161 protein-coding genes, 1 tRNA gene, 4 pseudogenes and 2 riboswitches are annotated in these 194,754 nt (G+C 60.8%); of the genes and pseudogenes, 77 read left to right on the top strand and 89 right to left on the bottom strand.

The window, feature by feature from the left end; genetic code table 11:
• Nucleotides 1-178 precede the first annotated feature (178 nt).
• Nucleotides 179-1,087 carry a hypothetical protein gene (locus B0E42_RS10335; RefSeq protein WP_077506324.1) on the bottom strand — a complete coding sequence of 303 codons (909 nt, stop codon included), beginning with the start codon at nucleotides 1,085-1,087 and terminating at the stop codon, nucleotides 179-181.
• Nucleotides 1,088-1,429: 342 nt separating this feature from the next.
• Here B0E42_RS10335 and B0E42_RS10330 point away from each other — a divergent pair, with 342 nt between their 5' ends.
• The 3 genes from B0E42_RS10330 to B0E42_RS10320 all read left to right on the top strand — a co-directional run bounded on the left by B0E42_RS10330 (nucleotide 1,430) and on the right by B0E42_RS10320 (nucleotide 5,522).
• Nucleotides 1,430-1,633 carry an EAL domain-containing protein gene (locus B0E42_RS10330; RefSeq protein WP_053187207.1) on the top strand — a complete coding sequence of 68 codons (204 nt, stop codon included), beginning with the start codon at nucleotides 1,430-1,432 and terminating at the stop codon, nucleotides 1,631-1,633.
• A 288-nt stretch (nucleotides 1,634-1,921) separates the two neighbouring features.
• Nucleotides 1,922-4,024 (top strand): bifunctional diguanylate cyclase/phosphodiesterase, encoded by a 2,103-nt coding sequence (locus tag B0E42_RS10325; RefSeq protein ID WP_077506323.1) that lies wholly within the window; start codon nucleotides 1,922-1,924, stop codon nucleotides 4,022-4,024.
• Between the two features lie 109 nt (nucleotides 4,025-4,133).
• Nucleotides 4,134-5,522: a hybrid sensor histidine kinase/response regulator gene (locus tag B0E42_RS10320; protein ID WP_168188507.1), complete on the top strand. Its 1,389-nt coding sequence runs from the start codon at nucleotides 4,134-4,136 to the stop codon at nucleotides 5,520-5,522.
• Nucleotides 5,523-6,078: 556 nt separating this feature from the next.
• Here B0E42_RS10320 and B0E42_RS10315 read toward each other — a convergent pair.
• From B0E42_RS10315 to B0E42_RS10265, 11 genes and pseudogenes are all read right to left on the bottom strand, one after another.
• On the bottom strand, nucleotides 6,079-7,260 hold the full coding sequence (locus B0E42_RS10315) for a hypothetical protein (RefSeq protein ID WP_053178860.1): 1,182 nt from the start codon (nucleotides 7,258-7,260) through the stop codon (nucleotides 6,079-6,081).
• Between the two features lie 166 nt (nucleotides 7,261-7,426).
• Complete coding sequence (locus B0E42_RS10310; protein WP_018608092.1) at nucleotides 7,427-8,665, bottom strand: serine hydrolase; 1,239 nt, start codon at nucleotides 8,663-8,665, stop codon at nucleotides 7,427-7,429.
• Nucleotides 8,666-8,671: 6 nt separating this feature from the next.
• Nucleotides 8,672-9,628, bottom strand: a complete 957-nt coding sequence (locus B0E42_RS10305) for an ABC transporter ATP-binding protein (protein ID WP_018608090.1) — start codon at nucleotides 9,626-9,628, stop codon at nucleotides 8,672-8,674.
• 24 nt (nucleotides 9,629-9,652) lie between these two features.
• Nucleotides 9,653-10,684 (bottom strand): ABC transporter ATP-binding protein, encoded by a 1,032-nt coding sequence (locus tag B0E42_RS10300; protein ID WP_053178856.1) that lies wholly within the window; start codon nucleotides 10,682-10,684, stop codon nucleotides 9,653-9,655.
• Nucleotides 10,684-11,568, bottom strand: a complete 885-nt coding sequence (locus B0E42_RS10295; protein WP_053178854.1) for an ABC transporter permease — start codon at nucleotides 11,566-11,568, stop codon at nucleotides 10,684-10,686. The genes B0E42_RS10300 and B0E42_RS10295 overlap by 1 nt, the downstream gene beginning before the upstream one ends.
• Nucleotides 11,565-12,581 (bottom strand): ABC transporter permease, encoded by a 1,017-nt coding sequence (locus B0E42_RS10290; protein ID WP_033062669.1) that lies wholly within the window; start codon nucleotides 12,579-12,581, stop codon nucleotides 11,565-11,567. The genes B0E42_RS10295 and B0E42_RS10290 overlap by 4 nt, the downstream gene beginning before the upstream one ends.
• Before the next feature lie 168 nt (nucleotides 12,582-12,749).
• Nucleotides 12,750-14,294 carry an ABC transporter substrate-binding protein gene (locus B0E42_RS10285; RefSeq protein WP_053178852.1) on the bottom strand — a complete coding sequence of 515 codons (1,545 nt, stop codon included), beginning with the start codon at nucleotides 14,292-14,294 and terminating at the stop codon, nucleotides 12,750-12,752.
• Nucleotides 14,295-14,517: 223 nt separating this feature from the next.
• Entirely contained in the window at nucleotides 14,518-15,345 is an 828-nt protein-coding gene (locus B0E42_RS10280) for a helix-turn-helix transcriptional regulator (protein WP_018608079.1), read from the bottom strand.
• A 185-nt stretch (nucleotides 15,346-15,530) separates the two neighbouring features.
• Nucleotides 15,531-15,751, bottom strand: a pseudogene (locus tag B0E42_RS10275) (ammonia channel protein); the annotation flags it as partial.
• Between the two features lie 33 nt (nucleotides 15,752-15,784).
• On the bottom strand, nucleotides 15,785-17,500 hold the full coding sequence (locus B0E42_RS10270) for an alkaline phosphatase D family protein (RefSeq protein ID WP_077506321.1): 1,716 nt from the start codon (nucleotides 17,498-17,500) through the stop codon (nucleotides 15,785-15,787).
• Nucleotides 17,497-18,099 (bottom strand): hypothetical protein, encoded by a 603-nt coding sequence (locus B0E42_RS10265; RefSeq protein ID WP_139353131.1) that lies wholly within the window; start codon nucleotides 18,097-18,099, stop codon nucleotides 17,497-17,499. Before B0E42_RS10265 ends, B0E42_RS10270 begins: the two co-directional genes overlap by 4 nt.
• A gap of 357 nt (nucleotides 18,100-18,456) precedes the next feature.
• Here B0E42_RS10265 and B0E42_RS10260 point away from each other — a divergent pair, with 357 nt between their 5' ends.
• Complete coding sequence (locus B0E42_RS10260) at nucleotides 18,457-19,578, top strand: hypothetical protein (protein ID WP_053187188.1); 1,122 nt, start codon at nucleotides 18,457-18,459, stop codon at nucleotides 19,576-19,578.
• A gap of 47 nt (nucleotides 19,579-19,625) precedes the next feature.
• On the opposite strand, the pseudogene B0E42_RS10255 reads toward B0E42_RS10260, so the two are convergent.
• Nucleotides 19,626-19,901, bottom strand: a pseudogene (locus B0E42_RS10255) (IS5/IS1182 family transposase); the annotation flags it as partial.
• A gap of 345 nt (nucleotides 19,902-20,246) precedes the next feature.
• On the opposite strand from B0E42_RS10255, the gene B0E42_RS10250 reads away from it, so the two are divergent.
• Complete coding sequence (locus B0E42_RS10250) at nucleotides 20,247-20,585, top strand: hypothetical protein (RefSeq protein ID WP_077506320.1); 339 nt, start codon at nucleotides 20,247-20,249, stop codon at nucleotides 20,583-20,585.
• A gap of 100 nt (nucleotides 20,586-20,685) precedes the next feature.
• Here B0E42_RS10250 and B0E42_RS10245 read toward each other — a convergent pair.
• The 6 genes from B0E42_RS10245 to B0E42_RS10220 form a co-directional block, all read right to left on the bottom strand.
• Nucleotides 20,686-20,761: transfer RNA gene (locus tag B0E42_RS10245), tRNA-Gly, on the bottom strand.
• A gap of 63 nt (nucleotides 20,762-20,824) precedes the next feature.
• Nucleotides 20,825-21,385 (bottom strand): CDP-diacylglycerol--glycerol-3-phosphate 3-phosphatidyltransferase, encoded by a 561-nt coding sequence (gene pgsA, locus B0E42_RS10240; RefSeq protein WP_018608070.1) that lies wholly within the window; start codon nucleotides 21,383-21,385, stop codon nucleotides 20,825-20,827.
• 32 nt (nucleotides 21,386-21,417) lie between these two features.
• On the bottom strand, nucleotides 21,418-23,241 hold the full coding sequence (gene uvrC / locus B0E42_RS10235; protein ID WP_018608068.1) for an excinuclease ABC subunit UvrC: 1,824 nt from the start codon (nucleotides 23,239-23,241) through the stop codon (nucleotides 21,418-21,420).
• 2 nt (nucleotides 23,242-23,243) lie between these two features.
• Complete coding sequence (gene uvrY / locus B0E42_RS10230; protein WP_003200277.1) at nucleotides 23,244-23,885, bottom strand: UvrY/SirA/GacA family response regulator transcription factor; 642 nt, start codon at nucleotides 23,883-23,885, stop codon at nucleotides 23,244-23,246.
• A 126-nt stretch (nucleotides 23,886-24,011) separates the two neighbouring features.
• A complete protein-coding gene (locus B0E42_RS10225; protein WP_018608064.1) occupies nucleotides 24,012-24,446 on the bottom strand; it encodes an N-acetyltransferase in 435 nt (144 codons plus the stop codon).
• A gap of 10 nt (nucleotides 24,447-24,456) precedes the next feature.
• Nucleotides 24,457-25,215, bottom strand: coding sequence for a carbon-nitrogen hydrolase family protein (locus tag B0E42_RS10220; protein WP_077506319.1), 759 nt, complete (start codon nucleotides 25,213-25,215; stop codon nucleotides 24,457-24,459).
• Between the two features lie 616 nt (nucleotides 25,216-25,831).
• Here B0E42_RS10220 and B0E42_RS10215 point away from each other — a divergent pair.
• Entirely contained in the window at nucleotides 25,832-26,902 is a 1,071-nt protein-coding gene (locus B0E42_RS10215) for a 3-deoxy-7-phosphoheptulonate synthase (RefSeq protein ID WP_024616651.1), read from the top strand.
• A gap of 273 nt (nucleotides 26,903-27,175) precedes the next feature.
• Here B0E42_RS10215 and B0E42_RS10210 read toward each other — a convergent pair whose 3' ends face one another.
• On the bottom strand, nucleotides 27,176-28,237 hold the full coding sequence (locus B0E42_RS10210) for a hypothetical protein (RefSeq protein ID WP_256578283.1): 1,062 nt from the start codon (nucleotides 28,235-28,237) through the stop codon (nucleotides 27,176-27,178).
• Between the two features lie 323 nt (nucleotides 28,238-28,560).
• Between B0E42_RS10210 and B0E42_RS10205 the strand changes: the two genes are divergently transcribed.
• From B0E42_RS10205 to B0E42_RS10155, 10 genes are all read left to right on the top strand, one after another.
• Nucleotides 28,561-29,430, top strand: a complete 870-nt coding sequence (locus B0E42_RS10205) for a triacylglycerol lipase (protein WP_077506317.1) — start codon at nucleotides 28,561-28,563, stop codon at nucleotides 29,428-29,430.
• A gap of 96 nt (nucleotides 29,431-29,526) precedes the next feature.
• The gene (locus B0E42_RS10200; RefSeq protein ID WP_053178838.1) at nucleotides 29,527-29,808 is read left to right on the top strand and encodes a peptidylprolyl isomerase; all 282 of its coding nucleotides are present in this window, start codon (nucleotides 29,527-29,529) and stop codon (nucleotides 29,806-29,808) included.
• A gap of 258 nt (nucleotides 29,809-30,066) precedes the next feature.
• Nucleotides 30,067-31,935, top strand: a complete 1,869-nt coding sequence (locus tag B0E42_RS10195; protein ID WP_053178836.1) for an extracellular solute-binding protein — start codon at nucleotides 30,067-30,069, stop codon at nucleotides 31,933-31,935.
• Nucleotides 31,935-32,993 (top strand): microcin C ABC transporter permease YejB, encoded by a 1,059-nt coding sequence (locus B0E42_RS10190; RefSeq protein ID WP_018608051.1) that lies wholly within the window; start codon nucleotides 31,935-31,937, stop codon nucleotides 32,991-32,993. The genes B0E42_RS10195 and B0E42_RS10190 overlap by 1 nt, the downstream gene beginning before the upstream one ends.
• Nucleotides 32,993-34,015, top strand: coding sequence for an ABC transporter permease (locus B0E42_RS10185; protein ID WP_018608049.1), 1,023 nt, complete (start codon nucleotides 32,993-32,995; stop codon nucleotides 34,013-34,015). The genes B0E42_RS10190 and B0E42_RS10185 overlap by 1 nt, the downstream gene beginning before the upstream one ends.
• 25 nt (nucleotides 34,016-34,040) lie before the next feature.
• A complete protein-coding gene (locus B0E42_RS10180) occupies nucleotides 34,041-35,621 on the top strand; it encodes an ABC transporter ATP-binding protein (RefSeq protein WP_077506325.1) in 1,581 nt (526 codons plus the stop codon).
• 150 nt (nucleotides 35,622-35,771) lie between these two features.
• A complete protein-coding gene (locus tag B0E42_RS10175) occupies nucleotides 35,772-37,187 on the top strand; it encodes a sigma-54-dependent Fis family transcriptional regulator (RefSeq protein ID WP_018608046.1) in 1,416 nt (471 codons plus the stop codon).
• Between the two features lie 302 nt (nucleotides 37,188-37,489).
• On the top strand, nucleotides 37,490-38,881 hold the full coding sequence (locus B0E42_RS10170) for a GntP family permease (RefSeq protein WP_018608044.1): 1,392 nt from the start codon (nucleotides 37,490-37,492) through the stop codon (nucleotides 38,879-38,881).
• 7 nt (nucleotides 38,882-38,888) lie between these two features.
• Nucleotides 38,889-39,665, top strand: a complete 777-nt coding sequence (locus B0E42_RS10165) for a 3-hydroxybutyrate dehydrogenase (protein ID WP_077506316.1) — start codon at nucleotides 38,889-38,891, stop codon at nucleotides 39,663-39,665.
• 218 nt (nucleotides 39,666-39,883) lie between these two features.
• Nucleotides 39,884-41,839 (top strand): acetoacetate--CoA ligase, encoded by a 1,956-nt coding sequence (locus B0E42_RS10155; RefSeq protein ID WP_077506315.1) that lies wholly within the window; start codon nucleotides 39,884-39,886, stop codon nucleotides 41,837-41,839.
• A gap of 220 nt (nucleotides 41,840-42,059) precedes the next feature.
• On the opposite strand, the gene B0E42_RS10150 is transcribed toward B0E42_RS10155, so the two are convergent.
• Complete coding sequence (locus tag B0E42_RS10150; protein WP_033062680.1) at nucleotides 42,060-43,178, bottom strand: PilT/PilU family type 4a pilus ATPase; 1,119 nt, start codon at nucleotides 43,176-43,178, stop codon at nucleotides 42,060-42,062.
• 132 nt (nucleotides 43,179-43,310) lie between these two features.
• On the opposite strand from B0E42_RS10150, the gene B0E42_RS10145 reads away from it, so the two are divergent.
• Together B0E42_RS10145 and B0E42_RS10140 are read left to right on the top strand one after the other, a co-directional pair.
• Entirely contained in the window at nucleotides 43,311-45,848 is a 2,538-nt protein-coding gene (locus tag B0E42_RS10145) for a PAS domain-containing protein (RefSeq protein WP_077506314.1), read from the top strand.
• Between the two features lie 48 nt (nucleotides 45,849-45,896).
• Nucleotides 45,897-46,172: a peptidylprolyl isomerase gene (locus B0E42_RS10140; protein ID WP_003182808.1), complete on the top strand. Its 276-nt coding sequence runs from the start codon at nucleotides 45,897-45,899 to the stop codon at nucleotides 46,170-46,172.
• A 177-nt stretch (nucleotides 46,173-46,349) separates the two neighbouring features.
• On the opposite strand, the gene B0E42_RS10135 is transcribed toward B0E42_RS10140, so the two are convergent.
• The 14 genes from B0E42_RS10135 to cobW all read right to left on the bottom strand — a co-directional run bounded on the left by B0E42_RS10135 (nucleotide 46,350) and on the right by cobW (nucleotide 62,420).
• Nucleotides 46,350-47,267 carry a sugar kinase gene (locus B0E42_RS10135; protein ID WP_077506313.1) on the bottom strand — a complete coding sequence of 306 codons (918 nt, stop codon included), beginning with the start codon at nucleotides 47,265-47,267 and terminating at the stop codon, nucleotides 46,350-46,352.
• Nucleotides 47,268-47,420: 153 nt separating this feature from the next.
• Nucleotides 47,421-48,638: an amino acid deaminase gene (locus B0E42_RS10130; RefSeq protein ID WP_077506312.1), complete on the bottom strand. Its 1,218-nt coding sequence runs from the start codon at nucleotides 48,636-48,638 to the stop codon at nucleotides 47,421-47,423.
• Nucleotides 48,639-48,678: 40 nt separating this feature from the next.
• Nucleotides 48,679-49,443 carry an IclR family transcriptional regulator gene (locus B0E42_RS10125; protein ID WP_003200234.1) on the bottom strand — a complete coding sequence of 255 codons (765 nt, stop codon included), beginning with the start codon at nucleotides 49,441-49,443 and terminating at the stop codon, nucleotides 48,679-48,681.
• A gap of 145 nt (nucleotides 49,444-49,588) precedes the next feature.
• Complete coding sequence (locus tag B0E42_RS10120) at nucleotides 49,589-49,978, bottom strand: RidA family protein (RefSeq protein WP_013692714.1); 390 nt, start codon at nucleotides 49,976-49,978, stop codon at nucleotides 49,589-49,591.
• 39 nt (nucleotides 49,979-50,017) lie between these two features.
• Complete coding sequence (locus tag B0E42_RS10115; protein ID WP_077506311.1) at nucleotides 50,018-50,824, bottom strand: amino acid ABC transporter ATP-binding protein; 807 nt, start codon at nucleotides 50,822-50,824, stop codon at nucleotides 50,018-50,020.
• Complete coding sequence (locus tag B0E42_RS10110; RefSeq protein WP_014338686.1) at nucleotides 50,821-51,483, bottom strand: amino acid ABC transporter permease; 663 nt, start codon at nucleotides 51,481-51,483, stop codon at nucleotides 50,821-50,823. Before B0E42_RS10110 ends, B0E42_RS10115 begins: the two co-directional genes overlap by 4 nt.
• Nucleotides 51,484-51,492: 9 nt before the next feature.
• Nucleotides 51,493-52,155, bottom strand: a complete 663-nt coding sequence (locus tag B0E42_RS10105; protein WP_018608019.1) for an amino acid ABC transporter permease — start codon at nucleotides 52,153-52,155, stop codon at nucleotides 51,493-51,495.
• Between the two features lie 54 nt (nucleotides 52,156-52,209).
• Complete coding sequence (locus B0E42_RS10100; protein WP_003200222.1) at nucleotides 52,210-53,058, bottom strand: transporter substrate-binding domain-containing protein; 849 nt, start codon at nucleotides 53,056-53,058, stop codon at nucleotides 52,210-52,212.
• 398 nt (nucleotides 53,059-53,456) lie between these two features.
• Complete coding sequence (locus B0E42_RS10095) at nucleotides 53,457-53,798, bottom strand: hypothetical protein (RefSeq protein WP_018608017.1); 342 nt, start codon at nucleotides 53,796-53,798, stop codon at nucleotides 53,457-53,459.
• A gap of 55 nt (nucleotides 53,799-53,853) precedes the next feature.
• On the bottom strand, nucleotides 53,854-55,500 hold the full coding sequence (locus tag B0E42_RS10090; RefSeq protein ID WP_077506310.1) for a phospholipase D-like domain-containing protein: 1,647 nt from the start codon (nucleotides 55,498-55,500) through the stop codon (nucleotides 53,854-53,856).
• A gap of 199 nt (nucleotides 55,501-55,699) precedes the next feature.
• Nucleotides 55,700-56,263, bottom strand: a complete 564-nt coding sequence (locus B0E42_RS10085) for a VWA domain-containing protein (protein WP_077506309.1) — start codon at nucleotides 56,261-56,263, stop codon at nucleotides 55,700-55,702.
• 101 nt (nucleotides 56,264-56,364) lie between these two features.
• Complete coding sequence (locus tag B0E42_RS10080) at nucleotides 56,365-57,369, bottom strand: ATP-binding protein (protein ID WP_077506308.1); 1,005 nt, start codon at nucleotides 57,367-57,369, stop codon at nucleotides 56,365-56,367.
• Nucleotides 57,370-57,578: 209 nt separating this feature from the next.
• On the bottom strand, nucleotides 57,579-61,352 hold the full coding sequence (gene cobN / locus B0E42_RS10075; protein WP_077506307.1) for a cobaltochelatase subunit CobN: 3,774 nt from the start codon (nucleotides 61,350-61,352) through the stop codon (nucleotides 57,579-57,581).
• 3 nt (nucleotides 61,353-61,355) lie between these two features.
• On the bottom strand, nucleotides 61,356-62,420 hold the full coding sequence (gene cobW / locus B0E42_RS10070; protein WP_003200209.1) for a cobalamin biosynthesis protein CobW: 1,065 nt from the start codon (nucleotides 62,418-62,420) through the stop codon (nucleotides 61,356-61,358).
• Nucleotides 62,421-62,517: 97 nt separating this feature from the next.
• Nucleotides 62,518-62,731: riboswitch (cobalamin riboswitch) on the bottom strand.
• A gap of 213 nt (nucleotides 62,732-62,944) precedes the next feature.
• A riboswitch (cobalamin riboswitch) is annotated at nucleotides 62,945-63,168 on the top strand.
• A gap of 99 nt (nucleotides 63,169-63,267) precedes the next feature.
• On the opposite strand from cobW, the gene B0E42_RS10065 reads away from it, so the two are divergent.
• The 4 genes from B0E42_RS10065 to cobM all read left to right on the top strand — a co-directional run bounded on the left by B0E42_RS10065 (nucleotide 63,268) and on the right by cobM (nucleotide 65,388).
• Entirely contained in the window at nucleotides 63,268-63,456 is a 189-nt protein-coding gene (locus B0E42_RS10065; protein ID WP_014338677.1) for a CbtB-domain containing protein, read from the top strand.
• An 11-nt stretch (nucleotides 63,457-63,467) separates the two neighbouring features.
• On the top strand, nucleotides 63,468-64,163 hold the full coding sequence (locus B0E42_RS10060; RefSeq protein ID WP_018604738.1) for a CbtA family protein: 696 nt from the start codon (nucleotides 63,468-63,470) through the stop codon (nucleotides 64,161-64,163).
• Nucleotides 64,160-64,564: a cobalamin biosynthesis protein gene (locus B0E42_RS10055; protein ID WP_077506306.1), complete on the top strand. Its 405-nt coding sequence runs from the start codon at nucleotides 64,160-64,162 to the stop codon at nucleotides 64,562-64,564. Before B0E42_RS10060 ends, B0E42_RS10055 begins: the two co-directional genes overlap by 4 nt.
• Nucleotides 64,565-64,641: 77 nt before the next feature.
• Nucleotides 64,642-65,388 carry a precorrin-4 C(11)-methyltransferase gene (gene cobM / locus B0E42_RS10050; protein ID WP_018604742.1) on the top strand — a complete coding sequence of 249 codons (747 nt, stop codon included), beginning with the start codon at nucleotides 64,642-64,644 and terminating at the stop codon, nucleotides 65,386-65,388.
• A 180-nt stretch (nucleotides 65,389-65,568) separates the two neighbouring features.
• Here cobM and nfuA read toward each other — a convergent pair whose 3' ends face one another.
• Both nfuA and B0E42_RS10040 read right to left on the bottom strand, forming a co-directional pair.
• On the bottom strand, nucleotides 65,569-66,153 hold the full coding sequence (gene nfuA / locus B0E42_RS10045) for a Fe-S biogenesis protein NfuA (RefSeq protein WP_003182850.1): 585 nt from the start codon (nucleotides 66,151-66,153) through the stop codon (nucleotides 65,569-65,571).
• 115 nt (nucleotides 66,154-66,268) lie between these two features.
• Nucleotides 66,269-68,560, bottom strand: coding sequence for a fatty acid cis/trans isomerase (locus B0E42_RS10040; RefSeq protein ID WP_077506305.1), 2,292 nt, complete (start codon nucleotides 68,558-68,560; stop codon nucleotides 66,269-66,271).
• Between the two features lie 155 nt (nucleotides 68,561-68,715).
• Here B0E42_RS10040 and metH point away from each other — a divergent pair, with 155 nt between their 5' ends.
• Nucleotides 68,716-72,426, top strand: coding sequence for a methionine synthase (gene metH, locus B0E42_RS10035; RefSeq protein WP_077506304.1), 3,711 nt, complete (start codon nucleotides 68,716-68,718; stop codon nucleotides 72,424-72,426).
• A gap of 85 nt (nucleotides 72,427-72,511) precedes the next feature.
• Here the strand turns inward: metH and B0E42_RS10030 are convergent, their stop codons facing one another.
• Nucleotides 72,512-73,978, bottom strand: coding sequence for a hypothetical protein (locus B0E42_RS10030; RefSeq protein ID WP_077506303.1), 1,467 nt, complete (start codon nucleotides 73,976-73,978; stop codon nucleotides 72,512-72,514).
• 292 nt (nucleotides 73,979-74,270) lie between these two features.
• The gene (locus B0E42_RS10025; RefSeq protein ID WP_077506302.1) at nucleotides 74,271-81,182 is read right to left on the bottom strand and encodes an NEL-type E3 ubiquitin ligase domain-containing protein; all 6,912 of its coding nucleotides are present in this window, start codon (nucleotides 81,180-81,182) and stop codon (nucleotides 74,271-74,273) included.
• 155 nt (nucleotides 81,183-81,337) lie between these two features.
• Between B0E42_RS10025 and B0E42_RS10020 the strand changes: the two genes are divergently transcribed.
• Complete coding sequence (locus B0E42_RS10020) at nucleotides 81,338-81,556, top strand: DUF2970 domain-containing protein (protein WP_018604755.1); 219 nt, start codon at nucleotides 81,338-81,340, stop codon at nucleotides 81,554-81,556.
• A gap of 75 nt (nucleotides 81,557-81,631) precedes the next feature.
• Here B0E42_RS10020 and B0E42_RS10015 read toward each other — a convergent pair whose 3' ends face one another.
• Nucleotides 81,632-82,768, bottom strand: coding sequence for an ABC transporter substrate-binding protein (locus B0E42_RS10015; protein ID WP_053187113.1), 1,137 nt, complete (start codon nucleotides 82,766-82,768; stop codon nucleotides 81,632-81,634).
• 503 nt (nucleotides 82,769-83,271) lie between these two features.
• Here B0E42_RS10015 and B0E42_RS10010 point away from each other — a divergent pair.
• Together B0E42_RS10010 and B0E42_RS10005 are read left to right on the top strand one after the other, a co-directional pair.
• Nucleotides 83,272-84,930 (top strand): nitrite/sulfite reductase, encoded by a 1,659-nt coding sequence (locus tag B0E42_RS10010; RefSeq protein WP_053178797.1) that lies wholly within the window; start codon nucleotides 83,272-83,274, stop codon nucleotides 84,928-84,930.
• Complete coding sequence (locus tag B0E42_RS10005) at nucleotides 84,914-85,408, top strand: DUF934 domain-containing protein (RefSeq protein ID WP_018604779.1); 495 nt, start codon at nucleotides 84,914-84,916, stop codon at nucleotides 85,406-85,408. Before B0E42_RS10010 ends, B0E42_RS10005 begins: the two co-directional genes overlap by 17 nt.
• Nucleotides 85,409-85,632: 224 nt before the next feature.
• Here B0E42_RS10005 and sohB read toward each other — a convergent pair whose 3' ends face one another.
• Complete coding sequence (gene sohB / locus B0E42_RS10000; RefSeq protein WP_003200184.1) at nucleotides 85,633-86,664, bottom strand: protease SohB; 1,032 nt, start codon at nucleotides 86,662-86,664, stop codon at nucleotides 85,633-85,635.
• Between the two features lie 226 nt (nucleotides 86,665-86,890).
• On the opposite strand from sohB, the gene B0E42_RS09995 reads away from it, so the two are divergent.
• The 3 genes from B0E42_RS09995 to B0E42_RS09985 all read left to right on the top strand — a co-directional run bounded on the left by B0E42_RS09995 (nucleotide 86,891) and on the right by B0E42_RS09985 (nucleotide 89,035).
• Nucleotides 86,891-87,601 carry a histidine phosphatase family protein gene (locus B0E42_RS09995; RefSeq protein WP_077506301.1) on the top strand — a complete coding sequence of 237 codons (711 nt, stop codon included), beginning with the start codon at nucleotides 86,891-86,893 and terminating at the stop codon, nucleotides 87,599-87,601.
• 51 nt (nucleotides 87,602-87,652) lie between these two features.
• Entirely contained in the window at nucleotides 87,653-87,967 is a 315-nt protein-coding gene (locus B0E42_RS09990; protein ID WP_053178793.1) for an SCP2 sterol-binding domain-containing protein, read from the top strand.
• Nucleotides 87,968-88,171: 204 nt separating this feature from the next.
• Nucleotides 88,172-89,035: a LysR family transcriptional regulator gene (locus B0E42_RS09985; protein ID WP_018604787.1), complete on the top strand. Its 864-nt coding sequence runs from the start codon at nucleotides 88,172-88,174 to the stop codon at nucleotides 89,033-89,035.
• A gap of 373 nt (nucleotides 89,036-89,408) precedes the next feature.
• Here B0E42_RS09985 and B0E42_RS31075 read toward each other — a convergent pair whose 3' ends face one another.
• Together B0E42_RS31075 and B0E42_RS09970 are read right to left on the bottom strand one after the other, a co-directional pair.
• On the bottom strand, nucleotides 89,409-89,549 hold the full coding sequence (locus B0E42_RS31075; protein ID WP_168188504.1) for a hypothetical protein: 141 nt from the start codon (nucleotides 89,547-89,549) through the stop codon (nucleotides 89,409-89,411).
• Nucleotides 89,550-90,033: 484 nt separating this feature from the next.
• Nucleotides 90,034-90,270: a YdcH family protein gene (locus B0E42_RS09970; RefSeq protein WP_018604789.1), complete on the bottom strand. Its 237-nt coding sequence runs from the start codon at nucleotides 90,268-90,270 to the stop codon at nucleotides 90,034-90,036.
• 217 nt (nucleotides 90,271-90,487) lie between these two features.
• Here B0E42_RS09970 and B0E42_RS09965 point away from each other — a divergent pair, with 217 nt between their 5' ends.
• The gene (locus tag B0E42_RS09965; RefSeq protein ID WP_018604791.1) at nucleotides 90,488-91,009 is read left to right on the top strand and encodes a DUF4142 domain-containing protein; all 522 of its coding nucleotides are present in this window, start codon (nucleotides 90,488-90,490) and stop codon (nucleotides 91,007-91,009) included.
• 184 nt (nucleotides 91,010-91,193) lie between these two features.
• On the opposite strand, the gene B0E42_RS09960 is transcribed toward B0E42_RS09965, so the two are convergent.
• The 7 genes from B0E42_RS09960 to B0E42_RS09930 all read right to left on the bottom strand — a co-directional run bounded on the left by B0E42_RS09960 (nucleotide 91,194) and on the right by B0E42_RS09930 (nucleotide 100,807).
• Nucleotides 91,194-91,391 carry a hypothetical protein gene (locus tag B0E42_RS09960; protein WP_018604793.1) on the bottom strand — a complete coding sequence of 66 codons (198 nt, stop codon included), beginning with the start codon at nucleotides 91,389-91,391 and terminating at the stop codon, nucleotides 91,194-91,196.
• A 96-nt stretch (nucleotides 91,392-91,487) separates the two neighbouring features.
• Entirely contained in the window at nucleotides 91,488-93,599 is a 2,112-nt protein-coding gene (locus B0E42_RS09955; protein ID WP_074849640.1) for an ATP-binding protein, read from the bottom strand.
• Between the two features lie 325 nt (nucleotides 93,600-93,924).
• Complete coding sequence (locus B0E42_RS09950; RefSeq protein WP_218191454.1) at nucleotides 93,925-97,023, bottom strand: error-prone DNA polymerase; 3,099 nt, start codon at nucleotides 97,021-97,023, stop codon at nucleotides 93,925-93,927.
• Nucleotides 96,999-98,420 carry a DNA polymerase Y family protein gene (locus B0E42_RS09945; protein ID WP_018604799.1) on the bottom strand — a complete coding sequence of 474 codons (1,422 nt, stop codon included), beginning with the start codon at nucleotides 98,418-98,420 and terminating at the stop codon, nucleotides 96,999-97,001. Before B0E42_RS09945 ends, B0E42_RS09950 begins: the two co-directional genes overlap by 25 nt.
• Before the next feature lie 7 nt (nucleotides 98,421-98,427).
• Entirely contained in the window at nucleotides 98,428-99,060 is a 633-nt protein-coding gene (gene imuA, locus B0E42_RS09940; RefSeq protein ID WP_053178786.1) for a translesion DNA synthesis-associated protein ImuA, read from the bottom strand.
• Nucleotides 99,060-99,677, bottom strand: a complete 618-nt coding sequence (gene lexA / locus B0E42_RS09935) for a transcriptional repressor LexA (RefSeq protein WP_077506297.1) — start codon at nucleotides 99,675-99,677, stop codon at nucleotides 99,060-99,062. The genes imuA and lexA overlap by 1 nt, the downstream gene beginning before the upstream one ends.
• Before the next feature lie 245 nt (nucleotides 99,678-99,922).
• Nucleotides 99,923-100,807 (bottom strand): LysR family transcriptional regulator, encoded by an 885-nt coding sequence (locus tag B0E42_RS09930; protein ID WP_014338655.1) that lies wholly within the window; start codon nucleotides 100,805-100,807, stop codon nucleotides 99,923-99,925.
• A 130-nt stretch (nucleotides 100,808-100,937) separates the two neighbouring features.
• On the opposite strand from B0E42_RS09930, the gene B0E42_RS09925 reads away from it, so the two are divergent.
• Nucleotides 100,938-102,581, top strand: a complete 1,644-nt coding sequence (locus tag B0E42_RS09925) for a GMC family oxidoreductase (RefSeq protein WP_077506296.1) — start codon at nucleotides 100,938-100,940, stop codon at nucleotides 102,579-102,581.
• A gap of 206 nt (nucleotides 102,582-102,787) precedes the next feature.
• Complete coding sequence (locus tag B0E42_RS09920) at nucleotides 102,788-104,410, top strand: MFS transporter (protein WP_018611346.1); 1,623 nt, start codon at nucleotides 102,788-102,790, stop codon at nucleotides 104,408-104,410.
• 42 nt (nucleotides 104,411-104,452) lie between these two features.
• Here the strand turns inward: B0E42_RS09920 and B0E42_RS09915 are convergent, their stop codons facing one another.
• The 4 genes from B0E42_RS09915 to B0E42_RS09900 form a co-directional block, all read right to left on the bottom strand.
• Complete coding sequence (locus B0E42_RS09915; protein WP_077506295.1) at nucleotides 104,453-106,930, bottom strand: TonB-dependent receptor; 2,478 nt, start codon at nucleotides 106,928-106,930, stop codon at nucleotides 104,453-104,455.
• A gap of 96 nt (nucleotides 106,931-107,026) precedes the next feature.
• On the bottom strand, nucleotides 107,027-107,986 hold the full coding sequence (locus tag B0E42_RS09910; RefSeq protein WP_077506294.1) for a FecR domain-containing protein: 960 nt from the start codon (nucleotides 107,984-107,986) through the stop codon (nucleotides 107,027-107,029).
• Entirely contained in the window at nucleotides 107,983-108,504 is a 522-nt protein-coding gene (locus B0E42_RS09905; protein WP_003200143.1) for a sigma-70 family RNA polymerase sigma factor, read from the bottom strand. The genes B0E42_RS09910 and B0E42_RS09905 overlap by 4 nt, the downstream gene beginning before the upstream one ends.
• Before the next feature lie 103 nt (nucleotides 108,505-108,607).
• On the bottom strand, nucleotides 108,608-109,015 hold the full coding sequence (locus tag B0E42_RS09900; protein ID WP_018611355.1) for a response regulator: 408 nt from the start codon (nucleotides 109,013-109,015) through the stop codon (nucleotides 108,608-108,610).
• Nucleotides 109,016-109,258: 243 nt separating this feature from the next.
• Here B0E42_RS09900 and B0E42_RS09895 point away from each other — a divergent pair, with 243 nt between their 5' ends.
• Nucleotides 109,259-111,205: a DNA topoisomerase III gene (locus B0E42_RS09895; RefSeq protein WP_077506293.1), complete on the top strand. Its 1,947-nt coding sequence runs from the start codon at nucleotides 109,259-109,261 to the stop codon at nucleotides 111,203-111,205.
• 678 nt (nucleotides 111,206-111,883) lie between these two features.
• On the top strand, nucleotides 111,884-112,213 hold the full coding sequence (locus tag B0E42_RS09885) for a hypothetical protein (protein ID WP_014338648.1): 330 nt from the start codon (nucleotides 111,884-111,886) through the stop codon (nucleotides 112,211-112,213).
• Nucleotides 112,214-112,276: 63 nt separating this feature from the next.
• Here the strand turns inward: B0E42_RS09885 and glsB are convergent, their stop codons facing one another.
• Nucleotides 112,277-113,185: a glutaminase B gene (glsB, locus tag B0E42_RS09880; RefSeq protein WP_014338647.1), complete on the bottom strand. Its 909-nt coding sequence runs from the start codon at nucleotides 113,183-113,185 to the stop codon at nucleotides 112,277-112,279.
• Between the two features lie 301 nt (nucleotides 113,186-113,486).
• Between glsB and B0E42_RS09875 the strand changes: the two genes are divergently transcribed.
• A complete protein-coding gene (locus B0E42_RS09875; protein ID WP_018611361.1) occupies nucleotides 113,487-113,681 on the top strand; it encodes a hypothetical protein in 195 nt (64 codons plus the stop codon).
• 9 nt (nucleotides 113,682-113,690) lie between these two features.
• Here the strand turns inward: B0E42_RS09875 and B0E42_RS09870 are convergent, their stop codons facing one another.
• From B0E42_RS09870 to B0E42_RS09855, 4 genes are all read right to left on the bottom strand, one after another.
• The gene (locus B0E42_RS09870) at nucleotides 113,691-114,710 is read right to left on the bottom strand and encodes a hypothetical protein (protein WP_018611363.1); all 1,020 of its coding nucleotides are present in this window, start codon (nucleotides 114,708-114,710) and stop codon (nucleotides 113,691-113,693) included.
• A gap of 219 nt (nucleotides 114,711-114,929) precedes the next feature.
• Nucleotides 114,930-115,859, bottom strand: a complete 930-nt coding sequence (locus tag B0E42_RS09865) for a ZIP family metal transporter (RefSeq protein WP_018611365.1) — start codon at nucleotides 115,857-115,859, stop codon at nucleotides 114,930-114,932.
• A gap of 314 nt (nucleotides 115,860-116,173) precedes the next feature.
• Nucleotides 116,174-116,545, bottom strand: a complete 372-nt coding sequence (locus B0E42_RS09860; protein WP_018611367.1) for a general stress protein — start codon at nucleotides 116,543-116,545, stop codon at nucleotides 116,174-116,176.
• A 343-nt stretch (nucleotides 116,546-116,888) separates the two neighbouring features.
• Nucleotides 116,889-117,161, bottom strand: a complete 273-nt coding sequence (locus B0E42_RS09855; protein WP_018611369.1) for a hypothetical protein — start codon at nucleotides 117,159-117,161, stop codon at nucleotides 116,889-116,891.
• Between the two features lie 185 nt (nucleotides 117,162-117,346).
• On the opposite strand from B0E42_RS09855, the gene B0E42_RS09850 reads away from it, so the two are divergent.
• Nucleotides 117,347-118,174 (top strand): NAD-dependent protein deacetylase, encoded by an 828-nt coding sequence (locus B0E42_RS09850; protein WP_077506291.1) that lies wholly within the window; start codon nucleotides 117,347-117,349, stop codon nucleotides 118,172-118,174.
• A 116-nt stretch (nucleotides 118,175-118,290) separates the two neighbouring features.
• Here the strand turns inward: B0E42_RS09850 and B0E42_RS09845 are convergent, their stop codons facing one another.
• Nucleotides 118,291-119,193: a LysR family transcriptional regulator gene (locus B0E42_RS09845; RefSeq protein ID WP_053178768.1), complete on the bottom strand. Its 903-nt coding sequence runs from the start codon at nucleotides 119,191-119,193 to the stop codon at nucleotides 118,291-118,293.
• 251 nt (nucleotides 119,194-119,444) lie between these two features.
• On the opposite strand from B0E42_RS09845, the gene B0E42_RS09840 reads away from it, so the two are divergent.
• From B0E42_RS09840 to B0E42_RS09830, 3 genes are read left to right on the top strand one after another with little or no spacing between them, the layout of a single operon-like run.
• Nucleotides 119,445-120,143: a CoA transferase subunit A gene (locus B0E42_RS09840; RefSeq protein ID WP_003200117.1), complete on the top strand. Its 699-nt coding sequence runs from the start codon at nucleotides 119,445-119,447 to the stop codon at nucleotides 120,141-120,143.
• 35 nt (nucleotides 120,144-120,178) lie between these two features.
• Nucleotides 120,179-120,844 (top strand): CoA transferase subunit B, encoded by a 666-nt coding sequence (locus tag B0E42_RS09835; RefSeq protein WP_003180355.1) that lies wholly within the window; start codon nucleotides 120,179-120,181, stop codon nucleotides 120,842-120,844.
• An 11-nt stretch (nucleotides 120,845-120,855) separates the two neighbouring features.
• Nucleotides 120,856-122,037 carry an acetyl-CoA C-acetyltransferase gene (locus B0E42_RS09830; protein ID WP_018611380.1) on the top strand — a complete coding sequence of 394 codons (1,182 nt, stop codon included), beginning with the start codon at nucleotides 120,856-120,858 and terminating at the stop codon, nucleotides 122,035-122,037.
• A gap of 652 nt (nucleotides 122,038-122,689) precedes the next feature.
• On the opposite strand, the gene B0E42_RS09815 is transcribed toward B0E42_RS09830, so the two are convergent.
• Nucleotides 122,690-123,403, bottom strand: coding sequence for a FadR/GntR family transcriptional regulator (locus tag B0E42_RS09815; protein WP_018611382.1), 714 nt, complete (start codon nucleotides 123,401-123,403; stop codon nucleotides 122,690-122,692).
• A gap of 77 nt (nucleotides 123,404-123,480) precedes the next feature.
• Between B0E42_RS09815 and B0E42_RS29975 the strand changes: the two genes are divergently transcribed.
• From B0E42_RS29975 to gudD, 3 genes are read left to right on the top strand one after another with little or no spacing between them, the layout of a single operon-like run.
• Complete coding sequence (locus B0E42_RS29975) at nucleotides 123,481-123,744, top strand: hypothetical protein (RefSeq protein WP_139353128.1); 264 nt, start codon at nucleotides 123,481-123,483, stop codon at nucleotides 123,742-123,744.
• Nucleotides 123,741-125,087, top strand: coding sequence for an MFS transporter (locus B0E42_RS09810; RefSeq protein WP_077506288.1), 1,347 nt, complete (start codon nucleotides 123,741-123,743; stop codon nucleotides 125,085-125,087). Before B0E42_RS29975 ends, B0E42_RS09810 begins: the two co-directional genes overlap by 4 nt.
• 28 nt (nucleotides 125,088-125,115) lie before the next feature.
• On the top strand, nucleotides 125,116-126,459 hold the full coding sequence (gene gudD / locus B0E42_RS09805) for a glucarate dehydratase (protein ID WP_018611386.1): 1,344 nt from the start codon (nucleotides 125,116-125,118) through the stop codon (nucleotides 126,457-126,459).
• Between the two features lie 126 nt (nucleotides 126,460-126,585).
• Here gudD and glgB read toward each other — a convergent pair whose 3' ends face one another.
• The 3 genes from glgB to B0E42_RS09790 all read right to left on the bottom strand — a co-directional run bounded on the left by glgB (nucleotide 126,586) and on the right by B0E42_RS09790 (nucleotide 134,344).
• Nucleotides 126,586-128,820 carry a 1,4-alpha-glucan branching protein GlgB gene (gene glgB, locus B0E42_RS09800; protein WP_018611388.1) on the bottom strand — a complete coding sequence of 745 codons (2,235 nt, stop codon included), beginning with the start codon at nucleotides 128,818-128,820 and terminating at the stop codon, nucleotides 126,586-126,588.
• 11 nt (nucleotides 128,821-128,831) lie between these two features.
• Complete coding sequence (gene treS, locus B0E42_RS09795) at nucleotides 128,832-132,176, bottom strand: maltose alpha-D-glucosyltransferase (protein WP_053178761.1); 3,345 nt, start codon at nucleotides 132,174-132,176, stop codon at nucleotides 128,832-128,834.
• A gap of 170 nt (nucleotides 132,177-132,346) precedes the next feature.
• Nucleotides 132,347-134,344, bottom strand: a complete 1,998-nt coding sequence (locus B0E42_RS09790; protein WP_053178759.1) for an alpha-1,4-glucan--maltose-1-phosphate maltosyltransferase — start codon at nucleotides 134,342-134,344, stop codon at nucleotides 132,347-132,349.
• Nucleotides 134,345-134,554: 210 nt separating this feature from the next.
• Between B0E42_RS09790 and B0E42_RS31070 the strand changes: the two genes are divergently transcribed.
• Nucleotides 134,555-134,719 (top strand): hypothetical protein, encoded by a 165-nt coding sequence (locus B0E42_RS31070; protein ID WP_013692690.1) that lies wholly within the window; start codon nucleotides 134,555-134,557, stop codon nucleotides 134,717-134,719.
• 156 nt (nucleotides 134,720-134,875) lie between these two features.
• On the opposite strand, the gene B0E42_RS09785 is transcribed toward B0E42_RS31070, so the two are convergent.
• Complete coding sequence (locus tag B0E42_RS09785) at nucleotides 134,876-135,376, bottom strand: MgtC/SapB family protein (RefSeq protein ID WP_053178757.1); 501 nt, start codon at nucleotides 135,374-135,376, stop codon at nucleotides 134,876-134,878.
• A 135-nt stretch (nucleotides 135,377-135,511) separates the two neighbouring features.
• On the opposite strand from B0E42_RS09785, the gene B0E42_RS09780 reads away from it, so the two are divergent.
• The 3 genes from B0E42_RS09780 to mapR all read left to right on the top strand — a co-directional run bounded on the left by B0E42_RS09780 (nucleotide 135,512) and on the right by mapR (nucleotide 139,057).
• Nucleotides 135,512-135,748, top strand: a complete 237-nt coding sequence (locus B0E42_RS09780; protein ID WP_053178755.1) for a DUF3203 family protein — start codon at nucleotides 135,512-135,514, stop codon at nucleotides 135,746-135,748.
• A gap of 288 nt (nucleotides 135,749-136,036) precedes the next feature.
• Nucleotides 136,037-137,449, top strand: a complete 1,413-nt coding sequence (ccoG, locus tag B0E42_RS09775) for a cytochrome c oxidase accessory protein CcoG (RefSeq protein WP_053178753.1) — start codon at nucleotides 136,037-136,039, stop codon at nucleotides 137,447-137,449.
• A gap of 198 nt (nucleotides 137,450-137,647) precedes the next feature.
• Nucleotides 137,648-139,057 (top strand): GntR family transcriptional regulator MpaR, encoded by a 1,410-nt coding sequence (gene mapR / locus B0E42_RS09770; RefSeq protein ID WP_053178752.1) that lies wholly within the window; start codon nucleotides 137,648-137,650, stop codon nucleotides 139,055-139,057.
• 115 nt (nucleotides 139,058-139,172) lie between these two features.
• Here the strand turns inward: mapR and B0E42_RS09765 are convergent, their stop codons facing one another.
• A complete protein-coding gene (locus tag B0E42_RS09765) occupies nucleotides 139,173-139,919 on the bottom strand; it encodes an SDR family oxidoreductase (RefSeq protein ID WP_024619240.1) in 747 nt (248 codons plus the stop codon).
• Between the two features lie 79 nt (nucleotides 139,920-139,998).
• A complete protein-coding gene (locus B0E42_RS09760; protein WP_053178749.1) occupies nucleotides 139,999-140,877 on the bottom strand; it encodes a Dyp-type peroxidase in 879 nt (292 codons plus the stop codon).
• A gap of 225 nt (nucleotides 140,878-141,102) precedes the next feature.
• Between B0E42_RS09760 and ampC the strand changes: the two genes are divergently transcribed.
• On the top strand, nucleotides 141,103-142,251 hold the full coding sequence (ampC, locus tag B0E42_RS09755; protein WP_077506287.1) for a class C beta-lactamase: 1,149 nt from the start codon (nucleotides 141,103-141,105) through the stop codon (nucleotides 142,249-142,251).
• 176 nt (nucleotides 142,252-142,427) lie between these two features.
• On the opposite strand, the gene B0E42_RS09750 is transcribed toward ampC, so the two are convergent.
• The 3 genes from B0E42_RS09750 to B0E42_RS09740 all read right to left on the bottom strand — a co-directional run bounded on the left by B0E42_RS09750 (nucleotide 142,428) and on the right by B0E42_RS09740 (nucleotide 144,886).
• Complete coding sequence (locus B0E42_RS09750) at nucleotides 142,428-142,976, bottom strand: DUF4174 domain-containing protein (protein ID WP_024619238.1); 549 nt, start codon at nucleotides 142,974-142,976, stop codon at nucleotides 142,428-142,430.
• 267 nt (nucleotides 142,977-143,243) lie between these two features.
• Nucleotides 143,244-144,029, bottom strand: coding sequence for a sulfite exporter TauE/SafE family protein (locus B0E42_RS09745; protein ID WP_014339233.1), 786 nt, complete (start codon nucleotides 144,027-144,029; stop codon nucleotides 143,244-143,246).
• 107 nt (nucleotides 144,030-144,136) lie between these two features.
• Nucleotides 144,137-144,886 carry a hypothetical protein gene (locus tag B0E42_RS09740; protein ID WP_003200082.1) on the bottom strand — a complete coding sequence of 250 codons (750 nt, stop codon included), beginning with the start codon at nucleotides 144,884-144,886 and terminating at the stop codon, nucleotides 144,137-144,139.
• A gap of 297 nt (nucleotides 144,887-145,183) precedes the next feature.
• On the opposite strand from B0E42_RS09740, the gene B0E42_RS09735 reads away from it, so the two are divergent.
• Nucleotides 145,184-146,335: an aldose epimerase family protein gene (locus B0E42_RS09735; RefSeq protein WP_024619236.1), complete on the top strand. Its 1,152-nt coding sequence runs from the start codon at nucleotides 145,184-145,186 to the stop codon at nucleotides 146,333-146,335.
• 178 nt (nucleotides 146,336-146,513) lie between these two features.
• A complete protein-coding gene (locus tag B0E42_RS09730) occupies nucleotides 146,514-147,335 on the top strand; it encodes an aldo/keto reductase (RefSeq protein ID WP_053178745.1) in 822 nt (273 codons plus the stop codon).
• Between the two features lie 179 nt (nucleotides 147,336-147,514).
• Here B0E42_RS09730 and B0E42_RS09725 read toward each other — a convergent pair whose 3' ends face one another.
• Entirely contained in the window at nucleotides 147,515-149,878 is a 2,364-nt protein-coding gene (locus B0E42_RS09725) for a DNA polymerase II (protein WP_077506286.1), read from the bottom strand.
• Nucleotides 149,879-150,213: 335 nt separating this feature from the next.
• Here B0E42_RS09725 and B0E42_RS09720 point away from each other — a divergent pair, with 335 nt between their 5' ends.
• The 5 genes from B0E42_RS09720 (at nucleotide 150,214) to B0E42_RS09700 (ending at nucleotide 154,169) form a co-directional block, all read left to right on the top strand.
• Entirely contained in the window at nucleotides 150,214-150,654 is a 441-nt protein-coding gene (locus B0E42_RS09720; protein WP_018611433.1) for a CBS domain-containing protein, read from the top strand.
• Between the two features lie 69 nt (nucleotides 150,655-150,723).
• Nucleotides 150,724-151,320 (top strand): paraquat-inducible protein A, encoded by a 597-nt coding sequence (locus B0E42_RS09715; RefSeq protein WP_077506285.1) that lies wholly within the window; start codon nucleotides 150,724-150,726, stop codon nucleotides 151,318-151,320.
• Nucleotides 151,321-151,331: 11 nt separating this feature from the next.
• A complete protein-coding gene (locus B0E42_RS09710; protein ID WP_168188508.1) occupies nucleotides 151,332-151,976 on the top strand; it encodes a paraquat-inducible protein A in 645 nt (214 codons plus the stop codon).
• Nucleotides 151,957-153,615 carry an intermembrane transport protein PqiB gene (locus B0E42_RS09705; RefSeq protein WP_018611439.1) on the top strand — a complete coding sequence of 553 codons (1,659 nt, stop codon included), beginning with the start codon at nucleotides 151,957-151,959 and terminating at the stop codon, nucleotides 153,613-153,615. The genes B0E42_RS09710 and B0E42_RS09705 overlap by 20 nt, the downstream gene beginning before the upstream one ends.
• A gap of 17 nt (nucleotides 153,616-153,632) precedes the next feature.
• Nucleotides 153,633-154,169, top strand: coding sequence for a membrane integrity-associated transporter subunit PqiC (locus B0E42_RS09700; protein WP_018611445.1), 537 nt, complete (start codon nucleotides 153,633-153,635; stop codon nucleotides 154,167-154,169).
• A 104-nt stretch (nucleotides 154,170-154,273) separates the two neighbouring features.
• On the opposite strand, the gene B0E42_RS09695 is transcribed toward B0E42_RS09700, so the two are convergent.
• On the bottom strand, nucleotides 154,274-154,903 hold the full coding sequence (locus B0E42_RS09695; protein ID WP_077506283.1) for a glutathione S-transferase family protein: 630 nt from the start codon (nucleotides 154,901-154,903) through the stop codon (nucleotides 154,274-154,276).
• A 192-nt stretch (nucleotides 154,904-155,095) separates the two neighbouring features.
• On the opposite strand from B0E42_RS09695, the pseudogene B0E42_RS09690 reads away from it, so the two are divergent.
• Nucleotides 155,096-155,443: pseudogene (locus B0E42_RS09690) on the top strand (phage infection protein); the annotation flags it as partial.
• Between the two features lie 209 nt (nucleotides 155,444-155,652).
• Here B0E42_RS09690 and B0E42_RS09685 read toward each other — a convergent pair.
• The 6 genes from B0E42_RS09685 to B0E42_RS09660 all read right to left on the bottom strand — a co-directional run bounded on the left by B0E42_RS09685 (nucleotide 155,653) and on the right by B0E42_RS09660 (nucleotide 163,272).
• Nucleotides 155,653-156,747 (bottom strand): DUF1615 domain-containing protein, encoded by a 1,095-nt coding sequence (locus tag B0E42_RS09685; RefSeq protein WP_077506282.1) that lies wholly within the window; start codon nucleotides 156,745-156,747, stop codon nucleotides 155,653-155,655.
• A gap of 210 nt (nucleotides 156,748-156,957) precedes the next feature.
• A complete protein-coding gene (gene hemB, locus B0E42_RS09680) occupies nucleotides 156,958-157,932 on the bottom strand; it encodes a porphobilinogen synthase (protein ID WP_018611454.1) in 975 nt (324 codons plus the stop codon).
• Between the two features lie 203 nt (nucleotides 157,933-158,135).
• Entirely contained in the window at nucleotides 158,136-158,834 is a 699-nt protein-coding gene (locus tag B0E42_RS09675) for a glutathione binding-like protein (RefSeq protein ID WP_018611456.1), read from the bottom strand.
• Nucleotides 158,835-159,105: 271 nt separating this feature from the next.
• The gene (locus B0E42_RS09670; protein WP_077506281.1) at nucleotides 159,106-160,272 is read right to left on the bottom strand and encodes an alkaline phosphatase family protein; all 1,167 of its coding nucleotides are present in this window, start codon (nucleotides 160,270-160,272) and stop codon (nucleotides 159,106-159,108) included.
• 1 nt (nucleotide 160,273) lies between these two features.
• Nucleotides 160,274-161,722: an FAD/NAD(P)-binding protein gene (locus B0E42_RS09665; RefSeq protein ID WP_168188506.1), complete on the bottom strand. Its 1,449-nt coding sequence runs from the start codon at nucleotides 161,720-161,722 to the stop codon at nucleotides 160,274-160,276.
• Nucleotides 161,719-163,272, bottom strand: coding sequence for an AMP-binding protein (locus B0E42_RS09660; protein ID WP_077506279.1), 1,554 nt, complete (start codon nucleotides 163,270-163,272; stop codon nucleotides 161,719-161,721). The genes B0E42_RS09665 and B0E42_RS09660 overlap by 4 nt, the downstream gene beginning before the upstream one ends.
• Nucleotides 163,273-164,257: 985 nt before the next feature.
• On the opposite strand from B0E42_RS09660, the gene B0E42_RS09655 reads away from it, so the two are divergent.
• Nucleotides 164,258-164,932: a histidine phosphatase family protein gene (locus B0E42_RS09655; protein WP_077506278.1), complete on the top strand. Its 675-nt coding sequence runs from the start codon at nucleotides 164,258-164,260 to the stop codon at nucleotides 164,930-164,932.
• Between the two features lie 172 nt (nucleotides 164,933-165,104).
• Here the strand turns inward: B0E42_RS09655 and mnmH are convergent, their stop codons facing one another.
• Together mnmH and selD are read right to left on the bottom strand one after the other, a co-directional pair.
• Entirely contained in the window at nucleotides 165,105-166,208 is a 1,104-nt protein-coding gene (gene mnmH / locus B0E42_RS09650) for a tRNA 2-selenouridine(34) synthase MnmH (protein ID WP_077506277.1), read from the bottom strand.
• Nucleotides 166,208-167,242 carry a selenide, water dikinase SelD gene (gene selD, locus B0E42_RS09645; protein WP_024618015.1) on the bottom strand — a complete coding sequence of 345 codons (1,035 nt, stop codon included), beginning with the start codon at nucleotides 167,240-167,242 and terminating at the stop codon, nucleotides 166,208-166,210. The genes mnmH and selD overlap by 1 nt, the downstream gene beginning before the upstream one ends.
• Before the next feature lie 140 nt (nucleotides 167,243-167,382).
• Between selD and B0E42_RS29960 the strand changes: the two are divergent.
• The 3 genes and pseudogenes from B0E42_RS29960 to B0E42_RS09635 all read left to right on the top strand — a co-directional run.
• Nucleotides 167,383-167,523, top strand: a pseudogene (locus B0E42_RS29960) (nucleoside-specific channel-forming protein Tsx); the annotation flags it as partial.
• A 45-nt stretch (nucleotides 167,524-167,568) separates the two neighbouring features.
• Nucleotides 167,569-168,594, top strand: coding sequence for a purine nucleoside permease (locus tag B0E42_RS09640; RefSeq protein WP_018611471.1), 1,026 nt, complete (start codon nucleotides 167,569-167,571; stop codon nucleotides 168,592-168,594).
• 223 nt (nucleotides 168,595-168,817) lie between these two features.
• A complete protein-coding gene (locus B0E42_RS09635; protein WP_018611472.1) occupies nucleotides 168,818-169,099 on the top strand; it encodes a hypothetical protein in 282 nt (93 codons plus the stop codon).
• Nucleotides 169,100-169,160: 61 nt separating this feature from the next.
• Here B0E42_RS09635 and B0E42_RS09630 read toward each other — a convergent pair whose 3' ends face one another.
• Nucleotides 169,161-169,763 (bottom strand): NADPH-dependent F420 reductase, encoded by a 603-nt coding sequence (locus B0E42_RS09630; RefSeq protein ID WP_033062826.1) that lies wholly within the window; start codon nucleotides 169,761-169,763, stop codon nucleotides 169,161-169,163.
• A gap of 143 nt (nucleotides 169,764-169,906) precedes the next feature.
• On the opposite strand from B0E42_RS09630, the gene B0E42_RS09625 reads away from it, so the two are divergent.
• From B0E42_RS09625 to B0E42_RS09615, 3 genes are all read left to right on the top strand, one after another.
• Nucleotides 169,907-170,836, top strand: coding sequence for a LysR family transcriptional regulator (locus B0E42_RS09625; protein WP_053178730.1), 930 nt, complete (start codon nucleotides 169,907-169,909; stop codon nucleotides 170,834-170,836).
• Between the two features lie 116 nt (nucleotides 170,837-170,952).
• Nucleotides 170,953-171,738, top strand: a complete 786-nt coding sequence (locus tag B0E42_RS09620; protein WP_077506276.1) for a hypothetical protein — start codon at nucleotides 170,953-170,955, stop codon at nucleotides 171,736-171,738.
• An 86-nt stretch (nucleotides 171,739-171,824) separates the two neighbouring features.
• Nucleotides 171,825-172,412 (top strand): hypothetical protein, encoded by a 588-nt coding sequence (locus B0E42_RS09615; protein WP_053178726.1) that lies wholly within the window; start codon nucleotides 171,825-171,827, stop codon nucleotides 172,410-172,412.
• A gap of 396 nt (nucleotides 172,413-172,808) precedes the next feature.
• Here the strand turns inward: B0E42_RS09615 and B0E42_RS09610 are convergent, their stop codons facing one another.
• The 4 genes from B0E42_RS09610 to B0E42_RS09595 all read right to left on the bottom strand — a co-directional run bounded on the left by B0E42_RS09610 (nucleotide 172,809) and on the right by B0E42_RS09595 (nucleotide 176,354).
• Nucleotides 172,809-173,525 carry an alpha/beta hydrolase gene (locus B0E42_RS09610; protein ID WP_077506275.1) on the bottom strand — a complete coding sequence of 239 codons (717 nt, stop codon included), beginning with the start codon at nucleotides 173,523-173,525 and terminating at the stop codon, nucleotides 172,809-172,811.
• Nucleotides 173,526-173,589: 64 nt separating this feature from the next.
• Nucleotides 173,590-174,702 carry a M14 family metallopeptidase gene (locus B0E42_RS09605; protein ID WP_077506274.1) on the bottom strand — a complete coding sequence of 371 codons (1,113 nt, stop codon included), beginning with the start codon at nucleotides 174,700-174,702 and terminating at the stop codon, nucleotides 173,590-173,592.
• A gap of 151 nt (nucleotides 174,703-174,853) precedes the next feature.
• Nucleotides 174,854-175,633, bottom strand: coding sequence for an ABC transporter substrate-binding protein (locus B0E42_RS09600; RefSeq protein ID WP_018611486.1), 780 nt, complete (start codon nucleotides 175,631-175,633; stop codon nucleotides 174,854-174,856).
• A gap of 286 nt (nucleotides 175,634-175,919) precedes the next feature.
• Nucleotides 175,920-176,354 carry a rhodanese-like domain-containing protein gene (locus tag B0E42_RS09595; RefSeq protein ID WP_018611488.1) on the bottom strand — a complete coding sequence of 145 codons (435 nt, stop codon included), beginning with the start codon at nucleotides 176,352-176,354 and terminating at the stop codon, nucleotides 175,920-175,922.
• Between the two features lie 101 nt (nucleotides 176,355-176,455).
• On the opposite strand from B0E42_RS09595, the gene ftrA reads away from it, so the two are divergent.
• Entirely contained in the window at nucleotides 176,456-177,415 is a 960-nt protein-coding gene (gene ftrA / locus B0E42_RS09590) for a transcriptional regulator FtrA (protein ID WP_053187021.1), read from the top strand.
• A gap of 168 nt (nucleotides 177,416-177,583) precedes the next feature.
• Here the strand turns inward: ftrA and cobF are convergent, their stop codons facing one another.
• Entirely contained in the window at nucleotides 177,584-178,342 is a 759-nt protein-coding gene (cobF, locus tag B0E42_RS09585) for a precorrin-6A synthase (deacetylating) (RefSeq protein ID WP_053178720.1), read from the bottom strand.
• Entirely contained in the window at nucleotides 178,339-178,917 is a 579-nt protein-coding gene (locus tag B0E42_RS09580; RefSeq protein WP_053178718.1) for a histidine phosphatase family protein, read from the bottom strand. Before B0E42_RS09580 ends, cobF begins: the two co-directional genes overlap by 4 nt.
• 299 nt (nucleotides 178,918-179,216) lie before the next feature.
• Here B0E42_RS09580 and B0E42_RS09575 point away from each other — a divergent pair, with 299 nt between their 5' ends.
• The 11 genes from B0E42_RS09575 (at nucleotide 179,217) to B0E42_RS09525 (ending at nucleotide 189,355) form a co-directional block, all read left to right on the top strand.
• A complete protein-coding gene (locus B0E42_RS09575; RefSeq protein WP_024619146.1) occupies nucleotides 179,217-180,071 on the top strand; it encodes a MurR/RpiR family transcriptional regulator in 855 nt (284 codons plus the stop codon).
• Nucleotides 180,072-180,073: 2 nt separating this feature from the next.
• Nucleotides 180,074-180,718 carry an isochorismatase family cysteine hydrolase gene (locus B0E42_RS09570; protein WP_053187014.1) on the top strand — a complete coding sequence of 215 codons (645 nt, stop codon included), beginning with the start codon at nucleotides 180,074-180,076 and terminating at the stop codon, nucleotides 180,716-180,718.
• The gene (locus B0E42_RS09565) at nucleotides 180,715-182,067 is read left to right on the top strand and encodes a glutamine synthetase family protein (protein WP_053187011.1); all 1,353 of its coding nucleotides are present in this window, start codon (nucleotides 180,715-180,717) and stop codon (nucleotides 182,065-182,067) included. Before B0E42_RS09570 ends, B0E42_RS09565 begins: the two co-directional genes overlap by 4 nt.
• Entirely contained in the window at nucleotides 182,051-182,803 is a 753-nt protein-coding gene (locus tag B0E42_RS09560) for an N-formylglutamate amidohydrolase (RefSeq protein WP_033062818.1), read from the top strand. Before B0E42_RS09565 ends, B0E42_RS09560 begins: the two co-directional genes overlap by 17 nt.
• A 73-nt stretch (nucleotides 182,804-182,876) precedes the next feature.
• Nucleotides 182,877-184,226 carry an APC family permease gene (locus B0E42_RS09555; RefSeq protein WP_053178713.1) on the top strand — a complete coding sequence of 450 codons (1,350 nt, stop codon included), beginning with the start codon at nucleotides 182,877-182,879 and terminating at the stop codon, nucleotides 184,224-184,226.
• A 110-nt stretch (nucleotides 184,227-184,336) separates the two neighbouring features.
• Entirely contained in the window at nucleotides 184,337-185,353 is a 1,017-nt protein-coding gene (locus B0E42_RS09550; RefSeq protein WP_077506273.1) for an arginine N-succinyltransferase, read from the top strand.
• Nucleotides 185,354-185,414: 61 nt separating this feature from the next.
• Nucleotides 185,415-186,449: an arginine N-succinyltransferase gene (gene astA, locus B0E42_RS09545; RefSeq protein WP_018611511.1), complete on the top strand. Its 1,035-nt coding sequence runs from the start codon at nucleotides 185,415-185,417 to the stop codon at nucleotides 186,447-186,449.
• Between the two features lie 358 nt (nucleotides 186,450-186,807).
• Entirely contained in the window at nucleotides 186,808-187,428 is a 621-nt protein-coding gene (locus tag B0E42_RS09540) for a hypothetical protein (protein ID WP_253278532.1), read from the top strand.
• Nucleotides 187,425-188,084, top strand: coding sequence for a transposase (locus B0E42_RS09535; protein ID WP_077506271.1), 660 nt, complete (start codon nucleotides 187,425-187,427; stop codon nucleotides 188,082-188,084). The genes B0E42_RS09540 and B0E42_RS09535 overlap by 4 nt, the downstream gene beginning before the upstream one ends.
• A 27-nt stretch (nucleotides 188,085-188,111) precedes the next feature.
• Nucleotides 188,112-188,303 carry a hypothetical protein gene (locus B0E42_RS09530; protein WP_077506270.1) on the top strand — a complete coding sequence of 64 codons (192 nt, stop codon included), beginning with the start codon at nucleotides 188,112-188,114 and terminating at the stop codon, nucleotides 188,301-188,303.
• Nucleotides 188,304-188,485: 182 nt separating this feature from the next.
• Entirely contained in the window at nucleotides 188,486-189,355 is an 870-nt protein-coding gene (locus tag B0E42_RS09525; RefSeq protein WP_077506269.1) for an oxaloacetate decarboxylase, read from the top strand.
• A gap of 140 nt (nucleotides 189,356-189,495) precedes the next feature.
• On the opposite strand, the gene B0E42_RS09520 is transcribed toward B0E42_RS09525, so the two are convergent.
• Complete coding sequence (locus B0E42_RS09520; protein ID WP_024618896.1) at nucleotides 189,496-190,725, bottom strand: acyl-CoA dehydrogenase; 1,230 nt, start codon at nucleotides 190,723-190,725, stop codon at nucleotides 189,496-189,498.
• A gap of 177 nt (nucleotides 190,726-190,902) precedes the next feature.
• Here B0E42_RS09520 and B0E42_RS09515 point away from each other — a divergent pair, with 177 nt between their 5' ends.
• The 3 genes from B0E42_RS09515 (at nucleotide 190,903) to B0E42_RS09505 (ending at nucleotide 193,513) form a co-directional block, all read left to right on the top strand.
• Nucleotides 190,903-191,835 (top strand): LysR family transcriptional regulator, encoded by a 933-nt coding sequence (locus B0E42_RS09515; RefSeq protein WP_018611524.1) that lies wholly within the window; start codon nucleotides 190,903-190,905, stop codon nucleotides 191,833-191,835.
• A 207-nt stretch (nucleotides 191,836-192,042) separates the two neighbouring features.
• Nucleotides 192,043-192,444: a MerR family DNA-binding transcriptional regulator gene (locus tag B0E42_RS09510; RefSeq protein ID WP_024618895.1), complete on the top strand. Its 402-nt coding sequence runs from the start codon at nucleotides 192,043-192,045 to the stop codon at nucleotides 192,442-192,444.
• A gap of 169 nt (nucleotides 192,445-192,613) precedes the next feature.
• Nucleotides 192,614-193,513 carry a hydroxymethylglutaryl-CoA lyase gene (locus tag B0E42_RS09505; protein WP_053178706.1) on the top strand — a complete coding sequence of 300 codons (900 nt, stop codon included), beginning with the start codon at nucleotides 192,614-192,616 and terminating at the stop codon, nucleotides 193,511-193,513.
• Between the two features lie 368 nt (nucleotides 193,514-193,881).
• Here B0E42_RS09505 and B0E42_RS31065 read toward each other — a convergent pair whose 3' ends face one another.
• Complete coding sequence (locus tag B0E42_RS31065; RefSeq protein ID WP_168188505.1) at nucleotides 193,882-194,241, bottom strand: hypothetical protein; 360 nt, start codon at nucleotides 194,239-194,241, stop codon at nucleotides 193,882-193,884.
• Nucleotides 194,242-194,754 lie beyond the last annotated feature (513 nt).

Genomic DNA, 194,754 nt, shown 5'->3' with positions numbered 1-194,754 from the left:
GCGATATCAGCCATTTTTTGATGCATCGCTACAACTGGATTCGGCCTCACCAATTCAACGATGGGTTGGCGCCAGCGCGGGCCGAGGAAAATCTTAACGTCGTGTCCGGGATTAGTTGACCACTACAGTCGCTGTCGTGAAGGGTTACGCTAAGCAGGCATTAAGCGCTTTTGTATTTTTAATATTTGTCGGAGCGAACCCATTTCCCCAGGTCTACGTTCCTCCAGCCGGGTGCGACTGCACTGGATAGTGCCCCTGAGCCCGTCCGTGATTTATCGATGGTTCCTATGTCGGAAAACGAAACCGTGTTGCGCTGACCTTCATAGACAGTGCTTCTCAGCACGAACGTCCCGTTCTTCTCATCGATGCTTTCCAGTATGCCTTGTACAGCCAGTGGATTCCCGCCTCCGGTGGTTGTCACGCGCCAGACGAGCAGATACCGGTCGAGTGATTGTTTGAGTTGGGCCGCCACTTGAACACGGGTGACATACTCATTGACATAAGCATCACACGCTTGCTTCACAGGGCTGGTGATATTTCTGATCTGCCGCTTCCTGTCATAGTATTCCTCATAAGGGTCTGCACTAGGCCCTTCGGAGGAATAGATGACGTCTTGGCTTGCGAGGTGATGCTCGATGTCGGCCGAGGCCATTTCGGCGGCGGCAGCATCGGCAATGGCGTCGATGCCGTTCTTGCCGGGTGCAGCCTTGGCTGCGTCATCGGTTACGGATTTGATGGCGTCGTTGATGAGGTTGTTGTCCGCATCCAGGGCCTCTTCGTAGGCGGTACAGGCTGCCTCGTAGGCGATGTAGGCAGCTTCAAGAGTTTTGTTATCTGCGCTCGCTTGAGCGGCCTCGAGTACCTTGAGGGCTTTGTCGTAGGCGACGATCGGCGCCCCCTGGTCGAGAGCGACAGTAAACACCCCCCAGACCAGTGCATACACCTGGGCATCCCGCAGCGCCCGCACCACATCAGGGTCAGTAGCAGCGTCCTTTTTTTCTGTGATGATAGCGAGGCGATTTTTTACCGCGTCGCAGGTTTTGCAGTCGCGAATACTTGAGAGCAACGCGTCCAGTTCTGTAGCCATAAAACGGACTCCTTGTCCGATCAAATTGGAAAAGCGCTGACACTTCTGTTTGCCAGCCTGTCCATGTATAGGCCACCTTTTGAGAGGCGGCCACTGCCAGTTTGTTTTTTCTTACAACGACTTACAGATGATTGGCCGGTAGATGGATCCGAGAGTGGACTTCGAAAACGACACAGCGAACAGCCTGGGTTCTGCCCACCGTCCGCGCGGCACGGGGGATCTACGAGGTAGATTTTCTTCTCCCAGACAAACGCTGAACATGAGCAAGATGTGTTTCGCAGACGCTTACAAGCTCGTCGCACGGGGTGATGATGGTGTGGGTGCGCTGGAAAAACCTGCGCGATGATTGGCAAACAACTGAGCTTGTCGGCCATCGCTGAGGGGGTTGAAACACGAGCACAACGTGACATGCTGGCTGCTATGGGTTGCCATAACTATCAGGGATATCTATTTGGTCACCCCATGGACATAGATGCATTAGAGGATTACATCGAAGGTAAAATTGATCTAGTTCGTCTAGGTCGTTCGGTGGATCGGAACAAGTGAGTCATCCATCGTCTTGTCGAGCGAGTTGTTCAAGGCATGAATCTGCCGCATAAAGCCAAGAAAAATCAACTGATACAATCCTGTAGTGACACACTTGTTTGTCACTACAGGTGGGGAATTGCACTCCTCTTGACCAAGCACTAACGGCGATATTGCGCGAGTTCTGATTGCCTGAACGCTTACCTTTCGCAGGCAACTTTGGCAGGTCACTACACCAAAGCTGATTCCTTCAGAAATTTTCCGTGCCGCCGATAACCAAAAGAGTTGGACTACACTTCCGGAGTTTCAATGCTTGTAAGCAGTTATAACGGACTATATGTCCTGCTATCCCTGATTGTCGCGATCTTAGCTTCCTATACGGCGCTGAACATGGCTGGTCGTGTCACGCGCACCCAAGGAAAAGCCTCGGCACTTTGGCTGGCGGGCGGTTCATTCGCCATGGGCACCGGCATCTGGTCAATGCACTTCATCGGTATGCTGGCCTTCCAACTGCCCATCGAATTGGGCTATGACTTGACCCTCACTGGCCTATCGCTGGTGATCGCCATCGCCTCCTCGGCCTTCGCCCTTTGGCTGGTATGCCAAAAGGAAATGCCGCTGTCTTGGCTGCTGGTGGGCGCGGTGTTGATGGGTATCGGCATTGCAGCCATGCACTATACCGGCATGGCGGCGCTGCTGATGAATCCCGTAGTGGAATACGTTCCGTCGCTGTTTGTACTGTCGGTGCTGATCGCCATCCTCGCCTCTGGAGCGGCGCTATGGATAGCCTTCCGCCTGCGTGGAGAAGGCAAGTACATCAATCGCGCGCGCCTCTGCTCCTCCCTGGTGATGGGGTGCGCCATTGTCGGAATGCACTACACAGGCATGTCAGCCGCAAAATTCCCGCTGGGCAGTGTATGCGGTGCGGTCAACACAGGTATCGATAGTAAATGGCTGGTGGTGCTGGTGATCCTGGTCACCTTGGCCGTCTGCGCAATTGCCCTGATTATCTCGATGCTCGACGTCCGTACCAGCCTACTGGCCAACTCCCTTGATCGCGCCAACAGTGAGCTAGTGCAACTGGCCCTGCACGACAATCTGACACGTCTGCCCAATCGCATCCTACTCAACGACCGCCTTGAGCAGGCGATTCAGAAAGCCGGCCGGCAAAAGAGCCAGTTTGCCGTGCTGTTCATGGACTTGGACGGATTCAAATTGGTGAACGATACCTACGGCCATCACACCGGCGACCAGTTGCTGGTGGAAGTGGCTACGCGTATCAATAATGCCAAGCGCGGCGAAGATACAGGAGCGCGCTTAGGGGGCGACGAATTCGTACTGCTGATTGACCTCGCCGAGCCGGAAGACGCTGCGGCTCTCGCCCAACGCCTGGTGGAAGATATCAAGGCCCCATTCGTCTTGGGGCGGCAGACAGTACATGTTTCCACAAGCATTGGTATTGCCATTTTTCCAGTCGATGGTCATACCGACCATGAGCTTATGGTCAACGCTGATGCGGCCATGTATCACGCCAAAGAACAAGGTCGAAACGGCTACTGTTTCTTCGAAAGAACCATGAATATCAATGCCCACCAGCAACTGCAGTTGCAGCAGGATCTACGCAAGGCCCTCGACCAGAATGAGTTCATCCTGCACTACCAGCCGAAAATGATTGCTCCCGACGGCCCTATGACGGGTGTTGAGGCCCTGTTGCGATGGAACAGTCCAAACTGGGGCCTAGTGCCGCCGGATCGCTTTCTGCCCCTAGCCGAACGAACTGGGCTGATAGTGCCAATCGGGAACTGGGTAATAAATGAAGCCTGTCGGCAGATGGCCGAATGGCACGCCCTAGGTAAAGGAGAATGGAGTATTGCGGTCAATCTATCGACGGTACAATTGGCCAATGCAGGACTGGTTGACATCGTGCGTACAGCACTGCAAAGCAACGGTCTGCCACCTCGCTTTCTGACCCTGGAGGTAACCGAGTCTACTGCCATGCGCGACGCGGAAGCCGCGCTGATCGTCCTCGATCAGTTGTCAGCGCTGGGAGTCAGTATTTCCATTGACGACTTCGGTACCGGATATTCCAGCCTGCTTTACCTCAAGCGCCTGCCAGCCAATGAGCTGAAGATCGACCGAGGCTTCATCACCGAGCTGGCTAAAAACAACGACGACGCGGCCATCGTTTCGGCGATAGTAGCGCTTGGCAAAACGCTGGGTCTGAGGATCGTCGCCGAGGGTGTGGAAACCTCTGAACAACAAGAGATGCTTACAGAGTTGGGGTGCGACATCTTGCAGGGTTACCTACTGGGCAAACCGATGAGCGCACAGGGGATGCTGGAAAGCTTTAACACCTCCAGTAATCCTGCAGCGGCCACAGGCCCAGCACTAGCAGTGCACCGGTACGATTGATGTTCAAGATCATCACCCAACCAGCCTCCTCCGCTCCTAATACTGGTCTAACCTTTCTTTCAGATTCATCGCGTGGCTCTGTTCGATAGAGGGTCAAGTCATCACGAAGGTGACTGTTCGCAACTTATTGATCGAGGTGCAGTACTGCTTGGCTCCAATCCTGGCGGCCTTGACCTGTCTTAGCGATAACGGGCTGTTTGACTTCGACCGAGCCCTGGCATTGCGGCTGGGAGAGTCAGCAAGAGGCATCACCGAGGCCATCGCTGCCGGGGTCAGCAACATTCTTATCAAACCCTTTACCGCCAACGACCTTTCGCAGCGCATAACGCGTGCTATGAACCATCGTCCTCGGTTGCATTCGCCACCAGTGATTGCTGAACCAACTCAAGAGTCAAAGGAGGAATACCGTCCGACATTGCTGGTTGTCGATGACGTACCGGACAACCTAGCGCTGATTGCCGGGTTGTTTCAGGACGAGTACCGCATACTGGCGGCGCGCGACGGACGCCGCGCGTTGGCCCTCTGTACTTCCGAGACCCCGCCAGATCTTCTTCTGCTGGATGTAATGATGCCGAACATGGATGGTTTCGAGCTGGCCCAGCACCTGCGCAGCCATCCCAGCGCTAGCCGCATCCCGATCATCTTTATCACCGCCATGAGCGATCCGGCAGCCCAGCTGCGCGGGTTGGAGCTGGGCGCAGTGGATTTTGTCAGTAAGCCGGTGGATCCCAAGTCGCTACACCTTCGGGTAAGCAATCTGTTGCGCCTGGTCGAACAGCGCAACGCGCTGCAGCAGGAATACGACACCATGCTGGAGCTGGAACGCTTGCGTGAGGAAGCCAGCAGTATTTCACGTCATGATCTGAAGGCGCCGCTGTGCAATATCCTCGGCTTGGCCCGCAGCCTGCTCGAAGGCGGCAATCTGCTGCCACGCCAGATGCAAATGTTGCATAGCCTGGAAACCGACAGCCAGAACCTGCTAGGAATGATCGACATGGCTGGCGACATCTACAAAATCGAAACCGGTAATTTCGAACTTAAGCCGGTCGCGGTCGAACTGCTGCCCCTGGTACGGCGCCTATGCGAATCGGCCAGGCTGACCTATCAGGCAAAAAAACTGACCATCGAGGTAGTGGCGGAACACACCAACGAATCAACACCGGTGCTAGCCAGTGGAGACGAATTGCTGTGTTTTTCGCTACTGAACAACTTGCTGAAGAATGCCTGCGAGGCGGCTCCTGAGAAAAGTCGCGTGCGACTGACATTGATACCTGCCGAGCATATCGAATTGGTAATGGAGAACCAGCCAGCGGTACCCGTAGCATTTCGGTCACGGTTCTTCGAAAAATACGCAAGCGATGGCAAATCTGGCGGTACGGGGCTGGGTACCTACTCAGCGAAACTACTAGCTGAAGCCCAGCAAGGAAGCTTGGAGCTGGAGATCGATGACGAGGCGAATCTGACACGCTTACGGTTGCAGCTGCCGCCTAGGAACTGAAGTTCTATACCTCGGCTGAACAGATCTAGACCTTGGCAGTACATCATGCTTGGTTTGATCGCCGCGTACTGTTCAGTACTTATGGTGGGGCCGTTGAACGCTGATAATTCCTAACTCGTGGAAGCTGTTCCCAATCTCGAGGATCAGTCCGCTCTGCGAAAATCCACTAAGCGAAGACTCGTCCAATACTATTCGAAAGCGACCAATGCGAAGAAGTCGAACCTCAAGCCGGCGTGTGCTTGTGCTTTCGAGGCGCATCGCGGCAGGGTAAGTGCGGAAACAATACAGACGATCGCCACACAGCCACTGACATTGGGAAATCCCAGGCACAAAAAAGCCACTCATCCGAGTGGCTTTTTTGTGAATCTTGGAGCGGGAAACGAGACTCGTATCAGGTGTCCTACTCGTTGAAATCTAAGGGTTTTACTTTCTTTCCGGAGCAGGAAAAGACTTGATTCCGGACTTGTTTTGGAGGGGTATCAAGGACCAGAGGTATGATTCCCAGCTCTGCCATTGGGTCTACGCGAACATCCGTAAGTTGCCCAAAAAATCCAAATCAGAAGTAATAGCCGATATTCATATACAGCTGGTTTTCCCACTGATCACTACCACCAGCCCCCAGACTCTGGGTGAGGCTGCTGCCACCGATGACCGGATCATTCTTGCCGTACAACCATTCCGTGGCGATCCACAGTTTGCTGAGGGAGAACGAGGTGCCGAAAATCATCCGTTGCGAGGTCTTGAAGTCGTCTGCGGATTTATCGAAGGCGCTGTAGTTGGCGTACAGCTGCACACCGCTGATCTGATCGAACAGGTACTTGCCACCAACGTCGTAGCTCACATCCGCCACGTACAAGTTGCCGCGACTGGCGACGTTGTAAGTGGCGTCGTAACCGCCGAAAGTCACCAGTTCATCAGTGCCGGGGTTGCGCGGGGACATCTGCTGTCGCGCAGCTTGCAGTTGCACGCCCCATGGCCCGTTTTTACCGATGTAGTGCACTGCCACGGCATTGCGCCGGCCGTCGTTGTTGGTGTCGCGGTTCTCCAGGGACGAGGTCAGGCCAGAAATCCCGACTTCGGACTTCCACGGCCCCAAGTCCATCGCCTTGGCCACCCGCAGTACCACGGTGTTGCGTTCCTGGTTGTTGCTACCGTCGATGACATAGCTGTCCGCTTCGGAGACAACGCTGGAGTAGGTTTCGCCCTTGCTGGTGCCTTTGCCCTGCGAGGCAGGGCGAACGTAGTAACCGGCCTGGATATTCCAGTCACCGCTTTGCTGGATGTACTTGGCGCCAAGTTCTTCCAGGTCTTCCAGTCCCACGACGTTGCCCAGGGTTTGATAGAACGTGCTGCCAAAATACGGCTGCAAACCGAACGGCACCTGGTTCAGACCGACCTGGATTTGTTGGTCAGGGTTGAACTTGTAGCCGATCCAGGCGAACTCGGCGAACTGGACGTCACCTACGTTTTCTGTGTACTGGTAAGGGTAGGCTCGTCCGTAGAAACGGTACTTGGCCTCGCCGATCCAAGTATCAGAGTTGTACTTGGCGGAGAGGATCACGGTATCGAAGTTGAACTTCTGGATGTCGCGATCCGGGTCATAGTCCCAACGCGCCCGGACCGCGCCACCAAGATTGAGATTGTCAGTGACCTGTATCGCCATCGCAGGCGTGGACAGCGCGTACGACAGCGCCAGCGGGATCAATGAGCACAAGGCCCGGGTGGTATTCAAGTTCATGGTCGCTCCGTCTTTAAGTTTTATTTTTGGCAACAACCATCCCGGCCACGACAAAGCGCGGTCTGGATGAAATAGGTATGGCCCGCCGAGACTGAGGCTGGAACAGCGTCCAGGTGCTAGCGGGCTAAACGGTGTTTGAGAAGCCGCTGTCGTTTAAACTTCGGCGTCAGTTGCGTTGAAGTTCTTCAACCACAGCGGCACAAGCACGGAAGGTGTCCAACGTCCACTCTGGATTGATAAAGTCCGGCCAACTGGAAAGCTTTACGATCGCCACTTCAGCAGCCGGATCCCAATAGATACTCTGACCAAATACTCCGCGCGCCGAGTAGGTGCCCTGCTCACTGTCCAATACCCAGCACTGATTGCTGTAAGCCGCAGTCGGAAAGCTCTTGGTGTAGTAGCCGTAGAGGACTTCGAAAGCGGGTGTGGAACCACGTCCGCATGCACGCACAAACGTCTCTGGGACGATCTGCTGGCAATTGAAATGTCCACCCTGCAAATACATCTGGGCAAAACGCCCGAGATCGCGCAGCGTGGCGCTCATCCCGCCATCGGCCAATGCAGTTCCAACACAATCGAGGGTGATATTCGCGTCTTGCTCTGCCCCCAGTCTTGACCAGATCTCTCGACTCAACAAAACGGGGAGCCGCTCGCCGCAGGCCCGCTCACAAACCCAGGCCAACACGTCGGTATCCACCGAGCGATACTCAAAGAACTGACCATGCTCACGGTCTTTACTCAGCGACTTCAACAAACCATAAATGCTGTCAGGAGACTCTCGCTCTCCCCGTTCACGCCAACCCGAGGCGATATCCAACTGGATGAATTCAGCATCCGGATCGGTGTAGTCCTCCCTGAACCTCACGCCCGTGCGCATATCCAGCAGATCCTGTACCCGGGCATCACCATAGCCGCTTGCCGAAAGCTCGGGCACATAGTGGCTGACGTGCGCTTGGGGATCGATTCTGCCCTGGCCTATCAACCTGCCGACCAGGCTGCCGACGATGGTCTTGGATACCGATTGCAACAGATGCAACGTGTGCGGCTGCATACCATTGAAATACTGCTCGGAAACCACCTTGCCCTGATGAAGCACCAAGAAACCATCGGTGTAGCTATCGGTCAGGAAGGTCGCCAGATCGGTTTGCCCGCCGTCGACCCGCTGGAAATGTACGTCGTCCAGTGAACGCTCGTTGCGCTTGAGTTCGCTGACCGGCCCGGGACCACGATGAATAGCAGCCACCGGAAACAGCTGGCTCATGTGCTGGAACGACCAGCGGTTATAGGGCGGACTGTCCCAGTTGTGCTGACGGACTTGCTTTTCCCGGGGCGGCGGATAGCCCTGCATCAGCCTTAAATCCTGATAACCAATGCCAGGAGCGGTCATGTCATTTTTATTGTACATAGGGGTTCAGCTCTCATCGTTCAGAGGGTGGTGGCAAGAAAAACGGTGGCCATGATCCTGGGTCTCGGCTGGCACCTCTCGGCGACAACGCTCACTGACCCTCGGGCAACGGGGCGCGAAGTGGCACCCGGTAGGCCGGTTCAAGGGGCTGGGGATCTCGCCGCTCAGGACTTGCAACTGGTCACGGCGTTCCGGGTCGATGGAGGGCACTGAATTGAGCAGCGCACGGGTGTAGGGATGACGCGGTCGACCGAACACCTGCCCCACAGGCCCGGCCTCGACGATGCGCCCCAAGTACATCACCAGCACCTGCTGCGCCAGATATTCGACCGTCGCAAGATCGTGGCTGATGAACAGGTAGCTCAGGCCATTATCGGTCTGCAGCGTCTTGAGCAATTGCAGCACTTGGGCCTGGACCGACACGTCGAGCGCCGCCGTAGGCTCATCGAGGATCAACAGTTTTGATTCCAGCGCCAGGGCCCGGGCGATAGCGATACGCTGTAACTGGCCACCGGAGAATTCATGGGGATAGCGCTCCATGTGTTCCTCGCCCATCCCCACATTTCCCAACAGCGAGAGAATGCGCGCGCGCAAGGCACTACCGCGCAAACCAAAGGCAACCTTCAGCGGCTCGGCAACAATTGCCTTGATTGTCATTTTCGGATTCAGCGAGGCGTAGGGATTCTGGAACACCATGCTCAAGCTCCTGCCCCGCGCCCTGGCATCAGTAGGCAGCGGGTGACCTTCGACCAGAATTTGCCCACTGTCGGCTGGCAGCAGACCGAGCAAGGTCGCGGCCACCGTACTTTTTCCACAACCGGATTCCCCCACCAGCGCGACCGTCTCACCGACCTGCACCTCCAGGCTGATGTGGTCGATGGCGGTCACCAGGCCGTCGCGGCTGGCGTAGGTCTTGTGCAACTGAGTGACGCTCAGCAGCGCGGGCTGTTTGTTGTTATTCATAGCCGTTTACCTTTCAAAGAAGCCTCACACCTTGACCAACGTGTTGTGACAAGCCACCCAGTGTTCCTCGCCGATTTCCACCCTCGGCGCAGCCTGGACGCATCGCCCGGTGGCGCGCTCACAACGCGGGTTGAAGGCACAGCCAGGCGGGGGAGCCGCCATGTTCGGCACCTGCCCCGGGATGAAGCCCAGGGGCTGAGCCCCCTGCCCCAACTTTGGCACGGTGCCCATCAGTTTCAGGGTGTAAGGGTGCGCAGGTCGCTGGAACACCTGGCCCACCGGACCGCTCTCCACCACTTCGCCGGCATACATCACCGCCACCCGATCACAGAGCGAAGCCACCACCCCAAGGTTGTGCGTGATAAACAGAATCGCCAGGTCCTGCTCCTGCGCCAGCTTGCGCAGCAAGGCGATGATCTGCGCCTGCACCGTGACGTCCAGCGCGGTGGTCGGCTCATCGGCGATCAGCAGTTTCGGTCGACAGGCCAACGCCATGGCAATCACCACCCGCTGCAACTGGCCGCCAGACATCTGGTGCGGATACTTGGCTAGCGCCAGAGAAGGATCAGGCATGCTCACCGCCTCCAGCGAGCTCAGCGCCTCGGCGCGGATTTGCGTCTTGCTCAGTTGCCGATGGCAACCGATGACATCGAACATCTGCCGTCCGACCGTGAAGAACGGGTTGAGCGCCTTCATCGGATTCTGAAAGATCATCGCCGCCCCTCCGCCGCGCAAATCCGCTAGCTGCGATACCGACGCACCGTTGACCTGCTGTCCGGCGACCTTGACACTGCCGCCCAGCCGAGCGGCCTCAGGCATCAATCCAAGGCAGGACATGGCCGTCATGGACTTGCCCGAGCCCGACTCCCCCACCAATCCAAGGATCTCGCCGCGCCTGACCTTGAGGTCGATGCCGCGTACGGCCTTTACGGTCTTGAACAAACCAGGAAAAGATACCGTCAGCCCTTCCACTTCCAGCACCAACTCTTGAGCGGCGTCGTTATTCGACGCGGCGAGATGTTCGGGAGTAGACGATTGCAAGGATTCGTTGATCATCAGCGCATCCCCTTCTTTGGATCGAGCACATCGCGCAGCCCGTCGCCCACCAGGTTGACGGCCAGTACCAGGACAAAAATCGCAACGCCGGGGAACAGCACCGTCCAGGGATTTTCGAGCAATTGCGAGCGCGACGCCGCGGCCATCAACCCCCATTCGACCATGGGCGGCTTGGCCCCCAGCCCGATAAAGCTCAGCGAGGCAGCGGCGAGAATGGTGTAACCAAAGTCCATGGAGCCCTGCACGATCACAGGCGTGGTGGCATTGGGCAGGACATGGCGAAGCAAGATACGGAAATGACTGACACCCATGGAGCGAGCGGCATGGATATAGGTTTCTGAACGAACCCGTACTACCGCACCGCGCATGATCCTCGCGTACCAAGGGAACCAGGAGACCGCGAGCGCTAACATGGCGTTGGCCAATCCCGACCCCAGCGCAGCGGTGATAGCGATCGGCAACAACAGCGGCGGAAAAGCCAGGAATACGTCCGAGACACGCATCAGCAGCGTATCAATTCGACCACCGAAGTAACCGGAAACAAGCCCAATCGGAATCCCGATCAGCATCGCAATCAGCGTCACGCTCACTCCGATGATCAGCGAGGTGCGTGCGCCATAAAGCACCCGAGAAAGGATGTCGCGACCAAACTCGTCGGTGCCCATCCAGTGTGCCCAGTTGGGTGCCATTAACTTTTGGGAAAAGACAATCTTGTTCGGTTCATAAGGCGCAAGCCAGGGGGCGAAGATGGCCGCCAGGATGATCAGCAGCAATAACAGCGCGCCAAATACAAACAACTTGTTATCGCAGGCAAACGCCAGGGCCTTGATGCGCCATGATGGGGCTCGCGAGGGCATGGACAGGGATACGTCTTGGATACTCATTGGACTCGCAGCCTCGGATCAACAAGGTGATACAAGAGATCAACAATCAGGTTGATCGACAGATACGTCGTGGCCAGCACCAGGGTGGCCCCCATCACAGCGGGGAAATCATTCTGGGCAATCGAAAACACCACGAAACCGCCCAGGCCGGGCCAATCGAAAACGAACTCGACAACGACTGCACCGCCGAGCAGGTAACCGAAGGTCAGGCCCACCACTGTCAGCAGCGGAATCATTGTCGCCTTCAAGGCATAGGCGTAATGGATACGCCACTTGGGTACGCCGTAAGAAACCGCCGTACGGATGTACTCCTCGGAGAGCACCTCCACCATCATGTTGCGGGTGATCCGGGTGACAGTGGCCAAGGTCACGACCACCAGGGTGAGCACGGGCAGCGTCAGGTGTTTGATGGCGCTCCACAGTGCTACGAAATTACCGGCCAGCAGCGTGTCGATCAGGTAAAAACCGGTCACGCGCTCAAAGGGGCTATCGAGAAGAATGGAAGCATCGATACGTCCTTGCAGGGGCAACCAATTGAGCTTGCCGTAGAACAGCAACTGCAACCCCATGGCCAAGATGAAAACGGGAAATGCCGTCCCGGCGATGGACCCCGCTCGTGCCACGTTGTCGACCACTGAGTTCTGCCGGGCCGCCGAGATGACGCCGATTGGCACCCCGAGCAGCACCACCCAGAACATCGCCAGGAATGTCAGTTCAAACGTCGCGCCTACCCGCCTGATGACCTCCTCCGCCACCGGCCGCCCGGTGCGCAAACTGGTGCCAAAATCACCCTGGAGAAGATCGCCGATGTAATTGAAGTATTGGATCGGCAGAGGTTTATCCAACCCCAGTTTTTCCCGCGCGACGGCAATCTGCTCCGCCGTGGGGTGGTTCCCCAGCATCATCTCTACCGGGGATCCGGGAAGAGCTCGGCTCAGAACGAAGGTGATGGTCAACACGCCCAGAAGAATGAAGAACATCACTACCAATCGCTGGGCTATATACTTCGCCATTTATACTACCTTTTGTGGCTAATAAACTTGGCCCTGACTTCTTACGCCCAGCACAAAGCCCTCAAAAGAAAATTAGCTCTTGAGGAGTAACCGGGCGAATCAACCGACTGTCGGTTTACAAGGTAAATCAGGCCTACACCTACAACTTCATCGCAAACAACTCGGCATTCAGCGATTCAAGTTGTAATAGAGAATTGCCTCATAAGCAGGGTTCAGGCTCTTTTCCATACCCTTGATGTCTTTGCGGGAGACACGTATCTGCTGCACGTCGGCGTACCAGATCGCAGGAGCGTCCTTAGCCAGGAGCTGCTGGGCCTGAACGTACTTTTCAGAGGATTTTGTCCTATCACTGCCTTCCAGCGCCGCCGCCTCTTCGATCAACCGATCAAAAATTGGGTTGCTGTAATGAGACAGATTGAACAGCGTTGTCTTCTCGGTATGGAACTCACTGAAAAGCCAATCGCTGGGTGTCGGATACGTTGGCCACCAAGCCATGGATTGCAGGTTGGGAGCGGTGTCCAACTTCTTCGCCTTATCCCAGATCACCCCCCACTCACCGGGGCGTAACTCCACTTCCAAACCAACTTGGGAGGCGGTCGCCTGGAAGAGTTCAGCAGCGTTTGCATAGACACCACTGATGTACTGCATCGAGACCTTCCAGTCCTGCTTAGGTACGCCGGAGGCTTCCAATAATTGTCGGGCTTTATCCAGATCGTAAGAAGCCATAGGCACGCTGGCATGCCCCCAGATACTGCTGGGCAAAGGTCCCTTGGACACACTGCCGTAGCCGTGCAAAATATCGTTGGTGACACCTTCATAGTCCCAGAGATATTGCAGCGCCTGACGAAATGCCACGTTATCCGTAGGGTACTTCTGGGTATTGATCAAGAACTGGAAGTTCTTCCACGAAGGCGCGGTGCTCACCTTGATGGCGGGGTTCTCTCCCAACACCTTGAGCTGATCAAGAGGGATATCCCAGGCGACACCGGCCTCGCCATTTTTGATCATCTGGGTACGTGTAGAGGCTTCCGATACGACTTTTACGATGACCCGATCGAATTGCCCTTCTTTCCAGCCTCCCCAGTAGCCATCGAAACGTTCGAGTACCACTTGCTGGCCCTGTTCAACCTGGCCAAGCTTATAGGGGCCGGTGCCGATGGCGTTGGGAGCCATCATCCAGTCATGCCCTTTATCCACCGCCGCCGGGGCGATGATGTAAGCCGCATATTGACCTGCCGCGATCAGATTGGCCGGAGTGGGATTCTGGAACTTGAGCACTACCGTGTCGTCAGCGACGACCTCGACGGAATCCAGGGCTTTCCATACATACGCAGCGCCTTGTTTTAGCCCTTTGACGTAGTCGATGGATTTTTTGACCGCGGCGGCGTTGAAGGGCGAACCGTCATGAAATTTAACACCGTGCCGCAGCTTGAAGGTCCAGGTCTTGCCGTTGTCGCTGCTTTCCCAGGACGTGGCGAGCCCAGGGGAAAACTCCTCGGCACTGCCCGGAGCGTTATAGACCAGAAGCGTCTCGTAGATATTGCCCAGCACCCGCACCTCTTCCGAAAACGCCGAGGCTGGATCCCAATCCTTGAAAGAGGCTCGATCAGCGACAACCAAGGTATTGTTTGCCGCACACACCAAGCCACTGGTCAACGGCGCAGACACGGAAAGCGCCATCAACCCTGCCATCAATGTTCTTTTGAAGTTCATCGGTGTTCCTCTTATTTTTATGATGGGCGCAGCGGGTCACTTGCACGAGCAGGCATTAATCCAGCTGGAATGAACGACGTAATTGGTCGTTCGTGAAACTGCCTGTTGAGCGGTGTGGCTCATTATTGATCTGCCGCACCGCCAGCTCAATTTCGCGAGCGCTAAGAAAAAAACGCCTGATGACGCTTGAAAGCGTCACCTGGCGTCTGTTTTTAAAGCGGGGTTAGAACAACGGCGGAACGAGGTTGAACTCACCCTCGGATGGGCGGATCAGCAGCCGCGCCCTCACCTCGCTGGGGATCTCAGGGGCATCAATCGGGAAGCAGCTGCAACTGGAAAGCGCGTTACGCAGATCGATCGATTCACCGAGGTACTCAAACACAATCTGCGCACCAAAAGGACGTCGAAAATTGTCGCCCGACACGCCGAGCACCAAGCCGTTGAGAAAGCGGAAACGACTGCGATAGGACGGGTAAAGCGCCGACCAGATGTAGCCCCGAGACGATAGGTATTCGTGCTCGACGATGTAAATCAGATCGGATGAGGCAAAGCAGAACCCCCGATATTTATTGATGCCGAAACTCTTCAGTTGGTCATCACCCAACCTCACTCGCTCGTAGGTTTTACTCAGGATCTTGTTGCCGGAACGGGTCAAGCGGGTAATCGACTTGATCACCTCCCCTGATCCGGAGGGCGACATCAAATAGACAAAGTAGTAACCCTGGTACTTCGACAGTTCCTGCGCGGAGCTTGGGAAAAAATCGGCTGGTACTGCGCTGTCCGGCTCTCGCACTGTGCGCTGTCTGTTGAGCAAAGCGCGGAACGACTCGTGCTCGGAGAATATTTCATCCTCATCCACCCCGAAAAAAGCGCATATCTTGCGAAGGGTGAACAGTGAGGGAGTCGCCTGCGCCCCCAAGTATTTGTTGAACTGCTGGCGGTTGATATCGAGGGAGCGGCACACCATCGCCACCGATTTATAGTACCCGCAGAGAAGGCGCAAGTTTTGACTGAAGTCTTGCGTCGACTGGGGTGAATTGGAACTCGCCATTTAAAAGTATTCCTAACGCTACCATGGACAACACGTTGGACTAACTGTCGCTTGGATCAGGGTTTCAGAAGCTTGGCATTCATTGCCAATCCGTGATTCACGCGAGCATTGAGCCCGACCATAGCGCCTGGGCGGGGGAATGTTCAACAAATACACACCCCGGCGTTTATAGAGTTGCAAAGATCTCAATGGTTGTAAGTACGCTCGTTGTGCTCGGTCAGATCCAACACCATCCATTAGCGCGCAAACCGGTCACCGCATTGATCACCTTGAGGACGACCCAACTGATGACAAAGCAGTAGACCGTCGTCAGCAACACGCCTTTGATTTGCGCCACGACCTGAGCCCCCATGGTCACGCCTTCGACCAAACCTCCCACCGACGGCACGCAGAACACCCCGCACAGCAGACAGGCCAAGCCTCGGGAACGTACGCCGTGTCACCAAGGCGCCAGCTTCAGTCTCTCCGGCATCTTGCGTATCTGACCGTCTCCGTGACTTCGTGCAATCGGATCCCCATCCTCGTCGAAGGCCTGCACGGCCAGTTCCGCCGCCACCGGGTCCACGTCGACTCGGCAGAAATTGTCATCCTGGGTGAAGCCCCACGCCCTGTAGTGCATGATGCCCTGGGCCGGACTGATGGCAAAGCCATCCTGGGTATTCGCAGCGCGTGAATTGTGGACGTAGCCAGCGGGGTCGCCATCGGCGAAAGCAAACGGCCAATAAAATGCGGAGGAGACGATGGAGTAAGCCTTGAGCGCCGCAGCGGGGGCCGAGAACTCCAGTTGCGCCACGCTGGAGCAATGGATGTCGCCGGAGAGGAAGATCACGTTCTGCACGTTCCCGTCCACCATTGTTTGCAGAATCCGCCGGCGTGTGTTGGGAAAGCACGGCCAGGAGTCATCCTTCTCCTTGTGTTCATCGCTGAGCAAGGTGTCCACCCCGTTTGGCAGGAAGACGCTGGAAGATACGATGAACTTCGGCACGTTGCCGCGGGTTTGCTGCATGTGCGTCAGCCACGCGCATACCCGATCCAACTGGCTCGGTTCGTTGGGATCAAGAGAGGGCCGACCCAGCAAGTGATTGTCGGCCAGCCCCGGCAGGTCGGCGAGAAAACGCTGGGTGCGGGTGTCCAGTACAAAGAACGGATAGCCGGCGCAAACGAAGTCGTAAAACAGGTTCAGGGTGCCCATGCGCTTGAGCGAGGCTGGCACCCCGTACGCCGGATCATTTACATAGCTGTCGGTGAAACGCGGCCCGTGACTCCACTGGTAACTCATGTAGGCACCAATGGCCAGGTTGAAGAGCATCCTTTTACCATTGCTCTGGTGCAGGCGATCCTGCGACCAGTTATCCTCGATTTCATGGTCATCCAGGATCATGTAGGTTGGCACGCGGCTCAACAGCTTACGCATGTTCCGGGACCCGAACGCAGTGTGGTAGCGCTCCTGAAACTCCGCGTAGGTATCCGCCAGGCCGATTGGCACCAGGCGATTGAACATGTCCGCATAGATCTGATCCCCGGCCATGAGTGACAGGTTGACCGGCCTTGCCTCGTGCTGCTTGAGCATGGGGCGAAAGATGCGGTCGGCTTCCTTGCGCTTCCATAGCAAACCTGGATAACGGCACGAGCCCAGCAGAAAACTGAGTGGGGATGCGGCTTGTCCTGGCGCTGGCTGTGTGGTGAACGTAGCCTCGGCAAACGCTTCGCCCAAACCATTTTCGAGATTCAACTTGTCGGCCCATACGGACGCGTCTGGGAGCTTGGACGCAATCTCCTCGCTGGTTACATTGCTGTCATTGGGATACGCGTCATCCTGATTCAGCGACGCCATGCGCACGGTGTAGGTGGTGGCGGGATTGAGCGTGTAAGGCTGCAGTTTTTTTTCCTCTGCCGCATCTTTCCAGAGGGACTTGTCTACGCCCAGATTCAACGTGCCGGTACGGTCGTATTCGCGGGGCAGGCGAAAATAGAAGATATCGCCCGGCTTTACCTTGCCGTTTTTTCCTACGACACCTAGCACGCCAATGGAGCGGACCTCTTCATCGAGTTCTTTTCGATCGAGGCAATCCGAGGCGGCAATCCACAGCCGGCACGAACGATAGGTAGTGTGTCCCACGATGGGACCGAGTGCGGGCGCGCGAAGCGTACTCATGTAGGGGCATCCTTCCAGGCTGGTTTATGCAACGGTTTCCGTCCACGTCCGAGCGAACCATTGCGAAGCAAGTGCAGAGGGGCATCGAGGACCGAGTTCAGTACCTGATTTCTTGTTTGAGATTGAAAAACACCTCCTTTGGGTGGTCTGGAGGAACAAAGTCCCTGCCTTACGCGGCAGCAAGCCGGGCCGGCCGTTCTGTTGCCGTAAGCAATCGCGTCGGGCGCGTAGCGCTGCATGATCACTGGAACATCGAGCAAGTGGTCATAATGCGCATGGCCAATCAGGAGGACTTTTACGTTCTTCACGTCCGGCAGGTAATCGGCGATACGCTGCTCATTCGCGCGAACAAAGATGGGGACGTTCGGATTGCTGAAGGACGGTGCGAGTAACAGGCCGTTGCCGTGCCAGTTGAGTAGCCAGCCGCCTACGCCGAGGTAGGTGATCTTCGGCTCGGTCAGATTGTGTTCGTTGGCGGTGGGCTCTTTACCACAGTCCTCCCGTGGAGAGCGATCTTCGGCGCAACCCACCAGGCCGGGAGTGAGGTCCTTGGCGCAGCCCGCCAGACACAGCAGCATCAGTGCAATGACCAGACGCATCGCCATCCTCCCTGACATCCCGAACATCAGTGCAGCCATTACACGCTAGTTTATTTTCCGCGGCACCGCTATATCGCGCTGGCTTCTAAAAAGAAATAACGCAATCGATTGAAATAGCGTTATTGCAGAACTCTGGAAAACGCCACAAAGGAGACTAAATTAGTTGACACCCCACCAACAACTGAAACTAGACACCCAAATGACCTAGTGCTAACGTCAGCATTAACCGAGCCATTCGGCACCATAAAGACTTATAGTCTATGAGCGACTCTTGTTCGCGGCATAAAAATAACGAACAGTGTTACGCTCGTGTAACAGTCTATAATCTTGTTTTCATTTCAGAGGGGATCGCAAAACATGCCTATTGTGCTCCCTAAAACCGATCATCTCGCAGACTCGGTCAAGCGAGCCAAGCTTCTGTTGGCATTCGCTACACAAGCCGGAATTCCGATTGCCGACGCTGACTTGAAAGCAGTAATTGGCGCAGAGCAGGCGCTCGATAAGGGGGAATTGACGCTTGACCAAGAAGCGGCATTTTGGACGTCGCTGTCGAAGTTGGCCGTCGCCGTGCGGCCAGTGACCATCGCCAGCCTTCAAGACACGGGGCTGGTTACCGGAAGTTCATTGATCGGTCTGTTTACCAATCGGGCCAGCAAATATGTCGCGTGGGGGTCGATGGCCACCTTATTGATAATACTCTGCGCACAAATTCAGGCGGTACAGCTTTCCTCGCGCATTCAAGGCCTTGATGATCTGGTCGCGAAGAACAAGACCTCCATTGATACCGTGTTGAAACTCTGGGTGGAAAGTCAAAATGCGACACTGGTTATAAAATCACTGGACCCTACAAACAACGTTCCCGTTACAACTGAAGCCAAGGCAAAACAAATCGCCGCCTACTCTGTCTTTGTAGCAGCCTATGAGCAAAATCGCGCAATACAGTCGGAACGCGCTTCCGCCGCCAACTTGCTAAATTTCTCCAGGACATTCTGGATGGTTACATTCTTTGATGAGCCGCCCATTACAACAAGGTCTTCTCCCAAAGATATTGCCCCTCCTATGGAGTCTTCCGAGCGCCCCACATTGTCACTAGGCGAGTCTGTTGATGAATATCGTCCTCGCCAACAGGCCCAAAACCAATACGATATTCTCTATCGCCTGCTCCTGCCAGCGTTGTACGGCTTGCTGGGTAGCTGCGTGTTTGTGTTGCGCTCCGTCAGTTCACAACTGGAGACCTTCACGTTCACCTGGACACGGCGCCTGCTTGGGTCAGCGCGATTGGCCCTCGGACCGATCCTGGGCGTCGCGTCTCTGGTGTTGATCGCCCCTTCGAAGACGGACGCCTTGGGCAACTTACCTCAGATTGGGATCGCGCTGATTGCCGGGTACTCGGTAGACTTGGTATTGAATTTCATGGATAGGATCACGGCTGCTTTCGGGCATCCATCTTCAACACAATCGCCATCAGGCAAGCCTTAGGCTCTATACGCAAAAAGATATCGCAAACATCGTATGGAACAAGCCAGTTAAACCATGGCGGCATAGCTTTTCGCGAGCCTGTCGAAGCGCGTCATGATCCTGCGGTTCTCTTTCAGCCAGCCAAACATACGTTCGATGATATGGCGTTGTCGGTACTTGGGCCGATCAAACAGTCTTGACAGATCGGGTTTGGGTTTGCGCTTCATCGAGCGCAGCGGGATGGCGAGTTGCGTTCGATACTGATCGCGATATCGACGCAGTGCTTCAATGCCGTAACCCTCGTCGGTAAGCAACCCATTGCAGCGTTTGCGTGGGCGGCCACGTTATCTTGAGGGAATGCTTACATCATCCAGCAGCTGGGCATTGCTGATATACATTTATCCCATTAGCAAAAACACATCCTGACTTTCAGAATTGGGCGATACAGTATATCGACACGACTGTCTCAGATGACGACCTGAACAGAATTACATTAAACCCCAATACATGCATTCATAATGCAGCGATGGAAAACATTGCAGGATTGTTCGGCAGAGTGCTACTAATACTTTGCTGGAGTCCGCACGAACGCGACGATAATTCTGGTAGGTTGCATGCCTATATCGGCCGCAATGCGTCACACGACAGAGATTCGCAGGCAATGGGGTCGACTACACATGAGTTAAAACATGAAAAATCAAGATAAAACTATTCGCAAGCTTGCCACGCAACGAGTTGCCAGTATATTTAACACCCCTATAGATACCTTTAATGAAAGCTCAGTATTTGGACGCGACCTCAAAGCCACTCGCCCTCCTGGTTTATTCAGAAAAAATGAATACGATGTAATCGAAGGTGACATACTGGACGTATGCACCAGAGAAAAATACAAATCGATAATTGCTGGAAAATTAACAATTTACACCGTCGGTGATTATTGCAACCATATGATTGAATACTACAAAGCAAACCCGAAGGACGTAGTTAAAACTTTAAAAGCAGATTCCCTAGATCCTGACCTAGGTTGAGATTCGAGAGGCCACGATAGACGAGAAACGACTCACACCTCAGCACATAAATTTCAGACAAAAAAAAGCCACTCATCTGAGTGGCTTTTTTTCTGAATCTTGGAGCGGGAAACGAGACTCGAACTCGCGACCCCGACCTTGGCAAGGTCGTGCTCTACCAACTGAGCTATTCCCGCGTCTTGGTGTGGCGCATTCTATAGATTCAGATTACGCCGTCAACCCCTTGATTCAAAAAAGTTTTATTTCGGCTCTACATCCGTCCGCAGATGCGGCCAGGCGGCGCGCAAGTATTGGACCATCGACCACAGCGTCAGCCCAGCGGAAACCAGCAACAGCGCATAGCCCAACAGCACCCAGAAGCTGAAGTCCGAAGGGTTGGCCAGCAGGATCACCAGCGCCAGCATCTGCGCGGCGGTTTTCCATTTGCCGAGGTTCGACACGGCGACCTGGGCGCGGGCGCCCAGCTCGGCCATCCACTCACGCAGCGCCGAGACGACGATTTCGCGGCCGATGATCACCGCCGCCGGCAAGGTGAGCCAGAGGTTGCCGTGTTCCTGTACCAGCAGCACCAAGGCCACCGCGACCATCAGCTTGTCGGCCACCGGGTCGAGGAAGGCACCGAACGGCGTGCTCTGCTCCAGGCGTCGCGCCAGGTAACCATCCAGCCAGTCCGTCGCGGCGGCGAAGGCAAAGACCGAGGCGGAGGCCACGTAGCTCCAGTGGTACGGCAAATAGAACAGCAAAATGAAGATCGGAATGAGCAGGACGCGTAGAACGGTAATCAGATTTGGGATATTCATCGGCACAACTGGCTACAAGGTTGACGGGCATTCTACTCGCTGTGCAGGTTTGCATAAATCGACTCAGCGAGCTTTTTACTGATACCGGGTGCTTTGGCTATCTCCTCGATGCTGGCACGAGACAGTTCCTGCAATCCACCAAAATGTTTCAACAAGTCGCGACGGCGCGTCGGGCCGACGCCTGCCACACCTTCCAGTGTAGACGTACGGCGCGTCTTGCCACGGCGGGCACGGTGTCCGGTGATGGCGAAACGGTGGGCTTCGTCACGGATCTGCTGGATCAGGTGCAACGCTGGCGAATCGCCCTTGAGGGTGAACTCATGGGCAGCGTCGTTCAGGTACAAGGTCTCGAAGCCGGCCTTGCGCGTCGCGCCCTTGGCCACGCCCAGCAGGATCAGGTCGGGGACCATCAGCTCATTGAGCACATCGCGGGCCATGGACAATTGGCCCTTGCCGCCGTCCACTAGCAAGATGTCCGGCAACTTGCCCTCCCCGTCCTTCAGCTTGCCGAAGCGGCGCATCAATGCCTGGTGCATGGCCGCGTAGTCATCACCAGGCGTGACACCTTCGATGTTGTAACGGCGGTAATCGGACTTGATCGGGCCTTCCGGGCCGAACACCACGCAGGACGCCACCGTTGCCTCGCCACTGGAATGGCTGATGTCGTAGCACTCCAGCCGCTGCGGCGGCTCGTCCAGGTTAAGGACATCGGCCAGGGCATCGAACCGCGCCGCCACGTGCTGACGGTTGGCCAGGCGCGCGCCCAGGGCCTGTTCGGCGTTGGTCACGGCCAGTTGCTGCCAACGGGCACGGGTGCCACGAACGCGGTGGCTGATGGTCAGTTCACGACCGCGAAGCTTGTCGATGGCTTCGATCAGGGCCGGGAAATCCTCGTGGACCACGTTGACGATCAACTCGGCAGGCAAGTCGCGTTCCGGACTGCTGATGTAGTACTGGCCCAGAAACGCCGCCATGACCTCGGCCACGTCCTCCTCGATACCCACTTGGGGAAAGAAGTTCTTGCTACCCAGCACACGACCGCCCCGCACGCTGATCAAATGCACGCAGGCGCCGCCCGGATTGATGAACGCGGCGATCACATCGACATCACCGCTGCCCCCTTCCATGCTTTGCTGGTCCTGCACGCGGCGCAGCAGGCCAATCTGGTCGCGCAGCTCGGCAGCCCGTTCGAACTCAAGGTTGACCGCCGCGTCTTCCATGGCTGCCGACAGTTCATCGGTCAGCGCATTGCTGCGGCCTTCCAGGAACATCACCGAGTGACGCACGTCTTCGGCATAGACCTGCGGCTCGACGAATCCCACGCAAGGCGCCTTGCAGCGCTTGATCTGGTATTGCAGGCAGGGCCGGGTGCGGTTCTTGTAGTAGCTGTCTTCACACTGGCGAACGAAAAAGGTCTTCTGCAGCAGGCTGAGGCTCTCACGAATCGCCCCGGCGCTGGGATAAGGACCGAAATAGCGACCCTTGGCCTTTTTGGCACCCCGATGAATGCTCAGGCGCGGAAAGGCCCCGTCGGACAGAAACACATACGGGTAGGATTTGTCGTCGCGCAACAGGATGTTGTACGGCGGGCGCCATTCCTTGATCAGCGTCTGCTCGAGCAGCAGCGCCTCGGTTTCATTGGCGGTGATCGTCGTTTCGATTTGCGCGATGCGCCCCACCAGGGCGGCAGTCTTCGGGGCGAGGCCGGTCTTGCGAAAGTAACTGGCCAGGCGCTTCTTGAGGTTCTTGGCCTTGCCGACATAAAGCAGGCGTGCGTCGCCGTCGAACATGCGGTACACGCCGGGGCGACCGCTGCAAGTGGACAGGAACGCGCTTGGATCAAACAAATCAGTCATTTTCAGGCGCTGGCATCGACCATGCCGTGGCGCACCGCCAACAGTGTCAATTCGACATCACTGCTGATCGAAAGCTTCTCGAAGATACGATAGCGGTAGGTGTTGACGGTTTTTGGCGACAGGCACAGCTTGTCGGAGATGATCTGCACCTTCTGGCAACCGACAATCATCAGGGCAATCTGGATTTCCCGCTCCGACAGCGCATCGAAGGGAGAATCGTTGGTTGGCTGGAACGACTTGATCGCCAATTGCTGGGCGATTTGCGGGCTGATGTAGCGTTGCCCGGCAAAAACCAGACGAATGGCCTGGACCATCTCGTTCAAGCCAGCACCCTTGGTGAGGTAGCCCGCCGCGCCCGCCTGCAACAGCCGGGTGGGAAACGGATCCTCTTCGCACACGGTCACCGCGACCACCTTGATGTCCGGGTGACTGCGCAGCAGCTTGCGCGTGGCCTCAAGGCCGCCGATGCCAGGCATCTTGACGTCCATCAACACCACGTCGGGCTTCAATTCACGCGCCTTGATCAGGGATTCTTCCCCGGATTCAGCTTGGCCAACTACCTGCAGGCCGTCTATGTCAGCCAGCATTCGTGTAATGCCCGTACGGACGAGATCATGGTCATCGACCACTAACACCCTAATCAAGCAGACACCTCACGATTTGGTCTTATTTGGGTTGCACAACACCTTAGCAAAAAGCGTCCGGCAGACCTAGCGCAAAGGGACAGATAAAAGTTACAACACGTCTTTATTGAGATAACGCGCGAGGCTTCAAGCACCGGCGTCTCGCTGCATCCTCAGGAAACACTCGTCCTCGCCCACGACGTGCAGGCCCATGCGTTCGTACAACGCCCTGGCCGGATTATCCTTGAACACCGTCAGGCGCAGCGCCGGGCGACGCTCCACCCCCACCAGGCCCCAAACCTGTCCGATCGTCCAGGTCCCGGCGCCCTGCCCGCGAAACGACGCGTCGATCTGCAGCTCCCGGATATACAACGCCCGGGCGTCACGACTGAGACTGACAAAACCCAGCGCCTGGCCGGCACGACTGATTATCCAGTTCTGACGAATGATCCAGGCCAGATCGAATGCTTCGTCCTGCCAGAGCAAATCATGCCTGAGGTAGTAAGGAAGCATGTTGTCGCAGGTCAGCTGCCGGGCGAAGTCGATGTCCTCGCTCGTTGCGGCACGCCACTCGAAGCTCATGAATACCTCATTAAAGCACTGCCACCGGCACGACTTGCCCGGCCCAGCCGTTGGCGTCGCGACGAGCGATCACTAACAACTCGCCCGTACCCGACGCCGCCGCGAGCAGCGCACCGTCCGAGCCCCAGATGGCGCTGCGGCCAGCCGACTCCCAACCGCCAGTAGCGCCGCCATGATTAGCCATCAGCACAGTCATGGCATGCTGCCGGGCATAGCCTTGCAACAACGTCGTATCGGGCACGTAGCCACCTTCGGTAATCAACACGCCTGCTGCATACAGCGTAGCGCCCTGCCCGGCTGCCGCGGCAGCATGGCTGGCGTGGGAGAAATCGGCACACACCGCCAGCGCGATGCGGTCCTGCCCCATCGTCAGCATCGAGCCGCCATGCCCCGGGGCGAAGGCGACTTCTTCCCCCGGATGCAGATGCTGCTTGCTGTACACCCCGAGGGAGCCATCGGCACCGAGGACCAACGCGCCGATCAACACCGGAGCGTCGGCCGACAGTCGAATGGGCATGCCCACCACCGCTGTCAGGCCAAGCTCGCGGGCCAAGTCGCGCAGCGGTTGCAATACGCCATCCTCCGGCAGGATGGCCAGATCCGCCGCCAGGCCGCGTTCGTAGCCGGTGAGTGACAGCTCAGGAAACACTAGCAACTGCACGCCCTGCTCAGCGGCCGCCTGCATGAAATGCTGATGACGCAGGAGGTTGGCGCGAACGTCCCCCGCGATGGAGATCGACTGGGCGGCGGCGAAGGCTGGAGCGGTCATGGGTCATCCTTGGGAGGCGCTGCAAACCTGAAGTTTGTCATAAAGCCCAGCGGACTCAAGCCGGGGTGAACAATTGCATGCCCTCGATAGAATTTTCTGATTGAACCGGCGCCCCGTCCTCAAGTAAGCTCAGGGCCATTCATCGGAGACAGACCATGTTCAACGCCCTCTCACCGCTTCAAACCGCCAGCGCCCCGCGCTCGGTTGCGGCTGCCCGGGCGAACAGTGTTCAAACTTCGGTCAGCTTTTATTTTGGGTATTGGTTTAGCCACTGGCGCGCCTGATACCCAACCGGCGCCCACTTTAAACGGGTCGCCTTCCAGAGTTTTCCAAACCCCCGGTCGGCCTCCCGACCGGGGGTTTTGTTTTTTCAGGCCCCACACATTTGCAGCACCAGACAACTTGAGGATTGAGCCATGAACTACGCCACTTATTACCGTTACGACAGTTTTTCCGCCTGGCGATTTACCAGCCACCGCTCGGGACAGCCTGCCGCCTCCGATCGGTCACCTACCGGTGGCAAGCCTCAATTGCGGGCCAATCCGGCCAATTGTCGAACACCCCACTAGGACCGGCGCGCGGGAATGAACCCGCTGCCCGTCCAGGAAGCCAAATCATGAATTCGTCCGTCTCCGCTTTGCCGCTGTCCACGCTCAACCCTGCCAACGAAGCCCTGACCCTGCGTCTGCCGAGCTCGTTGCAACTCAAGCACCAATTGCCGCTCAGCACCGCATTGAGCCATCAAGTGAGCGCCCATCGCCAGGCCATCCGCGCGATCCTCGACGGTGAGGACTCCCGCCTGCTGGTCATCGTCGGCCCCTGCTCGATCCACGACCCGAAATCCGCCCTCGAATACGCCGCCAACCTGGCTCGCGTGGCCCATGAAGTGAGCGACAGCATGCTGCTGGTCATGCGCGCCTACGTAGAAAAGCCCCGCACGACCGTAGGCTGGAAAGGCCTGGCCTACGATCCTGGCCTGGATGGCAGCGATGACATGGCGGCCGGCCTGACCCTGTCCCGGGAACTGATGCGCGAGATATTGCAACTGGGCTTGCCCGTCGCCACCGAACTGTTGCAACCCATGGCCGCCAGCTACTTCGATGACCTGCTCAGTTGGGTCGCCATCGGTGCACGCACCACCGAATCGCAGATCCACCGGGAAATGGCCAGCGGCCTGGGCATGCCCGTGGGGTTCAAGAACGGCACGGACGGCGGGGTCGGCATTGCCTGCGATGCCATGCGCTCTGCCGCCCATCCCCATCGGCATTTCGGCGTGGATAGCCAGGGGCATCCAGCGATCATCCAGACGCCGGGCAACCCCGACACCCACCTGGTGCTGCGCGGCGGCCATCGCGGGCCGAACTACGACCAGCAGAGCGTCACGCAGATACACCACGACCTGACCCGCCTCAAGATACCGGCCCGGATCATGGTGGACTGCAGCCACGCCAACAGCGGCAAAGACCCGCTGCGCCAACCGCAGGTGTTCAACGACGTGCTGGAACAACGGCTGCAAGGGAACCGCGCCCTGATCGGCATGATGCTCGAAAGCCATCTGTTCGAAGGCTGCCAACCGCTGGGCCCATCGATGCGCTACGGCGTCTCGGTCACCGACGGTTGCCTGGGCTGGGAGTCCACCGAGCTATTGCTGCGCGAAGCCCATCGCAAGCTGCAATTGCCAGCCTGAGGTCCGAATGCGCCCTCTTCTGGGATAAATACTGTGGCTTGTCTGGATCATTGTGGTGAGCACTTGCTCCCGTTGGGCTGCGCTGTAGGAGCTGTCGAGTGAAACGAGGCTGCGATCTTTCCATTGCCAATTGAGTCTGGAGCGAAAGATCAAAAGATCGCAGCCTCGCTTCGCTCGACAGCTCCTACAGAGCCCAGCGGGAGCAGGCTCCCTCGCCACAGATCTATCGCCCCTCCCAAGTGAACAGCATTATCTTCTCTGGGAGCGCCTCGCTCAGCCTGGCGCACTGGAACGAACCTGGACCGTCACCCACTCGGAACGCTGGCTGACGTCATCCAGGCGCTCGACCTGATAGAACACGTCCACCGACTTATCGCCTTGATCCTGCCAATACACCGCAGGAATCACAAAAGCGAGCGGTTGGCCCGCCGTGGCCTCGGTGACTTCGCGTTCAAGGACATAAGACGAGTTTCCGTTGCACTGCAACCAGACCAGCTCGCCCGCCTCAAGCCCGGGATCATCGACGACAATCGTCACCCCCTCTTGCAAATCGTCGACATCCAGCCACCCGTCGTTCATCTCCCGGACCCTGGGTACCTTCAACGCAGGACGCAGCAGAGGACCGATGTGCAACGACAAGGACTCGGCGCGGCGCACCGAATGTCCGCGCCTGACGACATAGGCCAAGGCCAGGTTGTGCCCTACATGGGGAGCGATCAGCGAATGATCGACCCAGAGCGACACCTCACGACCGACAGCATGGGCTTCTATCTCCAGCACATCGCGCCAAAGCGCGTTGGAGTCCTTGCTGGCCGTCAGGATCAACCGATCGCCGACCGCCATCCTGGCGTAGGGCCGAATCGTCACCCAGGTTCCGTCAGGTACCCGACTCGGATCAAGGCTGCCACCGACCGCATCGTTGGCAATGGCAGGCAGCAGTTGCGGTGATACATCGCCGATGTCCAGTTGCAGGTGTTGCGAAACCAGGGTGGCCGGCAACTGTTTGCCCGTCACCTGGTAGGAGAGCTCCAGCGAGCCACCGTCCAACTCGGCGATATGCGGTTCGCGCACGACGAACACGACGTCTCGCCCTACTTGCCGCTCCGTGACGAACCCGGCCACTTCATGTCGGTAAGGCTCTCCCTCGTTGTTGAGCCCATGCCAACGCAGCAGCACCTCATCCCCGCACGCCATCATCGGATAAGGCTTGACGGTAACGACGGCCTTGCGCCAAGCGGGGTCGATCACCCCGTCCCTGGCCGCTGCCAGGACCGGCGGCGGCAGCCTTGCTCCTGAGGTTGAACGGGATCGTTGAAGAGAGGGGTAAGTGATCATGTACAGGCTCCAGTCCTTGGATGAAGGCACCGTTTGCATAACGGCGCTCGATGGAGCCATTAAAACCCGTTCGCGCCAAACCCACAGCCAGACAAGACGACAACGGCGGTGGTCCCTGGCGTTCAAAGCTGTAGCTGCAAACGACTCGGGTTATAGGAGACCTCCTACACCTTTAGCCAGCACCGGGCTATTTCCCATTCTTCCCACTTTTTCTATTCCGGTTTCCCCGGTTCAGCGCGGTTTCTTCCTACACCGTCCATTACAGGCCTGGATTAGAGTGAAGTCGCAAATTCATCGTGAACCTCTTCGAAAAAGGTACGAACATGCAACGGAATGCAACCACTCAATTTCCCATCCTGTTGGTCCATGGGTTGTTCGGGTTTGACAGGATCGGCGGTTTCGAACTTTTCCATGGCATCAAACTAACCCTACGCGCAGGCGGTGCCCGGGTGTTCATCCCGTACCTGTCGGCCACCCATTGCAACGAGGCCAGAGGCGAACAACTGCTGGCGCAAATCGATCGGGTCCTGGCCGGCACCGGTGCCGCTCGGGTCAACCTGATCGGCCACAGCCAGGGTGCGCTGGCCGCCCGGTATGCCGCCGCGCTGGCACCCGACAAAGTGGCCTCGGTCACGTCGGTCAGCGGTCCCAACCATGGTTCCGAACTGGCCGACTTCCTGCACAAGGCCCTTACTCCCGGACGCTTGCCGGGGCATGTGGCAAGAGGCGTCGCTACACTGTTCGCCGATTTCATCTCGCTGCTTGACGGGCAGGCGCAGCTATCGCCCACCGCCGTCGCCGCGCTGGCGACGTTGACCACCGAGGGTGTGGGCACCTTCAACGACAAATACCCCCAAGGCCTGCCGAAGCACTGGGGTGGGAACGGCCCGGACCGGGTCAATGGCGTGCGCTACTACTCATGGAGCGGTACGTTGCGCGAGGCTACGGGGCAAGCATCGGAGCCTTTGCAGGCTTTCTGCCGCGCCTTTTCCGACTACTTCATCACCGAAGCCGAGCAGAACGACGGCCTGGTCGGGCGCTTCAGTTCACACCTGGGCAAGGTCATTCGCTCCGACTATCCAATGGACCATATGGAGGCCATCAGCCCAGGAGCCGGCACATCACGCAAGGGTACAGACCCCACAGAGCTTTACCTGCGCCACGCCGAGCGCCTGCGCAAAGCCGGCCTTTGATCGCCGGGTCCAAGGTTTTGACGCAATTTTGACAACAACCCGTCAATGAATCCGGTAGGCTCAACACCTTTAACTACATCGAAAGGAATTTCCCTCATGGCCAAAGCCACTGCCCGCCACATCCTGGTTTCCACCGAAGACAAGTGCAACGAACTCAAGGCCCAGATCGAAGCCGGAAAAGATTTCGCCGAAGTAGCCAAGGCCAACTCCACCTGCCCGTCCAGCCGTCAGGGCGGCGACCTGGGTTCGTTCGGCCCGGGCCAGATGGTCAAGGAATTCGACACCGTGGTGTTCAGCGCACCGATCAATGTGGTCCAGGGCCCGGTCAAGACTCAGTTCGGCTACCACCTGCTGGAAGTCACCAGCCGCCAAGACTGATCCCGGTACAGATACCCTTCACTCAAGGGTGATGTGATTCATTGTGGCGAGGGGATTTATCCCCGCTGTGGGAGCAAGGCTTGCCCGCGATGAACGATAACGCGGCTTAGCTGTTGGACCGTGGCGCGGTCATCGCGGGCAAGCCTTGCTCCCACAGGTCTTGCTCCCACAGATAAATCCCTTCTCCACAAGGGCTGGCGATTCATGCGCCGCTCGCGTACAAATCGTGTCATCGATCACCCGGCTTTAAGGCTGACAATGCGACTGGCGTTCCCTTCCCTGCTATTGACTGCCGTGGTCCTGCTGACAGGCGCCGTCGGTGCCGATGCAGCACCGCAACATGCCCTGACTGTCTATGGCGAACCGGCCAAATACGCCGAAGGCTTCGGCCACTTCGCCTACACCAATCCCCAGGCCCCCAAAGGCGGGACTATGCGCCGCTCGGCCATCGAGATCGGCCACTTCGACCATGTGCTGCCGTATATCGACAAAGGCATCGGCGTCAGCCAGATCGACGGGATGCTGTATTCGCCACTGGCCCAGCGCTCGCTGGATGAGCCCTATACCGTCTACGGCCTGGTGGCGCAGAAGATGGAGCGGGCCGACGATGGCCTGTCGCTGCGCTTCTACCTGAACCCGAAGGCGCGCTTCGCCGATGGCAAACCCATTACCGCCCAGGACGTGCGCTACAGCTTCGAGCTGTTGATGACCCAGGGCAGCCTGCGCTATCGCACCCAGTTCGCGGCGGTCAAGGACGTCGTGGTCGAGGACGAACGCACCGTGCGCTTCAACTTCAAGAACAACGAAAGCCGTACCCTGCCCCTGGACATCGCCACCCTGCCGGTCTTTCCCGAACATTGGTGGAAGACCCGCGACTTCGCCAACGGCGGCGGCTACGAGGCCCCGCTGGGCAGTGGCCCCTACCGGGTGAGCAAGGTCGATTCCGGGCGCAGCATTACCTTCAAGCGCAATGCCGATTGGTGGGGCAAGGACCTGCCGGTCAGTCGTGGGCTCTACAATTTCGACCATTTCAGCATCGAGTATTTTGGCGACACCGACGTCGCCCGCCAGGTGCTGCGCGGCGGCGCCTATGACTACAACCGTGAATTCGCCGCCACCGGCTATGCCATCGGCTATGACGGCCCGGCCCTGCAGGATGGTCGCCTGCAAAAGGCCCACCTGGCCACCCAAGCCCCCCAGACCGCCCAGGGTTTCGTCTTCAACCTGCAAAAACCGCAGTTCCAGGATCGTCGTGTGCGCCAGGCCCTGGCGATGCTCTGGGATTTCGAATGGAGCAATCGCCAGATGATGCGCAACGTCTATGTGCGTCAGCAGAGTTACTTTTCCAACACTGACCTTGCCGCCCGGGAACTGCCCGATGCCGGCGAACGGGCGATTCTCGAGCCTTTGCGCGGGCAGATTCCCGACGAAGTCTTCACCCAAGTCTTCCAGGCCCCGAAAACCGACGGCAGCGGCGTGATCCGCGACAAGCAACTGCAAGCCCTGGCGCTGCTGGAACAGGCCGGCTGGAAACCCGACGGCGACCGCTTGGTGAATGCCGAGGGCGAGCCGCTGAGCTTCACGTTCCTGAACAGCCAGAACGGTATCGACCGCCTGCTGCTGCCCTATAAACGAACCCTGGCGCAAATCGGCATCGACATGAGCATCCGCCATATCGACGCGTCCCAGTACGTCAATCGCCTGATGAGCCGTGACTACGACATGATCATCACCGGCTACCCCGTCAGCACATCGCCGGGCATGGAGCTCTACAACTACTTCGGCTCGGCGGCCGCCAACGACCCGGGGGCCAACAACTACATGGCCTTGCAGAACCCGGCGGTGGATGCCCTGATCGACGGCCTGGTCAAGGCCACGACCAAAGCCGACATGCTCCACCACGCCCGTTCACTGGACCGGGTGCTGCAATGGAATTACTACTGGATTCCCAACTATTACCCGCCGGGCAGCTCGACCGTGTGGTGGAACCGCTTCGGCATCCCGAAAGTTCAGGCCAGTAATGACGAAGCCATCGAAAGCTGGTGGGAAGTGAGCACCACACCGTTGACCAACGAGCAGATGCGCGCCGAACGCATCAAGCGCGGCACACCCGGAGGGCCGCATTGATGTGGGCTTATATCGCGCGACGCCTGCTGCTGATCATCCCCACGCTGGTGATTATCCTGCTGGTGAATTTCGTCATCGTGCAGGCCGCGCCCGGCGGACCGGTGGAACAGGCCATCGCCCAGCTGCAAGGCATCGGCGGCGCCAGCGTTGGCGGTTCGGGCAATGCCATGACCGGCAGCTCCCGCGCCAGTCGCGGCCTGGATCCGCAACTGATCAAGGACATCGAGAAACAATACGGCTTCGATAAACCGGCCCACGAACGCCTGTGGCTGATGCTCAGCAGTTACGCCCGCCTCGACTTCGGCAAGAGTTTCTTCCGCGGCGCGACGGTCACCGACCTGATCCTGGAAAAGATGCCGGTGACCATTTCCCTCGGGCTCTGGGCGACGCTGATCACGTACCTGGTGTCGATCCCCCTGGGCATCCGCAAGGCGGTGCGTCACGGCTCGGCATTCGATGTGTGGAGCAGCACGGCGATCATCATTGGCTATGCGATGCCGGCGTTCCTCTTCGCGATGTTCCTGATCGTGGTGTTCGCCGGCGGCACCTCGCTGAACTGGTTTCCGGTGCGCGGGCTGGTGTCGGATAACTTCGAGTCGCTGTCGACGCTGGGCAAGATCGCCGACTACTTCTGGCACCTGGTGCTGCCCGTGACGTCGCTGGTGATCGGCGGCTTCGCCACCCTGACGATCCTGACCAAGAACTCGTTCCTCAATGAAATCACCCGCCAGTACGTGGTCACCGCGCGGGCCAAGGGCATGAGCGAACAACGGGTGCTGTACGGTCACGTGTTCCGCAACGCGATGCTGCTGGTGGTATCGGGCATTCCCCAGGCGTTCATCAGCGTGTTCTTCGCCGGCTCCTTGTTGATCGAGGTGATTTTTTCCCTCGACGGCCTCGGACGCATGAGCTACGAGGCCGCGGTCTCCCGGGATTATCCGGTGGTGTTCGGCTCGTTGTTCATCTTTACGCTGTTCGGCCTGCTGATCAAACTCGTCGGCGACCTCTGCTACACCCTGGTGGACCCGCGCATCGACTTCGCCGCGAGGAACGCCTGATGTTCAAGTTTTCCCCCTTGGGCCGCCGGCGCTTCGAACGTTTCAAGAAAAATCGCCGGGGTTGGTGGTCGCTGTGGCTGTTCATCGGCCTGTTCATCCTGAGCCTGGGCGGCGAGTTGATCGCCAATGACAAGCCGCTGGTGGTCAGCTACCAGGGTTCGCTGTATTTCCCGGTGTTCAAGCGCCATACCGAACAGGAATTTGGTGGGCAGCTGCCGTTCCAGGCCGACTACCGCAGCAGCTACGTGCAGAACCTGATTCACAAGGACGGCGGCTGGCTGTGGTTCCCACCGATCCCGTTCAGCGACGACACACCCAATTACGACCTCAACCAACCGGCCCCGAGCCCACCCTCGACCGTGAACTGGCTGGGCACCGATGACCAGTCCCGGGACGTGCTGGCCCGGGTGATCTTCGGTGCGCGGGTGTCGATCCTGTTCGCCCTGGCCCTGACCGCCATCAGCGCGCTGATCGGTATCGCCGCCGGGGCATTGCAGGGGTATTACGGTGGCTGGGTGGATTTGCTCGGGCAACGCTTGCTGGAAGTCTGGTCCGGGCTGCCGGTGCTCTACCTGCTGATCATCTTGTCCGGCTTCGTGGAGCCGAACTTCTGGTGGCTGCTGGGGATCATGGCGCTGTTTTCCTGGCTGGCCCTGGTGGACGTGGTCCGCGCCGAGTTCCTGCGCGGGCGCAACCTGGAATACGTGAAAGCCGCCCGGGCGCTGGGTTTGTCGGACCGCAAGGTGATCGTGCGGCATATCCTGCCCAACGCGATGAACGCCACCCTGAGCTATCTGCCCTTCATCCTCACCGGGGCGATCTCCACCCTCACCGCCCTGGATTTCCTCGGCTTCGGCATGCCGGCCGGCAGCGCGTCGCTGGGGGAACTGATCGCCCAGGGCAAGCAAAACCTGCAAGCGCCGTGGCTGGGGCTGACGGCGTTTTTCACCCTGGCGCTGATTCTTTCTCTACTGGTGTTTATCGGCGAGGCGTTGCGAGACGCGTTCGACCCACGATCATGAAACGGCCATGAAGCAGAACCTTGAGATGAGCGACAACCTGATCGAAATCCGCGACCTGAGCGTGGCCTTCAACGACCAGACGGTGGTGCGCAACCTGTGCCTGGACATCCGCCCCGGCGAGTGCCTGGCCCTGGTGGGCGAGTCCGGCTCCGGCAAGTCAGTGACGGCCCACTCGATCCTGCAATTGCTGCCCGAGACAGAAGCCCGCACCGCCGGCAGCATTCGCTATCGCGGCCAGGAACTGCTGGGCGCCGAGGCCAAGACGCTGCGGGAGTTGCGCGGCAACCGGATCGCGATGATCTTCCAGGAGCCGATGACCTCGCTGAACCCGCTGCACAGCGTCGAGAAGCAGATCGGTGAAACCCTGATGCTGCACCGGGGCCTGGGCGGCAAAGCGGCGCGCCAGCGCATCCTCGAACTGCTGGCCCTGGTGGGTATCCAGAAACCTGCCGAACGCCTCAAGGCCTATCCCCACCAACTGTCGGGCGGCCAGCGGCAACGGGTGATGATCGCCATGGCCCTGGCCTGCGAGCCGGAGCTGTTGATTGCCGACGAACCGACCACGGCGCTGGACGTGACCGTGCAGCGCAAGATCCTGTTGCTGCTCAAGTCCTTGCAGCAACGGCTCGGCATGTCCTTGCTGCTGATCAGCCACGACCTCAACCTGGTGCGCAGCATCGCCCAACGGGTGTGCGTGATGAAGGCGGGGGAAATCGTCGAACAGGCGCCTTGCGAAACCCTGTTCAGCGCACCGAAACATCCCTACAGCTGCGAGTTGCTGCACGCCGAACCGGAAGGCGAAGCCCTGCCCCGGGACGAGCGCGAAAACGTGTTGCAGGTGCAGGACCTGCGCGTGAGTTTTCCCTTGGGCGGCGGGCTGTTCCGGCGCAAGGAATACTTGCGCGCCGTGGACGGCATCAGCCTGAGCATCCAGCGCGGCAAGACCCTGGGCATCGTCGGCGAGTCCGGTTCCGGCAAGTCCACGCTCGGCCAGGCGATCCTGCGGCTGATCGACTCCGAAGGCAGCATCCACTTCCAGGGCCAGGCCCTCGATCAGCTGTCGCACAAGGCACTGCGGCCATGGCGCAAGCAGATGCAGGTGGTGTTCCAGGACCCGTTCGGCAGCCTCAGCCCGCGCATGTCGGTGCAGCAGATCATCAGCGAAGGTCTCGAGGTCCACCAGCCTTCCAGCGCCGAACAGTGTGAAGCCCGGGTGATCCAGGCCCTCAAGGAGGTCGGCCTCGACCCTTCGACCCGTCATCGCTACCCCCACGAATTCTCCGGCGGCCAGCGCCAGCGCATCGCCATCGCCCGGGCCTTGGTGCTCAAGCCAGCGTTGATTCTGCTGGACGAACCCACCTCGGCACTGGACCGCACCGTGCAGAAACAAGTCGTCGCCCTGCTCCGCCAGCTCCAGGAGAAGTACGACTTGACCTATCTGTTCATCAGCCACGACCTGGCGGTGGTCCGTGCCTTGGCCCACGACATGATCGTGATCAAGGACGGCAAAGTGGTCGAGCAAGGCGCCAGTCATGACGTGTTCGACGCGCCCCAGCATCCTTATACGAAGGAGCTGTTGGCGGCGGCGCATCCGGGGTGGGCATAATCGGCGTTATGCAGTTGGACCGCGTCGCGGCCTTCGCGAGCAAGCCCGCTCCCACAGGTGCTCTCGATCGTTCATACGAACACAATCCAATGTGGGAGCGGGCTTGCTCGCGAAGAGGCCCGAACAGAACCCACACATTCTGGAATTATCATGAACCCCACCGAAAGCCTCAAGGATTACAAGCGCGTCCGCACGCTGGCGATCCGTTCGTTGTTCGAGATCATCGAGCAGTCCAGCGAAGGCACGGTGATTGTCGACCGTGACGCGAATATCGTCTGGATGAACGAACGCTACGCCCGCCGCTTCGGCCTGAACTCGGCGCAGGAGGCGATTGGCCGGGCGTGCGAAAGCGTGATTCCCGGCAGCCTGTTGCGTGAAGTGGTGCGCACCGGGCGCCCGATCCTGCTGGACATGCAGGACACGCCCAAGGAACCCCTGGTGGTGATGCGCCTGCCGATCCACGACAGCGCGGGTGCGGTGATCGGTGCCATCGGCTTTGCCTTGTTCGATGAGTTGCGCAGCCTGTCACCGATGCTCAAGCGCTACCTGAGCATGCAGGAAGAACTGGCCTCCACCCGCTCGCTGCTGCGGGCGCGCCAGACCAAGTACAACTTTGCCCATTTCATTGGCACCAGCAACGCCGGCCTTGAGGTCAAGCGCCGTGCCCGGCGCAGCGCCAGCGCCGATTCGCCGGTGCTGCTGCTCGGCGAAACCGGCACCGGCAAGGAACTGCTGGCCCAGGCCATCCACAGCGCTTCGCCGCGCGCCCACAAGGCGTTCGTCAGCATCAACAGCGCGGCGATTCCCGAGTCGCTGCTGGAAGCCGAATTCTTCGGCACCGCCCCGGGGGCCTTTACCGGGGCCGACCGCAAGGGCCGCGCCGGCAAACTGCAGATCGCCCAGGGCGGTACGCTGTTCCTCGACGAGATCGGTGACATGCCGCTGCCGCTGCAAAGCAAACTGCTGCGCGTGCTTCAGGAAAAGGAATACGAACCGGTGGGCTCCAATGAGGTGCTGCAAAGCGACGTGCGCATAATCGCCGCCACCTCCATGGACCTGGAAGCAGCGATCAAGCGCGGAGAGTTCCGCGCCGACCTGTATTACCGCCTCAACGTGTTGCCGATCCAGGTCCCGCCGTTGCGCGAGCGCCTGGAAGACTTGCCGGCCCTGAGCGAAGCAATCCTTGAAGAACTGCGCAGCCAGCATGAACTGAACCACGCCGCCCTCGACCTGCTGCGGCAACACGCCTGGCCGGGCAACATCCGCGAACTGCGCAACGTGCTGGAACGGGCCGCGCTGCTCAGCGATGACCTGGTGCTCACGGCGGCGGACATCCGCGCCGCCATCGGCACGTTCATACCGGTAACCCACACGGCAAGCCCGAGCCTGGAACCGTTGCCGCAAGAAACTTTCAGCGAGGCCCGGGCACGCTTCGACCGGCAGTTGATCGAAACCACCCTCGTGCAATGCGGGGGCAAAGTGGTTGAAGCGGCCGAGCGGTTGGGGTTGGGGAGGTCGACGCTGTACAAGAAAATGGTGGCGTTGGGGATTGCCGAGTCTCAATAGAGAGACTCTATTCTCAAAATATAGACTACTGACTTTGGAGCGCTTCGCGCTCATCGCGAGCAGGCTCGCTCCCACATGGGATAGCGTTTCTCCTGTTCAACGCGGTCAACTGTGGGAGCGAGCCTGCTCGCGATGAGGCCAGCCCAGCCCATAAAAATCTCAAAACAGAGACAAAACCTTCACCCTCACCCTAAAAATTTAAAAAATTTCCTTATATTTCAGCCAGTTACACACCTGGCACAAAACTCGCTAAAGCCCCCTCCACAGCTTCACCACAACAATAACAATCCAGGAGACACACCATGAGTGTGATCATTGCCTTGGCAGCCCTCACGCTGCTGATGGTCGCCGCCTACCGTGGCTACAGCGTTATCCTCTTTGCCCCCATCGCCGCCCTCGGCGCCGTCCTGCTCACCGACCCGTCCGCCGTCGCCCCTGCCTTCACCGGGGTGTTCATGGAAAAAATGGTCGGCTTCATCAAACTGTATTTCCCGGTGTTCCTGCTCGGCGCGGTGTTCGGCAAATTGATCGAGCTGTCGGGGTTCTCCCGCTCCATCGTTGCCGCGGCGATTCGCTTGCTGGGGACGCGCCAGGCCATGCTGGTGATCGTGCTGGTCTGTGCCTTGCTGACCTATGGCGGTGTGTCGCTGTTCGTCGTGGTGTTCGCGGTGTACCCGTTCGCCGCCGAGATGTTCCGCCAGAGTAATATCCCCAAGCGCCTGATCCCGGCCACCATCGCCCTCGGCGCGTTCTCGTTCACCATGGACGCCCTGCCCGGCACGCCGCAGATCCAGAACATCATCCCCAGCACATTCTTCAACACCACCGCCTGGGCCGCACCCTGGCTGGGCGTGATCGGCACGATCTTCGTGTTCAGCCTCGGCATGCTGTTCCTGCAACGCCAGCGCAACAAGGCCCAGCGTGTGGGCGAAGGCTACGGCACCGAGTTGCGCAACGAGCCGGAAACCGCCGAAGACATCAAGCTGCCAAACCCCTGGATCGCCGTTTCGCCGCTGCTGGCGGTTGGGCTCATGAACCTGTTGTTCACCCAGTGGATTCCCCAGTGGTATGGCAAGACCCACAGCCTCGCGCTGCCAGGCATGACAGCCCCGGTCACCAGCGACATCGCCAAGCTCACCGCGATCTGGGCGGTGCAGGCGGCGTTGCTGGTGGGCATCATCATGGTCTTGCTGTTCGGTTTCCGGGCCATTCGCAGCAAACTGGCCGAAGGCAGCAAGAGCGCCGTGGGCGGTGCGTTGCTGGCGGCGATGAACACTGCGTCGGAATACGGCTTCGGCGCGGTCATCGCATCCTTGCCGGGTTTCCTGGTGCTGGCCGACTGGCTCAAGAGCATTCCCAACCCACTGGTCAACGAAGCGGTGACCGTCACGCTGTTGGCGGGCATCACCGGCTCCGCCTCGGGCGGCATGAGCATCGCTTTGGCGGCGATGTCTGAAACCTTTATCAGCGCCGCACACGCCGCCAACATTCCTCTGGAAGTGCTGCACCGAGTGGCGGCCATGGCCAGCGGCGGCATGGACACCCTGCCCCACAACGGCGCGGTGATTACCCTGCTGGCGGTGACCGGGCTGACCCACCGCGAAGCCTACAAAGACATTTTCTGCATTACGCTGATCAAGACCCTCGCGGTGTTCTTCGTGATCGGTGTGTTCTACGCCACTGGCATTGTGTGAGGTTCCCATGACAACCCCTCTTTCGGGCAAGACCGCCCTGGTCACCGGTTCTACCAGCGGCATCGGCCTGGGCATTGCCCTGAGCCTGGCCAAGGCCGGGGCCAACCTGATCCTCAACGGCTTTGGCGATGCCTCGGCGGTAATCGCCGAGGTGCAACAGTTCGGCGGCAAGGTCGGTCATCATCCAGCCGATGTCAGCGACCCAGCGCAGATCGCCGACATGCTCGCCTACGCCGAGCGCGAGTTCGGCGGCGTGGACATCCTGGTGAACAACGCCGGAATCCAGCACGTGGCCGCCGTGGAGGATTTCCCGGCGGAGCGCTGGGACTCGATCATTGCCATCAACCTGTCCTCGGTGTTCCACGCCACCCGCCTGAGCCTGCCGGGCATGCGTGCCAAGGGCTGGGGGCGGATTATCAACGTCGCCTCGGTGCACGGCCAGGTCGGCTCGGTGGGCAAGGCGGCGTATGTCGCGGCCAAGCATGGGGTGATCGGTCTGACCAAGGTGGTCGGCCTGGAAACCGCCACCAGCAACGTGACCTGCAACGCCATCTGCCCGGGCTGGGTGCTGACGCCGCTGGTGCAAAAACAGATCGATGATCGCATTGCCACCGGCGTCGATCCGCAACAGGCACAGCATGACCTGCTGGCCGAGAAACAGCCGTCCCTGGAATTCGTCACCCCGCCGCAACTGGGGGAACTGGTGCTGTTCCTGTGCAGCGAAGCCGGCAGCCAGGTGCGCGGCGCGGCGTGGAATATCGATGGTGGGTGGTTGGCTCAATAAACTCCTTGCGATCCCTTGTGGCGAGGGGATTTATCCCCTACTTGTGGGAGCAAGGCTTGCCCGCGATGGCCGCTCCGCGGTTTAACAGCAAAACCGCGTTTTCGTTCATCGCGGGCAAGCCTTGCTCCCACAGGCCTTACTCCCACAGATAAATCCCCTCGCCACAAGATTGGGTCGCTCTATAGTTTGTGTGTACACAAAAAAACAAGAGGCACCCCATGTCCGACATCCTCTGGCAACCCAGCCCCGAACGCATCGCCCAGTCGCGCATGAACGCCTTTCGCCAGTTCGTCAACGCGCGGCATCACCTGCAACTGCATGACTACCCGGCTCTGCACGCCTGGAGCATCGATCAGCGCGAAGCCTTCTGGCAGGCCATTGTCGACTTCTTCGAGATTCGCTTTCACCAAGCCCCCGACGCGGTATTGGTGGAAGATTCGCAAATGCCCAGCGCCCAGTGGTTCCCTGGCGCCACGCTGAACTTCGCCGAGCACCTGCTGCGCCGCCGCGATGACGCCGTCGCGGTGGTGGCGCTCGACGAAAACGGCGGCCAGGAACAACTGACCTGGGCCGAACTCGCCGCCCATGTCGCTGGCCTGCAAACAAGCCTGAAAGCCGCTGGCGTCACCCAGGGCGATCGAGTCGCCGCTTGCCTGCCCAACACCTGGCAGACCCTGGTCGGCATGCTCGCCACCACCAGCCTGGGCGCTATCTGGTCGTGCTCGTCACCGGACTTCGGTACCCAAGGCGTCATCGACCGGTTCGGCCAGATCGAACCCAAGGTGCTGATCACCTGCGCCGGTTATCGCTACGCTGGCAAGGTCATCGACCAGCAGGCCAAGGTCAATGAAATCCTCGAACGGCTACCATCGCTGCAGCAACTGATCGTGTTGCCTTATGCGCAGCCGGACGTGCGCGTCGAGGCATTCAAGACCCCGGCCGCTGTCGCCTTGTGGAACGACTTTTATCAAAGCGGTGGCGAACCGGCGTTCGTCAGCGTGCCCTTCGATCACCCTCTATACATCCTGTATTCCAGCGGCACGACCGGGGTGCCGAAATGCATCGTCCATGGCACCGGTGGCGTGCTGCTGCAACACGTCAAGGAACATGGCCTGCACGTCGACCTCGGGCCCGAGGATCGGTTGTTCTACTACACGACCTGCGGTTGGATGATGTGGAACTGGCTGGTGTCGGCCCTCGCTGTGGGCAGCACGGTGGTGCTCTACGATGGTTCGCCGTTCCACCCTGGCCCCGAGCGCTTGCTGGACCTGATCGATCAGCAGCGCATCAGCGTCTTCGGCACCAGCCCCAAGTTCCTCGCGGCCCTGGAAAGCGAGGGCCTCAAGCCCCGCCAGACGCACCGTTTGGACAGCCTGAAAACCCTGCTCTCCACCGGTTCGGCACTGGCGCCCCATAGCTACGATTACGTGTACCGCGACATCAAGGCCGATGTTTGCCTGGCCTCGATGTCCGGCGGCACCGACATTGTGTCCTGCTTCGTCAACGGCAACCCACTGTCGCCGGTGCGCCGGGGCGAGATGCAGGGCAAGAGCCTGGGCATGGCCGTGCAGGTCTGGAACGAGGCCGGCAACCCGGTCATTGGTGAAAAAGGTGAGTTGGTGTGCACCCGGCATTTCCCGGCAATGCCCATTGGTTTGTGGAACGACCCTCGGCAGGAAAAACTCCGCGCCTCCTACTTCGCCCAGTTTCCCGGCGTGTGGGCCCAAGGCGACTACGCCGAGGAACTGCCCCACGGCGGTTTCCTGATCCACGGACGCTCCGACGCCGTGCTCAACCCCGGCGGCGTGCGTATCGGCACGGCGGAAATCTATCGGCAGGTGGAAAAAGTCGAGCAGGTGCTGGACAGCGTCGCCATCGGCCAGCAATGGCAGGGCGATGTCCGGGTGGTGCTGTTCGTGCGCCTGCGCGAGGGTGTGAGCCTGGATGAAGCCCTGGAACATCGGATCCGCCAAGTCATCCGGGCCAACACCACACCGCGTCATGTGCCGGCGAAGATCCTCGCGGTCAGTGATATTCCGCGAACCATCAGCGGCAAGGTGGTGGAGCTGGCGGTGCGCAATGTGGTGCATGGCGAGGTGGTGAAGAACACCGATGCCTTGGCCAACCCTGGGGCTTTGGAGCAGTTTCGGGATCGGCCGGAGCTGGCGAGCTGACCGTCAGGGCCTCAGACCTGTGGGGAGCAAAAACTTGTGGAGCAAAACACTTATGGGAGCAAAGCTGTGGGAGCAAAGCTTGCTCGCGATACAGGCAACGCGGTTTTTCAGACCTACCGCGTCATCGTTCATCGCGAGCAAGCTTTGCTCCCACAGGTTTGCCTCCACAGGTTTGCCTCCACAGGTTTTGCTTCCACAAGTGTTGTTCCCACAGAAGTACTCAATCCATAAGCCCCCACTCACCCGCCGCCGGATCGACCGGTGGCGCCGCCGCCCCCGACTCGCTATGCAACTTCAACCGCAACCGCAGGTTGTTCGCCGAGTCGGCATTTTTCAGCGCTTCTTCCTCATCGATGGCGCCCTCGACCACCAGGTTGAACAGCGCGTGATCGAAGGTTTGCATCCCCAGTTCCTCTGACTTTTCCATGATGCCCTTGAGCTCGCCGAGCTCGTTGCGCCGTATCAGGTCCGCCACCGTCGGCGAGCCCAGCATGACCTCCACCGCCGCTCGCCGCTGGCCGGTGCGGGTGCGCACCAGGCGCTGGGAGACGAACGCCTTGAGGTTGTTGCCCAGGTCATTGAGCAACTGCGGTCGACGTTCTTCCGGAAAAAAATTGATCACCCGGTCCAGGGCCTGGTTGGCGTTATGGGCATGCAAGGTGGAAATCACCAGGTGCCCGGTGTCGGCAAACGCCAAGGCATGCTCCATGGTTTCCCGGTCGCGGATTTCGCCGATCAGCACCACGTCCGGCGCCTGGCGCAGGGTGTTTTTCAGCGCCGCATGGAAACTGCGGGTGTCGACACCGACTTCCCGTTGGTTGATGATGGATTTCTTGTGCCGATGGATATACTCCACCGGGTCTTCGATGGTGATGATGTGGCCGCTGCTGTTGCGATTGCGGTAGTCGATCAGCGCCGCCAGGGAGGTCGACTTGCCCGAGCCTGTCGCACCGACAAACAACATCAACCCCTGTTTCTGCATGATGGTGTCCAATAGCACCCGAGGCAGTTTCAGGTCTTCGAAGCGCGGGATGTCCAGCTTGACGTTGCGAATCACCATGGACACGTCATTGCGCTGCTTGAAGATATTGACCCGGAACCGCCCGACGCCGGCCAGGGAGATCGCCAGGTTCATTTCCAACTCCCGATCGAACTCAAGGCGCTGTTCGGCGTCCATCAGAGACTCGGCGAGCCGGGCAATGTCACCGACCTTGAACGCCTCGTTTCCCAAGGGCTTGATCACGCCCTCGAAACGCGCGCACGGTGGCGCACCCGTGGACATGTAAAGGTCGGAACCATTCTGGCTCGCCAGGATTCGCAACAACGGATCGATTTCCATGGACTGAAACTTCCGCGAGACATCAATGAAACAAGCTGAGCCGAACATGAAACCCTTCAGCCCCACCCGCATGTACCCTCTTCTGAGGATAGTCGACACCGTGGCACAGACACGACAGCCAGGGATCGCGTGATGAGCGCGACACCCGCCGGCAGCGATACGCAACGCCTGATCAACCAGGTGGACTGGGCCCTGACCCCGCTGGGCACTGCCCAAAACTGGCCGCAAAGCCTGCGCACCGCCGTGGACATCATGCTCCATTCGCCCATGGCGATGGCCTTGCTGTGGGGACCGCAACTGTCCCATCTCTACAACGACGCCTTCGGTCGACTGGCCGGTGACAAGCACCCCCGGGCATTCGGCCGACCGACCCATGCAGCATGGCCCGAACTCAAGAGTGCGACCGAAGGGATTTATCACCGTGTGTTGCAAGGCCAGACACACACCTGCCGCGACCAGCAATGGCGCGTGCCCTTCGCCGGCCGTCTCTGCGATGTCTGGCTGGACCTGACCTACAGCCCGGTGCGTGACGAAAGCGGCAGCGTCGCCGGCATCCTGGTCACCGCCATCGAAACCAGCGAACGACGCCGCCTGGCCATGGAGTTCGAGCGGCGCTCCGAGGCCAGCCTCAAGGCCCAGCACGAAAGCGAAGAGCGCCTGCAACTGGCCCTGGCCGCCGCCGATGGGCTGGGCACCTGGGACTGGGACATCAGCGAAGACCGCTTTATTGCCGACGCCCATTTCGCCCTCTTGCATGGCGTCGATCCCAGCCTGTCGCGCCAGTTGCCCATCAGCGCCTATCTCGAAGGCGTGCACCCCGAGGACCGGGCGATGGTTGCCCGCAGCATCAAGCACTGCATCACCCATGGCACCGAATACGCCGAGGAATACCGGCTGTTGCAGCCCGACGATGAGTTGCGCTGGGTGTACGTGCGCGGCCGTTGCTACAAGGATCGCCACGGCCGACCCAAGCGTTTTCTTGGCGCGGCCCTGGACCTGACCGAACGCAAGCGCACCGAGCAAGCCCTGCGCCAGAGCCAGACCGAGCTGCAGTTGATCATCAACGCCATGCCGATCCTCATCAGCTACGTGGACCGCGAAGAGCGTTTCCGGCTGAACAACAGCGCCTACCTGGACTGGTATGGCCTGACCCCGCAAGAGCTCTATGGCAAGACCATCCGTGAAGTGCTCGGTGATGAAGCCTATGCCGCCCGCGCCCAACAGATCGCCGATGCCCTGGCCGGCAAGCCGTGCAGCTTCACCGTGCAGATGGACCATCGCGACGGGCGCCCGCGCCATTCGCTGATCAACTACCTGCCTCGCCATGGGGCGGACGGTGCGGTGAACGGTTTCTACATCTTCGTGATCGACGAAACCGAGAGCCGGAAAACCGAGGAGGCCCTGCGCAACCTCAACGAAACACTGGAAGAACGGGTCATCGCCCGTACCCAGCAACTGGCCGAAGCCAATCACCGGCTGCAAAGCGAGATGTTCGAACGCGAGCGCGCGGAGGAAGCCCTGCGCCATGCGCAGAAAATGGAAGCCGTGGGCCAGCTCACCGGCGGCATTGCCCATGACTTCAACAACATGCTCACCGGTATCCTCGGCAGCCTCGACCTGATGCAACGCTACATTGCCGCTGGTCGCACTGACGAGATCGGGCGCTTCACCGAAGCGGCGGTGTCCTCGGCCAACCGCGCCGCGGCCCTGACCCATCGGCTGCTGGCTTTTTCCCGACGCCAGTCCCTGGACCGCAAACCGCTGGACGCCAATGACCTGGTGCACTCGCTTGAAGACCTGCTGAGCCGCACCACCGGCGATCACATCGGACTGCGGCTGCAACTGGCCAGCGAACTGTGGCCCGTCAACACCGACGCCAGCCAGTTGGAAAACGCCCTGCTCAACCTGGTGATCAACGCCCGCGATGCCATGCCCGAGGGCGGCGAACTGATCGTCGAAACCGCCAATGTCTATCTCGACGGTACGGACATCAACAGCCTGGAGCCGGTCAAGGCCGGGGACTACGTGATGATCGCCGTCAGCGACAACGGCAGCGGCATGACCCCCGCCGTGCTGGCCAAGGCTTTCGATCCGTTCTTCACCACCAAGCCCATCGGCCAGGGTACCGGCCTGGGCTTGTCGATGATCTACGGGTTTGCCCAGCAGTCGGGTGGGCACCTCAACCTCGACAGTGTGCCGGGCCAAGGCACGCGGGTGCAGTTGTACCTGCCGCGCTTGCACGTTTCGTCGGCCCAACCACCCGAGACGCCCGAGACGGTCGACGTACCGCCGGCCATCGCCGGGGAAACCGTGTTGCTGGTGGAGGATGAACCCGCCGTGCGTATGCTGGTGCTCGACCTGTTGCAGACCCTGGGCTACACCGCCCTGGAAGCCCGGGACGCCGTGACCGCACTTCCCGTGCTGGAATCGGACCAGCGCATCGACCTGTTGGTGACCGATGTCGGGCTGCCAGGCATGAATGGCCGGCAACTGGCGGAAATCGCCCGCCAGCACCGTCCGGGGCTGAAAGTGCTGTTCATGACCGGTTACGCGCAGAAAGCCGCCGAACGCCAGGGGTTCCTCGACCAGGGTATGGACATGGTCGCCAAGCCCTTCTCCCTCGATCTGCTGGCCAACAAGATTCGGACGATGATCAACCATGGCAACTGACTTGAGGCATAATCGCCGCCCCGTCGCACCGTTCAGGTCACCGCAGCAATGAAAGCCCAAGCCCGCCATATCCTGGTGAAAACCGCCGAAGAAGCCGAACAGCTCAAGCAACGCATCGCCAAGGGCGAAGCCTTCGATGTGCTGGCCAAGAAATACTCCACCTGCCCCTCGGGCAAACGCGGTGGCGACCTGGGTGAAGTCAGGCCGGGGCAGATGGTCGGGGTGATCGATGCGGTGATTTTCAAGAAGCCGCTGCGGGTGGTGCATGGGCCGATCAAGAGCAAGTTCGGGTATCACCTGGTGCAGGTGTTCTACCGGGATTGATCGGTCACTTTGTCAGCGAAGCCTGTCTGTGGAAACAAAGCTTGCCTGTGGGAGCAAAGCTTTGCTCGCGATGAACGATAACGCGGAAGGTCTGAAGAACTGCGTCGCCTGGATCGCGAGCAAGCTTTGCTCCCACAGGCCAGCTTTGCTCCCACAGGTGTACATCGATTCCCCCGATCAGTCCTTGGGCATCAACGCCCCCGGCACCTGGATCACCCGGCTCGCCAACCGATGCCCCGCCTCGGCCGCCTCCGCCGGGCTGCCGCCCAGCAAACGACTCGCCAGGTACGCGGCACTGAAGGAGTCCCCCGCCGCCGTGGTGTCCACGACGCGCTCGACCCGCAGGGCGGGCACCTCATAGGACTGGCCGTCGCAACGAATCAGGCAGGCCTCGGCACCGCGCTTGAGCACCACCTCGGGCGTGCCGAGCTGCGCATAGGCGGCGAACACCGCTTCGCTGTCGGCATGACCGAACAATGCCTGTTCATCCTCTACGGTCAGCAGCGCCAGCTCCACATAGGGCAAGACGCTGCAATACGCCGCCCGCGCCGCTTCGATCGAGGCCCAGAGCCTGGGACGGAAGTTATTGTCGAACACCACCAGCGCCCCGCGCCGACGGGCTTCGACCAGGGTTTCGATGAGTTTGCCGCGCCCCTGCTCGCCGAGCACCGCCAGGGTGACGCCGCTGAAATACAGCACATCGTAATCCAGCAACGCGGCCAGGATCGGCCCGGCGGCCGGGGTGGTAAAACAATCGCGCACCGCCGCCTCGTTGCGCCAGTAGAGGAAGCGCCGCTCCCCCGCCGCATCGGTCTGGATGCAATACAAACCCGGCAGGCGTCCTGGCAAGCGCTGGACCCGTTGCAGCCCGATGTTCTCCGCGGCCCAGCTTGCGCACATGGCATCACTGAAGCTGTCGTCGCCCAGGGCGGTGACGTAATCCACCGCGCCCCTGTCGCCCAAGGCGCGGGCCAGGTACACCGCCGTGTTCAGGGTGTCGCCGCCGAAGCTCTGCAGCAGGCTGCCGTCGGCGCGTTGTTGCAATTCGATCATGCATTCGCCGATCAGGGCGATGCGGGGTTTGGGGTTGCTCATGGATGATCCTGATAATTCAGCGGTGTCTGGCAGGCCGCTATCGCGAGCAAGCTCGTTCCCACAGGGGATCTTGGGTAAACACCCATTTTGTGTTCACAGTCGATCAATGTGGGAGCAAGGCTTGCCCGCGATAGCCGCAACTCGGTTCAAAGGCTAGAAACAAGTCTCCATGCTCTCGACCACCCGCAACTGCTCATCCACCAGGCACCCCACCCGCCACTTGTCGAACGTCAGGCACGGATGTGAAGTCCCGAACGAGATGATGTCCCCGACCCGCAACTCAACCCCCGCCGCCACGGTCATGAACGCATGCTGGTCCATCACCGCCGTCACCTTGCAGCCACTCACATCGTCACCCGCCAGCGTGTCCGATCCGGGCTGGTAGCGCTTGAGCGGCACCGGCAAGCCAGCGTCGTAGGCCACGTCGCGCTTGCCCAGGGCGATCACCGCGAAGCCCGGCTCCGGCAGCGATTGCACATGGGCCCAGACTTCCAGCGCCGGGCGCAGGCCTTCGTGCAGGTCGCTGCGGCGCTCCAGCACGCAGCACTGCGCCTCTTTGTAGATGCCATGGTCATGGGCCACGTAGCTGCCGGGACGCAGCACGCTGAGGAACCGTCCGTGGGCATTCTGGGCTTCGAAGGATTCGGCGATCAGGTCGTACCAGGCCGACCCCGAGGCGGTGATGATCGGTTTGTCGATGGCAAACGCGCCGTTGTCCTGCAACTGCACCGCCAACCGCACCAGGGACGCCGCGAACGCACGAATGCCACTGATGGCGTGGTCACCGTGGATCACCCCTTCGTAGCCTTCGATGCCAGTCAACGCCAGCGCCGGTTGCGCCTGGATCGCCTCGGCCAGGGCCAACACCTCGGCTTCGGTCCGGCAGCCACAACGCCCGCCGACCACGCCGTACTCGATCATCACATTGAGCCGTACGCCGCGAGAGGCGAAGTAAGCGCCCAGGTCAGCGACATTATCCGGATGATCGACCAGGCAGTGGAATTCGAACGCCGGGTCGGCGAGCAAATCGGCAATCAGCGCCATGTTCGGCGTGCCCACCAATTGGTTGGCCATCAACACCCGGCGCACGCCATGGGCGTAAGCGGCACGGGTCTGCACGGCGCTGGCGAGGGTCAGGCCCCAGGCGCCGGCCTCCAGTTGCCGGCGAAACAGCGCCGGGGTCATGCTGGTCTTGCCGTGGGGCGCCAGTTCGGCACCGCTGCGGGTGACGAAATCTTGCATCCAGCGGATGTTGTGCTCCAGCGCCGCGCAATGCAGCACCAGCGCTGGCAGGCTGACGTCCCGGAGCAGGTGGGCGCCGACGGTGGCGGCGCCCTTCTCGACGCCGGCATGAAGGATGGCGGAAGGCATGTTCGAACTCCTCGCACACGGTCGCTAATGCCGTGGCTGTCTATTCATTGATACGACGGGCCAGGTGGTTGGCGCTTTCGATCAGCACCCGGCGGTAGTCGGCGTAATTGTTCTTCGCGTCGGCCCGTGGGGCGACGATGCACAGGGTGGCGATGGCCACGCCATTCGGGTCTTTGACCGGTGCGGCGAAGCAGTGGGTGAAGGTGTCGGCGACACTGTCGAAGGAGAAAAACCCATCGAGGCCGGCCTGGCGGATTTCCTTGAGGAATTGCTCCAGGGGCAGGCGCTCGCCGTCCGGCAAAATGAAATCGTCGGGGTCGATCAGGTCGACGATCTGCTGGTCGCTCAGATGCGCCAGTAGCAGGCGCCCTGACGCCGTCCACGGGATCGGCGCGTTTTCCCCGATGTCCGATGAAATGCGAAAATGCCGCTCGCCTTCCTTCATCAGCGCGACGGTGTATTTGCGCCCGTTGAGCAGGCACATCTGCGCCGTTTCCCGGGTCTGGCGCACGATCTCCTGCAAGGCCTGGTCAGCCTCGCGGCTCAGGTCGAAATGCCGCAGGTGCGCCTGCCCGAGAAAGTACAACTGGCGGCCCAGGTAGACATGGCCGTCCTTGCCCACCGGCTCGAGGATGCGCCGCTCCAGCAGCGACGCCACCAGTTCATAGACCGTGGACTTGGGGCTGCCGATGCCGCTGGCAATATCGTTCGGGCGCAGCGGCTGGCCGATTTCCTTGAGAAAATCGAGGATATCGAACGCCCGATCCAACCCCCGGGCCCGGCGTTTGATGGTGTCTTCGGTCATGTCTTTGGTTCCCATTCAGTTGGCCGGGAGTTTAACCAGACTGCAGCGCCGCCTGATAGATCGCTATCGCGGGCAAGCCATGCTCCCACAGAAGAATGCGCTCCCTTGTGGGAGCAAGGCTTGCTCGCGATGAGGCCCCCGTGGTTCAGGCCTTTTTCTTGTAGGCGACGCAATCGATCTCGACCTTGCAATCGACCATCATGCTCGCCTGCACGCAGGCCCTGGCCGGGGCGTGTTCCGGGCTGAAGTACTCGCCGAAGACCTTGTTGAAACTCCAGAAATCCCGCGGGTCTTCCAGCCACACACCGCAGCGCACCACATCCTCCAGGCCGTATCCGGCCTCCTCGAGAATAGCGACCAGGTTCTTCATGGTCTGGTGAGTCTGCTCGACGATCCCGCCGACAATGATCTCGCCGTTCACCGCCGGCACCTGGCCGGACACGTGCAGCCAGCCATCGGCTTCCACGGCGCGAGCGAATGGTCGAGGCTGACCTCCACCTGCGGTGCTGCCGGTGCCGTAGCGCGTAATGCTCATGGGTTATCTCCTTCTTGAATCGATTGAAAGCTGAATGGATTAAAAACGCGTGTTCTTGAGAAATTCCGCCAGGCGTGGCGACTGTGGCCGTTCGAACAATTCCTTCGGCGGCCCCTGTTCTTCGATGCGGCCCTGGTTCATGAACACGATCTTGTCGGAGACCTCGAAGGCGAAGCGCATTTCGTGGGTCACCAGCAGCATGGTCATGCCGTCTTCGGCCAGGCCCTTGATCACGTTCAGCACCTCGCCGACCAATTCCGGGTCCAGGGCCGAGGTCACTTCGTCGAACAGCATCAGGCTGGGGTTCATGGCAATGGCCCGGGCAATCGCCACGCGTTGCTGCTGGCCGCCGGACAACTGGCCGGGAAAGTGATCGCGCCGCTCCAACAAGCCCACCCGCTCCAACCATTTCTCGGCCAGGGCCACCGCCTCGTCCTTGGGCAGCTTTTTCACTTTGAGCAGGCCCAGGGTCACGTTCTGCAACGCGGTCAAATGCGGGAACAGGTTGAATTGCTGGAAGGCCATGCCGGTCATGGCCCGGTGCCGGGCGATGACTTTCTCGGCGTGGCGCACACGCTTGCCGTCGATGTCGTCGTAACCGATGGACTCGCCATCGAGCATGATCTGCCCGCCCTGGAATTCTTCCAGCATGTTGACGCAGCGCAGCAGCGTGGTCTTGCCCGAACCGCTGGAGCCGATCAGCGTAACCACGTTGCCGCGCTGCATGCTCAGGTCCACGCCCTTGAGCACTTCCAACGGGCCGTATTGTTTGCGCAGGCCGCGAATGTCCAGCAGCGGCTGGGTGTTGGATAAGTTCGTATTGGAAAGAGTCGAGACGTCAGTCATGGCAAGGCCACCCGCTTTTCAATGTGTCGCCCGAGCAATTCGATGGCGTAATTGATGATGAAAAAGAGAAACCCGGCGAACAGGTAAAACTCCAGGGTCATGAAGGTCCGGGCGATGATCTGCTGGGTGCTGAGCAGCAGTTCGGCGACGCCGATCACCGACAGCAGGGTCGAGGCCTTGACGATCTCGGTGGAGGAATTGACCCAGGTCGGCAAGATCTGCCGCAAGGCCTGGGGCAACAGCACATAACCCAGCGCCTGGAAGAACGTCAGGCCAATCGCCTGGCTCGCTTCCATCTGACCACGGGGCAATGCCTGCAAGGCCCCGCGCACGATCTCGGCGACGTGGGAGCCACAGAACAGCGTCAGCCCCAGGACACCGGCCTGGAACGCGCCGATCTGCCAGCCCAGGGCCGGGGCCATGTAGAAGCAGGCCAGCACCAGCACGAACACCGGCGTGCCGCGAATCAGGTCGACGTAGAAGCGAAACGGCGCGCGCATCCAGGTCCGGCCATAGGTCAGCACCAGCCCGGCGACCAGGCCGATCAGCGTGCCCAACACAATCGCCAGCAGCGAACACTGCACACTGGTCAGGAAGCCCGCCCACAGGGTGTCGCGGGCAACCCATAACTCATGCAACCAACTGGGTGATTCGTACATGGGAGACTCCTAACGGCGGATCGCCAGACGCTGCTCGAAATACCGCAGCACCATGGCAATGAGGTAACAGGCCGCGACATACAGGGCCGTGGTCACCAGCCAGGTTTCGATCACCCGGTAGCTCTCCACGTTGATCTTGCGGGCGTAATAGGTCAGCTCCGGCACGGCAATCGCCGCCGCCAGGGAAGTGTCCTTGAACAGCGAAATGAAGTTGTTCGACAAGGCCGGCAACACGTTGCGCAGCATCACCGGCACGGTGACGTAGGCCTTCACCTGCCACTCGCCCAGGCCGATGGCCAGCCCGGCTTCACGCTGTCCCTTGTGAATGCTCAACAACCCGCCGCGAAACACTTCGGTCAGGTAGGCCCCGGCGTACAGCGAGAGGGTGATGACGAACGACGGCAGCTTGTCCAGGCGGATGCCCAGGCTCGGCAAGGCGAAGTAGATCAACAGGATCAACACCAGGATCGGCGTATTGCGGATCACCGTGACATACACCGACGCCAGCACCCGCAAGACCCGATGTTTGCTCAGCAACGCGAACGCCATCGCCAGGCCGATCACGCAACCGATGGCGATCGACACCAGCGCCAGGGAAAGCCCCAGGCCCAGCCCCGCCAGCAGGGTGTCGAAATCGCGCCAGACGGCGGCAAAGTTCAACTGATAATTCATGGTCGGCAGTACCTTCGACGGAGCGCCCGCAAGTGGCGCCCCGGGCTCACAGGGTCATTTGAATTCAACGGGGAAACCGATCGCTGGCGACGGCAGCTCGACACCGAACCACTGCTTGAAGGACGCCGCATAGGTGGGGAACTCCACGCCGGTCATGGCTTCATGCAAGGTGGTGTTGACGAAGTTCAGCCAGTCCTGGTCGCCGCGCTTGACCGCACAGGCGTAGGTTTGCGGGCTCCAGGCATAGGCCGGGCTGCGGTAGCGGCCAGGGTTCTGCACCATCAGGTATTTGACCGAGGACTGGTCGGTGGCGGCGGCATCGGCGCGGCCGGAGTTCACCGCCTGGTACATCAGGTCGACGCTGTCGTACTGGTCAACCTTGGCCTTGGGCAGCGCCTGGTGCACCAGTTCCTCGGCGTAGACGTTCTGCAGCACCGCCACGGTGACGCCGTCGCCGGCGGCCTTGAGGTCTTCGATTTCCTTGTACTTGCTGTTGGCCGGCAGCAGCAGGCCCACCCCTTCGCGGTAGTACGGCAAGGTGAACGCCACTTGCTGGGCGCGGCTGGCGGTGACGGTGATGAACTGGCAGCTCATGTCGACCTTGTCGGTCAACAGATTGGGAATGCGCGCATCGGAAGACTGCACCACGAACTCGACTTTCTCCGGGTCGTTGAACAGGCCCTTGGCGACCATCCGCGCGATATCGATATCAAAGCCCTGCAACTTGCCATCCGCTCCCTGGAAGTGCCACGGCGCATTGGTACTGCCCGTGCCCACGATCAATTTCCCCCGCTGCAGCACGCTGTCCAGCTTGCTGTCGGCCGCCTGAGCGACCCCCATGGCAGCCGTCGTGGCCGCGAAGAGAAAAACACACGCTTTGAACAAGGAAGGTCGGCGTTGCATGGCAAGCACTCCAGAATGAGTTTATTCCGCTATACCGGAACATGGTATGTAACAACGGAATAGACAGCAGAAAGTGTGCCACAGGTTTGATGCCCGCGGGAGGGCAAAAAGGAAAGTTAAGGAAATCAGGGAGATGGGAAAAACAGACGCCAGGACAGTCGCATCTGCGTGCGACCACTGTTGCTACCGTTGGCCACGACGCACGGGTAACAAGGCCCCAAGCCGGGTACCCGGCGCACTCGGCGCACCGAAACGGAGCCACTGTGGAATGTGTAAATGGATACCCTGTGGGAGCGAGCTTGCTCGCGATGGCGGTATATCAGTCAATATCGATGGCGACTGACCTGACGCTATCGCGAGCAAGCTCGCTCCCACAAGGGTTCGGCGGCGTACCTGGGCTATTTGCGCTTGTAGCTCTTGCTGCCGCCGGGCGTGAGGCAATAGACCCCGCCCCGAGGCCCGACGCAGTAATTGCCACTGCCGCACTGGCAACCCTCGGATGATTTGAGCAGCGATTGCGGCCGGGCCTCGTTCCGAAGCCCCAGCACAGCGGAACAGGACTTCTTCGAAGCACTGATGGAACCGTCGTTGCACAGGAAGGTATCGCCGTCACACCCGGCAATCCCGCCCTTGCGTCCGGAACACGGTTGATTGGCGGCAAGGGCTGAAGTACACAGCGCCAACACCAGGGTCGTGACGCAGATGCGAAGTAAAGCAGACGTTCCGTGACAGAGATTCATGACAGCTTCCAGGCTGATAGATGGCCCTATGCTAGCACCGGATAATCTACCGCACCTAACGCCCGCAAAACCTCACCCTGGACAACATCCGCAAATCCCCCTCGCGGTAATAGTCATCACTCCAACTGTCATCCACTGCCAGTGGCTTGACCTGCTTGAGGGCGAGTTTTTTCGCGAAGTAGCGAAAGCGGTAATGTTCATAGAAACGCAGCAACTCCAGCCCGTAGCGGTCGGCCAGGTCGGTGTTGCCCTGGATGATCAGGTAATTCTCGTCGTTGCCGCTGCTGGCGGCGGCGCTCAGGTTGTGGCTGCCGCTGAGGATGGTCGGCGTGTCGCTGGTGAAGTCGGTGACGATGGCTTTGGTGTGCACCAGCAGGTTGCCCTTCTGGCCTTTCATGTTTTCCCGCAGCCAGCCTTCCAGGCCGGTGTTGAGCAGCGCGGTGGCGGCGAATTCGGCAGTGCGGTCGGCGTGAAAGCCGGTGATGCGACTCTTGGTGTTTTGCAGGCCGTAGCGCAACACATCGTCATTGGGGGCACCGAGCAAGGCGTCGAGGATGCGCTCGGGCAACACAAAGGCGGTGACGAACAACAGGTCCTTTCGCGCGCCCTTGATGATGTCGACGAAGCGATCCAGGTCGCCCTCCCCGGTGCGCGGCGAGAATCCGGCGAACAATGCCTCCTGCGGATCCATGGCATTGTTGTCGGTCAGCCACTGGCGAGTGGCACCGACGTCCTGGGGTTCGGCCCAGATCTGCTCGAACACCTGGAAGTAGCTGCCGCTCACCCGAGGGTCGTCCAGCACATGGACCACGTTGGCCTGGCGGTAGACACCGTTGGCGGTGAAGTTGGTGCTGCCGCACAGCACCGCCTCTGGTTGCAAGGAACCGTTGCCATCCACCTTGCTCAGCACAATGAACTTGTTGTGGAAAATGTTATGGGTGATTCGTCCGCGCTTGTTGGCTGCTGGCATTTTTTCGAGGCTGGCTTCGTTACGCGCCGTGGTGTCGTCGCCCGGCTCGGCGTGGTACAGCACTCGTACTTGGGCGCCGCGAGCGTGAGCGGCAGTCACCGCATCGACGATCACCGGCAGTTCGTATTCATAAATGGCGACGTCCAGGGCCCAGTGGGCATCCAGTGCCCGATCGATAAAACCGGTCAGGCGCCCCAGCAGGCCATTTTCCAACCAGCGACGCGGGGCGTCGGGCCAGTCATCGATGGACAGGTGCTTGTTGGCACCGATCAGCGCGTCCACTTCAGGAAACTTGCGCTGGAACGCCTGGCTGGCGGCCACGGCACGGTTGAAGATCACCCGCTGGTTGGCCGGCTGTCCGTCGTCGCTGGTGACGGTGACGGCCAGGGATTCGCCCAACTGCGGTGCTTCGGGGCTGCCGTAGGCCAGGTGCACGCGGTAGTGCATGGTCACGCCGGGGTTGACCGCGTAGTCGGCCCAGCGAAATTTCTGCAACGGTGCCTTGTCGCTGGGGGTGGCGTGGAACTGGGGAAAGGTGTGGGCCTTGTCGGGGAAAGTCAGGCTGTTGAACAGGAACAGCCAGGGCTTGTCACCCTGCTGCTTCTCGATGGCAAAGCCCAGCAGCCCTTTGCGTCGGGATTCCGCCAAGTCCATGGCGAGCAGCACGCCGTTGGTGCCGGCATAGGCCTTGACCCGAAAATCGTCCTGGGCGTTGGTGACGAGTACGCGCATGGTTCACTCCTGTGAGGGGCTGCCTGAGCATAGTGCAGTGAGGCGGGTTCGCTGGGCATATCCAGAACCGAGGTGATGCCTTCGCGAGCAGGCTCGCTCCCACAGGAAGAGCTGTGGTGTTCATTGGCTGTGTGTTCACAGCAGAACCAATGTGGGAGCGAGCCTGCTCGCGATGAGGCCAGATAGGCCACCGCAAATCTCAGTTAGGAACTCCTTCATCGATATGCCGATACTCAGCCCCCAACCGCCCCGCCAACTGCCGGGCCCGGCCCAAGCGAATCGGGCCTCTTTCGATATCGATCAACAGGCACGGGCAATCGAGAGGCGGCTGTGAAAAACCCTCTTTGACTCGTCCGTCGGTCATCACCAACACCCGTTGCTGCTCCGCCGGGTAGCGCTTGCGTCGGGCCACCAGCCAGCGCCCGGCCTCGTTCAGCGCCGCCAGCAACGGCGTTCCGCCCCCGGCGCCCAGCCCATCGAGCCAGTGGCGCAGGCCGGCCGAGGCCTTGAGGCCTTGCACCTGCCAATTGGGGAGCGTGCCGCTGGCCGTCAACAGCGCCAGGCGGGCGCGTTGTCGGTAGGCGTCGTCGAACAGTTGCGCCAGCAGGCCCTTGCCGTCACTCAAGGCGCGATGACGACGGGTCGAGGCCGACGCATCGACGATGACCAGCCACAACTCATGGGGCGAACGCTGGCGACTGTGAAAGCGCAGGTCTTCGTACAGACGTGGCCGGCCATTGAGTAACGTCCCCGGCCAGTTCACCGCACCGCTGGCCGCCGCTTTGCTGCGGCCCTGGCGGCCCTGGTCGAGTCGTCCTGCACGGGGTCTGGCATTCGCCCTCGCTGGCGAACGGGGGCGAATGCCTAGGGCTTTTTTGGCCAGCTCGGCACGTCACGCCGGGCACCGGTCGGCAATGCCCGGGCCGGCAGGTCGCCCCACTGGCCCTGGCCTTCGTTGGATTCAGTGGTTTTTTCCGCGCCGGTCGGTGCCTGGGACGGTGCCGGTGCCGGTGCCGAATGCCCACGCCGCCGGTGCCGCAAGGCAAACTCGGCGACCGCATCGATGTCTTCATCGGCAATTGCAGGAGCCCCGCGCCAGGCCGCATGGGCCCGGGCCGCCCGCAGCCAGACCAGGTCGGCGCGCAAGCCATCGACCCCGGCGGCAAAACAGCGCTCGGTGATCTGCGCCAGCGCCGCGTCATCCAGGGCGATCCCGGCCAAGCGGTCGCGCGCCTGTTGGCAACGGTCACGCAACTGCTGCTGGGCCGTCTCCCACGCCACGCAGAACGCCAGCGGATCGCTGTCGAAATCCAGCCGTCGCCGGATGATCTGACCGCGTTCAGTCGGTGCAGTGTGACCGTCAAGGGCAACGTTCAAGCCAAAACGGTCGAGCAACTGCGGGCGCAACTCACCCTCCTCCGGGTTCATGGTGCCGATCAGCACAAACCGCGCCGGATGCCGATGAGAAATGCCGTCGCGCTCGATCAGGTTGATGCCGCTGGCGGCCACATCGAGCAGCAAGTCCACCAGGTGATCGGGCAGCAGGTTCACTTCATCGACGTACAGCACGCCACCGTCGGCCTTGGCCAACACGCCGGGAGAAAACTGCGCGCGCCCTTCCCCCAGCGCTGCGTCCAGGTCCAGGGTACCCACCAGCCGCTCTTCGGTAGCACCGAGGGGCAAGGTGACGAACTGACCGCTGGCCAGCAGGTCCGCCAGGCCCCGGGCCAGTGTGGACTTGGCCATGCCTCGCGGCCCTTCGATCAGCACACCGCCGATTTTCGGATCGATCGCGGCCAGGCACAGGGCCAGTTTCAGATCATCGGCACCGACCACGGCGCAGAGCGGGAAATGGGGGGTGTGGGTCATATCTAATTCTCAAGGGTGGTCGGTAACGTCAATGTCAAAAGGGGGCTTGTGGGAGCAAGGCTTGCCCGCGATGAACGAAAACGCGGTTTAGCTGCTAAACCGCGGCGCGACCATCGCGGGCAAGCCCTGCTCCCACAGGGTGGAGATAAATCCCTTTGCCACAGGTCAACCCATCACAGGGGTTGTGTCTCGCCTGCTCAGTAGGCATGTCAGCCATCTTCTTCTATGTCCAACAACAAATTTTCCAACGCCTCGCGATACTCGCCTGGATCCTGCCACATCCCCCGCTGCTGCGCTTCGAGCATGCGCTCGGTCATGTCCCGCAGGGCGTCGGGGTTGTGCTGGCGGACGAAATCCCGGGTGTCCGGATCGAGCAGGTAGGCATCGGCCAGCAAGGCGTACTGGTGATCGTCGATCAACCGGGTGGTGGCGTCGAAGGCAAACAGGTTGTCCACCGTCGCCGCCAGTTCGAAGGCGCCTTTATAGCCATGACGCTTCACCCCGTCGATCCACTTCGGGTTCGCTGCGCGGGAACGGATGACGCGGTTGAGCTCTTCTTTCAGGGTGCGGATCCTGGGCAAGTCTGGCTGGCTGTGATCGCCATGGTAACTGGCCGCCGCATCACCACTGAGGGTCTCGACCGCCGCCAGCATGCCGCCCTGGAACTGGTAGTAATCGTTGGAATCGAGCAGGTCGTGCTCGCGGTTGTCCTGGTTCTGCAACACCGCCTGCACCTGGCTCAAGCGCCGGGAGAACTGCTCCCGGGCGGCCGTGCCTTCATCGCTGGCGCCGTAGGCGTAACCGCCCCAGTTCAGGTACACCTCGGCCAGATCCTCGCGGCTCTGCCACAAGCGCCCGTCAATCGCGCCCTGCACGCCCGCGCCATAGGCACCGGGCTTGGCGCCGAAGATCCGCCAGCCGGCCTGGCGCGCCGCGGCTTCCGGCTCAAGACCCGATGCCAGCAGGGCTTCGCGTTCGCCACGCACCTTGGCCGCCAAGGGGTTCATGTCGTCCGGCTCATCGAGTGCGGCGACGGCCTGCACGGCGGCATCGAACAAGCGAATCAGGTTGGCAAAGGCGTCACGGAAGAAGCCGGACACCCGCAGCGTGACATCGACCCGAGGCCGGTCCAGCAGGCTCAGCGGCAGGATCTCGAAGTCATCGACCCGCTGGCTACCCGTGGCCCACACCGGGCGCACGCCCATCAGCGCCATGGCCTGGGCGATGTCATCGCCACCGGTGCGCATGGTGGCCGTGCCCCACACCGACAGGCCGAGCTGGCGCAGGTGATCACCGTGGTCCTGCAAATGCCGCTCAAGGATCAGGTTCGCCGATTGGAAACCGATGCGCCACGCCGTGGTGGTGGGCAGGTTGCGCACATCCACCGAGAAGAAATTGCGCCCGGTGGGCAACACATCAAGGCGCCCGCGGCTCGGCGCGCCGCTGGGGCCGGCGGGCACGAAGCGCCCGCTCAAGGCATCGAGCAGGCCGCGCATTTCCGCCGGGCCGCAAGCGTCCAGGCGCGGGGCCACGACGGATCGCAGGTTTTCAATGATGCTGCCCACCACCTCCCAGCCTGGCGCGTCGAGCTGCTCCACCGCACCGTCCAGCGCCTGCTCGATCAACTGCACAGCGAACAGCTCCAGGCGCTCGCGGGTATCGCCGGCGGTGCGCCAAGGCTCGGCGCTGACCTGACGCAACGCCTCGGGACAGTCGCCGGTCCAGGGTTCGGCCAAGGCACAATCCAGCGGGTCGAAACCCAGCCCGAACGCCTTGGCCAGCGCCCGCAACAGGCTCGACTGCGCGCCTTTTCCGTCGCCCCGGGGAATGCGCAGCAACGCCAGCAAGGTGTCGATGCGCAGCCGTCCGCAGGGCGACTCGCCAAAAATATGCAGGCCGTCGCGGATCTGCGACTCCTTCAAGTCGCACAGGTAAGTGTCCAGGCGTGGCAGCCAGATCGCCGCGTCGGCATCGCTGTCGAGCCCGGCATCGAGTTGCAGTTCGCGGTCGATGTGGGTCTCGCGCACCAGGTTGAGGATGTCCCGTTGCAGCTCCCGGGCACGGCGCGGATCGAGCAATTGCGCCTCGTAGTACTCGTCGGCCAGCAGCTCAAGGTTACGCAGCGGCCCATAGGTTTCGGCCCGGGTCAGCGGCGGCATCAAGTGGTCGATGATCACCGCCTGGGTGCGACGCTTGGCCTGGGCGCCCTCACCCGGGTCGTTGACGATGAACGGATAGATATTCGGCAACGGCCCCAACAGCACGTCCGGCCAGCAGTTTTCCGACAGCCCGACGCCCTTGCCCGGCAGCCATTCGAGGTTGCCGTGCTTGCCGACGTGGATCACCCCGTGGACGCCGTAGGTGTGGCGCAACCAGAAATAAAACGCCAGGTAACCGTGGGGCGGCACCAGGTCCGGGTCGTGGTACACCGCGCTCGGATCGACCTGGTAACCCCGCGCCGGCTGGATGCCAACGAACGTCAGGCCCAGGCGCAGGCCGGCGACCATCAGGCGCCCGTCGCGGCACATCGGGTCTTGCTCGGGCGAGCCCCAGCGCGCCAGCACCGCTTGGCGATTGGCTTCGGGCAGTGCGTCGAACAAGGCCTGGTACTCGGCAAGGGCCAGGCTCTGATGACAGGGACGCAAGTCGAGGCTGTCCAGGTCGTTACTGACCCCGCCGAGCAATTGCTGGATCAATGCGGTGCCGCTCGCCGGCAGTTCAGCCGGCAATGGATAACCTTCGACCTGTAGGGCCCGGAGGATATTCAACGCCGCTGCCGGGGTGTCCAGGCCGACGCCATTGCCGATGCGACCGTCGCGGGTCGGGTAGTTGGCGAGGATCAGCGCCACACGCTTCTGGGCATTGGGCAAGCGCGCCAGGGTGGTCCAGCGTCGGGCCAGTTCGGCGACAAAATCCATGCGCTCGGGCGCGGCCCGGTAGCAGACCACGTCGCTCTGGCTGCGCTCGCTGCGCCAGGCCAAGTCCTTGAAACTGATCGGGCGGCTGATGATCCGTCCGTCCAGTTCCGGCAAGGCGATGTGCATCGCCAGGTCCCGTGGTCCCAGGCCCTGCTCGCTGGCACGCCAGCCGGGTTCGTTGTCCTGGGCGCAGATCGCCTGGATCACCGGGATGTTGCGGCGAAACGGTCGCAAGTGCGGAGCTTCGGGGCTGGATTGCGCGAAGCCGGTGGTGTTGAGGATCACGCCCGCCTGCACCTCGTCCAGCCAGTCCTCTACTAGTGCGAGGCAACCAGGCTCCTTGAGGCTGGCCACGGCAATCGGCAGCGGATTGAGCCCCGCCGCTTGCAGGCGCTGGCAGAACACGTCGATGAACGCGGTGTTCGCCGCTTGCAGGTGGGAGCGATAAAACAGCACCGCTGCCACCGGTTGCCCGGCGCTCCAGTCGGCTTGCCAATCGTCGAGGTTGGCGCTGGTTTTCGCCGGGTGATAGATGGCCGTGCGTGGCAAGGCCTGCGGCTCGGCCCACGGATAATCGCGGCCAAACCATTGGCTGCCGAGGTTGTAAAACAGGTCCAGGGCATTGCCCAGCCCGCCCTGGCGCAAGAACTGCCAGAGCCGGTCGCGGTCTTCGCAGGGCACGTTGCTCAGGTCACTGAGTTCCGGGTCCGGACGATCATCCCCCGGCACCAGGATCAGCTTCACCCCGCGCCCGGCCAGTTCCATCAGGCGCTCGATGCCGTAGCGCCAATAGCCGATGCCGCCGTGCAGCGACAACAGGATGACCTTGGCGTGTTGCAGCACGTCTTCGACATACAGATCCACCGAGGCGTGGTTCTGCACCTGCATCGGGTTGGCGAGGCGAAACTGCGGATAATCGCCCGGCAACTGCTTCGCCGCTTCGGCCAACAGCGCCAGGCTGGAGTCGCCGCTGCACAGGATCACCAGTTCGGCGGGGGTTTGCCCCAGGTCGGCGATGTTGTCATCCGACACGAAACCGCCGGGCTGGGTCCTGAGCAGGTGCATGACTTAGGCCCCGAGGGCGGCGCGCAACTGCGCTTCGAGCAGCGCGGCGTCAAGCGCCTGGCCGATCAGCACCAGACGGGTGACCCGCGCTTCCTCCGCGCCCCACTGGCGGTCGAAATGCTTGTCGAACCGCGTCCCGACGCCCTGGATCAACAGGCGCATCGGCTTGTTCGGGATCGCCGCGAAACCCTTGACTCGCAGTACGCCGTGCTGGACCACCAGTTGCGTCAACGCGTCGAGCAGCAGGCTTTCGTCAGCCTGGGGCAGTTCGATGGAAATGGAATCGAAGGCGTCATGATCGTGGTCATCATCGTCGCCATCGTGGTGATGGTCGTGATGGCTGTGGCGGCCGTCGATGTGTTCTTCGGAACCAGCGCCCAGGCCGATCAGTACGTCCAGCGGCAGGCGACCGCTGCTGGCTTCGATGACCTTGACCGCCGGTGGCAGCTCTTCGGCGACTTCCAGGCGAACTTTGGCCAGGTCTTCAGGGCTGATCAGGTCAGCCTTGTTGAGGATCACCAGGTCGGCGCTCGCCAGTTGGTCGGCGAACAGTTCGTGCAGCGGCGATTCGTGGTCCAGGTTCGGGTCGAGTTTGCGCTGGGCATCGACCTGGTCGGGGAACGCGGCAAAGGTACCCGCGGCCACGGCCGGGCTGTCGACCACGGTGATCACTGCGTCGACGGTGCAGGCGCTGCGGATTTCCGGCCATTGGAAGGCCTGGACCAGCGGCTTGGGCAGGGCCAGGCCGGAGGTTTCGATGAGGATGTGGTCGAGGTCGCCACGCCGGGCCACCAGCTCGCGCATCACCGGGAAGAACTCTTCCTGCACCGTGCAGCACAGGCAGCCGTTGGCCAGTTCATAGACGCGGCCGTTGGCTTCTTCTTCGGTGCAGCCGATGGAGCACTGCTTGAGGATCTCGCCGTCGATGCCCAGCTCGCCGAATTCGTTGACGATCACGGCGATACGACGGCCCTGGGCGTTGTCGAGCATGTGCCGCAGCAAGGTGGTTTTACCCGAGCCGAGGAAACCGGTAACGATGGTGACGGGGAGTTTGGCCAGTGTTTTCATCGGATGCCCTTTGGCAAGGTGGCGGGCAAACGGGACGACAACCGCTGGCACAGGCGTGCGCGGAAGATTTCGCCACCGGATCACCCCGCCCGGTTGTAGTGAGAATCTGTCTCGAGGCAGGTCTCCTGGCTGACGGCGGGCCAATCTTTCGACTGGCAATTGCTGCGCCTTCCCGTGCGCCCGTTTTAAAGGCATGCACAGTGGCCTTGCAGAAACAGCACCGTTCACAGTTGCGGGGGCAGCCGCGGCTTGGACCGCGTTCCCTTCTTAGCTCCGGCACGTGCCGAAGAACCTCGAAGGCGCAAGGCTACGCAGGGTGTGGGGGCGGGTCAATCGCCAGAGCGTGTTGCGGCGCATGGACGGGCCTCATCGCGAGCAGGCTCGCTCCCACAGTTGATCTTTGTTGAACATGAGTTCTGTGATCGGCGAGATTCATTGTGGGAGCGAGCCTGCTCGCGAAGGGCGCAACTCAGTGTCAGCCTGAAACCCCATGCCAATTGACGACCCAGCCCCGCCCATGCTCTCCTGTGCGCCTAGTTATGGGTGCCCTTCACAGGGTGAAACGGGAAACCGGTGAATCGTGTGCTTTACTTCAAGGCCACGTCAGTCCGGTGCTGCCCCCGCAACGGTAAGCGAGCGAAGCGTCTGAACCACTGTGTCCCAGGACATGGGAAGGTGACGCTTGCAGGCCAGGCGCAAGCCCGGCCCCTCGCGAGCCCGGAGACCGGCCCATGACTCATGCATCAACAAACCCGCGGTGGGCGGGCGCTGTTCGAACCTTGGCGGGCTTTCGCCCGGGGTCTCATCGCGCTCGAATACCCACTGAACAAGAACAGAGGGAAGCGCCATGTCGACCATCAGCAGCACCGCCCGCACCGCCAGCAGCACCACCACCCTGAGCCAACGCCTGAGCGCCGCGATCCTTGCTTCGATCCTGGGCGCGGGGCTGGTCTATTTCGCCGGTTTCTCCCACATCGAAGCGGTGCACAACGCCGCTCACGATACCCGTCACAGCGCCGCCTTCCCGTGCCATTGAGAACTGACGACATGATCAAGCGTATCGCGCAGACCGCCGGTTTCAGCGGCTTGCTGGCCGCCCTGCTGCTGACCCTGCTGCAAAGTTTCTGGGTATCGCCGCTGATTCTCCAGGCGGAAACCTTCGAGAAGGCTCCGGCGACCGAGGTCCATGAACACGCCGACGGGGCGGCTCATACCCATGATGCCGAGGCCTGGGAGCCGGAAGACGGTTGGCAGCGCGTGCTGTCCACCACCGGCGGTAACCTGGTAGTTGCCGTGGGTTTTGCCCTGATGCTGGCGGGCCTGTACACCTTGCGCGCACCGACTCGCACGTCCCAAGGCCTGCTCTGGGGCCTGGCCGGCTATGCCACTTTCGTCCTGGCGCCGACACTTGGCCTGCCGCCGGAACTGCCTGGCACCGCAGCGGCCGACCTGGCCCAACGGCAGATGTGGTGGATCGGCACCGCGGCGTCCACGGCGGTGGGCATTGCCTTGATCGCCTTCGGCCGGCATTGGCTGCTCAAGCTGTTGGGCGTGGCGACGTTGCTGGTGCCCCACGTCATCGGCGCACCGCAGCCCGAAGTCCACTCGATGCTGGCGCCCGAAGCGCTTGAGAGCCAGTTCAAGATCGCCTCGCAGCTGACCAACGTCGCGTTCTGGCTGGCCCTGGGCCTGATCAGCGCCTGGCTGTTTCGCCGTGACGGCCAAGCCCACCACGACGCATGAGCGCCGAGCCGATCCTGGTGATCGGCCTGGGCTGCCAGCGTGGTTGCCCGGCCAGCACGCTGCGGGCCTTGCTCGACGAGACGCTGCTGGCCCACGGCATCGAACTTCATCGGGTACGGGCCCTGGCCAGTATCGACCTCAAACGTGACGAGCCCGGGCTGCTGGAGCTGGCCGGGCAACTGGCCCTGCCGCTGACCTGTTTCAGTGTCGAACAGTTGGCCAGCTACGAGCAGCGGCTCAGTCACCGCTCCGAGATCGCCTTCGAGCGCACCGGTTGCTACGGCATCGCCGAAAGCGCCGCCCTGGCCTTGGCCGAACAGTTGGGCACAACGCCCGCGACGCTGCTGATTACTCGCCAAAAAGGCCCCAAGAGCACGTTGGCATTGGCGGTCGTGGCGTAAATCCCGATAATCGGCGCCCAGGATCATGAGCGATCTTCATCTGGGCGACGCTCACCCACCTTTCACAGGAGCCGGTCATGACCGTTTACTTCATCGGCGCCGGCCCCGGCGACCCGGATCTCATCACGGTCAAAGGCCAGCGACTGATCCGCCACTGCGCGGTGATCATCTACGCCGGCTCGCTGGTGCCGACCGCCGTCCTGGAAGGCCACTGTGCCGAACAGGTGATTAACAGCGCCGAGCTGCATCTGGAACAGATCATCGAATTGATCAAGAGTGCCCATCTCAAGGGCCAGGACGTGGCCCGGGTGCATTCCGGCGACCCGAGCCTGTACGGTGCCATTGGCGAGCAGATTCGTTGCCTGCGGGAATTGGACATCCCTTTCGAAATCATCCCGGGCGTGACCGCGACCTCAGCCTGCGCCGCCCTGCTGGGCGCCGAACTGACCTTGCCGGACATTTCCCAAAGCCTGATCCTCACCCGCTACGCCGACAAAAGCCCGATGCCCGCCGGGGAAGAGCTGGGCAGCCTGGCGCAGCACGGGGCGACCATGGCGATTCACCTGGGGGTCAATCATCTGGAAAAAATCGTCGACGAACTGCTACCCCACTACGGCGCCGATTGCCCGATTGCGGTCATCCACCGGGCGACCTGGCCGGACCAGGATTGGGTGATGGGGACGCTGGACGATATCGCGGCAAAGGTGCACGCCAAGGGCTTTCGCCGCACGGCGCTGATTCTGGTGGGGCGTGTGCTGGGCAACGATGTGTTCAGCGAGTCTTCGCTGTACCGCGCCGGGCATGCGCATCTCTATAGACCCTGACTCGCCAGAGAATCCACCTGGATCCCCCTGTGGGAGCGAACCTGTGGGAGCAAGGCTTGCCCGCGAAGGCGTCGCCTCGGTCTATCAGCTACACCGAGGTGTTTGCATCGCGGGCAAGCCTTGCTCCCACAAGCTCGCTCCCACAGGTTACGAGCTGATCGCAAGATGGTATCGCCACAATCAGTAGTAGGCGTTTTCTTTCTGCGTGTGGTCGGTCACGTCGCGTACGCCCTTGAGTTCCGGAATGCGCTCGAGCAAGGTGCGCTCGATGCCTTCCTTCAAGGTGACGTCAGCCTGGCCGCAGCCCTGGCAGCCACCGCCGAACTGGAGCACGGCGATGCCGTCTTCCACCACGTCGATCAGCGAAACCTGGCCGCCGTGGCTGGCCAGCCCCGGGTTGATTTCGGTCTGCAGGTAGTAATTGATGCGCTCGTTGACCGGGCTGTCGGCATTGACCATCGGCACTTTGGCGTTTGGCGCCTTGATGGTCAGTTGACCGCCCATGCGGTCGGTGGCGTAGTCGACCACCGCATCGTCCAGGAAGGCTTCGCTGAACGAGTCGATGTACGCGGTGAAGCTCTTGAGCCCCAGCGCGGTGTCTTCGGGTTTTTCTTCCCCCGGCTTGCAGTAGGCAATGCACGTCTCGGCGTACTGGGTGCCGGGCTGGGTGATGAAGATGCGGATCCCGATACCAGGCGTGTTCTGCTTGGACAGCAGATCGGCCAGGTAATCGTGGGCGGCATCGGTAATGGTAATGGCGGTCATGGAAACTCCTCGCAGGCTTGCCGGCAGTTTACGCCAATCATCGCGCCGGACAAAGTCCCAGTATTTTTGTCAGGAAAGCGCCCGGCGGCACGGAGTTTGCCGCCGGCGCTGTCGATCAGAGGTTCTGGTAGCGATTCATGTCCAACACACCGCTTTCCACGGGCTCCGTCTCCTGGATGTATTGGCTCAGGTCGTGGAAGTAGTACCAGAACTGCGGGTGACTGCGGCGAATGCCCCAGCGCTCGACAATCCGCTCGAACGCTGGCGCATCCTGGGCGCCTTGCATGGCCTCGACGAATGCCGGCACTTGCCCGGCCGGAATGTTGAACATGAAGTTCGGATAGCTGCTGAACACGCCCGGGTAGACCGTCAGCGTGTCCAGCCCCAGCTGGTAGCGCCGCTCCTCGCCCAGCAGGAACGCGACGTTGCTGTGGGCACGGTTGCGCAGCAGACTGTAGACCTCACGCTGACCGCTGGCGGTTTCGACGCGCAGCAGGGTCGCTTCCGGCAGTTGGTCGATCACCTTGAGCCCCGCCGCCGGGCGCGACACCAGGCGGCTGAGGGCCTGTTCGGCGTTTTGCAGCGCCGGGTCGATGTTCGGGCGCGAGCAGTAGGCACCGTCACAGCGGTTGATCGGATCGGGACGGGCGTTCAGCTCGCCATAACGGGCCAGCAATTGCTGGGTGAAATCGCCCTTGGAGTCGCGTTCGTCAAGCTTGAGGGCGGTCGGCGTGTCATCGTCGATGGCCTCGTAATCGAGCCACATCTTGAATTGGCCACCGGCCTGGTACCAGTCGTCCAGGTAGCCTTCCCGGGCGTCAGCCGGCATCAGGCGCAGGAAGTTCTGCTCCGCACCGTTGCGGATCAAGTCGAAATACAGCCGGGTCTGGGCCTGGTGGGACACGTTGCCGAACACGTCGAAATTCACCGCCAACTGGTAATAGGTGCGCTCCAGCAACGGGAAGTCGAACAGCCACATCGTCTGCGGCACTTCGCCGATCAACCCCTTGGTGACCGAAGCACTGTCGAAATGCCGGAAAATGCTCAGCAGCGCGTTGTCGTTACCGGCCCACAGCGTCGACCAGCTCGGCGCCGGCAGCTCGGCATAGTTGTCGCGGCGCAAGGCCTCATACTCGTTGCGCTTGTCGCGGTAGTCGAGCCACAGGCTGACGACGCTGCCCACGTCGTCGTTCTGCCCCGGCATCGCCAACAGCGGTGTGGCCTGGCCGCGGTAGTTCGGGTCGGTGATGTACAGGTCGTGTTCGGGGTCCTGGAACAGCGCCCAGAAATTGTCGCGGATCACGTCCGTGGCAATCTGGCCCCGGCACACCGGCCCGCGGATGAAGGTGCGCACGAAATACTCGGCGTTATCGAGCATGAACTGGTAGCGCGCCTGGGCCGGGATCGCTTCGAAGGTGGAAAACGGGTTGGCCCGGCGCTCCGGGCCGTAGCCCGGCAACGCGGAGACCTGCCATTTGCCGCTGTAGAACAGGCTCTTGATCCGTGCCATCTTCGCCGCGCTCAAGCCGTAGGTGATGTGGGTCTTGTGCACGATCACCCCTTGCACCGGCCAGAGCCGATAATAGACGCGGGTGCCGGGATCATCGTTCGGTCGGCGGGTGTTGATCAGGTCGATGGGCTGGCCGGTGGGCGTGCGCGAACGGACCCACTGGAAGAAATGCCCCGGCTCGCCGTCCTTGAAATAGATGTGCGCCAGGAACCAATGCTCGAACAACCAGCGGCCCACCAGGCTTTCCCGGGCGCCCGGGGCATTGAGCAGGTTTTCCCATTGCACCACCTGCAAGGCTTCGGCGGCACTCGGCGCCAGGGCCTGCTGATCGATGGGGGCGCCTGCGGCCAGCCAGCGTTGCAGGGTCTGGTATTGCTGGTCGGTCAGGCCGGTGACAGCCAGGGGCATGCCTTCCTTGGGATGGCTGCCTGCGTATTCGTTGAATTGATCCGGCATCGCGCAGCTGTTTTCACGATTGAGGCCCAGCACGATCTCTTCCGGCAGCTTGGCGTTGGGCTGCAACGGTGTGCGGTGGCCCAACTCCAGCATGCGCGCCATCAGGGCAGCCTGGCTGCCTTGGGCGTCGAGCACTGAATAAAAGCCCTTGCGCTGCCAGGCGCGCGGGCCGGAGGCGTCATAGAACAAGCGAGTCGGATCGGCCGCCTGGCGCCGCTCGCCGTCGTACACCGACAGCTTGCTCGCTCCCCGTGCCGCACCTTCGCCGCTGCCCAGGTTCAACTGGCAAGCGGAGTCGTAGCAGGCATGACAGGCCACGCATTTTTCCGTGAAGATCGGCTGGACGTCGCGAGTGTAGGAGATCGCGGGAGCGGGACTCCCGGCGGCTGCGGTAAAACACAACAGCAGCAACAGACTGCCGAATAAGACGCGGTACGGCATGTCTCGGGTCCCTAAGAGATAGTCCGGCGATTCTACCGGGCCAGCATCGCCTTGCAAACATGAGCGATATTCATGCAAAAGCCCATCATGATCAAATCCTGCACAGGTTTGCTATCATCCCGGCCTTCGTAATGGTCTTTTTTCCAGGTAGTCCTATGTCTGATCGCAGCGCTCGCCTTTATCTTCTCCAGCAAGCCCTCAAGGAACGCATCCTGATCCTCGACGGCGGCATGGGCACGATGATCCAGAGCTACAAGCTGGAAGAACAGGACTACCGCGGCAAGCGCTTCGCCGACTGGCCGAGCGACGTCAAGGGCAACAACGATTTGCTGGTGCTCAGCCGCCCCGACGTGATCGGTGCCATTGAAAAAGCCTACCTGGATGCCGGCGCCGACATCCTGGAGACCAACACCTTCAACGCCACCCAGGTGTCCCAGGCCGACTATGGCATGCAGAGCCTGGCCTACGAGCTGAACCTGGAAGGCGCGCGCCTGGCCCGTAAAGTGGCCGACGCCAAGACCCTGGAAACCCCGGACAAGCCGCGCTTCGTCGCCGGCGTGCTCGGCCCGACCAGCCGCACCTGCTCGCTGTCACCGGATGTGAACAACCCCGGCTACCGAAACGTGACCTTCGACGAACTGGTGGAAAACTACACCGAGGCCACCAAGGGCCTGATCGAGGGCGGCGCCGACCTGATCCTGATCGAAACCATTTTCGACACGCTGAACGCCAAGGCGGCGATCTTTGCCGTGCAAGGGGTCTACGAAGAACTGGGCGTCGAACTGCCGATCATGATCTCCGGCACCATCACCGACGCCTCCGGCCGCACCCTCTCGGGCCAGACCACCGAAGCCTTCTGGAACTCGGTGGCCCACGCCAAGCCGATCTCCGTGGGCCTGAACTGCGCCCTCGGCGCCAGCGAATTGCGCCCGTACCTGGAAGAGCTGTCGAACAAGGCCAGCACCCACGTATCGGCCCACCCCAACGCCGGCCTGCCCAATGAGTTCGGTGAATACGACGAACTGCCAGCCGAAACGGCCAAGGTCATCGAAGAGTTCGCCCAGAGCGGTTTCCTGAACATTGTCGGCGGCTGCTGCGGCACCACCCCGGCGCACATCGAAGCCATCGCCAAAGCCGTGGCCGGCTACGCGCCGCGGCCAATCCCGGAGATCCCGCGGGCCTGCCGCCTGTCGGGCCTGGAACCGTTCACCATCGATCGCAGTTCGCTGTTCGTCAACGTCGGCGAGCGGACCAACATCACCGGTTCCGCCAAGTTCGCCCGGCTGATCCGCGAAGACAACTACACCGAAGCCCTGGAAGTGGCCCTGCAACAGGTCGAGGCCGGCGCCCAGGTGATCGACATCAACATGGACGAGGGCATGCTCGATTCGAAGAAGGCCATGGTGACCTTCCTCAACCTGATTGCCGGCGAACCGGACATCTCCCGCGTGCCGATCATGATCGACTCCTCCAAGTGGGAAGTGATCGAAGCCGGCCTCAAGTGCATCCAGGGCAAGGGCATCGTCAACTCCATCAGCATGAAGGAAGGCGTCGAGCAGTTCATCCATCACGCCAAGCTGTGCAAGCGCTACGGCGCCGCCGTGGTGGTGATGGCCTTCGACGAAGCCGGCCAGGCCGACACCGAGGCGCGCAAGAAGGAAATCTGCAAACGCTCCTACGACATCCTGGTCAATGAAGTGGGCTTCCCGCCGGAAGACATCATCTTCGACCCGAACATCTTCGCTGTCGCCACCGGTATCGAAGAGCACAACAACTATGCCGTGGATTTCATCAACGCTTGCGCCTACATCCGCGACGAACTGCCCTACGCGCTGACCTCGGGCGGGGTCTCCAACGTGTCCTTCTCGTTCCGCGGCAACAACCCGGTGCGCGAGGCGATCCACTCGGTGTTCCTGCTCTATGCAATCCGCGCGGGCCTGACCATGGGCATCGTCAACGCCGGCCAACTGGAGATCTACGACCAGATCCCGGTGGAACTGCGCGACGCCGTGGAAGACGTGATCCTCAACCGCACCCCCGAAGGCACCGACGCCTTGCTGGCCATCGCCGACAAGTACAAGGGCGACGGCAGCGTCAAGGAAGCGGAAACCGAGGAATGGCGCGGCTGGGAAGTGAACAAGCGCCTGGAGCATGCGCTGGTCAAGGGCATCACCACCCACATCGTTGAGGACACCGAGGAGTCGCGACTGTCGTTCGCCCGGCCGATCGAGGTCATCGAAGGCCCGCTGATGGCCGGCATGAACATCGTCGGCGACCTGTTTGGCGCCGGCAAAATGTTCCTGCCCCAGGTGGTCAAGTCCGCCCGCGTGATGAAGCAGGCCGTGGCCCACCTGATCCCGTTCATCGAGGCGGAAAAAGGCGACAAGCCGGAGGCCAAGGGCAAGATCCTGATGGCCACGGTCAAGGGCGACGTGCATGACATCGGCAAGAACATCGTCGGCGTAGTGCTCGGTTGCAACGGCTATGACATCGTCGACTTGGGCGTGATGGTGCCGGCGGAGAAGATCCTGCAGGTGGCCAAGGAGCAGAAATGCGACATCATCGGCCTGTCTGGGCTGATCACCCCGTCCCTGGATGAGATGGTGCATGTGGCGCGCGAGATGCAGCGCCAGGACTTCCACCTGCCGCTGATGATCGGTGGCGCCACCACCTCCAAGGCCCACACGGCGGTGAAGATCGAGCCCAAGTACAGCAACGACGCGGTGATCTACGTCACCGACGCCTCCCGCGCCGTGGGCGTGGCGACCCAGTTGCTGTCCAAGGAACTCAAGCCGGCTTTCGTCGAGAAAACCCGCCTGGACTACATTGACGTGCGCGAACGCACGGCCAACCGCAGCGCCCGCACCGAGCGCCTGAGCTACCCCGCCGCCGTGGCCAAGAAGCCACAGTTCGACTGGAGCAGCTACCAGCCGGTCAAGCCGACTTTCACCGGCGCCAAGGTGCTGGATAACATCGACCTGAACGTCCTGGCCGAATACATCGACTGGACACCGTTCTTCATTTCCTGGGACCTGGCCGGCAAATACCCGCGCATCCTCACCGACGAAGTGGTCGGCGAAGCCGCCACCGCGCTGTACGCCGACGCCCGGGCGATGCTGCGCAAGTTGATCGACGAGAAACTCATCAGCGCCCGCGCCGTGTTCGGCTTCTGGCCGGCCAACCAGGTGCACGACGATGACCTGGAAGTCTACGGCGACGATGGCAAGCCACTGGCGCGCCTGCATCACCTGCGCCAACAGATCATCAAGACCGATGGCAAGCCGAACTTCTCCCTGGCCGACTTCGTCGCGCCGAAGGACAGCGGCGTGACCGACTACGTCGGCGGTTTCATTACCACCGCCGGCATCGGCGCCGAAGAAGTCGCCAAGGCCTACCAGGAGGCCGGCGACGACTATAACTCGATCATGGTCAAGGCCCTGGCCGACCGCCTGGCCGAAGCCTGTGCCGAATGGCTGCACCAGCAGGTGCGCAAGGAACATTGGGGTTACGCCCAGGACGAGCACCTGGACAACGACGCCCTGATCAAGGAGCAATACACCGGCATCCGCCCTGCCCCCGGCTACCCGGCCTGCCCGGACCACACCGAGAAAGCCACCCTGTTCCGCCTGCTCGACCCCGAGGCCAGCGAACTGAAGGCCGGGCGCAGCGGTGTGTTCCTCACCGAACACTACGCCATGTTCCCGGCAGCGGCGGTCAGCGGCTGGTATTTCGCCCATCCCCAGGCGCAATACTTCGCCGTGGGCAAGATCGACAAGGACCAGGTGCAGAGCTATACCGCGCGCAAGGGCCAGGAACTGAGCGTGACGGAGCGTTGGTTGACGCCGAATTTGGGTTACGACAACTAAGCGTCCTTGAAAGATCGCAGGCTCCGCCAGCGCCTATGGGCTTGTGAGTTCCTGGAGCTGGCGAAGCCTGCGATCTTTTGTACATTCACTTCTTTACCGAAATAGCAATATTGACCGGCAACTTCCAGTCGGAATTTGCCTGTCGAACCTCAAGTTTTAAAAGTCCGTTGTAGTATCCGGAAGGCAATGAAGCATTGCTCCCACTCATTGGAAAATAACGGAGCTCAAGATACATACCAGAAACCGACGAACATCCGCTGCCCGAGTTCATCTCTGAACGGCAACTGGCCCTTTCGCGCCGAGCAATTAAGCTTACGTTGACATCAACCCCAGCGGCGTTGCGCAACTTCACATTAAGACGTGTTTCCGAATGATTTACATAGGGCACCAATTGGGTAGGCCCTGTAGCTGAATCCAACGCGACGACCCCAGCATCGGCCCCCGCTTCAATAGGAAGGTATAGCCGAGCAATCACACTCGGATCGGTTCCCGGCGGACTAACGACCATCATACGCAAACCAGGCAACTCTGGATTGTAACCCGTCAATCGCGCGGTATTTTCTCGCCATACACGAGCCATATCGGCGGTTTGCGCATTACCCAATGGCAACCCATGCGCGTCGTTGATAGCAGGCGTCGAATAATAAGGAACCTGGTTACCGCAAAGGTAAGTACGGGATTTTCCATTGTTATAGCCAAAATTATATTTGCTTGGGTTGTCGTTGCAGTGTTGGCCACCAGCATTGTGCCCAACCTCATGTCGAAAAGCGGCTGGCAGTTCCCAGTTGTTAACACTCGTATAGCCAGACAACAAAGCTCTTCCACCCGCATCCCCTTCCACTGAGTAAGCTGCACTGACGTCAGTGCTATAGAGTGTTCTGTAAGGCTCCAGCATAGTCTGCCAAGCGCGCAGTCCTGGGTCCGAAGTATCGTGGGTCACGTCAAAAACATTTACTGCGGCGAGTCGCAAGGAAAGATTCTCAACCCGTGAATTCCTGAGGCCGAGATTGGCTGACTCCAGTTGTGCCAGAGCAAAGGCGATAGGGTCTGTATTCAATCGACCCAAGGCATAGGCGGTGTAAGCCACCAGCATATCGATATAGCGCGGCTCACCAGCTTTTGAACTGTCCACCGCAGGCACTGAAGTCTCAGACATCTCAACGGTATCGGGAGTCATATAATCGTTGGGCGGTTCTTGGGTAAAAGTGCTTTTCCCCTGCGCATCGACCACCAACAAACCGCGCTTGCCAGGCTCATCGACAATCGCGGTGACCGCACCATCAGGCGACCTGACCACCACCAGCGAGCCTGTTTCGCCATCGCGGGTGTACAAATTGCCGCTTTCTACCGTGTACCCCTGCTCAACCTTGATAGCCGAACGCTCAAAGCGCGCGCTGCCGATTGTATCGGCATATATACTGGCCGACGTCGCTTGGGGCGAATTTTCGGGGCTATCGGTTGCAGCGCTGACCAGTGCGGGCAGCGCAAGTACCAACGTCAGCGCTGTCAGGCCGGAGCGCCCAGCCGTAGAGAATGGATTTCCAGTATTCATGGCGTATTTCCTTGCGAAGACAGGAGCCATAAGACTGATCCCATTAAACCGGGACGACTACTGTCAGATATGACAGTAGCTAGTGTCCTGTATCACAAATACTGTTCCTTTTTGACGGCGTCTGTTGTCGTCATGCTGCGTTGCCTGACGACAACAGCCACTCGCCAAAAAAGAAACGTATTTGCGAAACAGGACACTAGAGCAGCAAACAAGCCTACGCTTTAACATCAGCAAACCGACCCATCGACGGCACCGGTATCGACAGATCGGCCTTCAGGTCCGCAACTGCGGATCAGTTGCGGCGTGACGGTCCAGGTTGGGGTGACCGGGTACCGGATTGCTCCGCTTCACCAACGGTGCTTCGCAAATCGTTCAACTCGCTTCGCGTCAACTCAACCAGCTTCTCCGTGCGCAGGGCATCGACTGTTCTGCCCAACGCATTGAGTTCCAGGTTGTACCGCGGCGTATCGATTCCGCCATCAGCCCGGCGATCCTCCAGTGCGTCCAGGAGCTCATGACGCCTATTGGCGACAACGTCTTCGATATTGCGCATTTGTTGTGGATGTCGCTCCCGAAGATAGGTCATCCAGTAATCACGCGACACCATGCTCACCAATAGCGCATCGCTGCGCTCTGCCTCAAGAATCGAGGTGCGGGTGCGCGCCGCCAGTTCTCCAGTGATCGGCGCGCCGAACGCCATGTGCGTAGGCTGCCCCGGCAAATCGATGCCGTCGCCCCATCCGCTCGTCAGGCCAATGCGATAACGCAAGCGCACTTCCGCCCGATCCCTGCCCTGGCCAGCCGCTTCGGCCAACGTCTCAACCCTCTCCAGCCGGAACAACTGCCGCGACAAGCGCAGCAACGCACGGCCCCTAAGCATCGGGCGATCCAGCGGAATGTCACGCAAGGCCTGAAAGACAAACACACGCACTTCCAACTCGCTAAAGGTCAAGATGCGGCCATCGATGCAAGTACCGTGGGTTTCGGCGTTTTGAAACAGCAACTGGCGCAATTCACTGTTTTCGCTGGCAGCGTCCATGATGTTCCAGACCCGTCGCGTCAGTTCTGCCCGGTCAAACCTGAAATCGAACGTATCGGGCAACAGCGCAAGCAATTGGAAGAACCGCTCGTGATCGTTTTCTTCGGCCAACTGCGCCCAGATCCGGCTCCGGACCGTGATTTGTTCACTGTTTGAGCCCACCAGCCATGGACTCAGCGCCTCGGCCGATGCGTCGCCCGTCGGATCAAGAAGAGGTTCGACCGCAGCGACAGAAGCATGTGGATCGTGACGGCCATTAGCGCCTGCGCCACCATCGGAGTCGTCATTGAAGTCCGAGCTATCGTCTTGTGGCGCCTCTGACGTAGCGATCAGGCTATCGATTTCGTCTCGGGAAAACCCTAAAACCTCTTCGCGATTGCCTGACTCAAGGTAATCCCTGAGTTCATAAAATGTGTTGAGCGACAGGTCTTCGTTATCACTCAAATCCATTCCGTCCACGAGCCTCTGGTGGCTGCCATCCAGCAACCCCGCCGGAAGATCAGTAAACTCGTTGCCGCTCAAGTTCAGCACACCCAGCTCTTGCGCGTTCAATAGCTGGCTGGGCCAGCTTTCTATGTCGTTATAGCTGAGGTCCAGTGCTTCGATCTGGCCAAAATCCGGAGGATCGAACGTGACCAGTCTATTAATGGTCAAGTTAAGCGAACGCAGGCGACCGTTTGTCAATAACGGGTAAGCCGCCGCAGGCGGCAAATAGTTATCACCGAATCCCAGATGCTCCAACTGCTCCATTTGCAGGACAGCATCCGGAACGGCGGTCAGTTCATTGCCGCCCAGGTCCAATCGATTCAAATGAGCAAAGGAACCGAAGAAACCGTTTGAGCCCCGTTCGGTCAGCAAGACACCCGAAAGCTCCAGCGTCGTCACGCCAGGAAATTGCACACCCAACTCAGGCAAGTCGCCCAATTGCAGGCCATGCAGGCTGAGTGTTTGTCCTGCCCCACCGTGGCGTATCAGTCCCTCTTGCCAAACCTCACGGATGCTCTTGGCCGCCAGCGCGCGGCTTTGCGCGGAAACGGTGCCCCCTGCGACTCGAACTTCTCTGATGAAGAGCCAGTCATTCAACCGACGAGTCAGCGAGACACACGATTGATGCCACTGGCTGACCTGGTCGTCGATCTGCGTCTCGGTCATCCCGTTTTCACGCCATTGCCCGAGCTTCAGGGCTGCCTGTTCCTGGTTCAGGATCGGATCCAGCCGCTGCAGGCGCAGTTTGCGTCCCGCATCCCCCTCGACCACGGCCGACGCCTCGGGCGGCGGTAATAGAAGTTGAGCGATCGACCAGCTTGTTTCCGTCGGCGGGAATTGATCCGGTACAGACTCCTTGGCAAATCGAGCCAATGCCCCATGGGGAAGCCCTCTTGCATCTTCGACTCGCTGATATGCCGCACTCAAGGCTGCCTCGCCTTCAGGGCTGAAGAGGTTACCGGCCAAATGGGTCTTTAACAGGACTTCATCATTGGACAGCACTGTTGGCGGGAATGACTGCAGTTGGTTATCCCGCAAGTCAAGCCAGGAAAGCTGCGTCAGGTTCTCGGCACCGGTTGGCCAAGCCCGCAACTGGGTGGCTTTGAGGCCCAGTGCCTTGAGCCGGGTCAAGGCACTGACATCAAGCGTCTCGAGCGGGTTGTTTTCCAGATTCAGTTGCTCAAGCAGCGTCAACCCATTGAACTGCGCTTGAACAGTGGGCGTGACGAGCAGGTTGTTGTTGCGCATATCGAGTTGCGTCAAGGCCGGCAAGTCTTCGGCGTCGAAAGGCAGCTCGGTGAAGCCGTTGCCGCTTATTTCCAATGTTCGCGTACCGCTGAAGGCCCTGAAAAAGTTGCGCGCCTGCCGGGGGGAAACATCCAACGATCCCAAGCGCAGCGTTTCTACGTGGGAGAAACTTGCGGGCGGCAACGCTGGGAGCGCCGCAAACTGCTTACCGGGAAGAGCAGACCCGGAAGCCGGCAGCTCAAACAAGGAGCCCCCTGCGGTCGGCAAACCCAGGCGTTGGCGTACAGCACCGCGCCAGCTGTCTCGCAACGCTCGAAACAACAGACCTCCGCCCTCCCACCACACTGGCGAAAGCAAGGCGTATGACAAATCTTCCGCCCCCGTCGGCTCGAAAAAAAACTGCGCAAAGATTCCATCGTGTTCAGCCCTGAGTGCTTCTACCGCAGCAAATCGTTCCTGAGGAGTATTGGAGGCACTGTCAAATTTCACGGGCAGGCGCCCGACAGACTCGGCCTCCCCGACCAGCAAGCGCAATTGCCCGCGACAGTAGCCGTCCACCATTTGATCCACGTCCACCAAATGGCCGAACGCTCCCGAGTATTCGCTGACGTACCGGTAGGCGCGCGCGAACGCTTGCGGAGTCAGCGCTGACCAATTCAGCGATAGCCCGGCCCACAACTTTTCGTGCCCTTCGAATATTGCATCCGGCAGCGTACGTATCGATGTGCGCGACAGCTCCAGGCGTTCGAGCCGGGGAAGACGCTGCACGTATTCAGGCCATTGCGATAACGTTTGAGGCGCCTCGATTTTCAACGTACGCAAACGGCTCAATGGTGTCAGGTCAAGGTTGTGCATGGCGGTCTGATCGAAACCTGAGTAATCGATGTGCAGCACCTCCAGTGAAGTCAGCGAAGAGAGCCTTTGTGGAAAACTCTCGGCCAGCGAGACAGCAGCGGTGGAAAACCGCAAGTTGGTGAGTCCTGGCATCTGGCTCACCGCGTGCGGCAAGGTGGTCAACGGCGGGTGCCCGAAGGACAGATCGAGGAATCCGGATTCCCTGAGGCCAATCTCCAATTTCGTGACCCCAGGGAAAAGTGCCAGGAAGGCATCCGCATTGGCGTCTGTCATGCCGCCGCCAATCACCGACAATTCCCGTACATGCGCAAAATGGGTGGCTATTGGGGGCAGCGACACCTCACAGGAAAGCACCAGCCGCGCGCCTTCGGGGGACTCTTGCGCTAACGGGCGATTGCGCCAACCGTCCCTGAGCGCCTGCGCAAACCTATTTTTATGCGCATCGGCCGGGCTGCCGAGCGTCTCGCCCAGCCATTGTTCAAGCGTGCCGTCGAGCGACTCCCACTCGCGCTGGCGCGTTTGCAGTTCCAAATAGATCTGCCGTTCGGTCTTGCCCCGTTGTTGCCTGATGAACGCCTCGGCCTGTGGCTCGCTGGGGTAAAGTGCCTCCACCCGCGCCTCAATGGAAGGATGCATTCCCCTACCCCGGCCGCTCGCGTAATACCCCTTGAGCGTCGCGCTCACGCGAACCGGTGGTTTGAAGCGCTTGGCGGGGGTTTCAAGGAGCTGGGTCATGTCCCCACGATGCAGGTAGGCGTAATCGATGATCATGCGTTGCAGCTCGGGGCCGTTCCCCTCCGGCAGCCCCAGGGCGGAACGCGCATCAGCGGGCAGAACCTGCAGGATCGAACGGTAGAAGTTGCCGCCCCGCAGGGGCATGCCACCCGGTTCGTCACCCAGCTCATTGAAGGCCTGATAGCCAGGTCCGTTTTTGATCAGGTATTTTTTTTCAGGCGCATTCTTGTCGCCGATACTTTCGAGCAGCGCACCCGCGTCGCTTCCCTCGCGCACTTCCAGGCGCAGCGTAACGGGCCAGCCCGGCAGTCTTTCCAGGGCATGCAATGCCAAGCGTCGGCTGTCCGCCGAAACGATATTGTCGCTGTGCAATCCCCCATACGCCCGAACCTGACGTCCTTGTCGTGCATACCAGCGAGCCTCTTCGAGCATGTTCAACGGCGCGCGGCGCTTTGCGTCAAGACGGGCGAGATCCGCAGCACTACCGTGGGCGATGACCTCTTGGGCGGCAGCCTCGCTAAGGCCTGGGCACTCACGCTGCAAAATCCTGATACGACTGTCCACAGGTTCCGTGCCCTTGTAGATCCTTTCAAAAACTTGCTGCCGGGTTAACCCTCCCGGATTTTCTTCAGCTTGCAACTGATCAATCACCTGCGCGGCCTCGGCATCCGCCTTGAACAGCCGCATCGCATCCCTCAGCTCGGGAGGGGGCATCATTCGGTCCATGTGCATTTTGCGTAGCGCGTCATCGCTGACGCCGCTGACATCGGCGAGCCTGAGCAGCATCTCATCCGAAAACGCCGCGGTCTCATGGCCCATGCGCCTGAGCAGCGTCAGGCGATCCCACGCCATCGGGCGCTCCAGCGAATGCCGCCAGGCTCCGTTGCCGTCATGCAGGAGGATAGGTTGGTACGCCGCCTCGTCCGTTGGATGCTTGATTCGCCATTTGTGGATCGATGCGTCGAAAAACTGCTCGTACACCTTTCCCCCTAAACGAATATGGGTTTTCCCATCGACTTCGTATTGCCCCAGCGCGTTCGGAGTGCTCGTATCGGTGAGTGTTACAGCGCTTTCATAGCTACTCAGTTCCGGCTTCCACAAGCGTGTTTCGCCATTAGGCAACGTCACAGGCTCAAGGCACTCGATCACCGGTTCAGGCTTGATGGCGGCCAGCTTGCTGACCCCGGCCCCCACACCGGCCATCGCGCCCATCAACGCCAGGTTTTCTGCGACGTCGATCAAGTGAGCCTTGGCTGCCCGTTTGTCGCCTTCGCCCCACTCGACCGCACCTTCAAGGGTTTCATATAAAAGCTGTCCCGCCATGACGACCATCATGACCTCGCCCAACACCGGAACGAACATGGATACCAGGTTGAGTGCAAACAGACCCTCCTCCATTAAATGGGCCAGCTTTGCATCCCTTGCCTTGGTGTCGACATCATCCGTTGGAACCGCATGACTGCGCGCATCGGCCAGTACCTTTTCACGATGTCGATCATAGAGGTAGTCCCACGGATCCAAGTTATCGTCCCACAATGCTTGCCCTTTGCGGCTCACCGTCGAAGCTGCGATATAGGGATCAGATTCACGCTGCATTTTTGGGTGTTTGGGGGCAGGATTTTTAATGTACGTCAGGCTATAGGCTGGATTAGTGGACTCGATGAAAATCATCCATGGCGAATCGCTGATGGTTTCGCCTATAGAAATCACTGTATCGCCTAGTGAATGGGCCGCTTCCTGGACAAACTGACTGAAGAAATAAGGCCGCATATCGTACGGCACGAACTGACTGAAAAAACGTTGATAAGGCGTGGGGCCGATGTCTTGAGATTGCCCAGTATCGGGCGTGGTAAGCAATTGTTTGATGCGTGTTTTCAGTTGATCGCCGTTGTAACGCTTCAGCGGATGTTCGGGGTCATGAGGCACGTAGAGAATCGTTTCATCGCTGTAGCGATGCATTTCACAAATCGTGAACGCAACACAGCCCACCAGCCGTTGCTTCATAACGGTCATGTCTTCGAACCAGACCGGTTTTTTGCCCAGCCAAGGGTTGTTCTCCCCCTCGATGACCGAAAGAATCATCGCGTGATCCCCGGGCTCGATATCCTTTGCCAGCAGCGCTTGTTCGGCGGCGGCCCTCATCGCGGTTTTCTGGCTGGCAATGAAGTGCTGGCGCAAAGTCGTTTCGATCGCCGCGTCAGCCGGGTAAAAAAACGATTTGAGGTAGGCCTGGTACTTGGTACCGATATCTAGGGTACGGCACAGGGTGAGGAATTGGCTTACCGACAGGCTCAGAGCCACGGGTGCGTATGCGTCAGGGGTTCCCGTTTCCCTGACAAATCCGGAGCTATGGTGGTAGGCACCGTGATCGCATTCCCAACTTTCGAAGTTGTGCAGCGCGGCCTGCAGCATAGGCAGCTTCAACAACTCAAACGTACCAATTTCTATCCTGAACACACCCATTTCCGTGGCTCGTCTAAGGCACAACAAGGTCTTGTCGACATCCAGCTCTATCTTGAATTGATCTTTCAGTGCCTGAACCAACAGCGGCCTGGCAAAGGTATCGATGTCCTGGAATGAGGACATGGTCTTATCCAGTTGATTCTGTGCCGCAAGACTTTCCTTAAAACAGGCATCCACGACCTTGCGTTGCTCTGGCGAAGCGTTCGCGTACCAGGCCGGCATCTGCGTTCCGACTTGCTTCATCGCCTGCCTGCGTTGCGTCGAAGCCTCGATGAGCCATGCCGGCATGGCGGCTTCCAGGAAGTCCGCGTGCAGACTCTCCGTGGCCCGTGGCTTTGGCTGTATTTTTTCCGGGGACTGTGTGGAATTGGGTGACATACATCGCTCCTTTGAATGAAGCGACAGCAGACCCGTTTAGCGAACCGCATGGGCGGTACATAGTTATAGGTCGATGGGAAACTGTGTAATGAGGGATTTAAGCCTGCAGAGATTGGCTATGCTCTCCACATACGACCTTGTGTATGGAGAGCATCATGGACGAACCAAGCGAAAATAAGGCGCCCACCCTCTGGCAAATGCTCCACAGCGTGGGAGCGGCGGCCCTTGGCGTGCAAAGCGGAAAAAACCGCGCCCGCGACTTCACCCACGGCAAGCCGAGTCACTTTATTCTGCTGGGCATCCTGTTTACGGTGATTTTCGGGTTGACGTTGTATGGGATCGTCAATCTGGTGTTGTACTTTGCGGGCGTATAGAACGGATCTGCAAATATGGAACCGGGCCTCTTGCGAAACGAAACAGCCATACCGCCCGTCTCGATCTGAGTCGCTCTAGCGCCGCCCCAGGGCATCGAGCGAAAAGGCATAGCGCTCGCCATCCGGGTGAGACACCAGGCTGAAGCGCTTGAAGTCCAGGCGATAGTCCTTGGCGGGATTCATGTTCAACCACGCGCGGGCGCGGGCCGGATCGAGCGATTGCATCAGGTCGATCTGCTGGTTGTAACCGCCATGACGCGCGAGGTCGACGCCTCGGGCGTGATCATGGAGCAGCACCATGGCCCACCCTCCCAAGCTGAAGTGCCCGGTGAACAGCACGCTCAAGCGCCCGTCGATACGGGCCTGGAGCGCCGCCCTGGAGCTGTTCATGGCGCTGAACAACACATCCTTGCCCGGTTGGCGACCCGCCGCCTCGAACGCCTGCATGGCACCCAGGGCCATTTCATCGTTGGCCGACCAGACCAGCGCGGTCTGCGGATAGCGCTTGACCAACTGGCTCGCCTGCTCATGAGCCCGTTCGCGATTCCACTCGCCATAGACCAACTGGCGCAGATGCACTTGCGGGTGCTCGGCCAGCGCCCGGAGCAGGCCCTTCTCGCGCAGTTGCGCCGAAGGGGTGAGTTTCTTCCCGGAAAAAGCCAGCAAATCGAGGGTCTGCCCAGGTGCCAGCGGTCCGTATTGGCGCAACAGTTCCTTGAGCATCAGGTAACCGCTGCGCTCATCATTGGGCACCAGGCTGCCGAGCAACTCGGGAGGTGCGGCACCGTTCTCTGTCAGCAGGCGAGTCTGATCGCTGGTCAACGTGTTGTTCACCAGGAACAGCTTGACCCCACTGCCCTGCGCCAATTGCAGGATCCGCGGGGCGACATATTGCTCGTTGACCAACACCAGGTAGTCCGGACGGTCCTTCGCCGTGACGGCCTCGCGCGCCAGGCGAATCATCAGTTGGGGATCGCGCCCGGCATACTCCACGCGCAGCCGCAAGCCCAGCTTGCTTGCCGCCGCTTGCATGAATTCGGTGTAGCTGACCCAGAAGGGTTCGGTGGAGTGGCCCGGGTTCAGGAACACGACCGAAGGAGCAGTCGAACTGCCAGGCAACGCCTCGGAAGAAGAAACCACATGGGCGGCTTGGGCCTGCGTCCAGAATGACAGGCATAACAGCCCCAATAGCCTGCAGATAAACTTCGACATCCCGCCCGCCCCAAGTAATACGCCACCCAGTATAACGACCCGGGTGGCGAACCGGCACATGAACGCGAGACCTTCATGTGGCCGGCAACGGCTCGAACCTATTGATGGCTGACCCAGAACACTGCGGTGCCCACCACCAGGATAATCAGGAACAAAATGGCCCAGGCATCAACAGAACTGTCGCTTTTCCTTGCTTTGGTCGGATTGCTCATTGCATCGCCTCTTGTCGGTTTTGTAGGTGATTGCATAGGGACTCGACCACAGTTAAGACGATGATTGCCCGCACGACAAATGTGGGTTAGGCAATAATCAATCTCATTAGTCGATTTGGTTCTTTACATATACTCAAACATCACTTTTGCGCATAACTCAAAACAGGTATCTTGCACCGGCTCCTCTAGGAGTGCGCGGCCGTGCGCGCAGAATTGCCGAGGCAGAACCCGATTCCAGCGAGCCAACATGCAGCTGTTTCTGATCGGCCCAAGCCTGAGACCGAGACTTATATGTACGTATATGACGAGTACGATCAGCGGATCATCGAGGACCGCGTCAAGCAGTTCCGTGATCAGACCCGACGCTATCTGGCAGGCGAGCTGAGCGAAGAAGAATTCCGCCCTCTGCGCTTGCAGAATGGCTTGTATATCCAGCGCTTCGCCCCGATGCTGCGCGTGGCTGTGCCTTATGGCCAACTGACCTCGCGCCAGGTGCGCATGCTGGCGAAAATTGCCCGCGACTACGACAAGGGCTACGCCCACATCAGTACCCGGCAGAACGTCCAGTACAACTGGCCAGCCCTGGAAGATGTGCCCGAGATTCTCGCCGAACTGGCCACCGTGCAGATGCACGCGATCCAGACCAGCGGCAACTGCCTGCGCAACGTCACCACCGACCAGTTCGCCGGTGTCGCAGCCGACGAGCTGATCGACCCGCGCCCATGGTGCGAGATCGTCCGCCAGTGGACGACGTTCCACCCGGAATTCGCCTACCTGCCACGCAAGTTCAAGATCGCCATCAACGGCTCGACCTCGGACCGTGCGGCCATCGAAGTCCACGACATCGGCCTGGAGACGGTCTACAACGCGGCCGGCGAGCTGGGCTTCCGTGTGCTGGTGGGCGGTGGCCTGGGACGTACGCCGGTGGTCGGCGCGTTCATCAACGAGTTCCTGCCGTGGCAGGACCTGCTGAGCTACCTCGACGCCATCCTGCGGGTATACAACCGCTACGGCCGTCGCGACAACAAATACAAGGCGCGGATCAAGATCCTGGTCAAGGCCCTGACGCCTGAAGTGTTCGCCGAGAAGGTCGACGCCGAGATGGCTCACCTGCGTGGCGGCCAGACCACCCTGACCGAAGCCGAAGTGCATCGCGTCGCCAAGCATTTCGTCGACCCGCAGTACAAAGCCCTGGGCAATCAGGACGCCGAACTGGCAGCCCTCGACAAGGAACACCCGGGCTTCGCCCGCTGGCGCACCCGCAATACCCTGGCCCACAAGAAGCCGGGTTATGTCGCGGTGACCCTGTCCCTGAAGCCGACCGGCGTCGCGCCCGGCGACATCACCGACAAGCAACTGGACGCCGTGGCCGACCTGGCCGAGCGCTACAGCTTCGGCCAGCTGCGCACCTCCCACGAGCAGAACATCATCCTGGCGGACGTTGAACAGAGCCAGTTGTTCACCCTGTGGGGCGAGCTGCGCGAGCAAGGCTTCGCCACCCCGAACATCGGCCTGCTGACCGACATGATCTGCTGCCCGGGCGGCGACTTCTGCTCGCTGGCCAACGCCAAGTCGATCCCTATCGCCGAATCGATCCAGCGTCGTTTCGACGACCTGGACTACCTGTTCGACATCGGCGAGCTGGACCTGAACATTTCCGGTTGCATGAACGCCTGTGGTCACCACCACGTCGGCCACATCGGCATCCTGGGCGTGGACAAGAAAGGCGAAGAGTTCTACCAGGTCTCCCTGGGCGGCAGCGGTAGCCGCGACGCCAGCCTGGGCAAGATCCTCGGCCCGTCGTTTGCCCAGGACGACATGCCTGACGTGATCGAGAAGCTGATCGACGTGTACATCGAACAACGTACCGAAGACGAGCGCTTCATCGACACTTACCAACGTATTGGCATCGACCTCTTCAAGGAACGCGTCTATGCAGCGAATCATTAAGAACAACGAGGTCATCGACGAAACCTGGCACCTGCTGCCCAAGGACGCGACCTTCGACGGCATCTCCAACTGTGACGACCTGATCGTGCCCCTGGCCCTGTGGCGCGATCATGCCCACGCCCTCAAGGCCCGCGACGGCGGCCTGGGTGTGTGGCTGGACGCCGACGAGGAAGCCGAGGAAATCGGCGAGGACGCCAACCAGTTGCAGGTCATCGCCTTGAACTTCCCGGCCTTCACCGACGGGCGCAGCTACTCCAACGCCCGCCTGCTGCGTGACCGCTATGGTTTCAAGGGTGAATTGCGGGCGATTGGCGACGTGCTGCGCGACCAGCTGTTCTACATGCGCCGCTGCGGCTTCGACGCCTTCGCCTTGCGTGCCGACAAAGACCCCTACGAAGCCCTCGAAAGCCTCAAGGACTTCTCGGTGACCTACCAGGCTGCCACTGACGAACCGCTGCCGCTGTTCCGTCGTCGCTGAAACAGCCCCATGAAAAAGCCCTGAGCCGGGGATACCGGTTCAGGGCTTTTTTGAGGGTGAGTGATCGATGCCCAGCCACCTCGGAATCACTGTGGGAGCGGGCTTGCTCGCGAAAGCGGTGTGTCTGAACAGAGGATGTTGGATGTGCCGCCGCCTTCGCGAGCAAGCCCGCTCCCACAGGGAATTGGCGGTGGGACTCAACGCTGAGAGCCCCTACCCCCGAATTACCAGAACCGCTGCTGGGTCAGGCGGCTCCACCAACTGAGCAGCACGCGATCCACCGAACCGCTGGCCGCCATGCCGATGCGTTCCTGCAGGCTTTTGCGTTCGGCGTAGTGCAGGTGGTACAGCTCGGCACCCTTGGCCCGCTCGGCCAGGTATTCATCGCTGGTTTTCAGCTCGTCCACCAAGCCCTTGCCCTGCGCCGCGACACCCAGCCAGACTTCACCGGTCGCCACTTCATCGATGGCCAGTTGCGGGCGGTAGTTGGACACGAAGTTCTTGAACAGCTCATGGGTGATGTCCAGGTCTTCCTGGAATTTCTCCCGGCCCTTCTCGGTATTTTCGCCGAACACCGTCAACGTGCGTTTGTATTCCCCGGCCGTCAACACTTCGAAATCGATGTCATGCTTCTTCAGCAGACGGTTGACGTTGGGCAATTGCGCGACGACGCCGATGGAGCCCAGGATCGCAAAAGGAGCGCTGATAATCTTCTCGCCAATGCAAGCCATCATGTAGCCGCCGCTGGCCGCGACCTTGTCGATGCAGACCGTCAACGGCACGCCGGCCTGACGGATCCGCGCCAGTTGCGACGAGGCCAGGCCGTAGCTGTGGACCATGCCGCCGCCACTTTCCAGGCGCAGCACCACTTCATCCTTCGGCGTCGCCAGGGTCAGCAGCGCGGTGATTTCATGACGCAGGCTCTCGGTGGCCGAGGCCTTGATGTCACCGTCGAAATCCAGCACGAACACCCGGGGCTTGGCCGCCGGCTTGTCCTTGTTTTTCTTCCCGGCCTTTTCAGCCTTGCCCTCGGCCTTGCGCAGCGCCTTGAGCTGATCCTTGTCCAGCAGCGTCTGCTCCAGGCGCTCACGCAGTCCCTTGTAGAAATCGTTGAGTTTGCTCACCTGCAACTGGCCGGTCGACTTGCGCCGCCCCTTGCTGCGCAGCGCCGCAAAACTGGCCAGCACCACCAGGATGGCGATCACCAACGTCACGGTCTTGGCCAGGAAACCGGCGTACTCGATGAAAAACTCCACAGCAACTCCTTAAATGCGATGCGCCACTGAACGCAGGCGCGTAACGGCTCCAGCATACCCATGCGACTGCGTCGCGGCCAGTCATGAAACCTGTGGTTACCTTGAGGCGAGCGAGGCAGGACAAGGCTGCAACGGGCATTTCAAACAAGCGTATGTTTTTTCATTGACAGCTCACCGCCATCCCCATAACCTCGCCAAACCTTCAACGTACCGGGATGACGCGGACGTGGGCAGTATCTATCTGATTCGACATGGCCAGGCCTCCTTTGGTGCGGACGACTACGATGTCCTTTCACCCAATGGCGTGCGCCAGGCGCAAGTGCTCGGCGGCCACCTGGCGGAGCTCGGTGTCGTATTCGATCGCTGCCTCTCGGGCGACCTGCGTCGCCAACAGGATACCGCCATCGGCGCGCTGGGCCAGATGTCCGCCGCCGGGTTACCGGTTCCCGGGCTGGAAATCGACGCCGCGTTCAACGAGTTCGATGCCGACGCGGTCATTCGCGCCCTGCTGCCGGACATGCTCCCCCAGGAGCCCGAGGCGCTGCATATCCTGCGCAACGCTGCGCAGAACCGCGCCGAGTTCCAGCGCATCTTCGCACTGATCGTCGAACGCTGGCTCAGCGGCCAGTATGACCCGCCGGGCCTGGAAACCTGGCTGGGTTTCGTCGAGCGGGTCCAGGCGGGCCTGCACCGCATCCTGGAGCAAGCCGACAATACCCATAAAATCGCCGTATTCACCTCCGGCGGCACCATCACCGCCCTGCTCCACCTGATCACCCAGATACCGGCCCGACAGGCCTTCGAACTGAACTGGCAAATCGTCAACACCTCGCTCAACCACCTGAAATTCAGGGGTCGCGAGGTGGCCCTGGCTTCCTTCAACAGCCATGCCCACCTGCAACTGCTGAAGGCCCCGGACCTCATCACCTTTCGCTGAGTCCGGATTACTGTAGACCCTTGCTGTACCACCCAAATAAGGATCGAAACCATGACCTCCGTAGCCGACGCCGTACAAGCCATGAAAGCCAAGTTCAACCCAGCCGCCGCTGCCGGCCTGGACCTGGTATTCGGTTTCCGCATCGACGATACCAAGAATTTCTCGCTGATCGTCAAGGACAGCACCTGCGAACTGCAGGAAGGTGAGAACCCGGACGCCCAGGTGACCCTGGTGATGGACGGCGAAACCCTGCAGGGCATCGTCGACGGCAGCACCGACGGCATGCAAGCGTTCATGGGCGGCAAGCTGCGCACCGAAGGCGACATGATGCTGGCCATGAAACTGTCCGAGCTGTTCCCAGGCTGAGACTGCGCTCGCGTTCTTCGCGGGCCTTTGATTGCAAACGAATCCCGCCCCCGTGGCGGGATTCGTGTTTTTGCCTCAGGTATCTTCGCTGGCTGCCCCGCCGCTATCGCGAGCAGGCTCGCTCCCACAAGGGATCTGCGGTTCGCAGGTATCGGGGAGGCGCGTCAGCTCTTACAATGCCCGCTTCCCCGTATCGGCCTGAACATGGACATCGACCTCGCTCGCACCTTCCTGGAAATCGTCCGCCACGGCAGCCTCGCTGCTGCGGCCGAAAAGCTGCACGTGACCCAGACGGCGATCACCGCCCGGGTCCAGAAGCTCGAAAGCCAGCTTGGCTGCGCGCTGTTCGTACGCAACCGTGCCGGCGCGCGCTTGACCAGCGACGGCGAGGCGTTTGTGGTCTACGCCAACCAGCTCGTGCAGACCTGGGAAGCAGCCCGTCGGGACCTGCCACTGCCCGAGGGCTATCGCAACGTCTTGCACCTGGGGGGCGAGGTCAGCCTGTGCAATCCGTTGATGCTCGCCTGGGCCGGCGGACTGCGCCAGAAGATTCCCGGCCATGCCCTGCGCATGGACATCCGCGACGGCGAGAAACTGCTGCAACAGCTGGAGCTGGGTCTGCTGGACGCGGCGGTGGTGTATCAACCCGAATACTGGCCGCGGCTGCAGGTAGAACAGCTGCTGGAAGAAAAGCTCATCCTGGTACGCCTGGCCGCCCGTCCCGAGCCCTACGTGTACATCGACTGGAGTGCTGACTTCCGGCGCCAACACGACACCGCGCTACCAGACAAGGCCAAGGCCGCCGTGACCTTCAACCTCGGCCCCCTGGCCCTGCAGTACATCCTGGAAAACGGCGGCAGCGGCTACTTCCGCACCCGGGTCGTGCAGAGCTACCTGGACAGCGGCATCCTGGAACGGGTGCCCAAGGCACCGGAATTCAACTACCCCACCTACCTGGTCTACTCCCGCGATCGGGATTCAGCGGCGTTGCAGCAGGCGTTCGAGGTGTTGCGAGAGATCGTCAAGACCGGCAGCGACTGGTCGCAGCGCTGGGATCCATTGACCTGACAGGTTGGGAGGCAAGGCATGAGGGGCCGTCGTGGCCAGAGCTTGCTCCCGCGTTGTAGGAGCTGGCGAAGCCTGCGATCTTTTGATCTTTCGCTTGAGATTCAAGTGGCAGGGAAAAGATCGCAGCCTCGTTGCACTCGACAGCTCCTACACAGCTCCTACGGCCCAGCGGGAGCAAGCTCCTATCAAACAAAACGCAAGCACTTGATTTTCTAAAACAAATTCCAGGTCAAGGCTGCACGATAGCGAACAGGTTCAATTTCCACGGAAAATGTGGTTGCCCAGAATCTATGGCCAACTATCAGACCGCCTTCGCGAGCAAGCTCGCTCCCACAATTGGACCGGAGTACGACCGGACGAGCCAGGTCGGCTACTAGGCCGCCTCGGCGTGGACGTTGATCTCGGGCGCCCCGTTAACCACGCTGGCCGAACGCAGGCATTGCGCAGTGGGTATCCCGGCATGGATGCCGGGATAGCCGCGCTGGGCCATGGATGGCCCTTCGCGGCGGCCCACGGAGCAATGCCGGAGTGAGGGCATGCCGAGCCTAAGCGAGGCACCAAGTGGTGGGGCAAAAGCGTTTTGCTTACTTTTGCGCTTCTCAAAAGTGAGCCGCCGTCAGGGCGGAACCCTAAGTGGCCGTTACCGCAGCGATGGATATGTACTCGGCCATAATCCTGGCCAGCTGTCAGACTGACTTCGTGAGCAAGCTCCTACCCAAAAACTCAGGTATCTGATCGTCTAAATAGATTCCAAGGCGCAGGTTACACGGTGACGAAAGGGTTCACTCTCCTATACGTGGTCACAGCATGCTGTGCCAACAACGACTCCACGCCGATACCGTGCGGACCACTCTCCCTCTCGGGTGCGAACACGCCAGTGATAACTACGGCCTCTGTCCTGCGCGCACCTCCTATCTTAGGCCGAATAATTGTTTGCTGCGCGACAGCGCAGCGTCGAAGATGCGGCGGGGGCTCCCTCGCCACAAAAGCCCTTCGCACTACCTCTGCATGTGGGCCACGATCTCGTCCTTGACCAGTAATCGCTTCTTCTTGAGCGTCTCCAAAGCATCGTCGGACAACGCGCCGGAGGACGGTTTCTCGGCTTCGACCACCTCGGCATCAAGTTGGGAGTATTTTTGAAGTAACGAGTCGAGCCTTGGATTCTCGCTGCGTTTTTGCTGGATGTGGTCTTTTGTGCATTTGAGATCCTGGCACAAATCGTGGGACACCGGCATGGAACACCTCCTTCGATGGGTCGGTGGCAGACGCCCTTGCGGCGCCCGTCGATTATCAGGATGGCCTCCTCGACAGGGTTCTGTCGACCGCCAATCCGACCAGCGGTGACCGTTCGTCGTACCGGATCGCTTGGCGATCAAACCTTTGCCGGTGCCTCGCCCTCCATTGAGCAGAGACGACAAGAATCGCTCGTTCAACGTGTGTGGAGACTTACCTATGGACAGATTCACCCTGCGTCAACTCGGCCTGGCAGTTGCCCTGAGTACCAGCATGGGCATGGCATGGGCCGCGACTTCCAACGACTTTGTCGACAACGCGGCGGCCGGTGGCATTGCAGAAATCGAGACCAGCAAACTGGCCTTGGAAAAAAGCCAATCGGCGGACATCAAGGAATTCGCCAACAAGATGATCACCGACCACACCAAGGCCAACGAAGAGCTGAAAGCCCTGGCGCAAAAACATGACATCGAAGTACCCGACGACACCACGTTGATGAAAAAAGCCAAGGCGAAGATTCTCGACGTGCGCGATGAGTCTTTTGATGCGGCCTACGCCAACAACCAGGTCAAGGCCCACGAAGAAACCATCGCCCTGTTCAAGAAAGAAGCCGAAACCGTTACCGACGACAAGAAGGCTGGCAATACCGAACTCAAGGCGTTCGCCCAGAAGATGCTGCCGGAACTGCAACATCACCTGGAAGCCGCCAAGAAACTTCAGGCTGCGCATCCAAGCAAGTAGAGCGAGGCACGAAAAAAGCCCGGCGCCTCCGTTGGAAGGGAAGCGCCGTTTTTTCGAAGCCCTCCCTGTGGGAGCGAGCTTGCTCGCGATAGCGGTGGTCCAGTCACAGGGATATCGAATTTGCCACAGTCATCGCGAGCAAGCTCGCTCCCACAATGAATCGGTGTCGCACAGCCGTCATGGGCTAGCCACCATCGGTGTCGATATCAGCGTCAGTATCCTCGCCAGATTTCGGCCGATCCGGTTCAGGCTTGAAGCCGGGGCTGAAGGTGTTGTCATTGTCCCTATGACGATTCTTCTGATCGACCTCCGTGGCGGCGCTCTGGGCCTGGTCCGTTCCGGCAGGGCGCAGTGGTTGGGTGGTTGCGGGATCGTCGTTCATAGGCACCTCGTTCATGGCAGGGCCGGATGGATGACCGGTCTCGAACATTCGAAAGTGACGCGACGGCATCGGTTCCATTTGTTTGCAGTGCCGCGATCAGCCGCCCAGCACACTCCTCACCATCCGGGTCAGCGCGTCCGGGCCGTAGGGTTTGCTCAACAAATGGGTATCGGGGCTCAACTGATGGTTGCGGGAGATGATGTCCCGGGTGTGCCCCGAGGTGAACAGCACCGGGACCGGTGGGTTCTGCACCTTGGCCCAGGCGGCGAGGTCGGAACTCTTGATCAGGCCGGGCATGACGACGTCGGTGAAGATCAGGTCCACCGAGATGCCTTCCAGCAGCAGCCTCATCGCCTCATCGCCGTTGGCGGCCGTGAGGGTCCGATAGCCAGACTGCTCCAGCAGTTCCACCGACGCGCTGCGCACCTCGTCGTTGTCCTCCACCACCAGGATCGTCTCTTGCCGGCCGGACTGAAGCGCGTCGTGTTGCTCGGTTTCGCCCGCTTCGGGCGCAAGGCTTCGAGGAAAATACATCCGTACCCGCGTGCCCTCGCCCAGGTCGCTGGAGATCTCGATATGGCCGCCACTCTGCTTGACGAACCCGAACACCATGCTCAATCCAAGCCCAGTGCCCTGGCCATCGGTCTTGGTGGTGAAAAACGGTTCGAACACCTGCTTCAGGATCTCGGGCGGCATGCCGGCACCGCAGTCGATCACCGACAGCCGGACATAGTCGCCGGCCGAGATCCCCTTGCCGGCACAGAACGCTTCATCGAGCCCGATGTTCTCCCCGATCAGGCGGATGATGCCCTCGCCGCCCATGGCATCGCGGGCATTGATCGCCAGGTTCAACAGGGCGTTTTCCAATTGATTGCGATCGACGTGGATGCACCAGGGCTCCTGGGGCAGGCTCACTTCAATCTGGATGGTTTCACCCAAGGCCCGTTGCAACAGCTCACCCATACCCTCGTAGATACGTCGTGGGTTGTAGACCGCCGGTGACAATGGCTGGCGCCGGGCAAAAGCCAGCAGTTGCGATGACAACTTGGCCCCTCGCTCCACGGCTTCGATGGAGGCACTGACCCGCCGTTGCACGTTGACGTTGTCCCGCTCGTGGCGGGCCAGCAAGTGCAGGTTGCCGGCAATCACTTGCAGCAGGTTGTTGAAGTCATGGGCCACGCCACCCGTGAGACCGCCAATGGCCTCGAGCTTTTGCGACTGACGCAACTGCTCTTCTGCCGCCAGCCGCGCCTGCACCTCGTCGGCGACCCGCTGTTCCAGGTCGCGGGTGAATTTGAGCAGCGAAGCTTCGGCTGTCTTGCGTTCATTGATGTCAATCAGCACACCTGGAAAACGCAGGGGCTTGCCCGTGGCATCGAATTCGCAGCGACCGCTGGCCAGCACCCACAGGTCATCACCGCCTATGCGGCGCACCCGATATTCAGCGCTGTAGGGGATGCCCGTACGCACGGTCAGTTCGATCCGCTGGTTGACCTCTTCAAGGTCATCCGCGTGGATGCGCTGGCGGGCGATTTCGATGGGCAGTGCGTCCAGCGAACAGTCTGGCGGGTAGTTGAAGGTACGGGCGAAACGCTCATCGCCCGACAGCGTGTCGGCTTGGATGTCCCAGACGAACGATCCCAGCAATGGTCCGGCCGAGAGGGCCAGCTGGATGCGTTCATTGACGGCTCGGTAACTGCGTTCGGCCTCTTGCCGGGCACGCTCGGTCAACACGAGCTCGGTGGTTTCCACCACAATCGCCAGCACGCCCGCCGGGGACTGGTCGTCATCGGGCACCGGGCTGTAATAGAGGTCCATCCACACATCTTCAGGCTTGCCATCGCGCAGCAGGACCAACTCTTTGCTGCGGTAGGACAAGGTGCCGCCGGCCAGGCAGACGTCCAGCACATGCCGATTGAATTCGGCGACCTCCGGCCAGCCCAACTCCACCGCGCACCCCAGCAGGTAAGGATGGCGGCCACCGGCGAACTCGGCATAGGCATCGTTGTAGATCATGAAGCCCTGGCGGCCCCACAACATCACCATCGGCAGGGGCGAAGCCAGCAACAACTGAACGGCACTGCGCAGGCTGGCGGACCAGTGCTCGATGGCGCCCAACTCGGTCCGGCTCCAATCGAACGCCCGGATACGCCCGGCCATTTCACCGCCCCATCCAGGGCACCCGTGATTCTGGGATAGAAACTGCATGGTCGATTCTGAACCTCAAAATGCCTGCTGGGAGTCGGCATACACAAATCCCTTGCGATCAGAGCTTCGAGCGCTGGGTTGGCGTTTGGTTTCATGTGAGGGTGCTGTTTGGATCGAGGACATGATTCCTGTGGCAAAAGTAAATATCTGTGGCGAGGGGATTTATCCCCGCTGGGTTGCGCAGCAACCCCCTGCGTCCTGTCTGACACATCACAGTGGCTGATGAATCATGGGGTTGCTTCGCAACCCAGCGGGGATAAATCCCCTCGCCACGTAATTCCGTTGCCGCAGAAATCGTGTCTCCAGCCTAAAACAACGTGCGGATTCAGCGGAAATCACGGCTCTGCACCTGGATCCCCGCCAACAACTCGGTCAGGTCGCTCAGGCGCCCGGCGATCAGGTGGCGGACCTCGCCGACGCTTTCCCAGCGCCCGTCGACCTTGAGCAATTGCGAGCCCACCAGGGTCTTGCGCTGGCGCTCGGCCAGGTCGCGCCAGACCACCACGTTGAGGTTGCCGAATTCATCTTCCAGGGTCACAAAGGTCACGCCACTGGCCGTGCCCGGGCGTTGGCGGCCGGTGACCAGCCCGGCGACGCTGACGTTGCGGCCATGCTCCACATCCTGCAACTCCCGTGAACTGCGGCAGCGCCGGGCGCGCAGTTCGGGACGCAGCAGGGCCAGCGGATGAGGGCCCAGTGTCGTGCCGAGCGTGGTGTAATCGGCAAACAGGTTTTCCCCCAGCGTGGGTTTTGGCAGGGCCACAGGCGGTTCCTCCTGGCAGGGCAAACCAGCGAACAAGCCCAGTTGCTTCTGCACCCCGGCCACCTCCCAGCGGGCACGATGGCGATCACCGGCCAAGCCCTGCAAGGCACCGGCATCGGCCAGTTGCGCCTGGGCCCGGGCATCGAGTTGCGCGCGCTCGCCCAAGTCAGCCACGTCGCTGAAGGGCCGATGCCGGCGGGCCGCTTCGATACGGCGGGCATCCTCTTCGCGAAAGCCCTTGACCATGCGCAGCCCCATGCGGATCGCCGGTTGCCGACCGTCCATGGGCTCGAGGCTGCAATCCCAATCGCTGGCGCGCACGTCCACCGGACGGATCGACAGTTGATGCCGGCGGGCATCCTGGAGGATCTGGTCCGGGCTGTAGAACCCCATGGGCCAACTGTTGATCAGGGCACAGGCGAACGCCGCCGGTTCGTGGCATTTGAGCCAACTGCTGGCGTAGGTCAGCAAGGCGAAACTGGCGGCGTGGGATTCCGGGAAACCGTAATTGCCGAAGCCTTTGATCTGTTCGAAGATTTGCGCGGCAAACTCAGCGGTGTAGCCGTTTTTCTTCATCCCCTGCGCCAGGCGTTCCCGATGGGGTTCCAACCCACCGTGACGTTTCCAGGCCGCCATGGAGCGACGCAATTGGTCTGCTTCACCCGGGGTGTAATCGGCCGCGACGATGGCGATCTGCATGACCTGTTCCTGGAACAAGGGAACACCCAGGGTGCGGTTGAGCACTTCCTTCAACGCTTCAGAGGGATAAGTCACCGCCTCTTCTTTGTTTCTGCGGCGCAGGTACGGATGCACCATCCCACCCTGGATTGGCCCGGGCCGCACGATCGCCACTTCGATGACCAAATCGTAGAACGTCTTGGGTCTCAGCCGAGGCAACATCGACATCTGCGCCCGGGACTCGATCTGGAACACACCGATGGTGTCGGCGCGGCTGATCATTTCGTAGGTCGCCCGATCATCCTTGGGCAGCGACGCCAGGGCGTAGCGCTGGCCCCGGTAGTGCTCGATCAAATCGAAACAGCGACGAATCGCACTGAGCATGCCCAGGGCCAGGATGTCCACCTTGAGTAACCCGACCGCGTCCAGGTCGTCCTTGTCCCACTGAATGATGGTGCGTTCGGCCATGGCGGCGTTTTCCACCGGCACCAGGGTGTCCAGGGGCTGCTCGGAAATCACGAAGCCGCCAGGGTGCTGGGACAAATGCCGGGGAAAACCGATCAATTGCCGGGTCAGGCTCAGGACCCGGCGCAACACCGGGCTGTCCGGGTCGAAGCCGCCTTCACGCAAGCGCTCCACTGGCGACGCCTCGTCGCTCCAGCGGCCACAGCAATCGGCCAGGGCGTTGATCTGGTCCGGCGGCAGGCCCAGGGCCTTGGCCACATCGCGCACCGCCCCGGCGCCGTGGTAACTGCTGACCACCGCCGTCAATGCCGCACGATGACGGCCATAGCGCTGGAACACGTACTGCAGCACTTCCTCGCGACGCTCATGTTCAAAGTCGACGTCGATGTCCGGCGGCTCGTTGCGCTCCCGGGACAGGAAGCGTTCGAACAGCAGGCTGGTAAGGCTGGGGTCGATTTCGGTGATGCCCAAGGCGTAGCACACCGCCGAGTTGGCCGCCGAACCGCGCCCCTGGCAAAGGATATGGCGGCTGCGGGCGAAGCTGACGATGTCCTGTACGGTGAGGAAATAGCTGTCATAACCCAGCTCGGCGATCAGGCTCAGTTCCTTGTCGATCTGTGCCCGCACTTTGTCTGTCACGCCAGCCTTCCACCGCTCGCACATGCCACGCTCGGTCAGTTCCCGCAGCCAGGACGCCGGATCATGCCCCTCGGGCACCAGCTCGCGGGGGTATTGGTAACGCAGTTGGCCAAGATCGAAGGTACAGCGCCGGGCGATGTTCAGGGTTTCGTCGAGCAAGGCCCGCGGGTAGAGATCGGCCAGATCCTTGCGGCTGCGCAAGTGGCGCTCGCCGTTGGGGTGCAGGCGCTGGCCAGCCTCGGCCACCGTGACGTGGTGGCGGATGGCGGTCATGGTGTCCTGCAAGGCACGACGACCACGCACGTGCATGTGCACATCGCCACTGGCCACGGCGGGAAGATTCAAGCGCTCGGCCAGCGCCAACGAGTCTGCCAACCGGCGGCGGTCGTCCTGCCCACAATGCAACTGGACCGCCAGCCACAGGCGCCCGGCAAAGATCGACTGGAGCCAACGGCCATGTTCCTCAGCGTCGTTGCCCTCGGCTATCCACAACGCCAGCAGCCCCGACAAGGGCTGGTCGAAGTCCTCTCGCACGATGCGATAGTGGCCCTTCTCGCTGCGACGCCGGGCGCGGGTGATCAGCCGGCACAAGGCTTGATAGCCTTCCAGGTCTTCCACCAGCAACACCAGTTTCGGGCCGTTCTCGACCTGGATTTCGCTGCCGACGATCAGTTGCAACTCCAGTTCCTTGGCCGCCTGCCAGGCCCGGACGATTCCGGCCAAGGTGCATTCGTCGGTGATCGCCAGGGCCTGGTAGCCCTCTTGCCTGGCCCGACGACACAACTCCAGGGCACTGGAGGCGCCACGTTGGAAACTGAAGTTCGACAGGCAATGCAGCTCGGCATACTCAACGCTCATGCGAACCAGCCCTGCAGCCACAGCGGCCCGCCCTCGCCCACCGTTCGATAGGCCCAGCCACGTTGTCCGCTGCGGGTTTCGATCAGGTAGTAGTCGCGGCGTACGTCGGCACCGTCCCACCAGCCGGTCTCGATGCGCTCCGGGCCCATGAGGACTCGCGCCTGGCTGTCCTGCAGTACCTGGGCCTCATTCAGCAACCAGCCGGGACGCTGCACGCCAGCGCGCACCGGGCCGGCCTGGGGCCGGGGTTGGGGCGTCATTTGCCAGGCGCATTCAGGTCGATGGTCATCGCGAAACCCCAGGCCCTGCACCGCGTCATCCCCCAGCCGCGCCCGCAGCCGTTCGCGCAGTTGCTCCCAAGGCAAGGACTGTTGCGGGCGCTCGTCGAACAGCTCCAGGCGCTGGGGCACGAAACTCGGCAGGTCCTCGGCACACAAACGAAAACCCCGCACCGGGGCCGCGACCTGCACCTGTTCCAAGCGACCGCGGGCCAGTTCGAAGAGCATCGCTGGGTCCCGTTCGGCGCTGAGCAGGCCGACCTTGATCACGGTATCCGGCAACCCGGCGTGCTCCAGGTGCAGGTCGAAACGCTGCACGCCGCTGTCGCGTCCGCACAGGAAGGCCGACAAGTCACCGGTCAGCCGGCGCAACGGAAACAGCAGCGCCTGATGGGACTGAACGTCGTAGTTAAGTTCGATGCGCACATCGAAACGGTCTGGCGGCAGGTAGAACGACAGCGCCAGGGTGCGACTGCCCGTCAGCGCGTCGAGGTGCTTGAGCACCTGGGCCTCGAAGCGCCGTGCCAGGGTCTGCCGGGGCAAGGCCTGGACCTGGCTCAGGCGGCGCAGGCCCATGCGCGACAGCGCCGTGGCGACCTCGGGTTCCAGGCCGATCCGCTCCACGGGCATGTCTCCCAGGCATTGCTGCAAAGTCTCGGCGTCGGGCACCACCAGGGCGTCGTAGGCATTGGCCAACACCCGCGCCGCCACCGGATTGGGAGCGGCGACGATGCGATGGCGAAAGCCCAGCTCGGTCAGCTCGGCCCGCAAGCGCGCCTCGAACACCGGCCAGGGGCCAAACAGGCCCAGGCTCGACTCGATCTCGAACAGCAGCGTACGCGGGTAATGCACGCTGACCTGGGAGCTGAAACGGTAGGCCCAGGCTGCCAGGAACTGTTGCCAATATTCGATTTGCGCCGCGTCGTATTCGGCGGTGGCAAAGCCTTTGCTCAAGGCCTGGGCGGCGGTCATGGTCTGGCCGGGGCGCAAGCCCAGGGCTCGTGCCGGCGCATTCACCGCTTGCAGCACCCGACGCTGGGCCGGACCGGTCAGCAATGCCAGGGGCTGCTCGGGATCGGGGCGCTGACGCAGCGCGGCGTCCAGCGCCAATTGCGGGAAGAGAATACAGACCCAGCGCATCGCAACCTCAATGCCCGGTTTGTGGGGCGAGCGTGGCAAAGGCAATCGGCGCCGAACGAGCCAACCCGCCGCGGCACTTGAGCACGCGCAATTGCGCCGGCCGGGTATCGATGGCGATGCGCAGCGCCGCCGGCGACGGGTTGATGGCCTCCTGGATCGAGCGCCAGGCGAACGCCAGGGTCTGGCCGGTTTCCGCCGCCACTTGCAAGCGACGCAAGGCCCGGTCGTCCGCCTGGCGGGGCCAGCACAGGACCGCGCCACAACTGCCAGAACGCAAGCATTGTTCGGTGGCCCACAGGGCATCGCGCTCATCGGCGCGGATCACCGACAACTGACGCAGGTCGACGCCAGCGTTCTGCCAGGCCTGGGGATAGGGCACGAACGGTGGCGCCACCAGCACGATCCGCTCCCCCGCCGCCGCCAGCCGCGCCAGGGTCGGCCACACCAGTTGCAACTCGCCGACGCCCGGCGCGGCGATGAGCAGTTCCGTCAACGCCGACTCCGGCCAGCCACCACTGGGCAACGCCGCGTCCAATGCCGCATGACCGGTGGGTTGCGGGCTGGCGGCTGGCGGCGCAGGCCGGCCCTTCCAGACCTGGCCGCCGTTGAACAGCGTGTCCAGCGCAACGACAGCGCCCATCAGCCTTGCCTCACCAAGCCACAGAACACCCCTTCTATCGCCAGGTCCTGGTCGGCCTCGACGATGATCGGTTGGTAGGCCGGGTTGCGCGGCAACAAGCGCACCCGCTCGCCAATGCGCTCGAAGCGCTTGATGGTGACTTCGCCATCCAAACGCGCCACGACAATCTGGCCGTTGGAGGCCTGGGGTGTGCGCTGCACGCCCACCAGGTCACCGTCGAGAATGCCGTCCTCGATCATCGAATCGCCCTGGACCCGCAGCAGGTAATCCGGCGTCTTGGTAAAAATCGCCGGGTCCAGCATCAGGCGACTGTGGACCTCGGCATCGGCGCCGATCGGCAACCCGGCGGCCACTCGCCCCAGCACCGGCACGTCCAGCAGCTCGGGTCGTGGTGGCTGGTTCAGCAAGCGAATGCCCCGGGCCTGGTGCGGATTGACCTCGATGAAACCGGCTTCGGTCAGCGCCAGCACATGCTTGCGCGCCACACTGCGGGAGGCAAAACCGAACGCCTCGCTGATTTCAGCGAGGCTGGGAGGCTGGCCCTGATCGGCGATGCGTTCGCGGATGAAAGTCAGGATGGCGGTACGGCGGGGAGTGAGAGTCGTCATGGAGTACATTTGTACTCTTCCGGGGTTTTTCTGACAAGCGCCACCAGTCAGTTCACAGCGGGGATAACCCCCCTCACCACAGGCTCATCGTTTTCTTGGCCAACAGCATTCACAGGAGGAACGCATTCATAGGGGTTCTGTGGGAGCAAGGCTTGCCCGCGATAAAGAACACACGGTTTATCTGGTACCGAGTCGCCTGCTTCGCGGGCAAGCCTTGCTCCCACAGAGCGGCTGGCCACAGGGGCATTGCGTGCTCAGGGGAGTAACAGCCCCTGCTCCCGTTCGCACAACTGCACCACGTAATCCCACAACACCCGCAAGCGTACGGATTTATGCAGTTCGCGGCGGGTGCTGATCCAGTAGCTGCGGCGGATGGTCTCGTCCGGAAGCAACCGCACCAATGTCGGGTCGCCGCTGGCCATGTAGCACGGCAGCACAGCGATCCCCAGGCCTGAGCGCGCGGCCTGTTGCTGGGCGATGACGCTGGTGCTGTGGAACACCACCCTGGGGTTGCGGCAAAAGCTGTTGAGGAACATCAGTTCCTGGCTGAACAGCAGGTCGTCGACATAACCGATCCAGGCATGGCGGGCCAGGTCCTCGCGGCTGCGCAGCGCCGGCGAGCGGTCCAGGTAGGCCTGGCTGGCGTACAGCGCCAGGCTGTAGTCGGTGAGTTTGCGGGTGACCAGCAGGTCGGCCGCCGGGCGTTCGAGGTGGATGCTGATTTCCGCCTCACGGTTGAGGATGCTGACAAAGCGCGGCACCGCCACCAGTTCCACCTCCAGCCCCGGATAGCGCTGGAACAGCCCGTCCATGCGGCTGGCGAGGAACATGATGCCCAGCCCTTCGGTCACTCCCAGGCGGATCTTGCCCAGGGGCGCACTGGACTGGGTGATGTCCTCCTGGGCCAGCAACGCCACGTTCTCCATGGCTTCGGCGTGCTTGAGCAGCGTCTCGCCGGCCGGGGTCAGTTCATAACCCTGGGCATGCTGGACAAACAGCGCGGTGCCGAGGCTTTTCTCGATGGCCTCGATGTGCCGGGCCACCGTGGCGTGGGTGGTGTTCAGGCGTCGTGCAGCCGTCAGCAGACGCCCGCTGCGTTGCAGCTCGAGGAAATAACGCAGGTCATTCCAGTCGAACATGAGGCGATCCTTGAACGCGCCTGAAGGCATGACTGTTTATAAACGCACAGCCGCTGCGCAAAAACTAACATTCTTTTGACGAAAACTAACAACTAGGATGGATCCCACAAAAACAAGAATGAGGTCGCGAATGCAACCTGTCGTCGATGAATACGATTACGTGATCGTGGGCGCCGGCCCTGCCGGATGCCTGCTGGCCAATCGGCTGTCGGCCAATCCGCAACACCGGGTGCTGCTGCTCGAAGCCGGCGGGCGCGACAACTATCCGTGGATTCACATCCCGGTCGGCTACCTGTTCTGCATCGGCAACCCACGCACCGACTGGTGCTTCAAGACCGAAGCACAACCAGGCCTGCAAGGCCGCGCCCTGAGCTACCCCCGCGGCAAGGTCCTGGGGGGCTGCTCCTCCATCAACGGCATGATCTACATGCGCGGCCAGGCGACGGACTACGACGGCTGGGCCGCCGAGGGCAATGCTGGCTGGGCCTGGAACGACGTGCTGCCGCTGTTCCGCCAGAGTGAAAACCACTTTGCCGGCGCGTCCGAATTCCACGGCGCCGGCGGCGAATGGCGGGTCGAACGCCAGCGCCTGTCATGGCCGATTCTCGATGCCTTTCGCAGTGCCGCCGAACAGAGCGGCATCCCCAACGTCGACGACTTCAACAGCGGCGACAACGAAGGCTGCGGTTACTTCCAGGTCAACCAGAAAGCCGGGGTGCGCTGGAACGCGGCCAAGGCGTTTCTCAAGCCGGTTCGCCACCGCGCCAACCTCACGGTGCTGACCGACGTCGAGGTCGACCGCGTGTTGCTGCGTGACGACCGCGCCCACGCCATCAGCGCACGCTGGCAAGGCAAGGGCATGACCTTCAAGGCCCGCAAGGAAATTGTCCTGTGCGCCGGGGCAGTGGGTTCGCCGGGGATCCTGCAACGCTCCGGGATCGGCCCGCGCAGCCTGCTGCAACGCCTGGGCATCGGCGTGACCCATGAACTGCCCGGGGTCGGCGGCAACCTGCAAGACCACCTGCAACTGCGGCTGATCTACCAGTTGGAAAACGCCCGCACCCTGAACCAGATCGCCGGCACCCTGTGGGGCAAGATGGGCATGGGCCTGCGCTACCTGTACGACCGCAGCGGCCCGCTGTCCATGGCCCCCAGCCAACTCGGCGCATTCGCCCGCTCGGGCCCGGAGCAGGCCTCGGCCAACCTCGAATACCACGTACAACCGTTGTCCCTGGAACGCTTCGGCGAACCGCTGCACAGCTTCCCGGCGTTCACCGCATCGGTCTGCGACCTGCGCCCGCAAAGCCGTGGCCGGGTGGACATTCGTTCGGCCGACCCGCACGAAGCGCCGCTGATCCAACCCAACTACCTGAGCCACCCCGAAGACTTGCGGATCGCCGCCGACGCCATCCGCCTGACCCGACGCATCGTCGCGGCCCCGGCCCTGAGCGCGTTCAAACCGGTGGAATACCTGCCGGGCCCCAGCCTGCAAACCGAAGAGGAACTGCACCAGGCCGCCGCCCGGATTGGCACGACGATTTTCCACCCGGTCGGCACGTGCCGCATGGGCCAGGATCAAGACGCGGTGGTGGATGCGCAACTGCGTGTCCATGGCATCAAGGGCCTGCGCATCGCCGACGCCTCGATCATGCCGCGCATCACCTCGGGCAACACCTGCTCGCCGACGTTGATGATTGCCGAGAAGGCGGCGCAGATGATGCTTGAGGCAGACACCCGAATTACCACGCTGCAAAAGGAGCCCGCCACGGTATAGAAAACAACAGAGTCCCCCTGTGGGAGCGAGCCTGCTCGCGAAAGCGGTGTGCCAGTCGACATCATCGTTAGCTGACACACCGCTTTCGCGAGCAAGCCCGCTCCCACAGGGGAAATGTGTAAGCAAAGGGAAACGTATCAAATCAGGAGGCGCCACCCCGGCGTCGCAGTGGAACAACAAAAACAATCACTGTGAGGGATACCGCTATGTCCGAGCATGTTCAGTCCCTGGAAGCCACGCGCAGCGTCGGCACCAGCCAGGAAACCCAGAAAGTCATCTTCGCCTCGTCCTTGGGGACGGTGTTCGAGTGGTACGACTTTTTTCTCTATGGCGCCCTGGCGGCGGTGATCAGCAAGCAGTTCTTTGCCGGGGTCAACGACACCACCGCGTTCATTTTCGCCCTGATGGCGTTCGCCGCCGGTTTCATCGTGCGGCCGTTCGGGGCCCTGGTGTTCGGTCGGTTGGGGGACATGATCGGGCGCAAATACACGTTCCTGGCGACCATAGTATTGATGGGCCTGGCGACGTTCTGCGTCGGCCTGCTGCCCAACTACGCCAGCATCGGCATCGCCGCACCGATCATCCTGGTGGTGTTGCGCATGCTCCAGGGCCTGGCCCTGGGCGGTGAGTACGGCGGCGCAGCAACCTACGTTGCCGAGCATGCGCCAATGGGCAAGCGTGGTTTCCATACCAGCTGGATTCAGTCCACCGCCACCCTCGGGCTGTTGCTGTCACTGCTGGTGGTGCTGGGCTGTCGCTACTTCACCGGCGATCAGTTCGAAGTCTGGGGCTGGCGCATTCCGTTCCTGCTGTCGATCCTGCTGCTGGGCATCTCCACCTGGATTCGCCTGAGCCTGCATGAGTCGCCGGCCTTCCTGAAAATGAAAGAAGAAGGCAAGTGCTGCAAGGCGCCGATCCGCGAATCCTTCGGCAAATGGGAGAACCTGAAGGTGGTGCTGATCGCCCTGTTCAGCATCAACGCCGGGCAAGCGGTGACCTTCTATGCCGCGCAGTTCTACGTGCTGTTTTTCCTCACCCAGTTCCTGAAGATGGACCCGGCCCTGGCCAACAGCCTGCTGATTGTCAGCGTGGTGATCGGCGCACCGTTTTTCATCTTTTTCGGCTGGCTGTCGGACAAGGTCGGGCGCAAACCGGTGCTGATGATCGGCCTGCTGCTGGCCACCGCGCTGTACTTCCCGATCTTCAAGACCCTGGCCCACTACGCCAACCCGGCCATCGACCAGGCGAGCCGCCAGGCACCGATCACCGTGATCGCCGACCCGGCCACCTGTACCTTCCAGTTCGACCCGGTGGGCAAGGCGCGTTTCGACAGCCCTTGCGACAAGGTCAAGACCTTCCTGGTCAAGCAAGGCCTGCCTTACAGCAGCGTGGCGGCTCCGGCTGGCAGTTCCGTGCAGGTCAGCGTCGGTGACGTGAAACTCGAAGGTTACGACGAAGCCGCCCTGCGCGGCGCCGTGACCCTGGCAGGCTATCCGCAACAGGCCGACGCCCAGCAGATCAACCGGCCAATGATCGTGGCCTTGATCGTGGCACTGATCATCATCTCGGCGATGTGCTACGGACCGCTGGCGGCGTTGATGGTCGAACTGTTCCCGACCCGCATTCGCTACACCTCCATGTCCCTGCCCTATCACATCGGCAACGGTTGGTTCGGCGGTTTCCTGCCCACCGTGTCGTTCGCCCTGGTGGTCTACACCGGGGATATTTTCTATGGGCTGTGGTACCCGGTGGTGATCACCGGGGTCAGCCTGGTGGTGGGCATGATCTGCCTGCGGGAAACCCGCAACGTGGACCTGGATACCAACTGAGGACGAAACCGTGGCGAGGGCACTGGCGCCCTCGCCAGCGGATCAGAAGCGCGCCTTCATGGTCATGGTGAAGTTGCGCGGCTCACCGTAGTAGTTACCGAAGTTCTCGGTCCCGATGGTGGTGTAGTAGCGCTTGTCGAGCAGGTTGTTGCCATTGAGGGCCACCGACCAGGTGTCATCGATGCGGTAGCCAACGCGACCGTTCCACACGGCATAACCGGCCTGGGTGATCTTCTCGCCCGTCGCCGGCGATACGCGGAAGTTGTCGCTTTGGGCATTGACCCCGGCGCCGACACTGACCCGTTCGAACGCTCCGCCGAGGGCATAATCGGCCCACAGGCGCAGCACATGGCGTGGCACGTAGCTGTTGAACGAACCACCGTTGAGGCTGGTGTCAATGTCGTTGAGGGTCTTGGTCTGGGTGTAGGTGTAGCCGGCCAGCAGTTGCAGGCGCTCGATGACTTCACCGCTGATCTCGGCTTCGAACCCCTGGGCGCGAACCTTGCCGGCGTTCTCATAGCAGTAACCGTCCGAGGACGCACAACTTGAGAAGTAGTCGGTCTGGGCCTGGTCTTTCTGCAACGTGCGGAACAGGTTGAAGGCGCTGTTCAGGCGTCCCTCGAACCACTCCCCCTTGATCCCCAGCTCATAACTCTCGCCCACCAGGGGCTTGAGTGCCGAGCCGCTTGCGGAGCGATAGTTGCCCTGGGGCGTGAAGATATCCGAATAACTGGCATAAGCCGTCAGGTGCTCATTGAGGTCCAGCAACACGGCGGTAAACGGCGTGACCTGGCCCGTCTCCGTGCTCTTGGCGTGCTCCGAACCGCCGGTGAGAAACTGCGAGTCGGTCTTGGAGCGGTACCAGCTCACCCGACTGCCGACGACAAAGGTCAACGGGTCTGCCAGTTTCAGGCGCAGGGTCGAATACATGCCTTGCTGCTGGGTAACGGTCTTGACCGGGCCACCGCGCGTCGAGTTTTCAATGAAGTAACTGTCGTCCGGTTCGGGAATATGTCGATCCGGATCGAACACGTTCTGCTTCTGCGGCAAGAAGGCGACCGAGAAAAAATCGTCCTTGTCCGAACGACTGGCGTTGAAACCCACGATCAATTCATGTTGTTGCCCCAGGGCGTCGAACTTGCCGTCCAGGTAGGCGTCGAGGCCGTAATCGACCTGGTCGTAGTCGTACATGCTGCCCAGCAGGTTGGTGGTCGAGGTGCCTGGCGCCACCGAACCCGATGCAAAGGCGTATTTGATGTCCTGGGTATTTTTCGTATAGACACTGGCGACCTTCACCGCCCAGTCGTCATTGAGCTGATGCTTGAGATCGCTGAACACCGTGGTCCGCTGGCTGCGCCAAGTGTTCCACGACGGATCCAGGCAAGTGGAACGGCTGAGTTTCAGATCGCTGCCGTCCCGGTAGCGAGGAAGCCCGCCCCAGCAAGGGCTTGCATCGACGTCTTCATAGGCAACGCCCACGCCGAGCGTCGTGTCGGGCGACAGATCGAAATCCAGGGCACCGTAATAAATCTGGTCCTTGCGCCGGGCATCGTCGTAGAAAAAATGCCGGCTCTGCTCGGCGATCACCGCCCTGCCCCGCACGGTGCTGGAATCATTCAGCGGGCCACCGGTATCGACCTGCCCGCGGTAGTTGTCCCAGGTGCCGCCCGAGAGGCTGAGTTCGGTCTGGGCCGTGGCCTGGCCGCGTTTGCGCACGAAATTGACGCCACCGGAAGTACCGCCCGCGCCCTTCATCATCCCGGCGGCGCCGCGCAGGACTTCGACACGGTCGTAATAGGCCATGTCGCTGCTGAAACTGTCGGCCTGGACATAGCTGTTGCCCATGTCCAGCGGAACGCCGTCGTATTGATACTGGCCGGACATCCGGAACCCACGGGAATAGAAATACTTACCGCCCATGGTCGAGTCGTAGACGGTAATGCCGGGGGTCTTTTCCATCACTTGATCGATGGTGTTGAGGTTCTGGTCATCGAGCATCTTGCGGGTGATCACCGTCACCGACTGCGGCGTTTCGCGCAGGGAATGCTCGCCCTTGCCGATGGTCACCGCGCCCGTCGTGTAGGAGCCACTGTTCTCGGTGGTCGCCCCGAGCATCTGAGCCTCGATGCGGGTGGCTCCCAGTTCCATGACCGAACCGTTGGCGGGCAGCCGGCGCAGCACGTACGTGCCGTTGGCCTGGGGCTCAGCTTGCAGGCCACTACCGCCAAGAATGCGAGCGAAACCGTCACCCACGCCGAAAGAACCTCTCAGGCCGGGCGATTGCAAATCCTCCAGTTGCCGGGCATCAAACGACAGGGCGACACCGGCGGCGCTGGAGAAGCGGGTCAGCACATCCACCAGGCTGCCGGCGCCGATATCGTAGGCCTGCACCAAACGCTGCTGCGCCGAGGCACCTGGAACCGGGCTGGCATTCACGGCCGTGGCGCCGGCGGTGGTGACAGCCAGCAAGCCGATTTTCACTGCAAACACCAGACGGCCTGGCGCGCTTACCCAAGGCATATTTCCCCTCCCCAAAACAGTCGATAAAAACTCACTGAGGAAGAGCCGAACGAGGGGGGTGAAAAGTGCAGGGCCGGATTTTTTTATTACACAGCGTCACCGCCGATCGCCACCCGCGACCTGGACCCAGAATCGGCTGTAGCGGGTCACTCGCAACGAGAAACCACTTTCCAGCGCGGCCAAGGCAAGATCGGTGTTATCGACGGGAAACACACCGGACACCTTCAAGTCGCCAATCGCCGGGTCCCAACGCAGCACACCGGGGCGGTAGCGCGACAGTTCATCCAGCAGCGCCGCCAGGGGACGATCAATGGCGATGATGCTGCCCTTCTGCCAGGCACCGACCGACACATCGTTGCCACGCAACGTGCCCAGCGACCGCTCATTGAAACCCAGGCGCTGGCCGGCTTCGACCCGCCTCCTTGCTCCAGTCGCCAGCAGGCTCACCTCGACCGCTTTCTCCAGCACCGCCACTTCGCCACCCCGCGCCTGGCCACGGACGATAAACCGCGTGCCCAGCGCAAGCACCTCGACTGGCCCCGTGACCACCTTGAACGGACGCCGCAAGGGATCGACCGCCGTCGTCACGAGCACCTCACCCCGCAACAGCTCCAGGCGCCGCTGCTGTCCATCGAAACGAACATTGATCGAGGTATCGGTGTTGAGCAGGACCGTGCTGCCATCGGCCAGTTGGAATTCGCGACGCTCGCCCACGGCGGTGCGGTAATCGCAAAACAGGTTCTGGCTTGCCTGGCTGTGCCAGCCCAACCAACCCAGGCCGCCAGCGGACGTCAGCAGCAAGGCGCTGCGCAACACCTGGCGGCGGGATCGATGGTGGGTGTCGCTCAAGGTCGGCGCGGCCAGGGCGCCCGGTACGCTTGCCATCTGCTCGGCCACTGCCGCCATGCGTTGCCAGGCCTGGCTGTGCAACGGATCGGCAGCCAGCCAGGCGTGCCAGTCGGCCCGGTCCGCGTCGGTGCTGATGCCGGAATGCAGCCGGGCGTACCACTGCGCCGCTACACGAATGGCGTTCAACTCTTCCGGGGGCAGGTTCATGAAAGTTGCAGTTGAATCTGCATCAGGCAGCAATGCTCCATGGCCTTGGCCATGTGGTTGTTGACCGTGCGTACGCTAACCCCCAGGCGTTCGGCAATTTGCGGGTACGTCAGGCCATCGAACTGCGACAGGATGAACGCCTGCCTGACCCGCGGCCCCAACCCCAGGAGCAAGCGGTCGATCTCCATCAGGGCCTGGAGCATGATCGCCTGCTCTTCCAGCGAGGGATGCTGCTCTTGCGGCATGGCCGCCAATACTTCGAGGTAGGATTGCTCCAGCGAGCGACGGCGAAACAGGTCGATCAACAGCCCTTTGGCGATCATCGACAGGTACGGTCGTGGCTCACGGATATCCAGCGCAGTGCGCGCCTTGATCACCCGCACAAACGTATCCTGGGCAAGGTCCGCGGCATCGAAGGTGTTGCCCAAACGCTTGCGCAGCCAGCCCTGGAGCCAACCGTGATGATCACTGTACAGAACGTCGACAGCACTGCGTAGGGACAGATCGTTGGCGGACATGGCAATGGAATAATTCGCGACTGATAATGACTCGCATTGTCATAGAGCCCATCGCCGCTTGCAACCCAAACATGCCCGACCACTGCCCGCTCGCAGGAATGACTCAGTTCAGGGAGTGACTTTTCACCGTGCTTTCCACCAGGTCCAGCATTTGTCCCAGCGCCCAGGGCTTGGCGATGAACGAAGCGTGGTGCTTGATTCCCGCGCTTTCCGGCGTTTCGAAGCCGGACATGATCAGCAGCGGTATCTGCGGCCAGCGGTCTCCGGTCAGGTTGGCCAGGTCCGCGCCGTCGATCTTGCCGGGCATGGTGATATCGGTGAGCAACAGGTCGACGTAATCGGCGCTCTCTTCGAGAAACGTCAACGCCGCGTCGGCGCTTTCCCGAGGCTCCACGACAAACCCTTCCTCCTCGAGGATTTCACAGAGGAACTCCAGGATGGTCGGATCATCTTCCACAACGAGAATCAAACGTGTAGTCGCCTGGCCGTTGCCATTTGGCATCGAATTCATGAAAGTGACTCTCCTTGACCTCATAAAACCTTCTTTGCGGCAACAACCGCCTTGAAGTTATGAGCAATCCCCCTGCGAGAAATTCATTCTGTGTGCCAACAGGCCGCCGAATGTCACGCCAGAGCCCCCCCGGCAACGCAGCGCAACGCTTTTTATCTGTATATCCATACAGATAAAACTTGCCCTGGCGCGCATCCATGACCATGCTACAACCCCATGAAACCTGCTCAGGAAAAGGGCGCTATGCAGCTGTACCTGTGTGAAAAACCGTCCCAGGCCAAGGACATCGCCGCCGTGCTCGGTGCCACGCGCCGTGGCGACGGTTGCTGGCTGGGCCCTGGCATCACGGTCACCTGGTGCATCGGCCACCTGCTGGAAACCGCCCCGCCCGACGCCTACGACGCACGCTACAAGCGCTGGGTACTGGCCGACCTGCCCATCGTGCCGGCGCAATGGAAAATGACCGTCAAGCCGAAAACCGCCAGCCAGTACAAGGCGGTCAAGCGCCTGCTGGGGGAAGCGAAGGAATTGGTGATCGCCACCGACGCCGACCGCGAAGGCGAAATGATCGCCCGGGAACTGGTGGAACATTGCCGTTATCGCGGGCCGATCCGGCGGCTATGGCTCTCGGCCCTGGACGAAGCATCGATCCGCAAGGCCCTGGCCGCCCTCAAGCCAGGGGCCGAAACCTTCAACCTGTATCACTCGGCGCTTGGCCGTTCCCGGGCCGACTGGCTGATCGGCATGAACATGAGTCGCCTGTTCACCTTGCTGGGGCGCCAGTCCGGCTACCAGGGCGTGTTGCCGGTGGGCCGCGTGCAGACACCGACGCTGCGGCTGGTGGTGGACCGCGACCGCAGCATCGCCGACTTCGTGCCCGTCGCCTACTGGGCCATCGACGTGCAGCTCAGCCACGAAGGCACGGCGTTCACCGCCCAGTGGCGCGCCGATCCGGACGCCTGCGACGACCAGGAGCGCTGCCTGAACCAGGCCCTGGCCCGGGACGCCGCCCAAGCCATGAGCAACGCCGCCACCGCCCGGACACTGAAGGTACGTACCGAACGTCTGCGCGAAGCGGCACCGTTGCCCTTCGACCTGGGCACGCTGCAGGAAGTCTGCTCGAAGAAACTCGGCCTCGGCGCCCAGGAAACCCTGGACATTGCCCAGTCGCTCTACGAGACCTACAAGCTCATCACCTACCCGCGCAGCGATTGCGGTTTCCTGCCCTTGAGCCAGCACAGTGAGGCACCGGCCATCCTGGCCGCCCTCGCCCAGGCCGACCCAAGCCTTGCACCGCTGCGCGAGCACCTGCAGCCGCAACGCAAGTCCCGGACCTGGAACGACGCCAAGGTCAGCGCCCACCACGGCATCATTCCCACCGCCGCCGCCAGAAACCTCGACAAACTCGCCGGCAAGCAGCGCGCGGTCTATACGCTGATTCGCGCGCGCTACCTGGCGCAGTTCCTGCCCAACCACGAATACGACCGGACCCAGGCCGACTTCGACTGTGCCGGCCAGGTGCTGCGTGCCGTGGGCAAGCAGATCGTCGAACCCGGCTGGAAACGTGCCCTGCCCGAAGCACTGACACCAGCAAAGGGCCGTGAAGCACCGGCGCCGCAGACCTTGCCGGCGCTGAGCGAAGGTCGCGATTGCGCCGTGGACGAGGTGAAACCCAAGGACCTGTGGACCCAACCGCCCAAGCCGTTCACCGAAGGCGACCTGATCAAGGCGATGAAGAACGTCGCCAAGCTGGTGGAAGACCCGCTGCTCAAGCAAAAGCTCAAGGACACCACCGGCATTGGCACCGAAGCGACCCGGGCCTCGATTATCCAGGGGCTGCTCGACCGCGGTTACCTGGTGAAAAACGGCAAGGCGCTGTCCGCCACCCCGGCGGCCTTCAGCCTGATCGACGCCGTGCCCCGGGCCATCGCCGACCCGGGCACCACGGCCATCTGGGAGCAAGCGCTGGACATGGTGCAAAGCGGCGAAATGAGCCTGGAAGAATTCGTGACCCGGCAAGCCGCCTGGATGAGCAAGCACGTCGCCCGCTGCCAGGGCATGAGCCTGACCATCAGCGGCCCGGCCAGCCCCGCCGGGCGTGGCGCCACGCCATGGAAAAACAAACGCAAGCCAGCCAAGCGCAAGACCAGCGGTGCACCGCGCAAGCCGAGCAAGGCCAAGGCGACCTGAGCAGCGGCTCACCGAAGACATGGAACCTGTGGCAGAAGATCTGTGGGAGCAAGGCTTTGTGGGAGCAAGGCTTGCCCGCGAAGCAGACGACTCGGTTCCAGATCGACCGTGTGTTCTTCATCGCGGGCAAGCCTTGCTCCCACAGATAAGTCCGCGCCTTCGCCGATTTTTCATACCCAAACCGTTTTGTCCGACAATATGTAGTGACCAAAAATAATCACTACAAAACCGTTGACGCCTCCGATTTGCCCTTGCATGATGCAGACGTCTCCCCGATCGGGAGTACAGGCAACTGTTTGAGCAAGCTCGTCTGACCGCCGAGCTGTTTTTTGGATAAGGGACTGCCCACAAGGCAGATTGAAGGTACTGACCTGGCCTGACCGTCCGGTAACAAGGACGAGAAACGTCGGCGAAGATCCTCATGATGCGCGTGGTTCAACCCTCGAAAGTTGACACTGCCTGAAGATTCTTCGCTGTTTCTCTTCGTTGTAGCGCATTTGCGTAGCAGCCCTTCGATAACACTACACAACCGATGCACGACCCCGTCGAAGTTCGATGGAGGAACGCTGACGGCCTGGTTTCGGTGCTCGCCATGCAGGCACTGGGCAGGTACTTACCGAATAGCGAAGTTTTTGCGAACCACCAGACAGATCAACCAAATGGTCAAGGGGCTTACACATGAATCTGAATAATCAACCATCTATTGATGAACTGGCTCGCATATTCGCCGCACACAAGGACACGCTCGACAACCATATCCTGTGGATCAGCAAGACTGGCCAGGTGCATATGGACTGCCTCTCGCCCTACACCCGCGAAGACGAGTTCGAAAAGAACACGCAAGAGCTGGGTGCCCGGCTGAAGATGTACCGCCGTGGCCAGGGCTACGTTGGCAAGAAGGCTGCGGCAGACAAAGACTTTATCGGTCGCGTCCTGCAAACGCTGACCCAGGCCTGGCAGTCGATGCAGAGCACCTCTGAGGTCCGGGTCATCGACCGCCTCTGCTGATCACCACTCAACAAAAAGGCCCGCGCCTGGATCAGGAGCGGGCCTTTTTTTATGAGGCCGGCTCTAGAACACCGACCAGCCGATCCGCTGGCTCATCAACTCCAGCGCCGCCATGCCGGCCAGGGAGTTGCCGGCGACGTTGAGCTCAGGCGACCAGACGCACACCGTGAACCGCCCCGGCACCACGGCGACAATCCCGCCACCGACCCCGCTCTTGCCCGGCAAGCCGACGCGATAAGCGAAATTGCCGGCCTCATCGTACAAGCCGCTGGTGGCCATGATGGAGTTGACCTGCTGGGTTTGCCGGGCGGTGAGGATCTGTTCGCCGCTGTGCTTGCAGAACCCGTCGTTGGCCAGGAAGCAGAACGCCCGCGCCAGGTCGACACAGCTCATCCGCAGGGCGCAGTGGCTGAAGTAACTGCGCAGTACCGCTTCCACATCGTTATGGAAATTGCCGAACGATTGCATCAGGTACGCCATCGCCGCGTTGCGGGCGCGGTGCTGGTATTCCGATTCGGCGACCTTGCCGTCCACCATCACCTGTGGATTACCCGACAGACGGCGTACGAAATCGCGCATCGACAACGCCGGAGCGGCGAAACGCGACTGGTTGATATCGCAGATCACCAACGCGCCGGCATTGATGAACGGGTTGCGCGGTCGACCACGTTCGAATTCCAGTTGCACCAGGGAATTGAACGGTTGGCCAGACGGCTCATGGCCCAAGCGCTCCCAGATCGCCTCGCCTGAATGCCCGATGGCCTGCACCAGGCTGAACACTTTGGAAATACTCTGCACCGAAAACGCTGTTTCGGCGTCGCCGGCGCAATACAACTCGCCGTCGTTGCCATACACGGCAATACCCAACTGGTTGGACGCTACGGTGCCCAGGGCCGGAATATAGTCGGCCACCTTGCCCTGACCAATCAGGGGGCGAACCGTATCGAGGATCTCGTTCAACAGTGCTTGCATATGCGCGGGGTCCAGTCATTCCCCGTTCGAGTGCGGGGATACAGACGCTAGACGCTGGTGGGCGGGAGCAGAGCACACTGATTATCAAACTTCAGGCACACACACCTATGGCAAGGGGCTCTGTGGGGCAGACTTTGTGGGAGCAAGGCTTGCCCGCGATGAAGATCACACGGTCTATCTGGAACCGAGTCGCCTGCTTCGCGGGCAAGCCTTGCTCCCACAGGATGCAAGCGTTTTCATGGGCGCTGGTTATCAAATCGAGCGGTCTATAGTGCAAAGGATCAATCGGCAGGAGTAGACGATGCGTCAGGTCATGCAAAAAGAACCCTGGTGGGCCTCGCCGCCCAAGCCCGGGCAGGATGAAAGCGAGCTGGAATGGGGCTGGCTGGTGATCTACAGCGAAGGCGAGCCGCGCTTCGAATTCATCAAGGAACGCCCATCGGACGAGCAGATCCGCCAGCGCAAGGGTTGTCGCGTCACCCTCGGGTCAGAATGAGTCGGCCCGTCACGGCTTGATGTCCGGCAATGCCACCGCGCGATTGGCCAGGTCCGCCTCCACCAGGTCTCCTTTAATTGCCTCGTCCAGGTAATACACCGGTGCCATCACCCCGCTGAGGGGATGCTTGAGCGACTTGGACCACGCCTCATCGAACGCAGCGCTCAGGCTTTTGCGGATCTGCGCCTCCATTTCCGGCCGCTCGCCCTCGTGGATGATCGCGCGAATGCCCGCCACGCCCACCGAGATCAACGCCCCGGCCGCCTTCCCGGCCACGGCCGCCGCCGCGCTGGTCGCCCCACGCGTGGCAAATTGCGCCTCGATTTTTTCGCTGGTGCGTTGCGCCACCGTTGCGATCACCGCCTCCGATGGCCCGGCCCCTGTGTCAGCGGCCTTGTTGACGTGATCGATCAGGGCCGCATAAGCCGGCAGTGTGTTCAGCGGCTCGGTGTGAACCATCTCGTACAACGAAGCATCACGCGCCGGCGGCGGCCCCAGGCGGACGGCAGGAATGCCGTGCAGGCGCCGGTTCATCAATTCGTTCGGGATGCGATGGCGCAGGGCAATGACCTGGACCTGCTGATTGAGCAGGCGTAGGTAATAGCCCGTCGCGTTGGCCCTGATCGCCTCGGGATCAATTTCCACCGCCACCGGTTCCAACACCTGCTCACGATATTGTTCTTGCAGGTAGACCGCCAGGCGCCTGGCCGAGGAATCCGCCTCACCCTCGGCGCTGGCGGCGTACCAACTGACCTTCACCGCCAGCCACTCCTGGGTCCAATAGCTGCTGAACCAGGGAATGAATTCAGCCTCGGTGCGTTCATAGACCAACACACGCCAATGCTCCATCGAACCGCGGGCGTAGAGTCCGGCCTGTTCGATAGCGCTTTTCGATGCTGCGATGATCTGCTGGTCCACCTGTCGCCAAGTATCCTGGGCTATCACTACCTTGGCGACCGGTTGGCCGCGCTGTGACGTGGCGCACCCCGCCAGAACGAGCATAACGGCCAACATCAGCGAACGCAGCACAGTCGCGCCACCCCGGATTCAGGTCATCCACGGGGTTGAGTATAGGTCGCGAGAAACAGGGATCCCGGCCTAAACCAAAAACCAATGTGGGAGCGAGCTTGCTCGCGATTGCGGTGGGTCAGCAGCATTGATATCAACTGCTCCACCGCTATCGCGAGCAAGCTTTGCTCCCACAGGAACGCCCACTGGATCTGATCCAACAGGTCTTTGGCAGGGCCTTCAGCCCAGCGCCGTGTCGAGGAACATCATCACCGCAAACCCCATCATCAAGCCCAGGGTGGCCGGGGTTTCATGGCCGTTACGATGGGTCTCGGGAATCACCTCGTGGGACACCACGAAGATCATCGCCCCCGCCGCCAGCCCCAGGCTGATGGGGTACGCGATGGCGACGCCCGACGACATGCCCAGGCCGATCACCGCGCCCAGTGGTTCCATCAACCCCGAACCAACCGCGATGAGCGCGGCGCGCAAGGTGCTGATACCGGTGACGCGCAGTGCCATGGCAATGGCCAGGCCTTCGGGGATGTCCTGGATGGCGATGGCAGTGGTCAGGGGCAGGCCGACCTTGAAGTCGCCGTCGGCAAAACTGACGCCGATGGCCATGCCCTCCGGCAAGTTGTGCAAGGTGATGGCAAGCACGAACAGCCAGACGCGATTGATGCGCTCGACCTGGGGCCCACGTCGGCCACTGAGTTCGTGCTCGTGCGGCACGAAACGGTCCAGGCCGATCATGAGAACAACGCCCAAGCCCAGGCCGACCACGACGACAAATGCGGCGAGCAACTGGTTGCCACAGATGACTTGTGCCGCCTCGATGCCTGGCAGGATCAACGAGAAAGAACTGGCGGCGAGCATCATGCCGGCGGCAAAACCGAGCATGATGTCCTGGGTACGCGAGGAGATATCGCGCAGTACCACAGCCATCAACGCCCCCAGGGCGGTAGCGGCAAAGCCCGAGGTACCGCCCAGCACCGCGTAGCCCAGGTTCTGACGGTCGGCGCCGACCAGGGCGTTGTAGCCGCTGTAAAGCAGCAATGCAGTCACCAACGCCAGCCCGAGCCAGAACGTCACCCCCAGCAACAGGTTGTCTTGCACCGGATTCAGCCATGTGCGCCAGGGGGATCGAATCCGGGAGGTGGGCTGGTCCATCGAAGGTCCTTACGGGTCTTGACCAAAACATGGCTGATCGTGCGCCTAAACGGTGACAACGATCAAACGTAATATCCAGGCAAGGAAGCGCTGCCCTCGCCGTTTTTTTATAGTCGAAGGAAGTAACAGGATGATTTATCTTTTATTCAATAAACGAGACCAACGGTGATTGACTCAGCGATTAACCAATATCTTTTAACGAATAAAGCGGAAAAGCTGTAAAACCCGGCTGTAGTTTAAACCCGGCAAACTCCACTATATAAACCCATTGGGGCCCCATGCCATGGGCACGGGGCTAGCCATGTCAGCGGGCATTATGAATCGTCGCCACGGCTGTTTTCACCGCCTTTTCTACCCGCGTTGGAGGCTTTTTCCCGATCGTTGGCAAAGTTGCCGCCCGAGGCCTGGCCACCTTTGCGGCCGGCTTCCGACGCCCGTTCAGGGTCGTTGGCAAAATTACCGCCCGAGGCTTGCCCGCCTTTGCGGCCGGCTTCTGCGGCACGCCCAGGGTCGTTGGCAAAATTACCACCCGATGCCTGCCCTCCCTTGCGCCCGGCCTCGGATGCACGCTCAGGATTATTGGCGAAGTTGCCACCTGATGCATGGCCGCCCTTTTTCCCGGCTGCCGATGCCTTTTCACGATCGTTAGCGAAATTGCCAGGATTGTTATTTCCTGTGTTAGCCATTTCATTCACCTCGCTTAGTTGATATCAACGAGCCTTGCTGGCTCGTCTTATTCGGAAAACATGACGCCGCCAAGGTTTTAAGAGAAATCTGCAAACGGCGACGAGTGGTCAATGCCGATATTTCCCCTGCTGCCTCGGCCTCTATTGCAACAGGCAGTGATTGATTAGCCGCCCTGAACACCGAAACTTCATCCAGCAAAATCCTGTGGGAGCGAGCTTGTTCACGATGGCGGTGTGTCAGTCAATATCAATACAGGCTGATCCGACGCTATCGCGAGCAAGCTCGCTCCCACATGGGGCCATGTCGCGCCGGCCCCCCGTTGCAGCGGTCTCGAAGGCGCCGTCAGGAAGAGCCCACCATCAACTGGACCTCAAGGTTGGCCGTCGCCACACCGTGGTTTGCCACATACACATCGGCGGTCCAGCCCTTGGTCTGGTTGTGATAGGACTGAGTGCCCAAGGCCGTGCCGCTGTCCCACTCCAGGATGTCGCCAATATCGATGTCATTGGCCGAACGCAGCGCCAGCACGGTATGGCCGTGCTCCTTCCCCACGTACACACCCACCAATCCGCGCTGCCTGTTGATGGCCCGTACTTCACCGATGGTCTGCTTCATAAGCCTCCTCTGCGACAGGTTCAGAGCGACCGAAACAACCCGATCGCTCTTTCACACATAAGTGTGGAGGCCCCTGCTGCAAGGAAAGTTTGCAGAACAACGCCGCTGAGCGACGAAAGGCGTGACGCAGGCCTCGTGCTCGACAGTGCTACCCTCAACGAATCCAGGCCCACGGAGAACCCCCCATGCCGGACGATTTCCATCGCGAACCGCTCGATCAGTTGCAGGCGTACCTGGCCGGACGCCGTTTCCTGGTGCTCACCGGTGCCGGCATCAGCACCCCTTCGGGCATCCCCGACTACCGCGACAGCGACGGTGTGCGCCGGGGTCGACAGCCGATGATGTACCAGGAGTTCCTCGCCCAGGCCGAGGCACGACGGCGCTACTGGGCGCGGGCGATGCTGGGCTGGCCCCGCGTGCGGCAGGCCAGGCCGAACGCGGCTCACGAGGCCTTGGCCGAGTTGCAGGCACGGCAACGCATCACCGGCCTGATTACCCAGAATGTAGACACGCTGCATGACCAGGCCGGCAGCCAGGACGTCATCGAACTGCACGGCAGCCTGCATCGCGTGCTGTGCCTGGATTGCGGCCAGCGCAGCCAACGACAGCAGATTCAACAGTTGATGGAAACCGAAAACCCTTACCTGGCCGGCGTCGATGCGGTGCAGGCGCCCGATGGCGACACCCTGCTCGACCCGGCTTTCGAGGCGCGCTTCCAAGTGCCCCGCTGCCCTCATTGCGGCGGCGAGCGGTTGAAACCCGACGTGGTGTTTTTCGGCGAGAACGTCGCCCCCCTCACCGCGACCCGCGCCGTGCAAGCCGTCGAGCAAGCGGACGGCCTGCTGGTGGTGGGCTCGTCGCTGATGGCGTATTCGGCGTTTCGCCTGTGCCGGGCCATCAAGGACCAGGGCAAGCCGCTGCTGGCGATCAACCGGGGCAAGACCCGGGCCGATGAGCTGCTGGACCTGAAGCTGGAAGAGCCGTGTGAACAACTGTTGCCACTGTTGATCTGACACCACGCCATACCCCTGTGGGAGCGGGCTTGCTCGCGAATGCGGTGTGTCAGTCGATATCTGCGTAGCTGACACACCGTTTTCGCGAGCAAGCCCGCTCCCACAGGGGATTGTGGTTACTTCGGTATCAACTGCGCCCCCAAATCCTGATCCCTGAGCGTATCGAACAACGCCTGCGCCGCCGCCGACAGTTCATGCCCCGGCTTGGTCAGCACCCCGATGGCCCGTTCGATCACCGGATCGCTCAAGGTGATGCAGCGGGCACCCAGTTCATGCATCTGCCCGACGCACAGCGCCGGCACGGCACTCACCCCCAGCCCGCTGGCGACCATCCGCCCGACGGTCGCCAACTGGTGGCTCTCGAACTCCACAGGCAGTTTCATGCCCCGGGCCAGCAGATGTTCTTCCAGCATCACCCGTACGGTGGAGGGTCGTTGCAACGTGATGAAGGGCTGTTCCAGCAAGGTTTCCCACTGGATCTCGTCGCGCAGGGCAAGCGGTGAGTCCAGCGGCACCACCGCGACGAAGCGATCGAGATACAAGGGTGTGAACGCCAATGACGAACCCTGCATCGGCTCGAACGCCACGCCCAATTCGACATGACGATCACGCACCATTTCCAGCACCTGTTCGTTGATCACGTCGTTGACCGTGACGTTGACATTCGGGTAGCGGGCGCGGAAGGTCTTGAGGATCGGCGGCAACAAGTTGCCGGCAAATGACGGCATCGCCGCCAACGTCACGCGACCGCGCTGCAAGGTGAAGCGCTGGCGCATTTCGTCCTCGGCGTTGTCCCAGTCGGCAATCAGCCGTCGGGCCAGTGGCAGCAAGGATTCACCTTCGGGCGTCAGCGCCACGTTACGGGTATTGCGGCTGAACAAGCGACCGCCGAGGCCTTCTTCCAGGGCCTTGATGGTCAGGCTCAGGGCCGACTGGGACAGATGCAGCCGCTCGCAGGCCACGGCAAAGCTCAGGCTCTGGGCCACGGCGAGAAAGGCGCGGATTTGCTTGAGGGTCATGGGCGTCCTGTGTCCGGTTGCGTAGGAGCTGCCGAAGGCTCGGGCCGAGTTCGGACGATCTTTTGATCTTTCGCTTGGGATTCAAGCGTCTCTGGCAAGATCGCAGCCTCGTTGCACTCGACAGCTCCTACAGCGGGAGGCAATTATTGAGTTTTATCAATCAATCCAACCTAAAAATCAACTTAACAAATATATGACTTGGCGCAACACTGCATTCCATTGCGACCCCATCAAGAATAAAAGAGGTGTCTATGGCAGGTTTCGACAAACGCGTGAGTTCTTATGAAGAAGCGCTGGAAGGCTTGAAGGACGGCATGACCGTCATCGCCGGCGGCTTCGGCCTGTGCGGTATCCCGGAAAACCTGATCGCCGAAATCAAGCGCAAGGGCATCCGCGACCTCACCGTGGTGTCCAACAACTGCGGCGTCGACGGTTTCGGCCTCGGCGTGCTGCTGGAAGACCGGCAGATCCGCAAGGTGGTCGCCTCCTACGTGGGCGAAAACGCCCTGTTCGAGAAGCAGCTGCTCAGCGGCGAAATCGAAGTCGTACTCACCCCCCAAGGCACCCTCGCCGAAAAAATGCGCGCCGGTGGCGCAGGCATCCCGGCGTTCTTCACCGCCACCGGCGTCGGCACCCCGGTGGCCGAAGGCAAGGAAGTGCGTGAATTCCATGGCCGCCAGTACCTGATGGAAGAATCCATCACCGGCGACTTCGCCATCGTCAAAGGCTGGAAGGCCGACCATTTCGGCAACGTGATCTATCGCCACACCGCCCAGAACTTCAACCCGCTGGCCGCCACGGCGGGCAAGATCACGGTGGTGGAAGTCGAAGAAATCGTCGAACCCGGCGAGCTGGACCCGACGCAGATCCACACCCCTGGCATCTACGTCGACCGGGTCATTTGCGGCACGTTCGAAAAACGCATCGAACAGCGCACCGTGCGTAAGTGATCCCCTGCCCCCGGCCCGAATGAAGGAATAACAACATGGCACTTTCCCGCGAACAAATGGCTCAACGCGTCGCCCGCGAAATGCAGGACGGCTACTACGTGAACCTGGGCATCGGCATTCCGACCCTGGTCGCCAACTACATTCCCGAAGGCATGGAAGTCATGCTGCAATCGGAAAACGGCCTGCTCGGCATGGGCGCGTTTCCCACCGAAGCCGAAGTCGATGCCGACATGATCAACGCCGGCAAGCAGACCGTCACCGCGCGCATCGGCGCATCGATCTTCTCTTCGGCCGAATCGTTTGCCATGATCCGTGGCGGCCATATCGACCTGACCGTGCTGGGCGCGTTCGAGGTGGATGTCGAAGGCAACATCGCCTCGTGGATGATCCCCGGCAAGCTGGTCAAGGGCATGGGCGGCGCGATGGACCTGGTGGCCGGCGCCGAGAACATCATCGTCACCATGACCCATGCGTCCAAGGACGGCGAGTCGAAACTGCTGCCGCGTTGCAGCCTGCCGCTGACCGGCGCCGGTTGCATCAAGCGGGTGCTGACCGACCTCGCCTACCTGGAAATCCAGGACGGCGCCTTCATCTTGAAAGAACGTGCCCCAGGCGTCAGCGTCGAGGAAATCGTCGCCAAGACCGCCGGCAAATTGATCGTGCCGGACCACGTGCCGGAAATGCAGTTCGCTGCCCAGTGAGGAGAGATTCGATGCAAGAAGTCGTGATTGTCGCCGCTACCCGTACCGCCATTGGCAGTTTCCAGGGTTCGCTGGCTGCCATTCCCGCGCCGGAACTCGGTGCCGCGGTGATTCGTCGCCTGCTGGAACAGACCGGTTTGTCCGGCGAACAGGTCGATGAAGTGATTCTTGGCCAGGTGCTGACCGCAGGATCCGGGCAAAACCCGGCTCGCCAGGCGGCGATTCTGGCCGGCCTGCCTCATGCGGTGCCGGCGCTGACCCTGAACAAGGTCTGCGGCTCGGGGCTCAAGGCATTGCACCTGGGCGCCCAGGCGATCCGCTGTGGCGACGCCGACGTCATCATCGCCGGCGGCATGGAGAACATGAGCCTGGCCCCGTACGTGTTGCCGGCCGCCCGCACCGGCCTGCGCATGGGCCACGCGAAGATGATCGACAGCATGATCACCGACGGCCTGTGGGACGCCTTCAACGATTACCACATGGGCATCACCGCCGAGAACCTGGTGGACAAGTACGGCATCAGCCGCGAGGAGCAGGACGCTTTCGCTGCGGCGTCCCAACAGAAGGCCGTCGCCGCGATCGAGGGCGGTCGGTTCGCCGATGAGATCACGCCGATCCTGATTCCCCAGCGCAAAGGCGATCCTGTGGCGTTCGCCACTGACGAACAGCCGCGCGCCGGTACCACCGCCGAATCCTTGGGCAAACTCAAGCCTGCCTTCAAGAAAGATGGCAGCGTCACTGCGGGCAACGCGTCCTCGCTCAACGATGGCGCCGCCGCGGTGATCCTGATGAGCGCGGAAAAAGCCAAGGCCCTGGGCCTGCCCGTGCTGGCGAAAATCAGTGCCTACGCCAATGCCGGCGTCGACCCGGCCATCATGGGCATTGGCCCGGTCTCGGCCACCCGTCGCTGCCTGGACAAGGCTGGCTGGTCGCTGGATCAACTGGACCTGGTCGAAGCCAACGAAGCCTTCGCCGCCCAGTCGCTGGCCGTGGCCCGGGAATTGAAATGGGACATGGACAAGGTCAACGTCAACGGCGGCGCCATCGCCCTGGGCCACCCTATCGGCGCATCGGGGTGCCGAGTCCTGGTGTCGCTGCTGCATGAAATGATCAAGCGCGACGCCAAGAAAGGCCTCGCGACACTGTGCATCGGCGGCGGCCAAGGCGTGGCCCTGGCGCTGGAACGGGCATAACCGACACAAGTTCAACGGTGGTTGCGCGGACCCACGAATATCCGCGCAGCCACTGGCACCACCACCGGCGCAACCTCGGTTGCGCCGGTTTTTTTTGCCTGCTGGTTTTGAGCACGCCCTACCGGCCCCTTCGCGAGCAGGCTCGCTCCCACAGGAGGGCCTGGGTGTTCACAGATCCGCTGCCCGCCACAGATCCATTGTGGGAGCGAGCCTGCTCGCGATGGCGGTGAGTCAGCTTGCAGTGATGCTGGATGTGCAGGCCCCTTCGCGAGCAGGCTCGCTCCCACAGGAGGGCCTGGGTGTTCACAGATCCGCTGCCCGCCACAGATCCCCTGTGGGAGCGAGCTTGCTCGCGATGGCGGTGGGTCAGTTTGCATTGATGCTGAATGTGCAGACCCCTTCGCGAGCAAGCTCGCTCCCACAGGAGGGCTTGGGTGTTCACAGATCCGCTGCCCGCCACAGATCCATTGTGGAGCGGGCTTGCTCGCGATGGCGGTGGGTCAGTTTGCAGTGATGTTGGATGTGCAGGCCCCTTCGCGAGCAGGCTCGCTCCCACAGGGGGCCTGGGTGTTCACAGATGCGGCGTCCACCACAGATCCACTGTGGGAGCGAGCCTGCTCGCGATGGCGATGGGTCAGGCGACGATGAGCCGTCAGGAACCTGCGCCAAACCGGTCACGGCTGTTGGTCAGGTGCAGCCACATGGCGGCGCGGGCGGCGTCCGGGTCCTGGCGTTTGATGGCGTTGAAGATCGCCTCATGCTCGAGGTTGGCCAGTTGTGCCAGCTTGCCCAGGTCGGCCTGGCCGCGTTCGGCCACGTTCACTCGGGTCCTGGGGATCATCGCACTGCCCAGATGCTGCATGATTTCGACAAAACAGGCATTGTCCGTGGCCTCGGCGATGAGCAGATGGAAGCGCCGGTCGGCCTCGACACAGCTGTCGTTGTTGCTGGACAACCGCTGATAGTCATCCAGCGCCTGGCGCATCTGCTGCAACTGGTGTTCGCTGCGACGCTGGGCCGCCAAGGCCACCGCCTGGGTTTCCAGGCCCAGGCGCAGCTCCAGGATTGCCCGCACACCCGCCGCAGTGTCGACATTGAGCCGCAACCCCGGCTCGCCGGTTTGCGCCAGCACAAAGGTGCCGATGCCGTGGCGGGTCTCCACCAGCCCCGAAGCCTGCAACTTGGAAATCGCCTCGCGCACCACGGTCCGGCTGACGCCGTGGGTCTGCACGATGGCGCCTTCCGACGGCAACTTCTCTCCTGGCTTCAACTGCCCCAACAAGATGCTCTGGCTCAGCTTCGCCACCAGGTCATGGGCCAGGTTGTGGGTACGCTTGCGCAGGGGTGCTTCGGTGTCTTGCGGCATCGCCAGGGTTCCTCGAAAACAGGCTGATCGATCCTACCACCGGCAGGCTTGAGAGTGAGCATTACAGAACGCCAAACTTGTATGACAACACACTATATCTGGCGATTAACTTCGAAAATCAACGCCAAAAAAAACTCGACCCCTACCGCACCGCACCCCCTGCGCACAATCAAAAACCTCAACACCACCTAATAAATACGGCACAAACAAGTCCAACCGCCCATCCAGTCGCGCTAAAAAATGTCTTGTCACTCAAAAAAATCAAGTTGTATGATGTCTATCAACATCGGCGCCTGCACGATGCCCCGCATAAAAATAACGAGTGGGAGAAAAACCAGTGAACACATCCAGCCTCAAGGCGAATGCCGGAGCGGATCCGGTGCTGCTGTCGGCCATTGCCAAGGTCAAGCGCCACATCCTGCCGCTGTTCGTCATCATGTTTATCGTCAATTACATCGACCGTGTGAACATCGGCTTCGTGCGTGCCCATATGGAGCACGACCTGGGCATCGGTGCCGCGGCCTATGGCTTTGGTGCCGGCCTGTTCTTCATCGGCTATGCGCTGTTCGAAGTCCCGTCCAACATCCTCTTGCAACGAATCGGCGCGCGCATCTGGCTGACCCGCATCATGCTCACCTGGGGCCTGGTGGCCGCCTGCATGGCCTTCATCCAGAACGAAACCCACTTCTACATCCTGCGCTTCCTGCTGGGCGTGGCCGAAGCCGGTTTCTTCCCTGGGGTGATCTACTACTTCACCCGCTGGCTGCCGGGTGTCGAACGCGGCAAAGCCATCGCCATCTTCCTCAGCGGTTCGGCCATCGCGTCGCTGATCTCCGGCCCGCTGTCGGGGTTGCTGCTGCAAATCAACGGCCTGGGCATGCACGGCTGGCAGTGGATGTACTTCATCGAAGGGATGTTTTCCGTCTGCCTGTGCGTCTTCGTCTGGTTCTGGCTGGACTCCAAGCCCCACGACGCCAAATGGTTGAGCCGCGAAGAACAAGATGTGCTGGTCCAGACCATCGACGATGAACAGCGCGCACGGGAAGCTGCTTCGCCGATCAAACTGTCCATCGGCCAGCTGCTCAAGGACCGCCAGATCCTCCTGTTTTGCCTGATCTACTTCTTCATCCAATTGACGATCTATGCCGCCACGTTCTGGCTGCCGAGCATCATCAAGAAAATGGGCGAACTGAGCGACATCCAGGTCGGGCTGTTCAACTCGATCCCGTGGTTGCTGTCGATCGTCGGCATGTACGCCTTCGCCTCGTTGTCGGCCAAGTGGAAATTCCAGCAGGCCTGGGTCGCCACGGCCCTGTTGATCGCGGCAGCCGGGATGTTCATGTCCACCACCGGCGGGCCGATCTTCGCCTTCGTCGCCATCTGTTTCGCGGCCCTGGGTTTCAAGTCGGCGTCGTCGCTGTTCTGGCCAATTCCCCAGGCTTACCTGGACGCCCGGATCGCCGCCGGGGTGATTGCCCTGGTCAACTCGGTGGGCAACCTCGGTGGGTTCGTTGCCCCGACCACGTTCGGTCTGCTGGAGGAGCACACCGGCTCGATCCAGGGCGGCCTCTACGGCTTGGCGGCCACCTCGATCATTGCCGCGATCATCGTGTTTGCCGCACGCAACACGCCCAAGCCCAAAGCCGTGACAACTCCAGCCGACCCGGCCGCCAGCCACGTCTGATCATTCGATTGTTCAAGGATAAGTACAGATGAGCACCCCAGAAACCAGCAAAGCCCCGATCATCACCAGCATGCAGATCGTGCCCGTGGCCGGCCATGACGGCATGTTGCTGAACCTCAGCGGCGCCCATGGCCCGTTCTTCACCCGCAACATCGTCATCCTCAAGGACAACGCCGGCCACACCGGCGTGGGCGAAGTGCCCGGTGGCGAGCGCATTCGCCAGACCCTCGAAGATGCCCGTTCGCTGGTGGTCGGCAGCCCCATCGGCACGTACCAGAAGATCCTCAACACCGTGCGCCACGCCTTTGCCGACCGCGATGCCGGCGGCCGTGGCCTGCAGACTTTCGACCTGCGCATCACCATCCACGCGGTGACCGGCCTGGAAGCGGCACTGCTGGACCTGCTCGGCCAACACCTGGACGTACCGGTCGCGGCGCTGCTTGGCGAAGGCCAGCAACGCGATGAAGTGAAGATGCTCGGCTATCTGTTTTACGTCGGCGATCGCCAGCAGACCGACCTGCCCTACCGCAGCGAACCGGACGCCGACAACGACTGGTTTCGTGTGCGCCACGAAAAAGCCCTGGACGCCGACGCCGTGGTCCGCCTGGCCGAGGCCGCCCACGCCCGCTATGGCTTCCAGGACTTCAAGCTCAAGGGCGGCGTGCTGCAAGGCGACGCAGAGATCGAAGCGGTCACGGCGCTGGCCGAGCGCTTTCCCCAGGCACGCATCACCCTGGACCCGAACGGCGCCTGGTCACTCAAGGAAGCGGTGCGTTTGTGTCGCGACCAGCACAAGGTGCTGGCCTACGCCGAAGACCCTTGCGGTGCCGAGAACGGCTATTCGGGCCGCGAGGTCATGGCCGAGTTCCGCCGCGCCACGGGCCTGAAGACCGCCACCAACATGATCGCCACCGACTGGCGCGAGATGGGCCACGCCATCACCTTGCAGTCCGTGGACATTCCCCTGGCCGATCCGCACTTCTGGACCATGCAGGGCTCGGTACGGGTGGCGCAGATGTGCCATGAATGGGGCCTGACCTGGGGCTCGCACTCCAACAACCACTTCGACATTTCCCTGGCGATGTTCACCCACGTGGCCGCCGCCGCACCGGGCGACATCACGGCCATCGACACCCATTGGATCTGGCAGGACGGCCAGCGGCTGACCAAGGCGCCGTTGCAGATCCAGGGCGGTTGCGTGCAGGTGCCGAAAAAACCGGGGCTGGGGATTGAGCTGGACATCGACCAACTGGCCAAGGCCCATGAGTTGTACAAGGGCATGGGCCTTGGCGCGCGGGACGATGCGGTGGCGATGCAGTTCCTGATTCCGGGTTGGACGTTCAACAACAAGCGGCCGTGCCTGGTTCGCTGACGCGACACAGCCCTCTGTGGGAGCGAGCCTGCTCGCGATGACGGCGGCACATCCAACATCACCTTCTCAGGTAGACCGCATCGCGAGCAGGCTCGCTCCCACAGGGCTGCATGGCTAGACTCGCGACTAACCCTCCGGCCGCAGGATCAATACCGCCAACGGCGGCAAGTTGAGTTCCAGCGACAGGGCCTGGCCATGGCTGGGCACTTCTTCGGTGGAGGCCCCGCCGCCATTGCCATAGTTGGAGCCGGCGTAGGTGTCGGCATCGCTGTTGAGCAATTCGACCCAACGCCCGCCGAACGGCACGCCGACCCGGTAGGCCTCGCGCGGCACCGGTGTGAAGTTGGCGACCACCAGCACCGGCCGGCCCTCCTTGCTCCAGCGCAGCCAGGCGTAGACGCTGTTGAGCGCATCGTCACCAATCAACCACTGGAACCCCTGGGGCGCATCATCCTGGTCATGCAGCGCCGGTTCTTCGCGATACAGCCGGTTCAGATCGCTCACCAGTTTCTGCACCCCACGGTGCTCAGGGTATTGCAGCAGGTACCAGTCCAATTGCTGGTCGTGGTTCCACTCGCGCCATTGGCCGAACTCACAGCCCATGAACAACAGCTTCTTGCCGGGATGGCCCCACATGAAGCTGAGGTAGGCCCTCAGGTTGGCGAATTTCTGCCAACGGTCACCGGGCATCTTGTCGATCAGCGAGCGTTTGCCATGAACCACTTCGTCATGGGAAATCGGCAGGACGAAGCGCTCGGACCAGGCATACACCAGGCCAAAACTCAGTTCGTTGTGGTGATGGGCGCGGTACACCGGGTCTTGCTGGATGTAGTGCAGCGAATCGTGCATCCAGCCCATGTTCCACTTGTAGGCAAAACCCAGGCCGCCCTGCTGGGTGCTCTGGCTGACGCCTGGCCACGCCGTGGATTCTTCGGCGATGACCAGCGCACCGGGGGTTTCCAGCGCCACCACATCGTTGAGGTGCCGCAGGAAATCGATGGCTTCGAGGTTTTCCCGTCCGCCGTGGCGGTTAGGCACCCACTCACCGGCCTTGCGCGAATAGTCGCGGTACAACATCGAGGCCACGGCATCCACCCGCAGGCCATCGACGTGGAAATGCTTGAGCCAGTGCAGCGCCGACGCCAGCATGAAGCCGTGCACTTCGGTGCGGCCCAGGTTGTAGATCAGCGTGTCCCAATCCTGGTGAAAGCCTTCCAGCGGGTTGCCGTATTCGTACAGCGCGGTGCCGTCGAACTGGGCCAGGCCGTGGGTGTCGGTGGGGAAATGCGCCGGTACCCAGTCGAGGATGACGCCGATATTGGCCTGGTGGCAGGCGTTGACGAACGCGGCGAAATCGTCTGGCGAGCCGAAGCGTGCCGTCGGCGCGAATTGCGACAGCGGCTGATAGCCCCAGGAACCGCCAAACGGGTGCTCCATGATCGGCATCAGCTCAATGTGGGTGAAACCCAGGTCCTTGACATACGGGATCAGCCGCTCGGCCATTTCATGCCAGTTGTATTGCCGGGCCACCTCCCCCGCCTCGTCGATTTCGCACTGCCAGGAGCCGGCGTGCAATTCGTAGATCGACAGCGGCGCACCCGGGAGCTGGCGCTCGCGACGGTGCTGCATCCACTCGTCGTCCTGCCATTCGATCTTCAGGGGTGAGGCGACTCTCGACGCCGTGTCTGGCGGCATCTGCGTGGCCAGGGCCACAGGGTCGGCCTTGAGCGGCAGGATGCCGTGGGCACCGAGGATTTCATACTTGTAACCTTCACCGGCACCCAGCCTGGGGACGAATATCTCCCACACGCCGGACGGATAACGAATGCGCATCGGATGCCGACGCCCGTCCCAGACGTTGAAATCCCCGACCACCGAAACGCGCCGGGCATTCGGCGCCCAGACCGCGAACCGCACGCCGTCGATGCCATCGACGGTGGTCAGTTGCGCACCGAGGCAGGAACTGAGATCGCGGTGATTGCCCTCGCCAAACAGGTAGAGGTCCATCTCCCCCAGCAACGGACCGAAGCTGTAGGGGTCTTCGGCAACCTGCTCGCCGCCGGCCCAACGGGTGCGCAGCAAGTACGCCTGGGCACGGTCGAAATGGCCGACGAACAGCCCCGGGGTTGCGGTGGGTTGCAGTTCCCCCAGCTCTTCGCCGCCATCGCGGGCCAGCACATGCACGCTCAGGGCTCCGGGCAGATACGCGCGAATGAATTGGCCGCCGGCGTCGTCGCCATGAGGCCCCAGGATGGAAAACGGGTCGTGGTGTTCGGCGCGCACCAGCGCGTCGATGTCATGGGGCGCCGGCAGCAACGACTCTTTGGCCTGCCCCTGTGGTTCTTTGTTCGAGACACTCATGATTCTCTCCACTAAATCGGTCCGGCTACGTCGGAAAAGGGTTGCAGCCCACTCAATAACCCGACCAGACCGTGCAACGGCACGGGCAGCCAGGTGGGGCGATTCTCGGCTTCATAGGCCACTTCATAGGCCGCCTTCTCCAGGCCGAACAACGCCAGCGCGGCGTCTTCGCCTTCAGCATCCTTCCACTCATGGGCAAGACTAGCTGCCGCCAGCCGATATGCCTCGACAAATGCCTGGCGAGCCTCTTTCAGATAACGATCGGCGACCCGTTGCCGCGCCGCATCGGCATCGGCCGTGCTGTCGACGGTGTGCAAGTGAATCGCCATGGCTGCCGCATAATCGAAGGAACGCAGCACGCCACTGACGTCCTTATAGGGGCTGTGCTTGCCCCGTCGTTCATGCAATGGTCGCGCCGGCTCACCTTCGAAGTCGATCAGGTAGGCGTCGCCCTTGATCACCAGCACCTGCCCCAGGTGCAGGTCGCCATGGACGCGAATGCGCAAGCCTCCTTCAGCCTTGCCGGCCAGTGCCTGGACATGGGCCAGGACGGTTTTCTTGTGCTCCAGCAAGCGTGCGACCATGGCTTGGTCCGCGGGGTTCAATTGGCCCTGGTTCTGCTTGAGCAGGCGCAAGGCGTTTTCCACTTGGGCGACCACGTCCTTGCCGATGGCCTGGGCTTGCTTGGCGTTGGTGGCCTGCGGCGCGAAGTCCGGATCGTCGGTAGCCTGGGCCAATACCTGGTGCATTTCCCCCAGGCGCTGGCCGAGCATGCCGGCGAAATCCTTCAGTTCGCCCAGGGCGTTGTAATGCTGCTCCTGTTCGGAGACTGCGTCCGCCAGCTCATCGCGCAGGGCGCGTTCGAGGTTGTTCTGGGTCCATTCCCAGGCATCGCCCTGATTGCTCAAATAGCCCTGGGCGATCATCAGCAGCGCATCTTCACCCTGGGCGTCGCGGCGAACCACCGAACCCAACAGCGGTGAAATATTGCTGAAACCGGCAGCGGTCAGGTAGGCGCTCATTTCCAGTTCCGGGTGGACACCCGAGGCGACCTTGCGAATCAACTTGAGCACCAGGCTGCTGCCCACCACCACCGAACTGTTGGACTGTTCGGCGGACAGGTAACGCACCTCTGGTTCGTCTCCCAGGTTCAGCGCGGCCAGGCCTTCGGTGGGTTCGAAGCGCAACTCACCTTCGGCGAACGGCAGCACCGTGGCGGCCTGCATGCTGTGCAGCACGGCGCGCACGAAGCTTTCCAGGCTGAATGCATCGGTGATCAGGCCCACCTGACGCACCCGACGTACCCGCGACAACGCCAGTTGCTGCGGTAACGCCGCACCCACCTGGTCTTCGGCGAGCAGGCCGAACGGCAGTTGATAACGCAGGGTCTGGCCGCCACTGGTGACATCGATTTCACTGAGCAGCACCGGGTGCTGCGGGTCACCAAAGCGCACGCCATAGACAATCTCGACCTTCTCGATCGCACTGTCCTTGCCGGCGAACCAGCGGCGGTTCTGCAGCCAGCTCGGCAGAATGGTTTGCTCCAGCGTGGTGCGCGATGGCGCTTCGAGTAATTCTTCCAGGCGTTTTTTCAGCACCAGGGTGGTGAAGTCCGGCAAGCTCTGGGCCGGTTCCACGTGCCAGCTCGGCATCTGGTTCTCGGTTGCCAGGGCGAACCAATAGAAGCCATACGGCGCCAGGGTCAGCAGGAAGTTCAACTGGCCGATGGGTGGGAAAGCGTTACCGCCGAGCATCTCCACCGGGACCATGCCGGCGTAGGTCGACAGATCCAGTTCGGCGGCCTGGGCGCTGCGGGACACGTTGGCCACGCAGAGGATGATTTCGTGCTTGCCGTCGGGGCCGGTGTATTCGCGGGTATAGGCCAGGATCCGGCGATTGCTCGGCGAGAGCATCTTCAACGTGCCACGGCCGAAGGCCTTGGACTGCTTGCGCACCGCCAGCATGCGTCGGGTCCAGTTGAGCAGCGAGTGCGGGTCACCGGCCTGGGTCTCGACGTTGACCGATTGGTAGCCGTATTGCGGGTCCATGATCGGCGGCAGCACCAGGCTGGCCGGGTCGGCGCGGGAGAAGCCGCCGTTGCGGTCGATGGACCATTGCATCGGCGTACGCACGCCATCGCGGTCGCCCAGGTAGATGTTGTCGCCCATGCCGATTTCATCGCCGTAGTACAGCGTCGGCGTGCCGGGCATCGACAGCAGCAGGCTGTTGAGAAGCTCGACGCGACGACGGTCGCGCTCCACCAACGGCGCCAGGCGCCGACGAATACCCAGGTTGATGCGCGCCCGACGGTCGGCGGCGTAGTAGTTCCACAGGTAGTCACGCTCCTTGTCGGTGACCATCTCCAGGGTCAACTCATCGTGGTTGCGCAGGAAAATCGCCCACTGGCAATTGGCGGGGATCTCCGGGGTCTGGCGCAGGATGTCGGTGATAGGGAAGCGATCTTCCTGGGCCAGCGCCATGTACATGCGCGGCATCAGCGGGAAGTGGAAGGCCATGTGGCATTCGTCACCGTTCATCCCTTGGGCGTCGACATCGCCGAAGTACAACTGGGTGTCTTCCGGCCACTGGTTGGCTTCGGCCAGCAACATGCGGTCGGGGTAGTTGGCATCGATCTCGGCGCGGATCAGCTTCAGGACATCATGGGTCTCGGGCAGGTTTTCGTTGTTGGTGCCGTCGCGCTCGATGAGGTACGGGATGGCGTCCAGGCGCAGGCCGTCGATGCCCATGTCGAGCCAGTAGCGCATCACCGACAACACGGCCTTGATGACCTGCGGGTTATCGAAGTTGAGGTCGGGCTGGTGGGAGTAGAAGCGGTGCCAGAAGTACTGGCCCGCCACCGGGTCCCAGGTCCAGTTGGACTTCTCGGTGTCGAGGAAGATGATTCGCGTGCCGTCGTACTTGTGGTCGTCATCGGACCAGACGTAGAAGTCCCGCGCCTTCGAACCCGGCTTGGCCTTGCGCGCGCGTTGGAACCAGGGGTGCTGGTCCGAGGTGTGGTTGATGACCAGCTCGGTGATCACCCGCAGGTTGCGCTTGTGGGCTTCGGCAATGAACCGCCGCGCATCGGCCATGGTGCCGTAGTCGGCGCTGACGCCGCGGTATTCGGCAATGTCATAACCGTCGTCACGCCGGGGCGAAGGATAGAACGGCAGCAGCCAGATGGTGTTGACGCCCAGGTCGGCGATGTAGTCGAGCTTTTCGATCAGGCCGGGAAAGTCACCGATCCCGTCGTTATTGGAGTCGAAATAGGATTTTACGTGGACCTGGTAAATCACCGCGTCCTTGTACCAGAGCGGATCTTTGATGAAGGTGGCAGACCGGGGTTTCTTCGCCATTTGCAACTCCTGATGAATTCAATAAAGCCGCGGGATACAGGCTTGTGAGGTCTTGTTGTGTTGCGAGGCCTGCGCTTTAGTGGGAGCAAAGCTTGCTCGCGATGCAGGCACCTCGACTCCTCAGGGAGGCCGCGTTCTCTTCATCGCGGGCAAGCCTTGCTCCCACAGCATCACGCCACGCTGATCCGCCAAATCCCGAACGGCTGGTATGCCGGGTCAATCCGCATGAACTGGTGCTTGCCGTACCAGCTCCAGCGATGTCCGTTCATCAGATCCTCGCCCTGGGTCTGGGCGTCGTCGGGCAGGCCCATCTCCCAGAGCGGCAACTCGAAACTGGCTTCCTGCGGGTTGTGCGGATCAAGGCTCACCGCCACCAGGATGAAATTGCTGCCGTCGGCGGTGCGCTTGCCGAAATAGAGAATGTTGTCGTTCCAGGCGTTGTAGATTTTCAGGCCCAGGTGGGTATGCAGCGCGGGGTTCTGCCGGCGGATGCGGTTGAGCTGGGCGATCTCGGCAACGATGTTGCCCGGCGCGGTGAAGTCCCGGGGGCGGATCTCGTATTTCTCCGAATCGAGGTATTCCTCCTTGCCCGGCACCGGTGCCGATTCGCACAGTTCGAAACCCGAATACATGCCCCACAGGCCCGAGCCCATGGTTGCCAGGGCCGCACGGATCAAAAAGCCGGCACGCCCCGATTCATGGAGAAAGGCCGGGTTGATGTCTGGCGTGTTGACGAAAAAATTCGGTCGGTAGCATTCACGCCACGGCGATTCATTGAGTTCGCTGAAGTAGGTCGCCAGTTCAGCCTTGGTGTTGCGCCAGGTGAAATAGGTGTAGCTCTGGGAGTAACCAACCTTGCCCAGCCGCGCCATCATCGCCGGCGTGGTGAACGCTTCAGCCAGGAAGATCACTTCAGGGTAGTGCGCCCGCACATCGGCGATCAGCCATTGCCAGAACGGCAGTGGTTTGGTGTGAGGGTTGTCGACGCGGAATATCTTCACGCCTTCCTTGACCCAGCCCACCACGATGTCCCGCAGCTCCACCCACAGGCTGGGAATCGCATCGGCCGCATAGAAATCAACGTTGACGATGTCCTGGTATTTCTTCGGCGGGTTTTCCGCATATTTGATCGTGCCGTCCGGCCGCCAGCTGAACCAGCCCGGATGCTGCTTGAGCCAGGGGTGATCCTGGGAACACTGGATCGCGAAGTCCAGGGCAATCTCCAGGCCGTGGTCAGCGGCCGCCGCCACCAGGCGCCGGAAGTCCTCGCGGCTGCCCAATTGCGGGTGAATGGCCTCGTGCCCGCCCTCCTCGCTGCCAATGGCATACGGGCTGCCCGGGTCGTCGGGACCGGCGGTGAGGGAATTGTTCGGGCCTTTGCGGAAACTGCGACCGATGGGATGGATCGGCGGGAAGTACAGCACGTCGAAGCCCATGTCCTGGATCATCGCCAGGCGCGAATGCACGTCGTTGAAAGTGCCGTGGCGTTGGGGATCGTCGGTGATCGAGCGGGGAAACAGCTCATACCAGCTGGCAAACTCGGCCAGCTTGCGCTCCACATCCAGCGGATACTCTGGGCTGATGCTCAAGTATGGGCGATGATCGGCCCGGGACATCAGATCGGCACTGCGCGGTGCCAGGAACAGCGCCACCTGCTCGGTCGGCAACAGGCCGGAGAGCTCATGGTGCAAGGCCGCCAGTTGCTCGCTCAGCTCACCGGTGCTGCGCTCGACGGCCATTTGCACTTGGTTGCGCCCTTCCTGCAATTCCAGGCTGATCGGCACCCCTGCCCCGAATTTCTTTTCCAGCTCGTAGCGAAAACTGGCGAACTGATCGATCCAGGCCTCGATACAAAACACATAGCGGCCTTGTTCCGGCACGTTGAACTGGCCCTGCCAGCCGTTGTTGCCCAGGTCACTCATGACCTCGCTGTTCCACACTTCATCCTGCAGCGCACGCCAGCGAATGCGCACGGCCAGCTTGTCATGACCATCGGCGAAGACTTTGCTGGTCACTGTCACGTCCTGCCCAGCCACGGCCTTGGCGGCGAATTGCCCAGCGTCGATCACCGGCATGGTGTTTTCAATCGCGATACGCGGCAACAGCAAGGCTTGGGACAGCGGTAAATGCGGGTTGCAGGCCAGTTCAGTCGGGTGTTCGGCAGTCATCGAGCATCGCTCCTTTTACGCCCCATGGACGCGCTTGTGGCGGTAAAGGCCCAACGGGTCCCTGAAAAAACTCACTTAAACTCCGAACCGAATCAACGGCTAAAAGTTCAGAGGTATTTACCCCGATGCATCCGGGGATCAAAGCCGGCGCAAGGTGGTCAACAACAATAAGCACGACTCAAGCCATGTGCGTCACGGAGACCCGTCCTGATGAATATTCCCATCCCGGCCGAAACACCCGATCCGAACATCGACGACCCCACCTTGCCCCCGCCCGGCCCTGATCCGGAACCGATTCCAGAGAAGGACCCGCCGCTGGACCCACAACCGCCGCTGGGTGACCCGCCGAGCGAGGCGCCGCCGGAGCGGGTTTGAATCAAGCGTAGTAATAAAGAAACTGGATGACGAAAAACCTGTGGGAGCGGGCTTGCTCGCGAAGGCGGCGTGACAAGCAATATTTTCATTGACTGACACACCGCTTTCGCGAGCAAGCCCGCTCCCACAGGTTGTGTTTGCAGGCTTATAGCGGTGTCACGGCTTGTCGCCCTTCTCCAACGCCCGGACGATCACCGGCATCACACTGAAGATCGCCAGCGCCAGCACCGTACTGAGCACCGCCGTCGCCTCCCGGCCCAACCCGGCGGCGACGCCAATGGCGGCAGTCATCCAGAGGCCGGCAGCGGTGGTCAGGCCCTTGACGTGACCTTCGTCGCCGTCGGTGTTTTTCAGGATGGTGCCGGCGCCGAGAAAACCGATGCCAGCGACCACGCCTTGTATCACCCGGCTCATCGCGTCGGCCTGGGCCCCGGACATCTGTGGCACCAAGACGAACAGCGCCGCCCCCAGGGCCACGAGCATGTGGGTTCGCACGCCGGCAGCCTTGCCCTTGTGTTCGCGCTCGAAACCCAGGATGCCGCCCAGCAGCGCGGCCATGAGCAGGCGCACCGTGACCCGGGTCATCTGCTGGGCATCGGTGATGTCGGCGAATTCCGCCTGCAGGGTTACCCAGACTTCATGCCACCAGGCGTCCATGGACCGTCCTCTTGTTCAGTCGATAAACGATGGACCGCAGGCGACGCCAGAGGTGCGCCTGACCGCTGATCAGCCGCCACGAACCCTGGCTTGTTCGCGAGACCTAACGTTCATGACCCCAGAAGGAGGAACACCATGACTGTCCGTATCGATGACAACCAGACCTGCCATTTCGAAACCCCCAACGGCACCGAACAGCGCCCCGCCAGCGAGCTGACCATCATCACCGACCCGGACAAGGCCATGTCAGTCGTGGAGCTCAATGGCGACCGGGTCTACATCACCGAGGCCGAGGCCGATGCACTGACCGTGGCCGGCGCGGTCGACGGGCGCAAGCACCTGAAGGCCAGCGAAAGCGGCTCGGCGATCTGAACCGCTTGAAGCCTCTGCGAGGTCTTCAATCGGTGGGAGCAAAGCTTGCTCGCGATGAAAACAACACGAGACCTCTTGAACCGAGGTGCCTGTATCGCGAGCAAGCTTTGCTCCCACTGCCCCCTGGCCTCAACGGTATGTTCGCTCGTCCTCGGGTGCATCAAAGTGTCGCAGGGCCTGGGTTTCGCGGCATCTGATCCGGTTTTTATCGAAACACCTGAGTCTGTTATGCAAACAGTTCCATGGTCATAGTGCGCCGGCCAGATAGAGGCTGATGAGCGACCGACCATGAGCGATAGAATCCCCGTCCAGTTGATACAGACGTTCGAACCTGCGCCAACGAAGATAAAGGCCAGGAGCACCGACAACCTGATCCACACCCGCAGTTTCACCGGCTTGTTTCGCACCTTGCGTATCAGCGGTGCGGGGGTTCTGTTCCTGCTGTTCTTCGGCACGGTGTGGTTGAACTGGGGCGGTCGCCAGGCGGTGCTCTGGGACCTTTCCGAAAGCAAGTTCCACATCTTTGGCGCGACCTTCTGGCCCCAGGATTTCATCCTGCTGTCGGCCTTGCTGATCATCGCCGCCTTCGGCCTGTTTGCGATCACCGTGTTTGCCGGTCGCGTGTGGTGCGGCTACACCTGCCCGCAGAGTTCCTGGACCTGGATCTTCATGTGGTGCGAGAAAATCACCGAAGGCGAACGCAACCAGCGGATCAAGCTGCAGGCCGCGCCCTGGGGCCTGAACAAACTCTTGCGCCGCTCAGCCAAGCACACCTTGTGGCTGGCCATCAGCCTGCTCACCGGCCTGACGTTCGTGGGGTACTTCACGCCGATCCGCCCATTGGCCGAGGAACTGCTGACCCTGCAAATGGCCGGCGTGAGCCTGTTCTGGGTGCTTTTCTTTACCGCAGCCACCTACCTCAACGCCGGCTGGCTGCGTGAAGCGGTGTGCATGCATATGTGCCCCTATGCACGCTTTCAGAGCGTGATGTTCGACAAGGACACACTGACCATTTCCTACGATGCGGCCCGTGGTGAGATCCGCGGCCCACGCAAACGCGAGGCAAACCCGGCCAATATTGGCCTGGGCGACTGCATCGACTGCCAGATGTGCGTGCAGGTCTGTCCCACCGGCATCGACATCCGCGACGGCCTGCAGATGGAATGCATCGGCTGCGCGGCCTGCATCGATGCCTGCGACTCGATCATGGACAAGATGGGTTACGCCCGCGGCCTGATCAAATACACCTCCGAACATCAGTTGCAGGGCGGCAAGACTCACCTGCTCAGGCCTCGGCTGATCGGCTATAGCGCCGTGCTGCTGGTGATGATCGGCGCGCTGGTCGTGGCGCTGATGCAACGGCCCATGGTGTCGCTGGATGTCAGCAAGGACCGTGGCCTGTTCCGCGAAAACAGCGCAGGCCAGATCGAGAACATCTACAGCCTGAAAATCATCAACAAGACCCAACAGCGCCAGGATTACCAACTGTCCCTGGTGGACGGCGACGGCTTCATCCTGCAAGGCAAGACCCAACTGAGCCTGGCCCCGGGGGAAATCGTCGATGTGCCGGTGTCGGTGGCGATGCTCAGCGAACGGCCTGATAAAGGCTCCCAGGAAATGACGTTCAAGGTCGCCGACAGTGACGAGCCGGGCATCTACAGCATCGCCAAGAGCCGTTTTGTCGCACCGATGAATCGTTGAACCCGTAAGATGCCGGGCACCTGTGGGAGCGAGCCTGTGAGGGCAAGCCTGTGGGAGCAAAGCTTGCTCGCGAAGAACGATGACACGACCTTACTGTTGATTTGTGTCGCCTGTATCGCGAGCAAGCTTTGCTCCCACACGCTCGCTCCCACAGTTTAAGAAACGCAAACCACGCGTTATCCACTACTGGGCCCCACCATGAAACGCTACGAGAAATTTGCCGACGACATCGCCGAACTGATCCGCTCGGGCATGCTGGGGCCAGGTCAGCGCGTGCCGTCGGTACGCTACGCCAGCCAGACCTACGGTGTCAGCCCGTCCACCGTGTTCCAGGCCTACTACCTGCTGGAACGACGCGGCATGATCCGGGCCCGGCCGCGCTCCGGCTACTTCGTCAACACCCACGCGCCGAGCCCGTTTTCGGAGCCTGCGATCAGCAGCCAGGTGCACGAGTCCACCGAAGTCGACGTCAGTGAGTTGGTATTTTCGGTCCTCAACTCGATCAAGGACCCGGCCACCGTACCGTTCGGCTCGGCATTCCCCAGCCCGACGCTGTTCCCACTGCAACGGCTGTCCCGTTCGCTGTCCAGCGCAACACGGGACATGGACCCGCGAATGGTGGTCACGGACATGTCGCCGGGCAATCCACACTTGCGCCGACAGATCGCCCTGCGCTACATGGTCGGCGGGTTGATGCTGCCCATGGAGGAACTGCTGGTCACCAACGGCGCCCTGGAAGCCTTGAACCTGTGCCTGCAAGCCGTGACCGAGCCCGGCGACCTGGTGGCGATCGAAGCGCCAGCGTTCTACGCCAGCCTGCAAGTGTTGGAGCGCCTGAAGCTCAAGGCCGTGGAAATTCCCGTCCACCCGCGCGACGGCATCGACCTGGACGTGCTGGCGCAGACACTGGAGCGCCATCCGATCAAGGCCTGCTGGTGCATGACCAGCTTCCAGAACCCCATGGGCGCGACCATGCCCGAGGAGCGCAAACAGGCGCTGGTCGAGTTGCTGCGCCGTCATCAGGTGCCGCTGATCGAGGACGACGTGTACGCCGAACTCTATTACGGCCAGCAGGCCCCCAAGCCCGCCAAGGCGTTCGACACCGAAGGGCTGGTGATGCATTGCGGTTCGTTCGCCAAGAGCCTGGCACCGGGTTATCGCATCGGCTGGGTTGCCGCCGGGCGCTACGCGCAGAAGATCGAACGGCTCAAGCTCATGACCTCGCTATGCGCCTCGATGCCGGCCCAGGCTGCCATCGCCGACTACCTGCAACACGGCGGTTACGACCGTCACCTGCGCAAACTGCGCTACGCCCTGGAAGAACAGCAAAGCGCGATGCTCGCCGCCATCGCCCGCTATTTCCCGGCCCAGACCCGAGTCAGCCAGCCAGCGGGGGGCTACTTCCTGTGGCTGGAGTTGCCGGAGCAGATGGATTCACTGAAATTGTTCCAGATGGCCTTGGCCCAGGGCATCAGCATCGCGCCGGGACCGATCTTTTCACCGACCCGGCGTTTCAGGAATTGCATCCGCTTGAACTATGGCAGCCCGTGGACCGAGGCCTCGGAAAAGGCCATGGAGACGTTGGGGCGGATTATTCGATCGTTTTGATATTGGAGTGCCTGTCGGGCCGCCATCGCGAGCAAGCTTTGCTCCCACATTGGAACGCTGCCCCCTGTGGGAGCAAAGCTTGCTCGCGATAGGGCCAAAACAGACACCCCAGGACTCAGCGCCCGCCCCCCAGGTCCACAAACGTCCCGGTCGCATACGAAGCCTTGTCCGACAGCAGCCAGATAATCGCTTCGGCCACTTCATCCGGACGCCCGCCCCGGGCCATGGGGATCGCAGATTCCAGCTTGCTGACCCGGTCCGGGTCGCCACTCAGGGCATGGAAATCGGTGTAGATATAGCCGGGGCGCACCGCGTTGACGCGAATGCCTTCGCCGGCCACTTCCTTGGACAAGCCGATGGTGAAGGTGTCCAGCGCGCCCTTGGAGGCCGCGTAGTCGACGTACTCCCCCGGCGACCCCAGGCGCGCGGCCACCGACGAGACGTTGACGATGCTGCCACCCTGCCCGCCATGCCTGGGCGACATGCGCAGCACCGCGTGCTTGGCGCAAAGAATCGGCCCTAGCACGTTGGTCTTCATGATCTTGAGAATGCGGAATTCGGACATTTCATCGAGCCGGGATTTCTGCGCGACCGTGCCGGCGTTGTTCACCAGGGCGGTGACACGGCCCAGCTCGGCATCCACCCGGTCGAACAGGCCGATCACTTCGTCTTCGATGCTCACGTCGGCCCGCACGGCAATCGCCTGCGCGCCCTTGGCCCGGACCTGTTCGAGCACCTCCTGCGCGGCACTTTCGTCGGACTGGTAATTGATGCAGATCCGATAACCCAGCTCGGCAGCCAACAGCGCCGTGGCCGCCCCAATTCCGCGGCCGCCACCGGTAATGACGATGACTTTATCCACGTTTGCTTCCCCCATTCCACGGATAGACGTGCGCTGCCAAGAATAGCGTTCACGTCACGCTTTGCAAAAACCGCTGCGCTTACCGGGCCAGGGCGCGCAGATCCAGGCGTCCATCCAGCAGCGGCGGGCACCAGTAATAGCCGCCGGTGATCGGCCGGCTCATGCGATACAGGCCATCGGTGATGCCGTCTTCCAGGCCACTCATGCGGCGCAGTTGTGCCTCGAAGGCATCGAGGGAGAAACCGAACGCCAGGAACATCAGCCCCGCACGGTCGCCTTCGATCCACGGCATGGAGCGACGGACCACGAACGCCTCCGGGGCGAAGCTTTCCTGGGCGGTGCGCTTGACGTGGGCCGACTCCGGCGCGTCGTCGAGTTCTTCGTTGTCGCTCAGGCGGCGGCCCATGATGTTGTCGCGCTCATGGGGTTGCATCGCCGCGAAGCCGTCCAGATCGTGCTGCCATTGCTGGATCGCGGCGAAACTGCCACCGCGCACCCCATCGGCGCCCTGGGCCAGGGCGGCGGCGATGGCCGCTTCGTCGTGAGGGTTTTCGGTGCCGTCTTCGTAGCCGGTCAGGTCATGGCCGGTCATGTGGCGGAAGGTTTCGTTCATCTGCACCAGGCGCAGCGCCGGGGCCAGCGCCGCCTCGATGGCGCGACTGCGGTGCATCAGCTCGCCGCGGTCTTCGCCGTGCAACCAGCACCACAGCGCGTGTTGGGTCGACGGGTTGTCCACGCCCACTCCGGTCAAGGCAGGAAAGGCCCGCAGGCCTTCGACCTGGGCCCCCAGCGCCTGGACCAGCGATTCGCCAAAGCCGACCACGGCCCGGCCATCGAGCAGCAACCGGAGTCTATCTACCGCAGCCGGCAACGCCTCGACCGATTCCAAGGCAAAAAACATATGACGGGCCTGAGGCGGAACAGGGGTGGCGAGAATGCCGGGCTGGTAGTAACTCATATGAACTCCTTTAGAAAGAGCGCAAGTTTACCCGGCGGCTGCCGCTTTGTGTGGTTTGGCTTGAGGTCCGGTCGCGCCGGGAAACCGGGCCGTTTTGTGGGAAGGCTCCCGCAGCCCTGTCAGACCACTCAGAAACATGCCTCGGCCCGATAGCCTCGGATTGCCGGGCAGCCAAAAACGCCCTAGATTGCCCCCCTCTAGGAAGGCCAACGAGAACGCTGCACCATGCAAATTGCCAGATCGATACTCGCCGGGACTTTTTTCCTGGTCTGCGGGACGCCCGCAGGCTTTGCCCAGGAGCGCATTGAAGACACAGTCAATGCCGTCATCCAACCGTTGATGAAGCAACAGGACATCGCCGGCATGGCCGTGGCGGTCACCTACAACGGTCAACGCCATTACTTCAACTACGGCGTGGCCTCCAAGGACACGAAAAAGCCGGTCACCGACCAGACCCTCTTCGAAATCGGCTCCGTCAGCAAGACCTTCACCGCCACCCTCGGCGCCTATGCACAGGCCCTGGGCAAGCTGTCCCTGGCCGACCCGGCCAGTCGCTTCGCCCCCGAGCTGCGCGGCAGCGCCTTCGAGGGCATCAGCCTGCTCAATCTCGCCACCTATACCGCCGGTGGCCTGCCGCTGCAGTTTCCCGACGAGGCGGACCATCCGGACCGGATGTTTGGTTATTACACAACCTGGAAGCCGCTCTACCCGGTCGGCACCCAACGGCTCTATTCAAACCCGAGCATCGGCCTGTACGGCTATCTGGCAGCCCGCAGCCTGGGGCGGCCGTTTGACGAGGTGATGGAACGCACGCTGATGCCAGGACTGGGGCTCAAGCACAGCTATGTGCGGGTGCCGCAGGATCAGTTGGGCCGATACGCCCAAGGCTATGCCAAAGACGGCAAGCCCGTCCGGGTCGGGCCAGGTGCCCTGGATTCCGAGGCTTATGGGGTGAAAACCAGCTCATCGGACCTGATGCATTTCCTCGAGGCCAACCTGCGACCTGAAAAACTGGACGCGGATCTGAAGCAAGCGATTGCCACGACGCATACAGGTTTCTACAAGGTTGACGGGATGAATCAGGGGCTGGGCTGGGAGTTCTACCCCGCTCCGTTCACCTTGGATGACCTGCTCGCGGGCAACACACCGCAGATGGCCCTGACCCCACAAAAAGCCGAAGCGCTCAACCCGCCCCGCCCTGCGCCGGACGGCGCCTGGATCAACAAGACAGGATCCACCAACGGTTTCGGCGCGTACGCGGCGTTCGTGCCCGGAAAGGACATGGGGATCGTCATGCTGGCGAACAGAAACTACCCGATCGAAGAACGGGTGAAAGCGGCGCATCGGATCCTGATGGCGTTGGATGCTCAATAAAGGACGACGAGTCCCCCTGTGGCGAGGGGATTTATCCCCGCTGGGGCGCGAAGCGGCCCTAACATTCTGGCAACTCGATATGTCAGGCATATTGAGTTGACGGCTTAGGGGGGCTGCTGCGCAGCCCAGCGGGGATAAATCCCCTCGCCACAAAGGGGCCTCGGCGCTATTGGGGATCAATCATCCAGCGGCTTCGGCGGCGCCGCCGGCTTGGCGGCCTTGCCAGGCTTGGTGCCTTTCGCATCCTTGGCCGGTGCAGGCTCTGGCGCGGGTGGTGGGGCTGGAGGTGTCGCTTCTTTTTCTGCCGCAGGCAGTTTATCGACGGCATCGAAGAGGTCTTTCAATTCGATCGCCCCGGAATGCTCAAGCTTCTTTTCCCCGTCCTTGCCCACCAGGATGATCTTGGTCTGCGCACCGGCTCCCAGCTTGAGCGAGCGAATCAGCGCCATGGTGCTTTGCGGGTCCAGGTCCTTGCCATCGCGCTGCCCAATGGTATTGAGCACGGTATAGAGCACCATGTTGCGCTCGGAAAAGCCCTGCTTGCCTGCCGGCTCATCCAAGGCCTTTTTCAGGCTCACCCAGGTAGGGTCGACCGTACTGGGCGCGATAACCACAAGGGGACGTGACCTGCCTGCGTCCGCCAACAGGGGGGAATCGCCATCGGCAGCGAACAGAGGGCCGGCAATGGCCAGCAAGGTAGCGAAGGTCAACGACCGAATGAGCATGCGCCTCTCCTTTTGATATTTACGCTGTACTGAGTACACAGGGCGGCGATTGTTCCGCGTGCGTCACCCAATACTGCGCCGGCCTGACTTGAAGCTTAGGCGAGGGGGTTCATTGCGCAACCGCAAGGAGAGCGCCGAAGTCGGGAGAGACGATTGTGGGAGCGAGCTTGCTCGCGATAGCGTCATGACGGCCAACATCGAGTCGACTGACACACCGTTATCGCGCGCAAGCTCGCTCCCACATTATTGGACTTGAGGTGACCCGTTCTAGAACGCCAGCTTGAACCCGATCATCGCCAGCATCACCGCCAGGCACGGACGCAGCAGTTCGTCGGAGATGCGTCCCGACAAATGACTGCCCAGGTAGATCCCCGGCAGCGAACCGATCAGCAGGAAGCCCAGGATGTGCCAATCCATGTTGCCCATGCTCGCATGGCCCAGGCCCGCCACCAGGGTCAGCGGCACGGCGTGGGCGATCTCGGTGCCCACCAGGCGCTTGGTGACCAGGAACGGGTAGAGGATGAACAGCGCGACAGTACCCAGGGCGCCAGCGCCGATCGAGGTCAACGCGACCATCGTACCCAGCACGAGGCCAGTGATGACCGTCAGCACATTGAGGCGGACACCGGAGGGGTTGTAGTGGCCGCCAGCGCGGTCATGGGCGAATTGAAGCAGGCGCTTCTTGAACAGGATCGCCAGGGCGGTGGCGAACAACACAAAGCCCAAGGCTTGCTTGATCACCGCGTTCATGGCGTCGGGGGAGCTGTGCAGGCTGCTGAGGAACCACAGCGTCAAGCCGACCGCCGGCACGCTGCCCAACGTCAGCCAGCCGGTGATCGCCCAGTCGATGTTGCGATTTTTTGCATGAACCAGCACACCACCAGACTTGGTAATGGCCGCGTACAGCAGGTCTGTACCTACCGCCGTCGCCGGGTTGATACCAAACCACAACAGGATCGGGGTCATCAGCGAACCCCCGCCGACGCCGGTCATCCCAACGATGAAGCCGACCACCAGGCCTGCAACGACTAAACCGACATTACCGAAATCCATTAAACCCGTCTCAGCACGACCGCGTGAAAAATCTGGCCGCGAGCATAGCGATTTTTCTTATAACCCCCTATATCGATGTGATCTATCTTTATTCCTTTTCCATCACTTCACTGAACCGGCAAGAAGTTGAGGAACAGCAGGCTCTGGGCATAATTCAAGCCGATCCGCCGGTAGCGCTCATCGAGCATCTGGGTCAGCAGGTCCAATCGGGCGACGATTTTTCCAAACTCCACGGCAAAACTCAGGTTGCTGCCCTCCTCCGAAATCTCATTGGAAAACAGCAACAGCTTACCGTCCTTGTTCTGCCGCTGGCTCAGCAGCCAGGTGGCTTTTTCGATATTGCGCGCCGCGTTGCTGACAAAACGCGGGTCGATGGTGTCGGTCATGTAGAACTCGAGGCGATTGCCGTGCGCGGTGACCAGCATGCTGCCGATGGCATAGATGAACGCCCCGACCCGATCGCCGAGAAATTCCGGGCTCATGGCATAGCTCAGGGCCGCCAGGTCCTTCTTGCCACCCAGGGTCGGCAAGGGCTGTTGCTGCTCGATGGCCATGCGCACCTGTTTTTCCGCAGTGCGGGCGTCGAGAAAGCCGGACTTGCGCAGTTCCTCGGGGTTGCGCAGGTACAGCTTGTTCATCAGCAGATAGAGGCTTTGCAGGTTGTCGTGCATCGACAACGTGGCCATGCGGTCGACGCTGGTCTGCAAGAACTCCTGGGGCCTGGCGTTGCTGAACTGCGTGACCATGTCCTGCCCCTGCTGATGGCTACAGCCGCCGCTGAACAGCATCGACACACCAACCAACAACGCCAGGCAGCAGCGGCGCAATCTCGTCACAGAGTAAAAAACACCGGCCATCGAGTCTCGGTCTGGGCATGGGGAAGCGATGGGGGTCGCCGCTTCCAGGCCCATGGATAGAGCAGCAAAAAACGCAAAAGTGCAGTGTTGGAAGAAAACCTCAATCTATCGCAACGCCTCCGCAGCCTAATTAGTCTTACTTTTTAATTGATAAATCTCTATTTATGGCTATAAATCCCTTCTCACCCATCAAATAGAAAGACTACTAACCAGAAAAACCTTCAGCGCTGTCCGACCAGTAACGGACTCGCCCCGCGTTCAAAACAACAACAAAACAACAGGAAGGAAGGTCATACCATGCTTGAATCCAGACAACTGCTCACGGCCCTCGGAGTGTCCCTGATGATCGCCACCTCGGCTTCCCAGGCTGCCGGCCTGACCAACGAACGCGGTGCGTTCGGCAAGACCGACGACGGCACGGCGGTGGAGAAATTCGTGCTGCGCAACAGCCACGGCATGGAGGCCACGGTCATCACCTATGGTGGCATCCTGCAATCGCTGAGCGTGCCGGACAAAAACGGCAAGGTCGCCGACATCGTGCTCGGTTTCGACGACGTGCAGGGTTACCAGAAGAACGGCAGCGTGTATTTCGGCGCGACCATCGGCCGCTTCGGCAATCGCCTGGCCGACGGCGCCTTCGAGCTGGACGGCAAGCGTTACCAAGTGCCGCAGAACGACCATGGCAACTCCCTGCACGGCGGGCCGCAAGGGTTCGACAAGCGTGTCTGGAAGGCCCAGCCCCATAATGCCAAGGACTCGGTGGGCGTCACCCTGACCTACCTGTCACCCGATGGCGAGATGGGCTTTCCCGGTGCGCTGAAGACCGACGTCACCTACAGCCTCAACGAACAGAACGAGTTGCGGATCGAGTACAAGGCCACCACCGACAAGCCCACGGTGCTGAACCTGACCAACCACAGCTATTTCAACCTGGCCGGCGCAGGCAACGGCGACATACTCGAGCAGCTCGCGACCCTGCACGCGGCCCATTACACACCGGTCACCGGCAAGCTCATTCCCACCGGCGAACTGGCCCCCGTGGCCGGTACGCCGATGGACTTCACCCAACCCACCGCCATCGGCACCCACATCAAGGCCGATCACCCACAACTCAAATTCGCCGAACCGAAACAAGGTGGCTTCGATTTCAACTGGGCGCTGGACGCCAAAGGCGACGTGAACAAACTGGCCGCCGAAGTGTATGACACAGACTCCGGACGACGCCTACAGCTCTACACCACCGAGCCTGGCGTGCAGTTCTATACCAGCAACTTCCTCGACGGCACCGTCAAGGGCAAGCAAGGCAAGGTCTATCCGCATTGGGGCGCGTTCACCCTGGAAACCCAGCATTACCCTGACTCGCCCAACCAGCCGAACTTCCCCTCGACGCGGCTTGATCCGGGCCAGACCTACACCCAGACCATGGTGTTGAAGTTCTCCGCAAAATAGAAAAGCTGCGCAACCCCCGTAGGAGCTGACGAGCGAAGCGAGGCTGCGATCTTTTCCCAGGCAATTGAGTCTGGAGCGAAAGATCAAAAGATCGTCCGAACGCGGCCCGAGCCTTCGCCAGCTCCTACGACTATCCTGCTGTCCATTGGATTATCGATCAGCACAACAGGAGAAAGGCATGAGGACGCTGGAATTGGCGGGTGTGTCCGTACCGGTCATTGGCCAGGGCACCTGGCGCATGGGTGAGGAACCGTCTGATCACAAGAAAGAAGTGGCCGCCCTGCGGTTGGGAATCGAATTGGGCATGACCCTGATCGACACGGCAGAAATGTATGCCGAAGGCGGTGCCGAGACCGTCGTTGGCGAAGCGATCACCGGCCTGCGCGACCAGGTTTTCCTGGTGAGCAAGGTCTATCCCCACAACGCCAGTCGCAAAGGTATTCCCCTGGCCTGTGAACGCAGTTTGCGCCGGCTCGACACCGATTACATCGACCTTTACCTGCTGCACTGGCGCGGGCAGTACCCGCTGGCCGAAACCGTCGAAGCCTTCGAGCGTCTGCGCGAAGAAGGCAAGATCGGCCGTTGGGGCGTGTCGAACTTCGATGTGGCGGACCTTGAAGAGCTGGCCGCGCCGGCCTGCGCGACCAACCAGGTGCTGTACAACCTGCAGGAACGTGGCATCGAATTCGACCTGCTACCTTGGTGCCAGCGCCAGTCCATGCCCGTCATGGCTTACTGCCCGGTCGGCCAGGGCGGGCACCTGCTCAAGGATCACACCCTGGGACAGATCGCCGAACGCCATCGCGCCACACCGGCGCAGATCGCACTGGCCTGGCTGCTGCGCCAGGACAATGTGATTGCCATTCCCAAGGCCGTGAAACCTGAGCATGTGCGTTTGAATGCCGAAGCGGCCAACCTCAAGCTGGAACCGCAGGACCTGGCCGCCCTCGACCTGATATTTCCCCAGCCCCAGGGCAAGCAGCGCTTGGCGATGGTCTAACCCCCATCCAAAGATTCACGCTGATCTGTGGCGACGGAGTTTATCTGTGGGAGCAAGGCTTGCCCGCGATGAAGACGACACGGTGTCCTGGGAAAACGGGGCGCCCGCATCGCGGGCAAGCCTTGCTCCCACAGGGGATAAAACCCTGACCACGGGCTTGGTCTGAATACTGGAGAACCTCAGAACAACCCCATCTGCCCGCCCACCAACGTCGAAAAATCATCATCCACAAACGGCAGGATCGCATCCGCCACTGGCTGTAGCTGTTTGCTCACGTAGTGGTCGTAATCGATTGACGCGCTGCGGATTTCCAACGGTTCGGGGCCGGCGACGGTGATGACGTAGCTGATCCAGCCACCATTCTGGTATTGCCGCGGGCGGCCCTGGCGCTGGTTGAACTCATCGGCCAACCGCGCCGCCCGCACATGGGGTGGGACGTTGCGCTCATAGTCTTCCAGCGGCCGGCGCAGACGCTTGCGGTAGACCAACCGTTCATCGAACGCACCGGACAGGGTCTGCTGCACATAATCGCGCACATAATCCTGATAGGGCTTGCGGTGGAAGATCCGCCCGTACAGCTCCTGCTGGAATTGCCGGGCCAGCGGCGACCAGTCGGTGCGCACGGTTTCCAGGCCTTTGTAGACAATTTCGTCGCTCCCATCGGCACGTGTCACCAGCCCGGCGTAGCGTTTCTTGCTGCCCTCCTCGGCGCCGCGGATGGTCGGCATCAGAAAACGCTTGAAATGCGTTTCGAACTGCAGCTCCAGCGCACTTTCCAGCCCGAACTCATCACGCACCTGCCCACGCCACCATTGGTTGACGTGCGCCACCAACTCGCGACCGATCCTGGCCGCTTCCTCCTGGCCATGGGCCCGGCGCAGCCAGACGAACGTGGAATCGGTATCGCCATAGATCACCACATGCCCCTGGGCTTCGATCAACTGGCGGGTGTGCTGCATGATCTGGTGACCACGCAGGGTGATGGACGAGGCCAGGCGCGTGTCGAAGAAACGGCAGCCACTGGAACCGAGCACGCCATAAAAGGCGTTCATGATGATTTTCAACGCTTGGGACAGCGGCGCATTGTGCTCGCGCTTGGCGATCTCCCGGCCTTCGGAGATCCGCGCCACGATGGCCGGCAGGCAATGTCGAGTACGGGAGAAGCGCGCCCCGCGAAAGCCTGGCACCGACTCCTGGTCATCCGGGTGGCGCAGCCCTTCGATCAAGCCCACCGGATCAATCAGGAAGGTGCGGATGATCGATGGATACAGGCTCTTGTAGTCCAGCACCAGCACCGACTCGTAGAGCCCCGGCTGGGAATCCATGACAAACCCACCCGGGCTGGCCTCGGGCGGGCGCTGGCCCAGGTTGGGCGCAACAAACCCTTGGCGATGCATCAGCGGCATGTACAGGTGCGTGAAGGCCGCCACCGAACCCCCGCTGCGGTCCGCCGGCAGGCCGGTGACGCTGGCCCGTTCCAAGAGAAACGTGAGCAGTTCGGTCTTGGCGAAGATCCGCGTCACCAGTTCACAGTCCTTGAGGTTGTAGCGGGCCAGGGCCGGCTTGTCCTCGGCGAACATGCGATTGATCTCGTCCATGCGCTGGTACGGGTTATCGATGGACTTGCCCTCCCCCAAGAGCGTCTGGGCAACGTTTTCCAGGCTGAACGAGGGGAAACTCCAGGTCGCCGAACGCAGCGACTCGATACCGTCGATGATCAACCGGCCAGCGGCCGAGGCGAAGAAGTGATTCTTGCGCGCGCCGTGCTCGCGCCATTGCATCTCTTCGCCACCACGCCCCAGGCGCAACGGCACGGCCAGGCGCCGGGCGTGTTCATGCAGCACCCGCAGGTCGAACTGCACCAGGTTCCAACCAATGATCGCGTCAGGGTCGAAATGGGCGAGCCAGTCGTTGAGTTTTTTCAGCAAGACCGTGCGCGATTCGCAGTATTCCAGCTGGAAATCCACGCCGGTATCGTCGCCATTGGGCGGCCCGAGCATGTAGACCTGGCGCTCGCCGCAGCCCTCCAGGGCGATGGAATACAATTCGCCCTGGGCGGTGGTTTCGATGTCCAGGGACACCAGGCGCAATGGTGGACGGTATTCGGGCGCCGGTTTCATCTGGGCATCGACCAGCAGGCCATCGGCGGCCGGTGTACCGCCAAACCAGACCGGGGCGGTGATGAAGCGCTCCATCAGGTAGCGCTCCGGCGGCCGAATGTCCGCCTCGAACACCTCCACACCGGCGCGGCGCAAGGTGCTGTCCAGGCGCATCAGTTGGGCGTGTTGCTGGCAATACAGCCCCAGCACCGGACGATGCTCGAAATCCAGCAGGTCCAGGGGGCGTAGTTCTACCTCCTTCTCCCCTTGCAGCAAGGCTTCGAGCTGGCCGCGCTGGATCTGCGGCACAAAGGCCACCGACGTTTGCACGGGCAGGCGCACGCGCCGGGGACCGGCGTCGGTCGCCAGCCAGAACTCGACTTCGGTGCCGGCCGGGGTATCGCGCCAATGCCGGGTCAGGACGAAGCCCTGCTGTAAATCCACCGCTGCAACCTCGAATTCTACGTAGGCGACGATTCTACCCTGTGGCGAGGGGATTTATTCCCTTGTGGGGGCAAGGCTTTTGTGGGAGCAAGGCTTGCCCGCGATGCGGTTCAACTGCTAGACCGCGTCATCGTTCATCGCGAGCAAGCTTTGCTCCCACAGGATTGCTCCCACAGAGAGACGCCCCTCGCCACAAAGGTGGATGACATCACATCGAAGGAGAATTTCCGGGCAATGACGCTTTTGGACGACTGGCCGCCGCTTTACCGCTTGCTCTGCGCCGTTGGGTCTACGATGCTTTAACAACCAGCAAAAACAACACCTGAGGCTCCCCCATGAAAACCGTCGCGCAGTTGCTCCGGATAAAAGACGAGAAGAACCAGCAAGTGCACACCATCTCACCGGACGACATGGTATTGCAGGCCCTGATGCGCATGGCCGAGAAAAACGTCGGTGCCTTGCTGGTGGTGAAGAACGACGAAGTGCTGGGGATCATCAGCGAGCGCGACTATGCCCGCAAAATGGTCTTGCGCGGGCGCTCATCGGTGGGCACGAAGGTCAGTGACATCATGGTCTCCCCCGTGATCACCATCGACCCGCACCAGAACGTCGAGACCTGCCTGAGCATCATGACCGAAAAACACCTGCGGCATTTGCCAGTGGTAGAGGACGGCAAACTGGTCGGCCTGCTGTCCATCGGTGACCTGGTCAAGGAAGCCATCGCCGAACAGGCCGATCTGATCAGACAACTGGAGCAATACATTCGCGGGGAATGATCCATTCGGTCGGGTTGCTCATTCCCAAGGCACTTCTATATTGAAGGGGTTGTTCCTGCGAGCATCCCGATGGCCGACACCGACCGATTGATCATTTGTGAACATTGCGATGCGGTGTACGAACCGGCGATGCTCGCTGCGCACCAGAAAGCCTCGTGCGTGCGCTGCCACGCGGTGATCCAGCGCCACAACGGCCTTACCATCGAGCAGCGCCTGGCCTTGAGCGTAACGGCCGCGGTGCTATGGGCCTTCGCCAACATCTACCCGATCATGAGCATCCGCCTCCAGGGCCTGAGCAACAGCGCGACGTTATGGGATTCCATCGTGGCGCTGAGCCATGGGCCGATCACCTTCATCGCCCTGGTGACGGCGGTGGCAATCATTATCGCGCCGGCCTTCCAACTGGCGCTCCTGATCTGGGTGCTGGGCCATGCCTACCTCCAGCAGCGGGCACCGGGGTTCAACCTGTGCATGCGCAGCCTGGAAACCCTGCGGCCCTGGAGCATGCTGGAAGTGTGCCTGCTGGGCGCGCTGGTGGCGGTGATCAAGCTCGCCGGCTTGCTGGACGTACTCCCGGGCATCGGCCTGTTCGCCCTGGCGGCCTTGAGCCTGCTGATGATCCGCATTGCCGGGCGCGATGTCCGCGACCTTTGGGACAACCTGTGAACGGCCAGCCGCTGGACACCCCGCCAGAGGCCCGCGACCTGGACCTGTGCCTGTGCCACAGCTGCGGCCTGGCCTGCGACATGACCAACGAGCCCGAAACCTGCCCGCGTTGCGACGCCCCCTTGCATCGACGCAAACCCGATGCCATCACCCGTACCTGGGCCTACATGCTGGCCGCGCTGGTGTTCTACATCCCGGCCAACCTGCTGCCGGTCATGAATACCCAGATGCTCGGCGAAGGCGCCGACAGCACCATCATCAGCGGCGTCATCGAGTTCTGGCAAAGCGGCGCCTGGGACATCGCCCTGATTATCTTCATCGCCAGCATCGCGGTGCCCGGCATCAAGTTCGTGGTGCTGACCCTGCTGCTGGTGACCGCACAACGGCGCAGCACCTGGGCCCAGGTCCAGCGGGCGAAGCTGTACCGGCTGGTGGAAGTCATCGGCTACTGGTCGATGCTCGATGTGCTGGTGGTGGCCCTGGTGGCAGCCCTGGTCAAGTTCCAGGCATTGAGCGACATCGAACCACGACCGGGCATCCTGTTCTTCGGCCTCGTGGTGCTGTTCACCATGCTGTCGGCCATGAGCTTCGACCCCCGGCTGATCTGGGATACCCAACCATCCGAGGAGGTTATGGATGAAGTCGCAAGCCACTGACGGGCAACACCCCGCACCCGGCCGCGCCCACGTCACCACCCGCCGCTGGACGGTGTCGCTGGTATGGATCGTGCCGATCATTGCGGTGCTGGTGGGCATTTCCCTGGTGGTCCACAACTGGCTGCAGGAAGGCCCGACCATCACCATCACCTTCAAGACCGGCCAGGGCCTGACCGCCAACAAGACCCAGGTGAAATATCGCAACGTGGTCATCGGCCAGGTCACCGACGTGCAACTGAGCCACGACCAGAAGAACGTCACCGCCACGGTCAAGCTCGCCAAGACAGCCGACACCTTCACGCACGAAGACTCGGTGTTCTGGGTGGTTCGGCCGCGCATCGGGGCCGGCGGTATCTCGGGGATCGACACCTTGCTGTCCGGGGATTTCATCGGGGCCGACGCCGGCCAGTCGAAAGTGCGCGCCAAGTCCTTCACCGGCCTGGAGAACCCGCCCCCCATCACCTATGGCGAACCGGGCAAGCGCTTCACCCTGCACTCCCAGGACCTCGGCTCGCTGGACATCGGCTCGCCGGTGTACCTGCGCAAGATCCCGGTGGGCCAAGTGGTGTCCTACGCCCTGGACGCCGAGGGCAAAGGCGTCAACATCGACGTGTTCGTCAACGCGCCCAATGATGTGTACGTCACCGAAAACACCCGGTTCTGGAACGTCAGCGGCGTGGACGTGAACGTCGGTGCCAACGGTTTCGCGGTCAAGACCGAATCGCTCTCGGCCCTGCTGCTGGGCGGCATCGCGTTTCGGGCGCCGGAGTACAGCCCCAACGACGTCCCCGCCAGCGAGGACAAGACCTACGAACTGTTTGCCGACCAGCAGAGCGCCCTCGCCCCGCCCGATGGCAAGGCGCAATACCTGGCCCTGCGGTTCGACCAGGCCCTGCGCGGCTTGCGCGTCGGTGCGCCGGTGGAGTTCCTGGGGGTGGAAGTTGGCAGGGTGGTGGCCATCAATCTGGATTTCGATGAGAAACAGCGCAGTTTTCCGGTCAACGTCGGCGTGGTGATCTACCCACAGCGCCTGGGCAAGGCCCATGAGAAACTGCTCAAGGCACTCAATCACGACCCGGAGGACGAAGCCGCCTCTGCCCGCCTGATGGGCAGCTTTGTCGATCGGGGGCTGCGTGCCCAGGCCCGCAGCGGCAACCTGCTGACCGGGCAGTTGTACATCTCGCTGGATTTCTACCCCAAGGCGGAAAAAGTCGCCTTCGACCCCACCGCCCGGCCTGTGCGCATACCGACCATTCCCGGTAGCCTCCAACAATTGCAGGAACAATTGCAGGCGATGGTCGAGCGAATCAACAAACTGCCGCTGGAAAGCGTCGCCAGCAACCTGAATGGCAACCTGGTGGAGCTGCGCAAAGGCCTGGCCCAATTCAATAGCAAGACGCTGCCAAGTGTGCAAAACACCTTGCAGGACGTCAGCAAAACCCTGCAATCGGCCAACTCGACCCTGGCCGAAGATTCACCCCAGCGCGAACAACTGACCCAGACCCTGGACGACCTGGGGCGCATGTCGCGCTCGCTGCGCGAGCTGTCGGACTACCTGAGCCGCCATCCCGAATCGCTGCTTCGCGGCCGTCCCAAGGACGCACCGGCGCAGAACCTCACATTGCCGGTGAAAGAATGATCACAGGAGCGCGCCCCATGCCACTGACGCTGAAACTCACCCTGGTTGCCGTGGCGTTGCTGCTCGGCGCCTGCCGCAGCGATCCGATCCACTACCACACCTTGAGCCCCGCTCAGCCGGCGGGCCTGTCGCGCTCCGGCGTGGACATCCAGATCGAACAGGTGAGCGTTCCGCCCCAGGTGGATCGCACCCAGATGGTCATTCGCCAGGGCAACAGCGGGTTGGCGATCCTGGAAACCGAATGGTGGGGCGCCAGCCTGGCCGACGAACTGCACAGCAGCCTGGACGAACAACTGAGCAACCCCGGCGCACCGAAATCATTGCTGCGGGTAGACGTGCAACGCTTTGACTCGATCCCTGGCCGCTATGCCCGCATGGATGTGCAATGGCGACTGCGCAGCCTGGGCGGCGACGCTCGCCCCCTCACATGCCGCAGCAGCCTGCAGACACCGGCGGGAACCAACATCGACGACCTGGTGACGGCGCACCAGCAGAATGTCCGGCAATTTGTCGACCTGGTTGAGCAGGCGGCTGCACGCAAAGCCTGTCCTTGACCCTGTAGGAGCTGCCGAAGGCTGCGATCTTTTGATCTTTTGATCTTTCGCTTGAGACTCAAGCGTCAGGGGAAAGATCGCAGCCTCGCTTCGCTCGGCAGCTCCTACAAAGGCCAATGCAGCGACAGCACCGGCGCCACGCGTGGATGGCGGTCGATGCGTTCCAACAATTCGTAGAACGCCGGACGGGCGCTCAGCATCGCCTCCCGCGTGTTTCTCCACTTCGTGATCACGGCCGCCAGGATATCCAGCGCCCCCGGTTCCTCACCGCCTAGAAAAGGTCGGGCCGAGAACTGGTCGGCAAACAACGCCCAGTTGCGATACAGCCGTTGCTGCGTGCCGGATACCAAGCGCTGCCGAGTCGCTTCATCCGCGTCGTCCAGCCAGCGCTCCGGAAAATCGATAATGCCGATGGGCGTGTAGCAATTGGCCGCGATGTAGACCAGGCCCCGTATGGCTTGCGCACGCAGGGCCGGGTCTTGCGGGAGCAGCTTCGATGCGGGGAAGGTCAACCCGAGGTGAATCAGGATCGCCGCCGCTTCGGTCAGCACCGAGCCGTCCGGTAACTGCAGGGTCGGCACCTGCTTCAGAGGATTGAGTGCCTCGAGCGCTTTCGCCGCATCGTTGTCTTGCGTCGAATAGGCATCGACCCGCCGATAAGCCACCTCACAAAGACACAGGGCAACCTCCACCGCCGAAGAGCCGGATTGCCTGCAACCGAATAACTGATACATGAACCTACCTCCTGCATAAGGGTTAGCCGGTAGAACCCCCGAGTCCATCCGTGTTCCATCAAGCTGACCGGTAGCGGGCCAACGAGCTATCACTGCCGTCGATGTTCACCATCATGCCAATGAAGTTCTCTTGATGATCGCCCGGGACAACAATGGCCCCACACAAACCACTGCACCCCGGAGCACACCATCATGAAACGCCAAATCATCCTCAGCCTCGCTTTCTCCGTACTGGCCGCCAACGTATTTGCCGCCTCGTCCCAACCCGTCGTCGCCGAAGGCGGTTCTGATCGCCTGATCGAAAACCGCGTCGCTGAAGGCGGTGCCGATCGCCTGCTGGAACGTCGTGTCGCCGAAGGTGGCTCCGATCGCCTGATCGAAAACCGCGTCGCTGAAGGCGGTGCCGATCGCCTGCTGGAACGTCGTGTCGCTGAAGGTGGCTCCGATCGCCTGATCGAAAACCGCGTCGCTGAAGGCGGTGCCGATCGCCTGCTGGAACGTCGTGTCGCTGAAGGTGGCTCCGATCGCCTGATCGAAAACCACGCATGAATTGCTTGAACGCAACAAATGATCGGCAACACACCTCGTGGCGAGGGAGCTTGCTCCCGCTCGGGCGCGCAGCGGCCGCAACAATCACCAGGCCGCTGCGCAGTCCACCCGATACACCGCTTAAGACTGATCCCGCACCAAACCCATCCCCCTAAAAGCCCGGCCTCATCCACCGGGCTTTTTCATGCCCCAAAGCCTGGCTAACGCCCCGACGCCCGCCTCATGCATCGCTGATAACGCTCATCCACCCGCTTGGCAAACCACGCCGTGGTCAGCTTGCGCGTGATCTTTGGGCTCTTGAGCACGATTCCCGGCAATACCGCCCGAGGCAACGCCTTGCCCTCGGCCCGCTCTGCCAGTTCGAACACACGCTTGTAGAGCTTGCTGTCCTCGAACGCCAGGCTCTCGCCCAGCTCCAATTGATTGCGAATGGTCGGGTTGCGCATTCCCAGCGACTTGCCCAGCGTGCGCACCGCCAGTTCCGTGCTGCCTGGCATGATGGAATCATGGGCAATCAGATCGCCATCCAGCGCCAGGGAAATGCCCGACGCCACACTCACCGCATGCTGGAAAGCCGCGTTGCGGCTGGCGTACCACCCCGCATTGAAATCGGCAAAACGATACAGCGGCTCGGTGTAGCTCACCGGATAGCCCAACAAATGCGCGATACCGAAATACATCCCGCCACGACGACTGAACACTTCGCGACGAATCGAGCCATCCACCGTGTAGGGATAATTGCGCGCATTGGCCTGTGCAAACGCGATGCTGACCTGCATCGGCCCACCGGTATGCACCGGATTGAAACCGCCGAACAGTGTCTTGCCCAACGGCACCATGCCGATGAAATCATCGAAAATCCCACTCAGCTCTTTTTCACTACGCGCCGCGTTGAGCCGATCGCTGTAGCTTTTACCGTTGGGCGAGCGCACCTGAAGTGCACCACTGACCAGCAGCTCCGGAATGTGCACCTTCGCCGCACGACGGTTGATCTCCTGACGAGCGATCTTGCCCAGCCCCGGCACCGGTGGGTCAGACTGGAACGTCGATTCCTGTTCGGTCACCGCCAGGACAGCACAGATGTTCTGCGTCGTAGAGGGAATCTGCTGGGCCGCAAAGGCCACGTAGATGTCAGTCGCCCAGCCTTCGCGATCCACAGTCTTGGCCGGCAACAACTGTACGATCTGCTTCTTGACCTCAGCGGGCGAACGCTCAGGCTCCTGCGCCTGACGGCTACCGCAACCAGCCAAAGCCAGCAGCGCAGCAAGGCTGATCATCAATCGGTTGAATTGCATGGTGCTCCATCGAGTTCGTTATTCCGGAGCAACCATACGATCAAAAGTGGATGCGGGCTATGCCCAATGTGGGAGCGAGCTTGCTCGCGATGGCGGCGGTACGGGCAACACTGATGCAAGCCGACCCACCGCTATCGCGAGCAGGCTCGCTCCCACAAGGGAATGGCGGTGAAGATGGATCTCACACCCAACCCCGGGAGCAGCGCTGGATCAGATCCCGCTCAGCGCCAGGTCCATGGCAAAGTAGGTGAAGATCAGGTCTGCCCCCGCCCGCTTGATTGCGCCAAGGCTCTCGCGTACCACGCGGGCTTCGTCGATGGCGCCAGCCTGGGCGGCGAACTTGATCATCGCGTATTCGCCACTGACCTGATAAGCCGACAGCGGCAGGTTCGAAGCCTGGCGAATGTCGCGGATGATATCGAGGTAGGCACCGGCCGGCTTGACCATCAGCGCATCGGCACCTTCCTGTTCATCGAGCAAGGACTCGCGCAGTGCTTCGCGGCGGTTCATCGGGTTCATCTGGTAGCTCTTGCGGTCACCTTTCAACGCGCTGCCACCGGCCTCGCGGAACGGGCCATAGAGCGCCGAAGCAAACTTGGTGGAATAGGCCATGATTGCCGTCTGGCTGAAACCGGCTTCATCCAGGGCCCGGCGAATCGCCTGGACCTGCCCGTCCATGGCCGCCGATGGCGCGATCACATCAGCACCGGCGCGGGCCGCCGCTACGGCTTGCTTGCCCAGGTTGACCAGGGTCCGGTCGTTGTCCACTTCATCGCCGTGGAGCACACCGCAATGACCATGATCGGTGTATTCACAGAAGCAGGTGTCGGACATCACGATCATTTCCGGCACCGCGTCCTTGCAGATCCCGGCCATGCGTGACACCAGGCCGCGCTCGCTCCAGGTGTCGCTGCCATCGTTGTCCAGGTGGTGGGACACACCAAAGGTCATCACCGACTTGATGCCGGCACGGGCGTAGCGCTCGATCTCACCGGCCAGCTTCGACTCAGGGATGCGTACCACGCCCGGCATGCTCTTGATCGGCACAAAATCATTGATTTCCTCTTCGACGAAAATCGGCAGCACCAGATCGTTCAAGGTGAACTCGGTTTCCTGGAACAGGCTGCGCAGGCTTGCATTGCGACGCAGACGGCGTGGACGTGCTTCGGGGAACTGACTGGACATGGGACTCCTGGGCAGAAATGGGTGCTCGATCATAAGGAGCAAAGCTTATGCCCTGGCCGGCCAGGGCACAAACGTCGACTGGAGAACAGCGTGTTACCGGCCGGGCAATCATCTACTCACAAGGTCAGCGAGTCATTGATGCACGTCACCCGGCATTCAGGCTGCCGGTGGCTTGTAATCGAATCGGCGAGTCGGCGGGTGACTCATTCCGGAATCTTCAACCCACGCGCTACAGCCGGTCGAGCCAGGAAACGCTCCAGCACCCGCGTCACATTGGGGAAGTTCTGGATCCCGACCAAATCACCGGCCTCGTAAAAGCCGATCAAGTTGCGCACCCAGGGGAACGTGGCGATATCAGCGATGGTGTAGCGCTCGCCCATGATCCAGTCGCGCCCTTGCAGACGCCCATCGAGCACCTTGAGCAGGCGCTTGCTTTCCTCGACGTAGCGATCGCGCGGCCGCTTGTCCTCGTAGTCCTTGCCGGCGAACTTGTTGAAGAACCCCAACTGCCCGAACATCGGCCCGATCCCGCCCATCTGGAACATCAGCCACTGGATCGTCTCGTAGCGCGCCGCCGACTCCTGGGCCAGCAGTTGCCCGCTCTTGTCCGCCAGATAAATCAGGATCGCCCCCGACTCGAACAACGCCAACGGCTGGTCGCCCGGCCCATGGGGATCGAGAATCGCCGGGATCTTGTTGTTGGGGTTCAGGGAAAGGAACTCGGGCGACAGCTGGTCGTTGCTGCCAAAGTCCACTTTGTGGGGCTCGTATGGCAGGCCGATCTCTTCCAGCATGATCGAGACCTTCACACCGTTGGGGGTGGGCAGGGAGTAGAGCTGAATCCACTCCGGGTACTGGGCAGGCCATTTCTCGGTGATGGGGAATGGGGTCAGGTTGGGCATGAGGTGGATTCCAAGTGCTATTTAGAAAGCTGGAGCATAAATCAGATGACTGAGCTTTTGGATCCGGGATCATGCTGGCTACACATGGCTATTCAAAAAGCCGAAAGGGAAGGAGAACAGGTGAAAGTCCCTACCGGGTGCGAATTAAGCTGCCTGACCGCGGGTTAAAAATACGCGTCGCCAACGCCTGCGTATTTTTTGCATCAAAACGGCCTATCGTTGGTTGAATTGCTAGGTCCGTGGCTCTGAGGGCGAGCCACGGCCTATGGGATCATCCTTTGGAGTAAATCAGAAGCGGAGAAAGCTGATCCTCTTCAGTCAGAGCCCCGTGATGCCCTTTCCATGACATTTGGTTTTTTTCCGTAAGGCTCTGTACGATGCCACCCCGTCCTGTCGGATATACAATCAGATCTCCCAAACGCTGTTCAAAGGAGACTCTCACAGTCCCCCCGAACAAACCCTCGTTAACCGCTTGGCTGCGAGAGAGCACCATGAAATCGTCACCGAGCTTGTTCTTCCAGCGCTCCAATGCAGCACACGTTTTTCCAGCCTCTGTGTAAATGTGCCGGGCACGAATATCACCCGCAATCCACGCCACGCCCTCTTGAAGACCAGCGTCGGTATCAAAGTCGAAAATGGCTTCGGACGAAAGGGTTGTCATGCCGTGGTCGGCAGCGACTAGTAGTTTTGTTCCTCGAGCAAGCGCGCTGGCCGTTGAGGAAATCAGAGTGTCCACCTGCCGCAGGCTATCGAGCCAGGCTTCTGAGTTCGTGCCATAGACATGACCCGCGTAATCCAACTCACCCAGATAAACGTAAATCAACCGTCGCGATGACTTTTTAAGCGCCCCCCTGATTTTAAAACCACAGTGCCAATAGTCCATATAGGGAGTAATTGTGGCTCCTTTATAAATAGCTTTACTGTAACGGGAGTTAGCTATTTTTAACGGGAGTATACATTCTATGTTCAGACCCAGTTCGCTGGCAGTTTCCCAAGCAGTCTTTTCGATTGCAAAAATCGGCGGATCAACGGAATGAGTGCCGCTTGTTTGATTACGACAAAAACCGCCCATTTGCCATGACAATGGGGAAAATTCGGTCCGATTATTCAACGCAAAGCGGCTCCCAACTATACCGTGCTGGCCGCTTCCTTGCCCGAGAGCAAAGGAAGCCAAACTGGTCGCGGTAGTGGCAGGAAATCCGACTCCGAAAGACTGACCTGTGCAAAGCAGTGTTTTCAGGAATGGTGCATGGGACTGATGCTCGTCGAGCAATAGCTGCCCCAATCCATCAACGATGAAAATGACCAGTCCATTTGTAGGCTGGAGGTCGAATCCAGAGTCAAATGAGGGAACACCCAAGCTCGCCAAAATGGCATGTGACAGTTGAGTCAGTCCGGACTTCGGAGCGTGACTCGCGTTTTGAGTCGAGATCTTCATGTCAGCGGTCTCGCGAAAGGATAGCGGAACTGGCAGCGACGCTATGCATTACGTTGCGTACTACATCGGTGGTCGCCAGAAACTCTCCCTTTGTCAAATCACCCACAACAAAAAGCCCGGGAATTTCATTATGACGGTTGGAAAGTGCTTGATAAGTTAGCGAATTAATGGAAACACCGCCCAACGGGTGGGTCGTGATCGAGCCATTGGCTAACATATTCTTCAACAAGGGTACTTCTTTGAGATCCATCTCCCCATAACCAACACCACGTCCGTCGATCAAATACTGGACATTTAAGCACTCGTTTCGACCATGATAAATATCAAAGCCCTGCTCAGTAGCCTCGACCCCCTGTAAATCAGAGTAAATCTCTAATTGTTCACCTTGCATTAATTGCAGTATACGTACGGCGCTAAACACAGGGAACGCCGCTAGATACGTCATCCAAGGTCCATAGTATTTTGTCATGAACTCGGCTTTCTCTGGATCACTTAGTCTCGCCCACAATTTATCTATGACCGAATAAGAGGCCAACAAAACGCTTTGCCACAGGTGATTACCCCGCGAGCAACTGCTTATTTCTCGCTCAAGTTCCTCGGTCCGTGTCGCTCCGGGTTTTGCTAGGGCATCCCAGTCAATGAGACCATTTGTGACCCTATCGAGTTCTTTTTTATGGTGCGTAAGAATGGACTCAAGTGTTTGGTTTTTTTCATTAAGCAGAGCTGTGATAAACGTGCTTGGATCATAGCCAGAGTGCTCAGCAATAACCTTGGGTAGTTTGCCAGTTCTGGACACCATTGTTATTCTTCCAATATGGCCTTTTTCTTGGAGTGCCAGTGCCGCATCGATCGCCGTTAACCGAGAACCTATAATCCCCACCGTGGCATGGATCGGTATGTCCATAGCTTGATAGGGAGAGCAGAAAAACTTTTGGGGGGCATTGGATAGCAACGGAAACCTAGGTGCATGCCCGATACAAATAATAACTTTGTCAAAAATCTCTTTGGTGCCGTTGCTAAACTCCACGGAAAACTTACCAACAGACTGAATAGGTGTCACACAGGAAACCGACGTATTAATAAGTTCCGCAAAGGAGGCGCCGTTCAATGCTCGTTGCAACTGATGACCTACATACAATCCAAATAAGCGCCGCGACGGAAACTCTGACCATGCCTGTTCTTCATCTGGGAAATATTCTTGCCACAACGATTGATTTTTTGCGCGCCACTCGACGAATTCTAGAGGGTTATCAGGATTAATACTCATGACTGAAGCAGGCAGATTGATAAGATGACTGTTATAGCCAGTACCAAAAGCTAGACCTGAGCCCGGTTTTCGCCCATCGGCTATAACGTACTCAAGTACGGAATACTGTGTTTCGAGCTGAGAGTGTAGCCGAATGAACAGACTAACTCCCGTAGGCCCCGCACCGACTTGAAGAATTCTCACTTGGCCACCCCCGCTTGCAATGTGATGGCTATCCTATTCGCTTCAACTCGATCTATCTTCCCGCTCATGGTCACCGGCAAGTCCTTGGTGAAGTAAATATCGTTACTGCTGACAGGATAATCCTCAAGATTGGAAACATGCTCGGCGATTGCTTCGCGCTTAAACTTGGCACTAGTCGGCTTGAGCTTTACCAGCAGAAGTATTTTTTTATTTAAATCGTGCCGCGTTGTGGTGGCGACGCACTCCAATATATCTTCATGGGCGCGCAAGTGCGCCTCTAACTCTGTGAGATCTATGAGTTTTCCGTGTACTTTAATCCGAGCATCGGCGCGGCCATGAAGATTGAAATTTTGCCCATCATATGAAGCCAGGTCGCCCGTCCGATACCATCGAGCATGGCGGCCAAGCGGTAGACGACGCAGATATCGACCTGATGTTCTGACGTCATGGTGCAAATACCCCTGACCAACACCACCTCCGCCAATGTAGAGTTCTCCCACCTCATGGAGATCAGTATGCGTACCGTCATCCTTTAGAATCGTAATTAAAGTGCACGGAAAGGGCACACCAATAGGAAGAGGAGCATCATTTTGGAGCTTACTTAGCGCTTCATGGGTAGCCTCAAAATAGGTGCTATCTATGGTTGTTTCGGTCGTCCCATATGAAAACACCAAGCGACAGTCGTCAGAGATTATTTTACGAACATCCTTAAACTCCCTAACACGCATAACATCAGACCCAGCAATCAGCAGTTTAAAACTACTCAGTTTTACGTTATTTCTTAACGCATAACCGTAGAGCTCCCTAAGAATAATTGGAGTAAACTCAGCACACTCTATCTGGTAGGTGATAATAAATTCAGCCAAGTTTTCAACAACATATTTCTCGGCTGAAGTAGGCACGTAGATTATGGCCCCAGAGCAAAGCCCACGAAGCCAGTCACCAGCAAACACGTCAAAGGAAAGGCTGGCGAACTGGAGATGCCTTTTGAGTTTTTTCAATTGATAGATCTCGTCCCACCCCCTGAATATTTCAATCAGATTGGCGTGCCCAATAGCTACTCCTTTGGGGTCTCCAGTTGAGCCGGAGGTGAACATAATGTAGGCCAAGGGATGGTAACGTTGTGTGAGCGCAGCGTAGGAAGCAGGTATAGGCAGTTCCTTATAGTGGACAAACTCAGGATCATCGCTTTGCCAAATATAAGGAAGGTCTTGTTCGGATAGAACAAACTCGACATTAGCTACGGCCAAGGTACGTTGTATTTTTGCAGGAGGCAGAGAGACGTCTATTGGACAGTAAATGCACCCCGCGTGTAGACATCCCAACATAGAAGCAAGCGCATCGCCAATATTATTTTGCATAATAGCGATGACGCTGCCGACCTCCACACCTCTGCCTTGAATGTAAGTAGATACCTTATAAATTTTATCTCTTAGCTCTTGATATGTGACAACACTATCACCTATCACAATAGCTGCCGTATCGGGTGAGGAATAGCAGTGACCCAACACAAGATCAAGTATCGAATCATGAGGAACTGCCTGAGACATAAAAACCCCTTATATTTATAATTTTGGCGCATCAAGCTTTAAGCGTGATGCTATTAACCAAAGAGCACCTTGACCTAGCAATTAGAAACAAGGCACACCAGCGCCGGGCATAATTTCACTGGAGGCATACCTGAATCAGCTATTTCGTGCGAAATATAAATTCCGAAGGCCGCAGCAAATTATCCACCACTGAGAGTGGTGAACCCGTAGACACACACCGAGGTAAATAATTAGGGAGACAGTTTGTTAAAACAACAAACATACGCGAGACAAAACCCAGGCGTTATCCTAATCATTTTCCGCCTTCCTTGGCTGTCATCTGAACCCAATGTTTAGCGGTTGTTGTTTTTCCTGTCAACCCTCACCTATTTGTTTAGGCCAACTAACCTTGCACAGCGGGCATTTCAAAGTCATTCGCAAAAGCTACAAAATGTAACGACGCCTTCGCAAGCAGCTGAGAAGCTGCCACTCCCATACAACAAAGATATATCTAAAGTACGCACTATAAAAAAGTACGACTCCAATATTTTGTAGCTCTACTGAGACATGACTTCACTGGGCAAAAAATTCTTGTCAGACAAGAATGTCAGATATCTAAACAGGCGCGCTTTTCAGGGGCTGACATACAGGAACCTTGCGGTGCCGGGCGAACACGAGACTTTGTCAACGGGGCGGGGTCAGGGAGAGAAGCGATGAACGTAGAGCGATTCGCTAAATTCAGATGCCCATGAACCCGTCACGGAATTCACATCGGCCCTTCTTAAATCCGCAACATCCTGTCGTTAACGTTCGTCCCATCTCCTGACGGAGATCGCTAGAGTGCACCGGGACCAGCCAGGATCGAACCAAAGGACTTGAAGAGACTCTGAGCAATGCCCCCGAGGATTCGACGCGGCGTAATGACAGGGAAACCACCCGAGGCCAACCGCTTCGCGGTGCCAGGGTTTGTCAGCCTGACTCAAGAGTGCTGAAGAAAAACTATTCGATGATGAACCCACTGGATTTCGCCAGGCGCTTCAAACACCGTTCGTGGCTGGTGCTGCCGACGCTGCTGGTGGTCTGTGGACTGGTGCTGTCGCTGGAATCCAGCGTCAGCCGCGCCCAGCCGGCCGATGGCGTGCAGACGTTGGTGTTCCTGCGCCACGCAGAGAAACCCGCCGGAGGCCTGGGCCAGCTCAACTGCCAGGGCCTCAACCGCGCCATCGACCTGGCCACCCTGCTGCCGGAAAAATTCGGCAAGGCCGACTACGTGTTCGCGGCCAACCCGACCCGCAATGTCGAAGAGGGTGAGCTGGACAATTCCTACAGCTATATTCGCCCGCTGATGACCATCAGCCCCAGTGCCATCAAGCTCGGGTTGCCGGTGAACATCAATTATTCAGCCAACGACACCAGCGACCTCGCTGATGAACTGCTGGACGACAAGTACCACAACGCTACCATCTATACCGCCTGGTCACATGGCTACCTGCCGGAGCTGATCAACAAGGTCGCCGGGGAGGCCTTGGGCAAGAAGCAGACCATTACCGATGACTGGGCGTCAGGCGATTTTGATTCGCTGTACGTGCTGACCCTGACCTGGCACAACGGCAAGGCCAGCCTCACCAGCCAGAGCTACAAGCAAGGCCTGGATAATGGCCAGGAGACCTGCCCGACGTAATCAGCGGTTCTTTTGACAGGGATCAGGGTGAACACCAAACTCGCGATCACCTTTGAACCCTGTGGGAGCGAGCCTGCTCGCGATGGCGCTGGATCATTGGGCGTTGATGTGACTGACAGTCCGCTATCGCGAGCAGGCTCGCTCCCACAGGTTTGGGTCTTGATGAAACTGGTCACCCACCCCGGGCCGCCCGCTCCCGCAGATATTCCAACACCGCCGCCTGCTCCCCCGAGAACTCGATCCGCAAGCCCTTCTTTTCCCGCTGGAACACGTACATCGGGTCGTAATACTCACGCAACAAGCCTTCGATCCAACCGCGATGCAAGTCGACGGCGCCGCTGTTGGCCTGCTCGGCCAGGGCGGCTTCCAGGATGTTCATCAAGCGCCGGTGACGGTCGCCGCCCAGGCGCTTGTGGATATTGTCCAGGCTGGCCAGCAACCGCTCGGAAAACAACGAGAAACCTTCGTCGCCATGTACAGCGACAAATTCCACACACAGGTCGATGACGTAATCCTGCAGGATCCGCTCGACCCGATGCTCCAGGCTGTCTTCCAGCCAGACCATCGGAACCTGCTGCATGCGCTGGTACAAAGGCAGCGGCAAGGCGCAACTGCCGACCGCACGGCTCTCATCTTCCAGCACGAATTGTTCGATGCCGCTGGCGCGTTTTTTCAGTACGTCCACGGCCAGGCGGTTCTCAAAATCGATGTTGGAAGGCTGGCCGGTGGCGCGTTTGCCGAAGCTGGAACCGCGATGGTTGGCATAACCTTCCAGATCCAGGCTATTGCTCAGTTGGCCCAGTGCTTCGGTCTTGCCGGTACCGGTCATGCCGCCCAGCAGCACCAGGTCGCACTGGGCGACCGCCTGCTCGACAGCGTCCAGCAAGAAGGTGCGCATGGCCTTGTAGCCACCGCCGACCCTGGGATAATCAATGCCCGCTTCGTCCTTGAGCCATTGCTGGACGATCTGCGAACGCAAGCCTCCGCGAAAGCAATACAGCAAGCCGTCGGGATGGGTCTTGGCGAACTCGGCCCAGGCCTGGATGCGCTGGGCCTTGGTTTCGCCGGACACCAGTTGATGCCCCAGGACAATGGCGGCCTGCTGCCCCTGCTGTTTGTAGCAGGTACCGACGCGTTGCCGTTCGCTGTCGGTCATCAACGGGAGATTGACCACGCCGGGGAACGCCCCCTTGATGAATTCGATCGGGGCGCGCGTGTCCATCATCGGCCGGTCATTGAGGAAGATGTCGCGGTAATCGGTGATGTCATGGCTCATCAAGACACCTCGACCGCGTAACTCTGTCGCTCGACCAGTTCGCCGATAGGTTCCAGCGCCAGCCCGAGTTCAGCGGCCACCCGCAGGAACTCGATCTCGCCTTCAGGGGTGACGGCAATCAGCAGGCCACCGCTGGTCTGCGGGTCGCACAACACGCGCTTGTGCAGTTCCTGGACCCGACCGACCTTGCTGGCGTAGCTGTCGTAGTTGCGCAGCGTACCGCCCGGTACACACCCCAGGTCGAGGTAGTACTCGACGCCCGGCAGGCGCGGCACCGCGTCATAGCGGATGCGCGCGGTCAGTTGGCTGCCGTCGGCCATTTCCACCAGGTGCCCGAGCAGGCCGAAACCGGTGACGTCGGTCATCGCCGTCACTCCGTCGAGCTTGCCGAAGCGGCTGCCGGGTTTGTTGAGGGTGCACATCCAGTCACGGGCCAGGCCAACATCGGCGGCGCGCAACTTGCCTTTCTTTTCCGCCGTGGTGAGGATGCCGATGCCCAAGGGCTTGGTCAGGTACAGGCGGCAACCGGCGGTGGCCGTGTCGTTGCGTTTCATGTGGCGCTTTTGCACCAGGCCTGTGACCGCCAGGCCGAAAATCGGCTCGGGCGCGTCGATCGAATGCCCACCAGCCAGGGGGATACCGGCCTCATCACACACGGACCGACCGCCGCGAATCACGTCCCGGGCAATTTCCGGGGCCAATACGTTGACTGGCCAACCAAGAATCGCGATGGCCATCAGCGGATCACCGCCCATGGCGTAGATATCGCTGATGGCATTGGTGGCGGCGATGCGTCCGAAATCGAAGGGATCGTCGACAATCGGCATGAAAAAATCGGTGGTCGAGACCACGCCACGCTCCTCGTCGATGGCGTACACCGCCGCATCGTCCCGCGAAGCATTGCCGACCCACAGCTTGGGATCAAGGTTCTGCGCACCGCTGCCGGCCAGGATCACTTCCAGTACCTGGGGCGAAATCTTGCAGCCGCAGCCGGCGCCGTGGCTGTACTGGGTCAGGCGAATCGGCTCGCTCATGGGCATACCTCTGGTCAGTCAAGATGGCCGATTCTATCAGCAACTCCGCCGACCCAGTGCCGCGTCGAACATTCACCTCTGCCAACAGAACAAGAACAAGAACAAGAACAGAACAGAACAGAACAAGAACAAAGCCTGAATTGCGTTTTACGCTGGTGGGCCGCTACTTTCACAACGGCGGCAACTGGCAGGACGGCAGTGAGCTTAACTTTGGCGATGGCCACTTCCGCGCCCGCTCCGACGGCTGGGGATACTACGCCGGGGTTGGCTATCAATTCTGAGCACACCGTAGAAGCACACTTCGAATCCATGGAGGTCACGAATACATGATCAATCGCCTGTCTATTTCAATCGGCCTGGCCTGCACGGCCCTGTTCTGCTCGACCGCCGGGGCCGCACCGCCGCTTCAGCCCAAAGTCCTGCTGATCACGATGTTCGCCCCCGAGGCTCAGAACTGGATCGATCGCCTCGAACTCAAGACTGAAATCCGCGTGCCGGGACTGTCCGCCGAATACCCGACGATCCGCTGCAATGCCGAGCGGGTCTGCCTGCTGATCACCGGCATGGGCCAGACCAACGCCGCAGCCTCGACACTGGCCCTGGCGCTCTCCCCCACCGTCGACCTGCGCAAAAGCTATTTCCTGGTGGCCGGGATCGCCGGCATCAACCCACACCACGGCACGCTTGGCACGACGGCCTGGGCCCATTACCTGGTGGAGTTCGGCACCCAATGGGAGCTGGATTCGCGGGATGTGCCCGAGGACTGGCCCACCGGCTACCTGGGCATCAACACCAAGGGGCCGAATGAAAAGCCGCCGCTGGACTACAAAACGGAAGTCTTCGAACTCAACCCGGCCCTGCAAGCCAAGGCCTTTGCCCTCAGCCAGAAGGTGACCTTGGCGGAAAGCAAGGAATCGGCGGCCTGGCGCTTGAAGTATCCGTACGCCCCGGCCAACCAACCACCGGTGGTGACCCGCTGCGACACCCTGGCCGGCAACACCTGGTTCTCCGGTACCCGCCTGAGCGAGCGCGCCGAAGTCTGGACTCGCCTGCTCACCGACAACAAGGGCGTCTACTGCACCACCCAACAGGAAGACAACTCCACCTACGAGGCCTTGCTCCGGGCCAGTCGCGAAGGTCGGGTGGACATCAACCGGCTGGCCGTTCTGCGGGCCGGGTCCGACTTCGACCGTCCCGAGCCCGGCGGCAACGAAGTGGACAACCTGCTCAAATACGCCGACCAGGGCGCGTTCGTCCCTGCGTTGGAAAACCTGTTCCGCACCGGCAACCCGCTGGTGCAGGACATTGTGAAGAACTGGTCGGCGTGGAAAGACGGCGTGCCTGGCGCTTGATCACCAGCCGTGCCGGCTCTTGGGGGGAAGGAGGCGATCTGTGGGAGCAAGGCTTGCCCGCGATGAAGTCGACGCGGTCCTTTGTGAACCGAGGCGCCTGCATCGCGGGCAAGCCTTACTCCCACAGGTTGGGGCTAATCTCTACGGATCACCCAATGGAATTTTCCATTGCGGGAAGAATCACTTGAACATCAGCCGTGCGTACCCATCCAGGAGACCGCCGATGTCCCTCGACCCTGCTGCCGACAGCACTCACCTTGATTACGGCCTCGACACGCTGTTTGGTCGTGACACCAAAAGTGTCGACTGCGAGTTCGACGTCAAACGCCTCGATGACGGCGAACCGCCCTGGTTCGCCCTGCACGTGCGACCACCACTGCCGGCGGATCTGGATAAAGCCCAGATCGTGGTGTTCAACGCCGAAGGCCGGCGCATCAGCGGTATTGTCCGGCGAACCGAGCGCCTGGCCGACGACAGCCTGCAATTGGACGTGGAACCCGACTGAGTGCTTCAGGCCGGGCTCCCTCGCTGGTCGAGCGCTTCCTTACACGTATGCGGCGAAGTACTCAGTCGAACTTGACCAGGTTCAGCACCGGTAATGGCCCACCCGGGAATTGAGTCAAGCGTGCGCCAACGCTCAATGGGCCCAGGTCCACACCGAAGAATCCCAGCCGATCGATCAACTGCGCGACTTCCCCACGGGCCTGCTCATCGTCGCCAGTCAGGAATAGCACGCGCTTGCCGCCTTCGGACGCTGGATCAGCCTCCAGCAGGCGCGCCAACATGTGGTTGAACGCCTTGACCACCCGTGCCCCCGGCACCCATTCGCTGAACACCTCGGTAGAAGCCCGGCCTTGCAGATCAATCGCCTCGAACTCCGGGACTTTGATTGCGTTGTTGGCATCGATCACGATTCGTCCGGCAAAGTCCGGCAAGCCATTCAGCGCCTGGGGCAACTTCGGCCAGTTGACGGCCACCAGCACCATGGGTTGGGCAGCGGCTTGCTGCACGGTGCCGGCGCGGACGGTGGGGCCGAGCTCGGCGACCAACTCGGCCAGGCTTTCCGGGCCGCGGCTGTTGGCAATCACGACGTTGATGTTCTGACGGGCCAAGGCCCGGGCAAATGCACTGCCAATGGCGCCTGCGCCGATGATGCCGATGGTGTCGATGCTGCTCATGTCGTATGTCCTCACAGTTGGATAACCCTGGGCGGTGATGTCCGCCGTTGAGGTGCATATTGCCCTTGCTATTACGTGATGATTAGCCAGTAATACGTTGAATCATTTTCAAGCATTACTATCAGGTCACTTTGATGGAAAGCCTCGCCAATCTCGAATGCTTTGCCCGCAGCGCCGAAACCGGCAGTTTCTCGGCGGCCGCCAGGTTGCTGGCCCTGACGCCCGCGGCCGTGAGCCGCAATGTGGCAATGCTGGAGCGAAACCTGGGGGTGCGGCTGTTCCAGCGCTCGACCCGCAAGCTGTCCTTGACCGAGAACGGCGAACACTTCCTGGCCAGCATCGGCACGCATCTCGAAGCCTTGCAGGCCGCCATCGGCGCCGTGACCACTGAACGAGGCGAGCCGGCCGGGGTATTGCGCCTCAGCCTGTCACCAAGCTTCGGCATCGGCCATGTGCTGCCGTTGATGCCGCAATTTCTGGCCCTCCACCCATTGATCCGCCCGCAATGGCATTTCGAGAACCGACGGGTAGACCTGATCGCCGAAGGTTTCGACGCAGCGATTGGCGGCGGCTTCGAACTGACGCCTGGCGTGATCTCGCGAACCTTGGCGCCGGCACATCTGGTCGCGGTAGCCAGCCCAGCCTACCTGGCCGCACGCGCCTGCCCCGCGCACCCGGAAGATCTGGCCCACTTCGATAACATCGTGCTGCGCTCCAGCCTCACCGGGCGCGTACGCCAGGCCACGATGCGTAACGCCGCCGGTTTCGAGTCGGCGTTGCGGCTGCCTGAATCCATCATTCTCAACGACCCGGTCGCCATGCGCGAAGCCACCTTGCTGGGCCTGGGCATTTCGCTGCTGACCGTGCCGGACGTGCTGCCCTGGCTGGAGCGCGGCGAACTGGTACGGCTGCTGCCGGACTGGTACATGGACCTTGGCGTGATTTCCCTCTATTACCCCAGCCGCACGCTGATCCCGGCCAAGACTCGCGCCTTTATCGACTTCATCACCGAACACTTCGAGCGTGAGGGATTGGCGCAGCGTTTCAGTGCTGCGCGGGGTTGAGCCTTAGGGTCTTTCGTGCCAGTTCTGCCGCCATCGCGAGCAAGCTCGCCCCCACAGTGGGTTTGCGACGCGGGCGGTGCTAACGTGGCGCCTCGACGACTGACAAGGATGACCGCGTGCTGCTGCTCAAATTGCTGGTGATTCCCGCGTTCCTGCTGCTGATTTCCCTGGCGGGCAGGCGCTGGGGACCGAGTGTGGCCGGCTGGCTCTCGGGGTTGCCAGTCGTGGTGGGGCCGATTCTGCTGTTCCTGGCCATAGAACAAGGCGAACTGTTTGCCGCACAATCGGCGACCGCAGCGTTGGCAGCGATGTTCGCGATGATTGCCTTCTGCGTGGTGTACGCCCAGGTCGCCCAGCATCGCAACTGGCCCTGGGCGCTGGGCATCGCGCTAGGGGGCTGGGCCTTGGTGGCGTTGATCCTGTCCTGGCTACCGGCTTCGCTGCCGTTGTCGAGCCTGATCGCCCTGGCCGCGCTGCTGGCGGCGCCGTATCTGTTCCCCACGGTCCGGCCGGTGATGAACGGGCCGACGGCCAAATCCGACAAACTGCTGCTGCGCATGATCGCTGGCGCGCTGCTGACCCTGGCGGTGACGCTGCTGGCCAGCACCGTGGGCGAACGCTGGAGCGGGCTGCTGGCGGTGTTCCCGGTGCTGGGCAGTGTCATGGCGGTGTTCTCCCAACAAACCCGGGGGCCGGCCTTCACCGCCGCGCTGCTGCGGGCGACAGCCACCGGCATGTATTGCTTCGCCGCCTTCTGCCTGACCCTGGCCCTCGCCCTGCCGGTGCTGGGCATGCCCGCCTTTGCCTTGGGCGTCGCGGTGTCGATGGCCATGTTGCTGGTGACCCGACGGCTGCTGGTGCGGGCACCGCCCGGCGACACCGCACACCTTTCACCAAAATGACGGTCTCTTCTGCACTGGCGCTGGAGTCAGGTGCGACGCCCATGGGATGATCGGCCTCCAGGCACGACCATCTGTGGAGCGTTTCAATGTCATTGCTGAGTAAACAAGCCGCCGCCCTGTTGCTGGGGGCCATCGCCAGTCTGGTCGTGGTATCCGCCCAAGCGGCCCCGGCCAAACCTGCCGGCGATGCACCGGCGCAGAAAGTGTCGATGCTCGGCGGCAAGTTCACCTTCACCTTGCCCAAGGGCTTCACGGCGACGCCGCTACCCGCCGGTGAAGTGGCCCAGGGCACCGCTGGGGCGACAGGGACGATGTACAGCAATGCCACCAGCAGAACCGTGGTGATTGCCGCGCAGAACACCATCGTCAACGGTACGAATGTGAAGGACGATGATGGTGCGTTCCTCGACACCACCATGGCCGACTTCGCCGCCCAGCGCATCAAGGCCCTGCCGGACGCCAAGATCCTCAGCGAAAAAAGCCTGAAGCAAAAAGGCACCGGCCTGGGCCTGCGCCAGCTCGACACCAGCGCGACCCAGGGCGGCGGACCCACCCTCGACACCACCTTGCTGGGCGCCTCCGGCACGCGCATGGCCGTGGTGCAAATCATCTCCCGGGCCAGCGACAAGGCCGGTCATGAAGCGTTGGTGAAACAGATCGCCAGCGGTAAGTAACAAGCACCCTGTGGGAGCGAGCTTGCTCCGGGCGGCGATCCGACGATGGCATCGGCACATCCTGGCATTGGTGCAAGCTGATCCACCGCTATCGCGAGCAAGCTCAGCTCCCACAGGGTCCACAACCACCGCCAAATGTGGGAGCGAGCTTGCTCCGGGCGGCGATCCGACGATGGCATCGGCACATCCTGGCATTGGTGCAGCTGATCCACCGCTATCGCGAGCAAGCTCAGCTCCCACAGGGTCCACAACCACCGCAAAATGTGGGAGCGAGCTTGCTCCGGGCGGCGATCCGACGATGGCATCGGCACATCCTGGCATTGGTGCAAGCTGATCCACCGCTATCGCGAGCAAGCTCAGCTCCCACAGGGTTTCGCCCACAGGGACTTAAGGTGGTCAGGGATTGAGCCGTTCCAGCCAGGCCCGCAGGTCCTGCACTTCCAGGGCGCTGATACTGTGGCCGACGCCCGGGTAGGCATGGAATTCCGGTTCCAGCGCCAGGGTCTTCAGGAAGGTGTTGGCCTCGGTGCCATCGTGGTAGGGAATGATCGGGTCTGCCGTGCCATGGCCGATGAACACCGCCAGTGCCCGGCGCGATTCATTGGGGGTCAGTTCCGCCCGCAACACCGACAGGACCCGCCCGCCCATCGCGGCAATACCACCGACGGCTTCGGGGTGTCGCAACGCAACTTCGTAGCTCATCATCGCGCCCTGGCTGAACCCTACCAGGTAGACCTTGCTCGCGTCGGTCGAGTACTTGGCCCGAGCCTTGTCGATGAAGTCCAGCAGCATCTGACCGCTGGCCTTCAAGTCCGAAGTATCACCGTCGTAGGCCCCGTCGCCTTTTTTCGCGAACCACTGATAACGGTCCTGTTCCATGCTCTTCGGTGCCCGCACCGAGAGGTAGTTGTAGTCCCGGGGCAACTCGCCCCTGAGTTCGAACAGGTCCTGTTCGTTGCTGCCGGAGCCGTGCAGGAAGATCACCAGCGGGCGGTTGCCGGCTTGCTCATCGGCTTGGGCCAGGTAGTTGAGCGGCAAGTCCGTGTGCAGCGAGGGTTGGGCCTGCAACCCGGACGAGACCAGCAATAGAAACAGAGCGAGCGCTTTAAACATCAACCTTCCTCCATCGTTCGATAGCCGCACGACAAGAAGCGTGCGGTGAGGTAGACAGCACTTATCAGTCGTTGCTCAATTTCCCCGTACGGATCGGCTCACGCCCGGCGACTTTTGCCTGCCAGATGCCCGGCTGGGTGTAGCGCCCGCGGTCCAGGGCGAACAGCACGCCACTGGTGCCGGCCCGCACGGTGGTGACCCGATCACTCAACGGATCGACCACTTCGAACAGCGGATCGCCCTGCTCCACCCATTCGCCAGCCTCGCGCAGAAAGCTCACCACGCCATGGTGCGGCGCGAACAGGTATTGAGTGCCTTCGAACGGAAAGCCTTCGCAGCACTCGGCGGGTGCGGATGGCCAGTCCCCGGCGATAAAACCCTGCTCGGCCAAAAAACCGAGAATGGCTTCACAATTGGCCTGGGCCTGTTCCACCCGGGTGTCGCCCATGCTGCCCAGCTCCAGCGTCGTCGCCAGGTTCGCCGCTGGGATCGCCGCCGCAGGAAAGGCTTTAGCCAGGCGCAACCAGGGTGAAGAGCAGGACTCGTCGAACGAACTGCCACCGGAATCTTCACTCAGCAACGCCACCCCGGCCTTCAGGCGTGCGGCCAGGGAGCGCCATTGCGGCCACTGTTGCGGCAAGGCATACAAATGGATCGCGGCCTCGAAATCGCAATGCAGGTCCAGGGTGATGTCGGCGTCGCAGGCATGGCGCAGCAGCAGGCGATGCAGCGCTTCAAGCTGCGAAGGCGGCGCCGGCAGGTCGTCGAGAACCTGAGCCATGGTCTGGCGGATCAAGGTGATATTGGCGGCCGGGTCATCACCCAGGCGATCAGCGATGCGTTGCGCCACCGGTGCACTGAGCTCCACGAAAGAGCGGTTGAAATTCTTGCCGCTGCCCAGTTCGAAACGCCCCATGTGGGCGCTTTGCAGATGTTGATCCAGGCCGATGGGATTGGCCACCGGCACCAGTTCGATCACCCCTTTGAGCAGGCCTTGCGCCTCGAGGTCGTTGAGCCGCTGCTTCAGCTCCCAGGCAGTACGCATGCCCGGCAGTTCGTCGGCGTGCAGGCTGGCCTGGATGTGGGCCTTGCGCGGGCCATGGCCATAACGAAACACACTGAGCCGGCGCTCGGTGCCCAGGTGGCTCCATGGCAGGGTATGGTCGATGCGTTGCATGAAATCTCCGAATGACTGGGCGTAGGAGCTGTGTAGGAGCTGTCGAGCGAAGCGAGGCTGCGATCTTTTGATCTTTCGCTCTGGACTCAACTGGCAGTGGAAAGATCGCAGCCTCGCTTCGCTCGGCAGCTCCTACAGCAGCGCCTACCGATTAATGCCCGTAGACATCAAAAGCGAAGTATTTGTCCTGCACCTTCTTGTACGTGCCATTGGCGCGGATTTCGCTGATGGCGGCGTTGAATTCATCGGCCAGGGCCTTATCGCCCTTGCGCACCGCAATGCCGGCGCCACCACCGAAGTATTTCGCGTCTTCATAGGTCGGGCCCACGAAGGCAAAGCCTTTGCCGGCATCGGTCTTCAGAAAACCGTCGTCGAGGTTGACCGAGTCGGCCAGCATGGCGTCGAGACGACCGGCGACCATGTCCAGGTTGGCTTCCTGCTGGGAGCCGTAGCGCACCAGGTTGATCCCGGCAGGCACCAGCACTTCGGTGGCGAAACGGTCGTGGGTACTGGCACGTAGCACACCGACTTTCTTGCCCTTGAGCTCGGTCAGCGGGTCCTTGACCTCGGAGCCTTCCTTCATCACGAAACGCGCCGGGGTGTGGTAGTACTTGATGGTGAAATCGACGTTTTTCTTGCGGTCGTCGGTGATGGTCATGGACGACAGGATCGCATCGATCTTCTTCACTTTCAGCGCGGGGATCAGGCCATCGAACTCCTGCTCGACCCAGGTGCACTTGACCTTCATCTGCTCGCAGAGGGCGTCGCCGATATCGACATCGAAGCCGGTCAGCTTGCCATCGGCGGTTTTCATCGAAAACGGCGGATAACCGGCCTCGATCCCGAGGCGGATCGGCTTGGCGTCTTCGGCCACGGCCGACAGGGACAATACGGACAGTGCCAGGGCACCGAACATGGCTAGCTTGTTCATTTTCGCTCCTGAGTGCGCAGGGTATTTTATTGATCGTTATAGGCAGATTCGTAGGCAGCGTTCGGTCAGGAAAAACCGAAGTGGCCGGAGTCTAGAGGGGCACTCGGGAGGGGAATTATGTTGAGGCGACAAATACTTATAAAAAGCCACTAATGCCGTGTTGTAACGCCGAAGTTCTGTAGGAGCGAGCTTGCTCGCGATCGCGGTGCGTCAGCGTGCCTCAATGCCAAATGTGCCGCCGTCATCGCGAGCAAGCTCGCTCCCACAAAAAGCTGCTTGCGCTGTCTCAGCAGTCGCAGCTGATCGCCTCGTCCGCCATACGCTCCACTGTGCCGCTCAGGCGAAAGCCTTCATCGAGCCAGCCCATGACGCCGCCGATCATTTCCTTGACCGGGTATCCCAACGTTGCCAGGCGCACTGCCGCCTTGTTCGCGCCATTGCAATGCGGGCCGGCGCAATACACCACGAACAGGGTGGTCTTGGCATAGGCGGCCAGTGCCTGGGCGGTGAGAGTGCGGGTTGGCAGGTTGATCGCCCCGGGTACGTGGCCGCGTTCGTAGGCCAGTGGTCCGCGTACATCCACCAGCACAAAATCGATGTTGCCGGCCTGTTGGCTGGCATGAACGTCGGAACAATCGGTTTCGAATGTCAGGCGACGGCTGAAATGCTGCAGGGCGATATCGGAGGGGGCAGCAGGCACTTCGCGAACCAGGCTGGTCATGGGTGTGTACTCCAGGATAGATAAGGCGTGAAGAGACTTTATCCCCCCAATGCTTACCGCTACAGTGGCGCACAAGACACTCTGTGGGAATTTTCCGCCAAATGCAGCCTAACCCTGGTCTGGTCGCGATCCTCGCCTACGACGGCCTGTGTACTTTCGAATTCGGTGTCGCCGTCGAGATTTTCGGATTGGAGCGACCGGAATTCGATTTCCCCTGGTACACGCATCGGATCGTCGCGGTCGATGACGGCCCGATGCGCGCCATGGGCGGCTTCCAGGTATTGGCTGATGGCGGCATGGAACTGCTCGAAACCGCCCGGACCATTGTCGTGCCAGGCTGGCGCAACCGCAGCGAGCCACCGTCCCCGGCGTTGCTCGAGGCACTGCGCAGGGCCCACGCCCGTGGTGCGCGCCTGCTGTCGATCTGCTCCGGTGCCTTCGTACTCGCCGCCGCCGGGCTGCTCGATGGCCTGGGCGCCACGACTCATTGGCGCTACACCGACGAACTGGCCGCAAGCTTTCCGGCCGTGCGAGTAGACCCGGATGTGCTGTACGTGGATTCAGGACAGGTCATCACCTCGGCGGGCAGCGCCGCCGGTATCGATGCCTGCCTGCACCTGGTGGCACGGGACTATGGCATCCAGGTCGCCAACTGCGTGGCACGCCGGTTGGTGATGTCGCCGCAACGTACGGGCGGCCAGGCGCAGTTCATTCCCTCACCGGTCAGCCGCACGCCACGCAGCGACCTGTCGAGTGTCATGCAATGGGCCCGCGAACGCCTGCACGAACCCCTCGGGGTGCGCGAACTGGCCAGCCAGGCGGCCATGAGCGAACGCACCTTCCTGCGCCATTTCACCCAGGCCTGCGGCGTGTCGCCCAAGGCCTGGCTGCAACATGAACGCCTGGCCCGGGCCCGCGAGTTGCTGGAAAGCACCGGGGACAACACCGATAACATCGCGCAACTGTGCGGCTACCGCTCGGTGGAAAGCTTTCGCGTGGCGTTTCGCAGCGTCGTGGGGTTGGCGCCGTCGGTGTATCGGGAGCGGTTTGGGCGGGGGTAAAGAGCCTACTGGTGATGAAGCTGTCGAACGCTGCTGTGGTGAGGGCATTTATGTGGGAGCAAAGCTTGCTCGCGATATGAGCACCTCGATTTCTGGAAGACCGCATCGTCTGTATCGCGGGCAAGCCTTGCTCCCACATACCTCTCGCCACAAGGTGATGTGCAAGCATCATTGAGGCTTGCGCAACAAATAAGTATCCATGATCCAGCCATTGGCCTTGCGCGCGGCCTTGCGGGTGCGCTCGATGTCATCGGCCACATCCCCCAGGCGGCCGGCGATAAGGATTTCATCCGGCGTCCCCACATAGGCTCCCCAGTAGATCTGCGTCTCGGGATCGCTCACCTGGCGATAGGCGTCCTCGGCATCGAGCATCACCACCACACTCGCCGCGTCGCCCACCTGCCCCGCCGCCAACCGGCGTCCGGTGGTGATTTCCAGCGAACCGCCAATGCTGTTCAACGGCACTTTATGCCGGGCGGCCAGGGCCTGGACGCTGGTGATGCCGGGGATCACCTCGAATTCGAAGGCGCTGCGGCCCGCGTCGAGGATCGCCTGCAAGATGCGCACCGTACTGTCGTACAACGCCGGATCGCCCCACACCAGAAAACCACCCCGTTGACCGTCGGACAGTTCTTCATTGATCAAGCGTTCGAAGGTGGCCTGTTTAGCCCGGTTCAATGCTTCGACGCTGTCCTTGTAGTCCAGGTCGCCGCGTTGGCGTTCCGGGCTGTAGGCTTCGACGAAACGGTAGGTGCGATCAACGATGTAGCGCCGACAGACTTCGCGCCGCAGGTCCAACAGTTTGTCCTTGGCCGGGCCCTTGTCCATGAGGAAGACCACGTCCAAGCGGTTCAAGGCTTTCACTGCCTGCATCGTCAGCTGATCCGGATCGCCGGCCCCAATGCCAATGACTGACAACGTCTTCATCGCGGCGACTCCTGGTCAGGTCCCTGGGTGCGTAATCGCCATACGCCGTTGAAACGCAATTCGAGGGTGGACAACGGTTCAATGTCGATCCGGTTGAATGTGGCGGCCGGGCAGCCCAAGACATTCACCAGGGCTGCGCGGATCACGAAGGGGTGGGTGACGGCCAGCAGATGTCCGGGCCGGGTTTCCAGACTGGCCAGCCAGTCCCCGACACGGCGACACAACTGGGCGACAGATTCACCACCATGGGGGGCCGCCTCGACATCATCGAGCCAACTCTGCAGGGCTTGCGGTTCAGCCTGGAGCAAGTCATCGATGGACAACCCGCGCCAGCGTCCCAGATCGCAATCGGCCAGGGCCAGGTCCTGCTCGGGCTCGTCGCCGAACAAGGCGGCGGTCTGGCGCGTGCGCAGTTCCGGCCCGCACAGCAGTTGCCGGACATTTCGGTAGTGGTGGTCGATCTGCGCGCGGCGTGCCAGCCAGTCGGCGTCCAGCGGTTCGTCCAGGCCAAAGCGCGCCTGCTTCTGGGCGGTGGTGCGGGCGTGGCAGATCAAGGTCAGACGAGTGGCTTGCACACTGGATTCTCAGGCAATCGGAAGGGTCGCACGGGCGGGATATTCACGCACTTAGCTGTACAGCACCTTATACGAAATCAAATAAGTGAGACAAAAAGGCGTTATGTCCGACATCGTCAGAAGCATCGACTGACATACCCGGTCTACCCAGCCGGGACCAACTCCTACAAGGGTTTCGCACAATATTGGAGCATTTTAAACGGAACGTAAAAACCACTGGACATGTAGCACCAGCTACATAAATACTGTTTTCAGGAGTTATGAAAGAAATTCAACACCCATCCTGGCAAGGAGCACGGATGCCACCTCTCAGAGACCTGATCACCGATCCCGGCCTGGTTTTGACGCCGTCGGAACGCAAGGTCGTACGTGCCCTGCTCGATCACTACCCACGCAACGGCCTCGGCCCGATGTCACGCCTGGCAGACCATGCCGGTGTCAGCGACCCGACCATCGTGCGGCTGGTGAAAAAACTCGGGTTTGGCGGTTACGCCGAATTCCAGGATGCACTGCTCAGTGACATGGACCATCGCCTGCGCTCCCCCCGCACCCTGTTGAAACCGCGGGCCAAATTGCAGCAAGGCGATACCTGGAGCCAGTACCTGGCCGCCAGTCAACGCCACCTCATCGACACCCAGGCCCTGACCCAGCCCGAAGACGTGCGCATTCTCGTGCAGTGGTTGCTCGACAGCCGCCATCAGGTGCATTGCTTCGGCGGGCGTTTCAGCAGCTTCCTGGCCCACTACCTGCTCAACCATTTGCGGCTGTTGCGCGCCGGCTGTTTTGCCCTGGAAGACAACGCCCAACTGCCTGACCGGCTGTTCGACGTGCAGCGCCAGGATGTGGTGCTGATCTTCGATTACCGCCGCTACCAGGCCCAGGCCCTGCGCGTGGCCAGCGCGGCCAAGGAACGGCACGCCCGGGTCGTGCTGTTCAGCGACGTCTACGCCTCGCCATTGCGCGAGCTGTCCGACCTGATCATCAGCGCCCCGGTGGAATCGATCTCGGCCTTCGACAGCCTGGTGCCGGCACTGGCCCAGGTCGAGGCGCTGATTGCCTGCCTGACCCTGCAATGCCCCGAGCTGGCCGAACGCCTGGAAGGCATCGATGCCTTGCGCACGGAATTCAACACGCACCTGTTGGAGGAAAAATAAGGATGTTCTCGCTCCCCCACCGCTCGCCCCGGGATTTGCCGTTCACCTGCCAGCACACCGCCTTGCTGCTGGTGGACATGCAACGCGCCTGGCTGGAACCGCAATTCGATGCCCACCTGCACACCCAGGAGGCCGAGTATTTCATCCAGCGAGCCCGCCAGCAGGTCATCCCCAACCAGCAGCGCTTGCTCGGCGCGATGCGCGAAGGGCTGCACAACGTGTTGCACACTCACATCGAAAGCCTTACCGCCGATGGCCGCGACCGTTCCCTGGATCACAAGCTGTCGGACATGCACCTGCCCAAGGGCAGCCCCGAGGCGCAGATCATTGCCGAACTGGCGCCGCTGGAAAACGAAATCGTGCTGCCCAAGACCTCCTCCGGGGTCTTCAATTCCACCAACATCGACTACGTGCTGCGCAACCTGCAGACCCGCCACTTGATCGTTGCAGGCATCGTCACCGACCAGTGCGTCGATATGGCCGTGCGCGACGCCGCCGATCGCGGCTACCTGGTCACACTGGTGGAAGATGCCTGCGCCACCTACACCGAACAACGGCACCTGGCGTGCCTGAACGCAATCAAGGGTTATTGCTGGATCACCGATACCGACACCGTGCTCGCGCGGTTGCAGGAGATGCAGCCATGAGCCGCCTCGATCCTGCCGCCGTCCTCGCCCCGCTGCCCGTCACGACCCTGGTGACCACCGACCTGATCGGCGTGACCCGTGGGCGCTCGTTTCCCAGCGATGAATTGCCCCACTACGTCACCGCGGGCTGTGGCTGGGTGCCGGCCAACAGCGCGCTGACGCCCCAGGACATCATCGCTTCGGCCAACCCCTGGGGCGCTTATGGCGACCTGCGGCTGGTGCCGGACCTGTCCAGCCGGGTGACCGTCAACAACGGCCCCGACGCCCAGGCGCCTGCCCTCGACTTCATCCATTGCGACATTCGGGAGACCGACGGCCGCCCCTGGAGCGCCTGCCCGCGCACGCTGTTGCAGGACGAAGTGGAGCGTTATCGCGGCGAACTGGGCTTGCAGGTTTTCGCCGCGTTCGAGCATGAATTCAACCTGCTTGCCACGCCTGCGCAGCCTGATCGCCTGGCCTTCAGCCTCCAGGCCCAGCGCCAGCAGGCCGAATTCGCCGGGTGGTTGCTCAGTGCCCTGCGGGCCGGCGGTGTCGAGCCGGAAATGTTCCTGCCGGAATATGGCCAGCATCAATACGAAATCACCTGCCGCCCGACTTTGGGCGTAGCCGCCGCCGACCGGGCCGTGAACGTACGGGAAATCACCCGCGAGATCGCCCGGCAAATGGGCCTGGACCTGAGCTTCGCCCCCAAGACCGCGGAACACGCCGTGTGCAACGGCGTGCATTTGCACCTGAGCCTGCAAGACCTGAGCGCGGACCCGGTGCTGCATGACGCCGCCAGCAGTAATGGCTTGTCCAGCCTCGGCCAGCATTGGGCTGCTGGTGTGCTGCACTATCTGCCGGCCCTGTGTGCGTTGACTGCGCCGACGCCAGTGTCCTACGAGCGCCTGCAACCTCATCACTGGAGCGCATCCTATGCGTGCCTGGGACAGCGCAACCGCGAAGCGGCGCTGCGCATCTGCCCGACCGTGAGCCTGAGCGGCAAACCGCTGGCGAACCAGTACAACCTGGAGTTCCGCGCCATGGACGCCACCGCCTCGCCGCACCTGGCGATGGCGGCGCTGTTGATTGCCGGGCGACTGGGCATCCAGCAACGACTGGCCTTGAACGCTGTCACTGATGAAATACCCGATGAGCTGGATGAAGCACAACGTCGTGCCCGTGGCATTATCGCCCTGCCGACAACCCTGGCCCAGGCACTGGACTGCCTGCGCCACAGCGGGGCGCTGCTCGAGACCCTGCCCGGTCCGCTGGTCGAAACCTACTTCGCCTTGAAGGCCCAGGAGCTGGCCTTGACCGAGGCGCTGTCACCTGCCGAGCGTTGTGAGCACTATGCACGAATCTATTGAATGTGCTGAATCAGGCCTCTACACCAAGCCCCCCTACCGACTGGCCCGGGAGGACTCCGAACACCCGGTGCTGCTGGTGTGCGAACACGCCAGCCGCTTCATTCCCGATGCGCTGAACGACCTGGGCCTGGATGAAACCGCGTCCCAGGAGCACATTGCCTGGGACATTGGCGCCCTGCACCTGGCCGAACGCCTGTCCGAAACCCTCGGCGCGACCTTGCTGGCTGCCAATTACTCACGGCTGTTAATTGACCTCAACCGGCCGCTGCATGTGCCGGACAGCATTCCGGCCCAGAGCGAGATCTACCAGGTCCCGGGCAACCATGACCTGGACGAGGCCACGCGCGAATATCGCCAGCAGTGTCTGTTCCATCCCTTCCATGATCGGTTGCGGGCATTGATCGACCAGCGCCTGGCCGCCAACCGGCCGGTGCGCGTGGTGGGCATCCACAGTTTCACCCCGGTGTTCTACGGCCAGCCGCGCGCCCTCGAAGCGGGCGTGCTGTTCGGCGAAGCCAAGGAATACGCCCAGCACATCGTCGACGGGCTAGGCCGGCATTCGCTGCGAGCAGCGGGCAACCAACCCTACAAGATCAACCCCCTGACCGACATGACGGTCCCGGTGCACGGCGATGGCCGCGGCCTGGACTCGGTGTTGATCGAAGTGCGCAACGACCAACTGCGCAGCCCCGAGGCGGTGCGGACCTGGAGCGCCTACCTGGCACCCCTGCTGTAGCGCGGCAGCGGCAAGTTCCCCGCGACAGACAGCAAGCAAGCGCAACCCACACAGCTGAAAAGGAAAACGGCTCATGAGCATTGAGGCATTTGGCTACAAACAGGAATTGAAACGCGGCCTGTCGCTGACAGACCTGGTGGTATACGGGATGATTTTCATGATCCCCATCGCCCCGTTCGGCGTGTATGGCTATGTCAACGCCGAGGCACCGGGGATGGTGCCGCTGGCGTACATCATCGGCATGGTGGCGATGCTGTTTACTGCCTTGAGCTACGGCAGCATGGCCCGGGCCTTTCCGGTGGCAGGTTCGGTCTATTCCTACGCGCAACGGGGCCTTAACCCACACGTCGGCTTCATTGCCGGCTGGCTGATGCTGCTGGACTACCTGCTGATCCCGCCGCTGCTCTATGTCTACGCCGCCATGGCGCTGAACCATTTGTACCCGGACATCCCCAAGGTCGGTTTCATCCTGGCCTTCCTGGTGAGCGCGACGTTCGTCAACCTGCGGGGCATCACCTTCACCGCGCGGATGAACATCATTTTCCTGCTGGCGCAGCTGGTGGTGCTGGGGATTTTCCTGTTCTACGCCTGGAATGCCCTGCACGGCGGGGCCGGTAACGGCCAACTGACCCTCGCGTCGCTGTACAGCCCGGAACACTTCAACTTCGCCCTGCTGATGCAAGCCGTGTCCATCGCGGTACTGTCGTTCCTGGGCTTCGACGCCATTTCCACGCTGGCTGAAGAGATCAAGGGCGACCCGGGTCGCAGCGTCGGTAAGGCAGCCCTGGTGACCTTGCTGGTGATGGGGGCGATCTTCGTGGTGCAGACCTGGATCGCCACGGACCTGGCCGCTGGCATGGGTTTCAAGTCCGCCGACACCGCATTCTATGAAATCGCCGAATTGGCAGCCGGCAGTTGGCTGGCCACCTTGACCGCGGTTGCCACGGCCCTGGCCTGGGGCGTGGCCGTGGCGATCACTTCGCAGGCGGCGGTGTCGCGCCTGTTGTTCGGCATGGCCCGGGACGGCCAGTTGCCCAAGGTGCTGGCCAAGGTCCATCCGAAACACAACACCCCGTATTTGAGCATCTACCTGGTAGCGGTGCTGTCGCTGTTGATCTGCTACCTGTTCATCGACGCCGTGGACACCCTCACCTCCCTGGTCAATTTCGGCGCCCTGAGCGGCTTCATGTTGCTGCACATCACCGTCATCAACCATTACTGGCGCCGCCAGCAGTCCGGCCAACTGATTCGCCACTTGATTTGCCCACTGGTCGGCTTCGTGATCGTCGCGGCCATCATGTACAACATGGGTGTGGCTGCGCAGAAGCTCGGCCTGATCTGGATCGCCGCGGGCGTGATCTACCTGTGCGTGCTCAACAAATTCGGCAACCCCAGCGCCGTGCCCGATCCGGCCGGCCAGTGAGGGTCGGCAGTCGAATGATTCGGCCAACCGTGGTTACAACGCGTGGACATCGACAGTGATCGTCAAGCCCGGTGCTGGTCACCGGGCTCTCTGGAACAGGAGTGCAATCCATGCTGGCCTTACGTCCAGTTCAATTAACCGATCTGCCGCAACTGCAACAACTGGCCCGTGACAGCCTGGTGGGTGTCACGTCGCTGCCGGACGATACCGCGCGCCTGGAGGAAAAGATCCTCGACTCGTGCGCCTCGTTCGAGGCCGATGTGCAGGGTCCTGGCGCGGAGAATTATTTCTTTGTCCTGGAGGACCTGGCATCCGGGCGCCTGGTCGGTTGTTCGGAAATTCTCTCCAGCACCGGTTACAACGAACCGTTCTACAGCCTGCGCAATCGGCCGTTTTCCAGCGAGTCCCGGGAGCTGAATATCCAGCATGGCGTGCCCGCGCTGTCACTGTGCCAGGACCTCAACGGCCAGACGCTGCTGCGTGGCTTCCACATCGACGCCGAGCGGGTGCGCACACCGGAATCGGAGCTGCTGTCCCGGGCCCGACTGATGTTCATCGCCGCCCATCCCCAGCGCTTTGCCGAATCGGTCATCACCGAAATCGTCGGGTTCAGCAGCGAGGACGGTCAGTCGCCCTTCTGGGACGCCATCGGCCAGCACTTCTTCGACCTGCCCTACGTCGAAGCCGAACGGTTGTGCGGCTTGCAGAGCCGGACCTTTCTCGCCGAACTGATGCCGCAATACCCGATCTACGTACCCATGCTGCCGCCAGCGGCCCAGGCCTGCATCGGCCGGGTGCATCCCGACGGCCAGGAAGCCTTCGACATCCTGGCGCGCGAGGGTTTCGAGACCAACAGCTACGTCGATATCTTCGACGGAGGGCCGACCTTGCATGCCCGTATCGCCAACATCCGTACCATCACGCAAAGTCGGAGCGCCACGGCCCGGCAAAGCCTGCAGATCGATGCCAGAGGCCGTTACCTGGTGAGTAACGACCGTCTTGGAAACTACCGCGCCATCGTCGCCGAGCTGGACGTCAACGCCGAGGGCCCCGTGGCCCTGTCGCCCGACATGCTCGCAGCCCTGGGCGTCATGGATGGCGAGCGGATCCGGGTGGTTGCCCTATGAACCTCACTCGATCCCGTGGCACGCATCAGCGCTTGGACCGACACAATGAAGGAGCTGCAGCATGATTGTCCGTCCGGTCGCCATTACCGATCTGCCCGCATTGCTGGACCTGGCCCGTTGCGCAGGCCCCGGCTTCACCAGCCTGCCGGCCAACGAAGAGCGCCTGGCCCATCGTATTCGCTGGGCCCAACGGACCTTTGCCGGACAAGTCGAACGTGCCGACGCCGATTACCTGTTCGTGCTCGAAGACGATGATCGGCAGGTAGTGGGCATCAGTGCCCTGACCGGCGCGGTCGGGCTGCGCGAGCCCTGGTACAACTATCGGGTCGGGCTGACGGTCAGCTCGGCGCCGGAGCTGGGGATCCAGCGGCAGATCCCGACGCTGTTCCTCAACAACGAGATGTCCGGACAATCGGAAATCTGCTCGTTGTTCCTGCACCCCGAGCAACGTCGCGGTCACAACGGCCGCCTGCTGTCCCTGGCGCGCCTGCTGTTCGTGGCCGAATTTCCCCAGCTGTTCGGCGAAAAAATGATCGCCGAACTGCGGGGCCATGCCGACGAACAGGGCTGTTCGCCGTTCTGGGATAGCCTGGGACGGCATTTTTTCAAGAAAGACTTCAGCTACGCCGATCAGTTGTCCGGCATGGGCAACAAGTCGTTCATCGCCGAACTGATGCCACGCCAGCCGCTGTACACCTGCCTGCTCACCGAACAGGCCCAGGCGGTGATCGGCAAGGCTCACCCGAACACCGAGCCGGCCATGAAAATCCTCAGCGCCGAAGGTTTCAGCCATAAGGGCTACATCGACATCTTTGACGGCGGCCCCGTGATCGAGGCGCCAGTGTCGAAGATCCGCACGGTACGCGACAGCCAGACGCTGACCCTGATCATTGGCACCCCGGACGAACAGGCACCAGTCTGGCTGATTCACAATCGGCGCAGGGAAAACTGCCGCGTCACCAGCGCTCGCGCGCACCAGCATGGCCACAAGCTGCTCGTCGATCGCCTCACCGCCAAACGCCTGCAAGTGCAACCGGGTGATACGGTGCGCGCCGTGGCATTGCTCAAGCAGGCCCGGCAGGCTGTGGCGGCGTAACTCCCCGACTTCCCGTCCTGGCACTTTCTTCCCCTCGCGCAATGTGAGGATGAAGTGTTTCAAGCAGATAAAACACAACTTTTCTTACGCGCCATAAAGGCGCCGTGATCGTCGACCAGCAATACTTATCGACAATTGCAACGTTGCTCTCCCACCTACCCAACACCATACTTTCCAACACCGAGCCACTGCAACGAAAACGATCATGATAAAAACTTTAATTACCAAAAAGTTTTCGCCCGCCTATATAGCGAAAACAATTAAAACATTGGACATGACATCAGAAACAAAACAATTGATTTGCCAGTTAATTGACAAACCAGAGTTCTCCAGAAAGTCATTCCGGAGGGCGACAATCATGAACATCACCAATGCGCATACCGGAACCCTGATGCTGCATCAGACGAACATAGGCAATATCTGTATCAAATCCGCCACATTTGACTCTCGCTCGTCAGCGCTGTATTCGGTACCAGGCCAAAGCATTTTATTTGCGCTTGATCGACCCTTCGAAATCCAGCGATATACTGTCAACGAGCATCGTGTCGAAAAAGCAGACAGGGTTATTATCGACAAGAGAAATCCGTTAATCATTGACGGCCGAGACACTTTATTCGATCACATACAAACCTGCCGTCAGCCGGCCAAGCTGACAGGTCGAATCAATCTGCCTGACAGAGCTGCCGACATCAGCGTATTTGATCGTATTACCCTGCGCAAAATAGCCTGGTTGCCCCACGACGAAAGCGCTGCCCGCTATTTGACCAGCCTCGAACTGCTCGAAACAATCCAAGACCCCAACAGTGTCAAAGTCGCCGAGGAACTGGTCTATCACTATCACTGCGCCGTGGTGTGGAAGGCCTTCCAGATACTCTATCGGGCCGACCGCCACAAGGCGTTGACGTACGTTCCGCTGTTAAAAAAACACAAGAGTGCGCGCCTCGACCGTTTGCTTCATCCACTGGAGGCGGCGGCATGAAACTGGACACCTTCATAGAACGCATAAAAACATACGATCTACTGCGAGACAAAGCCGATGTCGTTGAAGACTTGCGCCAGCTGGCCTCGAATCGCTCTATTCTGAGCCAACATCTTCATGCCGTGATCCAGGCGGACGGATTCGCCATTCGCAACAGCCTTTACAACGCTTATGCGTTTGTATTGCACAGCAATGATGAGTTCACCCTCCGCCTGGGATTCTGGGCCCCGGTAGAAACCCATGACGAGAGCGAAACTTTCATTTACAACCTCAACCACAGTCATGATTTCGACATGTATGCGGTCGGTTATAGCGGAGATGGCTACACGACAATCATTCGTGAAATTCTTGATAAACTTCCGTTACAAATGGGCAAGGCGCCACGACTGGGCAAAGAGCGAAGCGTAAAACTGGCGCCAGGCGAAGTCATATTCATGCCCGCCTTGCGGGAAATTCATAGACAGATTGCGCCTCGGTCAATGTCCGCATCATTGAGCTTGCTTATTCATCCAGAGCGTTCAATCAGAGCCGATGAAGCCTGGTATTTCGATAACAATTACACGCCGCTTTACCCTGGCATGGCTTCGCAAGAAACAGCGCTATTTACCGATACGCTGTCCTTGCTCAACCCCGGGCAACCATTGGCTGCCCTATAACCTCAGAGAACAAAAAAGGAAAACCTAATGAGTCAGAATATGGATAATCTGAATGATTGGGATAAAGCCCCTTTGCTGCGCGCAGGCATTCATGTAGTGGATACCGCGACAAAGCTAACGAGCGAAGCGCCGTGTCAGCTTCCCGAGTGGACATTACGCTTCAACGTCGGGAACATCCATGAGATCAAGAAAATCCTGAGCATGCCTACCCAAGATTAATAATATGTAAGCACCCTTCTGCCAGGCTGCAGACTTCCCGGTCTGCGGCCCTCTTTTGGTGCAATGAAAAGCATAGCCCATGCGCATTCGTCATCATCTTTATCGCCGCCACGTGATAGCCTTTGGATCTTTCGGCGTTGACACTTTTGCTCAAGCCTTTCCATTCCATTGGTGGAACTCATATGTCCAGGCTTTCCCATCAAGATTTGCGTCGTAACTTTCGCCAATTGCTGGCTTCCAACACCTGCTACCACACCGCCTCGGTGTTCGACCCGATGTCGGCGCGCATTGCCGCCGACCTGGGTTTCGAAGTAGGCATCCTGGGAGGTTCGGTGGCGTCGTTGCAAGTATTGGGCGCGCCGGACTTCGCCCTGATCACCCTCAGCGAATTTGCCGAACAGGCCACCCGCATCGGCCGCGTGGCCCAACTGCCGGTGATCGCCGACGCCGACCACGGCTACGGCAATGCCCTGAACGTGATGCGCACCATCGTCGAACTGGAACGGGCCGGCATCGCGGCGCTGACCATCGAGGACACCTTGCTGCCGGCCCAGTTCGGGCGTAAATCCACCGACCTGATCGGCGTAGCCGAAGGCGTCGGCAAGATTCGTGCGGCGCTGGAGGCGCGAGTCGATCCGGAAATGGCGATCATCGCCCGGACCAACGCCGCGATTCTGCCGGTCCAGGAAATCATCAGCCGTACCCGACAATATGAGCGTGCCGGGGCGGACGGGATTTGCATGGTGGGCGTGCAAGACTTCGATCACCTGGAGAAGATCAGCGAAAACCTGACCTTGCCGCTGATGCTTGTCACTTATGGCAACCCGTTGCTGCGCGACGACAAGCGCCTGGCCGAATTGGGCGTACGCGTGACCATCGACGGCCACGGCGCCTATTTCGCCGCGATCAAGGCGACCTACGACAGCCTTCGCGAACAACGGCAGATCTTCACCCAGGCTTCGGACCTGAGCGCCACCGAACTGACCCACACCTACACCCAGCCCGAGGACTACATCCGCTGGGCCGAGGAGTACATGAGCGTCAAGGAGTAAGCGGACTCGCCCCCACAGGATTAGCCTGTGGGAGCAAAGCTTGCTCGCGATGGCGGTGGCACCTCCCACATTGATGCAAGCTGACCCACCGCTATCGCGAGCAAGCTTTGCTCCCACAGAGGCCCTTGATGGGCCAGATCCTAGCCCTTGCTACGCAGCATTTCTTTTGGCACGTACTTGCCGATCTCGAACTTGCCGATGGCGGCGCGGTGGACTTCATCCGGGCCGTCGGCCAGGCGCAGGGTGCGTTGCATGGCGTACATGTAGGCCAGCGGGAAGTCGTTGGAAACCCCGGCACCACCGTGGATCTGGATTGCCCGATCAATGACCTTCAAGGCCACGTTCGGCGCGACGACCTTGATCTGGGCGATTTCGCTCTTCGCCACTTTATTGCCAACCGTGTCCATCATGTACGCCGCCTTCAACGTCAGCAGGCGCGCCATGTCGATTTCCATCCGCGAGTCGGCAATCTTGTCGATGTTACCGCCCAGGCGCGCCAACGGCTGACCAAAGGCCGTGCGGCTGACGGCACGCTTGCACATCAATTCCAATGCCCGCTCGGCCATGCCGATGGAACGCATGCAGTGGTGAATCCGGCCCGGGCCGAGGCGACCCTGGGCAATTTCAAAGCCGCGTCCTTCACCCAACAAAACGTTTTCGTACGGCACCCGCACGTTATCGAACAGCACTTCGGCATGCCCGTGGGGCGCATCGTCGTAGCCGAACACCGGCAGCGGCCGGACGATCTTGACCCCAGGCGTGTCCACCGGCACCAGGATCATCGAATGCTGGGCATGGCGTGGTGCATCGGGGTTGCTCAGGCCCATGAAGATCAGGATCTTGCAGCGCGGGTCGCAGGCCCCTGAGGTCCACCATTTCTTGCCGTTGATGACCCACTCATCGCCGTCGCGCTCGGCACGGGCGGCCATGTTGGTGGCGTCCGAGGAGGCCACGTCCGGCTCGGTCATGGCAAAGGCCGAGCGGATCTCGCCGCGCAGCAGTGGCTCGAGCCAGCGTTGCTTTTGTTCTTCATTGGCATAGCGCACCAGCACTTCCATGTTGCCGGTGTCCGGCGCCGAGCAATTGAACGGCTCCGGCCCCAGCAACGAGCGCCCCATGATCTCTGCCAGCGGCGCGTATTCCAGGTTGGTCAGGCCGGCACCCAGTTCGGATTCAGGCAGAAACAGGTTCCACAGGCCTTCTGCCTTGGCCTTGGCCTTGAGCTCTTCCATGATGGCCGTGGGTTGCCAGCGGTCGCCTTCGGCCACTTGCCGTTCGAACACGGCTTCGGCCGGGTAGACGTAGGCATCCATGAACGCCGTGACGCGTTCACGCAGTTCCTGAACCTTGGGGGAATAGGCAAAATCCATGAGCAGCACCTTCTTGGCAGAGGTTGTTTTAGGTCATGAAATCGATGCTAGTTCAGCTACGAAAATTTACCTAACCTATTCTCGGCGTGTATTAACATTCATCACCGATATATGTTTCACTGATTCTCATCGCCACCCGGCACCTCACAACAAGCCCAAGAACAAGAGTGCAGCGCCATGAATCTGAGCAAGGTCGACCTCAACCTTTTCATTGTCTTCGATGCGATCTACACCGAAGCCAACCTGACCCGCGCCGGGCAGATCGTCGGCATCACTCAGCCGGCCGTGTCCAATGCCCTGGCGCGTCTGCGCGAGACCTTCAACGACCCGCTCTTCGTGCGCACCGCCCAGGGGATGGTGCCGACGCCCATGGCCCAGAACATCATCGGTCCGGTGCGCAACGCCCTGTCGCTGCTGCGGGTATCGGTGCAGGAAAGCCGGATCTTCAACCCGTTGCAGGCCGTCAAGACCTACCGCATCAGCATGACCGACCTCACCGAAGGCGTGATCCTGCCGCTGCTGTTCCAGCGCCTGCGTCGCCTGGCGCCGACCGTGGCGATCGAGAGCTTCCTCTCCAAGCGCCGTGAAACCACCAAGGAACTGGCCGCCGGCCGCCTCGACTTCGCCGTGGATGCACCGCTCAACACCGACCCGCAGGTGCGCCACGTCAAGTTGATGGAAGACCGCTACGTGTGCGCCATGCGCAAGGGCCATCCGTTGGCGGGCAAGGAAAAGATCAGCCTCGATGATTACCTGGCGCAGACCCACGTGCATATTTCCAGCCGCCGCAACGGGCTGGGGTATGTCGACCTGGCCCTCGGTAAGATGGGTATCCAGCGCAAGATCGCCCTGCGCTCCCAGCATTACCTGATGGCCTCCCAGGTGCTGCAACAAACGGACATGGTCATGACCGTCCCCGAGCGCTTTGCCCGTCGTCACGATCTGCATGCCTTCCTGTTACCCGTCAACGATGTGCCGCCGGTGGAAACCCACCTCTACTGGCATGAAAGTACCGACCAGGACCCGGCCAACCGCTGGATGCGCGAGCAGATGATCGAGCTGTGCCAGCAGGTGACGGCCCATGAGAAGAAGCTCGATAAGGTGGTGTAAGGCTATAGACCGCGTCATCGTTCTTCGCGAGCAAGCCCGCTCCCACATTGGACCTGCGGTGCACGCAGCATTTCTGTACGACACAGAACCTGTGGGAGCGGGCTTGCTCGCGAAGAGGCCCGCACCGGCAACACACCTGCGATTGCTTGACGCGAACGTAAACCTGCCTTTAGCTTAGCGCCAGCCCCTTTCGTTTCGAGCGCTTCCATGAGCAGCCAGACCTACAGCATCTCCGACCTCGCCCGCGAGCTGGATATCACCACCCGGGCCATCCGTTTCTACGAAGAACAAGGCCTGTTGAGCCCGGAGCGACGGGGCCAGGAGCGCATTTACTCGCCGCGGGACAAGGTCAGCCTGAAGCTGATCCTGCGCGGCAAGCGCATTGGCTTTTCCCTGGCCGAATGCCGCGAGCTGATCGAACTCTACGACCCCTCCAGCGGCAATCAGAAACAGCTGCACAGCATGCTGGCGAAAATCACCGAGCGCCGGGAACAGCTCGAACAGCAATTGCTGGACATCGAACAGATGAAGCTGGAACTCGACACCGCAGAAGAACGCTGCATCCAGGCGCTGGAGCAGACGCTCAATGGCGAGGAAATCGTCCAGTAACACAACATGCCCCTTGTGGGAGCGAGCCTGCTCGCGATAGCGATGTAACTGACAACATCAATGTTGACTGACATACCGCTATCGTCGGATCGCCGCCCGGAGCAAGCTCGCTCCCACAGGGGGCAGCATCGTTCTCGATACTTTGGCAACTCACTACAGGTCAATCCCCATGTCCCTCCCCTCCTTTGTACGCCTGATCGAAGTCGGCCCCCGTGACGGGCTGCAGAATGAAGCACAGCCCATCAGCGTCGCCGACAAGGTGCGCCTGGTGGATGCCTTGAGCGCCGCCGGCCTGGGTTACATCGAAGTCGGCAGTTTCGTCTCGCCCAAGTGGGTGCCGCAAATGGCCGGTTCCGCCGAGGTGTTCGCGCAGATCCAGCGCAAGCCCGGTGTGACCTATGGCGCCCTGGCGCCGAACCTGCGGGGTTTTGAAGATGCGCTGGCGGCGGGTGTAAAAGAAGTGGCGGTGTTCGCCGCCGCGTCCGAAGCGTTCTCCCAGCGCAATATCAACTGCTCCATCAAGGACAGCCTGGAGCGCTTCGCGCCGATCATGGAAGCCGCAAAACAACATGGCGTCAGTGTGCGCGGTTACGTGTCCTGCGTGCTGGGCTGCCCGTATGAAGGGGCGGTCAAGCCTGAACAGGTGGCTTGGGTCGCTCGGGAGCTGTATGCCATGGGCTGCTACGAAGTCTCCCTGGGCGACACCATCGGCACGGGCACCGCCGGTGCCACCCGCAGGATGTTCGAGGTGGTGGGCGCCGAGGTGCCTCGGGACAAGCTCGCCGGACACTTCCACGATACCTACGGCCAAGCCATGGCCAACGTATACGCCAGCCTGCTGGAAGGCATCGCGGTGTTCGACAGCTCCATCGCCGGCCTGGGCGGCTGCCCTTACGCCAAGGGCGCCAGCGGTAACGTTGCCACCGAAGACGTGCTGTACCTGCTCAACGGCTTGGGTATCGAAACCGGTGTCGACCTGGACGCCCTGATCGCCGCGGGTCGGCAGATCTGCGACGTCCTCGGCCGCCCTAGCGGTTCGCGTGTCGCCAAGGTCCGCAGCGCACAGTGAGGTGTTACCGCTGGCTTTGTAACAGCGGTGAAACGAGTAACACGGAAACAATTTGTCAGGTTTGGCGCGCCAGGTTTTTCAGCCATAAAATACAAGCTGTTGATTTATATAGAGTTTTAAAAGTTGGCACGCCACCTGCTATATCTCTTGCATAACAAGAATAAAAAAACGCAGCAAACCCAATAAAAACAAGACGAAACGACTCTGACATAACAAAAACAACACGGCAGAGACGCAGCTAACAGATTTTTTTGGAGAGGATGTGCTTTTCAGGGTGCTTTCAGGAGCAACCCGCAACCGGGCAGAGAACAATAAAACTACCTTCAGGTAGCTCCCGAATCGGTTGGATCGCAAGGCGAAAAAGCAGATCAGCGCTCAAAAAAATACGTTTGCTCTTGATCCCGGATGGGGATCGCCAAAAACAGCGGTAAAGGGCAACGGCTGCCAAAAACAACAACAGGCCGCCCCTCAATAATAAAAAAAGAGCACGCGACGACAAAATTAAAGGGGAGCTTCGGCTCCCCTTTGTGCTGTCTGGGGTTTGGGATTTTCTTGTGGGAGCGGGCGTGCTCGCGAAGGTGGCCTGGATTTTGTTGATCGAGTACATATCCGTTGCTGCGGTAACGGCGGCTTAGGGTTCCGCCCTGACGGCGGGTCACTTTCGAAAAGCGCGAAAGTAACCAAAGCGCTTCTGCCCCACCACTTGGTGCCTCGCCTAGGCTCGGCATGCCCTCACTCCGGCATTGCTCCGTGGGCCGCCGCGAAGGGCCATCCATGGCCCAGCGCGGCTACCTCGGCATCCATGCCGAGGTGCCCACTACGCAATGCCTGCGTTCGGCCAGCGTGGTTTAACGGGGCGCCCAGATCAAGATCTAAAGCAAGAGCAAGAGCAAGAGCAAGAGCAAGAGCAAGAGCAAGAGCAAGAGCAAGAGCAAGAGCAGGGCACATGCCGGCATCTATGTGGCTGAGCCACCGCTATCGCGAGCAAGCTCGCTCCCACACTGGATCTTCAGCAGACCCAAAGCCCATGTGCACCGCAAAACCTGTGGGAGCGAGCCTCCCACAGGATGAATGCGGTCACCCAGAACCAGGTCGGCTATCAGGCCGCCTCGCGGTGGACGTTGATCTCGGGCGCCCCGTTAACCACGATGGCCGAACGCAGGCATTGTGGAGTGGGCATCCCGGCATGGATGCCGGGATAGCCGCGCTGGGCCATGGATGGCCCTTCGCGGCGGGCCCAC

It is taken from the genome of Pseudomonas sp. A25(2017), from assembly GCF_002001065.1.
Lineage (GTDB): Bacteria > Pseudomonadota > Gammaproteobacteria > Pseudomonadales > Pseudomonadaceae > Aquipseudomonas > Aquipseudomonas kilonensis.
This window is presented reverse-complemented; position numbering and strand designations above follow the sequence as displayed.

Bases quoted from the DNA above. Each gene is read 5' to 3' on its own strand.
- B0E42_RS10335 (WP_077506324.1), bottom strand. From the start codon at position 1,087: ATGGCTACAGAACTGGACGCGTTGCTCTCAAGTATTCGCGACTGCAAA.
- B0E42_RS10330 (WP_053187207.1), top strand. From the start codon at position 1,430: ATGATTGGCAAACAACTGAGCTTGTCGGCCATCGCTGAGGGGGTTGAA.
- B0E42_RS10325 (WP_077506323.1), top strand. From the start codon at position 1,922: ATGCTTGTAAGCAGTTATAACGGACTATATGTCCTGCTATCCCTGATT.
- B0E42_RS10315 (WP_053178860.1), bottom strand. From the start codon at position 7,260: ATGAACTTGAATACCACCCGGGCCTTGTGCTCATTGATCCCGCTGGCG.
- B0E42_RS10310 (WP_018608092.1), bottom strand. From the start codon at position 8,665: ATGTACAATAAAAATGACATGACCGCTCCTGGCATTGGTTATCAGGAT.
- B0E42_RS10305 (WP_018608090.1), bottom strand. From the start codon at position 9,628: ATGAATAACAACAAACAGCCCGCGCTGCTGAGCGTCACTCAGTTGCAC.
- B0E42_RS10300 (WP_053178856.1), bottom strand. From the start codon at position 10,684: ATGATCAACGAATCCTTGCAATCGTCTACTCCCGAACATCTCGCCGCG.
- B0E42_RS10295 (WP_053178854.1), bottom strand. From the start codon at position 11,568: ATGAGTATCCAAGACGTATCCCTGTCCATGCCCTCGCGAGCCCCATCA.
- B0E42_RS10290 (WP_033062669.1), bottom strand. From the start codon at position 12,581: ATGGCGAAGTATATAGCCCAGCGATTGGTAGTGATGTTCTTCATTCTT.
- B0E42_RS10285 (WP_053178852.1), bottom strand. From the start codon at position 14,294: ATGAACTTCAAAAGAACATTGATGGCAGGGTTGATGGCGCTTTCCGTG.
- B0E42_RS10280 (WP_018608079.1), bottom strand. From the start codon at position 15,345: ATGGCGAGTTCCAATTCACCCCAGTCGACGCAAGACTTCAGTCAAAAC.
- B0E42_RS10270 (WP_077506321.1), bottom strand. From the start codon at position 17,500: ATGAGTACGCTTCGCGCGCCCGCACTCGGTCCCATCGTGGGACACACT.
- B0E42_RS10265 (WP_139353131.1), bottom strand. From the start codon at position 18,099: ATGCGTCTGGTCATTGCACTGATGCTGCTGTGTCTGGCGGGCTGCGCC.
- B0E42_RS10260 (WP_053187188.1), top strand. From the start codon at position 18,457: ATGCCTATTGTGCTCCCTAAAACCGATCATCTCGCAGACTCGGTCAAG.
- B0E42_RS10250 (WP_077506320.1), top strand. From the start codon at position 20,247: ATGAAAAATCAAGATAAAACTATTCGCAAGCTTGCCACGCAACGAGTT.
- pgsA (WP_018608070.1), bottom strand. From the start codon at position 21,385: ATGAATATCCCAAATCTGATTACCGTTCTACGCGTCCTGCTCATTCCG.
- uvrC (WP_018608068.1), bottom strand. From the start codon at position 23,241: ATGACTGATTTGTTTGATCCAAGCGCGTTCCTGTCCACTTGCAGCGGT.
- B0E42_RS10225 (WP_018608064.1), bottom strand. From the start codon at position 24,446: ATGAGCTTCGAGTGGCGTGCCGCAACGAGCGAGGACATCGACTTCGCC.
- B0E42_RS10220 (WP_077506319.1), bottom strand. From the start codon at position 25,215: ATGACCGCTCCAGCCTTCGCCGCCGCCCAGTCGATCTCCATCGCGGGG.
- B0E42_RS10215 (WP_024616651.1), top strand. From the start codon at position 25,832: ATGAATTCGTCCGTCTCCGCTTTGCCGCTGTCCACGCTCAACCCTGCC.
- B0E42_RS10210 (WP_256578283.1), bottom strand. From the start codon at position 28,237: ATGATCACTTACCCCTCTCTTCAACGATCCCGTTCAACCTCAGGAGCA.
- B0E42_RS10205 (WP_077506317.1), top strand. From the start codon at position 28,561: ATGCAACGGAATGCAACCACTCAATTTCCCATCCTGTTGGTCCATGGG.
- B0E42_RS10200 (WP_053178838.1), top strand. From the start codon at position 29,527: ATGGCCAAAGCCACTGCCCGCCACATCCTGGTTTCCACCGAAGACAAG.
- B0E42_RS10195 (WP_053178836.1), top strand. From the start codon at position 30,067: ATGCGACTGGCGTTCCCTTCCCTGCTATTGACTGCCGTGGTCCTGCTG.
- B0E42_RS10190 (WP_018608051.1), top strand. From the start codon at position 31,935: ATGTGGGCTTATATCGCGCGACGCCTGCTGCTGATCATCCCCACGCTG.
- B0E42_RS10185 (WP_018608049.1), top strand. From the start codon at position 32,993: ATGTTCAAGTTTTCCCCCTTGGGCCGCCGGCGCTTCGAACGTTTCAAG.
- B0E42_RS10180 (WP_077506325.1), top strand. From the start codon at position 34,041: ATGAGCGACAACCTGATCGAAATCCGCGACCTGAGCGTGGCCTTCAAC.
- B0E42_RS10175 (WP_018608046.1), top strand. From the start codon at position 35,772: ATGAACCCCACCGAAAGCCTCAAGGATTACAAGCGCGTCCGCACGCTG.
- B0E42_RS10170 (WP_018608044.1), top strand. From the start codon at position 37,490: ATGAGTGTGATCATTGCCTTGGCAGCCCTCACGCTGCTGATGGTCGCC.
- B0E42_RS10165 (WP_077506316.1), top strand. From the start codon at position 38,889: ATGACAACCCCTCTTTCGGGCAAGACCGCCCTGGTCACCGGTTCTACC.
- B0E42_RS10155 (WP_077506315.1), top strand. From the start codon at position 39,884: ATGTCCGACATCCTCTGGCAACCCAGCCCCGAACGCATCGCCCAGTCG.
- B0E42_RS10150 (WP_033062680.1), bottom strand. From the start codon at position 43,178: ATGGAAATCGATCCGTTGTTGCGAATCCTGGCGAGCCAGAATGGTTCC.
- B0E42_RS10145 (WP_077506314.1), top strand. From the start codon at position 43,311: ATGAGCGCGACACCCGCCGGCAGCGATACGCAACGCCTGATCAACCAG.
- B0E42_RS10140 (WP_003182808.1), top strand. From the start codon at position 45,897: ATGAAAGCCCAAGCCCGCCATATCCTGGTGAAAACCGCCGAAGAAGCC.
- B0E42_RS10135 (WP_077506313.1), bottom strand. From the start codon at position 47,267: ATGAGCAACCCCAAACCCCGCATCGCCCTGATCGGCGAATGCATGATC.
- B0E42_RS10130 (WP_077506312.1), bottom strand. From the start codon at position 48,638: ATGCCTTCCGCCATCCTTCATGCCGGCGTCGAGAAGGGCGCCGCCACC.
- B0E42_RS10125 (WP_003200234.1), bottom strand. From the start codon at position 49,443: ATGACCGAAGACACCATCAAACGCCGGGCCCGGGGGTTGGATCGGGCG.
- B0E42_RS10120 (WP_013692714.1), bottom strand. From the start codon at position 49,978: ATGAGCATTACGCGCTACGGCACCGGCAGCACCGCAGGTGGAGGTCAG.
- B0E42_RS10115 (WP_077506311.1), bottom strand. From the start codon at position 50,824: ATGACTGACGTCTCGACTCTTTCCAATACGAACTTATCCAACACCCAG.
- B0E42_RS10110 (WP_014338686.1), bottom strand. From the start codon at position 51,483: ATGTACGAATCACCCAGTTGGTTGCATGAGTTATGGGTTGCCCGCGAC.
- B0E42_RS10105 (WP_018608019.1), bottom strand. From the start codon at position 52,155: ATGAATTATCAGTTGAACTTTGCCGCCGTCTGGCGCGATTTCGACACC.
- B0E42_RS10100 (WP_003200222.1), bottom strand. From the start codon at position 53,058: ATGCAACGCCGACCTTCCTTGTTCAAAGCGTGTGTTTTTCTCTTCGCG.
- B0E42_RS10095 (WP_018608017.1), bottom strand. From the start codon at position 53,798: ATGAATCTCTGTCACGGAACGTCTGCTTTACTTCGCATCTGCGTCACG.
- B0E42_RS10090 (WP_077506310.1), bottom strand. From the start codon at position 55,500: ATGCGCGTACTCGTCACCAACGCCCAGGACGATTTTCGGGTCAAGGCC.
- B0E42_RS10080 (WP_077506308.1), bottom strand. From the start codon at position 57,369: ATGACCCACACCCCCCATTTCCCGCTCTGCGCCGTGGTCGGTGCCGAT.
- cobN (WP_077506307.1), bottom strand. From the start codon at position 61,352: ATGCACCTGCTCAGGACCCAGCCCGGCGGTTTCGTGTCGGATGACAAC.
- cobW (WP_003200209.1), bottom strand. From the start codon at position 62,420: ATGAAAACACTGGCCAAACTCCCCGTCACCATCGTTACCGGTTTCCTC.
- B0E42_RS10065 (WP_014338677.1), top strand. From the start codon at position 63,268: ATGTCGACCATCAGCAGCACCGCCCGCACCGCCAGCAGCACCACCACC.
- B0E42_RS10060 (WP_018604738.1), top strand. From the start codon at position 63,468: ATGATCAAGCGTATCGCGCAGACCGCCGGTTTCAGCGGCTTGCTGGCC.
- B0E42_RS10055 (WP_077506306.1), top strand. From the start codon at position 64,160: ATGAGCGCCGAGCCGATCCTGGTGATCGGCCTGGGCTGCCAGCGTGGT.
- cobM (WP_018604742.1), top strand. From the start codon at position 64,642: ATGACCGTTTACTTCATCGGCGCCGGCCCCGGCGACCCGGATCTCATC.
- nfuA (WP_003182850.1), bottom strand. From the start codon at position 66,153: ATGACCGCCATTACCATTACCGATGCCGCCCACGATTACCTGGCCGAT.
- B0E42_RS10040 (WP_077506305.1), bottom strand. From the start codon at position 68,560: ATGCCGTACCGCGTCTTATTCGGCAGTCTGTTGCTGCTGTTGTGTTTT.
- metH (WP_077506304.1), top strand. From the start codon at position 68,716: ATGTCTGATCGCAGCGCTCGCCTTTATCTTCTCCAGCAAGCCCTCAAG.
- B0E42_RS10030 (WP_077506303.1), bottom strand. From the start codon at position 73,978: ATGAATACTGGAAATCCATTCTCTACGGCTGGGCGCTCCGGCCTGACA.
- B0E42_RS10025 (WP_077506302.1), bottom strand. From the start codon at position 81,182: ATGTCACCCAATTCCACACAGTCCCCGGAAAAAATACAGCCAAAGCCA.
- B0E42_RS10020 (WP_018604755.1), top strand. From the start codon at position 81,338: ATGGACGAACCAAGCGAAAATAAGGCGCCCACCCTCTGGCAAATGCTC.
- B0E42_RS10015 (WP_053187113.1), bottom strand. From the start codon at position 82,768: ATGTCGAAGTTTATCTGCAGGCTATTGGGGCTGTTATGCCTGTCATTC.
- B0E42_RS10010 (WP_053178797.1), top strand. From the start codon at position 83,272: ATGTACGTATATGACGAGTACGATCAGCGGATCATCGAGGACCGCGTC.
- B0E42_RS10005 (WP_018604779.1), top strand. From the start codon at position 84,914: ATGCAGCGAATCATTAAGAACAACGAGGTCATCGACGAAACCTGGCAC.
- B0E42_RS09990 (WP_053178793.1), top strand. From the start codon at position 87,653: ATGACCTCCGTAGCCGACGCCGTACAAGCCATGAAAGCCAAGTTCAAC.
- B0E42_RS09985 (WP_018604787.1), top strand. From the start codon at position 88,172: ATGGACATCGACCTCGCTCGCACCTTCCTGGAAATCGTCCGCCACGGC.
- B0E42_RS09970 (WP_018604789.1), bottom strand. From the start codon at position 90,270: ATGCCGGTGTCCCACGATTTGTGCCAGGATCTCAAATGCACAAAAGAC.
- B0E42_RS09965 (WP_018604791.1), top strand. From the start codon at position 90,488: ATGGACAGATTCACCCTGCGTCAACTCGGCCTGGCAGTTGCCCTGAGT.
- B0E42_RS09960 (WP_018604793.1), bottom strand. From the start codon at position 91,391: ATGAACGACGATCCCGCAACCACCCAACCACTGCGCCCTGCCGGAACG.
- B0E42_RS09955 (WP_074849640.1), bottom strand. From the start codon at position 93,599: ATGCAGTTTCTATCCCAGAATCACGGGTGCCCTGGATGGGGCGGTGAA.
- B0E42_RS09945 (WP_018604799.1), bottom strand. From the start codon at position 98,420: ATGCGCTGGGTCTGTATTCTCTTCCCGCAATTGGCGCTGGACGCCGCG.
- imuA (WP_053178786.1), bottom strand. From the start codon at position 99,060: ATGGGCGCTGTCGTTGCGCTGGACACGCTGTTCAACGGCGGCCAGGTC.
- lexA (WP_077506297.1), bottom strand. From the start codon at position 99,677: ATGTACTCCATGACGACTCTCACTCCCCGCCGTACCGCCATCCTGACT.
- B0E42_RS09930 (WP_014338655.1), bottom strand. From the start codon at position 100,807: ATGTTCGACTGGAATGACCTGCGTTATTTCCTCGAGCTGCAACGCAGC.
- B0E42_RS09925 (WP_077506296.1), top strand. From the start codon at position 100,938: ATGCAACCTGTCGTCGATGAATACGATTACGTGATCGTGGGCGCCGGC.
- B0E42_RS09920 (WP_018611346.1), top strand. From the start codon at position 102,788: ATGTCCGAGCATGTTCAGTCCCTGGAAGCCACGCGCAGCGTCGGCACC.
- B0E42_RS09915 (WP_077506295.1), bottom strand. From the start codon at position 106,930: ATGCCTTGGGTAAGCGCGCCAGGCCGTCTGGTGTTTGCAGTGAAAATC.
- B0E42_RS09910 (WP_077506294.1), bottom strand. From the start codon at position 107,986: ATGAACCTGCCCCCGGAAGAGTTGAACGCCATTCGTGTAGCGGCGCAG.
- B0E42_RS09905 (WP_003200143.1), bottom strand. From the start codon at position 108,504: ATGTCCGCCAACGATCTGTCCCTACGCAGTGCTGTCGACGTTCTGTAC.
- B0E42_RS09900 (WP_018611355.1), bottom strand. From the start codon at position 109,015: ATGAATTCGATGCCAAATGGCAACGGCCAGGCGACTACACGTTTGATT.
- B0E42_RS09895 (WP_077506293.1), top strand. From the start codon at position 109,259: ATGCAGCTGTACCTGTGTGAAAAACCGTCCCAGGCCAAGGACATCGCC.
- B0E42_RS09885 (WP_014338648.1), top strand. From the start codon at position 111,884: ATGAATCTGAATAATCAACCATCTATTGATGAACTGGCTCGCATATTC.
- glsB (WP_014338647.1), bottom strand. From the start codon at position 113,185: ATGCAAGCACTGTTGAACGAGATCCTCGATACGGTTCGCCCCCTGATT.
- B0E42_RS09875 (WP_018611361.1), top strand. From the start codon at position 113,487: ATGCGTCAGGTCATGCAAAAAGAACCCTGGTGGGCCTCGCCGCCCAAG.
- B0E42_RS09865 (WP_018611365.1), bottom strand. From the start codon at position 115,859: ATGGACCAGCCCACCTCCCGGATTCGATCCCCCTGGCGCACATGGCTG.
- B0E42_RS09860 (WP_018611367.1), bottom strand. From the start codon at position 116,545: ATGGCTAACACAGGAAATAACAATCCTGGCAATTTCGCTAACGATCGT.
- B0E42_RS09855 (WP_018611369.1), bottom strand. From the start codon at position 117,161: ATGAAGCAGACCATCGGTGAAGTACGGGCCATCAACAGGCAGCGCGGA.
- B0E42_RS09850 (WP_077506291.1), top strand. From the start codon at position 117,347: ATGCCGGACGATTTCCATCGCGAACCGCTCGATCAGTTGCAGGCGTAC.
- B0E42_RS09845 (WP_053178768.1), bottom strand. From the start codon at position 119,193: ATGACCCTCAAGCAAATCCGCGCCTTTCTCGCCGTGGCCCAGAGCCTG.
- B0E42_RS09840 (WP_003200117.1), top strand. From the start codon at position 119,445: ATGGCAGGTTTCGACAAACGCGTGAGTTCTTATGAAGAAGCGCTGGAA.
- B0E42_RS09835 (WP_003180355.1), top strand. From the start codon at position 120,179: ATGGCACTTTCCCGCGAACAAATGGCTCAACGCGTCGCCCGCGAAATG.
- B0E42_RS09830 (WP_018611380.1), top strand. From the start codon at position 120,856: ATGCAAGAAGTCGTGATTGTCGCCGCTACCCGTACCGCCATTGGCAGT.
- B0E42_RS09815 (WP_018611382.1), bottom strand. From the start codon at position 123,403: ATGCCGCAAGACACCGAAGCACCCCTGCGCAAGCGTACCCACAACCTG.
- gudD (WP_018611386.1), top strand. From the start codon at position 125,116: ATGAGCACCCCAGAAACCAGCAAAGCCCCGATCATCACCAGCATGCAG.
- glgB (WP_018611388.1), bottom strand. From the start codon at position 128,820: ATGAGTGTCTCGAACAAAGAACCACAGGGGCAGGCCAAAGAGTCGTTG.
- treS (WP_053178761.1), bottom strand. From the start codon at position 132,176: ATGGCGAAGAAACCCCGGTCTGCCACCTTCATCAAAGATCCGCTCTGG.
- B0E42_RS09790 (WP_053178759.1), bottom strand. From the start codon at position 134,344: ATGACTGCCGAACACCCGACTGAACTGGCCTGCAACCCGCATTTACCG.
- B0E42_RS31070 (WP_013692690.1), top strand. From the start codon at position 134,555: ATGAATATTCCCATCCCGGCCGAAACACCCGATCCGAACATCGACGAC.
- B0E42_RS09785 (WP_053178757.1), bottom strand. From the start codon at position 135,376: ATGGACGCCTGGTGGCATGAAGTCTGGGTAACCCTGCAGGCGGAATTC.
- B0E42_RS09780 (WP_053178755.1), top strand. From the start codon at position 135,512: ATGACTGTCCGTATCGATGACAACCAGACCTGCCATTTCGAAACCCCC.
- ccoG (WP_053178753.1), top strand. From the start codon at position 136,037: ATGAGCGATAGAATCCCCGTCCAGTTGATACAGACGTTCGAACCTGCG.
- mapR (WP_053178752.1), top strand. From the start codon at position 137,648: ATGAAACGCTACGAGAAATTTGCCGACGACATCGCCGAACTGATCCGC.
- B0E42_RS09760 (WP_053178749.1), bottom strand. From the start codon at position 140,877: ATGAGTTACTACCAGCCCGGCATTCTCGCCACCCCTGTTCCGCCTCAG.
- ampC (WP_077506287.1), top strand. From the start codon at position 141,103: ATGCAAATTGCCAGATCGATACTCGCCGGGACTTTTTTCCTGGTCTGC.
- B0E42_RS09750 (WP_024619238.1), bottom strand. From the start codon at position 142,976: ATGCTCATTCGGTCGTTGACCTTCGCTACCTTGCTGGCCATTGCCGGC.
- B0E42_RS09745 (WP_014339233.1), bottom strand. From the start codon at position 144,029: ATGGATTTCGGTAATGTCGGTTTAGTCGTTGCAGGCCTGGTGGTCGGC.
- B0E42_RS09740 (WP_003200082.1), bottom strand. From the start codon at position 144,886: ATGGCCGGTGTTTTTTACTCTGTGACGAGATTGCGCCGCTGCTGCCTG.
- B0E42_RS09735 (WP_024619236.1), top strand. From the start codon at position 145,184: ATGCTTGAATCCAGACAACTGCTCACGGCCCTCGGAGTGTCCCTGATG.
- B0E42_RS09730 (WP_053178745.1), top strand. From the start codon at position 146,514: ATGAGGACGCTGGAATTGGCGGGTGTGTCCGTACCGGTCATTGGCCAG.
- B0E42_RS09720 (WP_018611433.1), top strand. From the start codon at position 150,214: ATGAAAACCGTCGCGCAGTTGCTCCGGATAAAAGACGAGAAGAACCAG.
- B0E42_RS09715 (WP_077506285.1), top strand. From the start codon at position 150,724: ATGGCCGACACCGACCGATTGATCATTTGTGAACATTGCGATGCGGTG.
- B0E42_RS09705 (WP_018611439.1), top strand. From the start codon at position 151,957: ATGAAGTCGCAAGCCACTGACGGGCAACACCCCGCACCCGGCCGCGCC.
- B0E42_RS09700 (WP_018611445.1), top strand. From the start codon at position 153,633: ATGCCACTGACGCTGAAACTCACCCTGGTTGCCGTGGCGTTGCTGCTC.
- B0E42_RS09695 (WP_077506283.1), bottom strand. From the start codon at position 154,903: ATGTATCAGTTATTCGGTTGCAGGCAATCCGGCTCTTCGGCGGTGGAG.
- B0E42_RS09685 (WP_077506282.1), bottom strand. From the start codon at position 156,747: ATGCAATTCAACCGATTGATGATCAGCCTTGCTGCGCTGCTGGCTTTG.
- hemB (WP_018611454.1), bottom strand. From the start codon at position 157,932: ATGTCCAGTCAGTTCCCCGAAGCACGTCCACGCCGTCTGCGTCGCAAT.
- B0E42_RS09675 (WP_018611456.1), bottom strand. From the start codon at position 158,834: ATGCCCAACCTGACCCCATTCCCCATCACCGAGAAATGGCCTGCCCAG.
- B0E42_RS09670 (WP_077506281.1), bottom strand. From the start codon at position 160,272: ATGAAGATCTCGACTCAAAACGCGAGTCACGCTCCGAAGTCCGGACTG.
- B0E42_RS09660 (WP_077506279.1), bottom strand. From the start codon at position 163,272: ATGTCTCAGGCAGTTCCTCATGATTCGATACTTGATCTTGTGTTGGGT.
- B0E42_RS09655 (WP_077506278.1), top strand. From the start codon at position 164,258: ATGATGAACCCACTGGATTTCGCCAGGCGCTTCAAACACCGTTCGTGG.
- mnmH (WP_077506277.1), bottom strand. From the start codon at position 166,208: ATGAGCCATGACATCACCGATTACCGCGACATCTTCCTCAATGACCGG.
- selD (WP_024618015.1), bottom strand. From the start codon at position 167,242: ATGAGCGAGCCGATTCGCCTGACCCAGTACAGCCACGGCGCCGGCTGC.
- B0E42_RS09640 (WP_018611471.1), top strand. From the start codon at position 167,569: ATGATCAATCGCCTGTCTATTTCAATCGGCCTGGCCTGCACGGCCCTG.
- B0E42_RS09635 (WP_018611472.1), top strand. From the start codon at position 168,818: ATGTCCCTCGACCCTGCTGCCGACAGCACTCACCTTGATTACGGCCTC.
- B0E42_RS09625 (WP_053178730.1), top strand. From the start codon at position 169,907: ATGGAAAGCCTCGCCAATCTCGAATGCTTTGCCCGCAGCGCCGAAACC.
- B0E42_RS09615 (WP_053178726.1), top strand. From the start codon at position 171,825: ATGTCATTGCTGAGTAAACAAGCCGCCGCCCTGTTGCTGGGGGCCATC.
- B0E42_RS09610 (WP_077506275.1), bottom strand. From the start codon at position 173,525: ATGTTTAAAGCGCTCGCTCTGTTTCTATTGCTGGTCTCGTCCGGGTTG.
- B0E42_RS09605 (WP_077506274.1), bottom strand. From the start codon at position 174,702: ATGCAACGCATCGACCATACCCTGCCATGGAGCCACCTGGGCACCGAG.
- B0E42_RS09600 (WP_018611486.1), bottom strand. From the start codon at position 175,633: ATGAACAAGCTAGCCATGTTCGGTGCCCTGGCACTGTCCGTATTGTCC.
- B0E42_RS09595 (WP_018611488.1), bottom strand. From the start codon at position 176,354: ATGACCAGCCTGGTTCGCGAAGTGCCTGCTGCCCCCTCCGATATCGCC.
- ftrA (WP_053187021.1), top strand. From the start codon at position 176,456: ATGCAGCCTAACCCTGGTCTGGTCGCGATCCTCGCCTACGACGGCCTG.
- cobF (WP_053178720.1), bottom strand. From the start codon at position 178,342: ATGAAGACGTTGTCAGTCATTGGCATTGGGGCCGGCGATCCGGATCAG.
- B0E42_RS09575 (WP_024619146.1), top strand. From the start codon at position 179,217: ATGCCACCTCTCAGAGACCTGATCACCGATCCCGGCCTGGTTTTGACG.
- B0E42_RS09570 (WP_053187014.1), top strand. From the start codon at position 180,074: ATGTTCTCGCTCCCCCACCGCTCGCCCCGGGATTTGCCGTTCACCTGC.
- B0E42_RS09565 (WP_053187011.1), top strand. From the start codon at position 180,715: ATGAGCCGCCTCGATCCTGCCGCCGTCCTCGCCCCGCTGCCCGTCACG.
- B0E42_RS09560 (WP_033062818.1), top strand. From the start codon at position 182,051: ATGCACGAATCTATTGAATGTGCTGAATCAGGCCTCTACACCAAGCCC.
- B0E42_RS09555 (WP_053178713.1), top strand. From the start codon at position 182,877: ATGAGCATTGAGGCATTTGGCTACAAACAGGAATTGAAACGCGGCCTG.
- B0E42_RS09550 (WP_077506273.1), top strand. From the start codon at position 184,337: ATGCTGGCCTTACGTCCAGTTCAATTAACCGATCTGCCGCAACTGCAA.
- astA (WP_018611511.1), top strand. From the start codon at position 185,415: ATGATTGTCCGTCCGGTCGCCATTACCGATCTGCCCGCATTGCTGGAC.
- B0E42_RS09540 (WP_253278532.1), top strand. From the start codon at position 186,808: ATGAACATCACCAATGCGCATACCGGAACCCTGATGCTGCATCAGACG.
- B0E42_RS09535 (WP_077506271.1), top strand. From the start codon at position 187,425: ATGAAACTGGACACCTTCATAGAACGCATAAAAACATACGATCTACTG.
- B0E42_RS09530 (WP_077506270.1), top strand. From the start codon at position 188,112: ATGAGTCAGAATATGGATAATCTGAATGATTGGGATAAAGCCCCTTTG.
- B0E42_RS09525 (WP_077506269.1), top strand. From the start codon at position 188,486: ATGTCCAGGCTTTCCCATCAAGATTTGCGTCGTAACTTTCGCCAATTG.
- B0E42_RS09520 (WP_024618896.1), bottom strand. From the start codon at position 190,725: ATGGATTTTGCCTATTCCCCCAAGGTTCAGGAACTGCGTGAACGCGTC.
- B0E42_RS09515 (WP_018611524.1), top strand. From the start codon at position 190,903: ATGAATCTGAGCAAGGTCGACCTCAACCTTTTCATTGTCTTCGATGCG.
- B0E42_RS09510 (WP_024618895.1), top strand. From the start codon at position 192,043: ATGAGCAGCCAGACCTACAGCATCTCCGACCTCGCCCGCGAGCTGGAT.
- B0E42_RS09505 (WP_053178706.1), top strand. From the start codon at position 192,614: ATGTCCCTCCCCTCCTTTGTACGCCTGATCGAAGTCGGCCCCCGTGAC.
- B0E42_RS31065 (WP_168188505.1), bottom strand. From the start codon at position 194,241: ATGCCGAGCCTAGGCGAGGCACCAAGTGGTGGGGCAGAAGCGCTTTGG.